214 protein-coding genes, 8 pseudogenes and 2 riboswitches (1 of these 224 cut by a window edge) are annotated in these 230,686 nt (G+C 39.4%); of the genes and pseudogenes, 135 read left to right on the top strand and 87 right to left on the bottom strand.

The features are described 5' to 3' along the window. The 11 genes from ACFQ3J_RS21640 to ACFQ3J_RS21590 form a co-directional block, all read right to left on the bottom strand. Positions 1 to 881, bottom strand: partial view of an ATP-dependent DNA helicase gene (locus tag ACFQ3J_RS21640; RefSeq protein WP_090728189.1) — the 5' portion only. Its footprint begins 160 nt before the window's first position; 881 of the gene's 1,041 nt are visible here — the first part of the coding sequence; it begins with the start codon at positions 879 to 881; its stop codon lies off the left edge, out of view. Between the two features lie 727 nt (positions 882 to 1,608). After that, complete coding sequence (locus ACFQ3J_RS21635; protein WP_090727346.1) at positions 1,609 to 2,265, bottom strand: hypothetical protein; 657 nt, start codon at positions 2,263 to 2,265, stop codon at positions 1,609 to 1,611. Positions 2,266 to 2,340: 75 nt separating this feature from the next. After that, positions 2,341 to 2,727: a PadR family transcriptional regulator gene (locus ACFQ3J_RS21630; protein ID WP_090727345.1), complete on the bottom strand. Its 387-nt coding sequence runs from the start codon at positions 2,725 to 2,727 to the stop codon at positions 2,341 to 2,343. 705 nt (positions 2,728 to 3,432) lie between these two features. After that, positions 3,433 to 5,223, bottom strand: a complete 1,791-nt coding sequence (locus ACFQ3J_RS21625) for a DUF4365 domain-containing protein (protein ID WP_090727343.1) — start codon at positions 5,221 to 5,223, stop codon at positions 3,433 to 3,435. A 23-nt stretch (positions 5,224 to 5,246) separates the two neighbouring features. Next, the gene (locus ACFQ3J_RS21620) at positions 5,247 to 5,591 is read right to left on the bottom strand and encodes a hypothetical protein (protein WP_090727342.1); all 345 of its coding nucleotides are present in this window, start codon (positions 5,589 to 5,591) and stop codon (positions 5,247 to 5,249) included. A 173-nt stretch (positions 5,592 to 5,764) separates the two neighbouring features. Continuing rightward, positions 5,765 to 8,590 carry a DEAD/DEAH box helicase family protein gene (locus ACFQ3J_RS21615; RefSeq protein ID WP_090727340.1) on the bottom strand — a complete coding sequence of 942 codons (2,826 nt, stop codon included), beginning with the start codon at positions 8,588 to 8,590 and terminating at the stop codon, positions 5,765 to 5,767. Beyond that, positions 8,587 to 9,228 (bottom strand): hypothetical protein, encoded by a 642-nt coding sequence (locus tag ACFQ3J_RS21610; RefSeq protein WP_090727338.1) that lies wholly within the window; start codon positions 9,226 to 9,228, stop codon positions 8,587 to 8,589. The genes ACFQ3J_RS21615 and ACFQ3J_RS21610 overlap by 4 nt, the downstream gene beginning before the upstream one ends. A gap of 34 nt (positions 9,229 to 9,262) precedes the next feature. Next, complete coding sequence (locus tag ACFQ3J_RS21605) at positions 9,263 to 10,306, bottom strand: DUF6094 domain-containing protein (protein WP_090727336.1); 1,044 nt, start codon at positions 10,304 to 10,306, stop codon at positions 9,263 to 9,265. Between the two features lie 67 nt (positions 10,307 to 10,373). Continuing rightward, entirely contained in the window at positions 10,374 to 11,540 is a 1,167-nt protein-coding gene (locus ACFQ3J_RS21600) for a DNA polymerase III subunit beta (protein WP_090727334.1), read from the bottom strand. Positions 11,541 to 11,736: 196 nt separating this feature from the next. Then, positions 11,737 to 12,540: a LytR/AlgR family response regulator transcription factor gene (locus ACFQ3J_RS21595; RefSeq protein WP_379293981.1), complete on the bottom strand. Its 804-nt coding sequence runs from the start codon at positions 12,538 to 12,540 to the stop codon at positions 11,737 to 11,739. A 16-nt stretch (positions 12,541 to 12,556) separates the two neighbouring features. Continuing rightward, positions 12,557 to 14,248: a sensor histidine kinase gene (locus tag ACFQ3J_RS21590; protein WP_090727331.1), complete on the bottom strand. Its 1,692-nt coding sequence runs from the start codon at positions 14,246 to 14,248 to the stop codon at positions 12,557 to 12,559. A 160-nt stretch (positions 14,249 to 14,408) separates the two neighbouring features. Here ACFQ3J_RS21590 and ACFQ3J_RS21585 point away from each other — a divergent pair, with 160 nt between their 5' ends. After that, positions 14,409 to 14,882: a hypothetical protein gene (locus tag ACFQ3J_RS21585; protein WP_090727329.1), complete on the top strand. Its 474-nt coding sequence runs from the start codon at positions 14,409 to 14,411 to the stop codon at positions 14,880 to 14,882. A 187-nt stretch (positions 14,883 to 15,069) separates the two neighbouring features. Here ACFQ3J_RS21585 and ACFQ3J_RS21580 read toward each other — a convergent pair whose 3' ends face one another. The 4 genes from ACFQ3J_RS21580 to ACFQ3J_RS21565 are packed head-to-tail and all read right to left on the bottom strand — an operon-like array spanning position 15,070 to position 17,254. After that, a complete protein-coding gene (locus tag ACFQ3J_RS21580) occupies positions 15,070 to 15,309 on the bottom strand; it encodes a hypothetical protein (RefSeq protein ID WP_090727328.1) in 240 nt (79 codons plus the stop codon). Positions 15,310 to 15,325: 16 nt separating this feature from the next. Beyond that, positions 15,326 to 15,655, bottom strand: coding sequence for a hypothetical protein (locus tag ACFQ3J_RS21575; RefSeq protein ID WP_090727326.1), 330 nt, complete (start codon positions 15,653 to 15,655; stop codon positions 15,326 to 15,328). Positions 15,656 to 15,710: 55 nt separating this feature from the next. Next, on the bottom strand, positions 15,711 to 15,950 hold the full coding sequence (locus ACFQ3J_RS21570; RefSeq protein WP_090727325.1) for a hypothetical protein: 240 nt from the start codon (positions 15,948 to 15,950) through the stop codon (positions 15,711 to 15,713). A 53-nt stretch (positions 15,951 to 16,003) separates the two neighbouring features. After that, positions 16,004 to 17,254: a toprim domain-containing protein gene (locus tag ACFQ3J_RS21565; protein ID WP_090727323.1), complete on the bottom strand. Its 1,251-nt coding sequence runs from the start codon at positions 17,252 to 17,254 to the stop codon at positions 16,004 to 16,006. 475 nt (positions 17,255 to 17,729) lie between these two features. On the opposite strand from ACFQ3J_RS21565, the gene ACFQ3J_RS21560 reads away from it, so the two are divergent. The 3 genes from ACFQ3J_RS21560 to ACFQ3J_RS21550 all read left to right on the top strand — a co-directional run bounded on the left by ACFQ3J_RS21560 (position 17,730) and on the right by ACFQ3J_RS21550 (position 21,198). Then, positions 17,730 to 18,830 (top strand): hypothetical protein, encoded by a 1,101-nt coding sequence (locus ACFQ3J_RS21560; RefSeq protein WP_090727322.1) that lies wholly within the window; start codon positions 17,730 to 17,732, stop codon positions 18,828 to 18,830. A gap of 135 nt (positions 18,831 to 18,965) precedes the next feature. Then, complete coding sequence (locus ACFQ3J_RS21555; protein WP_090727320.1) at positions 18,966 to 19,937, top strand: HEPN domain-containing protein; 972 nt, start codon at positions 18,966 to 18,968, stop codon at positions 19,935 to 19,937. 157 nt (positions 19,938 to 20,094) lie between these two features. Next, entirely contained in the window at positions 20,095 to 21,198 is a 1,104-nt protein-coding gene (locus ACFQ3J_RS21550; RefSeq protein WP_090727318.1) for a replication initiation protein, read from the top strand. On the opposite strand, the gene ACFQ3J_RS21545 is transcribed toward ACFQ3J_RS21550, so the two are convergent. Then, complete coding sequence (locus ACFQ3J_RS21545; RefSeq protein WP_090727317.1) at positions 21,189 to 22,424, bottom strand: replication initiation protein; 1,236 nt, start codon at positions 22,422 to 22,424, stop codon at positions 21,189 to 21,191. The two genes, ACFQ3J_RS21550 and ACFQ3J_RS21545, sit on opposite strands and share 10 nt — an antisense overlap. A 1,186-nt stretch (positions 22,425 to 23,610) precedes the next feature. Here ACFQ3J_RS21545 and ACFQ3J_RS21540 point away from each other — a divergent pair. Beyond that, entirely contained in the window at positions 23,611 to 24,597 is a 987-nt protein-coding gene (locus ACFQ3J_RS21540; protein WP_379293976.1) for a DnaA N-terminal domain-containing protein, read from the top strand. Positions 24,598 to 25,060: 463 nt separating this feature from the next. Here the strand turns inward: ACFQ3J_RS21540 and ACFQ3J_RS21535 are convergent, their stop codons facing one another. Genes ACFQ3J_RS21535 through ACFQ3J_RS21525 form a run of 3 tightly spaced genes read right to left on the bottom strand, consistent with a single transcriptional unit; the run spans position 25,061 to position 27,050 of the window. Continuing rightward, a complete protein-coding gene (locus ACFQ3J_RS21535) occupies positions 25,061 to 25,402 on the bottom strand; it encodes a YolD-like family protein (RefSeq protein WP_090727313.1) in 342 nt (113 codons plus the stop codon). After that, entirely contained in the window at positions 25,399 to 26,670 is a 1,272-nt protein-coding gene (locus ACFQ3J_RS21530) for a DNA polymerase IV (protein WP_090727312.1), read from the bottom strand. The genes ACFQ3J_RS21535 and ACFQ3J_RS21530 overlap by 4 nt, the downstream gene beginning before the upstream one ends. Beyond that, the gene (locus tag ACFQ3J_RS21525; RefSeq protein WP_090727311.1) at positions 26,667 to 27,050 is read right to left on the bottom strand and encodes a hypothetical protein; all 384 of its coding nucleotides are present in this window, start codon (positions 27,048 to 27,050) and stop codon (positions 26,667 to 26,669) included. Before ACFQ3J_RS21525 ends, ACFQ3J_RS21530 begins: the two co-directional genes overlap by 4 nt. 219 nt (positions 27,051 to 27,269) lie before the next feature. Between ACFQ3J_RS21525 and ACFQ3J_RS21520 the strand changes: the two genes are divergently transcribed. Then, positions 27,270 to 28,157, top strand: a complete 888-nt coding sequence (locus ACFQ3J_RS21520; protein WP_090727309.1) for a hypothetical protein — start codon at positions 27,270 to 27,272, stop codon at positions 28,155 to 28,157. Positions 28,158 to 28,266: 109 nt separating this feature from the next. Here the strand turns inward: ACFQ3J_RS21520 and ACFQ3J_RS21515 are convergent, their stop codons facing one another. From ACFQ3J_RS21515 to ACFQ3J_RS21500, 4 genes are all read right to left on the bottom strand, one after another. Then, a complete protein-coding gene (locus ACFQ3J_RS21515; protein WP_143042156.1) occupies positions 28,267 to 28,440 on the bottom strand; it encodes an aspartyl-phosphate phosphatase Spo0E family protein in 174 nt (57 codons plus the stop codon). 26 nt (positions 28,441 to 28,466) lie between these two features. Next, positions 28,467 to 30,209, bottom strand: a complete 1,743-nt coding sequence (locus ACFQ3J_RS21510) for an LPD1 domain-containing protein (protein WP_090727306.1) — start codon at positions 30,207 to 30,209, stop codon at positions 28,467 to 28,469. A 94-nt stretch (positions 30,210 to 30,303) separates the two neighbouring features. Beyond that, positions 30,304 to 32,175, bottom strand: a complete 1,872-nt coding sequence (locus tag ACFQ3J_RS21505) for a phosphoadenosine phosphosulfate reductase domain-containing protein (RefSeq protein WP_090727304.1) — start codon at positions 32,173 to 32,175, stop codon at positions 30,304 to 30,306. Positions 32,176 to 32,192: 17 nt separating this feature from the next. Beyond that, a complete protein-coding gene (locus ACFQ3J_RS21500; RefSeq protein ID WP_090727303.1) occupies positions 32,193 to 32,480 on the bottom strand; it encodes a hypothetical protein in 288 nt (95 codons plus the stop codon). Positions 32,481 to 32,808: 328 nt separating this feature from the next. Between ACFQ3J_RS21500 and ACFQ3J_RS21495 the strand changes: the two genes are divergently transcribed. Next, entirely contained in the window at positions 32,809 to 34,119 is a 1,311-nt protein-coding gene (locus ACFQ3J_RS21495) for a hypothetical protein (RefSeq protein WP_090727301.1), read from the top strand. Positions 34,120 to 34,214: 95 nt separating this feature from the next. On the opposite strand, the gene ACFQ3J_RS21490 is transcribed toward ACFQ3J_RS21495, so the two are convergent. The 27 genes from ACFQ3J_RS21490 to ACFQ3J_RS21360 form a co-directional block, all read right to left on the bottom strand. After that, positions 34,215 to 34,823: a hypothetical protein gene (locus ACFQ3J_RS21490; RefSeq protein WP_090727300.1), complete on the bottom strand. Its 609-nt coding sequence runs from the start codon at positions 34,821 to 34,823 to the stop codon at positions 34,215 to 34,217. A 182-nt stretch (positions 34,824 to 35,005) separates the two neighbouring features. Further along, entirely contained in the window at positions 35,006 to 36,622 is a 1,617-nt protein-coding gene (locus ACFQ3J_RS21485) for a DNA cytosine methyltransferase (RefSeq protein WP_256209927.1), read from the bottom strand. Positions 36,623 to 36,727: 105 nt separating this feature from the next. Then, positions 36,728 to 37,555: a DNA adenine methylase gene (locus ACFQ3J_RS21480; RefSeq protein WP_090727296.1), complete on the bottom strand. Its 828-nt coding sequence runs from the start codon at positions 37,553 to 37,555 to the stop codon at positions 36,728 to 36,730. 228 nt (positions 37,556 to 37,783) lie between these two features. Then, on the bottom strand, positions 37,784 to 38,539 hold the full coding sequence (locus tag ACFQ3J_RS21475) for a hypothetical protein (RefSeq protein ID WP_379293967.1): 756 nt from the start codon (positions 38,537 to 38,539) through the stop codon (positions 37,784 to 37,786). Between the two features lie 38 nt (positions 38,540 to 38,577). Then, on the bottom strand, positions 38,578 to 39,465 hold the full coding sequence (locus tag ACFQ3J_RS21470; protein WP_143042154.1) for a DUF6884 domain-containing protein: 888 nt from the start codon (positions 39,463 to 39,465) through the stop codon (positions 38,578 to 38,580). A 20-nt stretch (positions 39,466 to 39,485) separates the two neighbouring features. Beyond that, a complete protein-coding gene (locus ACFQ3J_RS21465) occupies positions 39,486 to 40,166 on the bottom strand; it encodes an XF1762 family protein (protein ID WP_256209926.1) in 681 nt (226 codons plus the stop codon). Positions 40,167 to 40,747: 581 nt separating this feature from the next. Beyond that, positions 40,748 to 40,918 (bottom strand): hypothetical protein, encoded by a 171-nt coding sequence (locus ACFQ3J_RS21460; RefSeq protein ID WP_175537566.1) that lies wholly within the window; start codon positions 40,916 to 40,918, stop codon positions 40,748 to 40,750. Further along, positions 40,881 to 42,005, bottom strand: coding sequence for a hypothetical protein (locus ACFQ3J_RS21455; RefSeq protein ID WP_090727290.1), 1,125 nt, complete (start codon positions 42,003 to 42,005; stop codon positions 40,881 to 40,883). The genes ACFQ3J_RS21460 and ACFQ3J_RS21455 overlap by 38 nt, the downstream gene beginning before the upstream one ends. 59 nt (positions 42,006 to 42,064) lie before the next feature. Further along, complete coding sequence (locus tag ACFQ3J_RS21450) at positions 42,065 to 43,192, bottom strand: hypothetical protein (RefSeq protein WP_090727289.1); 1,128 nt, start codon at positions 43,190 to 43,192, stop codon at positions 42,065 to 42,067. 10 nt (positions 43,193 to 43,202) lie between these two features. Then, a complete protein-coding gene (locus ACFQ3J_RS21445; RefSeq protein WP_090727288.1) occupies positions 43,203 to 43,682 on the bottom strand; it encodes a BC1872 family protein in 480 nt (159 codons plus the stop codon). Between the two features lie 140 nt (positions 43,683 to 43,822). After that, positions 43,823 to 44,203 (bottom strand): DUF6573 family protein, encoded by a 381-nt coding sequence (locus tag ACFQ3J_RS21440; RefSeq protein WP_090727286.1) that lies wholly within the window; start codon positions 44,201 to 44,203, stop codon positions 43,823 to 43,825. 131 nt (positions 44,204 to 44,334) lie between these two features. Continuing rightward, positions 44,335 to 45,048: a RadC family protein gene (radC, locus tag ACFQ3J_RS21435; RefSeq protein ID WP_090727285.1), complete on the bottom strand. Its 714-nt coding sequence runs from the start codon at positions 45,046 to 45,048 to the stop codon at positions 44,335 to 44,337. A gap of 257 nt (positions 45,049 to 45,305) precedes the next feature. Further along, a complete protein-coding gene (locus ACFQ3J_RS21430; protein ID WP_090727284.1) occupies positions 45,306 to 45,869 on the bottom strand; it encodes a hypothetical protein in 564 nt (187 codons plus the stop codon). A 3-nt stretch (positions 45,870 to 45,872) separates the two neighbouring features. Continuing rightward, entirely contained in the window at positions 45,873 to 46,214 is a 342-nt protein-coding gene (locus ACFQ3J_RS21425; RefSeq protein ID WP_090727282.1) for a hypothetical protein, read from the bottom strand. A 15-nt stretch (positions 46,215 to 46,229) separates the two neighbouring features. Continuing rightward, positions 46,230 to 46,490: a hypothetical protein gene (locus ACFQ3J_RS21420; RefSeq protein WP_256209925.1), complete on the bottom strand. Its 261-nt coding sequence runs from the start codon at positions 46,488 to 46,490 to the stop codon at positions 46,230 to 46,232. A 72-nt stretch (positions 46,491 to 46,562) separates the two neighbouring features. Continuing rightward, on the bottom strand, positions 46,563 to 46,757 hold the full coding sequence (locus ACFQ3J_RS21415; RefSeq protein WP_090727280.1) for a hypothetical protein: 195 nt from the start codon (positions 46,755 to 46,757) through the stop codon (positions 46,563 to 46,565). A gap of 240 nt (positions 46,758 to 46,997) precedes the next feature. Next, positions 46,998 to 47,231 carry a hypothetical protein gene (locus ACFQ3J_RS21410; RefSeq protein ID WP_249436061.1) on the bottom strand — a complete coding sequence of 78 codons (234 nt, stop codon included), beginning with the start codon at positions 47,229 to 47,231 and terminating at the stop codon, positions 46,998 to 47,000. A 107-nt stretch (positions 47,232 to 47,338) separates the two neighbouring features. Then, a complete protein-coding gene (locus ACFQ3J_RS21405) occupies positions 47,339 to 47,731 on the bottom strand; it encodes a DUF4258 domain-containing protein (RefSeq protein WP_090727277.1) in 393 nt (130 codons plus the stop codon). A 324-nt stretch (positions 47,732 to 48,055) separates the two neighbouring features. Beyond that, positions 48,056 to 48,454 carry a hypothetical protein gene (locus tag ACFQ3J_RS21400; protein ID WP_090727275.1) on the bottom strand — a complete coding sequence of 133 codons (399 nt, stop codon included), beginning with the start codon at positions 48,452 to 48,454 and terminating at the stop codon, positions 48,056 to 48,058. Then, positions 48,454 to 50,295, bottom strand: a complete 1,842-nt coding sequence (locus tag ACFQ3J_RS21395; protein WP_256209924.1) for a glucosaminidase domain-containing protein — start codon at positions 50,293 to 50,295, stop codon at positions 48,454 to 48,456. The genes ACFQ3J_RS21400 and ACFQ3J_RS21395 overlap by 1 nt, the downstream gene beginning before the upstream one ends. 17 nt (positions 50,296 to 50,312) lie before the next feature. Beyond that, positions 50,313 to 53,153 (bottom strand): CD3337/EF1877 family mobilome membrane protein, encoded by a 2,841-nt coding sequence (locus ACFQ3J_RS21390; protein ID WP_256209923.1) that lies wholly within the window; start codon positions 53,151 to 53,153, stop codon positions 50,313 to 50,315. Continuing rightward, positions 53,128 to 55,770, bottom strand: a complete 2,643-nt coding sequence (locus tag ACFQ3J_RS21385) for an ATP-binding protein (protein WP_090727274.1) — start codon at positions 55,768 to 55,770, stop codon at positions 53,128 to 53,130. Before ACFQ3J_RS21385 ends, ACFQ3J_RS21390 begins: the two co-directional genes overlap by 26 nt. Before the next feature lie 36 nt (positions 55,771 to 55,806). After that, on the bottom strand, positions 55,807 to 56,211 hold the full coding sequence (locus tag ACFQ3J_RS21380; protein WP_090727272.1) for a TcpE family conjugal transfer membrane protein: 405 nt from the start codon (positions 56,209 to 56,211) through the stop codon (positions 55,807 to 55,809). After that, positions 56,212 to 56,517: a hypothetical protein gene (locus tag ACFQ3J_RS21375; RefSeq protein WP_251584631.1), complete on the bottom strand. Its 306-nt coding sequence runs from the start codon at positions 56,515 to 56,517 to the stop codon at positions 56,212 to 56,214. Positions 56,518 to 56,535: 18 nt separating this feature from the next. After that, complete coding sequence (locus ACFQ3J_RS21370) at positions 56,536 to 57,660, bottom strand: conjugal transfer protein (RefSeq protein WP_090727271.1); 1,125 nt, start codon at positions 57,658 to 57,660, stop codon at positions 56,536 to 56,538. 13 nt (positions 57,661 to 57,673) lie between these two features. Then, positions 57,674 to 58,057, bottom strand: coding sequence for a hypothetical protein (locus ACFQ3J_RS21365; RefSeq protein ID WP_090727269.1), 384 nt, complete (start codon positions 58,055 to 58,057; stop codon positions 57,674 to 57,676). 126 nt (positions 58,058 to 58,183) lie between these two features. Further along, on the bottom strand, positions 58,184 to 59,176 hold the full coding sequence (locus tag ACFQ3J_RS21360) for a replication-relaxation family protein (protein WP_090727268.1): 993 nt from the start codon (positions 59,174 to 59,176) through the stop codon (positions 58,184 to 58,186). A 645-nt stretch (positions 59,177 to 59,821) separates the two neighbouring features. On the opposite strand from ACFQ3J_RS21360, the gene ACFQ3J_RS21355 reads away from it, so the two are divergent. Further along, positions 59,822 to 60,124, top strand: coding sequence for a hypothetical protein (locus ACFQ3J_RS21355; RefSeq protein WP_090727267.1), 303 nt, complete (start codon positions 59,822 to 59,824; stop codon positions 60,122 to 60,124). A gap of 22 nt (positions 60,125 to 60,146) precedes the next feature. Beyond that, a complete protein-coding gene (locus tag ACFQ3J_RS21350) occupies positions 60,147 to 61,478 on the top strand; it encodes a hypothetical protein (protein ID WP_090727265.1) in 1,332 nt (443 codons plus the stop codon). Between the two features lie 155 nt (positions 61,479 to 61,633). Here the strand turns inward: ACFQ3J_RS21350 and ACFQ3J_RS21345 are convergent, their stop codons facing one another. After that, positions 61,634 to 62,443 (bottom strand): helix-turn-helix domain-containing protein, encoded by an 810-nt coding sequence (locus tag ACFQ3J_RS21345; protein WP_177178831.1) that lies wholly within the window; start codon positions 62,441 to 62,443, stop codon positions 61,634 to 61,636. Between the two features lie 527 nt (positions 62,444 to 62,970). Here ACFQ3J_RS21345 and ACFQ3J_RS21340 point away from each other — a divergent pair. Next, the gene (locus tag ACFQ3J_RS21340; RefSeq protein ID WP_256209922.1) at positions 62,971 to 65,415 is read left to right on the top strand and encodes a type IV secretory system conjugative DNA transfer family protein; all 2,445 of its coding nucleotides are present in this window, start codon (positions 62,971 to 62,973) and stop codon (positions 65,413 to 65,415) included. Between the two features lie 18 nt (positions 65,416 to 65,433). Here the strand turns inward: ACFQ3J_RS21340 and ACFQ3J_RS21335 are convergent, their stop codons facing one another. Then, positions 65,434 to 65,739 (bottom strand): hypothetical protein, encoded by a 306-nt coding sequence (locus ACFQ3J_RS21335; protein WP_090727262.1) that lies wholly within the window; start codon positions 65,737 to 65,739, stop codon positions 65,434 to 65,436. Positions 65,740 to 65,993: 254 nt separating this feature from the next. Between ACFQ3J_RS21335 and ACFQ3J_RS21330 the strand changes: the two genes are divergently transcribed. The 24 genes from ACFQ3J_RS21330 (at position 65,994) to ACFQ3J_RS21215 (ending at position 94,951) form a co-directional block, all read left to right on the top strand. Beyond that, positions 65,994 to 66,611 (top strand): hypothetical protein, encoded by a 618-nt coding sequence (locus tag ACFQ3J_RS21330; RefSeq protein ID WP_090727260.1) that lies wholly within the window; start codon positions 65,994 to 65,996, stop codon positions 66,609 to 66,611. 104 nt (positions 66,612 to 66,715) lie between these two features. Next, positions 66,716 to 67,198 (top strand): hypothetical protein, encoded by a 483-nt coding sequence (locus ACFQ3J_RS21325; protein WP_090727259.1) that lies wholly within the window; start codon positions 66,716 to 66,718, stop codon positions 67,196 to 67,198. Beyond that, positions 67,195 to 68,043, top strand: coding sequence for a 30S ribosomal protein S1 (locus ACFQ3J_RS21320; protein WP_256209921.1), 849 nt, complete (start codon positions 67,195 to 67,197; stop codon positions 68,041 to 68,043). The genes ACFQ3J_RS21325 and ACFQ3J_RS21320 overlap by 4 nt, the downstream gene beginning before the upstream one ends. 12 nt (positions 68,044 to 68,055) lie before the next feature. Then, positions 68,056 to 68,964 carry a replication-relaxation family protein gene (locus ACFQ3J_RS21315; RefSeq protein WP_090727257.1) on the top strand — a complete coding sequence of 303 codons (909 nt, stop codon included), beginning with the start codon at positions 68,056 to 68,058 and terminating at the stop codon, positions 68,962 to 68,964. A gap of 66 nt (positions 68,965 to 69,030) precedes the next feature. Then, positions 69,031 to 70,416, top strand: coding sequence for a hypothetical protein (locus ACFQ3J_RS21310; protein ID WP_090727256.1), 1,386 nt, complete (start codon positions 69,031 to 69,033; stop codon positions 70,414 to 70,416). A gap of 37 nt (positions 70,417 to 70,453) precedes the next feature. Further along, positions 70,454 to 71,437, top strand: coding sequence for an SAF domain-containing protein (locus ACFQ3J_RS21305; protein ID WP_090727254.1), 984 nt, complete (start codon positions 70,454 to 70,456; stop codon positions 71,435 to 71,437). 9 nt (positions 71,438 to 71,446) lie between these two features. Then, positions 71,447 to 72,130, top strand: coding sequence for a hypothetical protein (locus tag ACFQ3J_RS21300; RefSeq protein ID WP_090727253.1), 684 nt, complete (start codon positions 71,447 to 71,449; stop codon positions 72,128 to 72,130). Between the two features lie 2 nt (positions 72,131 to 72,132). After that, on the top strand, positions 72,133 to 72,975 hold the full coding sequence (locus ACFQ3J_RS21295) for a hypothetical protein (RefSeq protein ID WP_090727251.1): 843 nt from the start codon (positions 72,133 to 72,135) through the stop codon (positions 72,973 to 72,975). Then, positions 72,975 to 74,876 carry an ATPase, T2SS/T4P/T4SS family gene (locus tag ACFQ3J_RS21290; protein ID WP_090727249.1) on the top strand — a complete coding sequence of 634 codons (1,902 nt, stop codon included), beginning with the start codon at positions 72,975 to 72,977 and terminating at the stop codon, positions 74,874 to 74,876. Before ACFQ3J_RS21295 ends, ACFQ3J_RS21290 begins: the two co-directional genes overlap by 1 nt. Before the next feature lie 253 nt (positions 74,877 to 75,129). Beyond that, entirely contained in the window at positions 75,130 to 76,911 is a 1,782-nt protein-coding gene (locus ACFQ3J_RS21285) for a hypothetical protein (RefSeq protein ID WP_143042153.1), read from the top strand. An 18-nt stretch (positions 76,912 to 76,929) separates the two neighbouring features. Further along, positions 76,930 to 77,388, top strand: a complete 459-nt coding sequence (locus ACFQ3J_RS21280) for an ABC transporter permease (RefSeq protein WP_090727246.1) — start codon at positions 76,930 to 76,932, stop codon at positions 77,386 to 77,388. A gap of 73 nt (positions 77,389 to 77,461) precedes the next feature. Beyond that, on the top strand, positions 77,462 to 77,842 hold the full coding sequence (locus ACFQ3J_RS21275; protein ID WP_090727245.1) for a hypothetical protein: 381 nt from the start codon (positions 77,462 to 77,464) through the stop codon (positions 77,840 to 77,842). A gap of 11 nt (positions 77,843 to 77,853) precedes the next feature. Next, a complete protein-coding gene (locus tag ACFQ3J_RS21270) occupies positions 77,854 to 78,405 on the top strand; it encodes a hypothetical protein (RefSeq protein ID WP_256209919.1) in 552 nt (183 codons plus the stop codon). Further along, entirely contained in the window at positions 78,392 to 79,384 is a 993-nt protein-coding gene (locus ACFQ3J_RS21265; protein ID WP_090727241.1) for a hypothetical protein, read from the top strand. The genes ACFQ3J_RS21270 and ACFQ3J_RS21265 overlap by 14 nt, the downstream gene beginning before the upstream one ends. Before the next feature lie 204 nt (positions 79,385 to 79,588). Beyond that, positions 79,589 to 80,536: a copper amine oxidase N-terminal domain-containing protein gene (locus tag ACFQ3J_RS21260; RefSeq protein ID WP_090727240.1), complete on the top strand. Its 948-nt coding sequence runs from the start codon at positions 79,589 to 79,591 to the stop codon at positions 80,534 to 80,536. 17 nt (positions 80,537 to 80,553) lie between these two features. Continuing rightward, positions 80,554 to 83,877: a DUF5704 domain-containing protein gene (locus ACFQ3J_RS21255; protein WP_090727238.1), complete on the top strand. Its 3,324-nt coding sequence runs from the start codon at positions 80,554 to 80,556 to the stop codon at positions 83,875 to 83,877. A gap of 70 nt (positions 83,878 to 83,947) precedes the next feature. Further along, positions 83,948 to 85,063 carry a GGDEF domain-containing protein gene (locus ACFQ3J_RS21250; RefSeq protein WP_090727237.1) on the top strand — a complete coding sequence of 372 codons (1,116 nt, stop codon included), beginning with the start codon at positions 83,948 to 83,950 and terminating at the stop codon, positions 85,061 to 85,063. Beyond that, entirely contained in the window at positions 85,063 to 85,728 is a 666-nt protein-coding gene (locus ACFQ3J_RS21245) for an HD-GYP domain-containing protein (protein ID WP_090727235.1), read from the top strand. The genes ACFQ3J_RS21250 and ACFQ3J_RS21245 overlap by 1 nt, the downstream gene beginning before the upstream one ends. Positions 85,729 to 85,900: 172 nt before the next feature. Further along, complete coding sequence (locus ACFQ3J_RS21240) at positions 85,901 to 86,173, top strand: DUF1294 domain-containing protein (RefSeq protein ID WP_090727234.1); 273 nt, start codon at positions 85,901 to 85,903, stop codon at positions 86,171 to 86,173. A gap of 24 nt (positions 86,174 to 86,197) precedes the next feature. Further along, a complete protein-coding gene (locus tag ACFQ3J_RS21235) occupies positions 86,198 to 86,848 on the top strand; it encodes a nuclease-related domain-containing protein (protein ID WP_090727232.1) in 651 nt (216 codons plus the stop codon). 47 nt (positions 86,849 to 86,895) lie between these two features. Further along, positions 86,896 to 88,023 (top strand): COG1470 family protein, encoded by a 1,128-nt coding sequence (locus ACFQ3J_RS21230; RefSeq protein ID WP_090727231.1) that lies wholly within the window; start codon positions 86,896 to 86,898, stop codon positions 88,021 to 88,023. An 81-nt stretch (positions 88,024 to 88,104) separates the two neighbouring features. Then, complete coding sequence (locus tag ACFQ3J_RS21225) at positions 88,105 to 88,674, top strand: WxL domain-containing protein (RefSeq protein ID WP_090727229.1); 570 nt, start codon at positions 88,105 to 88,107, stop codon at positions 88,672 to 88,674. Between the two features lie 15 nt (positions 88,675 to 88,689). Continuing rightward, complete coding sequence (locus tag ACFQ3J_RS21220) at positions 88,690 to 91,830, top strand: RCC1 domain-containing protein (RefSeq protein WP_090727228.1); 3,141 nt, start codon at positions 88,690 to 88,692, stop codon at positions 91,828 to 91,830. A gap of 922 nt (positions 91,831 to 92,752) precedes the next feature. After that, entirely contained in the window at positions 92,753 to 94,951 is a 2,199-nt protein-coding gene (locus tag ACFQ3J_RS21215; RefSeq protein WP_090727226.1) for a spermine/spermidine synthase domain-containing protein, read from the top strand. Positions 94,952 to 97,474: 2,523 nt separating this feature from the next. Here the strand turns inward: ACFQ3J_RS21215 and ACFQ3J_RS21210 are convergent. Then, positions 97,475 to 97,690: a DUF1259 domain-containing protein gene (locus tag ACFQ3J_RS21210; RefSeq protein ID WP_256209931.1), complete on the bottom strand. Its 216-nt coding sequence runs from the start codon at positions 97,688 to 97,690 to the stop codon at positions 97,475 to 97,477. A gap of 170 nt (positions 97,691 to 97,860) precedes the next feature. After that, positions 97,861 to 99,909 carry a copper-translocating P-type ATPase gene (locus ACFQ3J_RS21205; protein ID WP_090727224.1) on the bottom strand — a complete coding sequence of 683 codons (2,049 nt, stop codon included), beginning with the start codon at positions 99,907 to 99,909 and terminating at the stop codon, positions 97,861 to 97,863. 920 nt (positions 99,910 to 100,829) lie between these two features. Next, positions 100,830 to 100,972, top strand: a riboswitch (cyclic di-AMP (ydaO/yuaA leader). Positions 100,973 to 100,976: 4 nt separating this feature from the next. Here ACFQ3J_RS21205 and ACFQ3J_RS21200 point away from each other — a divergent pair. The 6 genes from ACFQ3J_RS21200 to ACFQ3J_RS21175 all read left to right on the top strand — a co-directional run bounded on the left by ACFQ3J_RS21200 (position 100,977) and on the right by ACFQ3J_RS21175 (position 106,036). Next, positions 100,977 to 101,456 (top strand): C40 family peptidase, encoded by a 480-nt coding sequence (locus ACFQ3J_RS21200; protein WP_090727222.1) that lies wholly within the window; start codon positions 100,977 to 100,979, stop codon positions 101,454 to 101,456. 103 nt (positions 101,457 to 101,559) lie between these two features. Then, the gene (locus ACFQ3J_RS21195; protein WP_090727221.1) at positions 101,560 to 101,856 is read left to right on the top strand and encodes a transposase; all 297 of its coding nucleotides are present in this window, start codon (positions 101,560 to 101,562) and stop codon (positions 101,854 to 101,856) included. 8 nt (positions 101,857 to 101,864) lie between these two features. After that, positions 101,865 to 102,746, top strand: a complete 882-nt coding sequence (locus ACFQ3J_RS21190; protein ID WP_090727219.1) for an IS3 family transposase — start codon at positions 101,865 to 101,867, stop codon at positions 102,744 to 102,746. Between the two features lie 1,018 nt (positions 102,747 to 103,764). Beyond that, positions 103,765 to 104,682 carry a WD40/YVTN/BNR-like repeat-containing protein gene (locus ACFQ3J_RS21185; RefSeq protein ID WP_090727218.1) on the top strand — a complete coding sequence of 306 codons (918 nt, stop codon included), beginning with the start codon at positions 103,765 to 103,767 and terminating at the stop codon, positions 104,680 to 104,682. Positions 104,683 to 104,750: 68 nt separating this feature from the next. Further along, a complete protein-coding gene (locus ACFQ3J_RS21180; protein ID WP_090727216.1) occupies positions 104,751 to 105,176 on the top strand; it encodes a BlaI/MecI/CopY family transcriptional regulator in 426 nt (141 codons plus the stop codon). A gap of 2 nt (positions 105,177 to 105,178) precedes the next feature. Beyond that, positions 105,179 to 106,036, top strand: a complete 858-nt coding sequence (locus tag ACFQ3J_RS21175; protein ID WP_090727215.1) for a M56 family metallopeptidase — start codon at positions 105,179 to 105,181, stop codon at positions 106,034 to 106,036. A 919-nt stretch (positions 106,037 to 106,955) separates the two neighbouring features. Here ACFQ3J_RS21175 and ACFQ3J_RS21170 read toward each other — a convergent pair. The 3 genes and pseudogenes from ACFQ3J_RS21170 to ACFQ3J_RS21160 form a co-directional block, all read right to left on the bottom strand. After that, a complete protein-coding gene (locus ACFQ3J_RS21170; RefSeq protein ID WP_371264621.1) occupies positions 106,956 to 108,473 on the bottom strand; it encodes a multicopper oxidase family protein in 1,518 nt (505 codons plus the stop codon). A gap of 986 nt (positions 108,474 to 109,459) precedes the next feature. Then, on the bottom strand, positions 109,460 to 110,383 hold the full coding sequence (gene spoIIP, locus ACFQ3J_RS21165) for a stage II sporulation protein P (protein ID WP_090727211.1): 924 nt from the start codon (positions 110,381 to 110,383) through the stop codon (positions 109,460 to 109,462). Positions 110,384 to 110,804: 421 nt separating this feature from the next. Then, positions 110,805 to 111,010, bottom strand: a pseudogene (locus ACFQ3J_RS21160) (IS3 family transposase); the annotation flags it as partial. A 196-nt stretch (positions 111,011 to 111,206) separates the two neighbouring features. Here ACFQ3J_RS21160 and ACFQ3J_RS21155 point away from each other — a divergent pair. The 6 genes from ACFQ3J_RS21155 to ACFQ3J_RS21130 all read left to right on the top strand — a co-directional run bounded on the left by ACFQ3J_RS21155 (position 111,207) and on the right by ACFQ3J_RS21130 (position 118,777). Continuing rightward, positions 111,207 to 111,908 carry a response regulator transcription factor gene (locus ACFQ3J_RS21155; RefSeq protein WP_090727209.1) on the top strand — a complete coding sequence of 234 codons (702 nt, stop codon included), beginning with the start codon at positions 111,207 to 111,209 and terminating at the stop codon, positions 111,906 to 111,908. Continuing rightward, complete coding sequence (locus ACFQ3J_RS21150; protein WP_090727207.1) at positions 111,908 to 113,311, top strand: sensor histidine kinase; 1,404 nt, start codon at positions 111,908 to 111,910, stop codon at positions 113,309 to 113,311. Before ACFQ3J_RS21155 ends, ACFQ3J_RS21150 begins: the two co-directional genes overlap by 1 nt. After that, entirely contained in the window at positions 113,308 to 113,826 is a 519-nt protein-coding gene (locus tag ACFQ3J_RS21145; RefSeq protein ID WP_090727206.1) for a TVP38/TMEM64 family protein, read from the top strand. The genes ACFQ3J_RS21150 and ACFQ3J_RS21145 overlap by 4 nt, the downstream gene beginning before the upstream one ends. Positions 113,827 to 113,960: 134 nt before the next feature. Then, positions 113,961 to 115,841: an asparagine synthase (glutamine-hydrolyzing) gene (gene asnB, locus ACFQ3J_RS21140; protein WP_090727204.1), complete on the top strand. Its 1,881-nt coding sequence runs from the start codon at positions 113,961 to 113,963 to the stop codon at positions 115,839 to 115,841. Positions 115,842 to 116,303: 462 nt separating this feature from the next. Then, positions 116,304 to 116,534: a hypothetical protein gene (locus ACFQ3J_RS21135; RefSeq protein WP_143042152.1), complete on the top strand. Its 231-nt coding sequence runs from the start codon at positions 116,304 to 116,306 to the stop codon at positions 116,532 to 116,534. 239 nt (positions 116,535 to 116,773) lie between these two features. After that, complete coding sequence (locus tag ACFQ3J_RS21130; protein WP_090727201.1) at positions 116,774 to 118,777, top strand: peptidoglycan D,D-transpeptidase FtsI family protein; 2,004 nt, start codon at positions 116,774 to 116,776, stop codon at positions 118,775 to 118,777. An 895-nt stretch (positions 118,778 to 119,672) separates the two neighbouring features. Here ACFQ3J_RS21130 and ACFQ3J_RS21125 read toward each other — a convergent pair. Continuing rightward, positions 119,673 to 120,152, bottom strand: coding sequence for a C40 family peptidase (locus tag ACFQ3J_RS21125; RefSeq protein WP_090727199.1), 480 nt, complete (start codon positions 120,150 to 120,152; stop codon positions 119,673 to 119,675). Between the two features lie 5 nt (positions 120,153 to 120,157). Next, a riboswitch (cyclic di-AMP (ydaO/yuaA leader) is annotated at positions 120,158 to 120,292 on the bottom strand. A gap of 285 nt (positions 120,293 to 120,577) precedes the next feature. Beyond that, positions 120,578 to 120,907, bottom strand: coding sequence for a four-helix bundle copper-binding protein (locus ACFQ3J_RS21120; RefSeq protein ID WP_090727198.1), 330 nt, complete (start codon positions 120,905 to 120,907; stop codon positions 120,578 to 120,580). Positions 120,908 to 121,354: 447 nt separating this feature from the next. Here ACFQ3J_RS21120 and ACFQ3J_RS21115 point away from each other — a divergent pair, with 447 nt between their 5' ends. Both ACFQ3J_RS21115 and ACFQ3J_RS21110 read left to right on the top strand, forming a co-directional pair. Continuing rightward, a complete protein-coding gene (locus ACFQ3J_RS21115) occupies positions 121,355 to 122,728 on the top strand; it encodes a sensor histidine kinase (protein WP_379293939.1) in 1,374 nt (457 codons plus the stop codon). Between the two features lie 225 nt (positions 122,729 to 122,953). Beyond that, positions 122,954 to 123,547, top strand: a complete 594-nt coding sequence (locus tag ACFQ3J_RS21110; protein WP_090727196.1) for a YdhK family protein — start codon at positions 122,954 to 122,956, stop codon at positions 123,545 to 123,547. A 58-nt stretch (positions 123,548 to 123,605) separates the two neighbouring features. Here ACFQ3J_RS21110 and ACFQ3J_RS21105 read toward each other — a convergent pair whose 3' ends face one another. Beyond that, positions 123,606 to 124,298 carry a response regulator transcription factor gene (locus ACFQ3J_RS21105; RefSeq protein ID WP_379293936.1) on the bottom strand — a complete coding sequence of 231 codons (693 nt, stop codon included), beginning with the start codon at positions 124,296 to 124,298 and terminating at the stop codon, positions 123,606 to 123,608. 320 nt (positions 124,299 to 124,618) lie between these two features. On the opposite strand from ACFQ3J_RS21105, the gene ACFQ3J_RS21100 reads away from it, so the two are divergent. The 5 genes from ACFQ3J_RS21100 (at position 124,619) to ACFQ3J_RS21080 (ending at position 129,031) form a co-directional block, all read left to right on the top strand. Then, on the top strand, positions 124,619 to 124,819 hold the full coding sequence (locus ACFQ3J_RS21100; protein ID WP_090727193.1) for a copper ion binding protein: 201 nt from the start codon (positions 124,619 to 124,621) through the stop codon (positions 124,817 to 124,819). Between the two features lie 26 nt (positions 124,820 to 124,845). Next, the gene (locus tag ACFQ3J_RS21095) at positions 124,846 to 127,272 is read left to right on the top strand and encodes a heavy metal translocating P-type ATPase (RefSeq protein WP_379293934.1); all 2,427 of its coding nucleotides are present in this window, start codon (positions 124,846 to 124,848) and stop codon (positions 127,270 to 127,272) included. Between the two features lie 28 nt (positions 127,273 to 127,300). After that, on the top strand, positions 127,301 to 127,921 hold the full coding sequence (locus ACFQ3J_RS21090; protein WP_379293932.1) for a nitrite reductase: 621 nt from the start codon (positions 127,301 to 127,303) through the stop codon (positions 127,919 to 127,921). Between the two features lie 28 nt (positions 127,922 to 127,949). After that, a complete protein-coding gene (locus ACFQ3J_RS21085; RefSeq protein ID WP_379293930.1) occupies positions 127,950 to 128,195 on the top strand; it encodes a glutaredoxin family protein in 246 nt (81 codons plus the stop codon). Positions 128,196 to 128,524: 329 nt separating this feature from the next. After that, a complete protein-coding gene (locus tag ACFQ3J_RS21080) occupies positions 128,525 to 129,031 on the top strand; it encodes an SRPBCC family protein (RefSeq protein ID WP_379294010.1) in 507 nt (168 codons plus the stop codon). 165 nt (positions 129,032 to 129,196) lie between these two features. On the opposite strand, the pseudogene ACFQ3J_RS21075 reads toward ACFQ3J_RS21080, so the two are convergent. After that, positions 129,197 to 129,929, bottom strand: a pseudogene (locus tag ACFQ3J_RS21075) (HAD-IC family P-type ATPase); the annotation flags it as partial. 236 nt (positions 129,930 to 130,165) lie between these two features. Between ACFQ3J_RS21075 and ACFQ3J_RS21070 the strand changes: the two are divergent. From ACFQ3J_RS21070 to ACFQ3J_RS21060, 3 genes are read left to right on the top strand one after another with little or no spacing between them, the layout of a single operon-like run. Then, positions 130,166 to 130,924: a hypothetical protein gene (locus ACFQ3J_RS21070; protein ID WP_379293928.1), complete on the top strand. Its 759-nt coding sequence runs from the start codon at positions 130,166 to 130,168 to the stop codon at positions 130,922 to 130,924. Further along, positions 130,925 to 133,003: a hypothetical protein gene (locus ACFQ3J_RS21065; protein ID WP_379293926.1), complete on the top strand. Its 2,079-nt coding sequence runs from the start codon at positions 130,925 to 130,927 to the stop codon at positions 133,001 to 133,003. A 4-nt stretch (positions 133,004 to 133,007) separates the two neighbouring features. Then, the gene (locus ACFQ3J_RS21060) at positions 133,008 to 133,931 is read left to right on the top strand and encodes a TniB family NTP-binding protein (protein ID WP_379293924.1); all 924 of its coding nucleotides are present in this window, start codon (positions 133,008 to 133,010) and stop codon (positions 133,929 to 133,931) included. 47 nt (positions 133,932 to 133,978) lie between these two features. On the opposite strand, the gene ACFQ3J_RS21055 is transcribed toward ACFQ3J_RS21060, so the two are convergent. Beyond that, the gene (locus ACFQ3J_RS21055) at positions 133,979 to 134,305 is read right to left on the bottom strand and encodes a helix-turn-helix domain-containing protein (protein WP_379293922.1); all 327 of its coding nucleotides are present in this window, start codon (positions 134,303 to 134,305) and stop codon (positions 133,979 to 133,981) included. A 121-nt stretch (positions 134,306 to 134,426) separates the two neighbouring features. On the opposite strand from ACFQ3J_RS21055, the gene ACFQ3J_RS21050 reads away from it, so the two are divergent. The 11 genes from ACFQ3J_RS21050 to ACFQ3J_RS21000 all read left to right on the top strand — a co-directional run bounded on the left by ACFQ3J_RS21050 (position 134,427) and on the right by ACFQ3J_RS21000 (position 145,215). Further along, positions 134,427 to 134,819 (top strand): hypothetical protein, encoded by a 393-nt coding sequence (locus tag ACFQ3J_RS21050; protein ID WP_379293920.1) that lies wholly within the window; start codon positions 134,427 to 134,429, stop codon positions 134,817 to 134,819. A 35-nt stretch (positions 134,820 to 134,854) separates the two neighbouring features. Continuing rightward, a complete protein-coding gene (locus tag ACFQ3J_RS21045; RefSeq protein ID WP_379293918.1) occupies positions 134,855 to 135,847 on the top strand; it encodes a DGQHR domain-containing protein in 993 nt (330 codons plus the stop codon). Between the two features lie 27 nt (positions 135,848 to 135,874). After that, positions 135,875 to 137,656 (top strand): TniQ family protein, encoded by a 1,782-nt coding sequence (locus tag ACFQ3J_RS21040; RefSeq protein WP_379293916.1) that lies wholly within the window; start codon positions 135,875 to 135,877, stop codon positions 137,654 to 137,656. A 74-nt stretch (positions 137,657 to 137,730) separates the two neighbouring features. Then, complete coding sequence (locus tag ACFQ3J_RS21035) at positions 137,731 to 139,554, top strand: TniQ family protein (RefSeq protein WP_379293914.1); 1,824 nt, start codon at positions 137,731 to 137,733, stop codon at positions 139,552 to 139,554. 214 nt (positions 139,555 to 139,768) lie between these two features. Then, positions 139,769 to 141,319 carry an SIR2 family protein gene (locus tag ACFQ3J_RS21030; protein ID WP_379293912.1) on the top strand — a complete coding sequence of 517 codons (1,551 nt, stop codon included), beginning with the start codon at positions 139,769 to 139,771 and terminating at the stop codon, positions 141,317 to 141,319. Positions 141,320 to 141,620: 301 nt separating this feature from the next. Continuing rightward, positions 141,621 to 142,331: a hypothetical protein gene (locus tag ACFQ3J_RS21025; RefSeq protein ID WP_379293910.1), complete on the top strand. Its 711-nt coding sequence runs from the start codon at positions 141,621 to 141,623 to the stop codon at positions 142,329 to 142,331. Positions 142,332 to 142,342: 11 nt separating this feature from the next. Then, on the top strand, positions 142,343 to 142,603 hold the full coding sequence (locus tag ACFQ3J_RS21020; RefSeq protein ID WP_379293908.1) for a hypothetical protein: 261 nt from the start codon (positions 142,343 to 142,345) through the stop codon (positions 142,601 to 142,603). Between the two features lie 25 nt (positions 142,604 to 142,628). After that, positions 142,629 to 142,856 (top strand): hypothetical protein, encoded by a 228-nt coding sequence (locus ACFQ3J_RS21015; RefSeq protein ID WP_379293906.1) that lies wholly within the window; start codon positions 142,629 to 142,631, stop codon positions 142,854 to 142,856. A 793-nt stretch (positions 142,857 to 143,649) separates the two neighbouring features. Next, positions 143,650 to 143,991: a hypothetical protein gene (locus ACFQ3J_RS21010; protein ID WP_379293904.1), complete on the top strand. Its 342-nt coding sequence runs from the start codon at positions 143,650 to 143,652 to the stop codon at positions 143,989 to 143,991. Between the two features lie 413 nt (positions 143,992 to 144,404). After that, a complete protein-coding gene (locus ACFQ3J_RS21005; RefSeq protein ID WP_379293902.1) occupies positions 144,405 to 144,896 on the top strand; it encodes a hypothetical protein in 492 nt (163 codons plus the stop codon). Further along, complete coding sequence (locus ACFQ3J_RS21000) at positions 144,889 to 145,215, top strand: helix-turn-helix domain-containing protein (protein WP_379293900.1); 327 nt, start codon at positions 144,889 to 144,891, stop codon at positions 145,213 to 145,215. Before ACFQ3J_RS21005 ends, ACFQ3J_RS21000 begins: the two co-directional genes overlap by 8 nt. Positions 145,216 to 145,399: 184 nt before the next feature. Here the strand turns inward: ACFQ3J_RS21000 and ACFQ3J_RS20995 are convergent, their stop codons facing one another. Continuing rightward, positions 145,400 to 147,253, bottom strand: a complete 1,854-nt coding sequence (locus ACFQ3J_RS20995) for an S-layer homology domain-containing protein (RefSeq protein ID WP_379293898.1) — start codon at positions 147,251 to 147,253, stop codon at positions 145,400 to 145,402. Positions 147,254 to 147,422: 169 nt separating this feature from the next. Further along, positions 147,423 to 147,614, bottom strand: a complete 192-nt coding sequence (locus ACFQ3J_RS20990) for a hypothetical protein (protein WP_379293896.1) — start codon at positions 147,612 to 147,614, stop codon at positions 147,423 to 147,425. Positions 147,615 to 148,213: 599 nt separating this feature from the next. Between ACFQ3J_RS20990 and ACFQ3J_RS20985 the strand changes: the two genes are divergently transcribed. Beyond that, positions 148,214 to 148,840: a hypothetical protein gene (locus ACFQ3J_RS20985; protein ID WP_379293894.1), complete on the top strand. Its 627-nt coding sequence runs from the start codon at positions 148,214 to 148,216 to the stop codon at positions 148,838 to 148,840. 755 nt (positions 148,841 to 149,595) lie between these two features. Here the strand turns inward: ACFQ3J_RS20985 and ACFQ3J_RS20980 are convergent. Next, a complete protein-coding gene (locus ACFQ3J_RS20980) occupies positions 149,596 to 149,790 on the bottom strand; it encodes a hypothetical protein (protein WP_379293892.1) in 195 nt (64 codons plus the stop codon). Between the two features lie 500 nt (positions 149,791 to 150,290). On the opposite strand from ACFQ3J_RS20980, the gene ACFQ3J_RS20975 reads away from it, so the two are divergent. The 9 genes and pseudogenes from ACFQ3J_RS20975 to ACFQ3J_RS20935 form a co-directional block, all read left to right on the top strand. Next, positions 150,291 to 150,500 carry a hypothetical protein gene (locus ACFQ3J_RS20975; protein WP_379293890.1) on the top strand — a complete coding sequence of 70 codons (210 nt, stop codon included), beginning with the start codon at positions 150,291 to 150,293 and terminating at the stop codon, positions 150,498 to 150,500. Continuing rightward, positions 150,457 to 151,545 (top strand): zeta toxin family protein, encoded by a 1,089-nt coding sequence (locus tag ACFQ3J_RS20970; RefSeq protein ID WP_379293888.1) that lies wholly within the window; start codon positions 150,457 to 150,459, stop codon positions 151,543 to 151,545. The genes ACFQ3J_RS20975 and ACFQ3J_RS20970 overlap by 44 nt, the downstream gene beginning before the upstream one ends. Positions 151,546 to 151,613: 68 nt before the next feature. Continuing rightward, a complete protein-coding gene (locus ACFQ3J_RS20965) occupies positions 151,614 to 151,748 on the top strand; it encodes a hypothetical protein (protein WP_379293886.1) in 135 nt (44 codons plus the stop codon). Positions 151,749 to 152,230: 482 nt separating this feature from the next. Continuing rightward, a complete protein-coding gene (locus ACFQ3J_RS20960; protein WP_379293884.1) occupies positions 152,231 to 152,932 on the top strand; it encodes an LPD29 domain-containing protein in 702 nt (233 codons plus the stop codon). Positions 152,933 to 152,988: 56 nt separating this feature from the next. Then, positions 152,989 to 153,234: an aspartyl-phosphate phosphatase Spo0E family protein gene (locus ACFQ3J_RS20955; RefSeq protein WP_379293882.1), complete on the top strand. Its 246-nt coding sequence runs from the start codon at positions 152,989 to 152,991 to the stop codon at positions 153,232 to 153,234. A gap of 520 nt (positions 153,235 to 153,754) precedes the next feature. Further along, complete coding sequence (locus tag ACFQ3J_RS20950) at positions 153,755 to 153,958, top strand: hypothetical protein (RefSeq protein WP_379293880.1); 204 nt, start codon at positions 153,755 to 153,757, stop codon at positions 153,956 to 153,958. A 172-nt stretch (positions 153,959 to 154,130) separates the two neighbouring features. After that, positions 154,131 to 155,699 (top strand): restriction endonuclease, encoded by a 1,569-nt coding sequence (locus tag ACFQ3J_RS20945; protein ID WP_379293878.1) that lies wholly within the window; start codon positions 154,131 to 154,133, stop codon positions 155,697 to 155,699. Between the two features lie 27 nt (positions 155,700 to 155,726). Beyond that, positions 155,727 to 156,008 (top strand): hypothetical protein, encoded by a 282-nt coding sequence (locus ACFQ3J_RS20940; protein ID WP_379293876.1) that lies wholly within the window; start codon positions 155,727 to 155,729, stop codon positions 156,006 to 156,008. 97 nt (positions 156,009 to 156,105) lie between these two features. Next, positions 156,106 to 156,309: pseudogene (locus tag ACFQ3J_RS20935) on the top strand (cupin domain-containing protein); the annotation flags it as partial. 156 nt (positions 156,310 to 156,465) lie between these two features. Here ACFQ3J_RS20935 and ACFQ3J_RS20930 read toward each other — a convergent pair. Both ACFQ3J_RS20930 and ACFQ3J_RS20925 read right to left on the bottom strand, forming a co-directional pair. After that, the gene (locus tag ACFQ3J_RS20930; protein WP_379293874.1) at positions 156,466 to 158,124 is read right to left on the bottom strand and encodes an FAD-dependent oxidoreductase; all 1,659 of its coding nucleotides are present in this window, start codon (positions 158,122 to 158,124) and stop codon (positions 156,466 to 156,468) included. After that, a complete protein-coding gene (locus ACFQ3J_RS20925) occupies positions 158,117 to 158,419 on the bottom strand; it encodes an ArsR/SmtB family transcription factor (RefSeq protein ID WP_379293872.1) in 303 nt (100 codons plus the stop codon). The genes ACFQ3J_RS20930 and ACFQ3J_RS20925 overlap by 8 nt, the downstream gene beginning before the upstream one ends. 329 nt (positions 158,420 to 158,748) lie before the next feature. Between ACFQ3J_RS20925 and ACFQ3J_RS20920 the strand changes: the two genes are divergently transcribed. The 18 genes from ACFQ3J_RS20920 (at position 158,749) to ACFQ3J_RS20835 (ending at position 170,543) form a co-directional block, all read left to right on the top strand. Then, positions 158,749 to 159,435, top strand: a complete 687-nt coding sequence (locus ACFQ3J_RS20920) for a response regulator transcription factor (protein ID WP_379293870.1) — start codon at positions 158,749 to 158,751, stop codon at positions 159,433 to 159,435. A gap of 46 nt (positions 159,436 to 159,481) precedes the next feature. Then, the gene (locus ACFQ3J_RS20915) at positions 159,482 to 160,513 is read left to right on the top strand and encodes a HAMP domain-containing sensor histidine kinase (protein WP_379293868.1); all 1,032 of its coding nucleotides are present in this window, start codon (positions 159,482 to 159,484) and stop codon (positions 160,511 to 160,513) included. A gap of 215 nt (positions 160,514 to 160,728) precedes the next feature. Next, positions 160,729 to 161,364 carry a hypothetical protein gene (locus tag ACFQ3J_RS20910; protein ID WP_379293866.1) on the top strand — a complete coding sequence of 212 codons (636 nt, stop codon included), beginning with the start codon at positions 160,729 to 160,731 and terminating at the stop codon, positions 161,362 to 161,364. Next, a complete protein-coding gene (locus ACFQ3J_RS20905) occupies positions 161,361 to 162,089 on the top strand; it encodes a cytochrome c biogenesis CcdA family protein (RefSeq protein ID WP_379293864.1) in 729 nt (242 codons plus the stop codon). Before ACFQ3J_RS20910 ends, ACFQ3J_RS20905 begins: the two co-directional genes overlap by 4 nt. A 17-nt stretch (positions 162,090 to 162,106) precedes the next feature. After that, on the top strand, positions 162,107 to 162,655 hold the full coding sequence (locus ACFQ3J_RS20900) for a peroxiredoxin family protein (protein WP_379293862.1): 549 nt from the start codon (positions 162,107 to 162,109) through the stop codon (positions 162,653 to 162,655). 354 nt (positions 162,656 to 163,009) lie between these two features. Further along, complete coding sequence (locus ACFQ3J_RS20895) at positions 163,010 to 163,789, top strand: sulfite exporter TauE/SafE family protein (RefSeq protein ID WP_379293860.1); 780 nt, start codon at positions 163,010 to 163,012, stop codon at positions 163,787 to 163,789. Between the two features lie 16 nt (positions 163,790 to 163,805). Continuing rightward, a complete protein-coding gene (locus ACFQ3J_RS20890) occupies positions 163,806 to 164,126 on the top strand; it encodes a rhodanese-like domain-containing protein (RefSeq protein ID WP_379293858.1) in 321 nt (106 codons plus the stop codon). A 23-nt stretch (positions 164,127 to 164,149) separates the two neighbouring features. After that, complete coding sequence (locus tag ACFQ3J_RS20885) at positions 164,150 to 164,728, top strand: sulfurtransferase TusA family protein (RefSeq protein WP_379293856.1); 579 nt, start codon at positions 164,150 to 164,152, stop codon at positions 164,726 to 164,728. Between the two features lie 65 nt (positions 164,729 to 164,793). Next, the gene (locus tag ACFQ3J_RS20880; RefSeq protein WP_379293854.1) at positions 164,794 to 165,189 is read left to right on the top strand and encodes a DsrE/DsrF/DrsH-like family protein; all 396 of its coding nucleotides are present in this window, start codon (positions 164,794 to 164,796) and stop codon (positions 165,187 to 165,189) included. A 24-nt stretch (positions 165,190 to 165,213) separates the two neighbouring features. Beyond that, positions 165,214 to 166,359, top strand: a complete 1,146-nt coding sequence (locus ACFQ3J_RS20875) for an MBL fold metallo-hydrolase (RefSeq protein WP_379293852.1) — start codon at positions 165,214 to 165,216, stop codon at positions 166,357 to 166,359. A 21-nt stretch (positions 166,360 to 166,380) separates the two neighbouring features. Next, on the top strand, positions 166,381 to 166,608 hold the full coding sequence (locus tag ACFQ3J_RS20870) for a sulfurtransferase TusA family protein (protein WP_379294008.1): 228 nt from the start codon (positions 166,381 to 166,383) through the stop codon (positions 166,606 to 166,608). A gap of 145 nt (positions 166,609 to 166,753) precedes the next feature. Next, a complete protein-coding gene (locus ACFQ3J_RS20865; protein WP_379294006.1) occupies positions 166,754 to 167,164 on the top strand; it encodes a rhodanese-like domain-containing protein in 411 nt (136 codons plus the stop codon). 61 nt (positions 167,165 to 167,225) lie between these two features. Beyond that, a complete protein-coding gene (locus ACFQ3J_RS20860) occupies positions 167,226 to 167,714 on the top strand; it encodes a DsrE/DsrF/DrsH-like family protein (RefSeq protein WP_379293850.1) in 489 nt (162 codons plus the stop codon). A gap of 101 nt (positions 167,715 to 167,815) precedes the next feature. Then, a complete protein-coding gene (locus tag ACFQ3J_RS20855; protein ID WP_087568575.1) occupies positions 167,816 to 168,076 on the top strand; it encodes a metal-sensitive transcriptional regulator in 261 nt (86 codons plus the stop codon). 24 nt (positions 168,077 to 168,100) lie between these two features. After that, positions 168,101 to 168,487, top strand: a complete 387-nt coding sequence (locus ACFQ3J_RS20850; RefSeq protein WP_379293848.1) for a rhodanese-like domain-containing protein — start codon at positions 168,101 to 168,103, stop codon at positions 168,485 to 168,487. Between the two features lie 120 nt (positions 168,488 to 168,607). Further along, positions 168,608 to 169,000 (top strand): DUF302 domain-containing protein, encoded by a 393-nt coding sequence (locus tag ACFQ3J_RS20845; protein ID WP_379293846.1) that lies wholly within the window; start codon positions 168,608 to 168,610, stop codon positions 168,998 to 169,000. 14 nt (positions 169,001 to 169,014) lie between these two features. Then, positions 169,015 to 169,383, top strand: coding sequence for a YidH family protein (locus ACFQ3J_RS20840; RefSeq protein ID WP_379293844.1), 369 nt, complete (start codon positions 169,015 to 169,017; stop codon positions 169,381 to 169,383). Between the two features lie 287 nt (positions 169,384 to 169,670). Then, positions 169,671 to 170,543, top strand: coding sequence for an alpha/beta fold hydrolase (locus tag ACFQ3J_RS20835; protein ID WP_379293842.1), 873 nt, complete (start codon positions 169,671 to 169,673; stop codon positions 170,541 to 170,543). Here ACFQ3J_RS20835 and ACFQ3J_RS20830 read toward each other — a convergent pair whose 3' ends face one another. After that, the gene (locus ACFQ3J_RS20830) at positions 170,544 to 170,999 is read right to left on the bottom strand and encodes a CBO0543 family protein (protein ID WP_379293840.1); all 456 of its coding nucleotides are present in this window, start codon (positions 170,997 to 170,999) and stop codon (positions 170,544 to 170,546) included. Positions 171,000 to 171,364: 365 nt separating this feature from the next. Here ACFQ3J_RS20830 and ACFQ3J_RS20825 point away from each other — a divergent pair, with 365 nt between their 5' ends. Then, a complete protein-coding gene (locus ACFQ3J_RS20825; RefSeq protein WP_379293838.1) occupies positions 171,365 to 171,631 on the top strand; it encodes a helix-turn-helix transcriptional regulator in 267 nt (88 codons plus the stop codon). Between the two features lie 78 nt (positions 171,632 to 171,709). On the opposite strand, the gene ACFQ3J_RS20820 is transcribed toward ACFQ3J_RS20825, so the two are convergent. Next, a complete protein-coding gene (locus ACFQ3J_RS20820; RefSeq protein WP_379293836.1) occupies positions 171,710 to 173,854 on the bottom strand; it encodes a heavy metal translocating P-type ATPase in 2,145 nt (714 codons plus the stop codon). After that, the gene (locus ACFQ3J_RS20815; protein ID WP_379293834.1) at positions 173,841 to 174,209 is read right to left on the bottom strand and encodes an ArsR/SmtB family transcription factor; all 369 of its coding nucleotides are present in this window, start codon (positions 174,207 to 174,209) and stop codon (positions 173,841 to 173,843) included. Before ACFQ3J_RS20815 ends, ACFQ3J_RS20820 begins: the two co-directional genes overlap by 14 nt. A 136-nt stretch (positions 174,210 to 174,345) precedes the next feature. Here ACFQ3J_RS20815 and ACFQ3J_RS20810 point away from each other — a divergent pair. Next, a pseudogene (locus ACFQ3J_RS20810) lies at positions 174,346 to 174,538 on the top strand (oxidoreductase); the annotation flags it as partial. Between the two features lie 57 nt (positions 174,539 to 174,595). On the opposite strand, the gene ACFQ3J_RS20805 reads toward ACFQ3J_RS20810, so the two are convergent. Further along, a complete protein-coding gene (locus tag ACFQ3J_RS20805; RefSeq protein ID WP_379293832.1) occupies positions 174,596 to 175,477 on the bottom strand; it encodes an IS3 family transposase in 882 nt (293 codons plus the stop codon). Next, complete coding sequence (locus ACFQ3J_RS20800; protein ID WP_379293830.1) at positions 175,396 to 175,743, bottom strand: transposase; 348 nt, start codon at positions 175,741 to 175,743, stop codon at positions 175,396 to 175,398. The genes ACFQ3J_RS20805 and ACFQ3J_RS20800 overlap by 82 nt, the downstream gene beginning before the upstream one ends. Positions 175,744 to 176,317: 574 nt before the next feature. Between ACFQ3J_RS20800 and ACFQ3J_RS20795 the strand changes: the two are divergent. After that, positions 176,318 to 177,433: pseudogene (locus ACFQ3J_RS20795) on the top strand (IS3 family transposase). A gap of 72 nt (positions 177,434 to 177,505) precedes the next feature. On the opposite strand, the gene ACFQ3J_RS20790 reads toward ACFQ3J_RS20795, so the two are convergent. The 3 genes from ACFQ3J_RS20790 to ACFQ3J_RS20780 form a co-directional block, all read right to left on the bottom strand. After that, a complete protein-coding gene (locus ACFQ3J_RS20790) occupies positions 177,506 to 177,709 on the bottom strand; it encodes a hypothetical protein (protein ID WP_379293828.1) in 204 nt (67 codons plus the stop codon). 138 nt (positions 177,710 to 177,847) lie between these two features. Then, on the bottom strand, positions 177,848 to 178,051 hold the full coding sequence (locus ACFQ3J_RS20785; RefSeq protein ID WP_379293826.1) for a hypothetical protein: 204 nt from the start codon (positions 178,049 to 178,051) through the stop codon (positions 177,848 to 177,850). Between the two features lie 309 nt (positions 178,052 to 178,360). After that, positions 178,361 to 179,656 (bottom strand): alkaline phosphatase, encoded by a 1,296-nt coding sequence (locus ACFQ3J_RS20780; protein ID WP_379294004.1) that lies wholly within the window; start codon positions 179,654 to 179,656, stop codon positions 178,361 to 178,363. A gap of 590 nt (positions 179,657 to 180,246) precedes the next feature. Here ACFQ3J_RS20780 and ACFQ3J_RS20775 point away from each other — a divergent pair. Together ACFQ3J_RS20775 and ACFQ3J_RS20770 are read left to right on the top strand one after the other, a co-directional pair. Beyond that, positions 180,247 to 181,185, top strand: a complete 939-nt coding sequence (locus ACFQ3J_RS20775; protein WP_379293824.1) for a cation diffusion facilitator family transporter — start codon at positions 180,247 to 180,249, stop codon at positions 181,183 to 181,185. A 424-nt stretch (positions 181,186 to 181,609) separates the two neighbouring features. Then, positions 181,610 to 181,987 (top strand): hypothetical protein, encoded by a 378-nt coding sequence (locus ACFQ3J_RS20770; RefSeq protein ID WP_379293822.1) that lies wholly within the window; start codon positions 181,610 to 181,612, stop codon positions 181,985 to 181,987. A gap of 268 nt (positions 181,988 to 182,255) precedes the next feature. On the opposite strand, the gene ACFQ3J_RS20765 is transcribed toward ACFQ3J_RS20770, so the two are convergent. Together ACFQ3J_RS20765 and ACFQ3J_RS20760 are read right to left on the bottom strand one after the other, a co-directional pair. Next, positions 182,256 to 183,209: an IS30 family transposase gene (locus ACFQ3J_RS20765; RefSeq protein ID WP_379293820.1), complete on the bottom strand. Its 954-nt coding sequence runs from the start codon at positions 183,207 to 183,209 to the stop codon at positions 182,256 to 182,258. 181 nt (positions 183,210 to 183,390) lie between these two features. Next, the gene (locus ACFQ3J_RS20760; RefSeq protein ID WP_379294002.1) at positions 183,391 to 183,459 is read right to left on the bottom strand and encodes a hypothetical protein; all 69 of its coding nucleotides are present in this window, start codon (positions 183,457 to 183,459) and stop codon (positions 183,391 to 183,393) included. Between the two features lie 313 nt (positions 183,460 to 183,772). Here ACFQ3J_RS20760 and ACFQ3J_RS20755 point away from each other — a divergent pair, with 313 nt between their 5' ends. The 16 genes from ACFQ3J_RS20755 (at position 183,773) to ACFQ3J_RS20680 (ending at position 197,999) form a co-directional block, all read left to right on the top strand. Beyond that, a complete protein-coding gene (locus ACFQ3J_RS20755) occupies positions 183,773 to 184,603 on the top strand; it encodes a cytochrome c oxidase assembly protein (protein WP_379293818.1) in 831 nt (276 codons plus the stop codon). Between the two features lie 92 nt (positions 184,604 to 184,695). Then, positions 184,696 to 185,379 carry a DsbA family protein gene (locus ACFQ3J_RS20750; protein WP_379293816.1) on the top strand — a complete coding sequence of 228 codons (684 nt, stop codon included), beginning with the start codon at positions 184,696 to 184,698 and terminating at the stop codon, positions 185,377 to 185,379. A gap of 18 nt (positions 185,380 to 185,397) precedes the next feature. Then, on the top strand, positions 185,398 to 185,802 hold the full coding sequence (locus tag ACFQ3J_RS20745; RefSeq protein WP_379293815.1) for a disulfide oxidoreductase: 405 nt from the start codon (positions 185,398 to 185,400) through the stop codon (positions 185,800 to 185,802). Between the two features lie 155 nt (positions 185,803 to 185,957). Continuing rightward, a complete protein-coding gene (locus ACFQ3J_RS20740) occupies positions 185,958 to 187,004 on the top strand; it encodes a flavin-containing monooxygenase (protein ID WP_379294000.1) in 1,047 nt (348 codons plus the stop codon). A gap of 114 nt (positions 187,005 to 187,118) precedes the next feature. Further along, positions 187,119 to 187,493: an ArsR/SmtB family transcription factor gene (locus tag ACFQ3J_RS20735; RefSeq protein WP_379293814.1), complete on the top strand. Its 375-nt coding sequence runs from the start codon at positions 187,119 to 187,121 to the stop codon at positions 187,491 to 187,493. A gap of 152 nt (positions 187,494 to 187,645) precedes the next feature. After that, positions 187,646 to 189,820 carry a heavy metal translocating P-type ATPase gene (locus ACFQ3J_RS20730; RefSeq protein ID WP_379293813.1) on the top strand — a complete coding sequence of 725 codons (2,175 nt, stop codon included), beginning with the start codon at positions 187,646 to 187,648 and terminating at the stop codon, positions 189,818 to 189,820. Positions 189,821 to 190,052: 232 nt separating this feature from the next. After that, positions 190,053 to 190,652, top strand: coding sequence for a copper resistance CopC family protein (locus ACFQ3J_RS20725; protein WP_379293812.1), 600 nt, complete (start codon positions 190,053 to 190,055; stop codon positions 190,650 to 190,652). Further along, positions 190,649 to 191,719, top strand: a complete 1,071-nt coding sequence (locus ACFQ3J_RS20720; protein WP_379293811.1) for a copper resistance D family protein — start codon at positions 190,649 to 190,651, stop codon at positions 191,717 to 191,719. Before ACFQ3J_RS20725 ends, ACFQ3J_RS20720 begins: the two co-directional genes overlap by 4 nt. A gap of 497 nt (positions 191,720 to 192,216) precedes the next feature. Then, positions 192,217 to 193,509 (top strand): murein hydrolase activator EnvC family protein, encoded by a 1,293-nt coding sequence (locus tag ACFQ3J_RS20715; protein ID WP_379293810.1) that lies wholly within the window; start codon positions 192,217 to 192,219, stop codon positions 193,507 to 193,509. Positions 193,510 to 193,794: 285 nt separating this feature from the next. Beyond that, entirely contained in the window at positions 193,795 to 194,217 is a 423-nt protein-coding gene (locus ACFQ3J_RS20710; RefSeq protein ID WP_379293809.1) for a BlaI/MecI/CopY family transcriptional regulator, read from the top strand. Between the two features lie 40 nt (positions 194,218 to 194,257). After that, entirely contained in the window at positions 194,258 to 195,079 is an 822-nt protein-coding gene (locus tag ACFQ3J_RS20705) for a M56 family metallopeptidase (protein WP_379293808.1), read from the top strand. Between the two features lie 814 nt (positions 195,080 to 195,893). Beyond that, positions 195,894 to 196,361 (top strand): tyrosine-type recombinase/integrase, encoded by a 468-nt coding sequence (locus ACFQ3J_RS20700; protein ID WP_379293807.1) that lies wholly within the window; start codon positions 195,894 to 195,896, stop codon positions 196,359 to 196,361. Between the two features lie 89 nt (positions 196,362 to 196,450). Beyond that, on the top strand, positions 196,451 to 196,669 hold the full coding sequence (locus ACFQ3J_RS20695; protein ID WP_379293806.1) for a hypothetical protein: 219 nt from the start codon (positions 196,451 to 196,453) through the stop codon (positions 196,667 to 196,669). A gap of 34 nt (positions 196,670 to 196,703) precedes the next feature. Next, positions 196,704 to 197,030, top strand: coding sequence for a hypothetical protein (locus tag ACFQ3J_RS20690; protein ID WP_379293805.1), 327 nt, complete (start codon positions 196,704 to 196,706; stop codon positions 197,028 to 197,030). A gap of 9 nt (positions 197,031 to 197,039) precedes the next feature. Beyond that, a complete protein-coding gene (locus ACFQ3J_RS20685) occupies positions 197,040 to 197,168 on the top strand; it encodes a hypothetical protein (RefSeq protein WP_379293803.1) in 129 nt (42 codons plus the stop codon). Positions 197,169 to 197,561: 393 nt separating this feature from the next. Continuing rightward, the gene (locus ACFQ3J_RS20680; RefSeq protein WP_379293801.1) at positions 197,562 to 197,999 is read left to right on the top strand and encodes a Fic family protein; all 438 of its coding nucleotides are present in this window, start codon (positions 197,562 to 197,564) and stop codon (positions 197,997 to 197,999) included. Positions 198,000 to 198,446: 447 nt separating this feature from the next. Here the strand turns inward: ACFQ3J_RS20680 and ACFQ3J_RS20675 are convergent, their stop codons facing one another. From ACFQ3J_RS20675 to ACFQ3J_RS20665, 3 genes and pseudogenes are all read right to left on the bottom strand, one after another. Next, the gene (locus tag ACFQ3J_RS20675) at positions 198,447 to 198,692 is read right to left on the bottom strand and encodes a hypothetical protein (protein WP_379293799.1); all 246 of its coding nucleotides are present in this window, start codon (positions 198,690 to 198,692) and stop codon (positions 198,447 to 198,449) included. A 989-nt stretch (positions 198,693 to 199,681) separates the two neighbouring features. After that, positions 199,682 to 200,389 (bottom strand): annotated as a pseudogene (locus ACFQ3J_RS20670) (tyrosine-type recombinase/integrase). Continuing rightward, positions 200,386 to 203,355, bottom strand: coding sequence for a Tn3 family transposase (locus tag ACFQ3J_RS20665; protein ID WP_379293797.1), 2,970 nt, complete (start codon positions 203,353 to 203,355; stop codon positions 200,386 to 200,388). The pseudogene ACFQ3J_RS20670 and the gene ACFQ3J_RS20665 overlap by 4 nt, the downstream one beginning before the upstream one ends. A 338-nt stretch (positions 203,356 to 203,693) precedes the next feature. Between ACFQ3J_RS20665 and ACFQ3J_RS20660 the strand changes: the two genes are divergently transcribed. The 8 genes from ACFQ3J_RS20660 (at position 203,694) to ACFQ3J_RS20625 (ending at position 211,548) form a co-directional block, all read left to right on the top strand. Beyond that, positions 203,694 to 204,350, top strand: a complete 657-nt coding sequence (locus ACFQ3J_RS20660) for a class I SAM-dependent methyltransferase (RefSeq protein ID WP_379293795.1) — start codon at positions 203,694 to 203,696, stop codon at positions 204,348 to 204,350. A gap of 142 nt (positions 204,351 to 204,492) precedes the next feature. Further along, positions 204,493 to 205,131 (top strand): CadD family cadmium resistance transporter, encoded by a 639-nt coding sequence (locus ACFQ3J_RS20655; RefSeq protein WP_379293793.1) that lies wholly within the window; start codon positions 204,493 to 204,495, stop codon positions 205,129 to 205,131. A 40-nt stretch (positions 205,132 to 205,171) separates the two neighbouring features. Next, the gene (gene lpdA, locus ACFQ3J_RS20650) at positions 205,172 to 206,581 is read left to right on the top strand and encodes a dihydrolipoyl dehydrogenase (RefSeq protein WP_379293791.1); all 1,410 of its coding nucleotides are present in this window, start codon (positions 205,172 to 205,174) and stop codon (positions 206,579 to 206,581) included. Positions 206,582 to 206,658: 77 nt separating this feature from the next. Beyond that, a complete protein-coding gene (locus tag ACFQ3J_RS20645; protein WP_379293789.1) occupies positions 206,659 to 207,030 on the top strand; it encodes an ArsR/SmtB family transcription factor in 372 nt (123 codons plus the stop codon). Between the two features lie 29 nt (positions 207,031 to 207,059). Beyond that, the gene (locus tag ACFQ3J_RS20640; RefSeq protein WP_379293787.1) at positions 207,060 to 209,213 is read left to right on the top strand and encodes a heavy metal translocating P-type ATPase; all 2,154 of its coding nucleotides are present in this window, start codon (positions 207,060 to 207,062) and stop codon (positions 209,211 to 209,213) included. A gap of 346 nt (positions 209,214 to 209,559) precedes the next feature. After that, positions 209,560 to 209,748, top strand: coding sequence for a hypothetical protein (locus ACFQ3J_RS20635; protein ID WP_379293785.1), 189 nt, complete (start codon positions 209,560 to 209,562; stop codon positions 209,746 to 209,748). A 587-nt stretch (positions 209,749 to 210,335) separates the two neighbouring features. Further along, a complete protein-coding gene (gene lspA, locus ACFQ3J_RS20630; RefSeq protein ID WP_379293783.1) occupies positions 210,336 to 210,800 on the top strand; it encodes a signal peptidase II in 465 nt (154 codons plus the stop codon). Positions 210,801 to 210,834: 34 nt separating this feature from the next. Then, complete coding sequence (locus ACFQ3J_RS20625) at positions 210,835 to 211,548, top strand: cytochrome c biogenesis CcdA family protein (protein WP_379293781.1); 714 nt, start codon at positions 210,835 to 210,837, stop codon at positions 211,546 to 211,548. A 97-nt stretch (positions 211,549 to 211,645) separates the two neighbouring features. Here the strand turns inward: ACFQ3J_RS20625 and ACFQ3J_RS20620 are convergent. Continuing rightward, positions 211,646 to 212,089 (bottom strand): annotated as a pseudogene (locus ACFQ3J_RS20620) (ATP-binding protein). A gap of 113 nt (positions 212,090 to 212,202) precedes the next feature. After that, positions 212,203 to 213,462 (bottom strand): cytochrome P450, encoded by a 1,260-nt coding sequence (locus tag ACFQ3J_RS20615; protein WP_379293998.1) that lies wholly within the window; start codon positions 213,460 to 213,462, stop codon positions 212,203 to 212,205. Between the two features lie 672 nt (positions 213,463 to 214,134). Between ACFQ3J_RS20615 and ACFQ3J_RS20610 the strand changes: the two genes are divergently transcribed. The 5 genes from ACFQ3J_RS20610 to ACFQ3J_RS20590 all read left to right on the top strand — a co-directional run bounded on the left by ACFQ3J_RS20610 (position 214,135) and on the right by ACFQ3J_RS20590 (position 218,511). After that, entirely contained in the window at positions 214,135 to 214,395 is a 261-nt protein-coding gene (locus ACFQ3J_RS20610) for a hypothetical protein (RefSeq protein ID WP_379293779.1), read from the top strand. Next, positions 214,395 to 215,387 carry an MFS transporter gene (locus ACFQ3J_RS20605; protein WP_379293777.1) on the top strand — a complete coding sequence of 331 codons (993 nt, stop codon included), beginning with the start codon at positions 214,395 to 214,397 and terminating at the stop codon, positions 215,385 to 215,387. Before ACFQ3J_RS20610 ends, ACFQ3J_RS20605 begins: the two co-directional genes overlap by 1 nt. 24 nt (positions 215,388 to 215,411) lie before the next feature. Then, positions 215,412 to 216,461: a flavin-containing monooxygenase gene (locus ACFQ3J_RS20600; protein ID WP_379293775.1), complete on the top strand. Its 1,050-nt coding sequence runs from the start codon at positions 215,412 to 215,414 to the stop codon at positions 216,459 to 216,461. Positions 216,462 to 216,597: 136 nt separating this feature from the next. Continuing rightward, entirely contained in the window at positions 216,598 to 217,047 is a 450-nt protein-coding gene (locus ACFQ3J_RS20595) for a MarR family winged helix-turn-helix transcriptional regulator (RefSeq protein WP_205054971.1), read from the top strand. Positions 217,048 to 217,116: 69 nt separating this feature from the next. Next, positions 217,117 to 218,511: an NAD(P)-binding domain-containing protein gene (locus tag ACFQ3J_RS20590; protein WP_379293773.1), complete on the top strand. Its 1,395-nt coding sequence runs from the start codon at positions 217,117 to 217,119 to the stop codon at positions 218,509 to 218,511. A gap of 69 nt (positions 218,512 to 218,580) precedes the next feature. Here the strand turns inward: ACFQ3J_RS20590 and ACFQ3J_RS20585 are convergent, their stop codons facing one another. The 3 genes from ACFQ3J_RS20585 to ACFQ3J_RS20575 all read right to left on the bottom strand — a co-directional run bounded on the left by ACFQ3J_RS20585 (position 218,581) and on the right by ACFQ3J_RS20575 (position 220,478). Further along, positions 218,581 to 219,090, bottom strand: a complete 510-nt coding sequence (locus ACFQ3J_RS20585; protein ID WP_379293771.1) for an arsinothricin resistance N-acetyltransferase ArsN1 family A — start codon at positions 219,088 to 219,090, stop codon at positions 218,581 to 218,583. 82 nt (positions 219,091 to 219,172) lie between these two features. Continuing rightward, positions 219,173 to 220,126: a thioredoxin-disulfide reductase gene (gene trxB / locus ACFQ3J_RS20580; protein ID WP_379293769.1), complete on the bottom strand. Its 954-nt coding sequence runs from the start codon at positions 220,124 to 220,126 to the stop codon at positions 219,173 to 219,175. Positions 220,127 to 220,154: 28 nt separating this feature from the next. Continuing rightward, a complete protein-coding gene (locus tag ACFQ3J_RS20575; protein ID WP_379293767.1) occupies positions 220,155 to 220,478 on the bottom strand; it encodes an ArsR/SmtB family transcription factor in 324 nt (107 codons plus the stop codon). A gap of 161 nt (positions 220,479 to 220,639) precedes the next feature. On the opposite strand from ACFQ3J_RS20575, the gene ACFQ3J_RS20570 reads away from it, so the two are divergent. From ACFQ3J_RS20570 to ACFQ3J_RS20555, 4 genes are all read left to right on the top strand, one after another. After that, positions 220,640 to 220,993, top strand: a complete 354-nt coding sequence (locus ACFQ3J_RS20570; RefSeq protein WP_379293765.1) for an ArsR/SmtB family transcription factor — start codon at positions 220,640 to 220,642, stop codon at positions 220,991 to 220,993. Positions 220,994 to 221,172: 179 nt separating this feature from the next. Beyond that, positions 221,173 to 222,468, top strand: coding sequence for an arsenic transporter (locus tag ACFQ3J_RS20565; RefSeq protein WP_379293763.1), 1,296 nt, complete (start codon positions 221,173 to 221,175; stop codon positions 222,466 to 222,468). A gap of 38 nt (positions 222,469 to 222,506) precedes the next feature. Then, positions 222,507 to 222,926 (top strand): arsenate reductase (thioredoxin), encoded by a 420-nt coding sequence (gene arsC, locus ACFQ3J_RS20560; RefSeq protein WP_379293761.1) that lies wholly within the window; start codon positions 222,507 to 222,509, stop codon positions 222,924 to 222,926. Between the two features lie 86 nt (positions 222,927 to 223,012). Continuing rightward, positions 223,013 to 223,441, top strand: coding sequence for a protein-tyrosine phosphatase family protein (locus ACFQ3J_RS20555; protein WP_090727170.1), 429 nt, complete (start codon positions 223,013 to 223,015; stop codon positions 223,439 to 223,441). Positions 223,442 to 223,907: 466 nt separating this feature from the next. On the opposite strand, the gene ACFQ3J_RS20550 is transcribed toward ACFQ3J_RS20555, so the two are convergent. Both ACFQ3J_RS20550 and ACFQ3J_RS20545 read right to left on the bottom strand, forming a co-directional pair. Next, positions 223,908 to 225,209, bottom strand: coding sequence for an IS110 family transposase (locus ACFQ3J_RS20550; protein ID WP_090727169.1), 1,302 nt, complete (start codon positions 225,207 to 225,209; stop codon positions 223,908 to 223,910). Positions 225,210 to 225,462: 253 nt separating this feature from the next. Continuing rightward, a pseudogene (locus tag ACFQ3J_RS20545) lies at positions 225,463 to 227,052 on the bottom strand (heavy metal translocating P-type ATPase); the annotation flags it as partial. A 299-nt stretch (positions 227,053 to 227,351) separates the two neighbouring features. Here ACFQ3J_RS20545 and ACFQ3J_RS20540 point away from each other — a divergent pair. Together ACFQ3J_RS20540 and ltrA are read left to right on the top strand one after the other, a co-directional pair. Then, positions 227,352 to 228,632, top strand: a complete 1,281-nt coding sequence (locus tag ACFQ3J_RS20540) for a murein hydrolase activator EnvC family protein (protein ID WP_090727165.1) — start codon at positions 227,352 to 227,354, stop codon at positions 228,630 to 228,632. A 576-nt stretch (positions 228,633 to 229,208) separates the two neighbouring features. Further along, positions 229,209 to 230,609: a group II intron reverse transcriptase/maturase gene (ltrA, locus tag ACFQ3J_RS20535; protein ID WP_047911907.1), complete on the top strand. Its 1,401-nt coding sequence runs from the start codon at positions 229,209 to 229,211 to the stop codon at positions 230,607 to 230,609. Positions 230,610 to 230,686 lie beyond the last annotated feature (77 nt).

The raw sequence follows: 230,686 nt of genomic DNA, 5'->3' as shown, positions 1-230,686 counted from the left end.
CCAGTAAATACTTGGTCAAGGTTACGGTGGATATCCTGGCGAAGTTGAGTTAGCTTAAGCTGCGCACCATGATCTAATTCTTTAAAGATGTCACGTTGGAACAATTGATCGAATAAAGACTCAAACTGGTTTATGTCAGCAGACTTCTCAAAGATTTGGCAGCAGACATCTTCCATTTCATGAGCCTCATCGAAAATGACGGCATCGTAATTTGGAAGAGAACCATTTCCTGTCTTCCGCCGAATGGCAAGATCTGAGAAGAAATATGCATGATTTGTAACAATAATATGGGATTGAATCATTTTTTCTTTCAGCTCTTCAATTACGCATGACTCAGGCTTATTAATTGCTCGACAATTGCTCGCAGATATTTTCTTCCATAAGCTATCTTCTACATCGAATCCAAGCCCTGTACGATCATTTACATACTCTCGGGTCACTTTTTTGAAGATCTTCTGCACTGTTTTAGCTTCTTTATTCATGCTCCGTAGCGTTTCTTGCCACAAATTCTCAAGCTTCGAGTAGCAAACGTAATGTGACTTTCCCTTAACAAGTTGATACTTAAGATTTTGATGCTCCATTTTTAGAATCTGTTGTACACGAGGCAGTTCTACATTTACTATCTGAGTCATTAGCGGGATCGTATGGGTACAAACAATAACAGTCTTGTTGTTTTCAACAGCCCACTTGGCTGCAGGTATCAAATAGCCAAGCGACTTCCCTGTACCTGTACCGGCTTCAGCCAATAGATGCTTTTCACCCTCTAACGCTGCCCCCACTTTGTTTGAAATAAGCATCTGCGGTGAACGTGGAGAATAACCTTTAACAAGCTTCGACAGATGTCCCTCAGCCCCGAGTGCTCTTTGAATAAACTCTTCCACAGAACCGCTCCTCAACAATTATTGTATGTTAGTTAATATACTAATATACATATATAGTACAATAAGACTATCAAAAATCATAACATTTTAGCACTGAAATTTTGATTGAGCGGGACTTTTTGTTAATTTCTTATTGATCTTCATTAGATAAACTAATCGAAATAAATAATAAATGGAAAAAACAAACTTTACTGAAGAAACTGTGTTTTAAATAATATCGACAAATTTTGGGATACTGGCATGACAATGATGGTCATTCTTTCGAATCCCGTAGTGTTTCTTGGGGTAACGGAAAACTAGGGGTAGCATTCGATTTCCAGGACAAAGCACGCATTCAAAGAGATGGTGTGCCAATAGCAACCTATATCGGTTGGGGATTTGCAGCTTCGGTTACTTATGACTCTAAATTTGTAAATTATAATGGTAACGCTCGCACAGTTTATGCGCACACTTGGGACACTACCTCTATTAATAGTATTTCCTTCTCTGGGGGGGCAGCTAATTACGGTGCAAGTGTAAGCTTCGATAAAAGTTCAAATAGATGGCCAGCATATAATGATCGAGACACCGTATTCTAACTATCAGTATAATGATCAAATAATACTTTCATTTCAACAAAAAACCTGACAGCTAATCGTAGCTGTCAGGTTTTTTGTAGTACGTATTGTATCTTTACCAGGAGATATATCGCCGTGCTGACTTTTTCATTAATACTGGCTCTTTAATTTTATTCTTGACTTTGCAAGAATGCTTTCATTTCTTTGTCGGGGATTTTTCTTTTTAAATGCTCTGGAAGATGATCAAAACAGTAAATCATTCTATCACGGTTGAGATTTGGAACTTGTTTGAGCAGCTCCCATTCATCAGCTGATAGTGGTTTTCCGCAGCCTGCCATTATACAATTTCGCTCAATCCTTGAATTGGAATGGACAACTCGTTTCTGTCCTTCTGGAGCAGGATTACTGCCTATGAGGTGACGCAAAGCTGGATTATCTCCCCAGTCCTTATATGGAGCAAGATCACTCCATCCCATTTGCCAACTATCTACCGCTTCAACAAAAGCGCTTGCGGCAGCCTGATCAAGTGCGTTGGATACTTTCGGACGTCCCTGGCCATCTTTATCAATATATGCGAAGCCGAATCCATCTCTGCTGTAATCACTTATAGAAATTGAAACTATTACTTTAACGTACTGCTGCTCCAAATTGATTTCGATATCTTTAATGGTTTTGCTCCACTGCCCCTCCGTTGCAGCTTCCAGCCTGTCAGTATATATCTGATTCGGAATATAAGCTTTCTGTGTATCGGATCGCAGCTTGACTGTTCCTTTTGGAAATGACTCCTTTAGCCTTCGAACAATATCTGGGTAATTCAGATCGTCCATATTTTTCACTCCCCACATAAATACATCAGTTACATCCGAACTGGAGGGAAACTGATTTTAGTGCTTAGTACATTCTTATACATCAAACTTCTTCATGTATTTTTCAAAGTTAGAATAGACCTTCTTTGCCATTGTGACTCGTTCAGGTAGATCACGTAACATTTGAACGAAGTATTCGTGGCCAGAATCAGTGATGCTATAATACCGGTTGTATCGATCATCACCTTTCCACTCACGAATGACGTGCCCATTCTCGGCCAACTTTCTGAGCCTAGCACTAAGATATGAATCGTTCACGCCAACTCCGCCTAAAACGGACGCAATCTTTTTATCCAGCTCACTAACATAGAGCTGCTTTCCGCCCTGCAGCTCGGATAAAACAACGAAATCAATCACTTGCTGCACTTTAACAACATAACCCAAGGTTCCCTCTTTTTCTACGGGATTATCATTTCTAGGCATAACACGCCTCCTCTTGCAAAGTATCAATGTTAACCGTTAAATTGAATAGGGCAGGGCCCCGTATAATGTACTAATTATAACATATTTCTCAACCAAAGCGTGGAATTACTATCCGTGTTTACACGCCTTTTCCTTCCCGCTCTCCATCATACGAGCAATCTCTTTTGTTTATCCCCTTTATACCAATTTTCTACTTCTTCTGTATCTAGATTCGAACCTAGCTGCAGAGCTCTATATCTGCAACTCAATCCGGATCTATTCTTTTGCTAAGTAGGTATGTAGCTGTAGATAATAACAATGTAACTTAATCCGAATCCAGCAACAGATTACGACTGTCGGGGGGGCCGCGCGCTGCGCAAAAACCGGGTTTAAAAGGTATCAAAAGAATTAGAAAAATTGTAGAAGAAATAAAAAAAGAGGACGGAAAAAAGGTCTGTGTTGAAGGTACATAATCGCAGATGTAAGTAAGTTAACGAAGTTGTATATCTAGTGAGAGAATTATCTGGGGGGGGCAGCCAGCCGGACAAACAATGGATGGATACGGTGGACGGTAGCAGGAAGAGCGACGACGAAGCAATACGAGTTCGTGTTAACCGTGTAAACACGCTTAGTGTAAACACTGGTATGAGTAATCAAACCCACCTTTCTTTATATACAAAACAAAAAGCGGGTTTGACCTTTTTACCCCGAAGATCTGATAACTGATCATTCAGTTACAGGATTAAAAGACTCATACAATTTATAGATGGGCAGTGTCATATAGTATTCTTGTACTTGTTTATCCATCAAGCTAAAGAAAAACTTACTCTCTTCAGAATTTTTAAGCAATACATTAACGCAAAATGATAACGCCTGATTTTCTTCTTTTATAGCTTTCATCTTTTTTTGATACAGATATTTACTATCTTCGGAAGTTAGACGTCCATCTCGCCAAAGTTTGATTTGTAACTTGTTGATACGAATATACTCCTCGTTCTCACTCGCAGTCCCCTTGGCTTTATCATAAATGTAGTCAGCTATATCCAAGAGCTCACTCTTTCCAGACTTGATAAATGCGTTAATGCATTTTAAACAGAAACTATTCGTATGATCTGCTGATGTGTTATTCATAAAGGGATCGAATTGATCAAAAGTTTGACAAATCACTTGACTGTTAAGATTTACTCCTTCTGCTAGTGCATCATCAGTAAGTAATAAATATATACTGTGAGGAAACTTTTCATCATTTTCATCTCTAAAATACACTCTTGCATCAGCTACTTTATCCGAAAAAGCACTTACAATTTTCTTCTTGGCTGTTGAATTATAGAACAATAGGATTGATTTATCACCAACATAAAAATTAAACATTCCACTTTTCGATTTTTCAAATGAAAATCCTCGAACATCATTTTTCAGCACCCGAAGAATTAACCATTCTAGCTCCAAACCTAATTGACGATCTTGTTTTTGTTCAATAACTGTTGTTTTTTCTATACCCAAAAGCTCAAAAGTTTTCTCTAATTCGAGCAAACAGTCATACCATTCCAGTAATTCTGCTAGAGTATCTTTTTGAGGACTCATATGAATATAGGCGCCACCTTCAAAACTTAATTTATTCCCTGAAAACAAACTGATAAGCAGAGGAACAACTTTTAACTGAGCAGAAAGAGTGTGAAAATTTAGGACTTCATAATTAAGTATAATAACACCATCAATATCACTTAAACTAAGAACATATGATTTTTCTAAAGTTATAAATTTAACACCTTGTTTTATTTCGATGTCAGTAAAAACGTGATAGTTTCTTTGATCATCACTGAATGTAATAACACCTTCAATCACATTGATGGATTCAATTCTAATCCTATTTAAAGGAAAGTGAGCTTGGTTTCGGACACCATACATTGTGAAGTCATGTTCGAAAATTTTCTCCAAAGACTCATCAAATGAAGGAGAGTAAGTCATACTGGTCAACCTTAATTCTGGAAACTCATGAATTTGAAACGGCTTATGCGTTACGAGCTGCCTTGATTGCAGTGTTTGTTCAGTCAAAAATTTATAACAAACATCATATAACCTTGTTTCATCCAGTGGTCGTAAATCAATAACCCTCTGTTTCTGTTTGTTAAAACGTTGTAGTAATTCATTTATCTCGAGAGCAAGCAAAGCTTTGTAAAAAAGCTTAGTTTCTCCGTTCGGTTTGACCTCTCCAACAAGTAAGAGAACACCATCAGAATTAAAAAAATTTCGATAATCAGCTAACTCGAAGCTGAAGCTCCTAATCCCTTCAGTGAAATGCTCTATTTCAGTCCCCTTCACTTGTACAGGTACCCTTCCAATTAGGGATTCTTTAGTCTCTGAGTCATCCTTCATTACAGAGATATGCCCGTCAAACGAAATTCCCTTATCTCCAACTGGTATATCAGGTATCAAATAGGAGTCTGGTAAATTTGCCAGATATTCAATTGCATTTACCGTCTGACGTTCCTTCTTCTGATTTGAAAGCTTGGCCACCCTGGATCCCCCTTATTTTGTTTTCAGACCTGATTATTTCCATTGCCGAAGGTCATTCTTGCCCATTCCTCTAATGTAATGCCATTCTGAATTTGAAAACCCTCTGCCTCATCAGCTGCGTCAAATACTAAAAGCTCCTCATCTTCTCTCTCAGCAACAACACTATCTACTTGTCTATAACCATAATTGTACTCATTAGGACGTGCATGTAACAATCTCACATAATCACCTGACTTAGCACAAGCCGCCCCTAGCGCTGTATTATTAGTATTTTCTGGTGTTATTGCTCCAAAGACAGCACAATGGGTCATTTCATCATTGAGCTTCTCACAAATTCTGCATGTTGGATTAATTTTCTGTGTTCCCATAGATAAAAACCTCCCTTTTTCCGTATATTTTGTATTTATCATATAACGGAAGTTGATTTTCACAAAATTTTTTCATAAATAAAAACAGAAAAAAGATGCCGGCAAGCCAGCACCTTTTTTTATAACGATTTTCTGTATTATCAAACTCATTTTTCAGATCACTAATAGGAGATTCAAAAATTGAAAGCTATCTGCCCAGCACCCACGTTGTATTTCTTCTTCGTTTTGGCAGCTGGTTTATTACCTTCGACCACAAGTCTAATTTTCTCCTGTTTCGATGTAGACTGCTCATGAACAATCTTATTCGTCAAGTTAAAAACCCATCGACGAAAATCAATCGCATCTCTTGGTGCTTTTGAACGATCCCAGCTTAGAACCGTAGACTCAGCACTGCAGGAGAACTCTAAGCCCTCTACACCTTGCTTTACTCGCTCCACAACATATTTTATTTGTTGCTCAAATCGTGAATGAAGATCAGCTGGTATAGACTCATCTGCCCATTTAAGGAGTACTTCTTGCAGGGATCCCGCTTCAATAACATCTACTGAAGGAACTTCCACCTCAACAAAATCACTGGAATTGTCGTTAATAGTATCTTCCTGTACCAAAGCTTGTACCGAAGATTCCGGAATAAACTGAGTCGCATCTATAGTCATCTTGCCCCAAATGGACTCAGCACTTTCCACACCTTCGATATTATTACCAACAAAGCGTTTCGCCAATTCCGTAGCAAGGCTTCCTCCAGAACCTTCAGTAAGAGCTGATAAGCCTTCCTGGGAAAACTGACCTTCTAAGGCTTGGGCAGCGCTCATTTTGGCTGCCATAAGATTAATGGCCAGCTCCTGCATTGTTCCCTGATATGAGTTGTAAACAGTAAGACATTTATTCGGCTGACCTATCCGCCAATGCCGTCTTGATGCCTGCCGCACAATATTCAGACGGTGCCCAGTCTGATAGAAATAAAGTGAAGGAAACATCAATAAATCAAGGCCAGTGCTAACCAGGATTGGATTCGTCAGTATTACCTGAGCACCTTCCCTTACCCTTTCGGCAATCCACTCTTCTCTATCTGGTCCCTTTACCTCTGTTCCAAGTAGGGCTGTCTTTATCCCTCTTTCTTCAAGTAACTGAGAGAGTCGCTGCAGAGTGCCCATTTTCCCCGTATAAGTCGCATAAATGCCTACCCTTCGCCCGAGCTTTAGCTGCGATCGGACAAACTTGATCATCTGAAGCTCCTTAGGATATAATAGGCGCTCACTAAGCCGGTAACTACCCGGCACTATGCATTCTCCTGTATCCGGATGAAAGACACCTTCGAAATTGAAAGGGACATCTGAATAACTCAAAAGTGTATTCACAAGGCTCCCTAGAAGTACCGACTGGCCACCTGCAGCGAGCTCTTTTTGCACAGCTTCTCGCAGACGATTTTCGACTTCAGTCAGATTTTTTCTGAGATACCAATCTGGCGCAAGTAACCTCATTTTCTTTTCAATCTTTCTCTTTCTACCTGGTCGTCGAACAATTTGGGTTTTGCAGCTTATAAGTCTTCTTTCACCCTCAAGAGGAACACTCATCGGTCCTTCTTTGAGTTCCGGCAGGACTTCGAACATATCAGCCATCTGTATAAAAACTGCAACGTCACTGAGTATGTCCGTGAAGAGCTGCGGTGCGGCAGCCGGCAACTCCTTAACACTTGTCCTTTTCGACTTCCCGTTACTAGAGCTGTTCAAATCTCCGTCATCACGTATTTTAGTGACCCTTTCCCGTACACCGTACAAATCGACCCACTTTCCTACGTCTCCCCAATTAAAGCCCATCTGCTTCAGACGAGAGGGAAACATCCGGAAAAACAATTCGAATAAGGAAGAAGCATAACCATTGGACAAAGTTCCGGTCATTGCGATCCCTCGTTTGGCACAATTCAAAAATACATGAAAAGCATGAGCTTGAGCGCTCCCTCCTGCTAACTCATGGCATTCGTCACCGATGGCCAGGTCAAATTTGCCTTTAAACCAACGCTTAAACAAATCCGCAGGAGATACTTTTCGTGGCGCCACCCCAGCAACCGGTTTCGGCTTACCAGATATATATGATTTTTTCGAATTCTTCGCCTGCCAAAGTCTTGACCCACAAATACGGGTCTCATCCTTGTCGGGATCTACATTTTTATAGAGGCGTACTTGATTAGAACAGTACAAGTTCGTTTTTCTACGCGTAGGCTTTCCATGCTTATTAAAAAAGTCCTCATACTCCATCGGTACAAGACTGTCCTCTTTCTCTTTCATTAATTGTCCACCACAATCGGGGCATCTCCATCCGCGAAAAGCAACCTTTTCAACAGTTCGAACTGTCCCATCATTGTTTTGAAACTGCTGCTGATATGTACGGTCCGACCAATGTGCAACCGGTTCGTAAATATAACCTAGTTTAGCAGTATCCCTTGCAATGATGTAAACCTCAATTTTTTTAGGTTTCGTCTCCAATCTTCTGCTATCTCGGAGCTTGATAACGTCAATATAGTCTGATAGAAAGTGAACCTCAAACAGATCCTTATCTAGCAGAATACCCCATTCCCGCTTCGTCTTCTTTATCAGATGATTTGGGACCATATAAAGAACCCGTCCAGATTTTTTCTGGAGTAATTCTGTGATTAGGGAATAAAAAACTGAGATAGAGACGGATGTTTTCCCTGTTCCAGGCTCACCAATAACTAAGAGATTACGATGACGCTGAAACCCCTTAATTAATGCAGTTACGACGTGAGCTTGTGCTTGAAATAATGGACGCTTAAGGTTCTCTAACAACTGGAGTGGTTTATTTTGACCTGGATGATGAACTGGTACATATTCATCGTTAAGACGTCTAATCAGGTCTGCTCCAAATAACCCTAAATAATCCCCAATAGATTCCACATCGGAAAGAGAGGAAACCTTTTTCTCTTCCAGAGCAGGGTCAATTGCCTCAATCACCACATTGCTTATTTCTGAAGATTCACTCATGAAACGGCCTCCCCATTTATATCCTCAACCAGTTGAATTGCCCCTGTTCTGAGTCCATAAGATATATACTCATCCAATATTTCCTCTCCAGCGAGCAGCTCAAAAGCAACCAGGTTTTGATAGTCTCCCGTGTAATCATATACATCAAGTTGAACGAGATAACCATCCTGGAATAGCCGAAGATATAAGTAAGGGATCCACTCTTCTAGCATTGGCGTCTCATAGTAAGCATCGATTGCCCAGAAAAGTCTTTCGTGTATATTGCCATCCCATGCAAAAATACAATAACCTTGGTCCTGGCGCGATAAAACTCTTTCACTGGCAACAATTCCGGTAACCAGCGTCTCATCTTCGCGCTGTGAGAGATGCTTGTATTTTCCATAGGGTTTAATATAGAAAGAGGATCGATCATACCCTTTCTCTCCAATACGCGGTGCATGATAGAAACGAAAAGTTACATCTTCTGCTTTCTTGGCATGATGAAATTGAGCAAAAACTGCCTGCACACGCGAATCAATATCTATAACATTCGTATAAATGAGATAATTATTTTTAGTAGTTGAATCATACTTTGTCACTAATAGTGAGCAATGAACCTTCACATATATATCCTTATGAGTAAACTCCATAAATTTCATGGTCTCTATTCCCCCTCATCTGCTTTCTAAGATGTTAGCTCTGAACCGTTCGAATATTTCCAAACCGGTCCACGATACGAAAGGTAATCTTAAAGGTTTCCCTTGTCGTCTCTATGGTCTCATCCCCGACTTTTTCAATTTCCGTAGTAGCATCCTTCTTCACAATGCCTTTTAGAACGTGAAGAAGTTCTCCGCTGCCAACTTTTCCGTTTAATCGGCCTGAGGCCATTCTTAGGACCCTATGCATTTCTTTATCCGGAAGGAGCGGCTGCAGCTTCAAAGCAGGTGCTTTAGGTGTCGTCCATTCCATGCCTCTTCGTGACAAAGATGAATGGCAAGAAACGACCCTGAGCTGGTCTACGTCCATGATTATCGATCTGAAGTATTTTGGAGTGACGTTCCCTGCCGGCACTTTATAAATAGGATCTATTGCTTCAGGTAACCGACTAAGTACAATTCCTTCAGCAACTAATCCAAGTATTCTTTGTACTTCCGGTCGATCAATGAACTTTACAGATCGTTTACGACCGAAAACATATACTTGACCGTATGTATCGTCATGAGATTGATAAACATTAATCTCATCCAGATTAGTGACTAGCAAATTGACAATATCCTTAGTCATACGTCGCCTCGGAATGTTATAGATAAGTATTCCGTCAACCGCCAAGTACTGAATGATGTGCCGAAGGAACACCTTTTCTTTACGCTCTCGCTTGCTCTCCTCTGATTCCGAATCATCATCATAGGGAGGATTTAAGTATATGAGCCTGAAGTAGTCCTTAGAGATACGGCACTGTTCATAGCCTCCAAAACATGCTTGGTGTACGCGCTCTCGGAGCTCCAGGTACTTCTCTTCATTAGGTTCCACACCAAACGTTACAGCCTTTGAACCTTGTGTAAGAATCTCCATTGCACGGCCACTTCCTGCACAAAAATCCGCAGCTGAGAACGGCCGATCAGGAAATTGTAATAGTTTTCGTACGCAGTCCATATCTCGATCAGTTGTCTCAAAGTTACCCATACGAATTTTGTTTCTAATAATTCGATCAAACATGCGCTTCATGTTATCGGACATATTTATTAACCCCCAATAGAAATTAGAAGAGCCGCGCATGCGCAGCTCTCTTTTATCTTGATATTTATTACCTCACGGGTAATACAACGTTCAATACCGATGGATCTCCATCATACGTAATATATGATGGAGTACTCTGACCTGTAATGTTAAATAAAACATCGTTCACATCCCGGTCACTGGCTGAAAGGGCATCCCTCAGATATCGAGCATTGAACCTGATCATTCCCATACTTTTATCTACAACGGAGCCTTCAATTGACTCTACAATCTCACCTGTGTGGCTTTCCGATTTAACAACCAGCTCTCCGTTATCTCCATGTAAAAAATATACACGATGATTTTCGGATTCTAGCGATAACATCCGGTTCAACGTCTCGTCGAGGCGCCCAAGCGGAATCCTTGCAAGACAGGACTGCTCAGGCATCTCACAGAGTTTCGCAATATCAGGATAACTTCCCTCAACTAGCCTACCAAAGTACACTGAATTGCTGCTACGGTCTCTTAAAATTAAATGATGATCCGTCACTGCCAAATCAATTCTTTCAGAGGTTCTAAAAGTATCTACGATACTTTTGAAATTTATAGCATCGATAACTCCACCACGAAACTCGTCTGGATTTGGTATCTTTACGTCAGAAACGAAATCATATATCCGATGCCTATTCGTCGCGGTAAATCCAAGCTTATCCTCTACTTTGCGGATATTAATACCGCAGAGAATAGCAGTACTGGAATCAGTTGAGGCAAAACGCTGGGCTGCAGCACCCTTTCGCAGGGCATCCATTGGAACCGGCACAAACTTTACTCCGGCCACTGACGGCAGCTGAGGATACTCGTCCGGATCCAAGACCTTAAGCGATGCAGAACCATTGTTCCCATACGAGATACGTACAGAGGCCTCATTTACACTGAACGATAGCGAACCGCTTGGCAAACGTTTTACAAGTTCTATTCCTTCTCTTGAAGGAAATAGATAGCTCCCATCCTGATTTCCTGTATTCTCTACCTGCAGTTTCACAATAACCGATTGGGAATCGGACATTGCCGTAACGAAAAGAACATCTTTGTTTAAATCAAACTTAATACATTTCAGTATTGGAACAACGCTGCTTCTCGGCACTACCTTAGAACAAGTCGTTAATACGTTCATAATCGCTTCATGATCAACGGTAAACGATACTCCCTCTGCCTTAACTGCCGTAGTAACACGTTCTTCCACTGCTTTTGCCATTTCTAAATTCCTCCCAGTTTTTAAGCACAAAAAAAGCCGTGAAGAAACAAAAAAACACACCTTTGGCGTGTCTTTGTTCTCCACGGCAATTCATGCCTCATATTTATGTTCCCTAAATTGGGTTACTCGCTCACCTACCGAAATGATAGCGGTGGTGAAAAATAATGGTAAATCGTAATACCATCATTATATTAATTCAATTGGTTCCCTGCAAGCTTAACCAGCCATCAATGTTCATCCTATTCTTCAGTTCAGATTGTCGTTGTAAGAATTCTTCATAGTGGTTTCTAGAAAGTAAGATAACGGCAACAGAATTCTGCAATGAGATCAGATAGTTTCCTTTAGTGACTGGATCTGCCCTTACCTCCTCCACACACAACATGTTTACGAGAAAACTCCGATGTGGACAAAAAATAATCCTCGATGTCTGATCCAATATTTTTTTTAAAGGTGTTCTTGTTTCAATGATTTCTCCATCTTTGAGATGAATCTTTATCCATTTTGTATCGTTAATCTTCTCGACGAAAAGTATCTTTTTCTCGTTTACTAGTAGATCACGTCTGTTAGACATAACAGTGATCATGTTTACATCCTCATTCTGTCTTGTACTTAAGATGTTCTCTGCACTCAACTGTATAGCAGCTTTATCTATCGCCTTTTTTAGTCGTTCAAAGGTTACGGGTTTCAGGATGTAATCAACGCTATCCAAATCATAGCTCGCTAAAAGATGTGTAGGATTCCCAGAACCCGTCACAAAGATCATTTTTGAGTTATTCCCGCTTTCTCGAAGTATACGAAATGCGGATAATCCATCCAGCTTCTCGAGTCCGATATCAAGGAGAACAATGTCCGGTCGGTATATTGCGCAGCTTTCAATCAAACGTGAACCCGAACTTACCATGTCTACGACGGTATGTCCCATCTTCTCGACATATAATTTTAATTTTCCTCGTTGGACAACTCCATCTTCAGCTATAATAATTGTAAAATTTGTTTCCATTTTTGCACCTCTTACTCTATTCCGTTAGTTTACTCTGTTCCATCGGTAACAACACATCAAACTGGATAAAGCCTTCTTCCGGAAGCTGACAAATAATGCTTCCTTCATTGCGCTTTACCCTCTCATTTACAATGCTTAACCCTATTCCAGTGCTGTTTTTTGTAGTTTTCCTTGGAAGGAACATCTGCTCAATCATGGCAGGAGATATTTGTTGGCTCAATTTATTTTTTACCAGAAATTGAAACACATCGTTACGTATTTCTCCATTAAGCACAACCAGTCTTTGATCTGGACTCAGCTTCATCACCTCATCAAACGCATTATCCAACAGGTTTCCGAGGATTTTTACTAAGTCCATTTTTCTGTTTCCTGAAAGAACTAACTTTGATTTAGTTTTATTTAGTATTTCAAACTGAAAATCGATATCCTTAGCAGTTGCCTGTGACATCTTAGCTAGAATCAAAACTGCGATTTCCGGCTGCCCAATATCAATTATCTCGTTGATAGTTGAAGTCTCTTCTACTAAATCATTAATATATTCTTTTGCCTCAGTATAAAAACCGAGTTCAAGAAGACCATGCAAGGTATCGAGATGATTGTTCAAGTCATGTCGTTGACCTTTTACCTCGACCCACAAGTGATCGATATTACCCTCAGGTTTTTCATGCTCAATCGTAACAAAACTACCTGGATATTTAGACAACCTCAGTACAGCCCACCCGAACAATAGACTTATAATCGTTACCTTTGTTATAAGAATCCCGTACTTAGAAATAAGACTGTTCAATACCGGGTTCGATGTTTCCATGTTGCCTGTGATGCTAATAATAAACGTATATCCATCAATGACACCTGGGTAGAAAGTTTTTATGACACGTTGGCCGTTTATTACGTCTACATATGTTGTATAATCCCCCGTTAATGCAGTTCTTTGTATGTGATCTATATCTCTAGGACTCGCAAATGAGTTTGAACCTAAAAATATGTCCTCCTCTGTGGGATTAAACCCTCTAAGAGGGGCAGTATTGGTTAGCTCTTTAGTTACAGAAGGTTCGATAACATCTATCCAAAACGCAGTTATATCAAGTAACTCCCCCTTATGGTCTTGGAGAATGTTGTTTACATATGTATCTACGTCCAACTCTTGGTTAACTAAAAAATAATATCCATTATCTACATAAGGGTTGATAATATAATTCGCTTCTCCGTCATAGTAATAACCATGTTTATGATGAGTCTCAGAATTAATAGACTGCACAGTTGGCTTAGCAGACCAGTAGGGCTCGGACATCGCTGTATCACATGTATCACAATTCCTTGTCTTCTTACCTATCCGAGATGCATCTGAAGACCGTACAACACTATACTCCCCCTTTACTGGTGCAATTAATGAAATCACACTGACCTCTAAACGACTTGCTAAATCCTTCAACTGATCATTTGTAACATCTTTATACTTTATCGGCAGACTATTGCGTATTGCTATAGCTGCATTTCGTAAAGAATCCGATAATAGCGCATCGGAGATCTTAATAGCACCGCTAAAATTATCTATATCAGAAGAAATATGTTCTGAAATGACCATTGTGTCACTTGACATATGATTTAAAAAGGTCTTTTTGCTTATATTATAGAATATGAATAGATTTGTTAATAGGAAAATGAATATAGTTATTGCGGATAAAAGTGCAAATTTTCTTACAGGCATAAAAACATATCCTTCCTAAGTCCTGCCCCCTTTTGCCTACATAATTTACATTTCAGGTCGGTTAATCTCCATTTTAGGCCATTAATATTCCACTGTTAACAAATTTGTTATAAACTTCAAGTAGAACGTTCGCAATCAGGCAAAAGGGGGGCATTATTCTGTGTCTTATTTAGTAATTTACGAAGGAGATCGAGCTACGTCGAATGTTGTAGCTTACATACCTGCTCTTAACATGGACATCATCGGTGATACTTACGAAGAAGCACGTGAAATTATTCAAGAAATTCTAAATCATGAAATTTCATCGCTTATCGATGCTGGCAGCCTAATTCCAGATGATAACGCAAGTACTGAAACTCTTCTTATGGGAGGAACTAAGTTCCCAGTTTTGTATGAATCCAATAGAGATAAAAATCACTATACAGCTTATATTCCAGGATTCCGTATTCGAGTCGAAAGTTCATCTCTTGAAGATGTCAAAAGGAAAGCAAGAATCGTTCTACAAAATGAAGTAACGTACAGAAAAAATAGCAATACAAAAACGCCAGAAGAATTTGTACATATTGAGCGTATATCCACTGCTCACATAGTTATAAGTACGTCAGTTCCATTACGAACTTTACAAATATCCTAGCATATATTATGACTCTGTTTATGATATAAAAGTTAGAGTTGTTGTCGAAAATAGTCATCTCAAAAAGTCAAAAAAGCGAGGACATCATGTCCTCGCTTTCATTCTTTTAAAACCCAATATTTTACCTAATGAGTTCATTAGTAATATTCCCGGGATGAAACCTGGACATATACTCATTACACCACTGCTACTCTTCAATCCATGGTTCATGCAGCTCAACATAATTTTCTAATTCTTGTATCATTTCTTTCCGGTAAGCTCTTGATCCAGTGCCTGTGATCGTCCATTTCCTTTTCGATGACTCAAGATTAACACTAAAACTGGCTTCCGCTTCTCCTCTATCATAATAGGACCTGCTGCCATCTATGGGCTCTAAAACCTCGACTTTAAACCAGCGCCGACCTACTTGTTTTATTTGAAATTGCATGCTATCTTCTCCTGACCTAAATGCTCAACTCTTTATCTGCCAACCAAGGGCTGATTCCCCTGTACAAAATGATGAAATTCCTCTGGTTTTTATCAGCAGCTTGCTTAGCGTAATCAATTGCATCTTTTTTGTAAGAGTGTTTACTTTCACTATAGAAAGTTGCATCGTCATCTCCACTATAATCCAGGAGATTCTTGATATGTACATTCACATATTTACCGAGTTTATCACTAACCCCGAACTCCACTAAAATATGTGGTCCGCAACTTATACAGATATCTTTTTCCTTTGTCAAGAAATCTGCATCTGCATCATCATAAAAACGACATTCTATACAAGTTGGCATATGTTCATTCTCCCTTATTATTGTTATTTATTTTAATCCCAATCCTAGGTAAATCCTACGTAATCTGATAGAACGATCCATCATCGTTAAATCTATATCCTTGCGACTCTAGATGGTTACGTACTTTGTCATATAACCATTGACCTGGACCGATAAAACCTCCTGATTCTTCTTTTGCAATCGATAAAGCACTTTCGATTAGTAGTAGCTCAGCGTTACTAAAGTGTATCCCCTTTGCTTTATCTTCTTCCTGATTTATTTTTGTTACGAAATTTGAAAATTCTTTTTCTATCATATCCATTGATCTCCTCTCTATAGTTAATTTTGAACTCCCTGCCACACAATGCCTTAACTCAATAAAGAAGACACCTGAGGAACATAATTTGCCCGCAGTAGATCATCAATTCCCTTTCCTAATGAAACGTCCCACATTGCAAGACTTAATGCCATATCGCTTTCTTTTGCAAAAAACTCTGCGCATAGCTCTAGAGAACGTTTTACTTCAGGAGTTGTAACTGCGTCAGCGTCAAAGGCTAAAACGACATGTTTGCAGCCGAGCTCCTTTAATGGTTCAAGAGCTAATCTAAAAGCTCCGGTTCCAGGAACGGCGAAGAACGGCTTTACCATTAAATCAGCTGCAAGATCTGCTTTTAGTGCTCCCTCTGTCACCCATACCTCTGAACAGTCGATAATATTGCTGGGATCCTCCCCTGTTTTCCAATATGGGAGACATGGATAAGGAAGAGCCAAATGAACCGGCAGTGGTCCCCCTATAGAAGCACCATTCATTTTAGATCCGCTGCTCCACCACCAGTACTTGGTACCCTGCTCAAGTTTTACACTGAAGACAAACTGACCGGACTTGGAATGACATACCTTCTTATCCTTTTCAGTAAGAATTACTTCAAGTGTTTTATCCTGGACTTGGAGTGAGCATTTAGCTCGTCTCAAGCCATTAGGAAGGGGCTCAACCTCCTCCATAATTTCACCTTTTATAGAACCCTGCATCGATAACTCGAGCGGTGGTTTATCTACACGAATTTGCCAGCCAGTGATTTCATTACGGATTGATCGATACGGAACCATTAGACCCGTATTCCCAGCTATCGTCCAGTATGCTCCGTAGCGGCCCTCAGCAGCAAAAAATCCTGGAACACCTAGTAAGTCATTTTCGCTGCTTAATCGACCAATCATCCCTTTAGCGAATTTATAACGGTCCCTTTCTGGCATTGTCCGATACTCTCTCATTCGTATTGAGTCCTCGTCCATCATTCGGTCGCTACGTAAGTGACTTGCGTGCTTTGTAGACAGAGGGACTTCTTTAGTAAAGGCACGGTATACATGATTCAGATGGTCATTTGATCGCTTCTCTACCGCATTGGATACCTCAATTTCAATCCGCTCCCGCGGTACACTCTCCGTTAAATAATGTGTATATTGCCGACCTATATCTGTATCTTTGTATTTATCCGATGGTACTCGCATGCAATGAACAATGGTCTGATCCTTATTTATCGCACACCACCCTTTCTTCCCACAGATCGGGCACAGCGACATAATCTCAAACCAATCAGTATTTCTTGTTCTACGTAATCTCATGAATTAACCCCTTTCTTTATGAAACCTGTTGTTTTTAAATCTCCTATGGGCATAAAAAAAGAGCTCATCAATTGATGAGCTCACAAAAATGGACGCAAAAAAAGTACATACTTATACCGCATGCACCAGCAATCCAACTACCTATTTGCCATTATAACAGCTACTCCCACTCCACTGAAATGTAAGACAGCAGAGAAAATTAATGATGATTCATATAATAGTTCGATTATATCATTTCCTATCAATAGAGAAAAGAGACAACACCGTAGAATTAGGTTCGTGCGAAGATTGCAGCATTAATTTCCCTTTCTTTAATCATTTGGTTAACAGTATACCAAAAACTATATAATCATTATGAATTGACAATATGAAGTACAGGCAGCACTCTCTCTGTGGAATTTAGTTCGTAACTGGGTTTGTTTCAGTTACGTAATAATAAAATAATAATAAACAAAAACAAGTCGGAGGAGACACAATGAAAAAAACTGATTTAGATATGCTCATAGAAGGCATGACACTGAATCCAGCAATTAAAGCTATAGAGAGACAAAATAAGTTAATAAAGATGTATGAGACACCTTTAAAAATTAGTAGATCGATATTAGAAGCTCAAGAGTACTACCCTAAATCAATTGGCTTCATGGAGAGTACAGCCCTTGCTCAGCAGGCTTTAAACTCAACAGCTTCTCACATCACTTCGCTCTCACCAGTACTTTCCTTAACTAGTCAAATTAAAATCCCTGAACTAAGTTCAATATCAGCAACTATTTTTGATAATATGCAGCAATTAAGTCGGACTAATCCTTTAATTGATGCCATTAATAAAGCAAATAAAGCTTCGGGATGGTTTAATAGTGAGCATTACCTAAGCTCTGCTATTCGAAGTTTTGAAGGAACAAACTCACTTGAGTTAGCGACAACTGCTTTCGCTAAAACTCTTGAAGTAGGAAACGCTATTCAAGAATTAAATTCTGTAAAAACAGTAAACATCCCGATTGTTAACACTCTTTTTCCAGATCCTAGATTAAGCGGTCTGGGAAACCAGTTTTCAGAATTAAGTAGAGTTTCCTCGTTATTGGGGGCTATTAATCCTACTTTGTTTGAAAAGATAGCTAATGAACCCATTCCTGATGCAACAAATGAAAAACTACATGAGCTTATTGCTATACTAGGACTTTTAAAAGATGAAGTTATTGCAAATGTAAAAGGAACCGCTTCTGCAGAAAGCGATAGACCAACATGGATGTACTATACTATATGGGTACTTCGTTGGGTAGTGATTACTATGATAGTACCTCACATAGAAGAACTATCACCATTTCAAGACTCCCCTGAACCAACAACTACAGTTAACAACCATGGTAACAATGCAAACAATAATAACCTAACTATAATAAATAATATAACGGTTGATATGGATGTGCACATTGAAAATACTAGTGAAATTAAAAATAATAGTAATGTTGTTGTTAATGGAGAGGAAATTAAACTTACACCTGAAGCACAAGATAAGTTAAACGAATGTGTTAATGATCTTATGGGTAAATACGTTCCACTCGTAGATGAAAATAAATAAAAAAACTGTTAAGCCGCTGGATTTCCAGTGGCTATTTAAATACCTTAATATGGTATAGTTAATTTAAATCATTCTCAAAATTCAGAACTGACAAACAGTATTCTTTTGCAAAAATCAAAAAGGACGGTTTCAATAATGAAAAAGTATAGGTTCATTACTGTATTTCATAATTTAAGGCTTGAATCTATTAAAAATAAAGGAATTGAGTTATATCCTGGTGCAAGAATCTCTAATGGTCAAAAAATATTCAGAGAGACTCTTGAGACGGAACTACTAAGGTATACTGCTGGGTTCCACTCAATTAATGAATTTGAAGATGCAACGTATCTATATATTGATGGTGAAGTAGAACCACCTATTCTAGAAGAAGATGAGATGAATAGATACTACATTAATCTAGACTTTTCTTTATTAAGGCAAGCCCAGTTATTTACTCACTACCTATGGCAAATAAAAGACAATAATATTTACGTTCGAGAGGGTTTTTTAATAATTTACGAACAAGGTATTGATATAGATGGTGTTACATATAAAGCTTCCTTATCTGAGGTATTTAGTTACTCAAACTCTGAAGAAGAGGATTCGATTTATTCAGATACTGAAATACAAAAAGCTATCTCTTATTTCCCTTTAATCACATTAGAAGATTACGAACTTAGGCACAGTGGCGGGAAAAATCCTGATTCTGACCATTTTTATAAGAAAAAAAACGTTGATCGGATGAATAGAGCTATTTACTTCATTCTTGGTGCAAGAAGAAGTGCAACTATACCAATGAAAATATTATCATATTGTACTGCACTAGAATGTCTATTTACTACAGGAACCTCTGAGCTGAGCTATAAAATTGCAGAGAGAGTAGCGCTTTTCTTTGGCACCTCAAATGTAACCAAGAAATATTACTTTAAAGTAATTAAAGATGCCTACAACTGCCGGTCTAAGGTTGTCCATGGTCAACAAATTGGTAAGGAAAGTGACGTTAGCTTAGGTAAACTTTGTCAGGATCTTGATGAAATATTAAGACAACTTGTTGTTAACAATCATGAAATTTTCTCTAAATCGGATAAAGAGATTGATGATTTTTTCCTAGATCTTGTTTTAAATTAAATACCATTCAACAAAAACGTCGCCAATTAACGGTGACGTTTTTTGCTTTTACAAAAAAGAAACAACACCGTTTTAGTTTGTATTGCTGCACAACAGTCTTCTAGTATCTAATAATATGTAACTACAGTATAATAGCCACTGAGGTGATTATCAGTATATGTCATTTAAAAACTCCTTTTTGGGATTACAGAAACTTACCCTCATTGAAATCAAAGTTCTTCTGTGGCTTTCAGACTTAATTCGCTGGAATCTTTCTCCGTCCCATCAATACGAGACAAGACTATCCGATTTGTCCGAGAGAATGGGTCATCAAAATGTTAAATATACAGAATTAAAATCATGTGTTACTCATCTTGCTGAAAAAGAGATTGTAATAAAGGCAGGCTCTCTTGAATTCGAGAAAAGGCTGATTGAAAATATCGAAATACCTCGCGGATCCCAAGTAATTAGATTCAAAATGCATGCTGCCGTAGAAATTCTATTTCTCAGACTTGCCAAAATGTTTAATACCGATGAAATAAACTTACTGCTGAAAGCCAAAAGTACTTTTACTATCAAATTGTATACCCTTGTTCGTGACAGCATATGGCACGGTGATATTGTTACTATCGAAGAATTAAGAGGGTTGTTAGATGTACATGATCAATACCCACGCTATGCTAACTTTAAAGCAAGGATACTGGTGCCAGCATCTGAAGAAATTAAATCTCTCCTTGGCTTGTCGATAAACTTCATGGAACAAAAATCAGGAAATCGAATAAATAGTTTGCAAATCCAGCTATCCCGTTCCATCTCGCATGCTCACCTGGATATCAACCAGGACTACTTTTTGGATCAAGCCAAGCTTTTCACAAAGTTCATTGATGCCAAGCTTACTCCGGATCTCTATTCCAAGTGGCTGCAAAAAGGAGAATATGCTTTTATTGTTGCACTTGATTATGTTCAAACTCGAATTGAATCAATCCGGCAGCCGGTGCCGTATTTATCAAAACTTATTGAGACTGAGAACTTTGGACAAGTAATAAACGGACTGAGACCTGAAGAATACCTGCTGATTCATGACTTCCTGGATCCCTTCAGGAATATTACCAGTGTGACTCCTCAATTTGTGATAGAAAAGGAATTTAGACAGTACTGCGAAGATAATGGATACGAAAAGAACACTCTTCAGCTTTGGCTCAAGGCTAAGGATAAGATTATCAATGATATCCATGGTTTTGTAAGCGATAATCGAAAGAAAAAGCACCCCAATCATACATAGGGGTGCTCCAATAAGTATTCATACAGCTCTCGTACATACTTTTGCTCAAAATCCTCCGGATCAAGTGGCCGAAGATTTCGGCTCCTTCGTATTTCAAGTGTTCTGTGAATTTCATCAACAACCGCTTGAGTCATGTCACTACGCATTTTTTTCTCTTCAGACTTTTTCGCCTGATCCATCTTTTCCTGATGATTTTCAATCAGTCGGCGCAAGCGGACATTCAAATGAGGAATCGATGTCTCAAAATCATAAAGATCTTCCTCCTCATATCCTGCTCCGTTATTCACAAAATCCTCCCGGATTGCTTTAACCATATAACCGCTTATATTATCAATGCTCGCCTCTTGTTTAGTCTCATAAACATACTGAATATTGGCTTTGACTCTCTTTTCGCCAAATGTTTTGAGCAAGTCTTCAGCAACAGACTTTCTTACACCGAAGCGAGTCAATAAAGAAATCGCTGTGACACCTTCTTCAAATAAATCAGGATCCTTTTGCAGCAACTTTTTACGGTGATTTTGTTTTATGTAACAAGTAATTGCGACTACCTTATGTCCGACTTTTGTCTCCTCAAAATCAAAAGAAATATCGGTCTTCTCAGCCAGCTCCTCTTGTGTTTTTAAAAGTACCCGCTGCTTTAGGTGTCCATAATGCGTTAATTTGCCTGGTTCAATCTCGAGTAAGTTACGAAGCTGCTCAAGTGTGAACCTTCTCTTTCCAAAATTGAGATAACGTTTCAGCAGTTCATACATCCGAATCGAGTATTTACTTCTAAGGACCAGGACGTTGGCCAATTTATATCGGGTAAAATCCTTCTTAAGCTTCAGTAGATAAGGCTTCAACTGAGGCGAGAACTCTAATTCAACTACACCTTTCCGATGGTGATAACGAGACGCGGAAAGCCAGTTTACCACTAGCTCTGATTCCCCATTATTTTCACGGATAACGAGTGTTTTTCGCTGCAGCCCAGTTACAACTTCTCTTATTTTCTTATAGAAGTTCTTTTCCTGCAGATCTAGAATATCAGCAAATTCTTTCACTTTAACAAAATGAGTTTTAAAATCCTCATCATCGGGTTGGATCAAGGATATAAGTGTATAGATTACTCGTGATTCCTGCAGGTCCAGGTTAAGAGGCATTTCGATCAATGCATTTGATTTTGTAACGATATACTCAGGTGAAATAGATGTTGGTTCCAGGTCGAATTCTAACTGCTCTGCTTTCATTTCTCTTAACCCTCCCTTTAAATTTACTATAAATAACCGGTTACTGATTTTCCACTCCTTTATATGTGACAGATAAAAGTAAATAAATTCCTTTAGTAACTGAACTTCTGTCACAAAAAGAGGAGTTTTTTTCCGAACATATTAAATCAGTTGAATTTTCTTTCTTATATTAGAGAGCTTTTATGCTTTCTAGAACGTAATTATCACATAATGAGGAGTCTCTTTCTAGTTTTCTGTCACATAACGAGGAGTTATTTGAATCATATTCCCTTAGCTGTCACAAATAAAGGAGTAAATAAAGCAAACTATCACACTTTAAGGAGTAGTATTTTCTTTCTGTCACAAACTTAGGAGTAAAACACATTAAACTGGTGTCTTTCTTTACGTATGCCATCAAATTTGCAGGAATCGGCCTTTGTCTGTCACAAATAAAGGAGTGATTTCATAATTATCACTTCCTAGCTGTCACAATATAAGGAGTATCCATCACAAGTGTCACAAATTTAGGAGTAATCAACCATTACTGTCACAATATAAGGAGCAAACTTTTATATCAGTATCAACAAGCTAGACCAGGATCAAGGAAGAAATAATTTGTGTGTATATAATCGATAACAAATTGGGTGAAATTTTACTATATCTACTCCTCTAATTGTGACACCTCTACTCCTTTTATTGTGACGGCTTACTCTTGCAAATGTGATACCCTACTCCCCTAACTGTGACATCTATACTCCCCAAATTGTGACTGTTAACTCCTTATCTTGTGACAGCAAAGTGCTAGAAAGCCTGTCAATTCAATAGATTCATAGACTTGTAAACAAACAATCAATTTGTTAATCATTTTAAATAACAAACAATATCTATAAACAAACAGTATGCGACATAGCTTTTTTCAATTCTTCATAATTTATTTTTCTGTCACAAAATAAGGAGTGGAAATATGTAGAACTTTGAAGGTAATATATTAATATATATATTAGAATGAATTGAATTGCTGCTACATAAAAAAATAAAGCCCTCATTCTAGTCAACATTTGCTGTCCGCGGCCGCCAAGCATAAGACAGTAAATGTGAGGAAGTAAGGACTTCATTCACATTGCTTAGATTATGGCTATTTTATCATAGTCTCAAAACTCTGTGAAGTTCACCTGCTTTGGTTATAGGGCGTTAGAGGAGTATTTTTATGATCGACAAAAACCTAAAAGGTACACAACATAAGTTAATGTATTATCGGTATCGGCCAACGGGTACAGAGACACCTAAGGTAAGAAAAGTCGACGGTGTTGAACAAATCTACACCGAAAAAGAATTAGAGAAAATCTATATTACAGAAGAGAATGTTCGTAAGTTCAGCTTGGACAAGCACGGGCAGCCTATTCCCTATGTAGATGGTCACGTTACTATTCTGAGTAATTATATCTTTGACTATTGGAGTCATTTTCTCGGTGCTGAGGGTGTAGCTCTATATGCTCATTTGAAACGATACTGCTATGGGGATAAGGATTATTGCTGGCCAGATCTCAAACTAATTAGCTTGAAAATGAACAAGAGTCGAAACACGATTAAAAAGTTTTTAGGCAATCTTGAGCGATATGGTTTCGTACTTGTCTTTAATGTTCAGAATGCAGACATGAATAATATGGAGGAAAGTCCCCTCTATAAGGTTCGTAAGCAGGTCCCTTTCCTGCCCCAGGAGCTCTATGAGCAGCTTCCGACTGAATTAAAACTTGATCACGATAAGTACATGCAGGGGATTGTTGCGAATTTTGATCAATTTCTCAACCTGAACCCAGCCGTTGACTACTTAGAGATTTATGATGATGTTGTTAAACATGGCACTGTAGTACGTAAAGAAAAATCAGTGCTGCAATTGGAAAAGGAAGCACTCAACAAGATAAGCTTACTCGAACAAGAGCGTACCGATGAAGACACAAAGTTATGGGATCAAGTATTAAGTGGAATAAGTACAAATCTTTCCCGTCCTTCTTTCGATACTTGGTTTAAAAATACTTTTGCTATTAAGCGAGGACAAGTGCTTACAGTATACTCTCCAGTCCCCTTTACAAGGGATTGGCTAAGAGAACGGTATAAAGATACGATTTTACAAATTGTCTTGCCTTTTGCCTGCGATATCAGCGAGATACACTTTGATTGTGTACAGTTAGATTAGTGAAACAGACCTCATGGTCTGTTTTTTTTATGTAATTGTCCGCTTCTCAAAATCTGAAATGCCGACTATCAAATTTTTAGAAGCCGCCTCTCAAAATTTGAGTAGCGGGGTATAATAATTTGAAGAGCTTCGTCTCTCAATTTTTGAGAGGCGGCTTAACTAATAAATCTCGCCTCTCAATTTTCGAGAAGCTGCCTTTCAAATTTTGAAAGGCCTATTCGCTAGTCAATAACTGAGAGGCCCTCTCTGAAGATTTGAGAGAGTTTGGATCAGATGTTGAGAGACCCTATCTCATATTTTGAGAACAAATAAATACAATTAAAAAAAACGAAAGAAGCACTACAAGTAAGAAAAACGATATTATACTCCTACAACATTATTGAATGGATGAAAAAGATATGCATAAAAAATAAAAAAGATTGCTAGTTAGTTATTTAGCAATCTTAAAAAAATTCTCATTAGATTATGAGCTAACTGAAACGATGTCCTGAACACTTACCCAATGCCATTCATCTCGATTAGTGACAAATTTAAATTCCCTTTTGTAAGCATTTATCAAAACAACGAACCCGCTCAGATGTATGTCTTTATATTCATCATATAATTGCAAATTTATACGCCGATGTTGATGAAGAGACTCTGCAAGTGCGAGTTGGATGAGCTCTACCTCTTGGGAATCTAGAATTGGTTTTGTTTTTTTGTTTTCTTCAACCTGCTGCCGTATTATTACCTCTTTATGCTCCGGGAGCATCATTCGACTTGACTCCCATAATCCGTTACCTTCGAGTTTTTTTCGAGTTGTCATTTGAAGTGACCTCCTATTTTATCAGATCGGTCGACCGCTTGACCCGCTGCCGTTTTGGAAACAGCGCGCATGACAACTGTATCCCCGTACTTCTGTTTTAGAGCATCAGTAACTCGTTCAAGAGCCATAGATTTCTCACGACAGGAGTCAAACATGGATACCTGGTATTCATTGTCAGGTGAAAGCTGAGACAAACTGATACCCACCCTACGAATCGGGAATCCATCCCAGAATTGTTCTAACAGCTTGCAGGCCCATTGGTAAACTTGATTGGTTATGTTCGTCGGGTCTTCCATTTTAAGTTGCCTAGAAAAGCCTGTAGGTCGGTCAAAATCAGCGCCTAAGCATCCTACTGACACTACGTTCCCCATTAATCCAAGTGTACGGCAGCGTTGGCAGACTAGCTCAGTCAACTCCAGCAGAACAACCTTAATTTCATCAATGGTTCCGTAGTCTCTGGGCAGGGTCATCATATGGCCGACTGATTTAGGTGCATCTTGGTGAGTGCCAGGGCGCACTGGACTATCATCGATCCCGTTGGCTATTCTCCAGTACATCTCTGCCTGAATGTCCGAATTTTTTCCGAACTTACGACGCATCATATCCTTAAGCCTGGATAATGGCGTTTGAGCGACACTTCCGATCGTAGTAAGTCCCATTACTGTAAGATGCCGTTTCATTCGGCTCCCTACCATAAACATGTCGCTGACAGGTCGCTTCCATAATGTCTCTGGTAGCATCTCTTTTGTTAAAGTGTAGACTCCTGCAGCATTCTTTTTCGCATAATTATCACACGCGGTCTTTGCAAGTATTTTAGTATTGGATATTCCAAATCTGGTGTACACTCCTGTTGCTTCTTGGACATGATTTTGTATTAAACGGGCCAATTCTTCAGGTGTGCAATCAAATAGGTGCAGGCTCCCGCTTACTTCTAAAAACTGTTCATCGATACTGTACGGCTCCACCAAATCCGTATAAGACTTGTAGATTTCAGTAATTTGCATTGAGACATCGATATACCGCTGCATGCGTGGTTTGACGACCACAAGGTCCGGACACTTAGCCAGTGCCTCCCCTAGTCTTTCAGCAGTAGTTATTCCTTTAGATTTGGCAATGGGACAAGCAGCCAATACGATTCCTGAACGTCTTTCAGGATCACCAGCAACAACGAGCGGCCGATTTTTGTACTCCGGATGCTCTGCCTTTTCAACACTGGCATAGAACGACTGACAGTCAGCTAACATAATGACTCGCTCTTTCGTCTTCATAGTTGCTCTCCCATTTCTGCAATCTCAAACCCAAGGTAGTTGTATGAACGTTGCTCAATTTCTGCTTCAATCAGTCCCCAAAGCATAGACAACTTTCTATGGTATCCCTTGCTTACATACTGCAATTCAACGCCATGATTGGTCTTACGATACTCATACACCTTTAAATTCTTTTCTCGCATTAGCTTTCGAGCTGCGGTTAAATCACTCATTGCCGCATTTTGTAACCGTTCAATCATCACTCGAGTCAATTCCGAGGTTTTGATATCGGACCGACAAAGGAGTTCCCAGTCCTTCTCCAGTACATCGAGTAGTATCGGCAATAAAGCATAATCCTTAACAATTTTGATATCGTCTGAATTTAGCCCAATACTCAACATTACTATCCACCCCACATTAAGAACATTTGTTTGTATTATATGCGAACATTAGTTCTTTTATCAATGTAAAATTAAGGAGGATTTTAGCTTGTTTTGATTTCTGGAATGAAATCAGTGGATTTTATTTACTCAATTAATATTTAGCTTGATAACATTAGAGGAATAGTTTATGTTGTTTAAAAAGAATGGTCGAATAAGGTCAAAGTAGGTGTTGGACCAGTGAATATTGAAATGAATCTAGTCTCGGATTGGCAAGACATTATCATCGAGGATATGGTAGCTGATGGACTTCGTTTTTCAAAGTCGACACAGAAAGATCTACTAGTAATCAGATATTTTACATATCTAAGAAAAAAAGGAGGAGTAACTCGCAAGCGTCGTTTACATCTGGCTAAAGAATTCAATTGCCCACTCCATTTAAAAAATGGTTTTGATAAATTAATAGATGTACTTGAAAACGGGCAGGATATATCCCCCTATCTCAGTAAAATGGTTGACAAAATTTCATTTTTTGATGGCATGTTTAACGACTGGGGGGTACTCCATCTTCATCTTGGAGATCATCCAGACGAAAAAGATGGTAACTACGTTGCGAGGACAGGCCCCGTGTTGTTTTTATATTTAAACGAAAATGAAGCTTATTTGATTAATGTTTACGAACATGGTTCATGGACAGATAAATCAGTTTTGCAAACGGTCTATGATAATTGGCCAGAATTAATAGAGCCATATATCTTTAAAGGAGTTAAAGAATTACAGTATCAGATCACTGAAGAAAATCATGAAAAGCTACGAAAAAAAGGGTACACGGTGATGCTCGAGTTAAAAGACATCAGTGGCAATGCAATTATACTAGCACCACCTGGACTTGGAATTACTGCATCGAGAGATGCTATGCATGATGTGCGCAGTTACAAGAGAACAGTCAATGATATACGTCGACTCGAACAAGACATACGTGAAAACCCCCAATTGATCCAAACATTATTCAAAGATAGTATGGCAGACGCACTACAATTGAGACTAGTGCTTGAAAACAATAACCTATATGTTATAGAACAGACCACTCAAATGAAAGTAGACCAATATATTATAAGGAGCGTTTAGTGTCCTTACTTTGTTTTGTTCTTACAGATTCGTAGTCTATGTAATGGGACTCTAAAAAAGCATATAAAAAGGAACAAGCGGATATTATCCTGCCTGTTCCCAAAACTTTTTATTTCTCCCTGCAAGCTGTGGTTCTAGCAACATATTCATTTAGCAATGCATCAAGCTCCTGGGACTTTTTAAGAACATATGGTGACTTAATCCCTAGTCGCTTCTCAGCTCTATTTAAACATTCGCGTTTCCTCTCTATATCCCTCAGTAACTCTTTCAAGGTTCTAGCCATTCCGGATCCCCCCATTTTGTGAGTTATCAATTCGCATTCTGCCAGAGACGTTCATTTGTGAAGATTTCTAGCTGCAGCATGATTTCCCACCATTTGCGGAAAGAAGCATTAATGAATTGCCTCTCCTCACCATACGGGTAAGGACTACCAAACTGTGTTCCATATACTAAATACGAGTTAGTCATACCAGCCGCTGACAATTCATCTTCAATCCATGATTCAAATGCTCTTGCAAAGAGCTCATGGTCACGACGCCAGTATGCCCCCATGTTTTTAGCATCGGAATAAAATAGGCTTTCATCAGAGGGAATGTAGAAGCTCTTTGGTACTTCCTTCCCTGCTTCCTTTAGCAGATTACAATATAAAATGGCAATATCCATCCATTGATTATTCTTTATACGATATCGGCCAATCAAGGACTGTAATGCAGTACTTATATCGTAATTATTTAACGCCAATGCCCCTTTAATTCTGTCGTAATAACGACTCTGGGGAAGCGGGAGCGGATCAGGAACTTTCACTAGTCGCTTGCCATTACCTTCTTTAATCACCTTCATTAGATCAGCGAAGGCTTCTTTTAACTCTGCAGGAAGATGAGGTCCTGCCTCAGAACCGGACAATAAGGCACGCTTACCGTTCGAGAATTGATGGGAGTATGAATACAGATTTTGATCAAGCGCATGAGCCCATTCATGGCACTGGGATCCTCCTCCGCGATGCTTGGTCAAATTCATTACGTTGGTAGAAACCTCAAAATGTGCTGCTGCTTTACCACTCCCTCTTGCTCCAAAGGCAAGCCCAAGAGCACCATAGAATGAGATCGCTTTTGGAGGAAGATTCAAAATAGAAGCTAGATCTGCCCAAGCATTCCCAGAACAAAGTACGTGGTATCTTCCTGCAGCATCATCCACCCAATTACCGAACTGAATTCCACGAAAACCGTATTGAGTAATAAAGTCCTCAGGCTTCGTAACTCCGGATGCTTTCTCTGATAAGCGGATTACCTCATCAGGTACTTTACGCTCCCAGTAGGCTTTATTTGACTGTCGTCGGTTACTTTGATTCTTTCGTTTCTTTGCCCAATTCCAATCCTGTCCTTCCTCTGATTCAAAAGCTCTCTTATATATCTTGCGGTATCCTGCCACTGCCCGTGACTTGGTAACAAAAAGAGATTTGAATCGATCTCCTAGTGACAGCCAATGCGAGTAGGACAACAGTTCCGGATTCTTTTTCACCTGGTACTCGGATTGCGAGTAATGGGCATTACGAACATTAATCCGCAGCTCTGAGACTGCAGATTTAACAGAATCCACTGTTTTCGCGTCTCTAAATAAGGATCTCAGTTCATTCACAGCTTGTATGAAATATCTTCTTTGAACTGAATCATCGGCTGGTCGTTGACTTACACGGTCCCAGATAAGTTTCACAACTAGAGCAGCCTCAGAAGTATAACCCTCTTCTTGTAAATTCTCAGCATTCAGTGAGCCGATTAACCCATCTTTACAGACTAAATCATATGCCTGGCTAGGATCGACTTCCATAGCTGTCTGCCACTCAGATGAGAACTTTACCAGGCCAGATGCAAGATGCTTTCGTGCACCCCGTAATTCCTCACCACAGTCGTAAGCAAATTGTTTTCTATTGCCGGAACTACTAGACGCAACTACCGCTGTCGGTGGATTAAAGAAAATCTCGTGTTGGTCAACCACCTGATAATCCTGCTCAAACATAAAGTAATCAAACAGTGACATAACTGATTGTTGGGACATATTTATACCTCCATGCTCCTCCGCGCAAGGCGGAGGTGTTTTTATTACCGTCCGCCAGGACGCTGAACAAGCGATAGACACATACATGTACCCATCAGATCATATTTCTTCTCTTTTCAAGTACTCTCTTTATAGCTTCGTTGTCTTCCTCTGTAACCTGGTCAACTCCTGTTCCGTATGGATCGAATACAGAGTGACCAAAGAAATTCTTCATAGAACCAGATACAGCGATCAACTGAAATATTGCATCACGGAACCTCTCGGTTACTGGGAATCCCTCCACCATTTCTCGTTCTAATACCATTTGGTACGCGGTGATAATCTCACTCTTGCGCCACTCAATATCGAGTCTGGCCATCGCCTGCAGGAGATGTGTTCGACAATCTATCGTTAGATCTCCGATACCACTTCCGATTTTAGACTTACCTATCCTTTGAACCCCAGTGATACCTCCATATCGAATATCTTGACCGATCGCTTTAAGGATTCTACGGAATTTGTAGTATTTTTCGTACTCCGGATGAGTGGAGATCAGATTTCCCATACTCTTGTCTTGAGATATGGTGCATAGGTAACAGCCCATTCTTGCCGACTTACCGCACTGCATCATGGCCTCATTGTCATTAACAACGGCAGCACCAAGAGGACACTCACTACCGGCTGCATTCCCATAAAAGGCTAGAAGCTCAGTATTACGAGCTCCCTTTTTCCATGGTCCCCGGTTAAACGCTAGATACGTGACGACTTCCTGCTTCGTCCAATCTCGAATAGGTGAGGCTGTACGAATATTGCCTACAGGATGATGACCGTAGAAGTCCTCACCAAAGTGCTTCGATAGGCTGCGTTTTCTCATTACACTCTCATTGTCCCTCGAACCAAGCACCAGCACCGTATCTTCAGCTCCGTCAGCCAAAAACATTGCCTCAAGAAACTCTCTCGCCGGCTCAATCTTAAGACGACGAACACAGTATTTGAAGGAGACGGAAGGGGCTTGGTATCCCTTACCGATGATGCATACGAGCAGGGTATTGTCCTCTCGTGGTTCCACGATGTGATACTCAATCCATGGAAAAGCCCTGCCTAAAGCATCTCGAAGCTCATGAATAATTTGTTTAACGCCTGGGTTCTCCACTAACGTATCAGCTGATATGACCATGATTCGTTTAGATGGATCGGGATTCTTTATTGCATGCTCTATCATCAGCTGCAGCGTAAGCCTTGAATCAACACCACCGGAATTTAATAACCCGATGATAGAGTGCTCATCATAGATCTTCTTGATCTTGGCTCTTGTTACAGCTAATAGTTCATCATCTACTTTCTCAAGGAAATCCAAAGTTTCCCCCGCGATCGCTCGCTGTTTACGCTTTTGCGAAGCGCCGGTTGCCAGATCAAATATATCGAAAGATGGCTGGCAGCGATCCTCTGGAAACGGTAGCGGGTCTTTACTCGCACCATAAGGAGGAATATTGAGCGCGTAAATTTCAATAAGTACAGCGCCGGATCGATGGAATCCGTAGACCTGGAATTTGTGCTTTGGACTCGTGTAGCTCCAATCACTCATGGAAGGATAAATGTCTCTGCCAAACATATAAGAGTCATCCGTCACTGTAGTAGCAACCAAAGCGTCTATAGCTGCCTGTTCAGGCATCCATAAATTAAATCCTGATTTTTCCAGAAACAAAAAAAGCGCTCCTGAGACAGAATCGCCTTGAAATATATCCTTCCATGAAAAGCCGCTATCAGGTGCTATACAATCCAAATCTGGTTGATCTTTAACGAAATGATGGATTGCAAAGTATACACCCTTCTCAAAAATTGCAGTCCAGTCTCGAACGACCCCATGAAATGAAAAACCAGCAGCTTCAAGGTAATCCCAGGTATCTAAGATCACAGAATTATAGTCCTTCAGCCGATTTTGAATCCCAATTTTTGTTGTGTTTTCGACTAATTCATAAGTTTCCATGTTTATATCCCCCTCTACTAACATCCTGAAGAATGAATGTAGTAATAAAGCTTGATGTAGTGTTCGTTAACGAACTCATATGCTCTCAAGATCAGATGCAGTGAGTAAGATCTGCTACAACGCTGCTCGCTACTTTCGATAAACGCCACTACTTCCTCGATCGTATCGAAAGTTTCCGTATTAATCTGATTTTCTAATGCCGCAATTCGATTTACTTCAGGTAAACAGAGTATCAGTTGCCCAGCTCTGTAGACTCTAAGCATCTTCATTCCGTCGTCTTCAAACACGGTTTCCAAATTGCTCATCTCTATCTCCTCCTAGTTGGACATAAAAAAAGAAGGCGTACAAAGACATACGTATAGTGCGTATGCTTTATAGCCTTCCTATTTCAATCCAATATTTATTAGCTTAAAAGAAGCGTTCACCATCTTTACCGAAAATTAGCGGCAAAGAAAAATATAAATAATCTTAATAGTCTTATTATAAGGTGAGACAAAAGTGTTGTAAATAATTAGTAGATCTTCATTGAAGAAACAAGACCCTCATACTGTTCATTGATAATGATTAAATACCGATATTATCTGTATATAAATCTGGTTGTAACTACAAGACTTGAAGGGAGCTTTTCAGGGAATGAAAATAGATTTTGAGTTATGGATTGAGAAACAGCATCAAACGATTCCAGCTGCGGCCAAGGAAATTTTCGATGAAGCAATAATCTGTTATAAGGCCTCTGCAATCAGAGGGGCTTTTATACTATCCTATCTAGGGTTCATTACTATAGTTAGAGAACGTCTTTTATTATCTGGTCAGCCAAATCCTGAGCTTTTACCGGAAAAAGCAAGTTGGGAAAGTATCCAATCTAATTTACGAAAGCCTGAACAATGGGATTATCAAGTTAATAGTTTAATAGGAAAAAGAAGTGAGAAGAATGAAGCAAATGAGAAAACCATTTTTTTAATTCCTAAGACTGTAAAAAATGACGCTATATATTTTAGAGAGAAGCGAAATGATTGTGCACATGGAAAAGATATTATCAGTTATCCGCATGTGGAGAGCTTATGGCTGTTCATCCAGAATCATTCAGGAAAATTTATGGTTAATGGTGGGATAGAAGGTTTTACACAGCTAGTTAAAACTCATTTTGACCCATCAGAAAATGACCCGACATCTGACTTTACAGAGTTACTTCAACTTCTCCCAAATGTTGTTCATGTAGATGAAATTAAGACACTTTTTTCGAAACTATTTAATGTGGTGCCGATGAGATCCCAATCCCAGGATTACCACAAGAAATTCTGGATTTCTCTTCTAGAAAATGATGAAACTGTAAGGGGACATTTGTTAAGCTACCTTAGGGAAGAATGGGGGAAACTAGAGGGTTTCATTTTTGCATATCCCAAATTGATTCGATACTACAGTGACGATGATTCCACTTTACGCAAGATTTGGAATGTTATTATCCCATCAGTTAATCTGTATGAAGATAGAGTGGAAAGCCTATATGAGATGACAAACTGGTTAATATTGAATCAAAAGATTCCAAAAATTGAGTTGACAGAATTTTGGAAAAAATGGATCGATCAAGGAACGCTACGTTGGGTAGGGAATGATTTGTCACAAGAATTTGTTGCTCTCCTTCAGAGTTCTGGGTATTTTGCGACTTATAGAGATTACCTCTTGAACCAGAGCAATGCAGGTTTGAATTATTACTTTTGGTACGGTCAAGAGCAATTACTTCCGATCTACTTAAAACATGTCGATCTAGATCAAAAATTAGTTGAACATATCAATGCATTATTGTCTAATCTTAAATCTTCAGGTACATTTAAATCCCGAGTATCAGAAGAGTTAAAAGCTGACGGAGGAGCACGTCTAAAATTATTCAAAATGCATTGTAATGATTTAGGTGTCACATGTTATTATGGGAACGAACTCGATTGATGAAGAAGAAAGTTCTTGACTCTTACTAGGGGTATAGACAGACGATTTTATATAATCGTCTGTCTTTTTATGATCAGTTTTCTAGGTGAAGCAATTTAGATGATAAGTAGTTCAGGAAGGAATCTTAAAAAAAGTAACAGCAGAATAAGTCCAATAAGTAAAAGGAATACCTTTTTATAAACCCAAGTTACTATCCTTGTTTTATTCTCGTTTACAATTAAAAATTTTAGTTCGTTATCTATTAATGGGAAAATACCCTTCTCCAATTCTTTCAACGCCCTCTTTTCCGTCAATGCTTCATCACGACCATAATATAGATAATAAGATGTTCCAGAAGCAAAGCATAACAAGGTGTAACTGTTAAATATGAAGTCTATTAAATTAGTTGAATCTATCATCAATAGATTTCGTATTATCATAAATACTGAGAAGACAGGTAGACCCAGCAACGTAAACTTCATCAATTTTTCAAGACATAAGAGCAGTTTAAGATTAGTAACGTTCTCATTATAATTTAAAACATGGGATGCTTCGTGAGCTGCTACAATTAACTCCTCTTCTTTTCTTTCGTATGATTCCAACTGTATCTCTGTATTACCCTGCCTGTTGAAATTACATCTGCTAATCTTGCTATTTAGTGTCACAGTATAGCTGTAAAAATTGTTGTTCCTCAATATAGTATCAACAACTCGCTTGGCATTCATAAATCTTTTCCCCTCATATAGAAATTTTTTTATCTAACCTAAATATAACTAATTTTTTTATTTTCTCCTTTTTTTCGGCATGAAAATTTTAAAAATAAACCTCAACTTAAAAAAGCCGCCAATTGGCGGCTTCTTGAGATATATTTCTATTTATACACAATAGCTTCCAAGAGCAGACATTCTTAATGCAAGATTGCTTCAGTTTGCTGCTCTGATTCATTACGAACCCAAACAGCCTCATAGCTCAGCGTAAAGCCAGCATCTACAGAAGCCGCCATCAAAGCAACAAGGAAGGTTGTCCCCATTGCTCTAGCTGCTTCCGGAGGTACCGCATTTCCTATATACTCCCGAGCCTTTGCATCACTGCAGCCAACAAGCTGGAAAGGCATACCATTAGGCAAATGAGCAGGGAAAGATTGCAACATCGCTAATTCGTAAGTCGTAAGTGGACGATGCCAAGTACCGTCTTCAGCAATGATGAGGTAAACCCCTCGATCCTGATCTGCAGGAAGTGTTCCATCCTTTGTACCGTTTAGAACATTGGAAGGTGCAGCATTCCTTGGGTCAGAGAAAGCCAAGGCACCGCTACCGAATCGAGTTCCGGTCACACACGGAGAAGGCTCATCATGTCTAACAACTTGATACACCCCAGGGTGTCTCCCCTTCCGTTCTTTAAGACGAGGATCATTTACGCAAATAGCTCCATTATTCGGCCCTACAGCGCCTGTCACCGTTTGGGAAGCCTCATCCCATTGAGACATACGGTAAATGGAACGATGCGTACTTCCTTCGTTTAGACCCATTCGAGGATCTGATACGGCTGAAGCTCCATTGCTCCTGCCAGGCCCAGCTCCTCCTGTGATTGTTCTAGAAACACTGTTCCAATCTTCAACTGCCCAAGCCCCTCGTCTAGGCTCGTGTTGCACTCTATAGTTCCACCAATCGAGCTTATTTAGATCTCTCCAATCTCCGCCGGCAGGAATCAGCGCAAGACGCATCCACGTCTTCCACTCAAGTTTAGGAAGCCGATGAAGTGGTCCTGCTGCGACTGTATCACCTGGAAACGGTAAATCTTTGATAACATCTCCAATTTTTTTTAACGGCCTGCGTGGAGGCTGATAGACAAAATTTTTCACAAGCTTTTCTTGTCTGGAGATTAAGAGATATCTTTTTCTCCGTTCCGCCAGACCACCTAACTCCCCACAATCGTGAGTATTATCGCTGGTAATATAGCCAAATGACTGCAATAGCTTTTTGATTCGATCAAGAATCTGCTTTCCTCTGGTCATAATGCGAGGTACATTCTCAAGCAAGATGAGCGCTGGAAGATGTCCACCGTACTCGAGACAAGCTTTAAGCGCTATTTCTAGACCACGGATTGTTAGCATGTTGAGAGCCTGATACTTCTTTGTTTTTGCTGATTTTTCAGGCAGCAGACCCGAAAAACCCTTGCATGGAGGAGATGTAAAAATTACATCAGGTACTTCCCAACCAAATGCGTCCCATAGATCACCAGGCGTGGCCTCATGCCAATGATTCGGCGGTTCTTCTCCGTGAAAATCTATGTACTGTTCTCTTGAAAACAAATCCATACATACGGCCTTACTACCTGTAATCAGCTCATAGTTTTGACAAACAACCGGGTTAGCATCAATGCTGCATAGTGTTCGAAAACTTCCGACGTATCCCATATATTCTGCTCGTGCCTGAGCGAAACCAAGAGAGCCGCCGCCTGCTCCGCCAAATAGATGAGCTACCGTATGTTCCGTCTTAACTTCAGGTTTGATTGCAAATACCACTATGTTATTCCTCCTGCTCCTCCCTTCTGCACAGGGAGGATTGATGTTTCCCTGTGCAGAGGGTGTAAAAGCATTTAGAATCTGCTGCTATAATGCTGTTCTTTATTAGAAGAATGAAATCTGTCCTGACATAGTAGGTGAATAGTTCATAAACAGATACTCGGTTTCTGTCCTACGTTTTTGGCCTTCTGATGCTTTCACAACAGAACCAACCTTCGCTTCTAAGGTCACGTAATTCCAATCTTTATAAAGCTCAAGCACAAGCGGGTCACCATAATAGGTAACAAGGCACTTCCCCTCTATATGCTTAAGCATCTCAGCTAGTTCCACATGATCCTCTTGCCGGAAACCACCTTTGTAGCAGTTCTCACGGCCAACATAAGGAGGATCGATAAAAAAGAACACATCTGGTCCATCATAACGTATTATGATTTCTCGGTAGTCTAAGCATTCAATCATGACATTGCGGAAGCGTTTCTCAAAAGAGTCCAACTTGAGTATCGATGACTGGTAATCTGAAGCGCAATTCTTTACTTTTCCAGCACGCCAGCCGCTCGGTTGATTAGGCATAGGAATGATGCTTTGTCTGAGCAGATAGAAGTATCGAACGGCGCGTTCATATGGGTCCTCCGGCATTTCTTCACGAAGCCAGGTCTCATATAAAAAACGGCTCGTTGGCAAAGAGGCTAGGTCTTCTATCAGTTGCTCCTTTTGCTGCCGCAGCATCATATAAAAATTGATAAGATCTCCGTCTTTATCATTAAACACCTCAACTTTACTGGGCTCACGGGCAATCGTCATATTGGCAGCCCCGCCGAATAAATCAACCCAGCAATGATGGTCAGGTAGGTAAGGAATAATTGAATGCGCAAGTTTTGCCTTACCTCCGAAGTATCGTAGACCCGTCTGTACAACATTGTTTTTCAGTGCCATCTTCCATCTCTCCTATTATCCGAAATCGGTTGTATCGATTCGGAAATAGGCAGGACTCTATCTGTCCTCTTACGGATCCTCGATTAGAGAAACGTAAGTGCTACTTATCCCAATAGGGAGCTCGCAGAAGGGGGCTACAATGAACCGCATAACGGAAATAAATCCGTTCCTTCATTCACACCTGAGTTTAGAGAGTATGGAGTTGCCTACTTTTATTTGTCATTTCTTTTACTCCTTTATTACTAAGTACTCTTTTTCATTTGTATTCGGTGACGCCTCAATAACAGCTGTCTCGAAATACAAGGTTGAACCAGCAAAATCTTCCCCAAGAATCTCCTCAGCATCTTCTCCTGCTTCAGTACGCATAACATATTCAGAATAGGGAATATTCGTCCAAATTTGAAAGTCTGCAGCTGCTCGTTCTACTGCAGTAGGACCCATATATGGAGTGATCTGCTGAATAACATCCTGAAACATTTTTACTGAGATAATGACTTGAGTACTCAAATCTATTTCTCTCACTGTGCCCTTCTCCTCTTTCTCGTTACAATCTAGATTCCCATATCCAGCAAGTGTTCCCTCGTAATCGATTAACATAATGGTATTGTAAACCTCAGTGGACCAATCATGAATTTCATCAAGGGTAACCGTCTCAAGCTGTAATGGATCATTCAGATTCAGCTCTAATGTATTGAGAAATTGAATATCAAACCAGAAAGATTGCGATTCTTTAAATTCCCCGCCTAAGTAAGTTACAAACAACTTATCCTGGATGCGATAAATATCCGTGACAAAGTTGGAATACTGATAATCAGCTTCTAGACGATAAACGAAATTCTCCAGCATTTCATGCCAATACAGAGAGGCTTCTGAAAAGTCCAAAACCGTTACAGTACCTTTTTCGTTACATATTGGGCAGTTTTTTGCCCCTTCACACTCGCAGTTCAGCTCTGTTAGAGAAATATCAGAATTACACTTGATCACATCTATCACTCTCTTTCCTATGTCTTTTTATCTACTCATCATTTAAGAAGCGCTATCTGCATACGCTGCAGTGCAGCAAAGATGCTGTATTCGGCCATTAAAGCGTAGTTATGCTTGATCAAGTACAACCTAAGCTTTGCTACACTCTGACCGAATCTGCTCTTTATTTCTTCAAAATGAGCATGTCCATGAAGTTCAGCAAGGGATTGAACATTCAGCAGGAACTTATTAAATTCCCCTGCAATATCTTCTTTCTCCATTACGTTGTTGAATGCTTCATATGCCTTTTTCGCGTCCTTTTTCTTTTGGCGGTAGCTGCCAAGTAATTTTTTAAGCTCTTCTATGTTGGCTTCAATTCCGTATAGGTGTGCCTTATTTTCGAATTGATCGATTAAATGGCTTGCCTCTTGTGGCGACTGGAATTGAATTAACGAAGATACGACCATCTTTTCTCTTTCAATCTCTTTCAGTCGGATTTGGGTAAGCTCGTTCTCAATTAACTCCGCGTACCATGTAGGCTTTGCTCCAAGAGGAACTCCGTCACCGTATACTCGGTATTCGATTCCCTTTTCGTCAAACAGACGTTTTAAGGGGTCTGATATGGTCTTACCGGTATGGATTTCTACGAAGGGAAGCGGGTGAATTTGTTGAATAAAAGCCAATACCTTTTCTGCAAAAGCAGTACATTCATCCTTTCGTGGGTGCCATTTTCGAACAGGGTACGGGTCAATAATCTCCTGGTACCCAATGATCCGCTGCCCAAATACACTAAGAAAGAAGATGTTGTCCTCCGAAAAATTACGTACCTCCATGTAACGAATGATGTTGTTTACCCAACGGCTGCGGGATCCTTGGTAGAATCGATAAGCAGGCATTGGACTATCTTGCCGGGTAGATGACTCTGTAATCAATGCAATACGATTCACAACAAACACTCCTTGTTTCTTTATTCCTCCTGGCTCGACGATAGATTCAGGCTCCAAGCCCTTTTTGGTCCCATTGGATGTCGGTCTTGCCGGCTGCGGGATTTGCTATGCCAGCTTCCTCCTGGAGTCACTCCAATAAATTGAAATCCTACCCCTCGAAGTGAGCCTCCATCTTCCTCCTCCAACGTATAGGTAATGAGCATTTGATAGCCCATCTCTTTTGCTATACGTGCAGCCGATGCATATAACTTACTGCATGCATTTTTATAAGCACTGTGGACGCATAAGCGGGTAACTTCAATTGTCTTTCTGTTATCTCTTAAGCGAGACACAGGCCGACCGGCTATCAAGACTCCAATTAATTCCCTTCCATTACTGAGACCGAGTGCAAACTTCATACCCTGCGGGGCAGGATGATGACGATGATGCTTGTTTACAAAGTCGCATGCTTCCCTAAAAGTCACTGGCACAGGAACGGACTCAAACTTTTTATAATCGGGATAGTAAAGCTCCATATACCGGATTGCTTGTTTACGACTACGAGAAGAGTCCCATAATACATGGAATCCTTCGTTCATCATCTCCCAGCGCAGTGAATGAGAGCTTCCCAATTCCTCAACTGATAGCACGATGTATCGCTCTAACTCATTGTTCGCGAACACCCAATAGAACTGATCAGTTATGGGACCTGCAGAGACCATAATCCTCATTCCTCCTTTTTTGCACAAAAAAAGGAGACGCAAAAAAAGCGTACGTCTCCCGTACACCTTAGCGTCTCCTTAAAAGCACAAATATTTATAAAACAGCTGAAGCTGCATGACCCATCCTCGCCGAAATTGACGGCAAGAAAAATAAGAATGTTATTAAACAATATGCTAATTATATAGTAACGAAAAGCTGAAAGTAAAGCTATGCAATAGTAACGATTACATATTACACCTTACTTTTTTCTATTTTTGAATCAATTCTTTTCCTCAAGCAATCATTGCTTCTTTTTCTCATCTAGCCTTTTTATCATTTCTTCTCTTTTCTTCTGATTTTCTTTCGTAATCTCGTCCTGTGACTTAAACTTTACCTTTTTAGGTTTCATATTGAAAGGGATAACTTTTCGATTTTGCATGGTCACTGATCACCACCTGTAAGTTCTCTAGCAATCAGTGTTTCCGACCTACTAAAAGTTATTCAATCTATGAAAATAAAAGATGAAAGGAGTGCACCTTCCTCCCCCTTTCCAAACTCCCAAATAAAAGAGACCCTAGCATAGGCTAGGGTCAGATTATTGTTATTTATAAGAAGGTTTTGATTCATTCGAAGCCGCAGCTTCTTGCTGGGCAGCTTTTATTTCATCGAGAACCCGTAAAACTTCCTCGCGATGGATGCGGTTTTTTTCTACAATTTCTCTCTGAGATACAAAATTAATTTTCTTTGGCTCTTTGGCTTTCGGCAATACCATCTGGGATTCCCTCCTTGTCTACATTCTCCTGCTTTTGTAGTAAAAGACAAAACGCATGTACGAGACGATATATATCTCGTATCTCTATAGTATCATTTGATAGAGTTAGACTCAATGCTTTACCGTTTGAATCATCGAAATGGAAGCTCCAAATCCATGTTTCCCCGTATACTTTCATTCTATAAGCAGTTACTGTTCGGCCTGGGAAAGGATTATTATACGAAAGCCCATCTTCCTCTTCGGGTAACATCGCAACATATACCGCGGCATATTTTCTAGCATTGTCTTCGGTGAGTGGGATGACATCTGGGCTTGCACCAGTTGTACCTTTATCATGCAATTTACGGATCTGGCCATCTTCGACACGATAGATTGTATATGCACTAACAAAGTCTAACTCATAGTAATTCATACAATCATTTACATACCTATACAGCGACTTATTAATATCTTTAACCAAATCTACCAAGTATCCAACGGCTTTTTCGTATCTTATAACTTCCTTCTGCAGGTAATCACGTGTATCTCTATATTGATCCTTTTCAGACTGCATAGATTCAACATGCCATCTGGCGTAATCAATAACCTTATTCAGGTCAGCTCCGTTGTTCGGGTTAAGGATCGGAGTAATAAAGTGATAAAGACCTTCGAATGTAGGGCCGTTTTTCTCCAGAAAAGGTTTCCATAGTTTATATTCTGACGGTCTCTTAGCTTTAAATGCTCCTACATGAAAATGAGGATTTCCCATTGTGGCCATTTTACCTGTATGTAAAAAAACAAGTAGACCATATACTCCTAATACTACGACTAGTATAAGAACAGTGATGAGCCATATCGGTGCGGAACTAATTACTCCTCCGACAATGACTAGGATTGGACCAATAACTGGGAGTGTGCTCCACCCGATTTTTCCAAGCGTACTAGCGGTTTTTAATATACTCCTAAATGATTTTACCGGCCCAAGGAAAGCTACCTTTATCCAATCTTGCGGGTCTTGTGTTCTCGATTCTCGCAGGATCGGATCAAAGGTTGATTTTAAATCCCCAATAAAACTGTGATAATTAAATTTTGTGTCCTCGTGCGACATCTTGTCACCACTCATTCTTTTATTTTACGAATGCTTGTCCACTTTATTTTAGCGGGAGGTTAGCTAGGTGGCAATAAATCTATATTGATTTGAATATCGGTATAGCGATCCTCCAAGCTAGAAAGCATCCGGACATTAAACCCTAGTGCATCTCTCGAATTCATCCAAGCAGGCACCCTGACAGTTCCTTGAAATGACAACAAGTTTCTAAAAATGCGGCCATTTAGCCAGGACGAAGCATCCGCTGAAAACCATGGATATCTGAGCAGGAGTTCAGTGGATCCCAGGCCAAGAGCATGAAAGTTAGCTGTATCATTAAACCGTTTAAAAATCTCATCAAACAGCTGCACACGTCTTTTAGGTCCAACAAAGACCGATCCCCCAATGGCTATTACCTCATATCCTTGATCAACATAATCCTGCAGGACCTCGAGCGAATTTTGCACATGGTATACCGGGATAGGCTTATGTCCAACAACCTGCTCCAAATAAAGGGTGTTTGATTTTGTAGTTTCGGGGTCTGCAATTTTATCTATTGTCAAGTATTGATAGATGATATCCCTGTGCTGCTTTACGAAGCTGGCATATTCATCAATATCAATCGGCTTTAATATTTTCCCCTTCTTTTTTGCTTCATGAAGGGTTTTCTCCCCAGGATCAAGCAGGACACATTTATAATCAAATCCAAGCTCTCGAAGGTTTTGCTTCCATGTGGCTGCCGTGTCTGATCGCACAGTTAAATAATTGATCAAGACGAATAACCCACCATTACTTTTTACTATCCTCACGTCCTGCTTTCCCTTACTGATACCTGAAAAAATGTAACGTAATCCTTTAAGGGAGAGGCGTACGCCGGTTGGTGTGCGACGCACCTTGCATATATCGACCATAATGATCCGGATAAGCGCAGCCATAGCGCTGGAGAATTTCTGAATCCGCATCAATTCCTTTAAAGTAATCACTCTACGGTGGAAGAGAATGGCTAGAGCCTTTATTAATAAAACTCTAGGAATGCGATTCGCTTTGTTTCCACTGGATGTCTTAATATACACGTATTTCTCAGTTACACGCTCAATTGTATTTTCTTTTCCTGTAACCGTATATATTTTGTAGCCGGGTCTTCCGTATTTTCGGAAGAACTGCCGCTCTTTTACTTCTGCTTTCTGTGTGAAATGTATCGTGGACATGATGCACCTCCTATGGAAGAACACGGTTAACGGGATAAAAAAACCGTTGTACCGGTTCCTTGTCTAAAGATGCTGCAGCATGCTTAATTACAATACAAGCATTACACAGTGCCTGCTGTAGTGTTTTGCCTACACCGATGTAAGCATCTTTAAAATAAACCATCCAAAACAAACCTGATGCGGATCCGCATGGTTGAATCGATATTTGATCAGGAATAAGAAAGGACTCAAATAAGTTATAAGCAGTTCTCAGGCAAACTGATGGCTGAAATTCTTCAAAGGGTACTACCTTTTCCTCATAAACATAACAGCCGACGTGTTTCCCCCTGCCAATGGTCCATCCCATAATTTCTGTTGCAATGTAGCGATCCTGGTCATCTGGAGACAGCTTGCTCCATCTTCTTAGCAATGGCTCAAGATTTAGCCGTGCTTGCCGCAATTTATCCGCTGTTAATTGAGTTAATACTTCATCTTTTGAATGATTAATCATTATTTGCCCTTAAAATTGCTGGAGGGAGTCCTCCAGCAATCGCAGGTCTCCCTCCTTTTAACGAGCAAAGTTCATCCTAGCTCATAGTTTATATTCCCTAAGGAATGGTAGGCTTCCACTTCACATGTCTTTAATATCAGTCAATCCTCATCAGGAAAAAGAATAGTAATTACCGGTTCCAGGTTATCCCCGGGACCACAAATTGCTTTAACTGATACATATCTATCAACTCCATCAAAAGTGGCTATGAATTTAAAATGTACGATCGATCCATTTTGGTTGGATATTGCTATGCGAAACATCCACAAGCAATCCCAAAGTCTCCCTTTCTCGCTCTCGCCGTTATTAATAGCGGTTTGATCAGGAACAATCATTGAATCCCAAACATTTCGTTTCATATGAACTGGATACTTTATACCTACCTCTTTAGCAAGATGGCTCACATCAACTAGAAATCCATCAGCTAACGCATTGGCACGGGAATACGTATCAATCACTTTTGCATTTTCGAATATACTCATTTTTTAAATCCTCCAATTATTGTATTTAATTTATTTATGATGGAAAAAAGGGAAGAGCGATTAAGCCCCTCCCTTTTTATGTAAGAAAAGAGCTGATCCGCCTTAAATCGGGATCTCTTAAGACTCTTCCATCAAACAATACTTCCTTTATTGCTTGCTTCTTTAAGAATAGGAAGTCTGCCTTTCTCCTTCATGCTGTAATATTTATCTTCACCAATGATTATATGGTCCAGTACATCAATACCTATGATTACGCCGGCTTCCACCATTCTTTCAGTAAGGCTGATGTCCTCTATGCTAGGTTCAGGATTACCACTTGGATGGTTATGAGCGAAAATAACACTCGCTGCACCTTTTCGAATTGCCCCTTTAAATACTTCTCTTGGATGTACTAAAGTTGCATTCAAAGATCCGATAGATACCGTCTCACGACCAATCACTCGGTTCTTAGTGTTAAGATAAAGGGTAACGAAATGTTCACGATCCAAATATTTAAGATCTTGAACGGCATATCTCGCATCTACAGGAGATCGAATGATGACCTCTTCAGTAGCAACAGAAGTATTCATGCGCTTTGCCAACTCAAAGATCGACATCAACTGGAAACTCTGTTTCTCGTTCAGATCGAAAAGAACCGATAATTCAAACTCGGATAAGGTTCCGAGATATGGCAGCCCATTCTGCAGGATATCATCTACTACAGCAGAGATGGATCGGCTTTTCACGATCGGCTCAAGGATAACTATCAGTAAATCCTTAACTGAGAGCCGACTTACGTCACAACTATGAAAATAGACGCTTCTGGCTTCTTTAACAGCGGATTGGTTTAAGACCGAATACGACATTTCTATTACTCCTCCCTTATTAGCGTGACAAAAGTTTTCCAATGACGGTATACTTTTTTAGCTGCTTCCTGCGGTTATAAATCCGTTGAAGTCTCATAAGGTTTACTTTGTTATTCATATATATCTGCCCTTACCGCAACTGAGGACAAGAGCCCTCACCATTGTTGCGGCAGAGGGGCTCCCTCCTCACATTAATTGAGTTTTTATTTATTGCCTCCGGCGGGTAACGCAGCTAAGCGTTCCCAAAATGCTTCTCTTTATCCTACGTTCAGGTCAAAAGTGATTTGATCATCTGGACGCTGATGTCCAAGCAAATTATGCTTAAGCTCATCGATCCATAGTGAAAAACGATTATGTGGAATGGGTAGCCGAATATCGCTGTTCCTAGCCTCAAAATGATAGTGACCTAGGATTGGATAGAAAGATAATCGGATCTGCTTTTCCGCCTTGACCCAAATTGTAGGGACATTTTCCTTGTAGCCAAATAACGGAGGCTTAAAGTCATTGGTATCTACTTTGACCTGAAGCCAGTTGACCGTTATGTTGACGTGGCTGTTGACTGTAAAAAACCAATCATTCAACAGACGTTCCAATGGACCCTTATCAACGACTCCCTTAGCGCTTACCCACCGAATCCAGAAATAAGACCTCTCTGGATTATTCATTCGCACACGCGCTTCAATTTCAAGCTTGTGTAAACCGACGGAACGGTACCAAATATTTTTCTTACTTGGTGTGAATCCTGCAAGCTTTAAAATGGGGAGAACAGCATCGATAGGTGCTTCTGCATGCCACTTAAATGCAATACTTAGTAGCTGCATAACTCACGCTCCTATCCTGAAGCCTTCATAGACGATAGTGCCTAATGGAAGTACTCCACAATATTTACGTCCTGCAGCTAGGATGACGACGTTCTCAACACTCATACCCTGCTCTTGCAGCTGCTCATTGATCAGTGAAGACCATACATGAAGTTCACCAGGAGATAAGGTCATCACATTCACAGGAACTATTCCTCGAGTGGAAAAAGGAACAATACCTTCACCTGTGAGAGAATAAACAATCTCTCCAATGCGGGATGCCTTATTTATGAGCTCATCGATACGTGTTTCAAAGCCACCAAGATTCATAAGCAGGCAGATGGGTTTACGACTGAATTTTCGCATATATATTACTCCTCTCTATAGCGCATGGGTTTGAACAAGGTAAGTACCTAGCTGCAGGGGCACATTATGCTTTGCAAAGAGCTCTAGAAGTGTGTGCTCATAGACATCTGCCTCGTTTTCAGGTACTTCCTTCCCACGATTGCCAACAATCACTTTTATGGGATTGGATTTCACAACATCAAAGAAGATGCAAGCGTCGCTACCATTCTTATCAACGATCGCTACCCCACCACAAATTAGGCTCCGGTTAAGCTGAATCGAAACCTTTTTTATCATTTTTATTGCCTCCTTAGGGCACAAAAAAAAGAGCGCTCATGTCGCTCTCTTTATGGCCATCCTTATTTTGCGTTACGCAATCGAAGTTAACTTTGCGTTGAGTCTTCGTGTCAGATCAGCCAAAGTCACTTCTACGGTGCCGTATACCTTAAGTTGATTGAGGAGTTGGGTGTATTGCTCAATCTTCTTCATGAATTGAACATCCTCATCTCCAATGTTTGTCACGACTAACAGTCCTCCATCAAACCTGCGCTCGCAATTATTCATATCTATTCCTCCCATTTTTTTGGATCGTTACCCGAAAACTAAGTGATCAATTATCAGACAAAGACCGATAATATAACTCATGAGTAGCAGAACTTTCGTCTTATCCGTGTTTTTATGTGGCAAAAGGATCAGTCCTTCCAATAGTTTTTTATAGTCCATAGAAAATAAAAAAAGCCCCAACAAGAATCACGTTTTTTAACGTAAAACTCTACTTGGGACTTCTCTTTTTATAACTCCTGGTTAAGTACTGATATGCGGTCTAATAAAATCCATTGGCGTGAAATGCTCTTTGAGCTTGGCCAACGATACCGTCACATCACCAACAATTCCATTCTTTTCGAGCAGCATCTTATAACCTTCCATAATAACTCCATCAGGAATTTGCGTTAGTACCTCACATTCGCATTTTCTTGCAGGAACATCGGAAACAATTAAAGTGCCACCTTCAAATACTTGGGTTTTGGTGGTTATCATATTTACGTACTCCCCTTTGCAACGGTCACAATGAGTCGTCATGCACAACGCCTCCTTCTAACCTTATTGTATCACGGAACTCCGTTTCTCCAAAAAATTTCAGCTCATTAAAAATTCTCGATATACGGAAGATGGCGTTTTCCAGGAGGGTAACAAGTAACCACCTTGAAATGCTTGCTTGTGAGCAATCCAACTACAATAATGAACCAATTTCCCTGAAGATCTTTGCCGAGAACTAAACGGCTAGGGGTAACTAGTCCCATGGAGCGAGATTCCCTTATCCGATTATCTTCACTTGAATATCCTTCAATTATTTTTCCGTTAAAAATGGCTACGGCGATATCGATTTGAGTATATGTACGATCCTCGTACTCTTCATTGTCAAGGCGATCATTTAAGTAATGATCGGCAATTTCAATGATGAAGCCGTCAACGCCCCCATTCACCGCTTTCCGGAAACACTCTAACTCGTAGGACCAATTTTCCTTACGGTAATCCACGTCTTTATTACCCCCTTTTCTCTGAGATAGATGAAAATAAAAAAGCCCTGAACGCAAAAATAAAAGCACACCTGAATAGGGCCTGCTCCATCCTTTTGCATCAAGGCAATTATTTATCGTTGTCGAATATGAACAACATGCTCCTCTCTTCGCTGAAATATAGCAGCAAAGAAAAATAATTCATTTAATAGTAATACAATGATTATAGTCTAATTATGGAAAATGGGCAATAGAAAGGCCTTCAATCGACCCATCTATTACCCCAGTATTAATTGTTATGCTTCCCCAAGCGGTTAAATAAACTTTTTGCAGGAAAATAGAATACTAATTGCTAAACAACTCGTAAATAGAACGGTACTTTGGATCAGTTTCTTTCCGATCAAGGTTCAATTTTTCCCATAGATCAAGGATAGCAGTCTCCTCACCATGAAGAGTTCTAACGTTCAGCAATTGTATGAGTAACTGATGAAGCGGCTCATCGGCAGATAATCCTCGATGCATCTGGAAGAAGACATCCTCATGTCGATACAGTATCAACTGTGCAAATTCAACTTGCTTCTCCGGTGATATCTTTTCTGGCATCAGGATACTTTGAAAAAGGGATACATCATCGCATTGCATTCCAGCCATATGAAACCATTCTTTTAAGCCGGTGAAAGTGATTTCTAAATTAAGCATAAAGTATGTTTCGGTTTGTAACTGTTCAACTAATTGTACATTCATTAGTATGTCCCCCTTACGTACTGAATGTTAGAGATATAAAGTTCCTCATCGGTACCACTGGAAAGAGTTACTGCAATAGCTGCAGGAAGTTCCTTAACAAATAGATTAGGTCCTTCAGTCTCCCCGTAACCTCCATTGTTCACCACGTTATTATAATTAACTGAATTAATGATTGGTTTATTAAAAGTCGGATCGATTAGATCGGATTTAGTAACCGTTTGACTAGTTTGTGTTTTACCGGTTTTGGAGTCTGTAACAGTTGACGTTGATCGGTATACCTGCTTTGCATAGTTACCATAAAATTGCTGGATGCCGAATACGAGAGTTACAGTACCATCAGTATTTACACTCCCTCCGCTGCTTCCACCGCTTCCTACACTTCCTCCCCCACTACCGAATGGTACATCATTGAAAGGCTGTCCAGTTGCGGGATCAATTCCTCCGTTGGCATCGAGGGAGACGAGATTCTGACTTCTCATAATGCTCTTAAGCTTATTTGCATATTGGCTATCTGTAGCATATCCTGCCCGTTGTAATTCATTTGCGAAGGCATAGGGATTATCCTGGGCTAAAGCAAAACGATAGCGAGGGTTTTCTAAAAGAAAAGCTGAATGATCTGCAAATGATTGCTCTACACTAGAGTAGGCACGGAACGTACCAACGATCGTGACAATGTTACCACCATATTCTTCTTTAGTTGGAGATGAACAAGTAGGACCTTTCCACCCTTTGGATGCTTTGATACCAAAAACGTTATTACATACGCTTCGTTGACCATACCCTGATTCGAGCGCAGCTTGTGCAAGAGTGACACTTGCAGGTACCCCGCTTCTGCGTTCTTCTTCCATGGCAGCGGCAGCATACTCAATAAAGAAGGGATGAGTTAGTGAACCTAGATTTGGTGGAACTGAAACTTCAGGTACGTCTTCTGAAGTTTCAGTTCCCTCCCCAGTTGTTGAGCTGGACGCGCCAGTCTGAACATTTCGTGTCGTTACAGTTCCCATATTGCTAAATGGAGGTGCAGCAGATTCCATATAGACTCCGCTTAAATAGAGCATCTTATTTGAAAAATAATCATAATCTCCATCTTCTTTAGAAAATTTCACCTTATCGAAATACTTAAAAGCTTCTTTACTAGCAGTATCCGTTGCCTTAGACATGAGCATTATGAAAGGAGTAGGGTCAACTGGCTCTTCCCCTTCAGGAATCCACTCATAATGAAGATGAGGACCTGTAGACTTACCAGTGTTCCCCGATAGTCCAATGATTTCCCCTCGACGAACCAATTGACCTGGCTCGACGAATGCTTCACTCAAATGAAGGTATCTTGTGGTGGATGAAAGCTCAGGATCAGAACTTTTAACCGAGACGTATATACCGGCATTTGAATTACTTTCCGTTGGGTTTGTAGACGGATAACTCACGGTTGTTACAACACCATCGAATGAGCTGATGATTGGAGTGCCTACGGGTATACCGAAATCAATTCCTTTATGGAAAGCTTTCGTTCCAAACACAGGGTCAGTTCGCTCCCCAAACTCACTGGTTATGATCTTATCCAGATCACGATAGTAAATTTGAGGAGGTAATACCCTTTCAGATACAAATGCAGAAGAAGCAACGACTGTTGTGGACGAAACTAGCGCTGCGATTAGAAAGAAGAACATGAAGATTCCAGCCAGCACTGAAGTTACGATCCAAAAGACAGGGTTTTTCAATAACGATGTTGATACTTTATTGAGCAGTCGCTTTATCGCTTCATTTTTGATTCGTTGCTTAAGATTTTCCTTATTCAAACCACCTTGCAATGCTTCACCAATAATAGCTTTCTTGTCTAGCAAAATAGTACGCCCCCTTACTACTCAAGCTGTTTTAGGACCCTGGTTTGTTTTCTACCGCTTTGCGCTTTATTTGCCACTGTTTTCTCAATGTTACGATTGGCAGAAGAAACTTCAGCGCGATGCAGCTGACCGCGGGCCTTTTTCATGATTTCAAGGGACGCTTTCATATCATCTAGTCCACCTGTTACTTCACCAGTTACCTTATTCCTCAAATTCATGACCACTTCGGATTTTGCATTAGTATCAATTTCAAGCCGCATGTCTTGAAGGTCATCCGTAGTGATGCTGTTTTTGAGGTTGGCACGTGAAGCTTCAATCTTGTTCTTAAGATCCGGATTACTAAATTTAACATTGTTAATGGTTAGTTTAGGATCGGTCACAGGAGTTGCTGTAACAGACATAGGAACGTTAAATTGAGTTGCGATATTCTTACCCTTAACATTGTTCGTAGTCATCTTGGGATCAGGAACGGATGGTAAAGTTACAGGAGCTGCAAGAGCTGCAGGAGCCGACAATATTGATGCTGGTACAGATTTAGTAGTATTAAAGCTGCCTGCACTATACTTATTTCCTCTAGAACCGAACTGAGCCGTTGGTAGAGGAGGCATATTTTTCATAATAGTAGCAGGATTCTTTAAAGGATTTAGCTGAATTTTAGGTACTTCAGATATTCCACCATTTTGTACGGCTACCCTTCGGAATGAGTCATTAGCTTTTAGTAGCCGCTCCTTCTGTGCTCCATACTCAGGCATTGATTGGAAATGAGTAGCAACGGCAATCCTACTTTTTCTTGATAGCATCGTAGTGTTTACTTTGTTGGTGTTGCTGAGCCCTGCTTCCTTAAATCGACCATCCATTTTCTTTACAAAGTTAGAGTGTCTGATTGGTTCACCCGTCTCGATGGAGGTATCAACAGCTTGCTTATATTCTGTTTTGTACCTTTGGAACAATTGGACCATTACAAAATCATCCACTGCAGTTTCGAGTTTACGATTCCGATTGAGTGTTTTGGCCCTGTCGAGTTGGTTTATAGCCTGTTTTGGTCGATTCACCATGAAGGAACTCGCTTCTCGGATTGCATTCTCATTTGAATACAATGTAGATGCAACCTCTTGATCATTCATGTTGTCATTCACGCCCTGCATAAGAATCGCGTTACGCATATCTCCACCATCAGTTTTGACAGACGACAATCTGTTCTTCTCTTCTTTCCATTCTTTGTCCAACCCACGAAAAGGATTTTTACTGCCATTCCGAAGATTCTCATTTACTTTCTGAACAAAAGGAGAATATTGTGCCTCTGCTCCAGATTCATTAGAAATTTGTTCGGCAGCTTGTTTCTCTCGCTGGTAACGCAGGACCATACTTGCTGTAGTAGCATCGTTAATGTTGGTGCCGGCAGTACTGAGAGAAGACGGAGTAAATGTACTAGGAACTCCTTCATGCTCTTTTCGGTTAAACATGCTACTGATTTTACCAGCAGTACTGTGATACAAGGTTCTCGTTGCACCACGCTGTAATGTATCTACAACAGTGGATTTGGCACGTTCCGGCATTGGAATATGTCCTGCTGCTTTGCTGAAAACTTGTCCAATCTCGTTACGATATTTGAATATAACAACAACTACAATTGCCTCTACTATCATTGCGGTAAACCAGCCTGCTCCTGCTGAATAGACAACATCAAAGGATAGATGTCCAAATACTAGGGATAGACTTAAGAAAAACATGACAAAGGCGGTCATTACACAAAGACCTATTAATTTGATGAATTGTTGCTTCATAGAGTTGAACCCAGCTTCTCTACCTGGAAGCAGCGTTGCAAGTAACGTTACGGCCATAACAGCTGCATGAATTAGCAGTTTCAAACGATAGAATATAGAAAGGATAGCCCAGAAGATAAATAACCCTAGTGTAAAAATGGAGAATGCATAGTAACACACAAGTATTAGCATCTGTTCATATGGTCTTTCTCGCCCAATGTCGGGATACTTGCTTAGTGCCTTCTGTAAAACTGCTTCTCGTTCATCTGAAAATGGTGCTGTTGAAAGAACTTCGTTAAAAAGTTGAGGGTCCTTTTTTTGAACGTCTGGATCATCAAACTGAAGCATGGTGTAGGGTCGAACTACTAGCTCATTCCATACTTGTTCTGAGATCGTTCCTACACCATTGTTAGGATCAGTATTAAGACCAGTTGTTTTGGCGAGCATGGAGTACATCATCCCCCCCACCTCGTTGCCGATCCCATTAAAAGACTTAATAATGGTGCCTGCGTTTGAAATAAAACCGAGACATATGACAAGAGCCATTACGAAGCCTAATGCGGATTGATATCCATCCATGTATCTTCCTCGAAGCATATTAAACAAGATATAAAGAACGGTAATGGAAGCAAAAATCCCTAAGAGACTCCCCCATAGACCGTTACCTAAGAGACCGTTATTCACCCCTGCGACACTTTGAATAATATCCTCAGCAGCATCGATCAATTGATCCATAAAGGAAAATGTAAATGCTTGATGAGATAAAAAGGTGAATAAACGAGTGATTTGAACTAGGACAAGAAAAAAGAAACTTAGTACATGATCATAAACCCTGATTATACCGTCCGAAGCTTTCTGACCTATTTGCCAGAATGATCGCTCTGGGATCAGTGTTTGAAATGAATAGTTGGTTGCTCCATACTTGTTATATATCCCTTCTTTGTTGTTGTCAGAAGGAATCATTTCATCGATGGAGGATGCTTCTACTACTGTAGGAAGTATCAAGACTAGGAGAAATGATACTATTACACCTAGTAATACAAGAGACTTCCTTATTTTCACTCCTCGCTTAATCATGGTCGGGGTCTTCTCCATCAAGCTCCCCTCCTACATCACCTGCAGCAGCATACTGCTCATAGTGTTCTTGGAATTTCTCAAGTATTGTATACTCGGTTTCCTCTCTTGTATCTGAACTATCCTCTTCAGGTGGTCTAGTATCAAAACAATCAAAGAGACGTTGAAATACAACATCTACTGTAAGTACACCATTTCGGCCGTAAATATCCTGCATGAGACATTGCCCATTATCAAGATTCTTAATTAGATCAATATTTTCTTGAGTGTGCTCCAATCCAAAGTAGGAAAGCGTACTTTTGATCTTGGCTGTGTCTGAGTCCCTAAACGCAAACTTCATTCCAATGTTACCAGCAAGGTCACCAGCTACATCTGTAGGGTTTTGAGTCGCAATTCCAAGTCCGCCATTTAGAGAGCGCCCCGTACGAATTACACGATCGGCCATTTCCTTCCCGATTTGAGTTCGCAGGATCGCCCATGCCTCATCCATTTCGGCAAGTGTAAAGACCGAGCGATCAAAATAAATGAAGGTATCCATGAATCGACCAATTGAATACATCGTGGCTACAGACATTTTCTCAACCAAGGAGTAGTTCCCGGGAGGCTTTTCTACAGGAGGCATTTTAAGATTCTGAACCTGTAAAATGTTCATCGCATAGTTTAAGTCGATTGTTTTTTGTTCCCCGTTACCAAAAAGCAACTTGGCAAATGATAAGTTACTGAAACTGTCGAGTACTTCAGCTACCACAGCAGCCGGTTGTCTAGTCTCACCCATTTGTCGCAGGACATCAATACATTTTTTTAAGTAAGGTTTCGGTTCGGAAGCTACTCTTGTGACCGCTTGAGATATGTAACTGTACTCTACCCGATCACTCTGTACAGATGCTAAGTATGATAAAATGTCCATCGCTGCTTCTTTAGCATCTTCAATATTTTGTAGCATCACAAAAGGATCGAGCTTCCCTTGATCCTCATGAGAAGCAGATAAGGTAGCCACTTGAATTTGTCCTTTTAGCTCAGGCAGCATATCCGGCCAATGAGAACGTTCACCCTTAGGGTCGAATATTAGAGTTTTTCCTCCGCATACTGCGTTAATATATCCTAACAAGTTTAGCAGGACGGATTTACCGCCTCCGAGTGTTCCGCTTATGGTAAAAGACGGTGATCTATTGATTTGGCTAGCGTGCCTAAGATCAACAAATACAGGTTGTTGTAATGACCCCGTTGTGCCTATATAGACCCCAATGTTATCTCCTAACTGTTGAGTTGCCCCAAACATTCCGGAAGCCAATGTTTCAGGAGGAATTCTTTGAATATAGTCTGAAACATAGCGGGGGGATCCAGGGATAAAATCATTAAAGAGTAACCATTGATCACCTGCAGGTAATTCAACATGTATGTTTCCGAAATCTCTGAAATGATCCTGCAATATCTTGGCATTACTTTTTAAGAGGTTAATATCCGTATGGTACAGCCCAAAGGTAATATGTGTAATGAAGGTTTGGTTCTTTCTTTTCTTATACTCGTCTTCGAGCAGTAATGCCCTTTCTTGCTTTTCAGCAAGTTCAAGAGGTACGGTTGCACCAGCTTCATGCACGTTCTTTACCTGGTTGTCGATGTCAGTTTTTTTCTTTGCTAGTTTCTTAATTGCTTCAGGTGCTTCTATCACTTCCACTTTAATGCTCATTTGAACTGGAAATGGCAATGTAGCTGCACTGTAAAGCCACTCACTTCCCGGCATATCCATATTATCTGGAAGTTCAGAAACGGTAAGATATGTATGGTAGATGTAATCGTCCTGGCCTTCATGGGGCTGATTAATCTGCAATCTACGAGGATGCGATCCATCAATTTCAGCCTCAGTCAAAGTGATAATCTGTCTTGAGTCATATAAGAATGTATCAAGACCGCCGCGGTTTCCTTTTCTTTTCTTTGGAGTCCATGGTTTGTCTTTCGTCGAACGGAGAACTGGATCCGATATCCCCCACCAGAAGTTACGCTTGATTAGCCACTCTGTTGTTGCAGGAGTTCCTCGTTTTACTTTGATTCTGCGGGAAATACGATCGTATATTTGCCGCTCCTTTACCATATAAGCCTGGTATTCATGTTCGAAAATTTCTGGTTCATTAAGACCTGAAATATGCTCAATAAAACGTTTAGGATGAAGAATCATTTTCTTCATTTCGGTATATACGTTCTCTATTTGTTCTACCAGATCCTTATCATCACTCTTGGGGATGTATACAACAACATAGGGACGATATTCCGCATTATTGGATCCATCCGATGTGTTGTATGCTTCGCCTAGATAATCCTCCATTCCGGAGATATACCTGTTCCCCCAACTTTTAAGCGGTCCAGTATTTCGTTGTCTAAGCTTTTCATGGTGCTTAGCAATGTCATGGGCTTTAGGTAACCATAGGATTTGGAATTGGTCCGTTAACATGCTTAGGAAAGAGGTTTGGGCAATCAGACGATCTATTTTTTGTTGGTCACTCTGATGGTCATATATGAAAGGATCTAGCTCATATACGGCCCACACCTGCTTGTTATGATTAAATATTAAGTTTCCTTCAAAGTAAGCAATAGGGAACTCAACGTTTATTTTATTTGGTCGCTTAGTCACTTCCACACCCATAGTTCTACCCTCCTTATTAAAAAAGAGGAGCGCGTATTAAGCACGCTCCCGGTGAGTACGATAAACCACTTTGCTGCCGTAGGTATATCGCTTATTGTGTTGAATCGGTCGATATCTTCGAAGATGTTTTGGTCTTATCCAGTGAAATATCATTGAAAGTAGCCATTTATGTGGTGCTTTCCCATCAAGTTTTTGTTTCATGATTAACCAGGCAGAGACAAATGGGAGGACTACATAAATATAAGCATCTGGCAGAAAAAATAATATTTTACCGAAAATGGACCAAAATACTAGACAAGCGAAGAATGTGCCGATAGCTCGAACATTCGCAGGCACCGGTAACTTCTTGCCTTCAAAAGCGTAAATAACCCAATCCCAGGTCCATATCTTTGAGTAATTAGATACGGTTACTCGTGGGGATTCTGATTGTCTATCACTCATTTAGATGCCTCCGAAGATTTGGTCAAAGAAGTACTTAGCTAGCTTTTGTACATCAGACCAGTTCATCAGGATAGCTACTACAAGTGCAATTGCAACAAAACTGATTAGTTTCATCCAATCGCGTTTGATTAGATGATAAACACCGATAGCAATCAGGATTCCTGGTACAACTCCACCAATATTAGTTTCAAGCCAATCACCTAACTTTACTCCTGGACCACTTGCAAAAGCAGGAGTAGCTATCAGCATAAGAGCACTTGACATTAATGTAGTACGGATCATTAAATCCTTTTTAAACATCTTCATTTAGTTAACATCCTTTCATTAATTTGCATTATTGGGCTCAGGCAGCACCTGAGTTGTTTCTTCTACATTCGGTTGTGGCTCTTCAGTCAATTGTTCCTCTACGGCAGGATCATTTTTTTCGGTTTCCTGGGAGGATTTAAGAACATATAATCGGCCATCTTTCTCTGTTACGTCGAGTGACCATGCGTTAGTAAATGACTCGCCAATGTCGCTTTTTAAGATGACTGTCGCTTGAATTCTCATTGTTTCACTTTGATCTTCGATACGGTACATATTGAGGCTTTCAACTCGGTCAAATACGAATGAAGATTTGATCAGAGATTTAGGAGCATCATCCGCAATTGAGTAGAAATAACGCAACTGACTAGCATTTCCTTCGTACCAAGCACTAAGGAAGCTGCCGGTTAATTCTTTCGCTAAAGCAAGCGTATTTGTGTCGGAGACTGATGGGCCTATCGAGGTAGTTGTTGCTTCCCCTTTTGGTAATTCGGTAACAAACCGAGGATACGACCGGATTACCAACCCCTCTTCTGCTACAGTCACTGGTACAACCATGTAGACTTTGTTTATTGATACTGCTCTTTCAGTACTCTCAATATTATTCGTAGGTGTTGTGCTTGATGGTTCAGTAGGAATTTCAACTTCTCTTCTTACCATCACTGTTACTTCCACTTGATTTTCGTTTAGTTGTTTAACATCAAATACTTCTGTTGTCAGGACACGACTTGATCCTTTAACGTCTAGAGATTTTATTCCTGCATCTGAATCAATGCCCGACACAAAAGCAGCCAATCGTGTTGAACGCTCAGAGAAATTATTCATACTCCAGGTGAAGTATTCAGAAGCAAAATCCGCGGCGAATCCTTTAACTCTTTCTTCAATTACAGGAGCGGTTTCTCCATTAATGATGGTCTGGTTTACCACACGTGTACCTTGAACAAATGACATGCACCCTTTGATGAGGATAAAACCGACGAATATCCAAACGCACGTTCTAAGTAATTTCATTCCAGTCCTTGATTTTGGAGCTCGTTCCTTTATTGCCTTGTCAGACTTCAACCTCTCAGCTGTCTTCTTTACAGAATCCGTAGTTGCTACTGGTTCATCTGTATCTATTATTTTGCTTTTTCTGAATAGTCCCAAAGATTATCACCCCCTATCGATTTCGAGACTGATCACGGTTTTTCGGATTGAAGACGACACCAATAATGAACAATGCAACTATAGCTAAAATTATGGCATGATGCGTTTTAAACCCGAGGAACCAATCCCACCATGATTCGATTTTGTCCCACCAACCAGGAGCTCGTTCCGCTATTGCGTTTGTTGCGTCATCGATTACCTTAGCCACTCTGTCGTGAGAATCGCTGTATTCCTCTGAAGAGATACCATGAGATTCTTGGCTTTCTTCTGTATGTACAATTGATGGGCTTGGCTCAGGCTGCGATTCTTTTGTGGGGCTCCGAAAAAAAATAACCGAAGCAATTAGAAGCAGTAATACTCCTACACTTACCAAAACAACTTTTTTGTTCTTGCTCAAATACTCACCCCCAATTTCATATACCATATATATAAATTAACTAACTAATATAATAACACACTAGTATATATATTAATATACAACAATTAGAGTGGGTTTCAGCACAAATTGTAAAGGTCTCCCGCTCTAATTGTAGTGGGATGTGCCTGCAAGATCGGAATAAGCAATAAGAATATCTTCTATTTTCCGACCAATCAGCACTCGATGTTTTTTGCCAAAAACTTTATCGGCAGCATTACCTATATTTTGAAGCCTTGTCCGATAAACAGCATCGGGAATTACAAAAGCAATAATTGAATTTCGAATTATTGGATTCGTAGAAGCTTTTATAACATCTCTATACCGTTCCAGCTTCTTTTGTATGGAAACCTGTTCCGTGTAGAAAGGGGATCTCTGAATTGGTTCAGTAGATCGATCTAACTCAATACAAAAGAGCTGTTCTCCAATTCGCAATATTGCATCGGGGCGTACCTCTATTACTCTATTGTCTCCCCACACTATTTCAGAGGGATACCAATCCCAATCAATGAATTGTCTTAAATCATTAAATCTCGCCATCCACTGATATCTTAAATCGAGATATATCTTTCCGAGTTCCCAATAATGGTCTTTTTTCGCTCGTTCCATGTCTACTTCAACTTTAGACAACTTAGAATCATCAGGTATTTCTAATCGTTTCTCAACTATCCTCAGTCCTCTGTTAGATAGGTAATACCATGTTTCTCCTGTAACTCTCCCCCTTCGTTTGCTTGGTAAATCAATAGCATCTGGAATGATGGAAGTACTTTCTACTAGACCGCGATCCTTTAACCGCTTAAATGTCCGGCGTGCTTTCAAGACTGCTCTGTTCCTATTTTTTTCTTCCAGTTTGTTTTTTTCTACCTTACCTGCAGTTACATACTCCTCATAATGCATTTCTGGTGAATCAATAAAGTACGTGTCTACGACTTCTGTTTGTGGGATACATCTACACTTGTAGAGGTCTATCAATAGACGCCACTCCCTCTCTGTTAGGAGATCTATCGCTTCGCCTATGGAGTAGTCGCTAACTCCCTTCTTTCGTTTTTTGCCTCCCTCTTCACTTGGATCAATCCGTTCAAACTTCACTTGGTCAGCCAATTCATTCATCTCCTTTGCTACCCATGAGTGGGCTTAGGTTGATACACCCTCTTTTAGGGTATTAGTCGGGAATTCTTTATGATTAAGAACCCACGCCATACAAGGAAGTATAACAAAATCATTGGCTTTGTATCATGAAATTAAAAAACAATTAGGCAGATAGATAAAAAGATCAATGAATGGACAAATAAGGAGTCAATGGATGAACAAATTCCTATAAAGATAAACGTAACCAAATTTACTAATAGGAAGCAACAGCGTAATTGCAAACTTTCTAAATATATTACTCTACTCAAAAAGCTTCGTTTGAACTTAATAAAACCAAAATTTTGAACTGGATTTAGTTCCAACTAATCATAGAAGCACTAAAAAAAATGAAATTAAGGCTCCAAGAACTTGACAGGAAACAATATCCTACGGAATAATAATAACGACACGTTACGCAACGTGAAATTCTGGATTTTAAATTATTAAAATTGTAGATAATATGCAGGATTCTAAGGCTAAAGTGTCAAATTACATAAATGACGCTGCGTTAAGTAACGTTAATTAATTTTGTTAAATCATATTTAGTGCGTCGTAAGGCGTCGTGAGTTTTAGTTTATTTCAAATCGTAATATCTTATGTGAAAGGGAGTGATTGAGATTGAATGGTCACGTTGAATACCCTCCAGAAGTATTAGACTTTATAGCTCGTAGGATTCCACAAGAAATGATCAGCGTATTTGCTGAGATTTGGAATCACCGTTCTGAAGGAGGAGTTACCTGGACACTTCTGGTTAGTAAAATTGGGGATCGTTATTTAGTAGAGAAGGCTCTTCTTCTATTAGAGACCAATGGTTTTGTTAATGTAGACCCCTCCCCACTCGATCGGAGACAGAAGAAGTATATTCCAGACGAAATAAGAGGAAAACAATTAGCTCTTTACTTACGTGATAGTAAGGCTTAAACAATAATAGGAGGTAAAACTAATGGAAATGAATCTTGGATTTATCACACTTGAGGGCTTTATGCGTCGGACTGATGGTAACCAGAAAAAACTTAAGTTTTGTTTTATAGCTTGCGGACAATTCGGTGGACGTCAAGGTGACGAACTAGCCCGGTTAGGACATACAGTTTACGCTCTAAACACCTCTGAATCAGACCTTTCGGACCTCAAAGTTGTCCAGAATATTATCAAATTAGAGGGCTACAATGGAGCAGTCAAGGATATAGAGCGTGGCCAAGCTGCTATTAAAGATAACCGTGAGATGGTCCTCTCTCTTTTAAGCAATCCCGATGTTGTAGATGCTGACTTTGTTTTTGTTATCGCAGGTATGGGTGGAGGCACAGGTAATGCAGCTGCTCCTATCATCTTAAGTAACTTAAGCAGAGTAAGAAAGCCATTCAACGGAAAACCGTCATTTGGCGCAATCGTCTCAGTACCAGGATCATGGGAAAAACGTGGTATCAAAAAGAACGCTCGATGGGGTTTATCACATATTGATGAATTGATTAAGAAAAACGCTTGTGGATCAGTTACAATCATTGATAATGAAAAGCTATACACGATGACAGAAGGGATTTTTAGTAACACAGAAACTAAACTAGAATGGACTGACTATGGTAACAGTACTCTCGCTTCATTGCTCACAGAGATATCTTTTATGACTTCACTCCCTTCTAGCAAGACTTTTGACGAAGATGAATTACTTGATGTACTGAGTACTCCTGGCTACTATTCGTCGGGAAAATGCTATATTCATGAGAATGACTCTCTTGAAGTAAATAGCCTCACTTCTATCATTGAAAAGAGCTTCAGAGAATCTCCTACTGCCAATGACTATGACTACGAACTGGATGCAGTAAATGGATTTGTTGCAGTAATTCATCCTAAGCATAAGAACCCGATTATAACTGATTCAGAGTTTAGAACACTGGAAGAAAGATTTGGCCGCTTTATTGCTAATGCTGAGAAACCTCATTCCGGATTGATTGAAAACAATATCTGGGGAACAACTACTAGTCGAGGAAAACACAGCGAAAATGAAACCAATAAAGCAATTCTCTATACTGGTGTAGTATGCTCCCAATTACCTGATAGAATCGTTAAAATGTTGGAGGAAATTGACCGCGAAGAGCAAGAGTTAGAAATTAAAAAAAATGAGAGAAAGAACAAGACAACATTGGATTTGTCTGCATTCAAAACAATCACAAAAAATGAAGTGGCTGCATCAAAGGAACCGGTAAATAGTGAGTTTGATTTATTTGGAGATACAAGCAAAAAGACTAAATCATCTGATGATGATGACTTTTTACTGTAGGCTCCCCTCCCCCCTTTATAGGGGGTTTTTTGTTATCCAATAATAACGATGCGTTACGTAACATTACGCGTCGTTAATTTAATCTGAGTGTACTTCCCTTCTTATTACTGAAAAGAGTAACAAAAAAAGCGCCGCGTAAAGCAGCGCTTTTTTTGTTACTCTCCCCCACCGAATAACCCGAAGAATCCTTTTTTCTTTTTCTTACGTGCATTCTCTTCTCTTTCTAAATCTTCTCGGGAGATAACTGCCCAGTTCTTCATATTGTCCTCTAACTGTTGTTGGAACTCGCTCTTAGTGTTTGCCATAAGGACATCTAAGTGTCTTTTGTTTGTTTCTGTAGTTGTCTCAACCTGAGATCTAAACTCATCTTTCATTGAATTGATGCTAGATAGAAACTCTCTGTGTTCTTCTTGAATTTTGTCATGGAATTTTGATTCTATTTTCTGAATTAAGTTCTCGTCTCTACTAGATTGAGATGATTTTAGAGTCTCAATTTCTTGCCTAACGAACGCGTGGGTAGTTTCAGCGTGTGTTTGCAGCACTTGATCAAGGTGACCAAAAAACTGCTGCATACGCTCTTCCATATTAACTACAAGTTGTTGAACCTCTTGTAGCTGTAAGGATTGTGAATTCTGTTGGGAGAGGGATACAAGTGAGTTGGAGCCCCCTTCTTCCCCACTTGGAGCTGAATACATCTCGTTTTTAGGCCCTGCCATATTCATATGGAGAAGCATCTGCTTTATCTGGGTAAAGCTCAACTCGTACTCGGAATCGCGCCATTTCTGAATTAGCCGGATTAATTCTAAATGCCTCTCAGTATAGTAACGATTCTCGTGTGGATCCCTTGGGACTACAAAAGCTTCCCCCAATTTTTCCTCCCAGTTACGGAGAGTATTTTGCGGAACCCCTGTTGCATCACTAAATTCCTTAATTGTATAGGCCTTTTCAAACATAGTTTCGTTCATGATAACCCTCCCTTCGTATTGGAGACCCTCTCCAAAATGATTGAGAGATGTATCTACCCGATGTAATACGGTTCTCTTAATAGAATTATATACGACTCCCATTGAATCGGGAAGAGCAAACAAGGCACATGTATATATCTCCAATCAATTGAGAGAGATATATATACATACTAAGAGAGGTATATATATCAAAGAAGATAGATAGATACTAATGATATTAGAGATGTATACATATACCATAAATACTGTTGCAAGTTAAAGTGTAAGAGTATAATTTTGGACTAGGAGACGATCTCCCACATAATTGGAGGGGTTTTTTTCGGTGTGGGAGGGGGTCTACATGAGTGTGGGAGACGTTTAAGTTAGATGGAGGGGGCTCCATGTGCATGGGAGAAATGTATATTTGTGTCTAAGTATGTTCAATTGCCGTTTCGTTCAGTAAGAAATATTCAATAGGGAGTAGATTTTAGAGGATTTTATTGTAATATATTAATTAACTAATATACTAATATGAGAGGTGCAGCTTTTTGAAATATATTGGAATGGTTATCGGAGGAATAATTTCAGCCATCGGTCATATGATGGCATTTATATTTAAGAATGTGTATATTGCTGTTCGAAGATTTTCTCTTGATCCAGTAAATAAGAATACCATCTGGAATTCTCAAGCTTTTTTATTGTTAGTTTTATTAATTATCATTTTTCTATGGTTGGTCACAAAATATCAAGACGTAATACTCGGAATAGATGATCCGATTGTATTTAGAGCAGTTCCTATTATTTTAGTCTGCTTTTTAGGACATTCGATATATTCATGTCCTGCATTACATAGAAATCATTATGCAAAGCCTGTAATTCAGACTTTTTTGAATGCACTTAGTGTGTTAGCAGTAGGCCAACTGATAATTTATTTTACAGACAATAAAATTGGATTTGTAATTGCAATTCTTTTATTCGTATCTACAATCATCTTGACTTTATATTACACATTGCGTATACGGGCGAATTCTACAATTTTTAATAAACTTTCTGTGGCAGCTGAGGGAATAAATACTTCTAACAAAAGTAAGTCGAAAAATACAATAATGACTTTAAGTGAGAGCGAGGGAGAGGGGGAGGAGAATACTACTTTTATTAGAGATGGACTAGTTAAATTAGAGGATATAGATATAAATACACCAGGTTGTTTAAGCCATTTAAGATACTTCTCAGAGTTATGTGAATTGGAACTGTTTTACACGAATCCAACTAGAGAAAGACAAAGTCAGCTCATGAAGCTTAATCGGTCAGATAGAGCACAGCATGGTCAAATCATTGCAGGAACAGGAGCTGGTAAAACTCTTTTCGCAACTAACTTGATTACTCAGGATTTGTTGAATGACTACATTGGAAGTACGATTATTGATCCTAAGGGAAGTTTGATAAAACGAATGGCTAATTTCTTGGATCGAATTGGGAGGAAGTATTACAGACTTGATCCTTTGGTTGAGAACTCTGATTGTTTAAATCCTTTTTATGTTCCTGAAAGTGAAGATATTGAACCAATGATCGAGAGGAATGTAGCAGCGTTTCATGCTTATCTTGGAACAGATGCACAAATTTATTTTAAAAGTCGATCTACACAGCTTTTTCGAGTAGGTGTTAAAGCGTTAAAACTAGTTTACGGAAACGAAGCCACTTACAATGAGTTAGATAAGTTGATTCAACCAATTAATGATGAATTTAGAGTTGAAGTGATGCACCAAATTACACTTCTTGGAAAAGAAAGTCAGGTACCGTTGCTGATTGAATATACACGAAATATGGCGGGTTCACCTAAAATGCAGGAGCATGCGATGCAAACTTACTCTAACTTGTATGATTACCTTTCTGAATTGACGTCTAACAAATATATTCAAAAGATGTTTTGTGGTAAATCAACATTTAGCATTGATGAAGCTATGAAGAATGGCGAAATTATTCTTTTTAATGGAGCTTACGGTACATTACAAACTTTAACGTACACTGCTGGTCGTTTATTTTTGAACCTTGCAAGGGCGAGCACATTCCGTAGAAATATGGATGGGAATGTACGCCCACATCAATTAACTATCGATGAAGTGGAAATGTTTGCGGATGAAGAATTCTCAACATTTATGGAAATGGCCAGAGAATTCGAAGTGTTTGTTAATGTGATTCATCAAGGGAATGAACAATTAGACGATGTGAGTAAAAGATTAGGAGCTATGGTAAAACAAAATGCTGTTCATAAATTCATAATGGCTGGTTTGGATCCTAATGATGCTAAGTACTATTCAGAAATGATAGGTGAAGAATACAAAATTGGACAAAGTAGTGGGACTGATGAAATGTCTGCCACTGGTTTCAAAACTCAGATAAAAGAAGAAAAAAGGTATACTGTGATGCCAAAAGAAATACTTAGTCTGAAAGGATACAATCCTGAAACTGGGGATCCCGCGGAATGTCTATTCAGAGGAGTACATAATAATGTTAGACTGGATCCGGTAATAGGGCTTATCTATCCGCTGCCGAAGATCCTGTTCACTCCCCTTAAAGAAATTTTAAAAGATGATGAGATTATTGAAGACCAGGAGATATTAAATACGGAATCTCCAAATAGGGGGGATGTAGGAGGGAAAAGAAAAGATAATAGTATTGATCAACTGGAAAGAATAAAAAAGAACGCACAACTTAGTAAAGAACTTCATTCCACTAAAGTTGAGGCTGAACTCCATACTGAAGACACTGAGCCAGAGATAATCCGAAATCCGATTTGGGATGACCCAGAACCATTGGCTCGAAGTATTGATGATGATAAATCGAAGCCGAAGGTAAATGAGAGTGTTGTATCTCCTAGTGGGGTAACCTTCAAACCGGCAAGTATAGATGATAAGGCACTTAAGTTAGCACAGCAAATCAAGAACGATGCACAAATTTCCAGAAAGGAAAAAAAGAGTAGCGCGACGGAGTAATCCGTCATGCTACTCTTTTTATTCTTCATTCAAAGTATGGAACAATTCATTAAATTCTTCATAAACTTTGATACCAAGTGGTGTGAGACTGTAGAGTTTTTGGCGACCACTCGTATTATATTGAACAAAGCCGAGAGCTTCAATCCAAATAACTGCGTAATTAAGTTCACCACGACGTACTCTGCTTTCTAGGGATAAATCTTCCTTGTTATAATCCTTTTTTGATAGGGATTGCATAACGAGTTTTGGAGCGTTTGGCAGATTTGTAATCATTTTTTCTAAGTAATCTCTTAACTCTGACGATAAATCAAAAGAAAAGGTCATTATTATTTCACCGAGCCTTTCAGGTTACTATCATATATATTAACACACAATATAAGTAAATAACATATATCGATTAGCGTATATATATCATAAAAACTCATATTCAAAAGCATTAAAATATGTTTTCATTAATTACTTTCTAGTACATTTTACCCAACTTGCAGGAAAAATTACAGGGGGAGGGTAAAAAATTTTGTTGAATTGAAAAAGAGTAATATAATAATCTATATCGGAAACTTTTGAGAAGGGATGCGATGTATATGCATCAATTTTTTGATCCTTCAATAAAACCAGTTGTGACGACTGACTTAGATGGCAACATCAAGTATGTTAGAACATACGGACTCCAACATTATGGTTACCCAGATCTATATATAGAAGAATCAATAAATAATTATGAGGAATTGTTTCATGGTATCTTGGATAAGATTTACACCCTCGATTTTGACATAAACCATGCTTGGTATTTTAATGGTTCGTTGTTAAGTTTTGAAATGATTCCACAAGATAATCTTGCAAAAATAAAAATATCTCATGATGATGAAGTTAATATTGTTACTATGAACAATCCTTTGACTCAACAACCATACAAATTGATGACGACTGGAACTGAAAGTGTATACAATCATCCTGAAATTAAGATATCAGCAAGTATTCTACATTCGAAGGAGATACTTAAATTTGCTATAGATGAGATTCGAAAGGGAGAGTACTACGATGATGAGTCGTATATACTGTTTGAGGATCAAGAATATTATATCGAGAGAACTACCGATCGGTTTGGTAATCCTTACTTAGAAATAAGGCAGTTGGATACAACAGAGCTGCTGCCAAAAACAATAAAAAGAGGTCAACTTAAAAGGGTTAAATAATAACCCTTCATTTTTTTCAATTATAGTTGTATATTAATATATATATAAACTAACTAATTGATTATAATACATGGAAAGGAGAAAATTTAGAGAGGAGTAATAGTTTGATTGATAAACATCTACTTGAAGAACTGGAGTTTGTGCTAACCCATCCTGATTGTAATGTGGATAGGCTTGAGAACTTTTATAACAACTGTCTCTTCATGAACGAGTATGTGCCTATATACGCATTCGTTACAGCTATAAAGAGAATAAATCCAAGTTTACTCATTGAATGGTCTAGTAAAAACAAAATGATTTTAACAGCTACACAAGATTTAGAATTAAACGAAAAAGATAATGACATTAATGCTAGTGACTCAGCTCTTCAGATAAGCATTGACTTAGCCGGACATTTACCAACAAAAGGGTATTACAAAGTAATATGGTCCTCGGAGCTTGGAGAGGAATTTATTAATAAGATGTTCAAAAGAAAAGCGATTAGAGTAATTGATCGAAAACGTAGGGATTTGGAACTGGTTGGTTTTCGTTTCGTGACAGATCGTAAATACGCACTTTACATAAAAGTTAAGGAGGAATCAGCGTGAGTTTTCAATCACTTTCATCAAATCCAATGCAGGAATACAGGACGTCTTTACGTCGAAAACAAATTCACCAAGGTTTAGTGAGCGGTGTAGAGGTACACGAACCTCATGGCAAGAAAATGGAGTGCGTGCTTGTTCATTTAAATAATGGTCTTAAAGGGTTAATTTATGAGGATCAATTTGATAAACATAAATTCCGTTCTCTTGTAGGTTTTATTGATCATCGAATTGATTTTATGGTTTTGGATGTACAGAAAATGGGGCTAGACCCTGAACAATTTCAGGTCTTTGATGAAGAAAAGGGAATTGTCTTGCTTTCTCGTGTGCAAGCAATTGATGAACTTCAGGAGGAATTTTGGGAGACTGCTGAAGAAGGACATGTTGTTACAGGAACAGTTTCCGGATGGGAAGAGGAACGTTTGTATGTTTTAGTAAAAGGGGTTTCATGTGTGCTAGCCATTCAAGATTATGAATATGATTGGACACATTCAGCTAAGAACCTTGTACCACTCGGTACTACGCTTACTGTTAAAATCAAGAAAATTGATAGGGAGAAACAGCAAGTACGAGTATCCCGTAAAGAGTTGTTAGAAGACCCATGGAATCGTGTCCGAGAGAATTTTGGTGTGGGCAATTTTTATCCCGGGGAAATAACTAGTGTCGTTGAAAATGTTGGGGTTTTCGTTAAGCTGACACCTGGCGTTGAGACTCTTGCTTGGTTTCCACCAAAGCTTCCCTCTCATGGTTCACTTATTGGAAAACGAGTGAGTGTGAAAATAAGAAACATTGATGTGGAGAGAAGGCGTATTAAATCAAGAATTTGCAAATTTCCTCATGAAATTTATTAAGGGGAGTGTAATATGGAATTTCAAGTGTCTCCGTTGTTAGATTCAGCGGAAGAACCGACACTCCAACCAAAACCGATTTGGGATGATCCATATGCGTACGTTACAGGGATGGATCAGCTAACAAGACATGAGTTTTATTACATCGAAGAAAAAATAAAAAATGGTTGGATCACAGACAGGGATATTGAAATTGTAAGATTTCTTTTTGTACACCGCTGGATTACGCTATCTCAATTACAAAGAATTTTCTTTCCTGAAGCAGAGAGAGAGGAAACAGTTAAAAAGAGAGTTCGTAAGCTGTTGAAATATGGAATGATTCGGCGCATTCAATGGAAAACTTATTCAAGTCCGAGTGAGAATCGTCAGAGTTTTTATGAGTTAGGTGCTAGCGGTGCTGATGTATTGAAATATCGATACGGCTTAGTGTTAGGTAATAGAGATCCGAGGGCTACACGGCCTATGACCATGCTATATCGAATGAAATATTCAGTGACTAACGAGTTGTATATTCAACTTCGAGAGAACTTCAAAATGACACACTTTGAATTTCATCCTACTTTAAAAATTGAAGAAGAACAACAAATACCCATGGCTCGTTATATACTTCGAACTCCAAAGGGGAAAATGCTTTCATTCTACTTGGTTGTTCATCGCGAAGACGAGAAATGGTTGAAAACCTTAAGATATCAAGCTCAGTTCTACAAAAACTTTCTTAAAAGTACTGAAGGTGGTGGCATACTCATCTTACTTCTCTCTACTGAAGAGAAGGCCACTTTAGCACAAAAGCTTATCATGCAAGAAGGTATTTCAGATTATGTTTGGTTTCTAACTGATAATGATCTGTACAACCATCAGAAAAATCTCAAAACAAGCTTTTTCATATTTCAGAATGAGGAGAAGCAATACTATAATCTTAGCTAACAAGCTTTCATTTTATGTTTGTATATTAATATATTGATATATATACAGGAATATAGAGGGTTGTAAATGAATCGAATATTCTTAGCTACCCCGGATAGGGATGAAGCAGAATGGTTTGCTGATGAGCTTAGTGATATTGGGAGAATAGTCAGAACAATTGATTCTTTAGATTTCTTTGTTCCTCAGTGGGAGTCAATTGAATCAAATATTGTTGTCTTCATGGAGAATGTTATACGGTCTGACGATGCATTTAAGCGACTCGTTGCGAAGATACGAATTGAGCGTCCTGGTTCAACAATTATGCTGATTTACCATCGAGAAGATGATGAATTGATTTCAAGCTTAATGGATGAAGGTATTACTTGCCTTAATTATATGGATCTTGAACCCGGAATTGTTGAAGTAAGAATCCTTGAAGCCTTAGGACATAGCGTTCGAGTTCCTGTACTAAAGAACCCTCAGGAGAATTGCTTTGGTGAGAAACTTGATGAAGGCAAGGAAGAATACCAGGAAGAGACATTCACTACTGAAGTTGAAATAATCTCTGATGAAACAACTGAGAAGGAAGATGGATCTCTTGAGAATACTTCTTTAGACAATCAACCAGTTTCCCGATTTAGTGAATCTGCAAGAGAATTTAGTCGTCAAATCTCTGAAACAAGTGCCAAGTTATTTGAAAAGATAGATGAGAAGAAAAAGGCGATTATCGAAGGAAAAAAGCAAAAAAATCTAGATGTTATTCGTACAGAGGAACTTGATTTTGCTCCTGTACTACAAAAAAATGCTAAGCGTAAAAAAGAAAGGTTTGTTGGAACAGCTGTAATTGCAGTAACTGGTGTAAAAAGTGGTGTCGGTTGTACTCATACTGCCATTATGCTAGCTAACTATCTAGCGAGTGAAAATTATCCTGTTCTTTTAATAGAAGCAAACGATTCAAACGATTTTGTAGAAATTGAAGCTGCCTATGAAGGTATAGATAATCCAACAATACTCAAAAATCCAACATTTACAATTGACGGAGTTAGATATGCTAAGTCCGTCAAGGATCTTAAACTTTATCATTATCATTCAGGAAATTATGCTTTCATCATTATTGATATGGGAGCCTATCAAGAAAGTTATTGCTATGAAGAATTTTTACGAGCAAATATATCCATCGTCGTTGGGTCAGGAAGTGAATGGAAACAGAAAGACATTATGAACTTCTTTGAGGAACAAATTGACCTTGATCAAAGCAGGTGGAAATTGTGCGTTCCTATGGCTTCAAAACAGACGGTTGATGATATAAGAAAAAAATTACCAAAGAGAAAAATACATTCTTTGCCGTTTCAAACAGATCCATATCAGAAGGATAAGGTAGTTAACTCAACATTAGAGGAAATATTGAAGCTGCACCAACATCAACGACTCTCACTACTTAAAAAGAAGATGCAGACATTCTTTCAGGACTAATTTTGAACGGCAGTTATGAGATGAAGGGAGAAAGTTCATGTCAAAAATAAGATTTCGCCAAAAACAATTGATTTTAGCCGGCTCCATCGGCGGAATTGTTGTACTACTGATTTGTGTTACAATCGGCTACTTCTATTTCAAACACATCGAGGGTAAAAACGAAACTGAAAGAAACATTCTTGAGGAGCAACGTGACTTTGCACAAATGCAGTTAGAAGAAGAAACAATAGCCGTTGAGGTAGCTGCAGACGATTACGAGGCTGGTGATATTCTACATGAATCGGACCTTGTAACCATAAATGTTCCGAAAAGAGCAGTACCAGAAAACGTTATGCATGCTAATGATATTGTAGGAAAGTACACAAAGATTAATTTGAAAAAGAATACACCTATCACCGACTCGATGCTTTATGAAGATGGAATAACACCTGATGATCTGAGAAACCAAGAGTTTCGCCTTATCGAGCTTCCAAGCAAGCTGGAGAAGGATGAATTTGTCGATGTCCGCGTTAAGTTTCCAACAGGCCAAGACTACATAGTACTATCTAAGAAAAAAGTTAAAGACTTAGCCAATGGAACCATTTGGTATGAGATGGACGAGCAAGAAATCTTAACAATGTCTAGTGCCATTGTGGACGCTTATATCAATGATGCCACAATTTACGCATTAACCTATGTAGATCCACACATGCAAAATGAGGCTGCTATTACGTACCCTGCTAATGAAAAGGTCTTAGATTTGATCGATTCTGATCCCAATATTATAGATGTTGCAACAACGGAGCTAGAACGAAGATACCGTCAGAAGCTTGAAAGTGATTTGCAATCTATGACTGAAAAGCAAAGACAGGATTATAGTAACGGCAAGAACGGAACCAAGAAGGAAACTGAAGAGGCAGCTGATACCTCAACAGTTACGGGGAATTCATTGCTCGATCAGCAGCAAACTCCCCAAAACTCAGAAGCTGTTTTCACAGATAACAATGTGAGTGTCCCAGTTGATGCTACGGTAACAGAGTAGGAGGCAGTTATGAAGAAGCATATTCTCTTTGTAGGAAATTACGATAAAACTGATCTGTTGTTTTACATTGCCAAGCTAGTATCACAAGTGAAGAGAGTTTTGATAGCTGACTGCACATTAACTAGTAGATATATGCATGCCTATCCGAAAGTGGAGATGAATACTACTCTTCAGGAGTATGATCACTTTGATGTTGCTGAAGGATTAAAAAGATACAGTGATTTGGAAGTGCATCTCAAAAAAGGTGAGTACGATATCGTACTAATAGATGCAGAAAATGAAGAGGCCCTGAGAAATTGGCCGTTAGCCGACATGTACTACTTGGTCTCTTCATTTGAGAATCCGGTTATGCAGAGTAATGCAAAGCTCCTTCAATCATACTTCCAAGAAAAGATGATTTCTGAGCTCTACCCTTTTACTAAAGTATTATTTGAGGTCAATGGTACTCATAACGAGTCCCATCTTAATGATCTCTTAGAAAGACACCCTATCCATTGGGAGGATACTTTGACTTACTATCCGGACGAGCGTGACTTAACAAGAAAAATCAATAATCAATTCTCCAGTACGGTAAAACTTAAGGGGATTTCAGGACCATACAAAGATGTGATCAGGTCAATCGTATCACGAATTCTTGAGCAGAGCCCAAAAGAAACTTTAAATCTATGGAAGCAAACTGAAAGGAGAGGTTAAGGATGGGGCAAATTGTATTTTGGGGATACCAGCATGGCTTAGGAGTTACAAGTAATACCGCTGCGATAGCAGCACTGGTTGGAATGGAATATCAGATCCGAACTCTTTGTTCGCAGCCTCAATGGTCCGATGTCACTTTAGAACAGGCTTTCCGAAAGGCTTTGCAACAATCTAATCCAGAATTTTTTGATTTCACAGGAATTGGTATTGATGCTTTAGAGCGAGCTGTCCGTTCAGGCAAGTTACAAAATAATTCCATCAGGAACAACTCGTTATTCATTGAACGGGATCGCCTTGATTTCTTGAAGAATAGTGGAAAACCTAACCAAACACAATTCGAAGAATCGACGGATGTATTGAAAATTATATATGAGAAGGCAAGCACTTATTATGATGCCATGCTGCTAGATCTTCATAGTGGGACGAATAGCGAAGTAGGAAAAGCCATGCTTCAGAGTTCGGATCTAATAGTTGTATGTGTTAACCAGAACATAAATGTTTTAGAAAAGTACTTTGAAAGTAAAACCTACTGGCCTGAGGAACTGCACAACAAGCCTCACGTTTTGATGGTTGGTCAGTATGACGTTGAATCAAAATACAAAATTAAAAACATAGCCAATAAGTACCGTTACAAAGGTCCAATTCTCTCAATTCCTTACAATACTAATTTCAGAGATCACTACAATGATGGAGATATAAAGGGATTCTTCATGAAAAATCGATACATCACAAGAAATCATGATAATTATTACTTCATGCAGGAAGTACGTAGAGCAGCGGAATTCATTCTTACGGAAGTAGGAGTCAACACAAAGATTAAAAGTATTGAGAAAGGAGTGTCTTAATGGGGACGACTTTAAACTATCTGATTATCGTCCTCATTTTGATCGGTCTTATATTGTTTTTGACTTTAAAATTACGACGCAAACCCGTCCAGCAAGTATCTAAAAAAGATGAAATGGACAGGAAACGATATGAAATCGATCAGATACTCGGCTTTGTAAAAAGGACGATAAGTGATTTTATCAATACGAATTTACTGGATTTAGGTTTATCTGATGAAGAATATGAACGACGAAAAGCAATAGTAGTTGAACTGGAAAAAGCCCTTAAAAACGCGAATACCGGTGATATTCAAGAGAAAGTATATCTCAAGCAATACATATACGATCTACTTGAACGGAAGTATGGGATCAATGAAGAGAATGTTAACTGGATCATCCCATTTAATGATCCCAAAAAATTAAGTGATCAAGATAAGTTTGATATCCTTCTTCATTTATATAAAAAGAAGTTCGGATTTAAGGGACTGGAGCAGCTGATAAGTCAGTATCAACTCGATGAATTAAAGTCAGAAATTGAAGACGGAACGACAGAATCTTACATTATCACAAGTGAAGAAATCAATAAGGTCTTTAAGACAGAACTTGCGAACACTAAACTGGATTTCCAGGATAGACTGAGTGTTGTGGTTCAGAGAGTGTACTCACAGTACAAAGGATATGGTGTTATTGATGACATCCTTAACATGAGAGTTGATGGCGTTTCTGGTGGGGTTTCCGGTGTGCCTAGCTCAATGCAACTGCTTGATGATGAAGTGGATTTGATGAACTCTATGAAAAAAATTAAACACCACGGATACGAAAGTGTATGGATTTTCTATAAAGGAAAATCAATTCATTTATCTTTTCTCAGTTTTAATTCTGAGTTGGAGCTAAAGAGAATCGTCAACAACATCTATAAATATGACAATCCGAGTCAAATGACAGAACAGACAGGTTTCAAAGTAAATGAGTTGAAAGATGGTTCGCGGGTTGTTGTAGTCCGACCGCCTTTTTCAGAAAGCTGGGCATTCTGGGTTCGAAAATTTGACCTTCCCAACATGTCTTTAGAAAATCTGATATCAGATGAAACAGCAGAAAATGCAGAGCTCCCTAGAGAGTTGATGAAGTTTCTAATGAAAGGTGCTCGCATTACTGCTATTACTGGACCACAAGGTTCTGGTAAAACGTCTCTTATGATGGCAGCAGTCAAGTATATCCCAGCAGTATATAACTTACGCATTCAAGAAATGGCTTTTGAACTTAACCTGCGGAAACTGTATCCACAGCGGAATACAATTGCATTTCGTGAAACGGACTATATAACTGGTCAACAAGGCCTTGATTTGCAGAAGAAAACAGATGGAACCGTCAATCTATTAGGAGAAGTCGCTACTGATGAGGTGGCTGCATGGATGATTAAGATGGGACAAGTCGCAAGTTTATTTACGGTTTTTACTCACCATGCCAAAACTTTTAGAGACCTTATGTGGTCATTGCGAAATTCATTAATTAACACTCAAGCAGCAACGGATCAAAAAACTGCTGAAGAGCAGGTGGCTAAAGTCATTGAGTTGGATGTCCATGTTGAAAGAAGCAACACTGGTCACCGTTATATTGAACGTATCACTGAATGTATTTATCAAGAGCATGATGACTCAGAACTTCTAGAGATCAAGTCCGGAGATACTCTCGAGTCCAAGATGGATGCACTTATAGCAATTAAAAAAGAGGAACTCCTGCGGAAAACAGGACGTGTATGGAAAGATCGTAACATTGTAGAGTACCTGGACGGTAAATATGTAGCTGGTGAGCCTCTATCCAAGAAAAAAATACAGCAAATGCTTGCGATTATGCCTCTTAAGGATGCAAGTGATTTCAAAGCCTTCCTAAACAAACATTGGGGGCATGTAAGTTATGATTAACATCCAAATATTGTTGATTATTTGTTTGATAGCTTTAGTCTTATCAAGCGTTTACCACTATGTCTCAGTTCGAAAAAATAAGACATCGACATTTGGGTCTAAGAAGGAGAGCAATAAGAGACTTCTCGTGTTCTATCAGAAATCTTACGTTGAGTTATCGAAATTACCTGTTCTAGGTAAACTCATCAGACAGGTTCGGTTTCGTCTCGCAACCATTAATCCTTATGACGAGCTTACACTGAGAAGAGAGACAATGCGGATTACACTGAAGGTTCTTGCCATTTCCTTTCTTGTAATTGCGCTTATGGCTATCTTCAGTAAAAACCTTGTAATGGTCCTCTTTTCAATCATGGGTGTTATCGTTCTTAATACTTTACTCATTAATGTTTTTGTCAAGCGTGTTGAAGATCGGCTCCTTGTACAGTTAGTAAATTATCTTGAAGAAGTTCGTCATGACTATCAAGAATTGAAATTGGTAGATGAAGCGATTTACCAAGGGGCACAACGTTCCCCTCATGATTTGAAACTTCAGGCGGAGCGTATTCATGAGATACTCACTGCAAAAGATCCTAAGAAAGACCTTGAAGCTTTCTATACAGTAGTTCCTAATCGGTACTTAAAAATGTTCGCTGGTATCTCATTTTTAGTAATGGAGTACGGTGACCGTTTGGTTTCTAAGGGATCTATGTTTCTTAATGCTCTAAGCAAGCTGGTTCGAGAGATCAGGGATGATGTCCTAAGAAGAAGACGTCTAAGTTATAAGCTTAGTAACTTGTCTTTGTTCGCATTATTACCGATCCTCCTCACTTTTCCGATTGAAACCTGGGCAACAACTTACTTCCCGATTATGAATCAATTTTACTCCGGAAATATTGGCTATATTTTGCGGATAATCATTTATTCAGCGTGCATTATTTTCTATTTGCTTGTCCGCAAGATTAGTGAGATTGAGGAATCAAGATACATGACGACCACATCTAGACGAAATTGGGAGAAGCATGTATATGAATGGCCTGGTGTAAGTTGGATTATTGACCGTGTTGTACCTTCTAAAAGGACAAGAAAACATTATGAAGTAACGCTTTTATTAAAAGAATCAAACTCACCACTTACGATTGAGTGGTTCTATATACAACGAATAGTTGTGAGTTTGACCTGCTTTATCGGGGTCATCGTGCTTTCCTTTTTTCTCCATTGGAATACAAGTCATCAAATTTATACCAATCTAACAACAGAGGCATCACACTTGATGGGCTACATGACTGATGAAGAAAAATTAAGAGGAAAAGAACTTACAGACTTTGATAATGCACTAATTCGTGACTTGAAAGGGGCTGATACTCTTACCAGGGAAGCAGTTTTAGAAAGGGTAATATTAATGCCAGATGCTCCATCAGAAAGCGCTGCTTTAAATAATACCGTGACCAGGATCATTGAGAAAATAGAAGTTCTCAACAATCAGTACTTTAAGTGGTGGGAGCTGCTCATTGCTATCGGTGGTGCCTGTATCGGATTCTTCATTCCACTATGGTTGACTCAATTCCAGAGAAAGATGAGAATCATGGAAATTCAAAATGAAGTAGATCAATTCCATGTGGTCATTTCTATTCTTAGTCAATTTGAACGAATGAATGTGCAGTCAATCCTCGAATGGATGGAGAGATATAGCATAATATTTAAGCCCACACTACGGAAGTGCATCGCTAACTTTGACAGTGGTCCAGAAAGGGCACTTGAAGAACTTAAAGATGATGCACCGTTTATCTCATTTGTGAGAATCGTTAATCGACTGCAGCTGGCACTTGAAAAGATACCACTTATTGAGGCTTTTGATGATTTGGAAATGGAGCAAGAGTTTCATAGGGAACAAAAGATTGATCGCATGAATCGACTCATTAGTAAAAAAGTTGTGTGGGGAAGAATTTGTGGTTGGGCACCTGCATATCTGCTGATCTTCCTATACCTATTGTTTCCTATGATTTATGTATCCATTGGACAAATGGATCAGACGATGCAACAAATAATGAATATTTAGCCGAAGGGAAGAGAGAAAATGGAAGAATCAACAAATACCGGATTGCGATTATCCGGAGGTATAATGCTGACAATCGCACTAATTACATTGGTAGTTTTACTTTTCGGTGTCTTCCAAGCAGGAGCGAAAACTGGCCAAGAAAAAATGACAGGAATTCAACAAACATTATCACAATCGGAGTACAACAACTACGATAATTCGTCCATGACTGGTAGCCAAGTATTGAATGCTGTGCGTCAGTATATGAACCAAGATCAATTTGGATTAACAGTAGTTACAGGTAAAGGTGGAAGTATGACTTACGGAAATGCATTTAATGCTGCTGGTGAAATCGTAGGAGATACAAAAAATATTAGTATTACCACTGCACAAGATCAAACAAGCAGCAACTATATCAACCCATCAGGAAAGTTCTACTCTAAAGTTGTTTACGATAAGAACAATGTCGTACGCGGAATCATTTTTACTCAAGGATGATTAAAAGATATTACATGGGATTCCTAGGCTCTTGAAGGGAATCCCTCCCATAAAATTAAGGGAGATCTTGTTCATGAATGAGAATACCGAAACTTCCATTTCTTTAGCAACTGCAATATTAATCTTTATATCTGCAGCATCTTTTGCACTCTGGGGACTAGTTTCGCAAGAACAAAGTACAAACAATTTGCCTCAGGTCCGAGCCAATGAAGATCATCGGGTATTCAGTACAATTCAAGAGGCTGGCGAGGAATTATATTCTGGAGCACAAGTCATTTACAGTATCTTTCGAATTCAAGAAATCAACTCAGACATTGAAGTTGAAGACATACTTTTTACTAAAAATTTGACTATTGATAATACCGATGTTTCTCACATCGATCCCAATAAATCATATAGCGTTGTGTATGAGAGAAATACTAAAGGCGAATTAACAAAGATCATTTTTAACTAGGGGATGAATTGATGGATGTATTTTCTAAACTTGTAGCTGGATTTATTGCTCTGATATTAATGATGTTGTATCCATTGTATCAGTCCACGGTACGTCATGATAACCAGATTCAAACTGTAGTCCATCAGACAGTTACCGAATTTGTAGATGCAGTAAGAACGAAAGGATATATCTCACCTGAGATGTATCTGCAGTTTAATAAGAAACTTGGGGAGACAGGGAATGTGTACGACGTAACGTTAGAGCACATGCACAAAAAGTATAATCCTGTTTATTCAGACCCAGCGAATCCAGCAACATTCCAAAACTCTTTTGATACATATTATGAAGGTCATTATACCGAAGAAATCATGAAGGTTCTTTTTCCAGAAACTAATATTCCTGCAGAAAACGATTCAAGAAAATATAAGCTCGCATTAAATGATTTTATTACCGTTTCAGTCAAGAATAAAAATCGAACGATGTCAACTATAATGCAAGATTTTATATTGGTAGGTAACAGCGGGGATGTGCCAAAGATCTTTATGAATTATGGAGGGATGGTACTCAATGAGGATTACTAACCTGGCCATCGTCTTTGTCCTTTTCTTTTTCCCTTTCTACTATGTTTTGGATCTGCGTACAAATGATCTTATGCTCGTAGCGCAGCTAGAAGACAAATATGATGCAGCTCTTAAGACAGCAGCGCAAGATGCTGGATTTATGCTAAACATCAATGAAATGCAAGAATACGAAGCTGGTTATCAGTCTTCAAAATACTTTAAAGCAAACAAAGAACAGGCAATCGATACTTTCTTTAAAACACTATATTTGAATTTTGAAGTACAGAATGATCCAGTTGGACAAAGTACCCTTGCTTCCTACATACCAGCTGTAGTCGTGCTAGATTATGATGGGTACTGGTTGTATACCCTTAGCGAGTACAAAAATGCTGATGGAACAACTGAAATGAAACATATGTGGCGTCCTAAAAAACCATATGCTTACACAGATTCACAGGGCAACAGTTTGAATTTTACTCTGGATAGTTACGTTTATGCATTTGACGCTTCTGACCGAGAATGGATAGAGGGGTACCAATGGGAATTACAAAACAAAACAGATATTCAGATCCTGAACAGTACGGTTCAGTTTGAAGAAGCAAGAAAAAGTTGGATTGTCAGCAATGTTCAAAAAGACTTAGCTTATTTCATCAATAAACACAATGAAGTTATGACCCGTAGTGGTATCAGCTACACTTTTACACTTCCTACAATATCCCAAGAGGATTGGGTCAATACCGTAGATGATATCGGAATTATGGCCTTTATCCAGGGGATTCCAATAGGAGATCAATTTTACAACAATTATGCGTTTGGAGGAGGGAGGTTGGTTAAATCGCCGGTAATTTATGGAGCAGTGGATCCTTCAACCGGATTGAAATATTACTACAGAGAATCTTGTAGCTTTCAATATCGAATAGAACAAGCGTTTTCGAGTGAAAAAGAAGCTGCAATGAAAGGATATTTCCCGAAGGTGTGTACAAATCAAAACAATAAATAATAATAAAAAGTCTGTACTGTGTTGTGTTATAACACAATATTTAATGCAATAATAATGAAGACATTTCTTGAAGGGAAGTGAGCATTTGAAATTTATTATATCTTTGTCTCCATTGATAGCTCATCGCTAACAATTGTTTCCTCATACCGTTTATAGGCTCATTAAGGAAAAGAAATTAAATAATTTTGATAAGGAGTAAAAGATATGAAAAAGACAGTTTTAACTATCATGACGGGTGTGCTAGCGTTTGGAATGTTAGGATTTACTTCCGGGTCCGCTTTAGCTAGTTCTCAACAAGTAGAAGTTCTTCTTAACACCAAAAAAATGAGTTTTCCAGATGCAAAACCATTTCAAGATGCTCAAGGCAGCGTGATGGTGCCGATCCGTTTCGTTTCGGAATCACTCGGAGCTAAAGTTAGCTATTCCAAAACAGGAAAGGTTCAAACCGTAGGTATTACAAGTAAGGATCACACGGTGAAGATGACAGTTGGCCAAACGACAGCTTTAGTCAACGGAAAGAAAAAGGACTATGGTACAAAAATCATCCTGAAGCAGAACCGGACGTTTGTTCCGATTCGTCTCGTAAGTGAAGGACTCGGTCAAAAAGTAGAATGGGACAAAATCAGCCGCTGGGTCTGGATCGGGGAGAAAGATTTCCGAAGCACAGACGATAATGAGTTCAAGCTTACGAAATTGAGCGAGTTCAAGGCGTATACGAAAACAAAGAGTGCATTTACAAACATGAATGATAAAGCTTATTCAGGAGTAAAGATCATTAAGGAAAGTGACCTTCCAATTCAGTTGGGAAATAGTCAAGTAGTCTACAGTTTGGATATTGTTAAGAACCAAGTAACAGGAGATGATTTGGTTCAGATTAGAAGCAGTCAAAGAGGAAATCCAGTTTCATTCCTTGTTAAGAACGATTATGCGAAAGGTCGTCAAGTTTTAGATGCGGCTTTTATTAATAACGGTGATAAAACGGCCATGAATCATTATCCTGTGGTAAGTCGGTCAGATAAGTTCCAAACTGGAAAATACATTGAAAGCTATGAGGGTTGGAGAAACTTTAAAATTAATCAGGCGGATTATATTTTGCTGGAAGATGGCGACTTAGAGAATTATGCAGTTGTCATTGTTAATCCATTCAAGTAAGGAGCACAACGAGCCGAATGAAAAAGATGATGAGCTCCTTACTCAGTGCGGTACTTATTCTATCTTCTATTCTCGTCGTGTTTACACTTCATCCAGGGAAGGCCGAGGCAGCAGTTTTTCCAATTAGCTCAAATCGCCTTCTTCAGGACGAGGACAATCCGAATCTATACTACTTCGTAGGGATGGTATATTACGAGGTTTGGAAAAACAATTCGGGGCAATGGACTGGCGGCGGCCATAAACCAGGAGATACAGTCGCAGTTGTAGATGGTGGAACATATGAATTTACGTTTGGTTCGAGCCGTAAGATTAAAGACATTAGAATTAAACCTTTTGATTTTAACTGGGAGCTTGCAGATGAGACATTTGAAACTTCGAGAACGGGAGAATTGGCTGTAAATCGCAAACAATACTATCAAGATGCCACTTCAACAAGGAGTTACAATAATTATAGAAACACGCCTGTTGTAGGCAAAGGAACAAATGTCGGGCAGAAGGAAGTTTTCGTGTTGAATGGGACTTTGGAAGCTGTAAAGCAGGTCGATAGGAGGCTTGAAGAAGAAACTGAAAACGGCCAAATTTTCGGAGAGAATGTAGAAGGTTGGCGTTATTTCTTTCCTACACTGTTCACGATTGAACTTGAACCAGAAGAAGGAAAAGCCATCGTCCAACACTGGACGACGACGGGGCAAAGACTAAATAACGTAGATGGATTTCAGGATCGGGAAGAGAAGCTTGAGAAAAACGTAGACTATAGATTCACCCACACACCAGGCACCGAGGAATATACATACGTTGGCCATAAAAAAAGTACGGTCGAACCTCCAAGCGGTGGAGAAATTACGCCCGGAGATCCGAGTGGCTTTAAGTATGATGCTACCTTCCCTATTTACTATGTGAACTTTTACTATAAGAAAGAGGGGAATCCACCGCCGCCTGATCCGGAAATTCCTGAAGCTAGTTGTACAGCACCAACTCCTGGAACTACTATTGATGGACGATATATGGATCCAGTCGTAACAGCTAAAATCTCGGCTGATCGACGAGGCAGTGAACAATTTGACGTGTTACAAGGTATTCCAACATCAGAGAGCTTATATGGAAATATCCTTGCTCGAAACTACCTTGCTCAACATTCTTTCGTCCAGATGTCTGGGGTATGTACGTTTACAGTTAATGTAGAGAAGACTTGGACATTGCACTGGGATCCTGGTCAACCAGGTCCACCTGGACCGAATGGAGAACCAACAACAATTCCGGATCCTCAACAGATGCCTGAAACGGTAGTGCAACAGTATACAGTTGAAAGGCCTTATTCATATTGGGTGATTGATAACTTGGAAGTATATAAAATCGATGAAGGGCAGCTCAAAAATTACGCATTACCAGGTGATCAGATAAGTATCACTCCACAGGGGTATGAGCCTCCAGAATTTACAGTGGATCAAACAGGTGCTTTTTATCCGCCATCACCGCCAAATCCAATTGTTGCACCGCCAGGATCTTTCGGTGGAAGCTCTTATTCGAGCCCACCATCTCCACCAAGTGAAAACTTGCAGAGCGTTGCTGAAGAAGGTGTTAAGAAGGTAGAAGTGACGAATGATTCACTTGTGTTTAACGGAGCTACTATCATGAGTGGCTGCCGTGTTGATGAAAGCGGACCAACGCCGAGAACAATTCCTGAGCCGCCTCAAATTAATGAAAACGTGTTGTATAAGCCTGGGAACATTATCAGTAGTAGTAAGACTAACCGAGAAAATACAACAAGTTCTGGGACAATTTACTATGGTCTTATGGAAGGAAATATTAACGGTGGTAGTAATAAGAATTTCCCGATATACGGGATAAATACAGTAACCGTTCATACTCCTGTTGTAAACTACTCTTCGGTAACGGATGACCGCGAACATAATCAGAAGACGAACCCGAACTATAATCGTGCTGCATTCATATTGGATCGACCATTTACAGTTCGGATACCAACGAATGGACAACATAGGAACTATCCGGGTTACGGTAATCGTGATTACGCAAAATATTTCAGAACCAAGCAAGTCCAGTTTCCATTCGATGTTTATAACAGTAGCCGGACACAATTTTATCCAAAGAATACCTGGATTGATATTCCTGTGAATCAGCTTGATACAGAATTTTTCCTCCCAGTATGGGTTGATGAAGGTGATTATCAGGTGTATTTCAGGAACATAGCTGAGAACGCTCCTCCAGAGTTACCATATCAGTATGATGCAAATCTTGACTTAGTGAACCACGTAGCTGTCGATGAAGTTTCCGTCGAAGTGATTGGCCGGCTGTACGATTTTCAAGTAACTGATATAGCTGATTACAATTGGGAGTCCGTTTTCCGAACACAAATAGGAAGCACACTACCTACAGGTTTATCATATTGGGTTGGAATGAACGGCATAGATGGTGCTCCTCGTGGAAACTCCGAGCAATATACTTTGCCAATTCTTCCTGGTAGTCATCCTGCAGAGGGTTATAAAAATGTAGCTGTGAAAACCGGTTATCACTTCAAATTCGATTTTAAAACTAAAGGAAATATGTTCGGCAAAGAGGATGGAATACGAATTACTCCGACGTTCCACTTTGTATCTAAAGATGGTCAGTATCGCTTTCCAGTAGATCTTTATTACAAAACCAATGAGAGTAATTTTGTGAAGATTGGATCAGAAGAAGATAAGGTACAGCGCTATGTCATTATGAATGATCGACTTCGAAATGTGCCTGCAGAAGAAATGATCGATACGGCCAGTTTTAAGTTCGATAATTACTTTACAACGGGGCAACTTGGATCGATGACGAAGCAGGAGTACACGGAACAGTTTATAAGTAAAGATGCCAAGCAAAAAACTCCAGTTGGTGGCTATAATCTCCTGCTGCTTCCAGAGCAACTACGTACCTTTATAGGTCCTAAAACAAACTTGCCAGCTTCTGTGAACGTCCAACGTGCGAATGCAGCTGTTCAGAATTGGTATGGGGAGTACAGCTTACCTGCAGAACCCTATGTGGTAGAAGCAGGGACAGATATTGCTGAGTATGGACGTACACACGGAGGGCTCGATGATAATTCTCCAATATTCTTTAAGAATGGCTATATCATCGTGAACTTTGATATCGAAACCATTCGTAACGGTGATCTAAACAACCCACATTTGCAATACATCAATGCGCCGTTAATGAATCAATGGCAATTAGAAGGATATCAGCGAATTAAGTTTGACTCCTTTGGTAACAGATTTACTTTACAGGATGGAGACGTTGTATTCTATCATGCCGATTTATCAAGTCGAGATGACTTTAGTCCGCAGGTTCCATTCTAACATTTCAAAAATGGTTTTACAGGGAAGGGTAGCCCCCTTCCCTAAAACTCTTTCATTTAGGGGGGATTAAGTGTCACTCTCACAATCAGTTATAATGCTGCCGCTTTTGTATATAATGTGGAATCTAACTAGAAGAATGCCTAAACGTAAGAACTCAAGTACCAATATTCAATTGACCATTATAGTAGTTGTAACTAGTGTGTATCATATTTTATCCCTTTTTGGTGCATTTGATGGCCAGACATTGAGAGCACAAATCTTAGGTGACGTACTATTCGTTTGTACCTTGTTTAGCTTTTACCAGTTATCTAACACGGTACTGCGATGGGAGCAGTCGGTGGTTTATCTAGGATGTGGAGCAATTGGACTAGCTGGTCTACTGATTCCGTTTCCTGCGATTCAGCCTATGTTATCAATTGTGTTAGCGACAGCTGCATGGTATTACCTAGCTGCAGCTATGCATAACAAAGCAAAGTCTTCAATTATCTTATTTATACTCTCTAAGATAGTCGTAATCCTCGGGTTGTTTATAGGAAATAGTCCACCTTTAGAGATAATTATCATTCTTCTATATATTTCTTCTTACACAGTAATCATTTCGTATATCGTCGATTACTTGATTCAATTAATTCGTGATACATATGAATCATCTATACAGGATCCCTTAACCGGACTATACAATCGTAAACAGTTCACGACATTTGTCACTAGAAGCGTAGACAAAAAAGTTGATGCACATTTAATTTTTCTGGATATTGATAATTTCAAACTGTTAAATGATACGTTCGGACATAAAAAAGGTGATGTGGTTTTAAAGAAAGTTTCATCAATCCTTATTGAGGAATTAGAAGGAGTAGGTGTTGGAGGAAGATACGGGGGAGAAGAATTCGTCGCTTTAATTATAGAGTCGAATCTGAATATTTCCGAGCTAACAGAAACCATCCGTTCTAGGGTGGAAAATGAGGCATCGTTTGATACGAAAGAGGGGATCTACTCAATCACTGTAAGTATAGGGTTTAGTACATTTGTTGAAGGTCTATCTGCAGACGAATTAATCAAACGAGCTGATGACGCTATGTATGTTGCAAAAAAGACAGGGAAAAACAGAGTAGTCGTATACGGAGATCATGAAGCCTTGGCATCAAGAGACGTCAGTGAAATTAATACAAAAGTAGGTGTAAGTTAATGGTTAACGTAGTGGACCCATCGCCTAAGATGAATGAGCAGGCTTTAAAGAGCTACTTGATGATTATTGATGCACTTTTCTACTGTATAAAATTGAGAGATGAACAAACCGCTAACCATTCTGTCTTGATGGCTCATTATTCATATAAACTCGCTCAGATCCATGACTCTAAGCAATCAATGCTATACTATGCCGGTTCTTTAATTCATGATTTAGGGAAGATCGCCATGGGGGACGATATTTTAAAAGGGAACGGAGTCCTTTCGACCAAGGATAAGGCATGTTTATCGGAACACGTACAAAAGGGAATTAAGCTAATAGAAAGCTTTGAACTCCCATCAGCGATTAATAATATAGTCGATTACCACCATGAACGCTTTGATGGAAGTGGATACTTAAAAGGATTAAAGGGTAAACAGATCCCCTTAAGTGGACGGATAGCTGCTATAAGCGATACATTTTCCACGATCATTGGAGGCAGGCCATACCAATCTCCATTAAGTGCTGTTTGTGCAACTAAAATAATGGAGGAAGAATCTTATCTTTTTGATGCTGCCATCCTCCGATCTCTCATCGAAATAGTAGAACAGGAAACCAAGTATAATCAATCTGTTTCTACAGTCAAAATTCCCTGGAGTCAACTTTTCATAAATCCTAAGAATTAAATAGTACTTTTCAGAAGAAAATAATTGATACTAATATATATGTATATTAGTATATTAACTAACATACATACAATTAAAAGGGGGTGAAGTATCAGCTTTGATCGAGAGTAATATTATTTGTCTTGCAATTTAGATTAATTAGATTTCTTTAAAATTTTTAAGGGGAAAAAGCATGCTAATATTCGGCTATTTTGCACTTATTAACACTGTTGGCTTGTTCATCATGTGGTACGACAAGAGCCAGGCAATTATAAGAGCACGGAGAGTTCCAGAAAAGCGATTATTCGCAATCGCGGCCTTGGGTGGGGCAACAGGCGTATGGATGGGGATGTACCTTTTTAGACATAAAACAAAGCACCATCTTTTTAAGTTAGGTATCCCGTTACTTATTATCATGAATCTCATATTACTCTTAATACTTTCAACGAAAGTCATATTTAACTAAATACAGATTATGTAGGTGGATTAATTGGAGTTACAAAATTTAATAACAATCATTTTAATCGTATTGTCCCTAGCAATTGTATGTTTCTTGCTATTCAAAACTTTAAGGGAGAATAAATTTCGACATGAAATAAAATCCACAGAAAAAAAACCAGTAAATACTCTTAGTCATGATAGCCCTAACCAGATATACAAAAATATTGAGCTGTTTCATGAGGATATTAAAGTGAATATCGAGGAAATTCGTGTCCAAGATCAAGGTGTTTTTATCATCGTCAGAAAGAATCGTTCTGGCCGCATTGTGGGATCTGAGGAAGATAAGGTTTGGTGTCAGTACAAGCAGACAGGAAATAACACCGCGGAACCCAAGACGCTTAGAAATCCTATGGCAATGACCAGAATACATACTTTTGTGCTTGCTAAGAACCTTGAAAGCATTGGTTTGCCAATGTGGGTACAAGGGATCGTTGTATTTACTCATCCCCAAGTTGAATTAGAGGTGAGTTTAAAAAGAAATTCAAATACAGCTGTGCTAACCACTGAGAATCTGGAAAGTTTCATTCGCGATTATCAACCTAGAAACACTATTAATACTGAACAATTAGATAAAGTAACAAATTGGCTCAACATGCTAACTACAAAAAAAGATGAGACGCTGTTAATTACAGGTAGTTAGGGGCTTACTCCATCTAAAGGTAGCAGAAGAATAGAGGAGATGACGAAGTGAAAAAATCTAGCTGGATGTTAGGAATCTTATGCTTTTTTTTCTTTATGGTTATAGGAAATACTCATGTCGAAGCACAAGAGTATGTTAAGTTCCTTTTGTCTCCAGTTAAAGAGATAGAACAATCTACGGGTTTTTACAGAGATACTGTAAGTGGAGGAGAATCAAAGACCTATGATTTCTATCTACAGAACTTAAAAGAAGAACCGTTAGATGTTTGGGTTTATCCTGCAGATGCTAAACCAGGTGTTAATGGTGGCAAACTGTTCTCAGGTAAAGATGAGGAATTAGCATCAGTAGGTTCGTGGATACAACCTGCAGAACCTTTTAAAGTATCTCTTAAAGCGAAAGAGAAGAAGAAGTTAAGTTTCACAGTGAATGTTCCAAAGAATATCGTTCCTGGACAGTATGTAGGAGTAGTGGCAGCAGAGGAATCTTTAGATAATTCTGAAAGGAGAACACCCGAGGTGAACTCGACTAATGCTGTCATGTTGATTGAGAAGGCTCAAAGAATAGGCGTACAGATCGTTCTTGAAAATCAAGTTGAACAGTCTAAGCACGAAATGAGCATCGACGATTTCAAACATGAGTACATAGCTAACGGTTTTTCTCAATTTACTGTAAAGCTTACTAACAAAGGAACTATTTTAGAAAGGCCTCACGGTGTCCTCCAAGTAAGAGACTCTCAGGGTAATGGTATCTTTAGTGAGAGTTTTAATAATCAACCATTAGAGAAGTCCATCTATGCGGGTACGACAGCAGATATGGTCTATACGGTACAAGATAAAGTTTTGCTTCCTGGAGAGTACTCCGCAATTTTTGAAGCTAATTATAGCGCAGACAAAGTAAGTGGAACATTTAACTTTACCATAACCGAAGCGGAAGCACAGAAATCTCAAGACGCATTGAACTATGCAGGAATATTACAAAAAACAGGAATCTGGGATTGGATAAAAAATAATCTGGCCTTAGTTATTGTAATAGGGATCTTAATTCTTGTATTTATTATTGGTTTCTTCATCTTGCTTTTCCTCCTGCTTAAGAAGAAAAAGAAAGAAAAGGATGAGAAGTCTCTTAAATCTAAGCTTGCCTCACATCAGTTTTCAGCCTCAAAGGGGACTAACTAGAAAAACTGTCCTGAAAGGAGGTGAGCAAGATGTAAGCTTAGGATTTACTAGAACAAATACATCTGAAGGAGTGAACAGGAGATGAAGAAAGTCTTAGCAAGTATGCTAGTAATGGTATTAGCTTTACCTCTAGCAGCTTCTGCACAAGAAATTGAGAAGGAGATTGCAGTCACAGGCGGAAGTCTACAATTCATCCAAAGCCGTCTAAGTTTTAACAATATTACTCTATCATCAAGGGATAATCTAAAATCACAAGCGGTTTCGACCCTTAGAGCAATTGATGATAGAGGCAATGGGGCTGGCTGGGCATATAGTGTCGCAGCTACAGATTTTATCACTACTATGGACGGCCAAGAGTTTAAACTGCCAGCTAGTATCGTACAATTCACTACAACTCTGAAAAATACCATTTCCGGTGTACCGATTGATTTTACGCAGGGCGGAGAGATTGCAGAGAACAAGGTTCTTTCGTCTGTACCTAGCACTATTGTTTCCGCAGATGTAGGTAAAGGACAAGGAGCGTACGATTTTGAGGTGAATTACACCCTGAGCTTACCGAAGACTATGACAAGTAGTGCTGGTGCAGAGATCGGGGTTATAGCTGGAACATATAGGTCTGTATTTACATATACAGCGACTTCAGGTATTTAAGGAGGGGTGACTGAGTTGCAAAATAATCAGGAAAAAGAAAAAAAACAGATACGGATTGGATGGAAGAGGAGTGTAATCGGAACGCTGGTGGTTGCACTATTAGCGGGAACGTACTCCTTTGCAGAACTGGGACCTAAAGTGCAAGCTTCGGAGTATTCAAAGATTCTGAGTATAGAGCCATACGTTTCAGATGTCTCTGGTGGGCTTGCTGTGGCTTATGAATTTAAGCTGGATGATGGTAAAAGTCTTCACCTCAATATGAATAGACCGGACCAAGTTACTGTCTTTGACAGTGGCATGAAGAAAGTCAGAAGTTATACCGGAGGTAATAGTGTTTATATTACGCGATCCGGAGAACTTTACCAAGGATCCCCCGCAGTTAAAATGCTAGATGGGGTAAAGGATTTTGAAGTTATTAAGCGCCCCACTACCTATTCTAACTTCGTAAGCTACTTTGCTTTGATGGAAGAAGGAACAGTATTGGCCTGGGGGAGAGGAATAGAAGGGCAGTTGGGTATTGGTAGTAAAATAGACAAAGTTGTGCCTACAGAAGTTGTTAATCCTGCTACTGGCGACCCTTTGGAAGGTGTTCAAAAGATCTATAGCATATCGTCAGAGAGTGTAATTCTAGTTACGAATAATAAAGTCTATCTTGTAGGTCATGCATTTTATACAAGCTCTCGTACTAATGCTATACCTATAGATGTAACTAAACACTTTCCTGCTTTCTCTAATGCATCTGAATTTGAGATGAAAGCTATAGAAGGTTTTAATTATATTAACGACCCTTACTCCACTGGCGCTGCTACCCAGCATTCGGAAGCATCTAGACGTGTGTTTACAGTGAAAGGACAATCAGTCTCATTTACAGATTTCTTAGCTTATGATATTAAGAAAAGTTCTTATGATGTGGGCGAATCAGGCACCGTTGGTACATTGAAACCTTTGCCTGCCGGAGTGCAAGTGGAGAACCTTAGAAAGATGGCATCTGCAGGGACAAAGCCAAACTTCAATAGCAAGAACATCTCAACAGGTTACCTGAATCTTGATAATGGTAATCTTGAATATTGGGGTACTCCTATCAATAGTTGGAATGCTTCAGAAACCACTTTTTCTTCAACAAGAACTCAAATTGCTACCGGAGTATCAAAGGTATGGGCAAGTATTGCTGGTACCCTAATATTCCAGAAACCTAACGGTTATTTGTACGGGTGGGGGACTAATTATGATGGTTTGTTTGGAACACAGGATCGGAACGTCACTTCCCTTCCTGTTCGTCTAACCGGTCCGTCCAACGAGATCAAAAATATTAAAGACTTTGCTATCAAAGGAAATGGAACACAACAGATGTTCGCTTTGAAGGATGACAACACAGTTCTGACATGGCAAAGTGATGGTAATATTACTGTTCTACCTAAAAAGTATCTTTCGTTCTTTAGTTTAAGACCTAATAACTCGATGGATACTTATGTATATGCTATAGACGAAGACGGCCAGTTAGGGTATTTTGACAATGCTTCGAACTGGCGAGTGGTGAATAATGCCCCGGTAGTTTATCCAGCAGATTATGTTGTACCAGAAACTGCTCCTGATAAACCTGTTTTATCGATTGCTTCGCAAGACAAGTTTGATCAGTCCGTAGTATCAATTAATTTTGGAACGACAGGTGATACTCCAACAAAACAATACCAAATCAATGGTGGGGGCTGGCTGGATTATACAGGTGAGATCGTCATCACTCAATCAGGTGATGTAACCATCCAAGCAAGATCTGCAGACAGTAAAGGAAATATCAGTCAAATTGGAGAGCTCACAATTACCAATAATCCAATCGTAATCACAGAAGGTCATCCAACGGTGGAAAAAATCTCGAAGGATGAATTCAAAGTAAGTGCATCGGCAACAGGCAGTACAAAAGTACAGGTTAGGGTAGATGGTGGAGATTGGCAAGAATTCAATGTAGATAACAACCTGTTACTGGAAACGGGAGACCATACCGTTGAAGTTCGTATGCTCAATTCACGAGGTGAAATATTAATTAATAAATCTTTCACCCTCACAGCAGATAGCCCATCGGTACCTGTAGAAGTGAACAAGCCGGTAGTTGTACAGAAGGGTTTAAACAGTCAGTATGGATTGGAATTAGAGATTCAGTTTGATCCAACAGAAGGAGATGCTTATTACTCTGTAGGTGGTGGTGATTGGATTCAAACAACAGGAGTCGTATCCTTATCCAATGATGTACACACGGTAAGAGCAAAAGTAGAAGCTGCTGATGGAACAGAAAGTGAAACTATAAGTTTTGTTACGTCAAAAGTAGATCCTAGGGTTACGGTTGAAAATGGACAACTTATCGTTGATCCGGGTATTTCATCTTCAGATCTTGAGGTTTACTACAAAGATGGCCAAGACGGAGGTTGGAACAAGTACATAGGACCGGTGGCATACGAGCCAGGTACTTACCAAATTTATGTTGAAGTCAGAAAAGTGTCTACTGAAGAAGTTGTTTACTCTGGAGGACCATTCACCATTGTTGTCCCAGGTGAAGGAACGAACCCGAATCCGGAACCAACACCGAATCCTGGAGGACCACTAGAATCCATTACTTCTGAAGATATAGATTTTACAGTTATAGGTGGAGGGCTAAATTCCCGTTTTGAAGGTGCGGATCTTTCAACCATTGTCATTGATAGCACTAGACCTTACCAACAGATCAATTCGGTAAGTAGAGCGCTTATTGAGGACTACAGAGGTAATGCGAAGGGATGGCAATATAGTCTCGATGTGAAGGATTTTGTTTCAGATCCTTTAACGGATAACTCGTTGAATACTAAAGACTTGATAGTTAGTATTCCAGCAAGCTCCTTATCTGTAGATGTTAAGAATAGTAATACATTGTCTGGTCCAGAAGCCCAATTATCTAGTGTTGGGAAGAAAATATTTACAGGAACCCAGTCGGAAGTGTTGGCATCAGCTAAGGAATTTGAAGGTATGGGATATTATGAAATACCTTTAGACTTTACGCTAAGCATTCCGGATAAAGTGAAAATTGAATCTGCAGGTACAAGAAGTAAGTTCGTTCCAGGGGAAGAAACCGGATTGATGGCCGGGACTTATCGATCTGTATTTACGTTTACCTTAACATCTGGAATTTAATAAATAATTGGGTAATAAGCTATTTTATAAAATAATATTATAAATCCCTCTTGGTATTTTCCAGGAGGGATTTTTCATGCGTACTCTGGTTATTTCTATGTTTGTAAGACACTGCGACTATATGAACTGATAATATTTATATATTTATTTAAATATGGGGAGATCAGGAATGAACCGTCCTCTAGATAGCTGGAAAGAATATCGTTACCATCTGAATTACATGAAACATTAGATATACATAGTGGGAATTCTGTAGAGTATTTCGTTGAATGCCAGCCTCGATTGTCGCCAAAACGGTGAAGGAAAGTCAGTTTTTCGGATAGCTTTCTAATAAATACTCATAATCCATTTACACCTAGGCTGTTGCATCTCCGAGGTTATCAAAAAATGATAAGACAACTGATCGAGGAGTGAGAAAAGAGACTTCTAGAAACTTTGGTGGTTTACAAACAAATGCAATGACTGTTCTGAAGATTTAAGAAGGGAGTTGTAATACTGTCATCATATGTGTGGTATAGAAAAAATGAAGGGCTGCTGATTACATCACTACCATTTTACCGGTATCTACCTTGAGTTGCTATGTGAGCTTCTTTTCAATTTGATGTATAAGCACTACCATGATTTAGCATACTAAATCCAACTGATTCCTTATGATGGAAATACCTGTGCTATCCTTGGCAGGATACTAGCAGGTTGCAGTTTGCAACAAGCTACCTTGAGCCAGTCCACTAAGAATCCGACCGGCCTCTAACTGAAAACCGATGACGGATAGGAAAACATAAAAGAAAGGATGGAAGGCGGCTTTCCATTGCGATGAATAGCAGGATATAACGAACTTGAAACGTAAAAGGTTCCCTATGGCTTAGTAGAAGCGTACTGACAATAAAATTGCAGCACAATAACCTAATAAAGGAGCAGTACAATGCGTCAAAGTTCAGTTAAAAGGGATAGTATTATTACATTTGGTATTTCGTTTGTCCTTTTCGTCTATGAAGTTTTTCTCTCCCGATTTTTTTCGGCTATTTTAGCCTACAATTTTGTCTTTATAGCCATTTCACTTGCTACACTAGGAGCTGGATTTGGAGGTTATGTGGCATACAGATCAGGTGTCGCAATATATCGTGCTTGTTATTTATGGCTTGGTATGTTTGCTTTCGCCATGCTTTCAGCTGTATTTATGATGTATATTCTCCCCTTCAGAGGAATGTGGTTTTATACAGTCGCAGCTTTTCCACCTTTTTTAATTGGAGGGGCACTAATTGCAGCTATTTTGCAGGCAAACTATCGTCAACTGCATGTCGTTTATTTCTCGGATTTAGTCGGTGCTGGTTTAGGAGCAGTTTGTTCTGTTTGGTTTATGAACATTCTTGACCCTGTTCAGACTATTTTTCTATTGGGAACTGTAGTCCTACTCATTAGCTTTGTTCTAATTGTAAAACATTCTTCTTTACGTTTGAAGATCATTTACATCCTAGTACTTATCATAGCAATTTATAACATCATAGAGCCTTATAACAAAGAAATGATTTTTCGTGCTTTTACAACGAGCCCTAACCATGTATTTAACAATAGAAGCGGTGTAAAATCCGTTTTCTCCGATTGGAACTCCCTCGCTAAAACCGATGTTTATGATGCTGGAGACGGGGAATTGCTTTACATTACCATCGATGGGGGAGCTGTTTCTCCAATTTCAAAATATACAGGAAATTTAAAACAAGTAGATTATTTAACCGGAACAACCAGTTACCTTGCTTTTCAAGATATTCTTAAGGAACGCGCATTAATTATTGGTGCTGGCGGAGGCCAAGAAGTTCTTACTGCCCAAATTGCTGGATTCAAACAAATTGATGCCGTTGATATTAATGAGGGCAGCTTTAAAGCTGTGCAAAAAATGTCCCATTTTTCTGGAGATGTCTTTCATCAAAAAGGGGTGTCAGCGTTTGTCTCTGACGGAAGAACCTTCATCCGACAGACGAAAAACCAGTACGATGTTATCTATTTGTCACTCGTTAAGAAAGAATCGGAAAACGGTTTGGGAATTGCTCTGACGGAAAATTACCTCTTTACGCAAGAGGCTATTGAAGAATACATAAAAAAGCTTAACCCTGGTGGAAGGCTTGCTTTTCTTTTACATGATGAAGCTGAAATGCTGAAGGTCGAAAATGCTGCTGAGAAGGTATTACAGGCTCGGGGTGTACAAGAAAGCAAGACCCATGAACATATGGCAGTTATCGGTACTTATCATCATCTTGGTCATATAGTTTGGGGCATGAATAAAACAGTAATTACTAGACCACTGCTTATTATTAGTCAAAACCCTTTTACCGAACAGAATGCAAGGCAATTAAAAACAGAGGCTGAGAATATCCAGCAGATACCACTTCATGTTCCTTTTATAGCTGATCGACTAAGCACAATTAAGGATTATTTAAAAAAGGATAATCTTGATCTTTTATCTAATCAGGATGACAAGCCTTTTTTCTATCAAAAATCGAAGGGAGTTCCTAATTCTTTGCTCTGGTTACTTGCGTGTGTATTTGTCATTAGTTTATTATTTATTCGAAAAAAACGCTTACCTTATGGAAGCATAGTTTATATTTCTGGTATAGGGATCGGTTTTATGATCATTGAAACCACGCTTATTCAAAGACTCATCCTACCGTTAGGCCATCCAATATACGCATTTGTACTTGTACTAAGTGTATTGTTAGTCAGCGGGGGAATAGGAAGTATGGTTTCTTCTCACTGGTCATCCAGTCGCTCTAGGCGATTTTCACCTCTATTGTGGGTAGCTGTTCTAACGATTGGCCTTAATCTTTTGATTTCTTGGTACCAAAAAGAAATGATTTATTTACCGCTTCTAATCCGGTTAATGTTAGGAGTAATTGTTTTAGTTCCGCTTGGTTTTTTTATGGGTATGCCGTTCCCGTTCGGACTCTCATTGCTTTCTAAACGACAAGTATCTATAAGCTGGGCAATTAATGGCTTGATGACGATTGCGGGTTCCCTTCTCGCAGTTTTAATTTCTATAAACCTAGGGTTCACGGCTACGTTAGTAATTGGTGCGTCTGTATATGGCCTGTTGTATTTATTTCAGCCTCGTTTAAACATGGAAGGGTAAATGAAGTGCCCGCTTAAGTTATTATGTTTAAACTAGCCCCAAATATGGACAATTTGATTAGTGACATGTATCTTGATGTAACCATACGTTGAGGTGAAACCCTTTTTAGGAGGGGGTGGCTAGTGAATTATTTTCAACCATGCATATGATATATCCATCAGTGTCTTCAGTACGTCAGGAAATGATGTCTAAGCAAATGAATTAAATGATGAATATGATGAGGGATCATGTAATGATCACCAATGAAATTAAACGAACAGTAGATATCATAAACGAAAGATGCAGGATATTTAACTGTAAATAACGATATATTTCACATTTTTACATTTTACCTGCAAAGTTTAGATACATTTCTAGCGATTTCTGGTTTATGGTCAAACCAAGATGATCAGAAAGTTTCGTTACTTTGCTTATATTCCTTTTAATTTTAACTCCATGAGAAATCAAAGAAAGAGACCGTCTAAATAGCTGCTTTCATACCCAGTTTTATACACACCAATACGTACTTCACTAAAGGAGGATGTATGATGAGTGAGGTAGTTGGGGAGCGAATGCTGGAGGAGAATTGGTGCAATGTTAGCCTTATTTATTTTGCTTGTTACTGTTATCATTGCTGGGACATTTAGCTGATAAAAGTACGTACACCACAGGGGAGCACAATCAATTCTTATAAGGAACACGGTTAAAGAAAAATAAATTATAAAGTAATTCGAGTGAACATTTTTAAATATGGTCCATATAATAGTATGGTGAAGTTAAAGACTGAGGAGAGGACTGTGTAAACATGAATAGCACAAATCAGATAAAACAAAAGCAATTGGTTTGTATTGCAGTAATATTTCTTTTAATTGCAAATGGTTTACGTATTTATAAAGCCTATTTGATTCAATCTGGGGTTGGTAGGCTATAGTTGTAAGGAAAATAAATTTCTCTGAGGTGAATTTGTAATAATGTAATTACTATGGTTAAATAGTTTAATTAAGTTAATGAGTTATCTAGTTCACCACGTAACAAGAGGAAAATACAAAAAAAATTATGAAATAGTAAAGTACAGTATTTTTTTGATGGCTGGCTCATCAATGTAAGAAAATGAGATCATCATTATAAAATGACTCCCATCATACCCTCCCATGATTCCTTCTGTCAATCCACCAGTACAGTCATTAGACCACTGATATTCCGGTAATAACTTCTACTAAGGCACCGATTAAAATTGAAATCATACCTAAGTGGGAACAACTTATGGAAGCTGTAGCATAAACAATCAACTTTTACAAATCACGGGGATAACATGTTCGGCTAATGCCTATTGAATTGTCGGTAAATGTTTAATTTCACCTTAGAAGAAAGTTAACTATCTTCGATATAAAAAGAAATGATAGAGTAATTTCCAAAAGTTCGCGAATTCTTTTACTGTACCATATCCCAGTTTCTTAATCGTTTCTTCCAGCCACATGCAAACAAGGGTATACAAAATGTATATGTCAACACCAGATAGAAGATAATGAAAATACAGCTAATCGCTGTAACAGAGACGTGCGCAGCAAAACAAAAATTGCTTAATTTTCAGTCTTACTCTCAGTAAAAATGGACAGTGGGTTCACATTTTCTTTCACGTCGTGGATATATACATAATATAAACTTATCTTGGTAATTCTGTTCAGTTCTATCTAGGAGTATACATAATGGTAGTAGAAATAAATTGATATCTCTTAGGACTGCAGCCGATCAATTTTACAGTATGGATCTAACGATTGGTTTGTCCATTGGTGGAATGGATATGTCCGTTTCTTGTGTGTCCTGGTGATAATGTACCGGTGGATGATCAATGGCAGGAAGGGCTGCTGAGTCCATGTTAACTTGGGAGAATTAAGAGAGAAAAGCGCAGGGTCAAGAGCACCGCCGCGGCAACTTGGCAGAGGTATTAGAAGAAACAATCTCGACTTTTGTTATTACTTCCTCATGTGCACTTGGCATCTTGTTAATGGTGGCGAGCATCTGGAACAACCCATAAGTTCAACGCCGTTATACTTGACAAGACCGGTACGTTTAAAAAGTAAATTCCAAGCTTACCGATGTTGATTCGGAAGGTGATGAGATGACACTTTTTTGGAGCAACAAATTGCAGAAAAAATTGTTGAATACAGGAAAAAATATAGAGTTGCCTGGTACAGATTAATTTGAAGCTATTCCGGGTTTTGGAATCGAAGTCATTAACTTCTTAATATGATGGATCGAAATCACATTGATGGGTTTCTAAAAAAACTAACGTAAATTGGACATAATCACCCAATTTCTTTAGCAAAATTCTATCGTCTGAACTTATACCGGACAGTTTGAAGCTCGGAATTTTTAAAAAAGAAGCCAATTCGGAGTTGTAAACCGGAAGCCAATCTTTTGCGGTTAATACCCTCGTTGATACTCTAGGAACATGTAACTATTCGTGTTTAAGATAGGTCGATGCTTCTGCAATTTTCTTTGCAAAAGACAATGGCTCTTAAATTGAAGCGTAATGTGCATACATTAAATGTGGGTATCAAATAACCAATGATTATGGAGCGAAGTTATGATAATTCCGGCTCTTTGCAAATACCATGTGAAAGGATATACTTCTTCTTGTAACAACGCAGCCTCTCCTAAATTTAATGCTTTACCATCATTATCTAATGATTCAAAGGACCACTTGGAATGTAAAGACAATCCTGAATGACTTTGTCGTCCCAATATCTCTCTGAACATTCTTGCGATCTTTCTCAACCAAACAGACACCGTTCATAATGTTTAATTCGCCGCCTAAGATATTTGCTTATTGGCTGACAGTGACATTTACCATGAAATGAAATTAAGCCCAAAGCAAAAAGAGGATCATTTGAGCCTCCTTTTGCAGTTAGTGTTTGTTTTACACAGCGTTATCCCTTAAGAAGTTTGGCGTTAATTGCTACGACAATAGTACTCAGTGACATCAGTATAGCCCCAATCGCTGGGTCTAGGACAATTCCGACGCCATATAATAGACCGGCAGCAAGTGGAATAGCAATAATATTATAACCACTGGCCCACCAAAGATTTTGTATCATTTTATTGTAAGCTTTCCTGGATAAGTTAAGAATCGAAACGACATCATTAGGATCACTTCTTACCAGTACAATATCTGCTGTCTCAATAGCGACATCAGTTCCGGCGCCAATAGCAATACCTAAATCCGCTTTTGCTAATGCTGGAGCATCATTCACGCCATCCCCTGTCATGGCAACCATATAACCTTCATTTTGAATTTCCGTAATTTTATGAGCCTTTTGATGTGGGAGTACTTCTGCATATATCTCATCTAATTGCAAGTTTTCGCCAACCCATTTGGCGACTTTTTTATTATCCCCCGTCAACATCATTGATTTAATTCCTAACAATTTTAAACTTTCTACAGCGTCCTTTGCGCTCTCCCTGACTTTATCGGCCAGGGCAATTAGACCAGCATATTGGTTATCAACAACGGCAAAGATAACCGTTTTTCCTTGCGAAGACAATTTATTATACTCCTTAATAGGATAATCTACTTTTTGATCCTCCATAAAGCCAGGGCTAACAACCAAAACATACTTACCCTTAACATTTCCCTTAAGTCCTTTCCCTATCAGTGCTTCAAAAGATTCTGGTTCAAATATTTTTATTTCACGGTTTTTCACTTCTTCCACTACACCCTTAGAAATAGGATGTTCAGATTGAGCTTCTAGGGAGCCCACAAGAGTAAGAATTTCAGTCTCTGTATATCCCGAGGCAGGTAAAATATCGGTTATTCCAAATCTACCTTGAGTTAGTGTTCCTGTTTTATCAAATACGACAGCGTTCAATTTTCGAGCTTCTTCAAAGGCAGTGCGGTTACGTATCAATAACCCTTTTTTCGCTGCTATTGCGGTGGTAGTAGATACAACAAGAGGTACAGCTAAACCCAAAGCATGTGGGCACGCAATAATCATGACAGTTACCATTCGCTGTATTGCGAAATTAAAACTGTAACCTAATGAGAGCCACACGAGTAAGGTTGTTAACCCAGCACCTAAAGCGACATAAAACAACCATTTTGCTGCACGATCTGACAAATTTTGAGTTTTAGATTTAGATTCCTGGGCTTCCTTAACCAGCGAAATAACTTGGGATAGGTAACCCTTTTCGCCGCTATTAGTTACGGTTACAGTTAATGCTCCTTCACCGTTAATAGCTCCTCCAATAAGTCTATCTCCAGGATTTTTGATAACAGGGACAGATTCTCCTGTAAGCATGGATTCATCAAGCGATGATTGTCCTTTGACAACGATACCATCTACTGGAATTCGTTCCCCGGGTTTTATCAAAATTTTCTGATCTGGGCGTAACTCCGACACGCGTACTTCCTTGATGATTCCATCAACAGTAATAAGATGTGCTTCAGAGGGTATTAGTTTCACTAATTCCTCAAGCGCATTAGATGCACCTAAAATAGATTTCATTTCTAGCCAATGACCGAGCAACATTATAACAATAAGAGTTGCTAGTTCCCAAAAGAAATCTACATTAGTCAACCCGATGACGATTAATGAACTGTATACGTAAGCTACAACGATAGCTAGCGAAATTAACGTCATCATTCCTGGGTTCTTTTGTTTTAGTTCCCGATATGCACCAACTAGAAAAGGCCTACCTCCATAAAAGAAGACAAAGGAAGACAGTAGAAACAGCAGGACAGTGTCATATGGGAAACGCCAATTTACACCAATTGACATCTGAATCATGGGCGATAAAGCTATGATAGGAATGGTGATAATTAGTGAAATACAAAAGCGTCTCTTAAAATCATCTACATGATGACCGGCATGCTTATCCCCACTATGATGGTGCTCGGCACCATGCTTCTCACTTTCGTGCCCTTGCGTATGATTGTTCAGTGATTGATGTTTCACGCTTTTTTTGGGGTCATTATACATTGAATTCACCTCGTCATAGGATCTTTAGTGTGAAGTAATAGATAAGAAAGTAGGACTACATCACGTAGTATTTTTACCCATTAAGACTAAATTAAACATGTACAATGTATTTAGTTTAGATTTTTATTTGCATTCTTTTCACGAGGATACAATAAAGGAATTTTATAGGAGATGGAAAGATGCGATAAAATGCAAACTAATTTTAACTAAAATTATGTAATTTGTGTTCAATAACAAGACCAATATCTTATATTTTTATTAAGCTTTCTTCACAAATTCTACATAAATTTGGGTTATATAATATTCAATCCTACAAAAGGTTTCAAGTCCTAGTAAAGCAATGAGAAGATTTGGTTTCCGGATATTTTAAAACAGTTTGAAAGGTGATGATTGACACTAAAACATAAATCTTGGATTTTGTTCATGAACAATACCAAAATGTATTTGAAGAATACTGACCTTGTATGGTGGATCGATGGCAGGCATGCAAGGTAAACGAATAGCGTTTATGCACGAGAGACCGTGCCGATATTTATTATGAAGTATGTGCAGATGTGGTGAGGCTTGTTGAGGTAAAAACAAACTGAATAATCAACAATGTAATCTTTCTAAAATGAATGGAGGTTTGTATTGTTGAATGCACCTTTCCTTCCTTTATAGTAGAGTGAGTTAACTGATTCTGCATTTTGTAATCTGTCTCTTAGAGTTTTTTCATGGAAATTGAAATTAAATTAGTTACAAAATTGTTATTTATATATAATCAACAACTATAAAAAGAATGTGGAATTTTTCATTTCATTTTTCTAGATATTGCAGCGATTTGAATGAAAATTGTCATGAAATGAAATAAAAGATGGATTTGAAGGATGTGATTGACAACATATACGAAAATGTACTACATTATGTAGGGTTACAAAAAATTAATTTTTTTGCCTAGTTTCATTTTTGAAAACGGGGGATTCATTCTGAGTGAATTATTCTTGACTGGAAAGGATAAAGGGACCTTCTACCGAACTCTTAACTAACTCTTAACTAACTCCGTAGGCATCCGAAGGGAGAATATGTGTTTGAAGAAATTCATGATATCGTTAATTGGTTCTGCTTTAATTTTATCTGCCGGTGCGACCAATGCATTTGCTGATGATCAATCCAAATTGCGTTCAGAAGTAAGTCAAGTTGTAGGTACCCAGTACAAGTGGGGGGGGACTTCAGTTTCAAGTGGATTTGATTGTTCGGGATTTATATTATACATTTTTGATAAATTCAATTTGAATCTGCCTCGTACCTCAAATGCCCAAGCAAAAACTGGTACCCCGGTATCAAAGAATAATCTAAAACCTGGTGACTTGGTATTCTTTAATACAAGTGGTGCTGGTATATCACATGCGGGGATATATATCGGGAGTGGGCAATTTGCTCATTCTTCCAGCAGTAAAGGTGTAAGAATTAGTAGACTAACTGAGAAATATTACAAGGATCGATACGTTACAGCAAGACGTACCATCTCTAAACAAAGTTATACAAAAATGGTCAGTGTATTGCACTAATACGATTTGTAATTAAACAAGCCCAGGTAATTATGATATGATCCCCTCATAGTAGACAGAAAAAAGCAAGCACATTACTCTGTCTATTATGGGGGGATTTATTATGGGGGAAATTAGAAAAACGTATGATATAGCGTTCAAGAAAAAAGCGGTGGATTTATACTTGAAAGATGGCATGGGCTACAAAACGGTTGCAAAAGAGCTAGGAATCGATCACTCTTTGGTACGCCGTTGGGTGGAGCATTTTAAAATTGAAGGAATAACAGGGCTTAAAGAAAAATGTGGATTAGCAAAAGGTCCTGGTAAAGGTAGACCACGAACAAGAACTGAAGATCCTGAGACTAAAATAAAACGGCTTGAAGCTGAAAATGAATTGCTAAAAAAGCTCTTAAAGATGTGAAAGGTGGAATGGATTTAGTACCTTGTAACAAAAAGTTTGCTGTGATTGAGGAGTTGACCAAAAACGGATATAGCGTCCTCCTTCTTTGTCGACTCGCTCAAGTCTCGAGGAGTGGATATTACCGATGGATAAAAAGGCAAAAGTTCACCTCACCTAAGCAACTTGAGAATAGACAGATTAAAAAGAAGATAGCGGAATGCTATAAAGAGGTACGAGGAATTTACGGATATCGACGGGTCAGAGTATGGATTAAAAAGAAATACGGACTACGAGTAAATCACAAACGAATCCAACGATTGATGAACGGGATGGGGATTCAAGCGGTCGTCCGCAAGAAAAAACTTTATTATGGGAAACGAGAAGCCTATGTGATCTCGAGTAATCTTCTAAACAGAGAATTTAGAGCTTCAAAACCAAATGAGAAATGGGTCACCGACATTACCTATTTAATATTCAACGGGCAGAGACTATACTTATCAGCTATTAAAGACTTGTATAACAACGAAATTATCTCCTATCAGATCAGTCGAAGAAATGATCTCAAGCTTGTGATGGATACCCTCACAAAGGCAAGAAAAAAACAAAAAGTTGAAGGAATTCTCCTACATAGTGACCAAGGGTTCCAGTATACCTCTCGCCAATATAACCAACGTCTTAAAAGATACGGGATGATTGCCAGTATGTCGAGAAAAGGGAATTGTTGGGATAACGCATGTATGGAGAACTTTTTTAGTCATTTTAAATCGGAGTGTTTTAATCTATACACTTTTCGTACTAGTAAGGAAGTAGAGCATGCCGTCCAACGGTACATCCATTTCTACAACCACCAACGTTTTCAACAGAAACTAAACAACCTAAGCCCGTATGAATATCGGACTCAGGTTGCTTAATGATGCTTTTAAATTACTGTCTACTTGACAGGGGTCAGTTCATTACGGGTTTGTTTTTTACTATCTATTCTAGCTTTAGATATTTTTTAACAAAGTCTTTGTTAAAGAGGATGTATCATCAATAAAAATTATGCATTTGGACAACAACAGAAATATCAAAATCAAAAATTGACTAGTCCTAACAATTAGACTACAATTTGTAGTGTAATTGTTGTTAAAATATTGAATTCATTAAACTCCCCTCTGCTTTTAAACACTACATGCTTTTTTAGTTTAAAGGAAGGCACCCAGTCATTCTCCTAGTTACAACCGTTGTGGGTATAGAGTTGCACGTTACCATTTGGAATAAAACTATTCTATTACCATACAGATAATACCCAATTAGCTTTAGGTTTCTGAAATTAAAAGAATCAGCATTGTAGGTAAGGTTCTATGAGCTGTTTGTGTATTAATAGAGCCACCCTCACTAAGGCCACTATCTTGAAACTGAACACCTGCAACAGATCATTAAACAAAATGTAGATATAATCCGTTTAGTTTCTACGAACAAACCTTATTTAATAGGCTTAAACGCCATTAGTGCAGCGATTCGTTGGTAGTTCTATGACATTTACTGAATAAGAATGAGACTAGTAAGTATCTCTAATACTATTAAGCATGACTTATAGTTCTATCGCAGATATTATGATCGAACAAATTATAATAAGCGGCATTGGTAAATGGAATAATCTAAATCATGTTGTTGGTATGTTAAAGGATAACCGAAATTGAAATCGATAACTCAAGAAAATATGAACAATTTATTCGCATTGTGGCACCAGTTTTTATACCCGACCCGACTCGTTAAGTGGAAGCAGATTCTAAATCTAATTTGAAGATTCTTAAAGTTAGAACCTCTCATTTTGAAATTCTTCATAGACTTTTTATTAAATACTTTGTGAGAAAGTGATCATAAAATCTACACTTATACTGATTATAATAGAATATTATTTAATAATAAGTTAGGAGACTGATTATTATGAATAAAAGTTTAGAAGAAAAAGGGAAAGGAAATTCTTCAGGGATAGGCACTTTATTTTCTGTTGTTATGATTGTTTTGATTGGTTTTGCTGTATGGGGAAATGTGAAAAAGCCAAATGATACAACGATTGATACACTGAATGCGGACTCTAATACGCATCCACACATATTTAGCTACTCACCTGGTAATGAAACGGTCTGGGTAGGCACTCATACAGGTGTTTATGAACTTAATAACGATAAGTTTCAAAGGACACTTTTTGAACTTCGTTCAAATGATATTATGGGCTTGGAAATTGATCCACGTAATCCCAAAAGGATCTTTGTATCCGGTCATGGTTTTGTGAAAAGGTCAGTAGATGGCGGGAAGACATGGCAGGTTATAGAAAACGGACTACCAAACCTAGCAAAACCTGATGAACCTGATGCCCATTATTTAACGATGGATCCGGACGACTCCAATCATTTATTTGTAATGTTAGCAGGTGAAGGTGAAAACCTTTATGAAACAAAGGACGGCGGAAATACATGGCGGAGTATAACGAGTTTACCAGCTGGTGCGTATTCCATCTCAATGATTTCAGGTGCTCCATCATCAATTTTGGCTGCAACCGAAGCGGGGCTTATCCGATATGACATCCAAAGTGGAACCGTTCGAGAAAATCAATTAACCAATGGGCCTGTTTATCAAGTTTTAACTTTACCTAACAACGAAGTTGTCATCATGACAGAGAGTGGATTCCAAAAATCAATAGATTTTAAAACATGGTCAGCAATAGACGTTAAATTAAATGGGGAAATGCCACTAGGTATTAAATCAGCTAAAGAGGATGGCAGCCGTCTGGTGATTATTACGGATAGATATTCTGTTTATGAAAGCAGTAACGGTGGAGAGAACTGGACTAAAACGAAATAACGATTCAACCTCTGCAATTGACAGCAATAATTATTATTACTACAATCTCTAGTGATAGAGGTGAGAAAATGAAAATCAAAAAATTTAATGTTCACGAACATGGTTTGAACCAATTTTTCGGGCCGCTCGAGGCAAAGGTCATGGAGATCTTATGGGCCAGTGAAAGAACAACGATTCGAGATGTTCAAACGATTTTAAACCATGAAGAACCGCTCTCATTCAATACTGTGATGACCGTTATGAATCGATTAATAGAGAAGGGACTTCTCCAAAAAAATTCTCATGGAAGTGGCAGGGGTAAAACCACCTTTTATGAACCTTTACAAACCAAAGAGCAGTTCTTATCAGACCAAACTAAAGAGGTTACACAAGGACTAATCCGTGAATTTGGAGAGTTGGTTGTTGGTCATATGATAGATGCATTGGATGAGGCAGATCCTAAATTGATCTCTAAGCTACAGCATAAACTGAATCAAATGAATCACAGGAGTTAATCATGAAATCGACTGCAAAGACAAATTCAATTTTTTTTGTCATGCTACTCACTGGATCATTTGTCTTAATCCAGATGGGTTGGTATATGGCCCATCAAGTATTAGGTGTTCCAGTAAATTGGAACATTATTCAATATTGTTTAACCGTTATACAAGAAGACACCTTGGGTCATGACATCATCAAAGTTTTATTTAATCTTGTCATTATTTATACGGTGGTGCGCCTAGCTGGTAGGATTAGTAGTCAATTATTCTTGACTTGGAAATGGATGCGTAATTTTAAGGGGAATAGGGATTTACAACATATGTCATACCTTAATTATGTATATCGGGATTGGAATACTGAAATTATTGTTATTAAAGATGATGCCTTTATTGCTCTGTCAATGGGTATTTGGAATCCACGTATCATCATTTCAACGGGGCTAATTAACATGTTCAACCAAGAGGAAGTCAGAGCCATATTACTTCACGAATGGTACCACTGCAGGAGACGTGATCCGCTTCAAATGTTCTTGGTAGTTTTGTTAACGGAAAGCATGGGATATATCCCCCTATTAAAAACGTTAAGCAAAGAATTTACAACAAGGAACGAACTTCTTGCTGATAGGTTTGCTCTGACTCATATGAAAACGGAGTATCATTTAGGAAGTGTGTTGTTGAAACTATCCAATTTAGTGAATGTTCGAAATGTCATAGTGGCTGTGCCCTTCGCTAACACAGCATTGAACTACCGAATATTACAAGTTCTGCAACCAAATCAACCCATCGATATTCCTTTTACTTATCGCAATTCTCTTTTGTTAACTGTAGTTATTTTTCTCATCATGATTGGCTTGATATCGGGCGGATGTTCATAAGCTGCCCTTTTTTGCATATAAACACTACTGAATGTAGTTTTTTTGATTGTTATATAGAGTTGATGAATACGTAAGGAAATACTTAATTGGATTAAGTGATCGGTCCATTGACTCAAGTGTCCCTTTCCTCAAATAATGAGCGACTCAGTTTTATTCTTGGAATTTGTTGGTTAAGGAAGATGGGTAGAGAGACCGGACTGCCGGACTGTTATTTCAAATACTGGGAAATGATTATAACTTATTGGCAGTAATGTACTAAATATTATGAGTATAATAGGCTACTAGAAATCTAAACGATGAAAGTTACACTCATTCTTTTGCTAATTTTGATATTCTTTCTTATGGTGTAATTGTTGCTCTGGCGATCATAATCAGCATTTGAGTTGCTCATTTCTTGTCAAAAGGGAGGGAAAGCATAAATATACTAGACCTCACGACTTATGTTGTTTGGCGTAACTATTGTTTTCAGCATTTTGCAAATGTTATCTTCATTCAGTGGGACTTTTATGATCATACCTAAGTGATATCTTCGTGATATGGAATGGAGGTACCAGGATTCAAGGAGGTGGTTTTATCACTGTAGCCTATCTATAAAAGATTCATCTTTTTTTTCATTTGCTGATGTGATGAAACCAACAGTTATTTTGGGTAGGGTATCGGCAGGAATTTCGTTCGTACTTCCTTAATGGTGATGCTTTTGGTCTCCGACAGGATCGATTTAGGAATTGTCCATCCTCTACATACGATTGCATTTCACGCAGGAAGTGTAGTATTTCGAGTAATTACTTATAGGGAGATTCTTAAAAGACATTTAAATGATAATCATTGTATGATAAATATCATGATAGGGATTGACTGAATTATAAAAAACATAAGCTCCAACCTATATTTAATCGGTTGGAGCTGTGGCGTGACCATTTTACTCAGCTTTATTTTCTATACTCAAATCGGGAGTATAATTTGTCTGATAATCTGAGTATTGCACCTCTGTTACCATACCTGAAGATGCGTGATGTAAGTCATGGCAGTGGAACATCCATTCTCCTGGATTATCAGCTTCGAAAGCAATAACATATTCCTCTCCCGGTTTCACATTAATTGTATCTTTCATGATTGGTGATCCTTTAATTGGCATTCCATTTTTACTAAGCAACTGGAAAAAATGTCCATGTAAATGCATCGGATGATCATCAGTTTCTGAGCGATTGACGAAGGTAACTTTAACTTTGTCTCCTTTTTTAACATTAAGTTTTTCTGTGTCTGGATATACTTTTCCATTAATGGTATACACCATTTCACCGTTTCTCATTTCAGTATTTAGTTCCATATTTATTTCTTGATCAAATGTTGTTTCATCAAGTGAAAAATTACTATTTACCAATACACCATACTGAGCTAAATCAAATACTCGAAGATCTTCAGATGAATTGGAATTATCCTTTTGTGTATCTGAACCGTCATACTGAATTACGGTCTTCATATTCTTTGATTTATCTCCATGTTCTTCAAGGAGCCAAGAGCCAGGATTGTTAGCAGTAAACTCAATGTCGTAACGTTCACCAGGAGCTATTGAAATCAGTTGATCTTTAATCACTTCAGGGTCGTTAATTGGTTGACCATCCGAAGAAATAACTTTAAAGTCATGACCATGTAAGTGCATTTTATGTGAAATATATCCTGCATTAACTAAGCGAATCCTTACTTTATCACCCTCATTAACAGTTAATTTGTCAATAGAATCACCAGATTTCCCGTTAATCGTATATATATCGTACATACTCATATCATGAGCTGCCATGTCCATACCATCCATGTCCATATCATCCATGTTCATATTACTATGATCCATACCTTCTATTTGTATTTTGTTGTCTAGATTGTTACTTTTTTGATTACTCGTATCCATTTCACCGGAACTCATCCATTCATCCAGCATTAATGTGAAATCTTTGTTGTATTTTTCATCTGGATCTTCAACAATTAATGAGCCGTATAAACCTTTATCGAGTTGGTTGACACTATCTTGATGAGAATGGTACCAGTAGGTACCAGGTATTGTAGCCTCAAATTCGTAAGCGAAAGTTTTCCCGGGTACGACTGCGTCCTGTGTGACTCCAGGAATACCATCCATATCATTTGGAACTGGATATCCATGCCAGTGAATCGATACTGGTTCTTTTAGCTCGTTTTTCAAGTTGACTTTCACAATATCCCCGACCTTCACTCGGATTTGTGGTCCTGGTACCGAGTTGTTAAATGTCCACACTGGGAGTACTTGCCCTGGAGTTACTTCGAGGTTGCTTTCTTGTGCCGTAATCGTAAACTCTTTTCCGTTTATTACTGGTGTTGCTGAAGTAAGTTTTATGGAGTTTTTATCAATAGTGTTAGTAGTTGTTGGAGTATTTGAATTCATGGTTGAATGATCCATGCCCTCCATACTATCTTTGACAGCATTCACACAACCCGATGTAATAATCGCAATAGCGCCGACGACGACAAGATTCTTTAACAATACGCCCTTCATATATTTACCTCCTCATTAATATTTGCAATTTATGTTTACAACAATAAACCAAAAATATGTTGAAATTATGAAGGTACACAAAATATTCAAAACTAAAGTTTGTAATATGAAGCAATTGAAATAGCGGATCAGGCTAATCATTTCTTCGTTTTATTTATATAGGGCTTGAGAATTGTCTCGAAGTTTTTAGTGGTTAACCGGGGACTTGTTAACGTTTGGGGAATTACATACCAAAACTTAACATACAGTGTTATAGCATGGTAATAAGGTGTCTTGACACTTCCGTGGAAATATCGATTAACGACAGCATTATAGTTTTCAAAAAAGAGCTAGCATCTATAAATAAATTCTTTATGGTAATCCTGTTAATAATAACTTTGGTGTTTAGTTTGCAAACTCAGACGTTTGGTCACTTTTCTCTCAATATTGAGACAGCTATATTAATAGACAGAACTATCGGCTCCATGTTAAAGAAAGTGATGTATCCTCTAAGCATTACTAAAATCGTATAAGGAATCATTACAATAGAGGAGGGGAATTTAAACGACATCGTGATAGTTATAAAAGCGGCCAGAAATATTAACGCTACTAGGGTCTATTTACTAGAGTGGGAGCAGGTTCTTTTACAGGGTTTCCTTATTAATTCTGGTAATGATGCAGCTATTGCGATTGTGGAATGTTCGATGAGAATGAAGTCTAGTTTGATGAACGAATGAATGAAGAATGAATGTATTTGTAAAGGGAAAACAGATGTTAAAGATCTCGGAGAACCTGCACCGAGCTTTTTAAATCATTATATTAATTGCAGATACGTTGTTTTTTCTGCTGTTTAAATAAAAAATAAGAGATAAAGATAAAGCGACGAAATATGTGTAGAAGTTGATAAACCAAATGGTAAACTAGTATAGTTTGTTATCTTCTAACCAGATCTCCCGCATAACTTTAGCAAGTAAAGTTATGGTACGATAATTTTCTTCTAGATTATTTTCAACGCCACCAATCTCGATCAGAGCACTATTAGCGGATAAGGCTTGGTTGTAATCACCATTTCCAATGGATGAGTCTTTTTTGTATATGCCTTTTGAAAGAGAAGGTACTTTGCTGTTTAGGCCCTTTTGAATGCGTTCAGCGAACTTCAAGTTCTTTTGCCAGTTCGGATTATTTGTACCTACTACAAAATACACCTGAGCATAATTTAAATTATTGTATTGAATGGTTGTCTTATCTCTCCCTTGTGAGTCCCGATGGATATCAATCAGATATTCTATATTATTATGCATAGCTCGTTCCTGTTCTATTGTTTCCCTAGAGTAAGTATATGAGTAGGCATAATTAAAATTGCTGATAACTGAAGGGTAATCTTTTTTTGAATGAAAAACCGGTATGTCATATGTTTTCATTTTTTTTATTAGATAATCACCTAATAATGTAACATTTGTTTTACTGTCAAAGGCTTCATTTGCTACTTTGATATTCTTTAATTCCGGTATCCATGATTCACGATTGTGAGAATGGTAGATAAGAACTTGAGGCAAGGAAAGGTTACTAGTATTTTTTTCCTCCAATGAGTTCTTGTGATGCACATTTGATGTTTTCTCTTTATTTTTTAATGCAGATAATTCTAACTTTTGGTCTGAAGATTTTGTTGTTAAGGTGGAGCTTAAGGATGTTAAATTTGTTTTTTTTACTGTTTGGAGATCAGATTTAGTTAGAGATTGAGATGAAGCGGATTTCATATTGTAATTAATTATCCCAATCGTTGCATAGAAAGCTAACGAAAAGACGAGTCCAAATACTATAACATACTTACATGTTTTACCCATAATTCACCCTCCTGCTTCTCTCAAAATCTAGTGTTATTTTATCAGTAGATTATGAGGGAATTTGGAAAAGTAGAACTACTTAAATTAAAACTAGACAAAAGATATTATGAGAGTTGCGGTGTAATAAGTTGAGTGTGACGAAAACGGAGATTTGGACTGCCCCTGATAAGCAGTACGTAAATAAACCACCACAAAACAACCTAAATCCGGTATTCATCGGGCTTAGGTTGTTTAGTTTTTGTTAAAAATGTTGGCGTTTGTAGTACCGCATATATAACCAACTTACTTAAAAGATACATGGAAAAGGAGTTTCTGGATGAGGTATGTATAGAAGACTTTTTAGTCATTTCAAATCAATACTTTTAAACTCTACATGCTTATTTGTTCTATCGTTGTATAAGAAGTGGAAGTTGGAATGAATATGGAGCATCGTGCCCGGTAAAATGGGCAGTTGGTTTAATGTGTCTAGAACAAATGTCGTGTCTTGCTTGTCTGCTATACTGTAAGCTACAATCTCTCCGTTAAACAAGTCTAAGAAGTCTTCCCTCCGAATGGTAAATACGTAATGTCAGTAACGAGCTTCTGCATAGGTCTGTCAGTCTGAAACTGACGCTTTAACATGTGCTCTGCAATTTGTTCCCTAATAAATATAAATCCAGATAGAATAAGTGCTTGCTTTATTGTTGTCTATTAATAGTTAGGGTGACTTACTTGTTTTTTTTGGTCTTAACCTCCATATAATCTTCATAACTAAATGTTAAAGTAATATTGTTCTTTTATATTTACTGCATACTAATGTAAATTATTTTGAGAGGTTTAATTCATGAAGAAAGTATTAATTGTTGAAGACGAGAAATATATGTTAAATTTGCTTCGTATTCATTTAGAGCCACTGTACACTATCGTAGAGGCGCTAGATGGTGCGGCAGCAATAGAATTGCTCAGAGACTTTTCTTATGATTTGATTATTTTGGACATCATGCTTCCTTATTTTAACGGGTGGGAGATTTGTGAAACCGTACGAAGGAAAAGTGACACGCCTATCCTTATGTTAACTGCGAGAAGTGATATTAACGACCGTGTTAAGGGGCTTGAATTGGGAGCTGATGATTACATGATTAAGCCCTTTGATTTTGAAGAGTTAAAAGCAAGAGTCATGGCATTATTACGAAGATCCCAACCAAAAGACAATATTCTTCATGAACCTGAAGTTATTACGCTCTATAATGATATTTTGAGAATTCATATTGAAAGCAGAGAGGTGTTTATTCACAATAGGTTAATTGAATTAACTGGGAAAGAATTTAGCTTGCTTAGTAAGCTGGCGTCTTCGCCAATGCGTGTGTTTACTAGAGAGCTCTTGCTTGATCACATATGGGAAAATTATGAATCTAGGGATTTGAGATTAGTTGATACTCATATAAAGAATATTCGAATGAAATTAAAACAAATTGAAAAGAACATGAAGTTTATTCAAACTGTTTGGGGCGTTGGATATAAAATGAGCAGTAAAGAGGGCGGATAATGCGTAACAAAGGAATTGTCATTAAAATAGGATCTACCATAATGATATTGTTCTTAATTGTCCTTTTACCTCTTGGAATCGTCATTGACCGTATCTTTATTCAAATTTACTCAACAGAAGTGCATCAAAATGTAAATAATCTTTCTAGAAAGGTAACGGAGTATATAACCGATTCTCCTGATACCGCTGTGGGTTTCTTAAATCATACTCGATTGATTACAGGTAAACAAATCGTCGTCTTTAACGAAATGGGAATTATCACTTCCAAAGACGTTTTTGAGTATACTCAAAATGAATTTATAGATAAAAACATTTTTAAAATCATGAAAGAAGGAAAACATTTCGAACGTGAGTACGTAAATTCTGAAGATGGTGAGCGTTTCTTTTATGTAGGGCGACCCATTATCGACGGTGAAACATTTGAAGGTGGGATCCTCGTTTTTTCATCCATAGACGAAATTCATCAGACGATGCATGATGTTAGGAGGTGGATTTTCCTATCGATACTGGTTGCCATTATGTTGGCTCTTGGATATACATTATTTGTCTCAAATCGTTTGTCTAGTCCCCTAATCATTATGGAGAAGATTACAAGATCGATAGCTAAAGGTGACCTTACTTCTAAAGTTAAGGTGAATTCCAATGATGAAGTTGGATCTTTGGGGCAGGCCATCAATGACTTGAGTATGGAATTAAATAATTTCAGAACAAATCGGAGTGAATTGTTGGCCAATATTTCACATGAACTTCGAACACCTATCTCCTATCTAAAGGGCTATGCACAATTAATAAACAGGCATCAATATAAGGATCTTGAGGAGTTGGAAACATATTCGGAAATTATTGAGAAAGAATCAGAACGTTTAGCTAATCTCATCCAAGACTTGTTCGAACTTTCTAAAATGGAAGAAGGAAAAATCAAGCTCTACCTTCAGTCGGTGGATATTGAAGATGTAGTGCAATTAGCCGTGCAGAAAGTAAGTTTAAAAGCAAAAAATAAAGGCTTGGTGCTACTAGAGGAAATTAAAGATGATCTACCTTCAGTCGTTTCTGACGGATCGAGAATTGAGCAAATTATTCTTAATTTATTAGAAAACGCTATCTATTACACGGAACTAGGTGCAATTACAATTAAGGTATCTCAAATTAAGGAGCAGATTTTTATATCTATAAAAGATACAGGAGCAGGGATACCTGAGGGAGACCTCCCCTTTATTTTTGACCGTTTTCATCGAGTGGAGAAATCCCGGTCCAGAGAAATGGGAGGTACAGGACTTGGACTTGCCATTGTATCACAATTAATAGCACAGTTGAATGGGAAGATTACTGTTTTAAGCAAATTGGGCGTTGGATCCGAATTTATCGTATCGTTACCGCTTGATTTGGAGAGGAGCGATTCTTGAACATAATTGTGGGGATTAATCTGTTATTAAATCCAGAAAAATTAGCAGAAATTATGGATGATTTCGGCATGGCCGCGATACTGATTAGTCTAGCTTTAAATATTGTTGTTAGTGTTTTAGGTGTAATTCCGACTTTTTTTATTTCAGGTGCAAATGCCCTTGTTTTTGGCTTGCCTCTAGGATTTGCGGTTTCTCTGATTGGAGAGACAATTGGTGCCTATATATCATATAAGCTGTATAACAAAGGCATTAAGAAAATTGATAAAGAATCTATCCGCCGTGGTAAATGGAGCAAGAGTTTTGCAAACTCAGGGTTGTGGAAACAATTTTTCTTACTGCTAATTGCACGTCTAGCACCATTCATGCCTTCCGGTGTCGTTACATTTGCCGCAGCATGGACGAAAATGAATGTTTTAATGTTCATGACGGCCACATTTATTGGAAAAGCACCCTCCATTGCTGCGGAAGTTTGGGTGGGTCATGATGTGTTTTATTTTGTTCGAAGCTTATTTTAACTATTTGTTAATCAAAAAAACTACTGTCGGTTGCAGTAGTTTTTTTGATTAACAAATATACAATAGGAACTTCATAAATTTCACAAAAATTGCTGCTAAATTAGAGTTACTAACTTTAAAGGGGATACTAGCTAATGTGTGGATTCATATCCGTTTATAACAAAAAACAAATTCCTATTGATTTCGTTATGCTTCAAAAGATGACGAAAATTATAGAGCATCGTGGACCAGATGCCGAAGGTTACCATATAGACGGATCTGCAGGGCTTGGGTTTAAAAGACTTAGCATTATTGATATTGAGAATGGAGCACAACCATTTAAAAACCAAGACAAAGATATAGCTCTTGTATTTAACGGGGAAATTTACAACTATAAAGAGCTCAGAGACTGGTTAACTATAAAAGGTCACGTATTCACTACAACCTCAGATACGGAAGTACTTCTACGTCTATATGAAGAAGTCGGAACGGAGTGTCCCACCTATTTACGTGGTATGTTCGCATTCACAATTTGGGATTCAAGAAAACAGCAACTTTTTATAGCACGGGATCCTTTCGGAATAAAGCCCTTGTATTACTCGGAATTAGAAGATCGGTTTATGTTTGGATCGGAAATAAAGTCTTTTTTAGCCGATGAACATTTTAATGTCGAGGTGGATGAAAATTCACTTTACCACTATCTAACGTATCAGTATGTTCCTGAACCATCGACTATGTTTAAATCCATAAAAAAGTTAGAAGCCGGCCACTCAATGATTATTCAAAACGAGAAAATAAAGGTTGAGCCATACTATGAAGTCAAATTTAATCCTCAAGAGAATAATCGATCATTCAGTGATTTAGCGGAAGAGGCTCGGAGCGTATTGACAGATTCGGTAAAAATACACAGGAATTCTGATGTTACAAGAGGTGCTTTTTTATCAGGAGGGATTGACTCCAGTAGTATTGTTGGCATTCTTCAGAGTTTAGAACCGACTAAAACTTTCTCCGTTGGATTTGACATGCCAGGGTACAGTGAGCTGGATCAAGCTAGAAGAACAGCTGCCTTTCTCGGAACGGATCACTACGAGATCTGCGTTACATCTAAAGATTATAAGGAGGCAATATCAACGCTGGTTTGGCATATGGATGAGCCCGTTGCTGATCCATCTGCAGTGGGACTCTATTTCGCATCTAAATTAGCTAGTCAACAGGTGAAAGTTGCGTTTTCTGGGGAAGGTGCGGATGAGTTTTTTGGAGGATATAATATTTATAAAGAACCCTATTCACTGAGATGGTTCAGTCTTTTAAATCCAGAATTAAGAAAGATGGCTGGTTTTATAGCAGGATTAATGCCAACAGACATGAAGGGTAAGAGCTTTTTGGAACGAGGTAGTAAAGAACTGAAAGAACGGTATGTAGGAAATGCGAAAATCTTCAATGAGAAGGATAAAGTCTCAATTCTTTCTACACAATTCATGGAAAGAGCCGCGTTCACAGCTACTGATTTTATAACGGCACCATTATATGAAAAAGTTTCTCACCACGACGATGTAACGAAGATGCAATATATTGATATTCATACCTGGCTCAGAGGCAATATACTCACTAAAGCAGATAAGATGTCCATGGCAAATTCCTTAGAGCTTCGGGTGCCTTTTGTAGACGTAGAAGTGTTTAAATTCGCTTCAACAATTCCAACAAAGTACAGAGTCACTCCTCAGGCTACTAAAGTATTGCTAAGAGAAGCGATGAAAGAAATCGTGCCAGGAGATGTACAGAACAGAAGAAAACTCGGTTTCCCTGTCCCAACAAGAGTATGGTTGAGAAATGAGTGGTATCAATGGGTAAAATCTTTGATTGAAACCGCTCCTATTGAAAGATGGATTAACAAGTCATACACACTCGAGTTACTTGAAAAACATAAAGAGGGGAAGGTAGATGCGAGTCGAAAGCTTTGGACCATAATTATCTTTATTATTTGGCATCAAACCTTCATCCTAGAACGAAATCGGCTGAATCTCAAGGCTGTATAAAGGAAGAAATTGGAGAAAAGAGTTATTTTATTTGTAATATCAATAGTTTTTATTTCTTTGTTTTATAATTGTTAGAAACAGAGATATTAGTTAGGTTTTACAAGAATAAAACGATTGAGGCCTATTCTGTTATTTGAATTGTTTACAAAAGATAACCGCATTTGTACGGTCTTTTTATGAGGATATGTTAACGTTCTTGAGTCATCTTTTATAAGAGAGAAGAAGTGACAGAATTAGTTTGCAAAACTTTAAATCTATAAACGAAGAATATGTATTGATTTTTGTCAAGATTTAATCAAGTCTTAGAATCTGCAGAATTGTATAGGATTCAAAAATATATATGGGAATAAGAATAATCACCACATAGGGGAAGTATATAGAGCTGAAGCAAGTTTAAAGATCATAGGTACACCATTAATTAATCAAATGCCTAAACTACGGAGGGACTACGAAGTAATCAGTGTGACCATGCTGCTAAATTATGCAGGTGTACAGGCAGATATGATGGATTCCGCTAAATATATCAAGAGGGACACGACTCCATATAAGACGGCAAGGGATGAATGCGATTTTGCAATCCCTATGACGATTAAATCGGTGACATGCATTCATTCATTTGATAACCCAGATTCCAGTACGATTATTACAGGATATGATGAGTCTTATGTTTATTTAAATGATTACGACCATTAGCTAATATGAAATAAAGAAAAAATACAATAAATTTTTTGAAAGAAGTATGGGAACAAATGGGGTAACACGTCATTAATTATATAGATTAAATTAGAATTAAAAAGGGAAACTCCTAATCATATTAGGAGTTTCCCTTTTTAATAAAGGTATAAATGTAAAAAAAATGCATACTCCATACTTCCTCCAAATTTATCAGTTACTTTTATAGCAATTCTTTAATATGTAGTGAGGTAATCGTTATGTCAAAGTTTAAGTTACGAAGTAAAAATGAAAGTTCAGAGAAGCAACGTATCCATTTTCGGCTGAATCTGTTTTTTTTTGGTACCTTTATTGTTTTTTCTATCATTATTATTCGCTTAGCTGTATTACAATTTGTGGAAGGGCCAGTACTAGCACAGAAAGAAAGCGAAAGTGTAACCAAGAGTACTCCTCTACTTCCTGTTCGAGGAACCATATATGATTCCACCGGTAAATATAAACTGGCTTATTCAGAACCTGCTCAATCTTTATATATTACATTATATAAAAACTATAGTCAGTCTGAAGGTGGTCCAGCTAATCCCAATCGAGTGGAAGTTTTAGGCATAGCCGAACGTCTAAGTGATGTATTTTCAAAATATAAAGATCCGGAAGCTGAAGACATGTCAGTAGAGGAGATTGTGGAAGCGATGGACCTTGAATTCAGGCAAGCTCTTGGATATACCCCGAGACTTATAAAAAGCAATTTATCAGATAAAGAAATTGCATACTTTATGCAAAACAAAATGGATTTTCCAGGTATAAGTATAATTGAAGAAACCGTCCGCAAATACGATGATGAAACGGTAGCTGTTCAGGCTATAGGCTATCTGAAGACCTTCAAGACATCAAAGACCATCAGTAAATATGAAGAAATCAATGAACAAAATGATACTCAAATGGATCCCGGTTTGATTTATTCCGAACTTGAACCAGTGGGCGTAGATGGCCTTGAACTCCAGTATCAGGACGTGCTTCGCGGAAAAAGTGGATATAGTAAAATTCCAATAAACTCTCTGAATTTGCCTGAAGAGGGGACAGTCATTGAGCCACCTCAAAAAGGATTAGATATTGTATCATCCATTAACAGAGAAGTGCAAATCCAGACAGAACAGGCTATTCTCGATCAGCTTGAATGGCTGCAGCGAAATCCAGTGTCGGGAAAGCTGCATCCAAATGCAAAGACAGGATTCGCTGTAGCAATGGAAGTCGATACGGGGAATGTGGTGACTATGGCTAGTATGCCTGATTACAATCCAAATGCAGCTTGGGACTATGAAAGCATAAAGTATATTTATCGAAACGGAACGGTTGAATCCTTTCCTCCCAATGATACAGGACAGCATCCAGAATCAACAGTATTGTTAGGGTCGACTATTAAGCCGTTAAGCGTACTTATTGGATTAAACGAAGGGTTATTCAGTCCTAATACTCCTTACTTAGACCGAGGTTATGCGGAATTTGGAAGTGATAATACACGAGTGCGGAATTCAGGGAGTACGGTTATGGGGCTTCTCTATCCAGACACAGCTATTCAAAACTCTTCGAATGCATTTATGGTCGATTTAATTGGTGAAAAACTGTGGATTAAATATGGTAATGAAGGAATTGATGTTTGGGATCAATATATGAAAGAATTCGGACTTGGTGTAGATACGGGGGTGGATTTACCTCGGGAATTTAGAGGGAGAATTGAGTATAACCAAGAGAATCAAACGTCACTTACAGGCTTAGCTTTCGCTTCTTTCGGTCAACAGGGCAAATACACGACTATGCAGCTCGCACAATATGCAGTTATGTTAGCTAACAAAGGTAAACGAATGGAACCGCATTTAGTTAAAGAAATAAGGGACTCAAGCGGAAATGTAGTCGAAAGAATCGATCCTAAAATTCTTAATGAAGTGGAGTTTAATGAAGCTTATTGGGAAACCATTCACAGGGGAATGGCTACAAATGTAGATGTTGCTTTTTCAGGATTTCCATATGACTTTGCCCGGAAAACAGGTACCTCCCAACAGACGATATATAAAGATGGTGAAGCCATAAATGTTGAAAATGGCGTGTTCATCGCATTTGCACCGCGTGAAAATCCTAAACTTGCCGTTGCAGTAGTTGTTCCAGAAGGGGGATACGGCTCTATGAGCGCTGCGCCCATTGCTCGAAAAATATTTGATGCATACGATGCAGAAATCGGGTTAACCGAAGCACCTCGTTCAACTGAATAAATCAAATAATATAATAGAAAGCTCTGTACTTGATAGGGCTTTCTACATTGCAACAGAAAATAGAGTGGAGTATAAAAATGAAAAATGTCCATAGTGATCAATGTAGCGTCTACACATCACAGTTATACGCTTTGAAAAGATAAAGGTATTTATCATAGCGTGTCCAGCAAGGTACGCCAGCTAAATACTCATTAAATCGTTTCATTCTATACTGCTCTAATCTGCACAACGACGGCCGAACACCCTTTTCAGTGTTAGAAACATCGGAGCTTCAGTTGCAAATATTTTTGTTACTGTATTTGTGTTCCCGATATTTACGCTTACCCCACTATATGTAACTAGCTAATTTTGTGCCAGCTAATATCCGATTTTTTTATTTCAGATAATGTAGCTAATGGAGTAAAGTGTCGACACCAGGCTTACTGAAAAAGCAATCTCAACCTACGGTTTCGATAAATTCGAGAACTTGGTAACTGAACCATCGTATGCTTTAAACCGAGTTAACACTTATCAATGCACTTTCTCTCTTTATACTAAGAGTCTATTTATAAAGTAATATTGAATCCAAGGCAAAGTATATACTAAGATCTCCCGACGCCACTTACCCCCGGAAGTTAATATCCGGGGGTAAGTGGCATCTATAAAGAAAAAATGTAGAGTTTTTTATGTGCACAGAGACTTAAGTTATTACTGTAATTTGTTCAAATCAGTTTCTGTTTTTCAGGTGCTTCATTTCGTTAAGTAACGGGAAACGTAAGAACGTATGGGTCATAGCGATCGGCTGCTTATTTCATGAAGATGCCGGGCAGATTGTGTATCAAAATTTGATTCGAAATAATTCAGTCAAAACCCCTTCATAAGGGCGGGGTTGTAAATATAGCTTGTCCTTCCCTCTTTAATGAGAGTCATCAACCATATTAGAAAAACTCTTATCATCAATTGTTCTTCTGGCTGTAACGTACCGTTGCTTGTAGTATGTTTCCGAGAGTTTACTTACTCTTACTCCTTTACTGCTCGAAGAATGAGCAAATTGTCCATCCCCTATGTAAATTCCCGCATGAGATATTCCCTTTCCACTTGTATTGAAGAAAACTAAATCCCCAGTTCTTAAATTGCTTTTTGCTACCGCAGTGCCTGTTTTAGCTTGAGCAGCTGAGGTTCTAGGAAGGTTTTGATTAAATTTATCAAATATGTATAATATGAAGCCGGAGCAATCAAAGCCACTTGCTGCGGTCGTTCCTCCCCATTTATAAGGTGTTCCTACCACTTGGCTGACTTCTGATTGTAATTTTGATTTGTCATCAGCAAATGCACTTGTGGTACCAGAAGAAATAATAATAACAGACCCTAATAAAGACATGATAATTTTTTTCAAGTATAATATTCTCCCTTCGATGCCTACGGAGTTAGCTTAAGGATTCGGTAGAAGGTTACCTATATTCAACACTATTTTGAACAATTCACCCAAAGTGGTTCCCCCGTTTTAAATAAATTTAAATTCGGCAAAATAATTAAAATATTGTAACACTAATAACTGTAGTGTATAAATCGAGACTTGTCAATTATAACCTGTAAAATTTGTTGCTTCTTATGATTTCATGAGGATTTATTTAATTTAGAAAGGTTTTTCATAAATAATCGACAACTTAACAAGAAGTGGGTCATATTTTATGACAGGTAATATCATAACAAATTTGTAATTAATATGTCTTTTTTTATTTCAAAAACTGTTTCAGATTTAATCAAAAATAACCGCTCCAGTTACTGGGAGCGGTTATAAAAGTAGTATACTTTTTTATGTTATGCAGCCATGTTACGACATGCATCTGCACATTTAAAACAAGCTTCCGCACATTTTTGGCAATGGTCATGACTATGTTTTTTGCACTCATCACCACATGCTTGGCATATCTCAGCACACAATGAGCAAATTTCTTTGATAAATGGTGAATTGCTGCTCATTGCTGTTGCAGCAAAAGAGCAGATGTCGGCACATAGCCGATCTAGACGAATACATTCTGCCATCATTTTAATGTCTTCTTCTTTTAAACAAGCATCGTAGCAGTGATTACAAGTCACCATACATCGTAAGCATTCCTCTATACATTGTTTATACTGTTCATGTGACATTTCCATTCTCCTTTCAGTGATTAATTTTTTACATACGTAATTACTATTTACAATTAATCCTCGATACATACTCAAGGACTTGAATGTAAATTAACCAAAAATGTGCAGAATATGTGGAGATAACGAGTGAAAATAAAAAATCTATTTTCTAAAAGCTAATTTAATCAATGATTAGTTCGAAGTATAAATATCACTTTGAAAAGCTAACTATAGCCAGAACTAAGAACTTTAAATCGGTAAGTCATGGCTTATGCACAAAATATTCAAAGTTCAGGCGTATAATAATAATAAACAATCTTATGCTTATGGTGGATAAACGTTTGGGTTTTAAGGAGATCATGGGTTTCGAAATTACAATAGAATTTTGAAAAACATTACTACTTGAAATATTTGATAAATAATTTAAGTCATATATCTGGAAAAATTAATAGAACGGTGGTCATCAAAATGAATCGAATAGCTTTTAAATTAGGAATTATTATCGTATCTCTGCTGTTAGTGGTTCTGCTTTCCTTGGGGTATGTCGTTGATAAAATCTTTTCGAATATGTATTATCAAAAAGCACAACAAGATGTGGCCGAAATGTCATCCCATTTTGTCGAAATGGTACATTCTAGTAAGAGCATACCTACAGATTTGATATCCACTATGGTAGAATTTTCGAAGGTGGAGATCTTTGTTTTAGATAGGCAAGGAGAATTATTAGGTAAATCAAATAAGGCCTCTAATCATCATGTGAATTTCATTACCGCAACTGAAATCAATAGATTGCTTAACGGAGAATCATTTATGATAAACTATAGTGCTAAGAATGGAGAATCTTACCTAATCTCTGGTAAACCATTGTTGGATATTGAGGGTGGAGTTCTTGTGATTTCTTCACTTGATATCGTTAATGCCTCTATATTGGAGGTAAGACAGCTCTTATGTTTAACTGGATTGATCGGTTTTATCATAGCGGTGGGTGTTTCATTTTTTTTATCAAGAAAGATGTCTGGACCTTTGGTTCAAATGGAGAAAGCTACTAGAAAAATAGCTGCTGGTCATCTTGATAGTAGAGTAGAAGTGAGTACTAAGGATGAAATTGGCTCATTAGCAGCTGCAATAAATGATCTTGCAAAAGACCTGCAACGATATCAAGATACACGTACTGAGTTTTTTGCTAATATCTCACACGAACTTAAAACGCCAATTATGTACCTTGAAGGTTATGCAAACGTAATATCAAAGGGACTTTATGAGACTGAAGAAGATATGAAAAAATACTTAGACATCATATCACAGGAAGCTAAACGGCTTAATCGCTTGATTATTGATTTATTTGATTTATCCAAGATGGAAGAAGGTAAATTGACACTATATAAAGATGCGGTATGTATCAATAAAATTATAGAACAAGTTGTCAATAAAGTGTCTATGAGAGCGGAGAACAAAGGGATAACAATTAAAAATCATATCGACTCAACGTTTATAGTTAGTGGGGATTCTGGTCGACTTGAACAAATCTTTTTGAACTTATTGGATAACTCCATTCGGTATACGAAGGAGGGCTCTATAGAAGTATCAGCACAGCAAGTTAATAATAATATGGTATGTATTTCGGTTACAGATACGGGATCAGGGATTTCAAAAGAAGAACTCCCCTTCTTATTTGAAAGATTTTACCGGGTCGAGAAATCAAGGTCGAGAGAACATGGAGGAAGTGGTCTAGGACTTGCCATAACGAAAATGTTGGTTGAGTTACACAATGGATCTATTCTTGTATCTAGTGAAGTAGAGAAAGGAACAAGATTTGAAGTGTATTTAGAAAAGGAATATTAGAGAAGAGCACTTTGCTAGTGCTCTTTTCTTAATTTTTCAGAAGCAAATTCTTATTTCAAAATAACTCTTTTATGTATATTACGTACACCTTCCAGGAAATATTTAAAATGACTTTGGAATTTGTTTAATTAAAAATGTGTCGTCTGTAAGGTTTTATGTCTAACTGCTCCATATTTTCTGCAAATTTAGTGGTTATAGTGAGGGTAAATAAAGGAGGAATTAATTATGTTCAAAAACAAAAAATTGATGATCGGTATTATTACACTAATCACAGCGCTCATGCTTTCTGCGTGCGGTGGCGCTAATGATGAAAATCAAAATGGAAATACGGACATGAATCAAGGTACAGAAGAAAATACAGGAATGGATCACTCTGAGATGAACCATTCGACTTCAGGTGAAGTACCAGAGTATCTAAAGGAAGCAGAAAATCCTAAGTATCCTGTCGGTACTAAAGCAATTATTAAAGAAGGGCATATGGAGGGAATGAAAGGCGCTGAAGCAACTATTGTTGGTGCTTATGATACTACAGCCTATGCGATTTCTTATACCCCGACTACAGGTGGAGAACCCGTAGAAAATCATAAATGGGTAATTCATGAAGAACTAATTGATGCAGGTGAAGAACCATTAGCGCCTGGGGCTGAAGTGCAAACAGAGGCATCTCACATGGAAGGTATGGAGGGTGCAACTGTAAAAATTGACTCTGCTGAAAGAACAACGGTGTATATGATTGATTTTACCCCAACTACAGGTAGCGAAGAAGTTAAGAATCATAAATGGGTAACAGAAAATGAGTTAGCACCAGCTGCTGAGTGATTTGTCTTAAACAAAAGCAGAAGAGAGCATCTTACAAGCCTTCTTCTGCTTTTATTTTCTATGATTTATTTTTATCACTTGTCCATTTATACCCTACCCCCCACACAGTGTGTAAATAATCATCAGCAGGAAAATCTGCATCTCGAAGTTTTTTTCGTATATTTCGAACGTGAGAATCAATGGTACGATCATCAATAAAAACATCATATCCCCAAATCTTACTGATTAGATGTTCTCTTGAGAAAACTCTGTTTTGATTATTGAGGAAGAGATCGACCATATAGAACTCTTTGGGGGTTAATTCAATCTTTATATTCTTATAAAGGGCTTCAAACGAATCTTTTATTAAGGATAATCCTTTAAAGGATAACTCATTTATTTCTTCTTCAGTCTTTCCCCTTCGAAGTACGGCTTCTATCCTTGCGACCAATTCAGTATCATCAAATGGTTTCATTACATAATCGTCAGCACCGATATTTAAACCCTTTACAATATCAGATTTTTCACTGCGTGCGGTAAGCATAATGATTGGAATACTCGAAGTTTTTCTGATTTTTTCGCATGCTTCCCAACCATTCATATCTGGCATCATTATATCTAATAAAATTATGTCTACTTGATTTGATTCCAAATAAATCAACGCATCTACAGCTGAGTTTACTTTGATACATTTATACCCTAGGGGGGTAAGATAAAGAGACAATAGATCAAGCATTCTCTGTTCATCGTCTATTATTAATACTGTAATCATGATTCTATTTACTCCTCGTGTTTTGTATTGAAATAGATGTTTAAATAACGAAGTATCTTTTATGTTATAGGATGATCTAATGATACAACTTCAAGCCTTAAAATCAACAGATACCTAGTTTTGTAAAATTCAAACTTTTTGTCTTGACATACCCCCTGGGGGTATAGTAAATTGAAACAGAAGTGATTTATGAAATATAGGGCCCATTCAACAAGGCCCTTTAAAAAGGGGTTTTATATACGGTGGGGGGGTATATAAACTCATTTAATTTTATCTATAGGGAAACACTATAAAAAATGATACTGAAGGGAGAATTTTAAATGAAAAATATGACTTTGCAAGTTGAGGGAATGAGCTGTCAGCATTGTGTGAACTCCATCGAAGGTGCACTGAAAAGTATAGGGGTATCTGGAAAGGTGGATTTGAACAGCAATGCTGTGGAGATAACCTATAACGAAGACAAGATAACATTAGATCAAATTAAAGAAACCATTGAAGAACAAGGATATGATGTTATGTGAATTTTAATGGACGGAGAGTGAGTACATTGGAAACAAGTTCAACTCCAATAAAACAAACAACTTTGCGGGTGAGCGGCATGACTTGTGCCGCCTGCGCAAATCGCATTGAAAAAGGATTGAGCAAACTTGATGGTGTGACTACAGCAAACGTCAACTTTGCTTTGGAAAAAGCAAGTGTTAATTATGATCCTACTAAAATAAGTATTGAGAATTTTGAGCAAACCATCCGTAAGTTGGGTTACGAAACGGTAAGCGAAGTCGCTCAATTTCAGCTTGAGGGTATGACCTGTGCTGCATGTGCCAACCGGATAGAGAAAGGTCTAGGAAAGTTGCCCGGCGTAACGAATGCAACCGTCAATTTTGCTTTAGAATCGGCACGGGTTGAGTATTCTCCTGATGAAATATCAGTTTCTGATATGCAAAACAAAGTCAACCAGCTAGGCTACAAAGCCATCTTAAAGAATGAAAACGAATCTGCTGAAGATCACCGGGAAAAAGAAACTAAGCGCCAGAAACAACGGTTACTCATCTCAGCAATCCTATCATTGCCGTTGTTGTGGAGTATGGTTGCCCATTTCTCCTTTACATCCTGGATTTACATGCCGGACATCTTTATGAATCCGTGGTTTCAATTGATACTTGCAACACCAGTGCAATTTTATATAGGGTGGCACTTTTACGTTGGCGCCTATAAAGCTCTTCGTAACGGCAGTGCGAATATGGATGTACTAATCTCGCTAGGTACTTCTGCAGCTTATTTTTACAGTTTATATTTAACAATGGTTTGGTACTTAAGCGGCAGAGATATGCATCATGGTCCTTCTTTGTATTTTGAGACAAGTGCGGTTCTCATTACATTGGTTGTCATGGGTAAATTGTTTGAAGCCCAAGCTAAAGGACGTACCTCAGAAGCTATTAAATCATTGATGGGACTTCAGGCAAAGACAGCTTTAGTTATTCGTGATGGCCAGGAATTAACAATGCCAGTAGACGAGGTTTTGGTTGGTGATATCATCCTTGTACGTCCTGGTAACAAAGTGCCTGTAGATGGTGAAGTCATTGAAGGAGAATCTTCAATAGATGAATCCATGTTGACGGGAGAAAGCATACCTGTCGAAAAGAAACCCGGCGATGCGGTAATTGGAGCAACGATTAACAAAAACGGTATGCTTCGGGTTCGAGCAACGAAAGTTGGCAAAGAAACTGCATTAGCTCAGATCGTGAAAGTCGTAGAGGAAGCCCAAGGTTCGAAAGCTCCTATTCAACGAATTGCCGACAAGATCTCGGGCATTTTCGTCCCAATCGTTGTTGGTATCGCAGTGTTGGCCTTCTTAATTTGGTACTTCTTTATAACTCCAAGTGATTTTGCCGGATCTTTAGAAAAGGCAATTGCGATTCTTGTTATTGCATGTCCTTGCGCACTTGGCCTGGCGACTCCGACATCTATTATGGCAGGATCCGGACGGGCAGCTGAATTCGGTATTCTATTCAAAGGTGGCGAACACCTAGAACAAACTCATAAAATTGACACCATCATTCTTGATAAAACGGGGACTGTCACTAAAGGGAAGCCAGAACTTACAGATGTAATAACAAATATAGATAAAGTGAAGTTTCTAAGACTTGTTGGTGCCGCTGAAAAAAATTCAGAGCACCCGCTTGCAGAAGCAATTGTTGCAGGTATTCAAGATCGAAATATTGAGATTCCAGCAACCGAAGCGTTTGAGGCTATTCCCGGTTTTGGCATCAAGGCTTCCGTAGAAGGAAAGAATGTCCTGATCGGAACACGTAGGCTGATGGATAAATACAGCGTGGGCGCGAAAGAAGCCTTTGAAAACATGGCGACCTTGGAGGAGTCTGGAAAAACTGCAATGCTAGTTGCAATTGATGGTCAGTATGCCGGAATGGTGGCAGTAGCGGATACTATCAAAGAGACATCAAAAGCTGCGGTTAGCCGATTGAAGGATATGGGAATTCAGGTCATTATGATCACTGGGGATAATGAACGAACTGCGAAAGCGATTGCCGCTGAAGTCGGCATCGACCATGTTCGTGCGGAAGTACTTCCAGAAGGTAAAGCAGAGGAAGTAAAAAAACTTCAAACAGAAGGTAAAAAGGTTGCTATGGTGGGGGATGGAATTAACGATGCTCCGGCACTCGCTACAGCTGATATCGGAATGGCAATCGGCACTGGCACAGATGTTGCTATGGAAGCTGCGGACGTTACGTTAATGCGTGGGGATCTGTCTAGCATTCCGGACGCTATATATATGAGTCGTAAGACAATGAGCAACATCAAACAAAATCTTTTCTGGGCTCTTGGTTACAATACCCTTGGGATTCCGATCGCAGCTATCGGTTTGTTGGCACCTTGGGTAGCAGGTGCAGCTATGGCACTGAGTTCAGTTTCCGTTGTTCTAAATGCTTTACGATTACAACGTGTGAAACTCTAGCATTAATGATCTACATGGGGGATTAGTTATGGGAGAAAACATTAAAATTGCTGTCAATCCGCCAATACAAATTGGCGGAAGCCTCTTCACTCCAGAGCAGTTAGTAAAGATCGGTGCTTTGGCAGATAGTCAAACAAAATTAGAAATGACACCATTCAAGCAGCTTTACATGGAAGTGCCGGTCAATCAGAGAGACAGAATTACAAAAGAGCTAAGGGAAGCTGGATTAGAAGTTTATCCGTCTGGATTTGTGGTGAAAAGTCTAATTGCTTGCAATTTTTGCAAAGGAGCAGAAGATGCCGGTTTAGATACAGCACTAAGGTTAAATGAAGCGGTAGCTGGAATTGAAACACCAACACCAATAAAAATTGGTTATGCAGGTTGCGGACTCGGAACAAGTGAGCCATTGTTAAAAGATATTAGTGTAGTCAAGATGAAGAGTGCATTCGATATTTATATCGGTGGTGAACCGAAGGGACTAAAAGCTTCCATTGCAACTAAGTTACTAACTGGACTAGCGGCAGAGCAGCTCGTTCCGGTTATTAAGGCCATTATTCATTATTACATTGCTAATGCCAAAGGAAAAGAAAAGTTCAGTAAGTTTGTCAATCGGGTCTCGCTTGATGAGCTAAAGAGTTTAGCTGGATAATCAACACAAAGAAGAAGGAGGAGATGAGATGAGTAGAGATTTTGTTAAGATTTATACGATTCCAACTTGTAGTGATTGCAATTATGCTAAACGATTTTTCAATGAACATCAGGTGTCCTTTACTGAATATAACTGCGAAGAAAATGCCACGTATGCAGAAGAGGTTCGGAAACTAACGGGGAAGCAGATAGTACCAACTATAGTTATAGATGATAGAGTATTCGTGGGGTTTGCTGAGAATCTTACTGAAATAAGTGATCGGCTGCATAAGTAATTCCCTTCTAAATAGAAGTTGTTTTAAATGGAATGAAAGCAGATCACAGTAAGGGGAAAAATCCATGCACCGTACACAGTGTCCTCTCTATCAACAGAATAAATTTAACTCATCATTAAAGAGCAGCAGGTCAGATCATCATGATATGCTGCTTTTCTTCTATTAAGCTACGAGCAGACGAACGGCCTTTTTAACTTTTTACTCGGTTTTTTCGTAATAAGCATCCACATCATGATCATAACTTTTATTGGAAATAAAGAAAGCTATTTCATAAACCTTATATGAATGCTACTATATATTTGAAAAAATTTACAGAAGGGGCGATTTTTCTGACAACCAATACAAATGATAAAACTCTTATTAAAGAGGTAAGCATTAATGCACCATTAAACTTAGTATGGTATGCTTGGACAATTTCTGAAAGAGTTTCTGAATGGTTTGCACCTGAAACTGTAATAGAGGCTAAGGAAGGTGGTACATACGAACTATACTTCATACCTGGAGATAGAACAGGTATGAATACGATAGGGTGTAAGATCACTAAGTTTATCCCTGAACAAAAGTTGAATTTTACTTGGAAGGGTCCAGACCAGTTTAAAGATCTAATGAACAATGAAGATACGCTAACAACTGTCGAAGTTAGTTTTGAATCGGTTAATGAAAATTCTACAAAAGTAATTGTTGAACATAAAGGTTTTAAAGATAATGAGGACTGGATTGAAGCATTTAACTGGCACAAAATGGCTTGGACAGGTGTTCTTGAAAGTTTGAAATCCACTCTAGAAAAAGGCGAGGGCAATTTGTGTTGTAAACCCTTGAATAATAATGTCTCGTAAATAATCTTAAACAAACTATCGGGAAAAGTTAATTGCATAATACAAAAAGCAGCTGGTCAATGTGATCGGCTGCTTTTTTGTTACAACGGGCAGGTTAGTTTAATAAAGAAAGGTACACACCGCAGATAACTAAACAAATCTTGTATTAATCTGATAATAATGCTATCAATTTGTATCTGGAAGTAATAAAGAATCCCCGAACTGAGAAGTGGGGATTCTTTTTATTACAATATCAATTTTAACCTTTAATAATCGCATAATATTTAAAATCACAATTATCGCTGCGCCGGTATCGCTAATTACGGCTATCCAAAGGAGTAAACAGATCGGGGTATATACTAAGGCAGCAGCCTTAATGATTAGTGAAAACCATATATTTTGCTTGATAATACGAATCGCCTTAAGGCTAAGGTTAACCGTATGAGGGAGTTTTTCTAAATTATCAGCCATTAATACAATATCAGCCGTCTCCATTGCAGTATCAGTTCCAGCTCCACCCATGGCGATACCTAGATCAGCTGTTGCAAGAGCAGGAGCATCATTTATGTCTCCGACCATTGCTACTAAGTGACCTCGTTTTGAAGCTGTTTAATAGCAGAGACTTTATTCTCAGGCAACAGTTCGGCAAAGAATCGGGTTACTCGAGAAATAATTTGAGGTTCCCCACATAATATTCCTGATCACCTATTTTAGCTAATACACCTTTACCTACTAGGTTTCTAAACTTATCGCCTTGTAGTGGGGAGAGTCCTTGTTCTTTGACGTACTCAACAACAGCTTTAGCTATCGGATGCATGGAATATTCTTCTAACGTATAAGCGAGGGGCAATAACTCTTCCTCTGTTGCTTCCGTTGTAATTACTTGTGGTACCTTTGGCTTTCCTTCAGTCAATGTACCCAATTACGAAAGTCCTAAGTAAATCTGAGAAAATGAAACAACGGACTATGAAGAGGAAAGGAATTATATTAGTGGTAATACTGATGATATATGTACTGAATCGGTAATGTTCTCTGTTTGTATAAGTGGAACTAGAATATAGCAATTCCAAAATAGAAGAGTCTATAATTCCAATTTATTTTGTGATATTATTTCGTATTAAGTAAGGTTTCTATCATCTTTAGGTGAGGTGAGTTATGAATTGGAATGACACCGACTGGAGCGAGATAGATCGATTGTATTATCCTAAACGAAAAGTAGATAATACCATGAGTCGTTACTTTGGTTTCAATATCGGCTCCATACGAAGTCAGAAAATGAGTAAAACAATAGAGTATGAATCTCTAACCGAATGTTTGTTTTACTATTTCCTCGAACTTGACCCCAAAACCATTCGTTATTATGTCCAGCCTGTTAATGTTCCTGTGTCAGTTATAAAGGATCAGGAATTGAGAGTGTACAACCATGTCCCAGATGTCTTGGTGTATCGTACTGGGCATCCCCCTATGTTATTCCAAGTTAAAGCAAAAGATCTTCAAGATGGAGATAAGAATTATGCCTCATTTCTTAGACACAATCTATCTTGCGAAGAATATGCAAGGTCGGAGCAATGGAACTACTCTATCATTTATCCAAGATCTACTGATAATATAGTGATCTCCAATGTAAAAAATATTATTCGCTATAAAAAGAAGAGAAAACACTTTTCAGAGCTAATTCCACAACTTTTGTACAAAATCCCCTATTTCGAAAATTGTACGATAGATAGACTTGCTAGTAGTTTTGAGAGTATTTGTGAGCGGAAATATATTATTCCCCACATTTATCATCTAATAGCCGAAGCTCAGATTTGGGTTAACCTTTTTGAACCTGTTCACGTCCACAGTGAGATTAGAATTGGAAACTCATATGTAATGTTAGAGGAAACCATGCTTTCTGAAGAAGGGAGTATCTAAATGAGACGTTCAGCGCTTAGGTTCAATGATGAATTCGAACTTTATGGAAGAAGATACGTTGTAATTGAATTAAATTTTCCAAATGTGATCATCCAGCCAGTCGTTGGTGAATTAATAACCGAAGAGGTGAATTACTACCATTTAACCCAGGATAGTGGATTTAAACTTATGAAGAAACAAGCTACAGTTCGTTCGGGAAATAAGGATTTTTTGAGCAGTTCTCAATTTAATGGTTTTCTAGACTCCCTATCAGATAGCAAAAGAGAGAAGATTGATCGCAAGTATGAAATGATCCAGCCTATACTACTACTTGAGCGAGCAAAGACGGGTGACAAGAGGGCGATCACTAGATTTCAAGACAAGTATAGAGCGGAATACTTGGACAGTGAAGAGAAGAACGCAAAATCGATGACCCAGAAACAGCTTATCCAACTAATTGCTAATAAGTTTGATGTATCAACCCGCACTATAGAAAGGGACTTGAGAAAATACAGAAGAGAAGAACAGTTTAACGATTTGGGTATACATGGTCTCGTTTCCGAAAAACTGAAAAATCCATATAATCGGAAAGACATGATAACCATTGAGATTTGTCATCCTCGAAAGAAGGAAAAGGTGCTATGTACTATTCGAACCTATTTGGAAAAAGAATATGTACCGATTTTAAAAGAAGTAATTGAACAAAATTATCTAAATAAAAAACAAGCAAGCAATGCTGAAATTGAGGATATTCTTAAAGTTAGATGTTCGAGAGCTGGGCTGCCGCCACTTGGTTATAACACCGTTTATGCTATGTTGAAACGTTTAGATGAAGAAATGGTTTTGCGAATGCGTAATGGAACTGTTGCATCAGAAGTCTACGATTCTGTCTCAGGTCAGTTTTCTAATTCTGAAGCTAATTCATCGCTTCACATGGTTCAAATCGATCATACCGAACTGGATATATTGGTCGTTGATGAAACTACACTGGAGGTCATTGGACGCCCATGGCTGACGTTAGGAATTGATGTATACAGCCGTTGTGTATGGTGTATGCATATCTCGTTTGATAGCCCCTCGGCAAACAAAGTACGAAAAGCAATAGAGCACGGTGTATTGAAAAAAAGAGTGAAAGATAAATATGGAACGATTCATGAGTGGGAAGTCTTTGGTGTACCAGACATCATTTACTTTGACAACGGTAAAGAATTTAATAATCGGGAAATCAAATACTTAATTGATAATACTCTTGAATCCCAGGTCATGTATAGGCCGGTGGCAACTCCGCGTTGGGGAGGAACTATTGAACGATTGTTCGGAACAGTGAATACTAAATTAATTCATCGGTTGGCGGGAACAACGAAAAATAGTGTGGAGGCTAAAGGAGATTATGATTCAGAGGCTGAGGCTATCTACACGTTGGAAGACGTTACTGAATTATTAACTCGATATATTACGGATATTTATCATCATGATATCCACTCATCGCTTCCATTTGATTGTCCTACACCTTATTTGCAATACCAAAGGGGGCTTAATATTGGGGGCCAAAATGATTACATTGACGATGAGGATGAAGAGGCATTCCATATTTCACTATTACCAACAAAGGACCTTGCCTTCACTAGGCTAGGAGTACGTTTGGATAATGTATATTACAATGACATTGAATCAGGAAAAGGGATTCAGATTAATGGGCCTAAATACAAAGTGAAATATGATATTGATGATATATCACATATCTATGTATTAGATCATTTATCAACTGAATATACAAAGGTACGTGCGGTGAATCCTTCATATGGTTTTCTGAAAGGAATGAGGAAAAAAACATATAAATTGTTATTGAAAATTTCTCGTGAAAAGACAAAATTATTAGGAGTTATTCCAAACGAAGCTGATCTCCTTCAGTCTAAAGATAAATTATTGAATCGAACGGTTGAAATGCAGAAAACGAATAAGGGCAGAAGGAAGATAGTAAATCTAGGTTTAGAGCAATTCAATGAAAAATCAAAACCCGGGAAAAAAACATTCTCGAATGGTGATAATGAGTTACTTCGTCTTGTAGAAGAGTTGAATCATCGACTTGGTGAGAGGTGATCCTATGGACAAAAACAAATACATTGAATTTCAAGATCGAGTGATTAATTTATATATCGATCATCCGGAAGTTAAACAAATATGGAAATCACTTGACTCGAAAAGAATGTGGAGAAGTAGGGGGATTGATAACGACAATTCACCTAATCATATGTTTCTAATGGGTAAATCGAGAGTGGGGAAAACTCAAGCCGTTAAGCGATATGCTAAGCAAAATAAGATAACATTTTATTATGATGAGGAAGGTTCACAAGTAGATATTATACCTGTCGTTTATGCGGAGATACCGGATCGATTCACCCCAAAGGAGTTCTATAACAACATTATTGAGGGGCTTGGAGCAATTAAATTATATGGGAGAGTTGAAGTTGGTCAGCTCAAAGACAGGGCACTTTACCTATTGAAGAAACACCGAACCGAAATGCTCATATTGGATGAACTAAATTACCTGCTGCCTTACGCTAATAAAACAAGAGCACAGGCGATGGAACTCGTAAAGGGGCTTGCAAATAAATCAGGAGTTTGTTTAATTTGCGTAGGTACTCCAGAAATTGAAGACTTAAGGACAATGAATGAGCAATTTATAGGTCGTTATCCACCACGGACAATACCAAGATTTGAACAATGTGACGATAGTTTTATCTCATTACTAAATAAAATCGAGTTAGAATTAGGTCTAGAAAAGCCGTTAGGTTTGGCAGATACCACTCTAGGATATCCTCTGATTTTACACAAGCTTTCACTTGGATTCATTGGTTGGCTAGTGCCTATTTTACAGAATGCATTTGAGATAATAGGGGTATTCGAGCCTGATTTTGATGATTTCAATATATTAAACGGGTTAAACGGAAACGTTCTAATTGAAGCTCAGAGGAACGTTGTAGGAGATATTACAAACCACGACATACAAAAGATAATACGAGCTTAGGCTAATTAAATCAGTGAATAATCGCCAATCTTATGGCGATTATTTTTTTATCCTTTTTCAAGAATATATATTTCGGTAGCAATGTTATGTAATGCTTTCTTACCTGCGGGGCTGAGTTGACGTTGCAGTCGGATCAATGCGGAGGTGGCTTCATCATCTGGATTAGTCATTGTACCAAATAGCAGATAATCCGTGCTCACATCAAGAGCAAGCGACATTTTAATAAGTAAATCAATACTCGGTAAACCTCGTCCGCTTTCAATTCGTTTAATATTTTCGTCTGATGTTTGGAGAGCCTGAGCAAAATGACCTCGGTTGCGGAATTTGCTCTTTCTAAGCTCTTGAATCCTATTCCCGGTATCTTTGAATTCCATTAAATTCACCTCATGCCCAATAATAGACAATGTAAACTAAAACAAATAGGGTATACAAAGTAACTGGAAAATGGGTATAATAAATATCGAAAAGTCATCAAAAATAAAGGAGAATTATCTCATGAGTAGTCACAACAAGGTGAATCTGCTTGTTTTGATCGACGAATGCCATAGTCGGAAAGTACTCAGGATTGATAGATATATACTATATCAAAATTGTCTCTTTATACTGGTTACAGATGAGGAAGCATTTGAATTATTGCGGTTAGAGTGCAGTCAGGAAGTCAATGAATTAGTTAGTTTATCTGTGGAAGAGGCAGCAAAGATCACCTCTATGAACGGTATAAATCAAGACATTGTTCATACTCAAGCAAGATATAAAACTGTTGGTTTGTTATATACAGAAGAAATAAGCGAAGAAGGTTTAAAATCTTATCATTTTAAGACTTCTCATAAAGATGACGAGATTGATTTAGCCTCATTTCTTCTTCATATTGGTGACTTCAATAGTTAGATCTGGAAAAAACAACAAGGAGCTTGATGACAACCATGAATTCCAGTTTAGTGAAGCAAGTCGTTATTGAAAATGTTCTTGTATGTAAGATGCGCGGCAAAATAGCTTATCAAAGTTCATTTTCAGCACATGATGCGATGTCCCTAACCTATGTTAAGTCGTATGATGATCCTTCAGGTAAGGGATACCAACGTCCGGTCGATATTCGAAGATGCAACGAGTTTTCCTTGTATCTATCCAAGGGTGATGATGCATTGTTCACGCCCTTGTTATTAAATGCAGCTTCGAATTGGGAATTTGTCGCTTATGACAAGCAGCGTCCTTCATTCGGCCGATTAATTTGTAAGGCTAAAGCCTCTCTAATGGATGGACAGCATAGGTTAGGTGGAATTAAGCGATATATACAAGAAACAAACTCTGAGCTTAATGTTCCTTTTGTAGCTTTTCATTACTTGGATGAGGATGAGGAAATCCAGCTGTTCAACATTATTAATACCAAGGCCAAGGGCATAGGTCCATCATTGAGTAAATATCTAACTAGGCAGTCTGATGACATTAGTTGGATTGCGACAGAGCTGATCGTAAGAGGGGAAAGTCCTTTTTATCATATTGGCAGTATTGTCGGCAAACGAAATAAAGGAAGACATATTACTTTGCAAAACCTGTATCGAACCATCACCTATCTGACGAAAAAAAACATGACGTCTAGACTTGCAAAAGAAGCAAAGCTTCACCTAGCTCTAATGTATTACAACACAATTAAAGAAACATTTTATCCCCAGTGGATTGATTACAAGGGGCAGCGTCTAACTCACATCGTTTGTTTGGATGCATTGTCCATCGCAGGGGCCGAGTTAATGGAAAGTTGTATTAGTGACGAAGGAAAAGTGGACTACAAAATGATAACCAAAAAGGTTAACAATTTAAAAGATGTAGATTGGTCCAATGATGGTCCCTTGAAATACATCAAAGGGATCTCGGGTTCCAAAGCTCTCGCAGTGGATTTAGTGGAGCAAATGCACCTTTGAGAACCCTGTGAGGTTAGGAGGTACCCCTTGACTACAGAAATCTTACCTAGTTTGTCTGTGAAAGTCACGCCTCGAGAGGAAGAATCTTTGAGTAGTTTTATAATACGTGCAGCACGTAGTAACGGGGCAAGTATTCATTGGTTTATGAATAATTACAGGAGCAGTAACTCAGATCTTATAAAGATATCTGATATTTCACGTTTGGATTTTTATCCTTTCAATGTTCTTGATATTGGGTTGATTGAAAAACATCTTTGTCTGGAGAAAGGCTCGCTACGCCAATTGAGCTTTCGAAATATATTGATGAAATTCAAGGGTGAAGGACGGCCAGAAAATAGCCGATTTATGAAAGGCATGATTCGTAAAAATTTGCACTATTGTCCTGCGTGTTTAAGTGAGGGTGACTACTATTCTTTACTGTGGAGAGTAGAAACCATTAATTTCTGTTTTAAACACCGTATTCAATTGAAATCTATATGCGAATCCTGCCAGAGATCAATAAATTATAGTTCTATTGGCCAAATTGGCTATTGTCCATACTGTAAAAGTAAAATGGCCAGTCCGTGTGGAACCTCAGAGGATATTGATTTAATTGAATTATCAGAAGAGTCACGTAAACGTGATATTTTAAAGGAACTACTATCAAATAAGTTATACAATTTGGACAGTAAAGATGTAGCGATGAGAATCCTTTATGTATTATCAAAAAAAGGACTATCAGATAAGACTTATGAACAAATCGGAATTCGGAAAAGTTACTTATTACAGTTTGCACGTGACAGCATGAAATATAAACGATCTATCCATTTAAACACAATTATCCGTTTCTTATGTGAGGTTAGACTTTCTTTCGCGGAATTTATACGGATTGATGTACCTCAGAAGTTCAAAGAACTTATTCTAAATGGCAATGAATTACGAAACAGTACCAGATACCTTTGTCAAGCTCCTTGGTGCAATTCTTATCTGCAAGCTGGTTCTCTGCAATTTACAGGTACCAATGTAAAGCATAAGGGAGAACAAAGATTAAAAAGTTACATGTGTTGTTATGAATGTGGTTGTGAGTACGCAATTCATGAAGAAGCATTGATAGAGCGTTCATACTTTATAAAGGGATATCTTCAACTTGAGGACAAGGATATATCCAACCTTTCAAAGAGAGAGATCGCATCTATCACGGGCTTATCCATAAAGCAAAGTCTGAGGATTTCGGCTTATTTAACCGGTAGAGGATTAATCAGTGCTAGCAGATATAAATATGATGAAGAACTTGTTTCTGGTTTCGTAAGTGCACTGAAAGCTGGAGAAAGAATATCAAACATTGTAAAGTGGCCTTGTTGGGAGAATGAAGAGCATTACTCAGTTTACAGGTATCATACTCGTGTCATACAAGCGCTAATAATGAAAAAGAATAACCAACCTCACCGTAAGTACAAAAAGGATATTAAGCATAAATTGGCTGAAATTTGTAAACAGTTCATGCAGAGTGATGTGAAGATTACTAATCGTGAAATATCTGAAGCCTTAGGAATTACTGTAGAAACCCTGAAAAAGTGGGGACTTCATGAATATATTAAGGAGATGAAATATACACAAAAGATGCTTCAACGTAGAAAAAAGATTGAGGTATGGATGAAGCGAATAGAAGCGTTTTTCCATGAAGAATGGGAAATTGATATGGAAATGAGAGTGATTTATGAACGTCTAAATCTTAGTCAGAGTTATCTTTGTGGTTATGCTCCAGAAGTGAATACTTTCATAAGGGAAAAAAGAATAGAGTTATCGCATGATGGAAGAACTTGTATATAATGGACTGGTAGAGTTCATTATATACAAGTTTTTTTGCTGTACGTCATTTATTTAGTTAAGAGAGGTGACCCTTTATGGATGGTACATTAACCATTAAAACACGACCTTACGAGGGGGAATCATTGACAGCATTCTTAATGCGAACTGCAGTAAGAAACAAAATTCCATACCTTACGTTTCTCGATATTGCCGATATCAAAAGAAGTAAGGGTTTTCATTTAGATTATAATCCGAAATTTGTAACAGATTTAAATAAATTGAGTCAGTTACTTGGGATAGATAGAAAAGAATTTAAAAGTTGTTCATTTGGCCCTATTACTGAATTGTTTTTGGATGAAGAACAACAATTATCACACTCCTACTTGGATTTCTATTATCAAATGTTAGATACATCATATCGCCGATTTTGTCCTTTGTGCTTGAAAGAAAAAAATGCGTATATGCTTTTCTGGCAGATTAGTGATATCAAAGTTTGTTTGAATCATGGAATTGAATTGACCAGTAAGTGCCCCTCTTGTCAACAGGATCAGCCATATCTTAGCCCATCTTTAATAGAAAGAGAATGTTACTTATGCAAAGAAAAGCTCTCGAAATGTAATCATATCAACTTAAAAAGTATCGTTTTATCAAGTGAACAATCAAGATTATATGATCTCTGGGGTAGTTTGCTAAATAACGAGTTCAAACCTAAATTGAATAAGAGTATTTCCAAAAGCGAAGATATTGCACTAATGCTCTTATACTTCTGTTCAGATAACCAGGAAAGGTATGTATCTACAGATGTGAAGTTTTTAACACCTAGTGGTAAGTGGAGATTATCGTCATTTATGAAAGGAGAAAAAGAGTATAAACCAACTTTGCATTTAATAATGAACGTTATAAATAAATCAGGGTTAGAATTTTCTGATTTATTTGAAAATGAAGTACCAATAAGGTTCATTTCCTCAGTAAAACAACTCAATCAACATAAGCATTGGCATTCGGAAATACCAATTTGTCAATCTCCTTGGTGTAATTCTTATAACACAAGTAACACTATGGTACGAGCAAAACCTCTTTCATGGGAAACCGAAAAATATTTTAAAGTTTCTATGTGTACTAGTTGTTATGTGAAATATGGGCGAAAACCAAACGAGGAATATTGTGAAATCGGTGAATCTTACATATGGGCCTGGAATAACATATTGACTATATTCAAAGAGGGGTATTCGGAGATGAAGATAATGAATATTCTTAATTTTTCTAAGTTGAAGGTTGTGAAATATAGTGTTTATTTTTCTGTTCAAGGCCTTCTTGATAAAGTCGACAATATTCCGATAAATCCTGTTCGCGTTCCAGTCGATTATTTTAAAAAAACACGCTGTAGAAACGTAGTACCTCTAATGCAAGCTTATGGATGGGGGATGAGAGAATACTTTTACTATCTTTATAATAAGGAAGTACAGATGTATCTTTATGCCAATCATGGGTTGATTAGAAACGATAGAAAAAATAATCGTGAAAATAAGTATAAAGATCAATTACCTGACAGGGAAACTTTGATGAATTTAGCAAAGGGATATATAGAGGAAAAGAATAGAGTTGGTGAAGTCATATCCGAGTATCGGTTATACCGAAATATGAATACTTATCGAAGAACTTTATTAAAGTACCATCCTGAAGTGGTTGAATATGTTTTGAAAGAAAAGGCAGCACAAAAATTAAATAAGTTCCGTTCCATTGAAGATGAGCGAATTAAACGTATCAAAGAAGCATTTGAAATTATAACAACCCATGGAGAATATCCGTCCATGGTACGTGTTATTGAAGCTAGTGAGGTGTCTAAAAAGTACATTCAAACACATCCAAGGGTTAAAGAAGTATTCTTAGAATTGAGGAGGAAATATACTGAGGGTTGAGATAGACGTTATAGAAATTTGTTCTATTATACATGCTATCACTATTTCAACTTCAAGGGACTTTTGCTGTCACGAGTGTAGCAAGTATCAACGCATGAGTGTAAATACGTAAAAATCCATGTGTTTAATTTATCTGTTCCTTGGATCTAGTTAATGATAGACTCAATGTAAGTGAAATTATTACCAATTAACTATACAAGGAATGGTGATTACCATGAATATAGGTCAATTCATCTCTAACTTTACTAATCATCCAGTACTCTTTGTTGGCACAGGAATGAGTCTGAGATACTTAGAAAATTCCTACACCTGGGATGGTTTGCTGTCAAATATCTCCAGAATTATTAAAGGATCAGACGAATTTTATTATGATATTAAATCAAGACACGAAAGTAACGGAATTTTCGATTACCCTAACATTGCCAAGGAGTTAGAAACAGTTTTCAATAAAAACTTGATGGATGATAGAGATGGAGCCCTGAAGGAAATAAATGATCAATTTTATGAGAATATGAAAAGTTCAATCAATATAAGTCGATTTAAATTGTACATCTCCAAACTTTTAAAGGAATATCAAATTAGGGAATGCCTACTGGAAGAAATAAACGAGTTAAAAAAAGTACGTAAGAATATTGGTTCAGTAATTACAACTAATTATGATAGTTTCATTGAAGATGTATTTGAATTCAAACCTTTGATCGGGAACGATATATTATTAAGTAATCCATACGGTTCAGTATATAAAATACATGGTTGTGTTGATGATTCAGGTAAAATAATTATCACTAAAGACGACTATAGTATTTTTGAGGAAAAATACGAGTTGATTCGAGCACAGCTCTTATCGTTGTTTATTCATAATCCTATTATTTTTATAGGCTATAATATTGGCGATAACAATATTAAGAGTATTTTAAAAACAATCTTCACGTATATTAATCCCAACACCCCAGAAGCTGAAAAAATAAGACAAAACTTCTTACTTGTTGAATATGAAAGAGATTCACAGAATACAGAAGTTGTTGCCCATGATATCGACATGGATGGTTTTGCTACTCTCCGTATAAATAAAATAAAAACTGATAATTTTTTAGAGATTTATAAGCATCTCGCTAATCTGAATTTACCTATCTCGGCTATGGATATCCGTAAGGTTCAATCAGTAGTGAAAGAGATTTACTCAGGAGGGAATATTGAAGTTACCATCACAGAGGATATAGATAAACTAAGAAATGGAGAGAAGATATTAGCCATTGGATCATTCAGAACAATTAAGTACGAGTTCCAAACAACATCGGAACTTATGGAAAACTATTTTAGTATAATTGATGAATCAAACCATCAGTTATTAGCTTTAATAGACAAACATAAAATACAAAGTTCTCAACACTTCCCCATATTCGGATTTAATCTAATTCAAACATCCTTGGAATCTGCTGAAGGATTAAAAAATAATCAAAAAAAGAAAATTCAAAACATAATAGAAAACACCGTAGACTTTGCAGTAGAACATCAATCCATACATAGCATCTTAGAGGATGAGAACATACCGCAAACCAAAAAATTATCGGCAATTATCTTAGGAATTATATATGATAGGATTGATCTTAGTGGCGTTGAAGATTACCTAAGAGATTATCCAGACAATAAAAAGACAACGAATTATAGAAAGCTGCTTTGTGTTTATGATTACAAAAAATATGCAAGACAGAATGAGTTATTAGAATCGGTAAGTATAAGTGCAAATCAAGAATTAACCGTTTAGTTATTGAAGTCAAATACAAACGTTCACGTAATAACGCTAGATGATCTTTAAAATGAGTTTTCATTCGTTGTTGAGACGTTGGATTCTTCAACTTTAGATTAAGGTACAAAAAACGACATTATAAAATAAAGAAACCGACAGAAATTATGTGAAATTTCTAGGCTGAGCACATTATTTTACCGACAAAATAAAATAAAAGTTACAAGAATGGTGGCAGAACAGGCAGAAGGCGTATGGCAATACAACACCTTTCATTATCACGAACCATAAGAGCATGGAACGTGGGCTTGAGGAGATGCTGATGCGTTACATTCATACAGATTATCAGCGGTTTCAGATGCCAGTGTATTGTAATCACATCGATCCAGAAACTGGGGAGAGCATTCCTGGCGGAATGATGCCGAGACAATGCACGGTAGATTTTAAGATTGTCCCTGTACAACAAGAAGCACGGCAGATGGTACTTAGAAGTCTTGGACTAGGTGGTCGGCAAAAGATGCCAGATCACATCGGATTTGTGATTGATATCGGCTTCAGCTATGACGAGATCCGAAGAATCAATACCTATCAATCATATCAATTTAAATATATGCGGCTTGCGTATCCATTAGTTGAGGAGCATATCACCACGGAAGAGAGTATTCGATTTCTTGAAGAGAATGGCTTCCCTATGAGACGTTCGCGCTGCTATTTGTGTCCATTTCATTGTTCTAGTGAGCGAGAGATCGGGATGGACTGGGAAGAGATTATAGAGACCGAACCATTTTCTTTCTTGAAGGCTTGTTATTTTGACAACAAACTTCGAGAGGTTCAGAGCTCTGGGAAAAAGATCATGCGAGGCATACCCTACCTTCATTACAGCAGACGACCACTGACAGAGGTGTTTCCGGAATACGTTGAGCTGCAGAAGCAATATAGACAAGAGTTTGACGTGTGGTTGAACGAATGGATGGAATTTATTCTCGCCAAGTATGTGCTAGGAGCTTCTACACAATACCAAATAACAGCTTAAAGGAGCTAATTATGACAGAACTTATGAATAAATTAGACGCACTTCAGGTTATTGAGCAGCTGCATGAAGTATATACGGGTGAGATTACATATGACTACTCTGATCCGGAAGCTCACTACTTCCGGTGGCAGTACTCGGATGAGCTACATGGACCGCTTGATTCGAAAGCTGTGATTCGAGTAGAGTATGAGATGGAGCGCAGTGTGTATGTGCAAAAAGAACATGATTCTATGTTTGAGTGGATTATGTTCCTTTCCGAGCTGAAGAATTAAAGAAATTTGAAGGGAGGTGTGTAAGATGCTATCTATAAAAGGTAAAATTATTTTGGCAGCTATTGCTGTGTTATTTGCAATTTATCCAGCATTCACCATGATTTTGGTAAATAGCTTTAATGCAACTTCGAATAATTACTTTTTGACAACGATGGTTGTAAATTTCGTAGATCCAACATTAGTTGCGATAAGCGCGAGTCTATCCGGACTTGCTATTCTAGTTCTGGTTTTCAAGCATTTAAAGGATTACTAATACATTAACGTTACATAGCCGATAAAGTAGGCGCCTAAACTTGGAATAAAACCTCCGGATTTAGGCGCTCTACTTTTCTGTATAGCAAGTCAAAGGCTCATTAAATCAAAATTGCAAAAAGTTAAGAAGGGCGGGTTGCATTAATTCTTGTGCCCGTTAAATTGTTAGTGTTACAATGTAAACTATATCAAGTATCTCTTGCTTACCCGAAGATTATATTTTTAGGTAAAGCAAGTCTCTAGTAAAGGAATCACTGCGGAGCCGGCAAGCGAGCAGTGATTCTTTTTTATTTGGTCTTGTTTTTAAGCTCGGTCCATCGCTTAGCTATTTCGAGTAATCCTATGGTTATGCCGATCAAAACGAATGATATAGCAGCGATGATACCAATCGGTTTGTAGTCAATGTAAGTAAGTAGGTCTGGAAGTATCTCTAGGATGTAGGAATTAAAAACAAGTTCAAATATCATTTATATACTATCGCCCCTTATGGTTCTTCCAAGGGAAGCAAGAGATACTTCATACAGTTTTGAAGACAATATTTATTTGGTCCATTACAATGTTATCCCAATATATTGTTGAGCGTAAACACCCCAAAATAATAACGCATTTGCGATTATAGCAAATCACAGGGTATGCCGCAAAGGAAAAGAATTGTCTTTATGAATTGTTTTTCTTTTACCTCTATGTCGTTCATAGGTGCTTCTCTAGCAAACCCTAAAATCAAATTTTTTCCTATAAGTAACAGTTTAACACTAGAAATATTTCCAGTCAGCAGAAAAAAAGAGGCAAACAGGATGAATTGGGCTGATGCTAGCAGCTCTAATGTGGCCAAGAACGCCACCCAAGAGCTGCTACGCACCGCTGTCGGGTTACTCCAGCCGATAACGAGAGCGCCTAAGCCGGGGGAAAAGCATCCCGGCCAAGGCGCTCTACGTTCCTGTCTGTCGCTTAACACCGCGCCACGGAGCCAAAACAATATAAAGGAACATGGTAAAGGAGAGAACCGGCAACCGCCGGTTCTTTTTGTTGGACTTCGTTTTTACGCCTTTTGCCTTCCGCATGGTAACAAGGGCAAAGCGACTAACCTTCCAGGAGGCCGAGCCTCCGGCTGCGCCCCTCCGCCTCCTGGAAGCTAAGTCGCTGAGCGCCATGTTCAAGGGGCCTAAAACTTTTTTCTTCATCTAATAAAGCTGCAGATGAAAAAACTTTTAGGCTGGGACCCTTGATCATGCCGCTATGCCCCTTGTTCCCAAGCTACGCGTCAAAAGGCGAAAAAACGCCCTTTCGGGACCCGATCCCATGCGGCAGGCAAAAGGGTGCCAGCAAAATCATCATAAGGAGCGGATCTAATGACAATCAGCAAAAGAGTGTAACAGCATCTCGATTTGATAATCCGCAAGAGGAAGAAGTTATCTACGGTTACTGTGATAATTGTCAGACTGAAAATGCCATCGATGGAAAGCAGTTCAGCTAAACAACAAATAAAAGTACAGAACAGGGAGGAGGATGATATAAGGTTATCTTTACACCTTATATCAGATCTGATATAATGAGAACGAAGATTGAATTCCTAAAAGATCCAAAAGACGGAAAAAGGCAAGTATTTGATTTAATTAGTGAACTTAGAGATAAAGCCGAAACTCATTCGGGCATGCACCAAATGGTTTTGTTAATTATGAGAGGTCTTGAATTTCTTCAGCACCATGGATATCCGCATGCGGAGGATTTCTTTTTTACGGATACATTAGAGAATGGTGACCCGTACACGATTCGCTTGATTAAAACGCTGTCGAAGGAGCCACTGATTGAGTTTAGAATTAACTACCGAGAAGTTGGTGCGTTCCGCATTGTATTCTTTGTCCATTACATAAAAAACGTACAGATTTTGGTCATGGCTAAGGCGGTGATCAAACAGTCAACGTATTCAAAAGAATTTAATCAGATTGTAAGAGATACCTCAGCTATCTACTCAAAATTTGTTCAAGATCCGGAACATTTCATAAACATAAATAGTATAGAAGGGATTGAACAGAATGAATAAAGAATATAACTTAGATAACCTAGGTAAGGATTTTGAAGCGCTGAAAAAGTCAGTAAGGGAACTCCCGGGAGCCCGGGAGTACCTGGACAGCTTTTCGGTTAAGATCGGAAACTTGGTTCTCGCCAGAAGAATTCAGTTAAGAATCAGCCAAACGAAATTAGCTGAAATGGCCAATACGACCCAAGCTCGAATTTCTAAAATTGAGGCCGGTCAGAACGTGAACACGGAAGTATTGAATCAGGTCTTCCAAGCTCTGAAGCTAAATAATGTTCACCTTATTTATAGTGATGAAGAACAATCAGCGACTGCTGAATGTTAGAAGTAGGCGTATTGCGCGTAATGGCAATACGCTTTTTTGCGCCTAATGGATACCTCGCCTGTCGGCGAGCTTTCGGATTATATGGTGGCCGTTACCGGCCGAACGCTGCTCTTTGAGCAGCTAAAATCAAAACCTTCTCAAAATAAAAGAGGATGGCTATCGCCATCCTTTTAAACCTTGTTTATTACTTTTCCATCAGCATTTCAAAGCAGTTTAACAAAAGTACATAAGTTTGTTCGAAAGTAAGCTCACCTTTAGGGTTGAACTGATTCTTGGCCATGCCGTTCATTAAGGAGAGGTTTACTGCCTGATATACCTCTTCCTTGGCCCAAGGTGAGATTTTGGTATCGTCCGCGAACAATGAAGTTGAAGTAGATCCAGCAGCAGACCCGGTTGTGCCCTTCAGCTCATTTGTTTTTTTATATACCTTTAGGATAAGGGTGGCTGCTTGTTCTCTAGTAATCGTTGCTGTTGGAGAGAATGTATTCGGTGATGTACCGTTAATGATGCCGTTCTGGTTTGCCCATGTGATGTTCCAATCATCTATATCGTTGAAAGGGGACTTGACCCCTAATACGTCAGTATATAGATCACGACCAAGCGCCGTTTCGATCATATGTACTGCCATCTCTGTGAATTCCATTCTGTTGATCGACCGCTGATAAGATCGGTCAAACGGCCATCCAATAAGTCCGTTTGCTTTTGCCTGTATGTAATCCGCCTGAGCCCAGTTACTTACTTTTTCTTCTTCCGGACCATCTTCTACTTGAATATAGACAATACTTCTCATTCCTAAGTAATTATTAGCAGAAATCCATGTTGAACCCTTACCTACAGCTGTGACTTTACCAGTTGAATCAATCTTAACAATGCGGTCATCTCCGCTTTCAAAGGTATTTCCACTGTTCTGGAAGCCTTCATGGAGGCCCATTTGAAGAGTCTCTCCTTTTTTAAGTTCGATATCATAGCGAGCTAATAAAGTAGGCATTAGCTTAAAAAACGTTGTCGTGAATTCAACCTCCGTTGGACTTCCTCCAACGGTATAAAGACCTGTAATCTCAACGTCAAAGGCATCATCCATCGCAAAATCCTCTATTCCATCAGGTCTGAAAACAACAGCGAAAGAAACCCCATATGCTCCTGTATTCACATTAAAATACTTGCCGGATTTATCCTTGTCGTTCTCATCAAAGCTCCAAACTTTCCCGTCCCTCACTCGGGTTAGCTTCACTTGAATCTGGTCGGTTTTTTTTCTGTCATACTTCTCTGGATTCAGGGATACAGACCATGGATCGATTGTTCTGAAGACTTCTTCAGGAAAGTAACCTGCAGACGGCCAAGCTATGTAATCATACTGAACTTCGGACTTTGGACGGCTTTTGTCAAATGCGTACATCGATGCGTAGGCAACGTTGTTAGTTGCATGTGCCATGCCGAACATGGTTTGTTTCATCTCTGGATTGATGATCCATCTGCGGTGTCCTACACGGTCGGTATTTGATGCGTCTCTGTCAGCCATATAACCTAGCACGTTGTTATAAAAAGTTGGGCCTCCGGAGTATAGGTTGCTGGTTCTTGCTCCATCTTTACCTGAGGCATATAACGCTTCGTCTATACCTGCAGGCTTGCTTGGATAATGAGTTAGTTGTTTATTTGCTGCGATAACCATTGCAGCCGCCTGTTGCTGCTCTGTCAGTGAATAGTTTGCTGTAACGTCATCTGGCAACCCAGCCAGGTACCTTACAAAATTAACAGCTCGAATACCGTCCTCAACATATTCAGATTTTATCCTGCCTGCTTTGAAGGGAGCCGTGACGCTTGGGGATTCTGAGTAAATTTGGTCAGCCGGCATGTAGGTTGTGCCTGTTTCCATGGGCTTGTATTGTTCCCATTTATTCAAGACATCCTGTTTTGTTCTTTGCTCCGTCAGCTGCTGTACATTAGCTGCCTGTACATCGGGGGCCCATAAGACTGTAGCGATCAACATTGCCGCAGGTAGAATCAGCCATTTCCTCGATCTTCTGAGTGATAATTTCATCGGTTTAAGCCACCTTACTTATGTATTTTCTCCTTTAATTCCATCAACATTAATTTCTCTGAAATATAGGACGTAATTATATTTATCGGAAGGTTATTCAAGATATCTAATAAAAATTGACCAATCAATTTGTGCCAAAGATTATATCGCTTGTCAGCGAGCTTTCGAATTAAATGGTGCCGTTACTGGCCGAACACTGCTCAACTTGAGGTATCAGATCTGCAATAAGAACCTCACAGCGGGCTGATGCTACCGGCTCTAATGTGACCAAGAACGCCACATAAGAGCCGGTACGCACCGCTGTCGGGTTACTCCAGCCGATAACGAGAGCGCCTAAGCCGGGGGAAAGCATCCCGGCCAAGGCGCTCTAGGTTCCTGTCTGTCGCTTTACACCGCGCCACGGAGCCAAAACCGTAAAAGATTTTCAAAGGAAAAATGATGAAAAGACAAATAGAGAGGGAAGAGGAGAGAACCGGCAGCTGCCGGTTCTTTTTTTGTGCTGCGTTTTTACGCTTTTGCCTTCCGCATGGTAACAAGGTTAAAGCGACTAACCTTCCAGGAGGCCGAGCCTCCGGCTTTGGCCACTCCACCTCCTGGAAGCCAAGTCGCTGAGCAGCCTATTCAAGGGGCCTAAAATTTTTTTCTTATTGTGAACAGCTGCTGTCGAAAAAACTTTTAGGCTGAGACCCTTGATCATGCTGCTATTCCCCTGTTTCCAAGCTACGCGTCAAAAGGCGAAAAAACGCCCTTTCGGGTCCTGTCCCATGCAGAAGGCAAAAGGGATAGAGCAGATATTATCGCTCTTTAATTCTATTTCAATCAAGTGAAAAGGAGTACAGGATGGGCTAAAGACAGGTGCTTTTCGAGATAAAGAATGTACTTGTTGTTGTGGGAATAACTTGACCCCGGAGCTGCCTGCATACAATTAGCAATTTAAAAATAATAGGAGAGTGAGCATCTATGAATCAAATGTATGTAACCATGGTGGCCAGACATTTTGAAAACCTGAAGGTCAACCTATTATGCGCTATTATCGATCAGCGAATAGAGCATAACCTGCCCTCCTTACTGTTAAGGGAGGTTCTGTTAGAGGAAATCGAACGGATCCAGGAAGAGGAAGGGCTTATCCATCGGGGCCAGAAGAAGGCTTATGGTAGGGTTTTACGGGATACCTCTTCATATATCAATGATGATGAGCTGATTATTACTTGTTTGGATTCTAGTGATAATGAGATTGTTGTTAATCTCTTAAATAATATGGTGACATGTAAATCAAGAAGAGGTATCGTCTCAGGTGAGTTTCAATACAACTTTAAGTTGTCTGAGGAGGGACCCGTCCGTCAAATGTTTTTAAAATCATATAAGAATGACTGTGAAAGGCTACAATACATAACGCTTGAAAGGGAAAACATTATCGTATGCAACAACTGGGATGTTTTGAATTTACTCTTTACTTGCACAGATCATGAAGAGAAGATCATTAAAAAACGTGTGTCGATGCTTCTTTATTTGAAGCAACAGGTAGAGGGGATCGCCGAGGTTTTGGAAGATGCTACAGAATCAGAGCTGTATAACTTGGTTCATTAAAGGTTCTTCCTTAAGAGAGGAAAAATAACGAATTCAGTTATTTTTCATTGACTATAGGCAATAGCAGTTCTAAAATATGTAGTATATAACCTGTATATACAGCAATACAGTAATACAGTAATACAGGCATGATAATTTAGGTATCACCGGGAAATCCCGTTATCTTTATATTAGTTTTTACCTCGCGAAAAGAGCCCTGACCGCCAAATGAAGGGCTCTTTTTGTTAAGTATGAATGAATTAGGTTATGTATAGAATAAGTAAAGTAAAAAAGCCCCGGCAGGGGCATTCCTAGCTTGCAGTGCAGCGATCGTATTTTTAGCGGTTTCTTAAGATAGAGCTTGACCGCCAAGTAAAGCTCTATAAGTGGTTGGACTTGCTTATCCTGCCGAGACTTCTTTATCTTACAATGGGAATCCTAGTAGTAGCGCAAACAATCGGATACCCCAGTATAGGCCGTAAAAGACAGGCCCGAGAATAGCCACCCATTTGATGATCTGCTTGGTAACAGTTCGGATGGGGGCTATTTTGGTTGATATCCAATTCTTTGCTTTGTCCATTATCTTGTACATTAATTTTTACCTCAAGGCTTACACTGCAAGCCCTACCGCTAAATTCAATTATACAAGATACCAGGTATTTCTAATAGATGACGGTACCAATTTTCCGTACTTTTCTCACTAGATTCATCGTGGTATAACGGTTATCATTGCGAGAAGGGAGTAGGTATTTCCCCCTGCCTGCTCCCAGCTGCTTTTATATGGAGTGTTTGTCCGATTCCGAAGGCTTATCGCCTTCGGAATCTTCTTTTTTTATGAGAATCTCTATTACAGGAAAGATCGCAGCTACAGAAGTAAGCCCAGCCATCAGATCAGGATGAGCGTCCTGAAAACCAAACACTACGCAAGCTAGAAAACAGCAACTCAATAACCTTTTATTGTTCAATTTCATTTCAAATATCCTCCTTAAGATGTCTATAGTAAGTAAAGAGAAAAAGATTGAAGTAATTACAACTCTTTTTCACGGGCTTCTTATTTCGATGGTTGTATAGGTATTACATGGCTGTAATATCGATGTATGAAGTGGATTGTGACACTCTTACTATTAGTAGTCGCTGTATGTGCGGCGCTAGATGCGAGAGCTTCATAACGTATAGCCACGTCCGAATCAATTTCGCACACTTTTGTTCAAGATAAATGCCTAATAGCTGGTACCGCTACGGGCGGTACCTTCGGATTATATGGTGGCCATGCTGCGGCCGATCGATGCCTATTCGATGATGCTCAAAATGCTTCTCAAAGGATTGAAGACCTTAAAACAAAGCCACTTGTCCCGTCCCGGTTCAAGCGGTAAAAAGTTAGTATTTATAAGGTTTTGTGGTATAATTGAAGTACATACGTTCTTATATTTGTTCGTAATAATTAGTTGTTAAACGAAGGGAGAGGTGATAGATGGCTAGACACAATTACACACCTGAAGAGTGGAATGAGATCGGTCGAAAAGCAGCCGAGTTAGCTCAACAAGAAGCACGGGATCTTGGACTTCCTTTTAGTTATATGATTGGCGATAAAATTATCCAGGAGTATCCGGACGGACGTAAAATGGAGGTGCAACGCAATGGAGATGGAACGTTTACAGAGACTCCTTACTCCGGAGAGTAGTCCTACCATGACCGTATTTGCCGGAACAAATGGTGCCGGCAAATCACACTTAACTCGAATTCTGGACCATAAAAATAAAGGAATTGAAACCATTGATGCAGATGCCATTGCAAAGGATATGAATATCTCGAATATTGCAGCTGGTAGGGAAGCAGTGAAGAGAGTAAGGGATTGTATCTCCAATGGTCGCGATTTCTCCATAGAGACAACTTTGGGCGGTAAAAATGTGTTACGGCAAATGGAAATGGCCAAGAATGCTGGCTTTCAAGTGGATCTGTATTATGTAGGCTTGAAAAACGTTGACATGCATTTGTTACGTGTTAAAAATCGCGTAGAAAAAGGTGGCCATGATATTCCTGCAGAGGATATTATTCGCCGGTACGTTACTTCTCAACAGAATTTACCACAAGCTATGCGTTTAGCAGATCGTTCCTTTATTTTTGATAATACGCATGTCTATCAGCTGCAGGCTGAAGTAAACCGAGGCAAAACTACATATCAGGCTCCGCCGAATGAAATGGAGCCGTGGGTAAAGTCAGTAATGAAAGAATGGAGTAAATCGTTAGGTGAAGTGAAGAAAGATCTTGAAGCGAATCGGGATACGCTCTCCAAGGAGCTGCAGCAACGACGCCAGGAACTTCATTCAGCAGAGCAACCTTTACATAATTTTAAGAAGTTAGAGAAATTAGAAGGCGAGTTAAAGGAGTTAAATCAAAAGATTGAAGCAAAACAGGCCAAAAATATGAAAGAAAAGATTACTCAACCGAATAAGAAAGAGCTGCTCATTTTGGAAGAGAAGAGACAGATCGTGAATGGAGAAGTGATGGAGATGAAAGCCAAATCACCATCTCCAAGTGAAATTCAGGGCATTCAGCAGAATGTATCTTCTCTAACTTCTATTGTTCGTGCTTTGGATCGTGCCGTGAAAGAAACGACAAAGCAGATTACAAGTGTCCATAACGATATTCTAAAAAGAGATATGCAGAACACATATAGGCATACGAATCAGCAGCAGATGTCTCAACAATCAGGGCTTGAGCTCTAATAGAATAGCTTCATCCAAGATCTTCTTTCGAGAAGGTCTTTTTTTCGTTTTTAAGGGCTTAAAGCTTTATGTGGGCTAATGCTACAGGCTCTAAAGCGGCTGAGAACGCCGCTCAAGGGCCTGTACGCACCGCTGTCGGGTTACTCCACCCGATAACCAGAGGGCCTAAGCCGGGGAAGAACTTCCCGGCCAAGGCGCTCTAGGTTCCTGTCTGTCGCTTCACACCCGCCACGGAGCTAACACCCTAATAGATTCTCAAAAGAAAATAGATGGCAAGATGAAAGAGGGAAGAGGAGAGAACCGGCAGATGCCGGTTCTTTTTTTTTGTGCTGCGTTTTTACGCCTTTTGCCTTCCGCATGGTAACAAGGGCAAAGCGACTAACCTTCCAGGAGGCCGAGCCTCTGGCTTTAGCCACTCCACCTCCTGAAAGCTAAGTCGCTGAGCAGCCTGTTCAAGGGGCCTAAAACTTTTTTCTTTATTTGGATTAGAGCTTCAGATGAAAAAACTTTTAGGCTGAAACCCTTGATCTTGCTTCTATCCCCTTGTTCCCAAGCTTCGCGTCAAAAGGCGAAAAAACGCCCTTTCGGGGCCGGTCCCATGCGGTAGGCAAAAGGGATCGAGCTACTAGGTCAAATCTGCTTTCACCTAACGGTCGAGGTCAATTTATAAAAGGAGATGGTTTGAATGAGTACAGTGCAAGAGATGTTCAATATTAGTGGGAAGGATGCAAAGAAACATGTCAGCGAAGCCCTGAAGATTGTTTTTCCTGGCATCAAGTTCAAGTTTTCTACTAGTTATGACTCTATTCATGTTGCTTGGACTGATGGGCCACTTGTACAAGACGTTGAACGCGTTTTAAATCGCTTCCAGAGTTATACCTATGTTTACAGTAAAACTGATTTTTACCGGCCAACAGGCTACGAATGGAAGGGGGCAATGTATTTGGGTCCTGAGTACCTAACCACTTCGAGAACTCTTTCAGACGGCCGCAGAGACGTGCTGTATACTGCTGCTGAAGCTCAAGGCATGATATGGGTTGATATGATCATACCTGAACGCCGGGAGCTGGAAGAGGAGCTCATCCGGAAAGGGAATTTGGAAGGAAAATATCCGAGAACTTGCCCGGATCTGCTGAGAGATTCACGGCCATCCGTTGATGAACGGAAAAAGAAGGAGACAGTTAAGCCGAAGGCAGAGGTTATTGAGCTGTTTCCAGCTCAGACTGCAAAGGATGTACTGCTCAAGTATTCTACGCCTGAAGATCGGTTTAAGTTCAGTGCTTTGGCCAACTATTTGGGTGAAAATGTAGCACTGGATCTGATACAGGGTTCTGATCTATCTATAGATGACCTTTTTATATTAGTTGCTAATGAGCATTTTTCATAAAAATCCCTGCCGGGGTATCCCCGGCAGGGTTCATCCCCCAGGACAGGAGAGTTCAGATGATGGAATCAATGGAACAACTGCTTGAGGAGTTAAATAAGACGATGGATGATTGCAAAACGGAGTTAGAGAGTGTCAGAAAGGATATGGTACAGATTGGTGAAACCGTGGGGCTCCTTAACGAAGAGGTGCTAGAGGTTTCACAGCGCTTGGATCAAAAAATAATCGAGTTCATGAAGGTTCAAAGAAATTATCAAGAAGTGAAAAAGCGCTTATATCAACCAAATAGGGAGAGTTCTAAATGAATAGTTGATACGGTTTGGTGGAAAGTGATCGGAGTCATTTTGACATTAGGTACGATTGCTGTTTGTATATTTAATCTATTTAATCTATGGGATCTCAAAAGAGAGGCTGCTGCAGATCGTGAAGAAGTTGTTAAGTTGTACGCTTCACATAAGCGGAAGGCAGTGTATTTTAAACCTTGTGCCTTCATTTATCCGAAGGAAAGGCAAGAAGAGCCAGGATATAGCCGGTAAACACGAAGAGCGTTAGTTTTCAATGAAAACTAACGCTCTTCGCAGCTGATTTTATAACTATTAAATAGATTACTCATTATCGTATCTTATTATACATATTCTGCATTTAATTAGTTTACAATCTCAACATCTTGGGATATTATATTATTAATACATCAACATATTGTAATTCAGTAATTCAACCAACAGCATGCAATAATTTGGAGGCAAGAGAGCGATTGTTCGCTCTCTTTGTCTCCTTTTGTTTTTTTAAGCTGATACTTATAAATTAAAAAGGGGATGTACGAGTATGGATTTTAATGTTTATGATTTTAAGCATCTACTAATTAGCGAGACTTTGCCGATCGTATTACAGTTCTTTGCAGAGAAGACTGACATGGAATATGTAGATCAAGTATTGTACATCTTAATTTGCATCCTATTTATCGTAGGAGCGAGCCTAAAAACGTATTCATTATGGTTAGATATCAAGAGTAAGCAAAAGAATAAATAGATCAGAAAAACAATATTGCATTTCAAATAACAGTAAGAAGCAAGAGATACTTGATTATGTTTGTATTTCATCGAACCGATATAGAATTAGTGTATTTAGCTTTATAAGCTAGATAGCCATGCCATGAAATATTAAGTATGGAAATATTTTTTAATAAAATGAGGGTGGGTTTATGTTTTATAAGACAAAAGAAAATAAGGAAAACCTCTTTGTTCGTTGTGAATTTTGTCATACACAAATTATTCTCCTGCAGAGCATGTGTAAGAAAAGAGGTATATATTATACTATCTCAAGAAATTTAATCTGTCCCGAATGCGATGAAACTTCAAATCGTGTAATAGATGAGCCAGGTATCTTAAATTCTATGGAGTTGAAAAAGAGACAATTCGAGAGAGCTAAGGTGTCGAAAGCAAGACAGCAAGAAAAAGAGAGGTTATTAAAAATAAAGAAACAGGAAGAAGAAAGGTTGCTAAAAGAGAAAGAGCTAGCATTGATAGAAAAGGCAAGAAAGGAAAAGGCAGAGGCTAAGGCAGAGGCTAAGGCACTAAAAGAAAGAAAGTTAGAAGAAGCTAGAGCCTTAAAAGCCTTAAAAACAAAACAGCAAGAGGAAGCCAGGGCTTTAAAAAAGAAAGAGCGAGAAGAAGCTAAAGCACTAAAAATTAAACAATTAGAAGAAGCTAAGGCAATTAAGGAGAAAAAGTTACTGAATAAAAAAATAATAGCGTCTAAATCTTTAGTTCTGTTCGCTGATAGTGAAGTGAAAATGATATTTCTTAATTTTATAAATAAAATAGAAACATCTTTTCTGAGCATAGGTAGTTTTGTCATTTTTGAGAGATTAGTTTTTGAATATAACAATATTGGTGAATTATCGTTGCTCTGTAGTGAAGAGAGCTTAAACCATTATCTGGTATACAATGATATTTTTGAGAGTTTTAAGCCAAACACTAGCTTGAAATTAATCTATACTGAGTTTAATGAGAAATTTCTAAGATTAGTCAAACTCATCGAAAAAAAATACGAATTACAAAATGATGAGAACGCAATATATATAGCGTGGAGTATCTTGAGACAATCTTTAAACATGTACTATCACAATTTGCTGGCAAATGAATTTGGAAATATTTTTAATGCTAAACAATTAACGTTGGAAGAATGCATCTCCCACTATGTTCAGATTGAAACCATCAATGTGAAATCTGCAAATAATGCCGGATTATTAACTCATTTCTTGATTTATGAAGGTGTTACAAGTAGTAATAATTTTATAAAAGAATATAATGTCGTTGTTAAATTGCTTCTTAAAAGTTTAGAAGATAAAAAGAATGATGACTTTGAAAAGTCTTTGCTGAATAAAAATGTAATTTTAGATAGTACAGCGTACTCTATCCACGATACAGACCTTATGTCAGGAAATGAATTCGAACTATTCATATTAGAACTTTTTAAAAAAATGGGCTATTCAGTACGATTGACTAAAGGATCTGGAGACCAAGGGATTGATGTGATTGCGGAACGCCAGGGAAGGAAATTTGGAATCCAAGCAAAGTGTTATTCAAACACGGTAAACAATAAAGCGATACAGGAAGTTTCTGCTGGAATAGTTCACTATAAATTAGATAAGGGTATTGTTATAACTAATAATTATTTTACTAAATCCGCAAGAGAATTGGCTTCTTCTAATGGGATTGTTTTGTGGGATAGAAATATATTGAAGGAGAAAATCTTAGAGCTGTATTAGGCCAAATTTATTATAAGGAGATAATTGATGAAGTCATTTGATGATGTTTGGCAGATCATTGTTGAGCAGGAAGGTAGTGAATTTCAGCAGGTAAGAGGGAAAATCTTTACATACCAAACAGTGGGAAATGCTATTACACCCAGTACAACAAACTACATAATCTCAAGGAGCCAACTTGAAAAAGCATGGAAGAGAATGCCGGTGAATGGCCCGGGAGAGTTTCAAGATTTGATTGGACCCTCATATCTCTTTGCAATTTTAACGGATCCACGTATTCCGCAGAAAACCCAGACTCTTATGGATGAATAAAAAGGGATATGAGAGACACCCTTAAACTTTATTAAGGCGGCAGCAGACGTGTCAGAGGATAAGAACACATATATGCATTAGAAACCGCGAAGAACGCAGCAAAGAGAGATTAGATTTTAGGGCTGTAGCCAGCGATGATTTTGCAATAATAATTCCCGCGGGTAAGTGGCACAATGTAACCAATATAGGTAACAAACCACTTAAAGTATACGTAATTTATGCTCCGCCTGAGCATCCATTTGGCACAGTTCATGAAACAAAAAAAATCGCTATGTCAGCTGCAGAAAATCATCGTTACTAAATTGGAGACTTTCAGGAATATTCGAGTGGTATGTAGCTTATTGACAGTTAGGCATTGATATTTTCGTGAGGAGCTCTTGTATCGTATAAGAAAGAAACAAGGACAGGATGCATCATCATGCAACCTGTCCTTCGTTTCCATTAGCATTATTCGTTATTAAAATGCTTGCGGTTTAAACTGATTGGCAGTGTAGCTCTTATAACCCCCTGTGAGGTTCCTTACCATAAAACCGTTTTGAGTTAATATTTGAGTAGCTATATAACCTCTTAGCCCCACTTGACAATAGGTATACACTGGTATTGATGGATCCAATTCGTGCAGTCGCTCGCGAAGCTCGTCCACTGGAATGTTTATAGAACCTGGAATTGCCCCAATTAAGTGTTCATCTTCCGTACGAACATCGACGAGTTGCGTGTCTTGAATCTCTAAATCATCTAATTCATTGGATAGCCAAACATCGTTTCTTCCATCCAGTATGTTCTGTGCGACATAGCCCGCCATATTAACAGGGTCTTTCGCTGAAGAAAATGGCGGTGCGTAGGAAAGTTCAAGTTCAGAAAGTTCCCGGACCGTACCATTTAACCTCATCACGGTTGCAATAACATCGATTCGTTTGTCAACGCCTTCTTTACCGAAAGCTTGTGCTCCGAGTATTCGCCCCTCATTGTTAAAAATCAGTTTTAGAGTTATCGAAGATGCGCCTGGATAATAAGTTGCATGGGAAGCCGGGTGAATAAAAGCAACATGAGGTGTCTGGCCGTTCTGTTTGAGTGTACGTACATTTACCCCCGTAGCGGCTGCAGTCATACCGAATATTTTTAAAATAGACGTCCCTTGGGTACCACGATATTCACTTTTTAATCCGGCAATGTTGTCAGCAGCAATTCGTCCTTGTTTGTTAGCAGGACCAGCAAGAGGAATTGCTGTTTGATTACCGAGCACAAAATGTTTCACCTCTACTGCGTCACCGACAGCATAGACTCCTTGAATGTTCGTTTCCATCAGCTCGTTTACAAGAATGTGACCGCGGGGACCCATTTCAATGCCAGAGTCTCGCAGGAAACTGGTGTCCGGTGTCACTCCAATTGCGAGAATGACCATGTCGCTTGCGAACTTTCGTCCGCTTTTCAGTTGTATGTGCACTTCGTTTGATATCTCTTCGAAGGATTCGACACTGTCACCGAGTGCAAGAGGTGCGCCTTTTTCCTCTAATTCCTGTTCCGCATAAACGGCCATATCGGAGTCGAAAGGCGCCAAAATGTGTGGAGTAGCTTCAATAATTGTGACTTCAATACCTCTCTGAATTAGATTCTCGGCCATTTCTATTCCAATAAATCCGCCACCAATAACAGCAGCCCGTTTAACATGATGGTCTTCAATATACGACTTGATTTGATCTGTATCAGGAAGACTTCGAAGCGTAAAAATGAGTTCGCTATTAATACCTGGTATGGACGGTTTTATTGGCTTCGCTCCAGGAGATAGTAATAAGGCATCAAAGCATTCTTCATATTCCTCGCCATTACTTTGACGTACTGTAACTGTTCGCTGGGAGGCGTTAATATTTGTTACTGCACTCTCGATGCGGACATCGAGGTTAAAGCGGCTCAGCATCGCTTCAGGTGTTTGGACTAGCAGTCTGGAGCGATCCTTGATGTCTCCACCGATATAATAAGGAAGTCCACAATTTGCGAACGAAATATATTTTCCCCGTTCAAACATGATGATTTCTGCCTTCTCGTCTAATCTCCGCAATCGTGCCGCAGCTGAAGCGCCACCCGCAACGCCGCCTACAATTATCACCTTTTTACTCATGATTTTTCTCCTCCGTTGACTGAAAAAGTAGTTTAACGATCTGTTCCGTTTGTTCGTTTTTGAGTGAATAAGTGACTTCAAGGCCTTGTCGCCGCGATTCTACAATACCGGCTGCTCGCAGCTTCTGAAGGTGAGTAGAGACAGTCGATTGCGGTAGACCCATACAATCTTGGAGCGCCGCAACATTAAAGCTTCCTTGCTGGGCCAAACGCTTTACGATGCATAATCGTTCAGGATGGCCAATCGTTTTGAGCATTTCTGCCGTCTTCTGAAGATGCTGTATTGTTTGATCCATTCGCAAGATCCCCTTTCTTATCTCGATATCGCAATATTACGATAAAAAGATGTTATGGTCTGTGATCTATCTCACAGATTAGTTGGTTCTTTGTGGCAACGGTATATGATTTGAGTTAAGGGAAAGTAAGCCCTCCAACAATTCTCGCTTTCGTTGACAATACCCACTGGGGTATATAGTATAGTTATAACACTTATGAACACCAAGTGGCCATATTCTTTACCTTTTGGGAACTCAATACTCTACACAAAGATTGAAAAAGTGGCCAGGAGAGGCATTGCACATGTTCTCATCTGTCTAGAACCTGTAAATTAGGAAGGTGAAGTAACTTGAAAGGGAAAAACGTGCTCATTATCGAGGATGATAGGAAAATTCGTCGACTGCTCCGGATCTATCTCGAGAAAGAAGGTTATGAAGTACTGGAGGCGGAAGACGGCTTGGAGGGGATGGCTGTATTTGAAAAATACGATCCCTGCTTTGTGATTACAGATCTTATGCTGCCGAAGGTTAGCGGCGAGAGGGTCTGCGAATGGATCCGTAAGGAGCAGAACAGTGACGTGCCGCTGCTCATGTTGACGGCGAAAATCGAAGAGTCTGATCGTATCAAGGGCTTGAAAATGGGGGCGGATGATTATGTCACGAAACCGTTCAGTCCGCAGGAAGTCGTGTTGCGGGTGGACAATGTTCTGCGAAGAACGGCGAATCGTTGCAGCAAAATTAGTTTTAGAGGGCTGACCCTAAAACCGATGCGGGGAGAAGTAAAATATAATGGTCAATTAATCACGCTTACCCCGCATGAATTTAAGCTTCTTTATTATCTTATGCGGCATCCGAACCAGATTGTCTCAAGAGAACAAATGTTAAGAGAACTTTACCCTAATGACGAAAAACTCGTGGTTGATCGGACTGTAGACGTACACGTCAGCAAGCTGCGTGAGAAGTTGAGCGTTTCGGGAGCGGAGATGGACTACATCGAAACCGTGAGAGGGATGGGGTATCGTTTTGGCGCAAAATAGACGAAGGGTGATGTTTTGGAATCACAATCTGCTATTGAAATTAATCATGGTTAACATAGTGGTTGTAGTAGTTGTTATTTGGTTGGCCGGTGTATCGGTGAAAGATTTTGCATGTATAGCTGTCGGGCAATTAGATGAAATCAGTGAGGGGACCAGAAGCAACTTTAACGAGCGGATTAACAACTATCTCCTTCAGGTCGGTTTGGTCGCAGGTGCAACAGCAACGCTTGTCCACTATGGGTTCGTACGTAGATTTCTAGGACCACTTCGCGAATTAACAAGGTCGGTCCAGGTGCTCGCAAACGGTGCATACCCCGAACCGATTCCATCTACAAACCATGACGAGATAGGGGCGTTGACGCGAAGCTTCAACCAAATGACGTTGACCCTTCAACGTGAAGCACAAATTCGTAAACAGTTAATGAGTGATATATCGAATGAACTTCGTACGCCGCTGAGTAACTTAAACGGTTATTTGGAAGCCTTGTCCGATGGCGTAGTAGAAGGAAACAGGGAGCTATATGCTTCACTTAGAGATGAATCTCTCCACTTGACCAAGCTTGTCGAGCAGCTTCACCAATTAAACATATGGGAAACTCGCCAGATATCCGATACCGAGAAAGAAGTTCTCGATATACGGGCCCTATTGCTTCAAGTTGCGCAGCTCTTTCAGTTAGAATGCGAAAAGAAGAAGATCGATTTAATCATTGAGGCTCAACAGTCCAAATTGTTTGTGCATGAGCAGGGGATCAGACAAGTCTTTACGAATTTATTGGGCAATGCGATTTTATATAATGTGGGTACCGAGATAGATGTCAAAGGTAAAAAAGATCATCAATATTACCGTATTTCGATAACAAATAAAGGGGAGGATATCCCCAAAAATAAACAAACGCAAGTATTTGATCGATTTGTAAAAGTCGATTCATCAAGATGTAGAAATCGAGAAAATACAGGCAGTGGTCTAGGTCTAGCTATCGTGAAAGAAATTGTCGAACAGCATGGAGGTCAAGTCGGCCTTGAGACTGACGGGCAAAAACATACCTTTTGGGTTGCGCTGCCGTATGAAGGCACTTAATTCTTATCATGGTGCCTATTGTTATGCACAAAGAGAACGGCTGGGAAAGCTAGATCCCGGTTGTTTTTTATTACAGAGACCTTTTGAGTATTTTCCTTTTATAAAAGTAAAATATTTTCCGCTCTTTAACGATTCTTAACATTCGTCAGATAAGCTAATACTCGACATCGGAGGGGAGGTGCATTTTGTATACAATACAGATAGGATCATTCGTTTTGAACGGGCAAATACTACTCATTTTTCTATTCGGTATATCTGGGTGGGCTACGCTTAGGCTATACTTTCGCGGTCATTCGGACACCGAACGCATTTTTGCAAATGCTACAAATGCTTTTCTGATTTGGTTTGTGGTCTGGAAAGGAAGTCTCATACTGTGGGACCCTGTGGCGACTTGGGAACAGCCGATTTCGCTGCTTTATTTTGACGGAGGAAAGAAAGGCATATGGTTAGCCGTCATAGCTGTTACCGTATATGTAGTTTGGTCTACCCGTAAGGCTCATTCTACGCCAGCTGTTATAGTAACCGCAGCTTCAGTCTATATACTTGGCGGTTTTACGGCCTATCACATTGCGTTGGCCTTGCTGGATTCCGATAATGTTAGTTTTCATGCAGGCAGTGCGGCTCTTTCGACAGGAATGTTGCTGATCTTCTATAAGACCGAGACCCCTGTTGGTTGGAGAAAGCTTGTCGAACGTTGGTTTTGGATGATGCTCGGTTGGACAGGAATTTGGTTCTTAAATCCTTCTAGGGATTTGTTCTTATTATCGTTCAGCATGCAGCAAATAGTCGGAATGGTGCTAGGAACGGCTTTGTATGTTATTCAGCGTATTCTCGAAAGGAGAAATGGATGATGAATGCCGTCACGATGCTTATCGCTGTCTCGGCGGGAGCACTTTCGTTTCTCTCGCCCTGTGTTTTCCCGCTTGTTCCTGCATATGTATCTCATCTCACTGGCGCTTCGATTATGAACGGCAAAATTGAAGTTGATCGTAAGCTGCTTGTGATACGGTCTATTAGTTTTATATTCGGATTCAGCTTAGTGTTTATCGCGATGGGGGCTTCCGCAACAATGGTCGGTAGCTTGCTTGCAGAGCACCGGGAGTTGGTGCAAATGGTGAGCGGTTTCCTCATCATCGTTTTCGGAATGCAGATGATGGGATGGTTAAACCTTCGGTGGTTAATGTCGAATAAATCCTGGGATGCAGCTAACTTGTCGACTAATAGCGGTATGACGAAGTCATTCCTTACGGGTTTAGCTTTCGGTTCAGGCTGGACGCCGTGTGTCGGATTGGCGCTGTCTTCGATCTTATTAATGGCCAGCACTGCTGAAACCATGTGGAGCGGCATCTTATTGTTGGCTCTTTATTCATTAGGATTGGGGATCCCGTTCCTGTTGATCGCTGTTTTATTAACGGTTTCTACCGGCATCATCAGAAAAATGAATCGTTATGTTCCATTATTGTCGACGATTAACGGACTGATCTTTATTACTATGGGCTTGCTGCTCTTTACTGGCCAGATGCAAAAGATTGGCGCGTGGCTGGCTAGGTACGCACTTTTCGATATTTCGCTTTAGATACAGGGGGAGAGAACTTGAAGAAAAGTCTTATTGGAATAATAGCTTTACTCTTGCTTGCAGGATATGGGGTTTATGATTATACAAAACCTAACGATACGTTACAAACTGATAACGGTATCAAAGGTCAGGTGTCTGTAGGAATCGATCAAGGAGAGGCAGCGCCAAACTTTGAGCTTGTTGATACGTATGGTGAGCCGGTAAACCTTTCAGACTTTCGAGGAAAGAAAGTACTTATTAATTTCTGGGCAACCTGGTGTCCGCCATGCCGAGCAGAAATGCCGCATATGCAGAACATCTATGAGGATTACAAAGACGAGGTAGTGATTCTTGGGGTCAACCTTACGACAACCGAAGCGAGTATGGAAGACGTCGGAACGTTTATTGAGAACTATGGGCTGACTTTTCCGATCATTCTCGACGAACAAGGGGAGGTCATGCAAACCTTTCGAGTTGTTGCATATCCGACGACATACGCCGTCGATCGGGATGGAGTTATTCGAGAAATATTCCGTGGTGCGATTGACTATGGAATCATGGAGCAAACGCTGGAACGGATGGATTAAGGAGCGTTATCGAATGACCATGTCAACGTGATTGTCGTACGAAGATCTGCAGATGAGACATTATTATAAATGCCCATCTGCGGATTTAGTGACTAGTTTGGGAGCCGAAATGCGAGTGGAGAATCCGATAATGTAGTAATTCAAATACAGGGGTTGACGAAAATGAAGCTATAGCTTATAGTATCAATATACCCATACGGGTACTGGTATAAAGGAAATGCAATAGGACGGTAAAATAAAACTGCAAAGTGTTCATTTTTTTTGGTCAAAATAATACCCCATGGGGTATAATGGATGATCATAAATGAGCACAATAAGTATGGCCGTCCCGAAAACAGATAGGAGGAGACCCCCTTGGATATAGCTTGGATTCTGACATTGTTTGCAATCGGGTTTGCCGGATCTTTGATTTCCGGGATGGTCGGTATCGGAGGCTCCATCATTAAGTACCCGATGCTGCTTTACATTCCGCCGGCACTAGGCTTCGTTGCATTTACAGCACAGGAGGTTTCCGCAATTAGTGCAGTACAAGTATTCTTTGCTTCGTTAGCCGGGATTTTCGCCTTTCGTAAAGGAGGATATATCAATAAGTCCCTCGTGTTATACATGGGAGTAGCTATCGTAGCCGGCAGCTTCGCCGGAGGATATGGCTCAAAGTTTATGCCTGATGAAGCCATTAACCTGACGTATGCTGTACTTGCACTCGTAGCTGGTATTATGATGTTCCTCCCCAAAAAGGGAGACGAGGAAGCTGACTACACAAAGATAAGATTTAATAAAGCACTTGCGGCTAGCTTGGCTGGCCTAATCGGGATACTATCCGGTATTGTGGGAGCGGCCGGTGCATTTATTATTGTACCCATCATGCTTGTTGTTTTGCGTATACCGACACGAGTTGCAATTGCTTCATCACTCGCGATTACCTTTATTTCTTCGATTGGATCAACAGCAGGGAAACTTATGGGCGGTCACATGCTGCTCATACCATCAATCGTCATGGTGATTGCGAGTACAATCGCATCGCCGCTCGGCGCTATGATTAGTAAGAAGCTGAATACGAAGGTATTGCAATGGATTCTCGCGACACTTATTGTTGCGACTGTCATTAAGATTTGGCTTGATATTTTGACTTAGGGAAGGATGATTAACGATGAAGTCGAAGCAAATCCGTTTACAACTGCCATTCGAGGTGAAGGATCGGTTAAAACGTGGAGAAAAATTTACCATTCTTGACGTTCGCGAACCGGATGAATGGGAATCGGGACACATTCCGCAAGCTAAGCATATCCCGCTCGGTCAACTTGAATCGAGATTTCATGAGCTCGATCCGAATGAGGAGACAGTAGTCGTATGCCGTAGCGGGGGGAGAAGCAATGTTGCGTGTGAATTTCTGTCAGATTTGAACTACAACGTCATCAATATGCCAGGCGGTATGACTGCATGGCAAGGCGATATTCAACAAGGCAGATAATTATTGAAGGGAGAATGCTCACCATGACAACAACACTTAAAGTTGATCGGACGCTCGAATGCGAAGGCTTGGCTTGTCCCTTGCCGGTTGTTAAGACGAAAAAGGCAATTGAAGAACTAAACACCGGAGAGGTTTTAGAAGTAAAAGCAACCGATAAAGGCTCTGTAGCGGACCTGCAAAGCTGGTCCAAACGGACCGGTCATCAGTATATCGGACTTAAGGAGGAAGACGGGGTATTCCGTCATTACATCCGTAAAGCCGATCCAACGGAGACCAAAGAAGACGTCACATTCCAATACACGTCTACACTGGATGAAATTCGTAATAAACTAATTTCCGGAGAAAAATTGAACATTCTAGATGTACGTGAACCGGCTGAGTACGCTTTCGGTCGTATTCCAGGAGCCGTTTCCATCCCTGCAGGGGAGCTGGAGACACGTTATCAGGAGCTCGATCCAAACAAAGAATATCATGTTATCTGTCGTACTGGCAGCCGAAGTGACATGGCATGTCGTTCCCTAGCTGACAAAGGCTTTTCAAAGCTAAAAAATGTCATTCCGGGTATGACCGAGTGGGATGACGACGTGGAGAAAGACGTTTGATATTAAAGGATACGATCTTGTTACACAACATTTTAACAACATGAAATGAATTGGAGGAATAAATAATGTCTAACAAACTCGCGATTATTGCAAGCAATGGCGGATTGTTCGATGCTTATAAAGTATTCAACATCGCTACGGCAGCTGCCGCTACGGATACTGAAGTAGCCATCTTCTTCACCTTCGAGGGCTTGAATCTCATTCATAAAGAAGCTTATGCTCAGCTACCAATGCCGGCCGGCAAAGAGCACTTTGAACAAGGCTTCAAAGCAGCTAAAGTCCCATCCATTCCAGAGCTTGTTGGTATGGCGCAAGAAATGGGCGTGAAGATTATTGCATGCCAGATGACGATGGACGTTATGAATCTCAATAAGGAAGATTTTATAGACGGTATTGACGTTGGCGGAGCTGTAACGTTCCTTGATTTTGCTCAAGATGCCAGCGTGACATTAACATTCTAATTTATTGCCTAAGGGGGAAACAATATGACCACGAACACCATTACGAAGATGTCGGCAAAAGAAGTTGCACAACTTGTTCTTGAAGGTAAAGAATTGTTTATCCTCGATGTGCGTAATGAAACGGATTTTGCTGACTGGAAAATTGAAGGCCGCAGCGTGCAGATTATCAATATCCCATACTTTGATTTGATTGATGGCGTTGATCCCGCACTTGAACAAATCCCAGAAGGTAAACCCGTACTTGTCGTATGTGCGAAGGAAGGCTCGTCGATGTTTGTTGCCGAACAAATAGCTGAAGCCGGCAGAAGCAACGTGTCTTATCTGGAAGGCGGCATGAAGTCGTGGAGTGAATACCTGGAGCCGGTTAAGGTAGCAGATTTAACAGGTGGAGGCGAACTGTACCAGTTTGTACGTATCGGAAAAGGCTGCTTATCTTACGTAGTGCTTTCTGAAGGTGAAGCTGCCATTATCGATACAAACCGTATGATCGACCAGTATGAGTCTTTCCTCCAGGCAAAAGGTGCTAAGCTTGTTCATACAATCGATACGCATCTGCACGCTGATCATATATCTGGAGGCCGGGCTATGGCAGAGAAGTATAGTGCGACCTATTACTTACCCGAGAAGGACGCAGGTGAAGTGACGTTCCACTACGAGAAACTTGAAGATGGCAAAGATATCACCGTAGGCAGAGAGCGAATTATTGTACATCCACTCTACTCTCCGGGGCATACAATCGGTTCGACGTCGTTTATTATCGATAACAAATTTCTGTTGTCCGGCGATATTTTGTTCATCGAATCAATCGGCCGCCCAGATCTGGCAGGGTTGGCTGAGGATTGGGTTAGCGATCTACGAGAGACGCTTTACAAACGGTATAAAAATCTGTCTGAAGACTTAATTGTTCTTCCAGCACATTTCGGTAAAATAACCGAGCTTGGCGAGAAGGGGCTGGTATCTGGCCGACTCGGTGACCTTTACAAGAAAAACCCAGGCTTAAACATCACGGATGAAGGCGAATTCCGCAAGACAGTCACTGAAAACTTGCCGCCTCAGCCAAATGCTTATCAAGAAATTCGCCAAACGAATATGGGAAAAATTAATCCGAACGAAGAAGAACAGCGTGAAATGGAAATTGGTCCGAACCGTTGTGCCGTTCACGATAACTAATAATCCTTGGAGGAATGTATGATGATCAGTGATAAATTGTTAGACGCAACAGGATTGGCATGTCCGATGCCAATCGTTAAAACAAAAAAGTCCATCGATGAGTTATCTTCTGGACAAGTGTTGGAAGTTCATGCAACCGACAAAGGTGCCCAAAATGATCTGAGTGCTTGGGCCAAAAAGACGGGCCATGAAATATTGGATAGTAAGGAAGAAGCAGGAGTCTTTAAATTTTGGATTAGAAAAGGCTAAATATGGAGGGAGAATGACTAAGTCATTCTCTCTTTAGTAAAACTTAAATCCAGTATTGTTAGATTTCTCTTGTTGATTGCAATACCCTTACAGGTATAAAATCATTATATGCTCCTTGCGACAAGTGAGGTGATCTGAATTGAATGTGCTGCATATAGCGGTGAATATTATAGGTTTACTGCTGGTATCAGGTATTGCTCGAGGTTGGCTGCCGGTCAAAGGTCTCACCTTTATGACGGAACATCAATTCTTCGATCGAATAAAATCTGCCGATGTGCAGGTCGTTGATATTCGTGACCCTATTGATCATGAACAAGAACATCATCCGGATGCAATAAATATTTATCTCGGCCGCCTTCCGTACCTTTATAAGAAGGAGCTAGATAAGGGCAGTGAGATTATGATCATTTCAACATCTAAGTCAACAATTCGCAAAGCAGCACGAATTTTGAATAAAGCCGGATACAATTCACTATTCGGCGTACTCTGGATCGGAAAGAACGATTCGAAGAGTAAGGAAGGGCAAACAAAAGCGAATATATCTGTTGTATCCTAATTTTTTTGCCTTTATAAAAACCCATACCCGTATATGTATTATGAAAGGATGGATATCATTAATGACACAAGTTGGAACCACTGAAAGAACAACAATCGTGCTTTTTAGCGGTGATCTGGATAAAGCGATTGCTGCTTTCATCATTGCGAACGGAGCAGCTGCCTACGATCATGAGGTCACGATATTCTTTACGTTTTGGGGGCTAAATGCACTGCGAAAAGATCAGCCTGTTCCGGTCAAAAAGGGGCTACTGGAGAGGGCATTTGCCTGGATGATGCCGCGTGGTTCCAAAAAACTTGGCTTATCACGCATGAATTTTGCAGGAGCTGGTCCGGCTATGATCAAGCATGTGATGAAAAAGCATAATGCACTTAGCCTGCCACAGTTAATCGAATTGGCACAAGAACAGGGTGTGAAACTGGTCGCTTGCACAATGACGATGGATTTGCTTGGTCTCAAGCAAGAGGAATTGCTAGATGGCATTGAGTATGCCGGCGTTGCAGCTTATCTGGGCGATGCGACGGAAGCGAACGTCAACCTGTTCATCTAAAGCTCACTGAAAACGACGTCACCTTCGCATTGGTGTATTGTAAACCTAGGGAACTTTGTTCATAATATACCTATTCGCTTAAAACGAGAGGGTGGTTTTCCATGAAATATGATGATGATGTGAAACGCAGATTGAAGCGAATCGAGGGGCAGGTTCGGGGAGTTCTTAACATGATGGAAGAAAATAAAGACTGTAAGGATGTTGTAGGTCAGCTTTCTGCGATTCGAAGCGCAACGGACAAGGCGATTGCCTATATCGTGGCCGTTAATTTGGAGCAGTGTCTGGTTGAACAGATGGAACAAGGGCAAGAAACCGGACAGGTTGTGAAGCAAGCGGTTGATCTGCTTATTAAAAGCAGATAAGAAAATGTAAGGAATGATGATATAATGGATACATCAACGATGATTAACATTCTTATCGCATTAGTCGTTATTTTGTTCTTTTATAAGCAGTTTGCTCCGATTAAAGGAGTACGCACAATAAATGCTAAAGAGTTCGAACAAGAGCGAAAATCTGCTCAGAACGCCATTCTCATTGACGTCCGCGAGCCGCATGAATATAAGTCGGGGCACATACCAGGGGCGAAGAATCTTCCGCTATCTCAATTGAGCAGCAGAATGAACGAACTTCCGAAGGATAAACCGGTATTTGTTTATTGTCAGAGCGGAATGAGAAGCAAACGGGCAGCTATAATTTTCAAAAAAAACGGCATTCCCAGTATTGTGAACCTACAAGGCGGCATAATGGCTTGGCGTAGCTCGCATCAGAGATAAGAAATGAGTCCCTTACATGTCTTACATGTTAGGGGCCTTTTTTGCGTTATTATTTATGTTTAAGGTAATAATACTGTGGTAGAGTAATAATTTTCTAAGACCAATAACAGGAGGTTCCTGATGTTCCACTATACTGTTCAAACAAATAAAACGGTCGATGAAGCTATACAGTCGTTGGAATTATCGTTGAAGGAAGAACAATTTGGCGTTCTCTGGCGTTTCAACATTCAAGATAAATTAAATGAGAAGGGGATTGTGTTTACCCAACGTTATGAAGTGCTCGAGGTATGTAATCCTGTTGAAGCAAAAAAAGTGCTAAGCGAGAATGTATTAAACGGTTATTTTTTGCCGTGTAAGATTACAGTATATGAGCATGAAGGGCAAACGAACATCGGGTTGCCTAAACCGTCATACTTGATCGGAACGGCTGGAGAGGAATCTGCCGCCTCTATAAGGAATATCGCTTTGGACATCGAACGTCGTCTAATTATGTGTATGGACAAAAGTATCTAAGGGGTGGAACAGAATTGGAAGAGGCGAAAACCCCAGATTCGCAATTCATCCAGCAGCATCTTGCTAATGAAAGAACTTTTCTCGCTTGGGTGAGAACCGGAATAGCTGTTATTGGTTTGGGTTTTCTTGCTACGGGGGTTGTTTTTCGAACTAACGTTTTTCGAGATTTTGGTCATTGGATAGCTGCAGTAGTGGGTGTTGGAGCTGTGTTTTTAGGGGCAGTCATTATGATGTGCGCGACCAGAGACTATTTTCGTAAACAACGGGGAATAAATGCAAGTGCTTTCCGCTCTCCACATTTATCGGTTTGGGTGATGTTTGCTAGTTTGGGTTTGATCGACATTCTATTGTTAGCGCTGGTGATTGCGCTGCTTCTTTATTAGCTTGCAGAATAGTAAAAATACGAAAAGAGTTCTAACCATTTGGGGCAACATTTAAATAGTTTAAACAGCTTAGCACCTCCCATTCAACGCATTCTTCTACACATTTAACATTCTAATTGGTATTGCAAATCATCTGAAAGCATGATATTGTGTGTTTAAATGTTTTCGTCAGAGAAACTTTATATCTGTTTGACTGGAGGAGCCTGCACACAGCGGGCTCTTTTTGCTTTTTTTAGAAAGACACGAATTTATCATGTGACCAGAAAATATGGGGAAGGTGTTTTATCATGTGCCGGGAAGTTAACTTGCTCAAAATCGGAGATATCACCCTAGAATTTTCAATAACAGGTACAGGCTTACCAATCTTGTTGTTTCATGGAGGACATTCAAACTGTCATGAGGAATTTGGTTATAAGATACTTCTAGATTCGGGGTATTCTATTATTACACCCTCCCGTGCAGGGTACGGCAGAACTTCAGAGGTTTCGGATTTAAAGCAAGCTTGTCATATGTATAATGAGTTATTAGATTATCTAGCTATAAGAAAAGTTCATGTAATTGCTGTATCGGCAGGAGGGCCTACTGGAATTGTGTTCTGCTCCATGTTTCCTGATCGGGTCATCAGTTTTACGCTTCAGTGTGCCGTAACAAAACCTTGGCTTACTCCAGACGATAAGGAATTCAAGTTTGCTAGGCGTATATTCAACACCGTAACAGAAAAAAGAACATGGAAGTTAGTTTCAACACTGAATAACCTATTACCTAAATTGACTTTCAGAATGATGTCAACTTCATTTTCAAAGCTTTCATATTCGGAAGTCCAAAAACGGCTTGACAATCACTACCTAGAAGAATTCCGAAAAATGAATAACCGACAGCGTTCGTACTCGGGATTCTTAATCGATCTCGAACAAACGCAATGTGAATATTCATCGGAAATGAAAACTATCCAAGCACCAACGCTTATCATGCATTCCAAAAACGACAATTCAGTAGCAATTAGTCATCCTCAAATCGCAAAAACAATGATCCCCCAATCAGAACTGTTTATTCTTGATTCGTGGGGCCACCTCATATGGATTGGAAAGCACGCAGTTGAATATGATCATGCTCTGATCTCTTTCTTATCTCGATCATCGTATTCTTCCGATGAAGAATAGTTACGGATCCGAGTATTTTCTAAAGAGCGCGATAAAAGCTCGTACAAGTAAAAAGGTCAGGACCATAAACAAGAAAGAGTGGAAAATGTTCCACCATTTGTGGTGATTAATTAGTTCAGTGTTCACTTCAGCCCACCACTCAAAAAGAGAAATCGGAACGCTATATAGAATGGACTGCAAAATGATGACTGGAAGGCGAGAGTGTACGGACGTTTGATTGAAATATACACAAAGAATGGGAAAGACCATTAAATCAAAGACGATGTGGATCTCAAATACATCTGGTAACAATCGAATTGGGTAGGAAACTAGATCCTCGGCGACAACGAAAGAATCAACGAATCCTGAAAGAAAGCCCTTGAAACAAAAGACTATGACCCAGTCTTTAATCGGCTGTTTCGGCAGCCAGTGAAAAGCAGAAATCACGGAAATGAAAATGTCGAAGGACAAGAACATATGCCCATTGAAAGTCGCTATTTTAGCGGCTTTTTTATTTTATCGGTACAAGTTCTTGTCCCAAGCTAAGGACAAGAACTTGTACCGATTACCGAAAAGGACAAGAACTTGATCCGATTGCCGATTAGATGATTATCTAAGTGATAATCGATGTATTAAAACCTCAATAAGCAGCATAATGCAGGACAGTTTTCACATCGTTATGGAACAACTTCTTAGAAGAGAGGCGAATAGAGGCGGTTAGGTATTCATAAAGCGAATTATTGGTACTGAAACAAGCTGTCGAGGACAAGAACTTCTACCGGTTGACGGATGGAGAACATGGACGATAATTCATTAAGCTGATATGAACGAGGCATCAACACTTGTCTATAACCCCCCATCACCTACATCGCACATTTAAAACTGTTACTGGTTCTACACCCTTACAATTTTTACATCATACTCGTATAGAAGAGGGTAAAAAGCTGCTATCGACTAGTTCTAGAAGCGTGACTCATATCAGTTTTAGACTTGGCTACACAAGTCTTTCTCATTTCTCTAAAGTTTTCAAAGCCAAGACTCAGATTACACCGTCTGATTTTCGAAAAGATTCAAATAAGATTTATTTTTCAGCAACTACAGAAGATTGAAATTTCTCTTAAGTGAAAATTAAAATATGTAGGATTATAATGTGTAAGAAGTATAGTAGAAACAAAAAAGACCGCCTTTCATGACGGTCTATTTTTGTTTTTCTTTTTTATTTTTAGAAGTCTGAGACTGTTTAGAATTACAATCAGTGTTGCTCCCATGTCCGCAAGAATAGCAAGCCATAAGGTGAGCCATCCTGGTACAATAAGCACTAATGCAAACAACTTAATTCCTAAAGAAAATGCTACGTTTTGTTTAATAATCGCAAGAGTTTTTTTACTTAAACGAATTGTGTACGGGAGTTTTCTTAAATCATCTGCCATTAAAGCAATGTCGGCTGTTTCCAGAGCTGTATCAGTACCTGCGCCGCCCATAGCAATGCCTACGGTGGAAGCAGCAAGTGCAGGTGCATCATTTACTCCGTCACCAACCATCGCTACATGAGAATAGCTTTTCCGTAGTTCTTTAATGTAATTAAGCTTGTCTTGGGGTAATAGCTCTGCCTTGACCTCGGCTACGCCTAACTGGCTTCCAATAGCTCTAGCTGTGGCTTGGTTATCCCCAGTAAGCATAATCGTTTTTCTAACCCCGATAGAATGCAGCTCTTCTATGACTGATTTACTGGAATCACGAACGGCATCGGCCACTGCAATCAAGGCAATTACTTCTTGTTTTGTACCCAATACCATAACAGTTTTACCTTGAGTCTGCAGCGTGCTAATTTGCTTGTGTGCCGTTTCTATAATATTTGAGTGAAATTCTTCTAACAGATTAGGACTCCCAATAAAGTATAGCTGGCCATCAATTGAAGCTTTTACACCCTTACCTGTAATGGATTGAAAGTCATCAACAGAATGCGAAAGATCAGCACCAAACTGTTCCGCTTTCCGAACAATTGCAGATGCAAGCGGATGTTGTGAACCTTTCTCAATCAAAGCAGCAATCGATAATATTTCACTTTCAATCTGCCCGTTAAATATGGCGATGTCCGTTACTTCTGGAAACCCTTTAGTTAAGGTGCCGGTTTTGTCAAAGGCTACAGCTTGAATGCGTCCGGCCTCTTCCAGGTGAATTCCACCCTTGATCAGAACGCCATTCTTGGCAGCGTTGCCGATTGCGGTGACAATTGAAATAGGAGTAGAAATAACCAAAGCACAAGGACATCCTACTACAAGGAGCGATAAACCACGATATATCCAATCTCCCCAGTCAGCACCAAACAGTGGTGGGACGATGGCGATACCCAGAGCTATTGCCATTATCGCAGGTGTGTAATACTTAGCGAAACGGTCCACAAACGCTTGGGAAGGAGCTCGTTCAGCTTGTGCTTCTTCAACAAGATGAATAATCTTAGATATGGTTGTATCTTCAACCCGCTTGGTAACTCTAACTTCGAGTAGGCCTTCTTCATTTAAAGTACCTGCAAATACTTCATCATCAATTGTTTTAGCTACAGGAACCGATTCACCCGTGATTGCCGCTTGATTCAATGTGGAAGTACCTTTAATGACAATCCCATCCATAGCCAACTTTTGTCCTGGCTTGACGATCATTACATCTCCAACCTGTATATCATCTACATTTACTGCTATTTCTAAAGACCCTCGTCGAATTAAAGCTTCTTTAGGGGCAATATCCATAAGGGAACGAATGGATTGACGTGCCTTTTGCATTGAGTAACGTTCCAGAGCTTCGCTTATTGCAAAAAGTACTACAACGACCGCACCTTCGCCCCATTCACCGATAGCAGCTGCACCAATTATAGCGACTGTCATGAGTGTGTTCATGTCAAACTGCAACCGGGATAAATTCTTAATTCCTTTTAAGAATAAATCATAACCGCCAACAATTATTGCCGCACCGAATGTTAAAGCAGGAACTAACGCCTCTTCACCATAGCGAGCAGAGAGAAGATAACCGACAGCCATAAGTAAAACAGAAAGAATGACGTTCCAATTTTCTTTCCAAAATGGTTCCTTCTTTTCAACGATTCTTTGTTTTTCAGGCGAAACCTTTAGGTTTTCAAACGAACCGGCCTTTTCTAACTCTTCCACGGTAGCATTTCCATAAACGGTAATTTTAGCTGCCCCAAAGTTAACCTTTGCATCCGATACACCAGGAATACTTCTTACATTGTTCTCAAATTTACCTGCACAATTAGTACAAGTAAAACCCTGTACACGGTAAATTTGTTTTTCATTGCTATCTTCCTCAAGTTGTTGCATGACTCATCAACTCCTTGCTATTTATTGAGGCTAGTTGAACTAATTGACGTACATGATCATCTTCCAACGAATAGAAGGCCAGTTTTCCTTCTTTTCGGTATTTTGCCAAACCAAGTTGTTTTAGTGTTCGCAGATGATGCGATGCAGTAGCCAAAGAGGCTCCAGTAATATTTGCCACGTCACATACGCAAAGTTCTTCTTCTTCGCATAAAGCAAATGCAATTTTCAATCGTGTTTCATCTGAGAGTGCTTTAAACATCTTTGCCATTGTCTGAATGTTTTGTTGTTGTAAAGCATTTTGTACCTTACGAACTTTTGGTTCATCATAACAATAAATTTCACAGCTATCTTTCATGTTATACCCTCCATTCAATCAAATATCCGTTTGATTATTATTAGGGTATCATATTACAATTACTCAATCAAATGATTATTTGATTGTTATAAAATTCGTTAAGGGGGCTAACATATGTACAATGTATTAGTAATAGTTGCTACAAGCTGGTTTGGCTACAGGTTATTATCTCAAACAATCTGGGTTAAGCTATTTAATTATTGATGCTGCTTCTTTAATAGGGGGATCGTGGCGTAAACTATACGCATCTCTTCACGCCAAGAATGTATGATGGTTTACCGGGAATGGGGCTTAATGGTGATAAGAATGGTCTACCTAATAAAGATGAAAAACCACTCACCTCTCGAATGGTCAAGACCCCATTTAGTGGACATTGAAAAAAACACCTATCCAAACTGACGTCGAAATTCTATCGGCGTCAGTTTGTTTAATTTACGCTGTGGCCGTCTTTTGTTGTAAAAATGGATATACTTTTCAATTCTTCTTTGTGCCTCTAGCATATTTCGTATATCATAAGGGTAGAGTCCTTCCGTTTTGAAATGCGAGAAGAAACTCTCCATAGAGGCGTTGTCTAGACAATTGCCCCGGCGAGACATGCTGATTTGGGCGTCAACCTTTGGCAGCATGTCGTGGTAGGCATGAGACGTGTACTGAAATCCTTGGTCGCTGTGAACGATCAATTCAGTCACGTTTTTTTGCTTAGAGAACGCTTTAGCAAAGGTTTGAAGCACCAAATCATTGTCATTCCGTTGACTAAGTTCGTAGGCCACAATCTCGTTATTAAACAGATCTTTCACAGCTGAAAGATAGAGCCAACGCTCGCCAACCCGGTATTGAGTCACATCGGTCACCCACTTCTGGTTTGGTTTTTCGGCAGTGAATTTTCTTTGAAGCAGATTCTCAGCTACACGTTCGGCAGCCTTATATGTCATGTTAAATCGACGTTTCCGGCGAATGCTGGCTTGAAGGCCAAGCTGTTGCATCAGACGTAGTACCCTCTTATGGTTCATCCAAATCCCCTCGTCTTGCCACAAGAATAACTGTAGCTGTCGATATCCATACTTTCCTTCATATCGTGTGTACACTTTACGGATAATTCGTTTAGCCTCGGCATCTCGGTCTACTTTTTTACGCTTCAAGTAAGCGTAGTAACCACTTTTAGAGACGCCAAGAAGTTGACATTGTTTTACGACTTGACCGATGTCCGCCGTTTGTTCGATAAGTTTGAACCTTTTCTCTTTTCCTCCTGCATCCAGATTTTCAAACACTTTTTTAGCATTGCATTTTCCCGTTTCAATTGTTGAACGTATCGCTCTTGGTCTATATATTCCTTACGCCTACCTCGTTGATCTAACAGACCAAATTCACCCTGCTCGCGGTACTTACGCATCCATCGCTTCATCCGCCCCTCATCTTGAATTCCCAAATGTTTGTTAATTTGTTGATAGGTCCACTTTTCTTCTACGTGCAAACGAACAGCTTCTAACTTGAGATCCTCAGAATATGTCTTAAACTTTTGACCTTTAATCGCCATACAAAAATGCACCCCCTAGAAATTTCATCGGCTAAAGCCAGGGGTTTTTCCAGTGTCCATTCTAAGGGGTGCACTTCACGAATAAAGAGGGGTTTTTCTATGCAAATGGTTACGAAATCAACCTAAATACGTTTATGGATACGAACTAAGAGATTTAATAAGAAGAGGAACAGTCAAAGCATATCCTCGTGCATTAAACGCAATAGATAACTGTATCATTTATGAGGATGGCAGTGAACTGCAAGTAGATAATATTATTTGGGCTACTGGATTTAAGAGAAATGACCATTGGATCGATATTAAAAAGTATTAATTCACAAGGTATAATCTTACATAAAGAAGGGGTATCACGAGTTAATGGACTATACTTTGTGGGACTGCCGTGGCAAATATCTTGAGGTTCTGCACTAATAGGTTGGGTTAAATATAATGCAGAAAAAATACTTAAGTATATAATTCAAGGTAAGAAGGCACTTTAAGGAGCAGGAAACAGATATGGATAGGCTACACTTAGTTGGACAGAAAAATTAGGGGCTAGTAGAATGAAATCATCACAATTAGGAGCGGATCTACTATGCCAAGAGAAAGACGTACATTTACAGCAGAATTCAAGAGACAAATGGTTCAGTTATATGAAAACGGGAAATCAAGAGCAGCTATTGCGAAAGAATATGAGCTTAGCCCATCTGTGCTGGATCGCTGGATTAAACAAGCCAACACCTCGGGTTCCTTTACTGAAAAGGATAACCGAACGGCAGAAGAGAATGAACTCATTGCGCTTCGCAAAGAACTTAAGCAACTTCGAATGGAAAATGACATTTTAAAGCAAGCTGCGCTGATCATGGGACGAAAGTAAAGATCATTAAACAAAATAGTGATAAATACTCGGTATCAGCAATGTGTAAAGTCCTGCAAATCGCTAAAAGCACTTTTTACTATGAAGCGAGTGAGAAAGAAAACGAAGGTGAAAGTACCCTTACGGAAGCTATTGTTGAGATCTTTCAAAACAACCGCAAAGTCTATGGGACACGGAAGATAAAAATGAAACTCAAGGAGCAAGGTTATATGGTTTCTAGGCGCCGAATTGGACGCATTATGAAAGGTTGTGTCCACATATACAATCGCCCAGTATAAGCCGCATAAAACGGCTTGTAACGATGCAAAAACAGCTAATGTGTTGAAACGTGAGTTTGAACAAAAGGAGCTAAAACGCTTTGTAGTCAGCGATCTTACGTATGTGAAAGTTCAGCACAAGTGGCATTATATTTGTGTTCTGATCGACTTATTCAACAGAGAAATCATTGGTCACAGTGCGGGTCCACATAAGGACGCTGCTCTGGTTTCTCGCGCCTTTGCCACAGTAGAAGGCGATTTAAACGACATTCAATGGTTTTATACAGATCGTGGAAGTGAGTTTAAAAACCAAACCATGGATGCGTTGTTGAGGACCTTTAATATTGGTCGTTCGCTGAGCATGAAAGGCTGTCCTTACGACAACGCTGTTGCTGAGGCCACCTACAAAGTAATGAAAACGGAGTTCATTAATCAAATGAATTTCCAAAGTCTCCACCATCTAAACGTGGAATTATATGATTATGTGAACTGGTTCAACAGACACCGAGTTCATGGCTCATTAGGTTACATGACACCAGTTCAGTACAAAGCTGTAGCCCTTAAAAAAGTTGTCTGATTTACTGTTGACAGTCCAATATCCCACAACAAAATGTTGTGGGTTTCTTTATTAATGCATAAGATCAACTAACTATTCTTTACCGGCATAATTAGGCTCCACCTGATTCTGAGCAGCAATTATAAACCCTTCCTTAACTTTCTTTTCTTCTTCAGGTGTTTCTAATAAGATAATGCATTCCACTGAAACGACTCTATGAATTTGAGTTGCTTCATCATATTTCGTTACAAATAAATACTTGGCGTCTGTGTTTAGCGTCTCTACGTCGCCTTCCATAGTAAAGTATGGCTCCTTGCTCTTCATCATACCCAACTCTGTGGCTAATTTTCAGTGTTCTTGATCTACTGTCTTTACTACCTTTAATTGATTCAAGGACATTAACGTCATAGAAAGTGATGGGACTTAGAGAATCAGTCATCTGCTTATCCTTTTAACAACTGTTCCAATAAATACGTTGTCTGGCCAACCTACGAGTTGTTTTTTATCTCGTGTATCAAATGCGTACTCACCAGTTAGATAATGCACTGGTTCCTGGTTTGGCATGATTACAGTAACTAGAAAAGTACCGAATAAAACACCTGCAAGTACAGAACCTGCAATAATGACTTTCTTCATCATATCATTCACCTCCTTGTTTAAGGGTTTTTAGAACGGTTATCGCTAATTTCGTGTGTTTAAAGTTACTACAAGCAAACAAGTTCATAAGCTGTATTATTAGAGCTTAGGTATGTAACTTACTCGTTATATTGGATAAATTGGATTACAATTAATAAACAACTTTTAAGTTTAAATGTTGCATTCAAAATGAATTTCAGAAGAGGCCATTTTTTATACAAAGGTACGAGGCGACATCTTTTTATAATGCAAAAAAGCCCCCTCTCTGATTCCTTACGGAAAGAAGAGAAAGGGCTGCTATTGAGAATTTGATTACTTATGTTTCTTTAAAATATCAAAGATGATTTCTGCATTATTTGTATTGTCGATCAGGCCTGAGAAGCGATGGCTTCCAGGACCGTAAGCATAAACTGGCACGTCTTCTCCTGTATGTCCGCCTGTTGTCCAGCCAGTGAAAGAACGGTTGTTGATAATAGCTTCGATGGCATTGTCGATCGCCGTTACATCTGCGTCTTTTGCTGCATCTTTTACAGATTGAATTTCTTCAGCTGTCAGCTCAAGCTGGAGATAGTTCTTCAGCGTTTCTTCTACAGAAGCACCTTCAGCAATTTGAGCTGCCATGAAGTCTGGAGTGCGCACTGCAGCTTTGATCGGATCCACGAAGAAATTATATTCTCCGTCTTTCCCGAGCGTGAGTCCGCCAGTGGAATGGTCAGCTGTTGCTACAACAAGAGTTTCACCGTCTTCTTTGGCAAAATCAATAGCTGCCTGGAATGCTCCTGCAAAATCCTCCATTTCGCTCATAGAGCCAACGATGTCATTATCATGGCCTGCCCAGTCAATCTGGCTTCCTTCAACCATTAGGAAAAACCCATTTTCGTTTGTGCTCAGACGATCAATCGCTGAATTTGTCATTTCGGCCAGCGAAGGTGTTTCACTAGTACGATCAATCATCTTGTCCATTCCTCCGTCAGCAAAAAGTCCGAGAATCTGTTCATTTGAATCTGCGATCAGGGCACTGCGATCAGTCACATAGCTGAAACCAGCTTTCTGGAATTCATTCGTCAGGTCACGATCCTCACGTACAAAATTGGATTTTCCTCCACCTAATAGGACATCAAGCTTATGCTCGCCATTGATTAATTCATCGTAGTAATCATCTGCGATAGCGTCCATGTTCTTCCTGCTGATGTCATGTGCGCCGAATGCAGCCGGTGTGGCATGAGTGATCTCCGAGGTAGCAACAAGCCCAGTCGATTTTCCGTTTTCCTTTGCCTGCTCCAATACGGTTTTGACTTCCGTTTGGTCATTATCGACAGCAATAGCAGCGTTATAAGTCTTAACGCCAGCGGACATTGCGGTTGCCGCGGAAGCGGAGTCAGTCACGTTTTGAGTGTCGTCATCCGGATATGTCATTTGAGTTCCGACAAGATAAGGATCAAATACGGTTCTCTCCATAACCTTTGTAGAAGGATCATCCTTCATATAGCGGTAAGCGGAAGTATAGGAAGTTCCCATGCCGTCACCAATAAGGAAGATGATATTTTTGATCAGTTTTTTCTCTACGCTGACAGCTTGTACTGCATTTGCTTGTCCGGCAGATAAGATTGTAGAAGCGGCAAAGGCTAGACTCAGTGCTGCTGCCGGAATGGCTTTCTTTGATAATTTCACGATAATTCCTCCTCTTATCCTTAAAGATGAATGTATGAAACTTCATTCATCTGTTCAGTAATATGAAGATTATCATTCGACTGTAAAAAAAAACCAAGCAGTACGTAAACGCGGAGTAAAAAATGACAAAAGAAAGATTTATACGTAATCATTAATGAAAAACTCAAAGGGGTAGCAAACCTGATAAATGAATCTTAAAACGCACTTATCACTTTAGCCTCTCAAAGAGCATAATTTTAGTTAACTATTTTATTGACTTTCGTTCGAATATAAGAATATACTACTTATACATGAACATATATTCATATGTTTTAAGTAAATTATTTTAATATTTGTAAAGATGGAAATGAATGCTGTCTAAAAGAGTTGTTCATGAGGGGAGTAAAGAATGGAATTACATCATTAGTGACAATTAGTCAAATTCAGAAGAAAGGACATAATATCATATGAATATGCTCAAACAGCAATTGAGCAGGCTCAATATAAAGTGAGTTTAAGTTTCTATACATAATAAGGAGGAATTTGAATTGTCACATAACCACGATCATAACCACACACATGGTTCAAATAAAAAAGTGTTATGGATATCATTTCTTTTGATTACATGTTACATGATTATTGAAGCTATCGGAGGTTTTATTACAAATAGTCTTGCACTTTTGTCTGATGCAGGTCATATGTTAAGCGATTCGATCTCTTTAGCAATCGCATTACTTGCCTTTATTTTTGGTCAAAAAGTAGCGAGTCGAAGTAAGACCTATGGGTATCGACGCTTTGAAATTTTAGCAGCTGTGTTGAATGGTACTACACTCATTTTAATTGCGTTGTTTATTTTTTATGAAGCAATTGAGCGTTTTGCAAATCCTCCGGAAGTTGCTACAACCGGAATGCTGATAATTAGTGTGATTGGATTATTGGTTAACATTTTAGTTGCATGGATAATGATGCGTGGCGGTGATACAAAAGGAAATCTGAACATGAGAGGAGCATTTTTACATGTACTAAGTGATATGATGGGATCTGTAGGTGCAATTGTTGCTGCTCTACTCATTATGTTCTTTGGTTGGGGGTGGGCAGATCCATTGGCGAGTGTCATTGTTGCGATTCTTGTTTTAAGAAGTGGATATTACGTTACTAAAGATGCAGTTCATATTTTAATGGAAGGAACACCGAGTAATGTTAACGTTGATGATGTGGTTCAGACGATTGAAAAAACAGAAGGAATTCAAAGCATACATGATTTGCACATTTGGACCATAACTAGTGGACTAAATGCACTTTCCTGCCATGCTGTTGTGGATGATCAGCTAACCATCGCAGAAAGTGAGAGAATGTTACGTAAAATTGAATACTTGCTTGAACATAAGGGAATCATGCACGTCACGATTCAACTTGAGACAAGAGCACATCAGCATGATAAATCTATTTTTTGTGAAGTAAAAGAGGAGTTAGCACATCCTCACTAAACAATAATCACAACACTTTAAACAGATTCAAATTTTAATATTTTGAAGACAGTCGGTCAGACCGGCTGTTTTTTCAGTTGTGGAGTTAGATCAATTGATTATATACTCTGGGGATTAGATTGATGAAAGTGGAGTTAACAAGCGATTGAATGAGATAAGCTCTATATTTTTTGCTGTGAGTTTTGGTCAATAGTTTGAACAATTTCGATTTTTTAATTAAACTACGAATTGTAGTATATAATAGTGTAGTTTATTAACCTAGACTATTATTTGTTTTGTTTCCACATAAAATGGAGGGAAATAAGGGAAAAGAAACGCATCGGTTGTAATCGCAACCTCCAAAATTATATAAGAAGAAGGTGTATTTTTAAGAAGTTTAGGCAGTATCGTGAATCGATATTGCACTCAGATTAGGGAGGTAAAAATGAAGAAAGCAATAATATATATCGTCGGTTTAGTGTTAACCACTTATATTCTCGCAGGCTGCAGCTCAGATGGTTTAGATAATAAAGCATCCACTATCAGTATCGCTATATCTGAAGCGCAAACAGATGAAAAACAGAATGTGCGGGTGACAGCAACATTAAATGACGCCATGACGACTACACAGGATTCGTGGTTTATGTTTGAGATTCGTAAAAATGGAGGTCCCACCTGGATACCAGGTGAATATGAGGGAAGCGGAGTTTATGCTGCAGAGGTTAATTCATCAGAGTTAGAACAAGGGTATTATGAGTTGTTTGGACATTTTTATGCTGGTAGCGGAATTCATTTTTCAAGAAAATACGCTCCCCAGAGCTAACTAAAATGTGAGCAGATGCGGTTGCAGGAAAAAAATCTATCGTAGTTTTAATCCTCCGATTGTGTGGGGAACATATAAAAATAAAAAACGGCAAATGCCGTTTTTTATTTTTATGTTCAATGATCTTTTAATGTTAAAACTCAGTAGGTAGAAATCAACCAAATGTACATACTGATATACTTTTTCCAAATTTCGATATTTGTGGGGTCTCTTTTCACGTATTTTATTAATTCTAGGTGTTTAGCGCTTATTTTTTTATGACAGATTGTCAAGCCAAGTGCGACAGTTCCTCTGAAAAAGATTCGTGAGCCGTTTTCCATCCCAAGCATTTCCGTGGTCGGTGATTGATTAAATCTATTGCTTGCTCGAGCGATTCGTCAGTGATTTGAGCAAAATCCGTGCCTTTAGGGAAGAACTCGCGCAAGAGCCCATTTGCGTTTTCATTGGAGCCACGTTGCCAAGAGGAATACGGGTCAGCAAAATAGACCTTCACTCCATGTGTGGCTTCGAGGTTTGCATAACAGGCAAATTCCTTACCACGGTCGGCGGTAGCGGTCTGGAAGGCTGCAGTGGGGTACTGCGAAGCGGCTACACCAAAGGCAATCTCTATCGACAGTGCGGTGCGATCAGGCATCTGTATTGCGTTGTACAATCGAGTTTTACGTTCAATGAACGTGGCCACGCAGCCCTTGCTTTTTCCACGGCCCGAAACGACGGTATCTAATTCCCAATGACCAAACGTTTCCCGTGATCGAACCTCTTTAGGACGCTGAGAGATCCGCTTGCCTATCGGGAACGTACCTCGGGTTTCTGCAGGCTTCTGACGCTTTCCCTTGTGCCGAAGGACAGTGAGGGTCCCTTTCACTAAAAGGCCCATATACAGCCAGCGATAAATTGTCTTAAAACATACGATCGCTTGTCCCTCCTGACGCAACCGCTCCACGATCTGCTCAGGGGACCAGGTAGCCTGAAGCTTCGCTTCGATGACCGCCGCTTGTTCCGTTGTCCATTTCCCTTTGGACACACAAGCTTTGCGGCGCTCTTCGTAAGCATGCTGGGCCTGTTCCGCTTGGTACGACACTGAATTTTGCCTGCGAATTTCGCGGCAAATGGTTGCTGGATGTCTTCCCAGTTCCTTAGCAATGGATCTTGCACTCATTCCTTGCTGGTGGAGGATTTCTAGCTTGCTGCGCTCAATTATGCTAAGATGTGTGTAGCTCATGGTGGATTCTCCTTGTGTGAATGTGGGTGTAGGAACTTTCATTCTACACGAATCCGGCCATGGGCCCTTTTTTATTTATTTCCAGTAAGTGTCGCACTTCATATTACAATCCGTCTTATATAAAACCTCAATAAATATTGCCAAGCTATTAAACCAAGCGTTCCAATGATTAAACCAAGTGCTAGTCTAGTAAACCTCGAGCAAATGACAGTTGTAATGGCGTCTGAATATGAGCGAACGTGCCTACCATAGATAGTTGTCCTATTGTTGCAATTATTAACAAATAAATGCTCTTATGCAAGCAGGCCAATAATTACGATAACCCATAGCCACTTATGAGTTTTCCTGTGTTCATTTGATGCAATTTATTAACCAAAAAAGGTCCTTCTAACAATACATTTAAGAATCAGGGGGGCTTTATATAACACAGAATTGCCTTTTCTAAATTGAACTTGTGCATATAAATTTGCTATAGAAATTTTCTTTACCAAATTCTCTAATTTTATATTATACTACTCAATGTAGTGTTTTTTCTAATATGGATCTTAGAGGGGTTATTAGCGATGAACGAAATGGTTCTAGAACATTTTGATTTTTCAGAAATGTGGAGACCAATTGTTATTGTAATAACAGTCTTATTATCAGTGGTTTACATTCTATCTATAAGAAAATTCCGTAATCGTTTTGATCATAGTGAACCTGTGGAATTGAGACAAATTATATTGTTTTTATCAGGATTAGCAACATTTTATTTTGCTGTCGGAAGTCCAATTAATGCGCTTAGTCATCATATGTTATTTAGTGCTCACATGCTTAAGCAAGCTTTATTATATTTTGTAATGCCGCTATTCTTTTATTTGGGTACTCCGGCTTGGTTGTTACGCCCTTTACTCAGGACTAAGTTCTTCAAAAAGTTCGAAAAATTATGGAATCAGCCTGTACTAGCTATGTTTTTATTTAATTTCGGATTCTCCTTATATCATTTTCCAGTTATATTTAATATGGTGATGGAATTCCCTCTCCTTGGAATCCTATACCATACCTTTTTAATCGTTACTTCTTTTCAGATGTGGTGGTCTCTTGTTTGTCCAATCCCAGAACTAGATATACTCTCCAATGTTAAGAAGTTAGGTTATATTGCAGCTAATGCAGTGCTCCTCTATCCAGCATGTGTTGTTATTATTTTTGCTGACAATGTACTTTATAAACCATATTTGAATTCACCTCAGCTATTTTCACTACTGAGTCCAATAGATGATCAACAATTGGGTGGGATCATCATGAAGATGACGCAAGAAGCTGCTTTCGTTGTAGCACTTGCTATCATAACAACTAAATGGTATCGAAAGGAGAAGCATGATGATCCAATTGAAGTTACTGAATTTACAAAATAACTAATAGTAAATCACATAAAAATCAATGAGCATGAACAATCAAACAGTAACCCAAATCAAATAGCAATTAAATAATCATCTCGAGGTGAACAATGAAGAGTACAAAGCAATTATCAAAAAATTTGGTTATCTTCACTTCAATTATTATTATCCTATTAGTGGCATTGGTTCTGATAAATCAATCCACAAAACAATCGGAAAATACGGAAAAGGTATTTGATGATGCACCTTCAGTAAATAATCAGCCCACTTTGGGAAACAAAGAATCTAAAGTATCAATTGTTGAGTTTGGTGATTTTAAATGTCCGTCATGTAAGGCATGGGGGGAGGATATTATGCCAAGAATTACAAAAGACTTTATCGAAACAGATAAAGCTTCATTTTCTTATATAAATGTTCTTTTTCATGAAGAAGAGTCAAGGACCGGAGCTCTAGCTGCGGAAGCTATTCGGATACAAGATCCAAAAGCGTATTGGACATTCCACAAAGAGTTATTTAATGCACAACCACAAACAGAGCAACATGATGAGCTTTGGTTAACATTAGAGAAAGTCTTGGAGCTTGCTAAGCAATTTACACCGACAATTGATCTTCAAAAACTAGAGAATGATATGGGAAGTATGCAAATAGAGGAACAAGTTAATGTAGATAATGAACTAGTGCTTAAGTATAACGTACAACAAACCCCTACAATTATGATAAATAATGTTATGGTATCGAATCCTTTTGATTATGATGAGATATCTACTTTAATAAACGCTCAACTTAAGGAGTAACCGGGGAGGGTTATCGTGGTGTTACGAGACCAAACATTATACTTGGCTTGGATTGTTGCTGTGACTGCAACGTTAGGAAGTCTATACTTTAGTGAGATAAGAGGATTTATACCCTGTGAACTGTGTTGGTATCAAAGAATACTTATGTATCCGTTAAGTATTCTTTTAGGGATTTCTGCATTTTATAACGATAGAAATATAAAAAAATATGTGCTTCCTTTATCAATCCTTGGAGCATGTATATCCTTGTTTCATTATTTACAGCAAAAGCTTCCTGGTTTTGCATCTATTAAACCGTGTACGAGCGGTGTACCATGTAATATACAGTATATTGACTGGCTAAATTTTATTACAATCCCTTTTCTTGCACTGATCGCCTTTACCTTCATTTCATTATTATTAATACTGACCAAGACAAAGTAAGGTGCTTTTTTAAAATCATTCATAGTAAAGCATAAAGAAACAAGTTATAGAACTTGTTTCTTTATATGAGGAAATTCGTATATGATCAATTGATGAATATTTGCTCATATGATAATTTATATACATCACCAAATTAGGAGGGAATTCCCAAAATGATGTATGATGTTATTATTATTGGCGGAGGACAAGCAGGACTAGTATCAGCCTACTATCTAAAACAAAATGCAATCAATTTTTTAATCTTAGATAGTCAAAAGGAGATTGGAGATTCTTGGAGAAGTCGTTATGACTCCTTGCATCTATTTACACCTAGAATGTATAGCAGCTTGCCAGGTATGGATTTAGTAGGTGATTCTCAAGGGTTGCCTCATAAGGATGAACTGGCGAATTATTTAAGAGATTATGCTCAATGTTTAGAGTTCCCTATTCAAGAAAATACACGAGTTCTATCTTTAAAGAAGGAGGAGGGCACATTCAAGCTCATTACAACTCAAGGAGAATTCATCTCTAAAAATGTAATTGTAGCTACAGGCCCTTTCCAAAAGCCGCATATTCCGTTATTCAACCAAGCTCTTAGCGATTCAGTAATACAATTGCATTCCTCAATATATAAAAACGAGAAGCAGCTTAAGAAAGGTGTTGTACTCGTTGTAGGTGCTGGAAATTCCGGAGCTCAAATAGCATGCGAATTAGCTTCAAACTATGAAGTGCACCTCTCTGCGAGTGGAAATATAAATTATAAACCTTTACATATACTAGGAAGGAGTATCTTCTGGTATTTTAACAAATTAGGCTTCTTAACAGCTCATCGAAAGAGTACTTTAGGTAAATGGTTATACAAACAACCTGAGCAGATCTATGGGAAAGAATTAGAATTACTAATAAAGCAAGATAAAATTAAACTGCATCTGAGAACCAATAATATACATGAAGATCAGGTTTATTTTGAGAACGAAGAAACTCCAATACATATTGATAATGTTATTTGGGCTACTGGTTTTAAACGTGACGATCAATGGATAGATATTAACGAGGCATTTCAAGAAGGGAAAATTGAACACTCAGAAGGGATATCCGTAGTCGAGGGACTTTATTTCGTTGGTTTACCATGGCAGACATGTAGAGGATCTGCACTGGTTGGATGGGGTAAGTATGATGCTCAGAGAATTGTTGATCATATTGTTAATCATAAGAATAGTTAACTATATTCATAAATTTTATTTCAGGTAATATACTCTCTTAATCGTAATCCTTTCGTTTTTTAGACCTTTACTATAAAATAAGTAGTAATGGTGAATAGGAAGGTGATTTATAAGATGGAACAAAAAGCCCCCCTTATTGAAGATTGTGATACTACATGTCTTGGCTCTCAAGATGATTATAAACAAGTAAGGACTGAGATGATTGAAGAACATGTAGCAGTTCAAGTGGCAGACTGGTTTAAGGCATTTAGTGACCCTACACGAGTTAAAATAATTCATGCTTTATTACAGAGAGAATTATGTGTTCATGATCTAACTGTTCTTCTTGAAATGGGACAGTCCGCGATTTCTCACCAGCTGCGTTATTTACGAAATATGAGAATCGTTAAGCGCCGGAAAGAGGGAAAGACTGTTTTTTATTCATTAGATGATACTCATATTGAACAAATTTTCACTCAAACCCTTCAGCATACAATGCATGAAAATTAAACATTAAAAGCACCTGCTTATGGCAGGTGCTTTTTTATAATGATCTCATACAAATTATTGACAATTAAATTTTCATTTGCGTATAATGTGTTTAAACAAACGTATGAGTATTTGTTCATATATTGAGTTTAGCTTTTGAGAGGAGTGATCACATGGAGGCACAGCTACAGAGGGTTAGAAAAGAGTTAGTATTAGATGGATTAGACTGCGCGAACTGTGCTATGAAGATTGAAAATGGCGTTAAGAAAATTGATGGAGTTAGTACCTGTTCAGTGAATTTCGTAACTAAAACTTTAACTTTAGAGACTCAAGAGGGAAGAGAAGAAAGCATTGTAATAAAAGCCAAAGAAAAGGTGAAGGCATTAGAGCCTCATATACGTGTAATTGAAAAAGGTAAATCTTCATCGGCGAGTAATTCCAAGGATACAGAAGCAGATCATAGTCATGAAGAGGCTCACCATCATTCCCACGATGATGGAAATGAGAACACCAAACGCATGTTAATCCGGTTAATTACCGGTACCCTTATTGCTGCAGGTGCTTGGTTCTTTTCTTTTTCGAGCTATATAGAATTTTCGCTGTTTGCATTATCTTATATCATTATTGGCGGCGACATTGTATGGAGGGCAGTTAAAAATCTTGTCAGGGGTCAAGTTTTTGATGAAAACTTTCTGATGACCATTGCAACGGTGGGTGCTTTTGCGATCCAAGAGTATCCCGAGGGTGTGGCTGTCATGTTATTTTATCAAGTTGGTGAGATGTTCCAAAGCATTGCCGTAAATCGTTCTAGAAAATCGATCAGCGCTCTCCTTGATATTCGCCCAGATTATGCGAATCTAAAAATAGATAACGAAATAAAACGTGTATCTCCTGAAGAAGTGAAGATCGGAGATATAATTCTGATAAAGCCTGGGGAAAGGGTTCCGTTAGATGGCAAGGTTATTGAAGGTGTATCTGCTATGGATACTTCCGCTCTAACCGGAGAATCTGTCCCAAGAGAAGTGGAGCCAGGTAACGATGTACTCAGTGGCTTCATTAATAAAAATGGTGTGTTAACGGTTGAGGTAGCAAAGGAATTCGCTGAATCTACTGTATCCAAAATTTTGGATTTAGTTCAGAATGCCAGCAGCAAAAAAGCCCCGACAGAAAACTTTATTACAAAATTTGCCCGCTATTATACTCCAGTGGTAGTGATCATTGCTGTGTTGCTTGCTGTGGTTCCTCCTCTCATTGTAAGTGGGGCTACTTTCTCAGAATGGGTATACCGTGCACTTGTATTTTTAGTTATCTCTTGTCCTTGCGCATTAGTGGTCTCTATCCCACTTGGCTTCTTTGGAGGAATTGGAGCAGCATCAAAGAATGGAGTTCTGGTGAAAGGGAGTAACTACCTAGAAGCCCTTAATGATGTGAAATATGTCGTCTTTGATAAGACTGGCACATTGACAAAGGGAGCATTCACGGTCACAAATATTCAACCTGCAGGGAAGATTTCTAAAGAACAGCTTTTGAAATATGCAGCATATGCAGAGGCTCACTCAACTCATCCCATAGCCGAATCCATTAGAAATGCGTATGGTGAGAAAATTAATGAGGATGAGCTAGAGAACTATAATGAAATTTCAGGACATGGTATCAAGGTGAATATTGATGGAAAAGAAGTACTTGCTGGTAATGCAAAACTAATGGATAAAGAACAAATTCTTTATACTCAACCAGCTGACTTAGGAACGATAGTGTATATGGGCATTGCCAGGGAATATGCAGGGTATATAGTCATTTCAGATGAAGTGAAAGAAGATTCTTTAGAAGCTATTCATTCATTGAAGGAGCTTGGAATCAAAAAGACAGTCATGCTCACCGGAGATTCTAAAACAGTGGGTGAAGCGGTCGGACGTCAGCTTGGATTAGACCAAGTGCATGCAGAGTTGCTCCCACAGAACAAAGTAGAAGAAATTGAAAAATTAGATCAAGAAAAAATGCCTAAAGAGAAAATCATATTTGTTGGTGATGGAATTAATGATACACCGGTATTGGCGAGGGCAGATGTAGGCATTGCTATGGGCGGACTTGGCTCTGATGCTGCCATTGAGGCTGCGGATATTGTAATTATGACCGATGAGCCATCAAAGATCACAACGGCTATTCGGATAGCGAAAAGGACAAGAAGAATAGTGTGGCAAAATATTATTTTTGCTCTCGGAGTGAAGGCTATTTTCTTGCTGCTTGGTGCATTCGGCATTGCAAGTATGTGGGAAGCGGTATTCTCAGATGTTGGAGTCACTTTATTGGCAGTACTAAATGCAGTACGAGTATTAAAAAGTTCATAATTATATAATTAAGCTTCGCATAAACACCTTTAAGTAAACGACAGGGGTTAGCAATAGTAACCTGTCTCTTAATTAAGGTGTTTTTTTATGAACTGTTTTAGAGATGCTCCTTTACTTCTTTCTATAAAAGTTCTTTAAGTATACAATAATACATCATTTATATTATTGAATGAACATATCTTCATGTGTTAGTCTAAATTAGATTAATTTTGATTAGAAAGGAATGTTTCGAATGAAAAAAAGTTATCAAGTCATAATTATTGCTTTGGTAGGTGCTTTATTTTTCTACTTTCCATCACTTGCTCTTGCCCATACTCAAATTGAAGAATCCTTCCCTACAGATGGTGAGGTAGTGACCACAGAATTTAGTGAAATTACTTTAACATTTAATACTAGTATAGAAGCGTTAAGCTCTTTTAAGTTGTTTGATCAAAATAACCAAGAGGTCCCTTTGAATGATATAATCCTAGAGACCAATAGGATGGAGAGACATATTACGGACGGAACTGATCTTAAAAATGGTGAATACACGGTTGAATGGAAAATAGTCGGGAAAGACGGTCATCCAATTGAAGGCGAATATAATTTCACAGTGGACCTACCTGAGGAGCAAACAGCGTCAAGCTCAGAAAGTGAATTGACGGAGAATTTTGATACCACCGAGACCACTGAAAATATCGAAACTAAACCAAACACGGAGGAAATTCCATCTATCCAGGCTCTTCCCTCAGAAGAGAGTAACAGCAATACTTGGTATTATGTTGGGGCAGGGATTATCCTCATCATTGTGATGGCAGCATTAATGAGACAAAGAAAACGGAGGAAACAATGAGCTGGTATTGGTTAGGAGAGCCCTTTCTCTATAGTTGTTTGTCTGTCTTATTTGGAGGAGTACTTGTTTCGCAATTTCATAAGTCAGTCAAAATACCTAATAAATTGTTTATCCTAGCAGCTCTAGGAGTTGCTCTTTTCTCATTTCTACCCGTACTTAGGATCATTCTCTTTTTTTCAGACGATGCAGGTTTCGGCCTTATTTTTAAAAATGTCATGTTATCTTTTGCTGAAGGAAAAGCTTATATATGGACCTTGATATTAACTGGTTTGTTAATCAGTGTACTGGTAGCAAGGAAGGGTAAAATCAGTACAAATAGCAATATACTGCTGTTTGGATTAATACTCTCTATTGTTGGAGCATTATCATGGTCCAGCCATGCTTCCTCTTATTTTGGACCGGTTGGTTTTTGGCCGCAATTTATCCATTTATTCTCGGTTGCTGTTTGGGCAGGTATTCTTATCACTGCTGGTATGTACATTTCGAAAAAAACTGAGGAATGGAAATCTTTTTTGTCATGGTATCATCCACTTGCTATCATAGCTATGTTGATAATTTTATTATCTGGACTTCTATTAAATATGAGAACGGATCCCAATTATTTGAATTCATGGGTGACTTCTTATGGTCAATCATTGTTGTTAAAACATCTTTTGGTTATTCCACTTTTATTTATTGCTTTCTTTAACGGTTTTTTAGTTAAAAAGAAGTTGAACAATCCGGCTTTCAATCCGAGAAAATGGGTTATAGTTGAAGGTGTATTTATTATACTAATCTTTACTGTGACCGGATTTATGAATCAACAGGTTGCACCGCATGATTTGGATCCTCAAATGATGTCTTTATCCGCATCAAGATTGTATCTTTGGTTAACAGATGGTGAAGTGCAGGTGCCCGTTAACTTTAATTTAAACCTCTTTTCCTTAATACTTTATGTTATAGCTCTAGTTAGTATTGTATGGATGTATATTATTTTTAGAAAGAACAGTACAGCTTATGCTGCTCTCACCTGTGGACTTTTATTTACTATTGTTTCTTTTGTTGGATTGCTAACACTAGTGTCTTAAAGATTCATATTCTATTCACATTCAAAACAACCTTAGTACACGGTTAAATGGGTGGACTAAGGTTGTTTGATTTGTATCTTTATTTAAAGCAGTTACTCTAACAATTAGGTCGACATGGAAACTACATAAATGGCCCCTAAAGGAAACCTTAACATTCCTTTTTAGGGGTTTTCTCTGCTGTCAGGTAAATTAACAATCTGTCGTTATTTGTCGTCTGCTAGAGGTTGACAAGGTAGAGTGAAATAAACTACATTATGTAAGGTAACAAAATTTTAATAATTCGCTATTCTTCGATTGTAAACACGGCAATATTTTAGGGATTTTAATGATTTTGAGACGATTCAAGACAAATAATGTCATAACTCTAACAACCCATAAGTCAACTTAAAACAAGTATATTTGAATTATTTACATGTTAATTGCAAATCTCCTAAAAGGTTTCTCAGTGAAAGACACAATTTGAATATAAAATAATATGTATAAGGATGGGAACTAAGGTGAAAAAGACAGCAACTGCTCTAGCAATAAGTTTAATTACGGCCACTGTATTTAGCCCTGCTTATAGTTATGCAGCGTCAAGCATCAGTGATATTGATAATGAGTTGGAAAAGCTCGAACAACAGTCTAATTCGGCAATATCGGAGCAAGAAAAAGCTGAAAAGAAGAAACAGGAAGCCGTTTACTATAAGCAAAAACAAGAGACATATTTGAAGAGCATCATGAAGCAAATAGAAAACGTAAGTAATGAGCTTGCGATTGTCTCGTACAATATTGAAACAACGGAAGGAAATTTGCGCAGAACAAAGAAAGAATTGCAAGCTGCAGAAGAAAGAATTGTTGCTCGTGAAGACTTACTAGAATCCCGAGTGCGTTTGATGTACACCGACGGTACAGTTTCATATTTGGATGTGTTGTTATCATCTACAAGCCTCACTGACTTTCTTCAGCGTATGGATTCTTTGAAAATGATTGTAGACCAAGACCAAAATCTATTAGTCGAGCACAAGAAAGATAAGCAGCTTGTTGTAGAGAAGAAGCAAGAGCTTGATAACCAATATGCGGAGCATAAACAACTCTATGCAGAGAAGAAAGCACATAAGGCAGAGCTAGCTAGCAAGGAGCAAGAGAAGCAGGCACTTATTGTCGGATATGAGAAAGAAATTGAAACACAAAGTGAACTTAGTGATAAGCAAGATCGAATGCTGGTCGAAATTGCGTCTAAACGTTCAGCTCTTGTTCAGGAAAAAAACGAGCTGAAAGAAGAGCAGGCTGCAAGAGCTGCAAAAGCGAAAGCGGCGGCAGAAGAGGCTGCAAGAAAGAAAGCACAGCAGAAGGTTTCCATTTCTAATTCTGGATCGAGCTCGAGTAGTTCTTCAAGCAATTCAAATGGAGGAAGCGGAGTATTAGGAATGCCAATTCAAGGTGCAACCATTTCCTCAAACTTTGGGCCACGTGTTCACCCCATAACAGGTGAGGTAGGAAAAATGCATAATGGGACGGATTTTGCTGCTCCTCAGGGTACGAGTATATATGCAGCAGAAGATGGCGTAGTCATTATGGCAGAATGGTATGGTGGATATGGTAATACAGTTATCGTTGATCATGGAGATGGTTTATGGACTCTATATCCTCACATTAGGGAGAACGGTATTCAAGTAAAAGAAGGTGAATCTGTATCCCGTGGTCAAAAAATCGCTGAAGTGGGCTCAACAGGGAATTCAACAGGCCCACATCTGCACTTTGAAGTACGTGTAAATGGAACTCCTCAAAACCCATTGAGTTATTTATAAAGCAAATGGACTAGCAGAAGTCAAAACGTTTCTTGGTATAATAATGATTCATAATGGCAGGATCAAAGATAGGATTTTACTTTGTATAGATCAGATAATAAAGTGCGTTTCAAGAGTGCGATCTCTTGTAACGCACTTTTATCTTATATGAACATGGATCTTATTATGGTATTGTGCTGCTTAATTAAATTGGCATAGGTCTTAAAAATAGTTTAAACTATAGTTTGTAGTTAGAAACATCAACTTAAATATGAATGAAACTCTTCTGGAAGAGGTAGCGAAAATATGAGAGTAAAGAGATTCCATCTAGATGAAGAAGGTATCAATAAATTTTTTGGTTCGTTAGAGGCCAGAATTATGGAGGTTTTATGGAGCAAGGGAAAAATGACGATTAAACAAGTCCATGAGTTAATAAACGCTGAATCTCCTATCTCACTGAACGCAGTCATGACCGTTATGACAAGACTAACTGATAAAGAATACTTAATAAAAGAATCAAGTGGCCAGGGAAGAACAAGATTAACTTATTTCTCCGCCCCTACTACGAAAGAAGAATTTATTCAGGCGCAAACTCAAGCAGTCACTGATGGACTAATTGCTGATTTCGGTTCATATATGGTTCGTAATTTAATTGAAAGTTTGGACAAAGCGGACCCTGAACTGATTCAACAACTAGAAAATAAATTGAAGGAATTAAAAAATGAATAGTTATTCGAAGATACTGATTGATCCAAAGCGGGCTTTGTTCGTGGGGATAGTTATATGTAGTCTGGTTATTTTTCAGATGGGCTATGTTATATATCATCAACTTCAAGATGTACCAAGTAACGATAATATATTTTTATTGCTTCAAGCTGCAATTAAGGATATGTTTGTAAATCATGTAACTGCCGAAATGATTATCAATGCTTTTATCACCTTTTCAGTTATTACGTTTGGGTATCAAGTATTTAATCAATACTTACGTTATACGAATATGAAGAAACTCTTCTCCCAAATGGAGGTGCAAGAGTTATCTAATGAATATTCAGAAAAATACAACTCACTAAATGTAAAAATAAAAGTGGTATCACATCCAAACAAAATAGCAATGTCAGCTGGATTCTTTAAATCAGACATTTTCCTTTCCACGAGTCTTTTAGATCAATTTAATGATGAGGAAATCAGGGCAATTATTTACCACGAATATTATCATTGTTTTAAACGTCATCCCTTTTATACGGTTATTTTAAAAATACTATCCGAATGTTATATTTTTCTGCCGGTGATAAAAAGTTTAGTTAGCTACTATGAAGTTCAAATGGAATTAAAAGCAGATCAATTTGTAATAAAGAAAATGAAGAGTACAAGACAGATAGGGAACGTCTTATTAAGTTTGATCAAGGAACATAAAAGAGAACCACTGTTTAAAGGTGTTCATCTTGCTCATGTAGCTATAAATTATCGACTACAACAGATTATTTCTCCTAATGCTAAACTTACTGTTCCTATCTTACAGAAACATACGATTCTCGTCTCTTTGATCACACCATTAGTTATGGGCATAATTCTAATTGTCAACTGTACCTAAAAATTATATTTAGGTAGACGCTTATAACCAGATAGGCTTCGCCACTTTTAAGTATAATATTTATTAAGCAGTTGCTGGTTGGCAACTGCTTTATTTTTATTTTTATTTAGCTAACGGGGCAGGGGTGTATAAAGTCACAAACAACAGTTCAATCAGACTTATCTGGTACCGTCAAGGTAGAAGACTCAGATACTGATACAATAGTTAGTTATACTTTCAAGAATGAAAGCAAAAAAGACGTCACTGTTATTGAAGGAGCGAGATATAAGATGGTGAAAGACAACAAAGATATGGAAGAAGGCGGGGTTTCAATAAAAGACTACTTTACTTTGGAGCCAGAACAAGAGTAGACATTTCGAATTTGAAGTTTGACTCATACAGTATAGATGTGTAATGGAGCAATACGATTGTGTCTGCTGAATTTCTACGAAATTAAAATATAAATTCTGAATTCAAATAATATTATGATATTTAATAAAAAATTTTTAACGTTATTTTATGCCAAGGTTCTTTCTTCTCTAATCGGTGTCGGAGGTAAAGAGCAATACTCGTCATCTTCTATAGTGGCGAAATGAAGGAGTCTTAAAATGTCTACGATGTTCGGATTGTTCGAGAAGCAACTGCGTCAGTCAGGAGTATCCAGCGAACCATTTCAAATTACATATCGAGCTGGAACAAGTTTGAGAAATGGATGAAAGATTTGGATCCAGATTTAAAAGATGCAGGTGAAGCCACCCAAAAAGATATTTCATATTATAAACGATAAATGCTTCTCTCCGGAGGGAAAGGAGGGCAACCTGCAAAACCAAGTTCGATGCAGCTCACCTTTGTACATTTAAATATGATATTCCGCTTCTTTGCAGAGCAAGGTCTGATTCCGGATAATCCAGTAGGGCCAATTAAAAAACCGCCGGCAGCAAGAAGATCACCGAAATGGCTGAGTCGTAATGAACAAAATGCTTTTCTTCGGGAAGTCAGGGGCCTGAACAGTAAAAGGGATTATGCTATCGTGCTTCTGATGCTTCGAGCAGGTCTTCGGGTTCATGAGCTTTGTGATCTTCTAAAAAGTGAAGTTACGATAAGTGCTCGTGCCGGCAGCGTCTATGTCAGAGGTACGTTTGGGCATGATTTGATAAGTGCAGGTAATGATCTGCAGCAAGTGGCCATGTTGATGGGGCATTATAAGAAAGACGGGACACCGAATATTCAGATGACGATGATCTACACTACACCTGGTATGGAGGATTTAGCGGCAGCAGTAGAATCGATTAGTTGGATATGAATAAGGAATATTAAGGAAGAGATTAGACAATCCTGATAACTGAATTGACTGGTATGAAGATATATAAAGAATAGGAGAGAATTAGATAAATGATACTTAGCCAAGTGCATAAGAACACGATCCAATCGCTTACTACAGGAGAGAGTTATACGATTGGTGGAGTCGCAAGTGGTGGAAATAAGCGGTATGAAGTGCAAAAAGTTACTGATTTTGAGTACAAAGTTGGGGTTTATAATCTAATGATTTGTTTAGATGTTGAATGTGTTAAAAGTCCAGAAGAAGTCATTCGTTATATTGAAACAAATTAAATATTAAGTTGTTTGGAAAGGATGGTGATTGATCTTGGAAACAGGAAGTGTTAAGGAAATTGCAACGGCTTATCAAATAGCCACTCTTACATATCCAAGCTTCGAAGTTATCGAATTATTGAAATCGATTCCGTTTGAACGTGTGCTAGAGCTGCTTTTAATTATGCGTCAATCTCCGCGTCCGGTTAAATCTCCACTGAACTTCCTCAAGAGAGCCATTCAAGAAAACTGGAGCCCTGAGACAATGCCTGGAAAAGTTAATCGTCATATCGAATATCTAGAAGAAAATATATATGTACGGCGTGGTTACACCATTGATGAAGCAAGAGAAATAGTGCAGCAAAAAAGACGTGGGGAGTGAGATAAATTCATGAGTAAAAGCAGGTTCTCATCAAATGATCCGAAGGATATTGCATGGAGAGTTGAGCAGATCAAGGTCGACATGTTATTGAAGGTGTCACTCCTAATCAGGATATTGAAGCGTTTGTATTACAGTTAGATCGTGAGGGGATTAACGACATAAACGAGAGACTTCATAGGATTGGAGAATTTATAAAAGCAAAGGAGAAGGGAGCTGAATAGCTTTTTCCTCCCGCCGTACTAATCGTGAGGAAAAGATCTATCAATCTTATCTTTACCCTGGAACCGAGGTTTTTAAAAATAAGCTAGATATACGTGATCCAAAATTGTTAGAGCAGGCAGAATTATTTTATAACATGGAACGTATGCGCCAGCCTCTTCCGAAAATAGCACAAGAATTATCATATAAAGGTTTCTTGCTTTGCATCATCATTTATTTCAGGATCTTTACACATGGGCGGGAAAACAAAGAGATTACACGACAGGACGAGGACCGGCTCCTTATGCTCCACCTGAGAACATAAAAATATAGATGGAAGAACAATTAGAGAAATTAAAAAGAGAAAATTACTTAAGGGGCTTGGTTAGAGAGGAATTCGCAAGAAAAATAGCGCGGATTGTTAATGAGATTAACGCAGCGCATCCATTTATTGAAGGGAATGGTCGAACACAAAGACAGTGGCTTCGGATAGTAGCTGATCAAGCCGGACATAGTTTAACCTTTAGGATGGGAGATTGGGAGCGATGGTATGAAGCGCCAAGAATTGGTTTTGAACAAGTAAAGCATGGTCCAATGATCGAACTAATAAAAGATTGTTTAGAGCAAGAGAATGAATATAAAAAGGGAAACAAACGAATATCCTTATCTTCCAGATTAGAGGAAATCAGAAAAGAAAAAGGGAATATATTGCCACAGCGTCAGCTCCAAAAAAGAAAAATCTTGAAGGATAAGTTTTCCCCCATCAACTGATGTGGTTTTTTTTGTTTTGATTTAACGGTGTTTATCGGAATGGGAATGGCTAGATAACTTTGGGGCTAGGGTCGCTGACGAGATGGCCAAATGAGAATCCGGATAATAGCTGCCATTATGATAGACATGACCTCTGATACGCGAAGGTGATGTCAGACGACAAGAACTTGGTTACTTGTCTGATTAGATAAACATCTAATTTGTTTCAGGTGCTATTTCATTAAGCTAACCGGTAGGTAGCACAAGCAGTTACTAATGCCTAGCATTATTGTACTCTTGTTAAGAGGAGTGATCAGTTCAATGAATCTGGCATTGGATTACATCGATGAATTTAAGCGGAGAATTCAAGGTAATGGAAGGGGAGACAAGAACCTTTTTAAAGATTTCTTTTTAATGATTTCTCTTTGTGAACCACAGAAAGGAAGCTCAACAGCTTCCTTCCTAGGTTTATGGTCTCTCAATTCTTCCTAAAGCTTCTGCTAGTTCTTCGTTTCTCGAAGGATCTTGATTGTCAATCTTGGAGATCAGCTCCGTAAGCATTTTTCTGAGTTGCTGAATGTTTGTTGTAAGATAGCCGTCCATTTGAGCACCTGTTTTCTCATAAATACGTCCGTTTTCAAGGTCTGTTAGCTTGTTTCCGATATCCTGGATTTCTCGGCTGTATTTTTTAGCAATTCCTAACGGTTCAGTCATGCTTTTACCTCCTAGGTTTTTTCGGTTCTCTTCCATATTATGAAATTCGACAACAGTATACAAAGTCCTTTTTCACTTTTAAGTTTTGTATTTTGGTAACATACTCCAAATAAATACTGTTAGTGGACATGATTATTCTAGATTATTGTCTAACAATATTGTAGTCCTATTTCATTCAGCTAACGAGCTGATTAACGTAACGAAACAGAGATTATATTTCAATGAATAAGTTCTGCCAAAATAACCTTAATAAAGGACTACAGTGACCCGCATTATTTTCTGGGATAACCGGAGGTATATCTCAACAAAAAAAGCAGCGTTACTGGCTGCTCTTTTCCTTTATCAAAAATGACGGATTAATTTTAATATAGAATAACTCCATAACTAACTCCACTATAGTTTTGGGTTACTATAGCTGCAGCAGTTATTACGGCGTATTCACTTGGTAACGATAGCCAAAGGTAAGACTACCAATGAATTTCTTGTACCTGAACTGAATACAACAGCTCGGCTCGCACCAACATCTAGTTTAAATAGTTTCGTTACCATCGTTGAGAAAATAGGCATAAAGATATGAAACAAAATATAAATCGGCACTACTGCTAAGACCAATTGAAAATCGCTAACCACATTGTCTATCTGAGAAGCAACTACTACCAACAGAACTAAAGCCATGAAAGGCACCGGAAGCCATGCAGTGAACTGAAGAACGCCATTCCTTTCAATCCCCGTTTACCCACATCTGAGTTAATATTGCAATTAGGATCGGAAGTGCAATTAGAAACAAGAAAGCTTCCAGGAAAGGCCCAACCTTCACAATCTGTGCTGTACCCTCCCCAAAAACAACCATAAATAATGCAAGCATAAGTTTCTCATTTCCACGTCCAAGCTGAGTAAATACTATCACGTAATCAATACAAGGGGTTCAATAAACTAACTAAATGGGGTAGTACCAGCGAAGCTGATACCACCCGCAAAGTAGATGGATATTAAATGGGGAATTTATTAATAACCTCGTTGTACTCCTGCTGAGCATCGGTGATCGCCAACTTTGAATAGACCTCCAGTGACTTACGGCTTTCATGGCCGGAATAAGGCTGTATGAGTGCGTCATCGATGCCCTGCTTTTTAAGCCAGGTCAAAAGGAAATGTCGTAGCTTATGTGGCGACAGACTTTGTACAAGGCCGGCTTCCTCCGAATATTTGGCCTAAATCTTTCGTATTCCCCGATCCGTATATTTTTTCTTCCACGATGATTCGAACAGGTAAACCGCCTGCTTCTTTTTCATTGAATCAGCGTGCATGGCCAGCATTTCCTTGAACAATTGAGGGAAAGGGACAATGCGATCCTTGCTCCCCTTGCCCTTATTAATCCGGATTTGGCAGTAGTGGAAATCAACATCAGATAACTTGATATTGATCAACTCGCTTACCCGAACGCCGGTATATAGGAGTGTCTTGACGATCATCATGTCTTGAAAGTTCTTCGCTTGCCAAACCACATCGTAGTAGCGCTTAAGCTCTTCTTCTGTAGGTACATAGGGGAGCTTCTTCGCTGTTTTTGGAACCTCTACCTCCAGTTCTGCTCGAAGATGCTGAAATAGGCTTTTGAGATAAGCATAATCTGGCCGTTCCCCCCGGAGATACTTCGCCAGCTCCTTCGCTTTGCGCTTCGGGGATATTCGTCTTTCACTCACGCAATAACACCTTCTTCCAGAGGAAGGCGTTCACTCATGTTCAGTCTAAATGTGCCGTAAGGGTTTACATGCGTGTAGACCAGCGGGGTAAGCGCCCTCAAGTCTTCCGGAGTCATCATATCGAACCATTTACGGTCGGATAGGATGCTTTGCAGCATAATGGTATTGATGTACACCAGGCAATTTTGCAGAAGGTGAAGAGACAATACGGCCAACTCTTGATCCTCTAACCGGTTGGTAGCGATTTCTCCGCCTTTGCCGTAAAAAATAAAGCTATTGGCCGAGTTCCAGTTTTCTACGACATTCAAGCCTGCATTGATCTCACGGCGCAGCTCCTCCGAGTGAAGGTAGTCGCATAGGAATATCGTTTTGACTGCTTTGCCGAGTTCACCCAATGCTTGATAGGTCGGATGCTTTAAATTATTGCGGGTAAATCGCTTCAGGATTGCTTCCGTTTCGGCGGTTCCAAGGCGCAATGCCGTAGCGTACTTCATCATTTGATCGTATTGCTGCCGAATCAGCTCCCAGTTGATTGGGCGGGTTAGCACCGGTTGCAAATTCGAATAGGCATCCGTCATGCCTGGTTCGGGCCGGTATAGTTTTTGTGAATGAATCGTTTTGAGCCGTGGCATGAGCTGATAGCCCAAAAGGTAACAAAATGCGAACGCAACCTCGCTCTGGCCGTGTGAATCCACGTAATTCTTCTCGACCTCCATTTCGGTGCAATGACGAAGCAATCCTTCCATCATGGCAGCCACTTCAGAGGAGGAGCACGATTTGAGCTGTGAGTAAATGCATGTCGAATTCTTCTCAACGTGCCAGTATATCATAACGCCGCGGCCGCGGTACCGGATATGCCATTCGGTCATCAGATTTTGATCCCATGCACCAAATTTTTTAGAATCCGATGCACAGGAGGTCGTAGCATCACCCCAAATATCCTGCATCCGCACGCGAAAAATGGCATTCACCACTTCGGAAATTGCGTTTCGAAGATTATCCTTATGAATGAATTTCCTCCGGACGTACAGCAAGTCTTTGTAGCTTTCTCCATGCTCACCGGCACTCACACGTTTCAAGCCGGTATTTGTCCCGAGTCCATAAAGGGATAAAATGAGTCTCTTTTGCAGCGTATCCCGGCCTAACGCTTCACGTACAGCAACAGTCTTGAATTTTTCCGTAAATCCAACACGGAGATCGGCTTCTTTTAAAATGTCCAAGAGACTTGTCATCGGCCAGCGCCGAAGCAACTCAGATTTTATCCGCGATAAATTTACCGGCTCTGCTTGTGGCTCTAGCGGAGACAAGCTGATCCAACCGTTTCCCTTCTCCGTGATCCGAACCTTAGGATTTTTCTGGAGACCGGTATTGAGCGTTTCTAATCCATCTTTCATGGCTTGCTTCAACGTTGCAATGAATGCTTCCGCATCCAAAGGTTGCTTTAGAGCTTTGTAATTTTCTTCTCGTCGTTCTTCAAAGTCTGTTGGCAAGTCATCGTCTGGATTCCGATACCGGTTCGCTCCGACCACCCATATTTCCTTACAACGAAGCTTTTCCCTTAATGCTTGCAGGACGCTTATCTCATAATTCATCCGATTAATCCGCTCTTGGCCTTTCTCGTCCTTCTCAACAATGATTTCTTTATTAACAGTTCGGATTACACCATCTACCGGGATTTCTTCGGACATCGGCAAATAATGATGGCCAGTATCTGAATATTTTTTGACCAACTCCAATGCACGAATCACTGGCCGATGCACTTCATTGTTTGATCGGAATTCCAGGATGCCTAATATTTCGGGAACCATACGGCGGTAATGACTCCCATAGGAAGCTCGAATAATGGTATGGATTTTCTCCCGGTAAGCAGGTCCAGTGTGTTTGAATTCTTTTATCAAATCTCGTAATGTTTGCTCATTAACGACTGGGAAAATGACATCACGAATTACCCCGTCCGGATTGTTGACGGCAGACTGGGCCATGTTGAATAAAATGCCATACTTATTACTTACCTTTCGTAAGTCATTCAGGATTTCCTTTTCGACTTTACGTTCTGCCCGTACTCCTATCCGATGTACGATTTGAATAAACAACTCGATCAAATTGTCCGTTATCTCCATACTCCTTAGCCAGAAGAATGCCGCCAACAATGTGTAACGGATCGGATCAGGATGACGGCGAAGTTCCCGGAGATCCTCTGTCGCGGTCCGCTGCCGGTACTTGGTCAAAACTTTATGAGGGATATCACGAAACAGATCATCCGGAAGCTCCAGATTTCGAATTGTTCGCACCTTGCTTATTTCCCTTAGCACACTTTCGACGCCTGGTTTACCCGGATCGGCCTTTAGCTCCTGAAAAGAAAGTAGTCCCTCATCGCTGCTAGAGCCGTCCTGGTCTTCGTCCAGAAATGCGATACTATCTACGAGTGAATCCAATTTGGACAGAGATGACATAGGCAATTTTTCCAGTGTGGCTTGGAAAAATTGTCCCTCATATGTACGGATAGCGGCTCTGATAAGTCGCTCAATGCGATCAGGTGTAGGCGGTACAACTTTCATCTCCCGAAATCGCCGGTATACGGTCACAACTAAATGCTCGAAGTAGTGATCCTGGAATAACACGCTTTTGCACAGCCAATCGATTACCTCATCAGCATCTTGAATGGTATCCTCACGAAAGCCAAAGAACTCCCTGATTTGTGTTCGATGGTAGGTGATGGAACGGCCAGTCCAATCGTATTGTGCATATAACTCCGCTGGTGCTTCGATCTGCTTGGCTATGTATTGAACAACAGCTTTGGGGACTTCAAGTTTATGAAAAGGGAATCGCGCTTCATATTGGAAAAACTTAAACAGAACAGCAAATCCCAACCGAGTCTCCCCCGACTTATTGCCAACTTGCTGCATTTCGTTAGGAAGAAACGTAAAATGCTCAATTAACTCCTCCAGATCCCAATTTCGCTTCACATGATCCCCTCCAAGAAAAGTTCCTAAAATGGTCAGTATCGGAACTAAGTTTCTAGTTTCAGTCTATCTTTCCTAATAAAATGAAGCAATAAATATTGGATTGTGTCGAAGTTCCAATGCCAATAACTTTTTCGGAACTCGGAAACTTTCCAAGAAAAACAATCAAATATTTATTTGATTGTATGAATGATTTGATGTATGATAGTAATCAAATTACCACTTGGGGTGAGGATATGAGCGAGAAAGAAAGGGACTCATGTGATTTATATACGAGCCAAGAGTCCGTGAGGTACGAAGTTCACTTATTCCTGGCAAAATGGCCGGATGGAAGGTGAAAGATGCGTAAAGAAGACAATAAAGATTTTTTACCAGCTCTGAGATTTCACTGGCTAACATCACTATATGATCCGATATTACGATGGACAATGAGGGAGTCTACCTTTAAGAACAAATTAATTAAACAGATTCAAGTTGATTCAGGGCAGCGAGTGCTTGATCTAGGGTGCGGGACTGGTACATTAACCCTTCTTTTGAAACAAGCTTACCCGAAAATAGAAGTTACTGGACTCGATATTGATCCGAATGTTCTCCGAATTGCAGAGAAAAAAGCGGAGAACATGAAATTAGACATCAAGTTTAATCAAGGGATGTCGTTTGAATTACCCTACCCTGATTTTTCATTTGATCGTGTTGTCACGAGTCTAATGTTTCATCATTTGACTTTAGAAAATAAACTCCGAACACTAAAAGAAATTTTACGTGTACTTAAACCACAAGGTGAACTTCACATAGCGGATTGGGGAAAGGCACAAAATCGGCTCATGCGCGTTGCGTTCCTTTCGATCCAAATCCTCGATGGTTTTAAAACGACAGCAGATAATGTAAATGGCCTGATACCGCAAATTATCGATAAGGCCGGGTTTGCTAAATCTAAAGAGACGGATAGGTTCATGACAGTATACGGAACTCTTTCTTTATACAAAGCGAAAAAATAAACCAGCATTGCGGTGAGTTAGCTTCGTGCCTACTGCCCCAAATAGCTGGCTGGAGTAAATCTTTGTTAAATCGTAACGTTTAATCATATAATTATTTGGATATAAGAACATGTAAATCTAAAATTGGATGGAGCAAATCGCAATGTCACTAACACTAATTCTTTCCGCTATTGGCACGTTCATCGTGACAAACGTTGACGACATTTTTGTGCTCATGATCTTTTTCGCACAGATTGAGAAAGCACGGCACACACAAGTTGTTCTAGGACAATATCTTGGGTTCGGATTGCTCGTTATATTGAGCCTATTAGGGGCATTCGGTTTTACATTTTTGCCACCCGAATGGGCCGGTTTTCTCGGGCTGATACCAATTTATCTCGGTATCCGAATGTTCCTCAAAAAGGAGGAAGAAGATGAGGCAGAGGAAGCGCTTGAGAAATTGGGCGATCTAAAGTCACAACAATCAAACAATCGTTTGTTTGGACCACTAACTGGTAAAGTCGCTGCGATTACCTTTGCCAACGGGGGGGATAACCTGGGTATATACATCCCGTATTTTACGACCCAGGGGAATGCGTCACTTTTATCCATTGCGATTGTGTTCCTTTTGATGGTAGCGGTATGGTGTTTCCTGGCATATCGGCTGGCAAGCTTCCCGGCCATTCTAAAGATTCTGGAAAAGTACGGAAGCGTCATTGTTCCACTGGTGTTTATCGCATTGGGCATTTCGATCATGCTGCATGGTGATTCATTTGCGTATCTCATAAGGCTGTTTGGATAACGTTCACGAAAATCGAAGGGAAGAACTGGAGGGAAACACAATGGTAGTAGGTGACGCAAGCATGCACACTCAGTTGTTGGTAATCGGCGGTGGTTCTGGGGGTTACGTTGCAGCTATACGAGCCGCGCAGCTCGGCAAGAAAGTATTGCTGGTGGAAAAATCGGAACTCGGAGGTGTATGTCTCAATTGCGGCTGCGTGCCTTCCAAAGCACTGATATCTGCAGCGCATCGTTATGAACAAATGCTGGAAAGCGGCATATCCGGCTTAAAAGCGAAAGGCGTTGACATTGATTTTTCACAGATTCAACAGTGGAAACAGTCGAAAGTGGTGAATCGCCTCAAAACGGGTATTCAATCCTTACTCAAAAAGCATGAAATCTCGGTCTTCAAAGGAGAGGCGCTGTTCATAAATGATCGGGAAGCCCGTCTCTATAATGAACAAGAATCGCTCCGATACCAATTTGACGATTGTATCGTTGCTGTCGGATCGCGCCCAATTGAATTAAAAGCATTCCCGTATGGAAATCGAATTTTGTCCTCCACGGAAGCACTCACCCTTACCGAAATTCCTGAGCGGATGGTCGTCATCGGCGGTGGTTATATCGGTATTGAGCTAGGCCAAATGTACGCGAAGTTTGGCACGAACGTAACCATTTTGGAAGGTTCACCGTCGATTCTACCCGGATTCGAGAGTGAAATTACCCGGATTGTCAAAAAAAATCTGGATTCCCTTGGCGTTACGGTACATACGAACGCCATGGCTCAATCCGCCCAACAGTCGGCTGATAAAATCACGGTTACCTTTACGGTAGATCAGACCGAACAACAAGTGATGGCCGATTATGTTCTTGTGACAGTAGGACGCCGACCCAATACTGATGGCGAACTCGGTCTTGACCGGATTGGGGTAAAAATTGGAGACCGGGGACTGGTCGAAGTCGATCAACAAGGGCGAACGTCAATTCCTCATATTTATGCGATTGGCGATATTATTCCTGGCCCTGCACTGGCGCATAAAGCTTCATATGAAGGAAAAGTGGTTGCTGAAGCCATAGCTGGGCTACCAAGTGCTTTCGACTATAAAGGGATTCCTGCGGTCGTGTTTTCCGATCCGGAAATTGCTTCCGTAGGACTTAGTGAACCTGAAGCCAAAGAGAATGGATATGACATCATGGTGGGTAAGTTTCCGTTTGCGGCAAATGCGCGTGCTCTCTCTTTGAGTGCGTCCGAGGGATTCGTCAAACTGGTAGGCGATAAGAAAACAGGTTTGATCCTTGGCGGGCAAATTGTCGGCACAAACGCGTCCGACTTGATTCCGGAAATTGCCTTGGCGATTGAAATGGGAACGACCATGGAAGATTTAGCCCTCACGATTCACGCGCATCCGACTCTTGGAGAGTTGTCGGCTGAAGCGGCAGAAGTTGCCCTTGGCCATCCCATTCATATTTAGTTTTGATTGCCTTTGACAAACCAAAGACGCAAGCATAATATAATAATCAAATGAACATTAGATTGAGGTGAAGGAAATTGAAGAACCAAGATACATGTGAGATCTTTTGTTATGACGAGGATAAGGTCAATCGAGTCCGGGAAAAATTAAGCAAAAATGATTTTCAGGATATGGCGCAAATCTTTAAAGTGCTTGCAGACCATACGCGGCTAAAGGTTGCGTATGCCCTGTGCGATGAAGACGAGTTATGCGTCTGTGATGTGGCCAACATTATCGGCTCCAGTATGGCAGCAACGTCGCATCACCTTCGATTACTTCGTAACATGGGAATTGCGAATTATCGTAAAGAAGGAAAATTGGTGTTTTATTCACTGGAAGACGAGCAACTGAGGCAAATGATCCGTTTAGCCATTGAACACCAAGATCATAATACTTTGGTGACTAAATAACTAAAAATTGAGTGGAGGAGGTAATTACAGTGGCTCAACAAGAAGGATTTCAGGGAGAACAAAATATTTACCGCATTCAGGGATTTACCTGTGCGAACTGTGCGGGAAAGTTTGAGAATAATGTAAAGCAACTCCCCGGAGTCCAAGATGCAAAGGTGAATTTCGGCGCTTCAAAAATCGCCGTTTATGGGAGTGCTACGATCGAAGAACTCGAGAAAGCTGGTGCTTTCGAGAACCTCAAGGTGATGTCTGAGAAAACGGCACGGGAAGTGACGAAGGAAGTCAAAGAAGAGATAAAGGAACCTTTCTTCAAAAAGCACCAAACTTTACTGAACGCAACTTTATTATTGGTCTTTGGTTATCTATCGAATAACATTAACGGTGAAGAAAATATCGTCTCGATATTGCTGTTTGTGTCCTCCATGGTGATCGGCGGGTATTCTCTCTTTAAAATCGGTTTTAAAAATTTGATTCGCCTTGATTTTGATATGAAGACCCTGATGACAGTAGCCGTGATCGGCGGGGCAATAATTGGGGAATGGGCGGAAGTTGCAATTGTTGTCATTCTGTTTGCCATCAGTGAAGCGCTAGAGCGTTTCTCCATGGATCGGGCTAGGCAATCCATACGTTCTTTGATGGACATCGCTCCGAAAGAAGCCCTTGTGAAACGGAACGGTCAAGAAATGATGGTCCATGTCAATGATATAGCGGTCGGAGACATCATGATCGTCAAACCCGGCCAAAAAATCGCGATGGACGGCGTGGTGGTTAGCGGATACTCCGCCGTTAATCAAGCAGCCATCACCGGCGAATCGGTACCTGTTGAGAAAACGGTTGATGACGATGTATTTGCGGGAACTCTCAATGAAGAAGGCTTGCTGGAGGTAAAGGTAACCAAACTGGTCGAAGATACGACGATCTCGAAAATAATTCATCTTGTTGAGGAGGCGCAAGGCGAACGCGCGCCGTCCCAAGCTTTCGTTGAAAAGTTCGCGAAGTATTACACTCCGATCATCATGGTAATTGCCGCGTTGGTTGCTGTCATCCCGCCGCTGTTCCTCGGTGGAGAATGGGCAACGTGGATTTATCAAGGCCTTGCCGTTCTCGTTGTGGGTTGTCCTTGCGCACTGGTCATCTCGACGCCGATATCCATTGTTTCCGCGATCGGAAACGCGGCCAAGAAGGGCGTTCTGATTAAAGGCGGCGTTTATTTGGAGGAGATGGGTGCGTTAAAGGCCATTGCCTTTGATAAAACGGGCACCCTCACCAAGGGAGTTCCCGTTGTGACGGATTTTAACGTAATCAGCAAGCAAATGAATGAAAAGGAACTATTGTCCATCATTACGGCGTTGGAGTATCGCTCCCAGCATCCTCTCGCTTCAGCTATCATGAGAAAAGCAGAGGAGGAGAACATTTCTTATTCCGACGTAGTGGTTGATGATTTTTTCTCGATCACAGGTAAAGGCATTAAGGGTAGTGTAAACGGGACGACATACTATATCGGAAGTCCGAAGCTCTTTAAGGAAATGTTAGCCTCGAGTTCTAATCTTATCGAGCAAAACGTCACCGCCCTTCAAAATGAAGGCAAGACAGCGATGGTGATTGGAACGGATAAAGAAATGCTGGCCGTGATTGCGGTTGCGGATGAAGTGCGGGAATCGAGTAAGGAAGTCATCCAGAAGTTACACCAACTTGGCATTAAGAAAACCATCATGCTTACGGGCGATAACAAGGGGACGGCAAGTGCAATCGGCTCCCATGTCGGTGTTTCGGATGTTCAAGCCGAACTGCTGCCACAGGACAAGTTAGATTATATTAAACAGCTGAGATCCGAGTACGGGAACGTAGCTATGGTTGGCGATGGTGTGAATGATGCTCCCGCTTTAGCCGCATCAACTGTCGGGATCGCCATGGGTGGGGCCGGAACGGACACCGCTCTGGAAACCGCAGATGTTGCCTTAATGGGTGACGATTTAAGGAAACTTCCTTTTGCCATTAAACTGAGTCGCAAAGCGTTGAGTACGATTAAAACAAACATTACCTTTGCCCTAGCGATAAAATTTATTGCCTTACTGCTGGTTATCCCGGGTTGGTTGACGCTTTGGATTGCGATCCTATCAGATATGGGGGCAACGCTTCTGGTTGCGCTGTATGGCTTGCGACTTATGCGAGTCAGGGAATAAGATCCATTGCCCAGACACATTGAGGAGTCAGGGGAAACACCTCCTGGCTCTTTTGCTTTGAGTAAGGTGTAAAATGGACGAATTTATTGCAAACACAAGTACCTCAACAGTTCCTGGGTTGCATTCCAAATTCGTTAACAACAACACCGCACTACATTAGGGGTTCCTAAGATGATATCCGACCGACAACAGTCTGTGTTTGCGATTTGGATTAGTTTAATTAGCAACATTATCCTGACGATCGCAAAGTTCGCAATTGTTTTTTATTTAGCGGCCAGGTACTTAATTTGCGGATGGTGCACATAACGCTGGAGATGTATTCGCTACGGCAGCTGCGCTCGTTTCGATGATGATATCTAAAAAAGCACCGGATCTCGATCACCCCTATGGACACGGTAAAGCGGAAGTGATTGGGGCTGGCATTGTAGCAAGCGATTTTGATACTGGCTGCATTAAAGCTGCACTAATGCAACCACCTCACCAGGCGAACTTGCTTGTCCTTGGTGCGGCAGCGGTCTCTCTGGCCTGGAAGTAAATGGCTTTATGTGTATACCATGTGTAATCGGCAAGAAAATAAACAGCGGGGCTTTGATCGCAAACGGCATACGATCATTTAGCCGACGTGTACGCCTCGCTTGCTCCGGTGGTTGGTATTGTTCTCGCAATGACGGGTCACCGTACATCAGGATCCTGATGTACGGTGACCCGATCGCCGGGATGATCGTTGCTTATTTCGTACTCAGATTGGGTATTCATATGGGGCGTTCTTCGATAGATATTTAATGGAGAAAAACGTCGATGAAGTAAAGATGAAACAGCTAACGGAATTAGTTATCTCGGTGCCCCAGGTAGATCGATCGGATTCGGGTTTAACGTCATTGTCGATGTTAGAGTTGCGATTCCTGCTGATCTGAGTATAGCAGAAGGACATGATGTATGTGTCGCGTAACGTGAATTCCAGTATCCAAGCCAAATGAATGATGTAAGTGAAGTATTGGTTCATCGCAACCTTTGGTACAAGGAGTTAAAGAGAGCCTTGAAATAAAATAGTGGTTTGACAATGGGACCAAGTATAAAATAATATTTAAATTATTATTTGATTATCCAAGGGGGAGTGGTAGATTGCTTCGCTATTATGTTCTCGCCGTTTTAGCTTTAACAGCCGACCAATTGACGAAGTGGGCTGTGGTTACTTATATGAGTATAGGTCAATCGATTCCACTGATCCCGAACATTTTTCACCTGACTTCTCACCGAAATCGGGGGGCTGCATTTGGAATTTTGCAAAACCAAAGAATATTTTTCATCGTCGTGACGATTGCAGTGGTAATCGGGATTCTTGTTTATTTGCGGAAAGTTTATGTTGAGCACAAACTACTTTCCGTAGGGTTATCTTTTGTTCTGGGCGGGGCCATGGGCAATTTTGTCGACAGAGCCTTTAAAGGTGAAGTAGTCGATATGCTGCATTTCCGTCTCATTAATTATCCGATCTTCAATGTAGCCGATTGCTTCATAGTAGTAGGTTGTGCACTCATTTTTCTTCATACGTTGCGTCAATCCAACCAGGAGAAGAAGGTAGAAGTTTAATAGCAAGAAATGCTTCAACATAGAGGAGGTCACAGTGAACACCACGGATATTACCTTTTGGCTTGCGTTCGGTGCCGGTTTTTTGTCTTTCATCTCCCCCTGCTGCTTGCCGTTATATCCTTCATTCGTATCTTACATTACCGGGGTATCCGTTAAGGATTTGACGGAGAAGAAGGGAGTTCTTCATCGTTCGGCGCTTGTTCACACTCTCTTTTTTATTATCGGATTCTCAGTAATCTTTCTCGCGCTAGGTCTCTCTGCTAGCTGGATCGGTGGATTATTTTCGGATTATCAAGACCTAATCAGGCAATTAGGAGCTGTCATCGTAATATTAATGGGTCTCATCATGTTAAATATATTTCAACCTCGGTTATTAATGAAAGAGTTTCGATTCGAGATGAAGAAAAAACCGACGGGCTATCTGGGTTCAGTTCTTGTCGGAACCGTATATGCAGCGGGTTGGACACCTTGCATTGGACCGATACTCTCCGCAGTGTTTGCACTCGGTGTTACCAATCCGAATCAAGCTTTAGGGTATGTTATAGCCTATACCTTTGGATTTAGTATTCCGTTCTTTGTTATGGCGTTCTTTATAGGTAAAGTTAAATGGGTTCTGAAATATTCATCTCAAATGATGAAGATTGGCGGAGCATTAATGGTCGTCACAGGTGTCTTGCTATACACGGACCAAATGACCCAAATCACGATTTGGCTAATACGATTGTACGGTGGATTTACAGGTTTTTAAAATCAGTAACATGAAAAAAGTTAGGCTAATAATATCAACTGAACATCTGATGCCACCTGTCGACCGGGATCTGGCTAGCCAGGCATGTGGAATGCACTCATACGCGGTCATCCAATATGTCGAGGAGTTCGCGGCTTTCAGCAGCGGCTAGCGGCGCCAGTCCCCAATCGTCGAGGATCAGCAAATCGACTTTGGTCAATTGGGTGCCAGCTTCCCATACGTACCGTCTCCCTTCGCCATGACAATGCCCTGAAACAGGCGGAAAAGACGGATATAGTGCACGCGAAAACCTTGACGGCTAGCGGCGGTGGCTAGGGGCACACACAAGGAACGTCTTGCCGACGCCCGTCGGACTGGAGATCAGTAGGTTATGTTGGGCGACTAGCCATTGTCCCGTAAGCAATTGGCGTACGAGAGGGCGATCCAGTCCTCTTGTGGCAATGCTCGTAATCAAATTTTTACATTCATTCCCGCAAGCTGTGCCAACGTCGGCGCAAATCAGGCTAACTCCTTTGCCATTGCTTGCGCAACAAAAGCACATTCACCTATAAGATGCTCCTCTGTTTAGGTGTAGTGTTCTCGACAAACACCATTCTCCCAAAGATTCCGAGCCCTTTTCACGTATTCAAAGATCGATATTTTTGAAATTCAGGATTATATCCTTCGTTTAACATTTTTGATCACAAATTTACTATTGGGAATGCTTGGTATGCTGACCATACTGAAACTTAAATCTTGGTCTGGCACTTCATAATTCATTCGACTCGCTAGGTAATAAAGACTTACTTTCATGACTTCAATGGTGACCCATTCACCGGCACAGCGATGTCCCATGAAGTAATCGCCACCACCCTGAGGAATGAAGCTAAAGGGGCTTCCTTCCCATTCGGCAAACCGATCCGGACTGAACACATCAGGATTGTCCCAAATCATAGAATCATGGTTAGTGCCATAAAGATCTAGAAAAGTTAATGTTCCTTTTTCAAATTTATAATTGTGCCATATGAAATCTTTTTTTACTATTGCCCCGACAAACGGAAAAAACGGATAAAAGCGGCGCACTTCCTGTACAAACATCTGAGCATATTTTTCGTCGCCGGATTGAAGCTTCTCCCTTTCTTCCTGATAATGATGCACTGCCAGTGCTGTGAAATTGATGAATATAGCGATCGCCACAATCGGTCTCAAGATATTGATGACTTCCACAGCAGCGGTTTCGGTATCCAAAAGATTCCCTTCCAGATCGCGATGCCAGGCAAACACATGTAATGCAGTATCTTCAGGGGGATTCAATATCCTATCACGAACCGCATTAATGAGTTCTCCGATCGACTTTTCTACCTGATTTCGTGCATTTCTCCCTAGCCAATGTTTTGGGCCAATTGCAGCCGGCGACTCGAACATTGCGGCCAAATCTTTGGTCAGCTTCTTCGCTTCGTCTTCTTGTACCGGTACACCTGCCCACTGGCAGGCTGTCCTGCACATTATTTCTTGTGCTTCTTCATAAAGAACAATTTCATCCATCTGTTCCCATCTATCTAACGCCACCTCCCACTGTTTTTTTGTAATGTCGGTCAGTTTTTTGAGTCCGTCAGGAGACATGATCGACATAAACATTTGTTTTCGATGCGTATGGGCCTGTCCATCTAACGCCTGAACACCATTCTTGCCTAACAATGTTTGCACCACACGATTTGGTGTTGCATCTTTCCTTTTAAATTTCTCAGTGTCATAAAAAATTTCAGCAGCTTCCTTTCCTCCCAAGCAGATCGCTCTTTTTCCAAATAATCGGGTCTCGAATACATCAGAATTAAAACTGTGACGTCTGTTCATAATGTACATATATCCTTCTCTCGCAAGGCTCAAAGTATGGTCTATTCCTTCTTCTCGAGGCATTTGATTTGTATTTGACATATTCTCTTCATCTCTTTTCATTAGTAATGGTCTTATTCTTTGTAACCTTTTACTGATTTATTCCTAAAACACTGAAATCTATACATGGATAGTTGGAAAAGGATTTGACTTTTTAATTTGACTTATTAATTGCGGGCTTCCCCGGCTTAATGTACGAAATCTATTTTGGTTAGGCTTGATCCCAAGTAAAGATGAAAAGTCGAGTTCTTTGAGCACGGCTTCTCTTAAGTTAAAATTTCCATTTATACTTATGCAGGTGTTAGCTACGCTGGTCTTAACCCTATTTCTAAGTCCCCGTAGGATAAGCCTCCTTAGTCTACAACTATATATTCATGGAACATTTGACTGGGTTTTTCTTCGCTATATTTACGGTTTAAAAATTACATTAATTACATCCACTTTGCGGGTGGTGTCAGCTTCGCTGGTACTACCCCTAAATGGTGTGTATCCAGCTGGTTTATTTATTTGATGAAGTTATGTAGTTTATATTTGTAAAGTGCAAGTAAAAAACATTCATAATTTGTTGTAAAATCTTATATTCAGTTAAAAATAGAGGATATATTTATGTATTCGAAAATAATTTACTTGCAAATAACAAATTTTAAGGGTATAAAGAAGATGTTTCATATAACCATTTTTTGAGAAGCGATAGCAGAGGAGTGTGCAGAAACGTTGCTAATTGAAAGGAAGAGGAGTCAACCACTTAATACACCACAAGTTGAAAATAATCTGAGAATTATCGCAATAATTACAGCAATTTGTTTGTTTGGTGATGCAATGCTTTACGCAGTATTACCTGTGTATAGCAAAGATTTTGGACTAACTGCTTTATGGCAGGTAGGGCTTCTACTATCTATTAATCGTTTTATTCGATTCCAATTCATCCGCTCATTGGCTGGTTCTATACCCGGTATTCCATTAAAAGTGGATTAATGATTGCAGCTATACTCACAGTAATTACTACTTTTTCCTATGGATATTTTCAAGGTTTTGGCTTTTTGCTCGTAGCAAGATGTATTTGGGGAATTGCTTGGTCATTTATCAGACAAGCCGGTCAACTTTCGATCGTTGAAGCTGTTACCGTAAGCAGCCAGCCGGGTAAGCTTACTGGACTGTTTAATGGGATCTCAGGCTGTGGGGCTGTGGTCGGTATGGTGTTCGGCTCTTTTTTGTCAGAAAATTTCGGTGTTTCATCTGTACTTATGGGATTCGGATTATTTGCTTTGATCTCGATCCCATTATTGTTCTTTATTCGTAAGCCACGCAGTAGTGAAATGACAAAAAAAGAATTAACACAATCAGACCAACGAGCAATGTTAAAAATAGATTCAAGACTCCTCATCATTCTTTTTGCTGGATTCAGCGTTTCCCTCCTATTTCAAGGTTATATGAAATCCACTTTAAGTTATTGGATTGAACTACAAGACTTTTCAACGATAGCTTTATTAAGCTCTATCGGAGCAGCTACGATTACCGGCATTCTGCTTGCATGTAAATGGTTTTCAGATCCGATCTTAGGTTATTGGGCAGGTAAACTTAGCGATAAATCTAAATCAAGGGTAGTTTGGTTGACAATAAGCTTTTTAGCCGGAGGAATCATGTTTGTCATTTTGGGATTGAACGTCGATACCTTAGCTTGGTTACTTACTTTGATCGCCCTACTTCTTGTTTCATCTATTGTGACGACCCTTACAGATGCAGACGCTGCTCAGTACGCTTCTACATCCTCCAATCCCCATCATGTCGTATCGTTTTACTCCATGATTGTGGATGTGGGAGCAGCGTTAGGCCCTTTTTTGGGATTTACCTTACTCTCCGTATTCGGAGATACGATTATTAACACTGTAGCCGCAATGCTTTTATGGGTGTGTAGCGTGTTTTTATTTTATAATCATCGGCGGAAACGCTTGTATCAAGTCTCATAATGATAACGTGAAGGGGGAAGCAGAATGGAAATTTGGCATACGATTGTTATTGGCGGCGGCCAGGCAGGCTTAGCATCGGGATACTACTTAAAAAAGAGTGGACGTTCTTTTTTGATTTTAGAAGCTGGGGAGCAGGCTGCAGGATCGTGGCCTTATTATTATGACAGCCTTAAGTTATTTTCACCGGCTAAGTACTCATCATTACCGGGTCTTCCTATGGCATCTCCTGGGGATCGTTATCCACTTCGAGATGAAGTGATAGCGTATTTAAATGAATATGCGAGATTCTTTGAGATTCCTCTGGTTTTTCATACCCGAGTTGTTGAGGTGCTCCGGAATAATACAGGTGTTTTTGAAATTCATACTTCTTCAGGTAAAACGTACTTATCCCGAACCCTTATTTGTGCTACCGGATCGTTTAACAATCCCTATATTCCCAAAGTATCCGGAGAGCAAATTTACAAAGGGGCTATAACTCATTCTGCATTTTATAGATCCCCTGAAATATACAAAGATCAAAGGGTAGTTGTTGTGGGGAGAGGGAATTCAGCTGTACAAATTAGCATGGAATTAGCGGAAGTAGCATATGCTACACTCGCAGTAAGAGAACCTGTATCTCTTGTGCCGCAGCGTATTTTAGGTCGAGATATTCATGATTGGTTTAAATGGTTTGGTATCGATTCCGTTTGGCCCATCGGTAAAAAGTTAGCTCTTAATTCATCTGTAATGGATCTAGATCATTATCGACAGCGATTAAAGGAAGGAAAACCACAACAAAGACCGATGTTCAACGCCTTTTATGAAGAAGGAGTGGTTTGGGAAAATGGTGAGAAAGAGAAGATAGATCAGGTCATATTTGCAACGGGTTATCGATCAAACTATGAATATCTAAAAAGGCTAGATGCTTTAAGCATGAATGAAGAAGCGCTACAAGTGAAAGGTGTAAGTACTGCTGTAGAAGGACTTTATTATGTGGGAATACCTGGACAGAGGTCTTTTTCATCTGCTACGCTTCGTGGTGTTGGACCCGATGCTCGATATGTTATCGATCATGCTAAAAGAATTTTAAACTAAGATGGTTATCTAAATAAGAAATCTAAATCTATTTAGGCTTGTTGGTCGGAAATTACAGTAAAAATGAAGGACTTTAAATCATATACTTGCATAATGCAAATATATGTAGTATAACTGAAACAAGAGGTGAGCTTAGATGGAAGAAAGTCCGAGAGAACTACTACAAGTGACTGCACGCCGATTCGGCCTTTTGAATAAGAATTGTTGTAGTGTAGGGACTAATGATATATCAATGATCCAAAGTCATATACTTTATGAAATTGATCGACAGCATGAGCCATCTATGCAGCAGATCGCGGATACGCTTGGCATGGATATAACCACATTTAGCCGTCAGGTACAAACGTTGATAAAAAAGAATTTAGTCAAGAAAACAACACTTCCAGAGGATCGTAGAGTATATATTCTACATCTAACGACAGAAGGAAAATTCGTGGCTACGACGATCGATGAGAATATGAACAGTTACTTAAATGAGGTTTTCTCTTTTATGAATGAGTTTGAGCGAGAAACGGTTCTCCGATCGATTAAGTTGTTAAATGAAAGTATGCTTAAATCAGACAAATGCTGTACTCCTATGGGGTGATCTTCAAGGTCACCCTATATAATCAGTATATACTTGCAAAATACAAATAAAAAAAGTGAGGTATGGGAAATGAAGGAAATTCAATTTAAACAAGTTCAGAACAGTTGTTGTGCACCTGAAACTAACAAAGAGTTAGTTAAACCAGACAGTAACCAGTCCACTGATCTTCCTGTGGCCATCATTGGTGCCGGTCCTATCGGACTTGCTGCAGCTGCACACCTTATTGAAAGAGGAGAACGTATTATCATCTTTGAGTCGGGATCTGAGGTAGGAAGTCATATTAAGGAGTGGGGGCATGTGCAGGTATTTTCCCCTTGGCAATATAACATCGACAAAGCAGCGGCTAGATTACTCGAGAAAACGGATTGGAAACGACCAAATGATGATGATTTACCTACAGGTAAAGAGCTTTTGGAGCAGTACCTATATCCTCTATCCCGATTGCCTGAAATAGAGTCCAACTTAAAGCGAAATGCAAAAGTAACAGCAGTCAGCAGAAAAGATACGGATAAAATGAAAAGCTTAGGGCGTGAAAGCCAGCCATTCATTGTTTTCGTGGAGGAAAACCAATTAACAACCCTTTATGAGGCAAAAGCAGTTATCGATGCAACGGGCACTTGGGGGAAAGCGAATCCTATCCATAGCAGTGGGATTTGGACGAAAGAAGAAGGAGATCTTAAAGAACATATTTATTATGGTATTCCTGACATTAGAAACAGAGATGGAGAACGATTCAATGGAAAGAAAGTGGCGGTAATTGGAGGAGGACATTCGGCAATCAATTCAATGCTGGAACTGTCTGAAGACCCGAATACAGAAATCTTTTGGATCATGCGGAAGAGTAAAGTAGGAAATGCGTATGGTGGAGAAGACAATGACCAATTGAAGGCTAGAGGAGCACTCGGAATTCGAATTCATCGACTTGTAGATCAAGATAGAATAAAGGTCTTTACACCATTGCGTATTCATCAGTTGAAACAAGTGGATGGTAAAATCAACATTATCGGCATAAGTTTTGGTGAAGAAAAGCAGGTTGAGGGCATAGATGAAATTGTTGTGAACACAGGAAGTCGTCCTGATTTCTCGTTCATCAGCGAGCTCAGGCTCAGCATCGATCAAACTACCGAGAGTGTAGAAACTCTAGCCCCACTTATTGATCCTAATGTACACAGCTGCGGAACGGTTCGTCCACACGGCGAAAAAGAACTTCGGCATTTGGAAAAGAATTTTTATATGGTGGGCATGAAGAGCTACGGCCGAGCTCCAACCTTTCTTATGGCAACAGGCTATGAGCAGGTGAGATCCATTGCTGCATATCTGGCAGGGGATTACGAAGGAGCCGAAAAAGTGGAGTTGGAATTACCAGAGACGGGTGTTTGCAGTATAAATAATGTATCCGATCAAGTTGAGGAGAGCTGCTGTTCTACTTCACCTGCTACTAAAGCGTCTTCATGCTGTAGCTAAGCTAGTGAAACTCAAATATATAAAATAATTTAGAAGGGCCCGCTAGATGACGGGCCTTTTTCATGTTCATTAGATTAGATTTTCGGAGATGATTTTCTCGACTATCACAACATCGAGCCACTCATCTCCTAATTTTGCGTGTTTTTCATATATCCCGACTTCTCTAAACCCACAGCGTTCACACAGTTTACGACTTCCTTGATTAAAGGTGAAGATACGAGAGAGCAGCTTCCAATAACCTGAATCCTTGCATACCTTAAGAAGTTCGTCGAGTAGCTTGTAACCTACATTTTGCTTTCTAAAGTCTTTATGTACATATACAGAAAATTCCCCAACTCCTCGATAACACTCTCTTGTCCGGTAACTAGACACAGATGCCCAGCCAACAATTTGATCATTTAATTCTGCAACTAAAATAGGGTACCGATCTCCTTGGGATCGTATCCACTGGGTTCGATCCTCTAACGTCTTAGGTGTTGTTTCGTAGGTTGCATTTCTCTCAACTACGATTGAGTAATTATATATATCCATAATACCTTGAGCATCACTTTCGATTGCAGGTCTAATACGTATCTCCATTTTTGCTGCCTCCCTTGTAGACTATTTTCTTTAATATAAAACAAAAGCTCATCAGTGTGTTTGATGAGCTTTTTAAGAAAGATTATTGGTCTAGAATACCGCTCCAATCCTGTATGGCTGAACCCTCCAGGAATTTTTCAGAATCCATAGCAGCCATACAACCTGATCCTGCAGCGGTGATCGCTTGACGGTACTTAGAGTCCTGTACGTCTCCGCAAGCAAAAACACCTGGGATATTGGTTTCCGTCGTTCCTGGATTTACAACAATGTATCCATGAGCGTCAGTATTGATTTGTCCATCTAGGAAAGAGGTGTTTGGTGTATGTCCAATGGCAACAAATAACCCGTCCGCCTCTATTACTTCTTCTTGACCCGTTTCATTGTTAAGAACTTTTAACCCTTGAATCCCCATTTCTTTGGGAAGTACTTCTACTGGTGTTCGATTTAAGGCAAACGTAATTTTCGGGTTTGATCTTGCCCGGTCTTGCATAATTTTAGATGCCCTTAATTCATCCCGACGATGGACTAATACGACTTCAGAAGCAAATCGAGTTAAGAAGTTAGCTTCCTCCATAGCAGAGTCTCCACCGCCTACGACAATAATCTTCTTACCGCGAAAGAAGAATCCATCACATGTAGCACAGGTACTCACGCCCCGACCAACGTATTCTTGTTCATTAGGTATACCAAGATATCTAGCTGATGCTCCAGTGGAGATAATAACAGATTCTGCTTCGATCTCATCCTGGCCATCAATTTTGAGTTTGAAAGGTCGTTTACTGAAGTCCACTTCACTAACAAATCCAGATTTGAACTCAGCGCCAAAACGTTCGGCTTGTTTACGCATGTTATCCATCAATTCTGGACCCATGATTCCATCAGGAAAACCCGGGAAGTTTTCAATTTCAGTCGTTGTGGTTAACTGTCCACCAGGCTGAAGTCCTTCAATAATGAGAGGGTTCAAATTAGCACGTGCAAGATAAATGGCTGCCGTGTATCCTGCAGGACCGGTACCAATAATAACTGATTTATACATAAGAATCCTCCTTAACACACAAATTAGATTAGCATGTGGTTTGATTGGTAGTACTACTCGGTTTTGTGAATATACAGCACAATTCCGGAGACAATACTTTATTGATTTCACTTTGATTTAGCCTGTAATAGCTCCAGGTACCTCTTGTTTCTTTGAGTATAAATCCGGCATCAAGAAGTATTTTAAGGTGGTAGGAAAGCTTGGACTGAGGTATTTCCATCTTTTCTACAAGATCACAAACGCAAACTTCTTCATATTGGCAAAGCTCATTGATTATGAGGAGTCGCTTCTGATCCGCTAATGCTTTAAATTTGGCCTCATAACTGGCCAACAATGTCGCGTCTATCTTCATGAGAACATTCTCCCTTATTTAAATCAAATATTTTTGATTAAGTAAATATTAACATAGAGTCAGTATGTTATCAATACATCAAAATAATTTGATAAATGGATAGATGTTATGTATGATGAATACAACAGAAATTATCGAGAGTTAGAAAGGGGAGTAGGATCATGAGTGAAATTGTAACCACATCTGATTTATCTTTCGCTGCGGATCGTTTGAAGCTACTAGGAGATAAAACAAGACTTACGATGATGTTGCTTTTACAAGAACGCGAATGGTGCGTATGCGAATTTGTGGATATCTTTGAAATGTCTCAGCCAGCGATAAGTCAGCATATCCGGAAGCTGAAGTCCCTGGATCTTGTAAAAGAAACTAGACGAAGTCAGTGGATTTACTATTCGCTGTATGTGGAGGACAAACCGTATATTCAGGCTGTTCTGCAAAATTTACCTGATGCTCAGCAAATTCTGACGGACCTTAATAAACAGGGAGTACAATCTTCTTGTATCGGAGGAAAATAAAAAAGTGGGTTGTATATATAAGTATATGCTTATATAATGATTTCGGAATAGAGGAGGCGGTTTATGGCAAATCCTAGAGCTAGTTTATATTCAGGTTCTTTGAAATGTTAACAGATAAGGTCAGAGCATGCTGTGTAGTCTGCTAAACCTTAGAAGATAGTCAAGTTGGAGGTTTTATAGTGGTATCGACAATCTTAGCTTGTATCATTTTTTTAGTCACACTAGTGCTTGTTATATGGCAGCCGAAAAATTTAAACATTGGATGGTCTGCATGTGGCGGTGCTGTTCTTGCTCTGTTAGTTGGAGTTGTCAGTTTCCAAGACGTTTGGGACGTTACCCAAATCGTATGGAATGCAACCTTAGCGTTTGTGGCCATTATTTTAATTTCATTAATCTTGGATCGAATTGGATTTTTTGAATGGGCTGCACTGCATATGGCTCGGGCAGCCAAAGGAAATGGAGTTCGAATGTTTGTGTACATTAGTGTACTCGGTGCAATTGTTGCTGCTTTCTTTGCGAATGACGGAGCTGCACTCATTCTGACACCGATTGTGCTTGCTATGGTACGAGCCCTAAATTTTGATGAGAAAAAAGTGTTTCCGTTTATAATTGCCAGCGGTTTTATTGCAGATACTACATCGCTTCCTCTGGTTGTAAGTAACCTGGTCAACATCGTGTCTGCCGATTTCTTTGGGATCAGCTTCACTGAGTATGCGAGTCGAATGATTATTCCGAATGTTTTTTCCTTGGTGGCAAGTATTCTTGTTCTTTATATTTTCTTCAGAAGAAGTATTCCTAAGAGATTCGATGATTCCGATCTTAAAGCTCCAACGGAAGCGATAAAGGACAGAGCCATGTTTCGGTTTTCTTGGTACGTACTGGCCATCCTCGTTATCGGTTACTTTGTAAGTGAGTTTGTCGGTATTCCAGTTTCTATCGTTGCTGGAATCATCGCTTTAGCCTTCTTAATGCTTGCAAGAAGAAGTACTGCTGTACAAGCGAAAGAAGTAGTTAAAGGTGCGCCTTGGAATATCGTATTCTTTTCAATCGGGATGTACGTTGTTGTATATGGACTACGAAATGCAGGTATGACAGATCTCTTGGCTGATGCAATTGCAGCTGTAGCGGAGCAGGGATTATTTGTAGCAACGATGGGAATGGGATTCATTGCAGCTATTCTTTCTTCCATTATGAATAACATGCCGACAGTAATGATTAATGCGCTTGCTATTGATGCGACTCATGCTACAGGAGTCATAAAAGAAGCTTTGGTTTACGCAAATGTCATCGGATCTGATTTAGGACCTAAAATTACTCCAATCGGTTCATTAGCAACGCTTCTATGGCTACATGTACTTTCAACGAAAGGCATCAAGATATCATGGGGAACCTACTTTAAAACGGGGATTATCATTACGATTCCAACTTTGTTTATTACGCTCTTAGGTTTGTATCTATGGCTCCTCATTTTATAAAAAATATAGTTTGGACTTATTAAAGGAGAGAATAACAAATGAGTAAAAAGACGATTTATTTCTTGTGCACCGGAAACTCTTGCCGCAGTCAGATGGCCGAAGGTTGGGCTAAAAAACATCTTGGGAACGAGTGGAATGTGTATAGTGCCGGAATTGAGGCCCATGGATTAAATCCGAATGCGGTGAAAGCAATGAACGAAGTAGGAATTGATATTTCCAATCAGACATCGGATATTATCGATCCAGCTATTCTAAACTCTGCGGATCTTGTGATCACTCTGTGCGGTGATGCAGCCGATAAATGTCCAATTACTCCGCCAAATGTTCGCCGTGAACACTGGGGATTTGATGATCCAGCAAAAGCTCAGGGAACAGACGAAGAAAAATGGTCAGTATTCCAACGTGTACGCGATGAAATTGGACAGCGTATCGAAACGTTCGCGAAAACGGGCGAGTAAGCGTGTAACGTAAGCCGAGATTAAAATACTCGGGTTCTTTTAGGGATTTAAGAAAGTTATCTTAGATAATTTGGAGGAAACCAGTAATGAGTTACCATGAACTTATAAAAGGTAAAGTCTATATAGGTGGTGCTGATGATATTGAACAATCGGTAAAGGAGCAAGGGATTACGGATGTGTTTGACTTGCGGGACAGTTCAAGTGGCAACTTAGAGTTGCGTGAGGGTACTACTCGTCACCATTTCCCTATCGTTGAAGATCAAGATCATCAAGACGAATCGATTAAAAGGGCTATTCAAGCTGTTAAGAAAGCAGTAGATGAAGGGAAGAAGGTATACTTTCACTGTTCAGGAGGACGTAATCGTACAGGAACGGTTTCAACAGGACTTCTGCTTGAATTAGGACATGAGAAGGATGTAGATTCTGCTGAACAAACTGCAAAATCTAAGAGACCAGATATCAATATTAAGTCGGAAATGAGAGATGCACTTCGCCGATTATATAAAACAATGTAAGTTTGCAGCAATTCTTATCTCATCGCAAATATAACGGTCCCTCTCAGTTCGGGAAAAGAGTTATTCTATTTGGATAGGACAAAGAGCATGGAGCAGATTGCCGGTCGGCAGCTACTCCATTTTCATTAAGCTCCCTCGAAATGATTTCACTTCCTCACTCAAGCTCGTGAATTCGCAGGATTTCACCCTGTGGTAAGTGTGCGAGAAGAAGTTATGGAGCAGCTTTTGGCTGGGGTGAATAGAAAAGGGCATGCGCAAACACAGGTGAAGTATCAATCACCTAAATTGTTCCATATCGTGCACGTCTCCACTTCACCTTAGCGATTCTCGCTCCCATGTCTCAACGGGTCAAAGCCCTATCATTCCTTCGTCACATCTATCTAAGGGGTGGAGGTCGGTCTTTCTAACGGAACGGGTCCGAGCCCTTTTGCGTAATGTCTCCCGATACTCCGTGCTTCTTGAAATCCTACGAATGCATGAGCTGGTGAGGATCGAATGATTTTATGACTGCCTGTGGGAAAACTTTGGTCAAATCGTAAGGTTCATTGTTTTTGGCCAGACCAACAAGCATACGCGCCACTTTACCGCATAATTTCATAATGGATTTCATCTTCTTTAACTTCTTTTCCTCGACATTGTAGTGGTGTAAAGCCCGAATTTCCGGGTTCGTCATCACCATGCTCATCGTCATGAGATACAGAAAATGACGTAAGCGAGGTCGGCCTCGTTTACTCAGCACCATCTTTCCTCGCCATTTCCCGGAACTAGCCTCGGCTAGATTCAAGCCGGCGTGACGTAACAGCGCATTACCATGTGAATAACCACTTAGATCTCCAGCCTCACCAAGAATACCTGCTAGATTTGTTACATGAATGCCTCGGATTTCAAGCAGCTTCTGTGCATAAGGAATAGATTTGAGAGTAGTATGGAGCTCATGCTCAATCTGCTCAAGTTGACGCTGAGCTAAGTCATATTCTTCGAGCAGCTGACTCAGATGAAGCTTGTAAGAACGGAGAGCTTGAGTCGTACCCACACTGGATTTTGCAAGTGAAATCAGCAGCTCAGCGCGCTTCACTCCAGCATGACGCTTCACATATTGCTTCCAGCCAGAAATAACTTGATCCGTAGTTAACTGACCGATCTCACTCGGTAACGGAAAGAGTCTCAGTGTGGCGATTGCACTGGTGCAGGTAAGGATCTTAAAGACCTGCCGCAACTCAGGAAAGACAATATCGACCCAGCGATGAATCTGGTTGACGGCACTGTTGAGGTGCTTGGTAACGGTTTCTCGATTAGCCATGAGAATACGTAGTTCTTCGTAAGTCTCGGAATGAAAACGAACAGGGGAGTAGTACCCATTTTTAATCATGTCCGCAATAACAAGCGCATCTTTGTGATCGCTTTTAGAGGGCGTATTATCTCGGTTTTCTTTGTTCTTTTTAACAAGATGCGGATTTACTAGAACAGCCTCTACACCTTGGTCGGAGAGCCAGCGTGCTAGGCTGAACCAGTAGTGACCGGTGGGCTCCATGCCAACCAAAATTTTGTTCAATTGGTGGGTTTTAAGTAAGTCTTGGATCCAACGTTTGAAAAGCTCGAAGCCTTCACGATGATTTCCAAATTGGAGCGGATTCCCTAGAGCAATCCCACGAAAGCTGACGGCCCTGGCTACATGGGTCTCTTGAGCGATATCTACGCCGACCACTAAATGATGAACGGTAATGTTTTCAATGAGTTGATTTTGTTTGTCTTGTGCTTTAAACTTCATGATAGAGTGACCTCCAGATGGGTTTTTGAGGCAATGACCTCGTGCGTAACCCCATCTTAACGAGGCGCTCTTTTTTATTCAAACTCCAAATATTCGTATTACAGGAATTCTAACGGGCAGGTTAGTTTAGTAAAGAAGAAAGCGGTAGACAATTAAACAACTTTTTTCAATCTAATAATGACGCCCATCAATTTGTGTCTGAAAATTCTAAAGAATCCCAAACTGAAAAGTAGGGGATTCTTTAGAACAATAGTTAACTTTTAACCTTTAATAATCGCATACTATTTAAGATCACAATAAGCGCCGCACCGGTATCACTAATTACGGCTATCCAAAGAGTGAGCAGATCAGGGAATATCAATACTAAAGCAGCAGCCTTAATAATAAGTGAAAACCATATATTTTGTTTAATAATACGAATTGCCTTACGGCTAAGTTTAACCGTATGAGGAAGCTTTTCTAAATTATCAGCCATTAATACAATGTCTGCCGTCTCCATTGCAGTATCAGTTCCAGCTCCACCCATGGCGATACCTAGATCAGCTGTTGCAAGAGCAGGAGCATCATTTATCCCGTCTCCGACCATTGCTACTAAGTGACCCTCGTTTTGAAGCTGTTTAATAGCAGTGACTTTATTCTCAGGCAACAGTTCGGCAAAGAATCGGGTTACTCCTGTCTTTGAAGCAACTTTCTTAGCTGTACCCTCGTTGTCACCCGTTAACATCACCACTTGTTTCATACCGACACTTTGAAGGTCTCGAAGCGCTCTAGCTGAAGTTTCACGAATACTGTCAGCCACGGCAAGCACACCGATTATTTTTTCTTGCGTACCAATAATAACAATAGTATTCCCTTCTTGTTGAAGGATCTGAACTTTCGACTCGATTTCCCCAAGAGGGGTGTTCAACTCGAGAAATAATTTGAGGTTTCCCGCATAATATTCCTGATCACCTATGTTAGCTACTACACCTTTACCTACTAGGTTTCTAAACTTATTGCCTTGTAGTGAGGAGAGTCCTTGTTCTTTGACGTACTCAACTACAGCTTTAGCTATCGGGTGCGTGGAATACTCTTCTAACGTATAAGCAAGGGACAACAACTCTTCCTCTGTTGCTACCGTTGTAATTACTTGCGATACTTTAGGTCTTCCTTCAGTCAATGTACCCGTTTTATCAAAGGCGATTGCAGAGACCTTTCCTGCGACTTCCAGGAATGCACCACCTTTAATGAGAACGCCATTTTTAGCAGCATTCCCAATTGCAGATACAATGGCAACAGGAGTCGAAATAACCAAGGCACAAGGACATGCTACAACCAGTAATTCTAATGGAGGTACAAGCATCACGACAAGGGCAAAAACGAACACAATCGGAGTATAGATACGCGCGAATTTATCAACAAATGCCTCTGTCGGCGCTTTTTGCTCTTGTGCTTCTTCAACAAGATGAATAATTTTAGAAATGGTTGTGTCCTCAACTAATTTAGTCACGATTATTTCTAAAGATCCATGCTCATTGATGGTACCTGCATAGACCGTATCTCCAACGTTCTTATCAACTGGAATGGATTCACCTGTAATAGGGGCTTGGTTTACGCTCGATTCACCACCGATAACCTCTCCGTCTAAAGGAATCTTTCCACCAGGTTTAACGACAATAATTTCTCCAACAGAAATCTCTTCTACAGGTCTTTTTGTAAGTTGCTGGTCGCTCTTAACAAAAGCTTCAGAAGGAGCAAGATCAATTAGACTACGTATTGAGTTACGAGTCTTTTCAATTGAACGTGTCTGAAGAACGTTACCTAGAGAAAAGAGCCAGACAACGGTTGCTCCTTCAAACCATTCCAATAAGAAATTTAACGTTCTTAGGGATCTTCTTTGCTGTCAGATAAATTGATAATCTCTCTTTATTTGTCGTCTCCAAGAGTTGACAAGGTAGAGTGAAATAAACTACATTATGTAAGGTAACAAAATTTTAATAATTCGCCATATCTCGAATACATATATGGCAATATTTTAGGGGTTTTAGTAACTTTGAGGCGATTTAGGACAAGTAGCGTCATCTCTCTATTAATCTTAAGGCCATTTATCTCAATGAAAGACAAAATTCGAATTTAAAAATATGTACAAGGATGGGAATTAAGTTGAAAAAGACAGCAACTGCACTTGCAATAAGTTTGATTACAGCCACTATTCTTAGCCCTGCTTATAGTCATGCAGCGTCAAGCATCAGTGATATTGATAATGAGTTGGAAAAGCTCGAACAACAGTCTAATTCGGCAACATCAGAGCAGGAAAAAGCTGAAAAGAAAAAGCAGGAAGCCGTTTACTATAAGCAAAAGCAAGAAACATATTTGAAGAGCATCATGAAGCAAATAGATAACGTAAGCAATGAGCTTGCAACTGTCTCCTACAATATTGAAACAACGGAAGAAAACTTACGCAATACAAAGAAAGAATTACAAGCTGCAGAAGAGAGGATTGCTGCTCGTGAGGACTTACTAGAATCCCGAGTACGTTTGATGTACACGGATGGTACAGTTTCCTATTTGGATGTATTGTTATCATCTACAAGCCTCACCGATTTTCTACAGCGTATGGATTCTTTAAAAATGATAGTAGACCAAGACCAAAATCTATTAGTTGAACACAAGAAAGATAAGCAGCTTGTTGTAGAGAAGAAACAGCAACTTGATAAGCAGTATACAGAGCATAAACGGCTATACGCAGAGAAGAAAGCTCATAAAGCGGAGCTAGCTAGTAAAGAGCAAGAAAAGCAGAAGCTGATTGCTGGATATGAGAAAGAGATTGAAACACAAAGTGAACTCAGTGATAAGCAAGATCAAATGTTGGTTGAAATTGCGTCAAAACGGTCGGAACTGGTTCAGGAAAAAAATGCGTTGAAAGAAGAGCAGGCTGCAAGAGCTGCGAAGGCGAAAGCCGCTGCAGAAGAGGCAGAGAGAAAAAAAACACTGCAAAAGGTTTCTAGCTCCAATACTAAATCGAGCTCCAGCAGTTCTTCCAACGGAGGTGGAGTACTAGGAATGCCGATTCAAGGTGCAATCATTTCCTCTAACTTTGGTCCACGTGTTCACCCTATAACAGGTGAGGTAGGGAAAATGCATAATGGGACAGATTTCGCTGCCCCTCAGGGTACGAGTATTTATGCAGCAGAAGAAGGTGTGGTCATTATGGCAGAGTGGTATGGTGGATATGGTAATACAGTTATCGTTGATCATGGAGATGGCTTATGGACACTATATCCTCACATCAGAGAGAATGGTACTCTAGTAAAAGAAGGCGAATCTGTATCCCGCGGTCAAAAAATCGCTGAAGTGGGCTCAACTGGGAATTCAACAGGTCCACATCTGCACTTTGAAGTACGTGTGAATGGAACTCCACAAAATCCATTGAGTTATTTATAGAGCAGGTTGAATAGCAACGTAAATTGGTCCAAAACGTTTCTTGGTATAATAATGATTCGTATTAATAGAATCAAAGGTAGGTATTTTACTTAGTACAGGTCATAAAGTGCGTTACAAGAGTGGGATCTCTTGTAACGCACTTTTATTAGTGCGCCCGGCATGGGCGATAGCTCGGCGGTGAAAGTCCGCTACAGGCTTGGCAGTAGGAACTGTTAGCCAAAGGCAAGGGTGTCCGCCGCGAGGCGGAATCTGAAGGAAGCCGGAGGCAAACCCTCGGTCTGACGAACAGGAATCACATACAAGGCATGACGGGACGGACGAGCTTGCTAATCAAAGCGAAGTCCAATACTGCCCGAATCCCGGCATGTAAATGTGGCAGATGGATGAGGGGAAGGCTATCGCTCTTACCCGGGGAGGTCTCACAGACGTCCGGTAGGAAAAAAAAAAAATCCGAAAAGACGGAGTAAAGCTTGCTGTGAGAAGTCAGCAGAGGCCATAGTACCGAGAAGTTTTTTTTTTCGGGAAGGGCCGAACAATCGTAAGCCTCGAGTATAGACTGGAAGGAGCATCGGCACGATGAAAGCAGAATACCGAAAGGGCTGCCTGCAAAGGGATAGCATGGAATGCGAAGAGTATGCGGGAGCGCGGAGTGCCGGCACTCGGGAACGTAGAGAAAGAGGCGGTGCAACGGACATGCTTGAGAGGATACTAAACAGGGATAACCTGAACAAGGCCTACAAGCGGGTCAAACGTAATCACGGAGCACCGGGAATCGATGGAATGACAGTCGAGGAGGCACTACCGTGGTTACGGGAACACAGAGAGGGGCTTTTGGAAAGTATCCGGGACGGAAGCTACAAACCAAACCCGGTACGGCGTAAAGAAATCCCGAAACCAGATGGAAGTGGAGTGCGGAAGCTCGGTATCCCTACGGTAATAGACCGCGTGATTCAGCAAGCGATATCGCAGCAGCTACAACCCCTGTTCGAACCGTTATTCGCGGAAGGAAGCTATGGCTACCGCCCTGGGCGGAGTGCGCAGCAAGCCATTCGCAAAGTAAAAGAGTATGCGGAGCAGGGATACGACTACGCAGTAGAAATCGATCTATCCAAATATTTTGACACGCTGAACCATGAGCTGCTTATGAATCTTTTGCGCAAACAAATCCAGGACAAGCGGGTAACTGATCTGATCAAGAAGTATCTCAAAAGCGGGGTCATGGAGCACGGAGTGCGGCGCGAAACGGAAGAAGGATCACCTCAAGGTGGCCCGCTATCGCCGCTGCTGGCGAATATCTATTTGAATGAGTTCGACCAAGAGATGAAAAGCCGAGAAGTGAATGTGATCCGCTACGCAGATGACATTGTAGTGCTGGCGAAAAGCAAACGTGCAGCAACGCGGCTGTTGGAGTCCTGCCAGAAGTATCTAGAGAAGCGAATGAAACTTCAGATAAATCGACGGAAAAGCAAAGTCGTAAGCATCGTGGCCCGAAAGCATTTTAAATTCCTTGGTTTTGCTCTGGGAAAGAGCAGGGACCGAGTACACATCCGCGCCCATGGACAATCTCTTGCGAAAGCAAAGAAGAAACTGAAGGAACTCACGAAACGCAGCCAGGGCAAGAATGTCCGTCAAGTGATGGAGCAGGTGAAGGTCTATATTCGCGGCTGGATAGGTTACTTCTACGTAGCGGACATGAAACGGACTCTGCAGAGATGGAACGAATGGTTGAGAAGACGATTCCGTATGTACATCTGGAAACAATGGAAGAAGCCAAGAACAAAGGCGCAAAACCTGCGAAAACTGGGAATACCGGAGTGGCAGGCCTACCAATGGGCAAACTCACGACTGGGATACTGGCGCATCGCCGGAAGCCCGGTGTTGTCTCGTTCCATAACAAACAAAAGGCTCGCACAAGCAGGGTATTATGACTTCCCTGCTCAGTACGAGCATTTACGTAACTTGCACTTAAGCGGTTGAACCGCCGTATACCGAACGGTACGTACGGTGGTGTGAGAGGTCGGCTACTCAATTAATGGGTAGCCTCCTACTCGATT

It is taken from the genome of Paenibacillus provencensis, assembly GCF_042678545.1.
In the GTDB taxonomy this organism is placed as follows: Bacteria; Bacillota; Bacilli; order Paenibacillales; family Paenibacillaceae; genus Paenibacillus; species Paenibacillus provencensis.
The sequence above is the reverse complement of the archived record's forward strand: the minus strand, read 5'-3'. Positions and strand labels throughout refer to the sequence as shown.

Bases quoted from the DNA above. Each gene is read 5' to 3' on its own strand.
- ACFQ3J_RS21635 (WP_090727346.1), bottom strand. From the start codon at position 2,265: ATGGACGATCTGAATTACCCAGATATTGTTCGAAGGCTAAAGGAGTCA.
- ACFQ3J_RS21630 (WP_090727345.1), bottom strand. From the start codon at position 2,727: ATGCCTAGAAATGATAATCCCGTAGAAAAAGAGGGAACCTTGGGTTAT.
- ACFQ3J_RS21620 (WP_090727342.1), bottom strand. From the start codon at position 5,591: ATGGGAACACAGAAAATTAATCCAACATGCAGAATTTGTGAGAAGCTC.
- ACFQ3J_RS21615 (WP_090727340.1), bottom strand. From the start codon at position 8,590: ATGAGTGAATCTTCAGAAATAAGCAATGTGGTGATTGAGGCAATTGAC.
- ACFQ3J_RS21610 (WP_090727338.1), bottom strand. From the start codon at position 9,228: ATGAAATTTATGGAGTTTACTCATAAGGATATATATGTGAAGGTTCAT.
- ACFQ3J_RS21605 (WP_090727336.1), bottom strand. From the start codon at position 10,306: ATGTCCGATAACATGAAGCGCATGTTTGATCGAATTATTAGAAACAAA.
- ACFQ3J_RS21600 (WP_090727334.1), bottom strand. From the start codon at position 11,540: ATGGCAAAAGCAGTGGAAGAACGTGTTACTACGGCAGTTAAGGCAGAG.
- ACFQ3J_RS21595 (WP_379293981.1), bottom strand. From the start codon at position 12,540: ATGGAAACAAATTTTACAATTATTATAGCTGAAGATGGAGTTGTCCAA.
- ACFQ3J_RS21590 (WP_090727331.1), bottom strand. From the start codon at position 14,248: ATGCCTGTAAGAAAATTTGCACTTTTATCCGCAATAACTATATTCATT.
- ACFQ3J_RS21580 (WP_090727328.1), bottom strand. From the start codon at position 15,309: ATGCAATTTCAAATAAAACAAGTAGGTCGGCGCTGGTTTAAAGTCGAG.
- ACFQ3J_RS21575 (WP_090727326.1), bottom strand. From the start codon at position 15,655: ATGCCAACTTGTATAGAATGTCGTTTTTATGATGATGCAGATGCAGAT.
- ACFQ3J_RS21570 (WP_090727325.1), bottom strand. From the start codon at position 15,950: ATGATAGAAAAAGAATTTTCAAATTTCGTAACAAAAATAAATCAGGAA.
- ACFQ3J_RS21565 (WP_090727323.1), bottom strand. From the start codon at position 17,254: ATGAGATTACGTAGAACAAGAAATACTGATTGGTTTGAGATTATGTCG.
- ACFQ3J_RS21560 (WP_090727322.1), top strand. From the start codon at position 17,730: ATGAAAAAAACTGATTTAGATATGCTCATAGAAGGCATGACACTGAAT.
- ACFQ3J_RS21555 (WP_090727320.1), top strand. From the start codon at position 18,966: ATGAAAAAGTATAGGTTCATTACTGTATTTCATAATTTAAGGCTTGAA.
- ACFQ3J_RS21550 (WP_090727318.1), top strand. From the start codon at position 20,095: ATGTCATTTAAAAACTCCTTTTTGGGATTACAGAAACTTACCCTCATT.
- ACFQ3J_RS21545 (WP_090727317.1), bottom strand. From the start codon at position 22,424: ATGAAAGCAGAGCAGTTAGAATTCGACCTGGAACCAACATCTATTTCA.
- ACFQ3J_RS21540 (WP_379293976.1), top strand. From the start codon at position 23,611: ATGATCGACAAAAACCTAAAAGGTACACAACATAAGTTAATGTATTAT.
- ACFQ3J_RS21535 (WP_090727313.1), bottom strand. From the start codon at position 25,402: ATGACAACTCGAAAAAAACTCGAAGGTAACGGATTATGGGAGTCAAGT.
- ACFQ3J_RS21530 (WP_090727312.1), bottom strand. From the start codon at position 26,670: ATGAAGACGAAAGAGCGAGTCATTATGTTAGCTGACTGTCAGTCGTTC.
- ACFQ3J_RS21525 (WP_090727311.1), bottom strand. From the start codon at position 27,050: ATGTTGAGTATTGGGCTAAATTCAGACGATATCAAAATTGTTAAGGAT.
- ACFQ3J_RS21515 (WP_143042156.1), bottom strand. From the start codon at position 28,440: ATGGCTAGAACCTTGAAAGAGTTACTGAGGGATATAGAGAGGAAACGC.
- ACFQ3J_RS21510 (WP_090727306.1), bottom strand. From the start codon at position 30,209: ATGTCCCAACAATCAGTTATGTCACTGTTTGATTACTTTATGTTTGAG.
- ACFQ3J_RS21505 (WP_090727304.1), bottom strand. From the start codon at position 32,175: ATGGAAACTTATGAATTAGTCGAAAACACAACAAAAATTGGGATTCAA.
- ACFQ3J_RS21500 (WP_090727303.1), bottom strand. From the start codon at position 32,480: ATGAGCAATTTGGAAACCGTGTTTGAAGACGACGGAATGAAGATGCTT.
- ACFQ3J_RS21495 (WP_090727301.1), top strand. From the start codon at position 32,809: ATGAAAATAGATTTTGAGTTATGGATTGAGAAACAGCATCAAACGATT.
- ACFQ3J_RS21490 (WP_090727300.1), bottom strand. From the start codon at position 34,823: ATGAATGCCAAGCGAGTTGTTGATACTATATTGAGGAACAACAATTTT.
- ACFQ3J_RS21480 (WP_090727296.1), bottom strand. From the start codon at position 37,555: ATGGCACTGAAAAACAATGTTGTACAGACGGGTCTACGATACTTCGGA.
- ACFQ3J_RS21465 (WP_256209926.1), bottom strand. From the start codon at position 40,166: ATGGTCTCTGCAGGTCCCATAACTGATCAGTTCTATTGGGTGTTCGCG.
- ACFQ3J_RS21460 (WP_175537566.1), bottom strand. From the start codon at position 40,918: ATGGTATTGCCGAAAGCCAAAGAGCCAAAGAAAATTAATTTTGTATCT.
- ACFQ3J_RS21455 (WP_090727290.1), bottom strand. From the start codon at position 42,005: ATGTCGCACGAGGACACAAAATTTAATTATCACAGTTTTATTGGGGAT.
- ACFQ3J_RS21450 (WP_090727289.1), bottom strand. From the start codon at position 43,192: ATGTCCACGATACATTTCACACAGAAAGCAGAAGTAAAAGAGCGGCAG.
- ACFQ3J_RS21445 (WP_090727288.1), bottom strand. From the start codon at position 43,682: ATGATTAATCATTCAAAAGATGAAGTATTAACTCAATTAACAGCGGAT.
- ACFQ3J_RS21440 (WP_090727286.1), bottom strand. From the start codon at position 44,203: ATGAGTATATTCGAAAATGCAAAAGTGATTGATACGTATTCCCGTGCC.
- radC (WP_090727285.1), bottom strand. From the start codon at position 45,048: ATGTCGTATTCGGTCTTAAACCAATCCGCTGTTAAAGAAGCCAGAAGC.
- ACFQ3J_RS21430 (WP_090727284.1), bottom strand. From the start codon at position 45,869: ATGCAGCTACTAAGTATTGCATTTAAGTGGCATGCAGAAGCACCTATC.
- ACFQ3J_RS21425 (WP_090727282.1), bottom strand. From the start codon at position 46,214: ATGCGAAAATTCAGTCGTAAACCCATCTGCCTGCTTATGAATCTTGGT.
- ACFQ3J_RS21420 (WP_256209925.1), bottom strand. From the start codon at position 46,490: ATGATAAAAAAGGTTTCGATTCAGCTTAACCGGAGCCTAATTTGTGGT.
- ACFQ3J_RS21415 (WP_090727280.1), bottom strand. From the start codon at position 46,757: ATGAATAATTGCGAGCGCAGGTTTGATGGAGGACTGTTAGTCGTGACA.
- ACFQ3J_RS21410 (WP_249436061.1), bottom strand. From the start codon at position 47,231: ATGATAACCACCAAAACCCAAGTATTTGAAGGTGGCACTTTAATTGTT.
- ACFQ3J_RS21400 (WP_090727275.1), bottom strand. From the start codon at position 48,454: ATGAATGTACAATTAGTTGAACAGTTACAAACCGAAACATACTTTATG.
- ACFQ3J_RS21390 (WP_256209923.1), bottom strand. From the start codon at position 53,153: ATGGAGAAGACCCCGACCATGATTAAGCGAGGAGTGAAAATAAGGAAG.
- ACFQ3J_RS21385 (WP_090727274.1), bottom strand. From the start codon at position 55,770: ATGGGTGTGGAAGTGACTAAGCGACCAAATAAAATAAACGTTGAGTTC.
- ACFQ3J_RS21380 (WP_090727272.1), bottom strand. From the start codon at position 56,211: ATGAGTGATAGACAATCAGAATCCCCACGAGTAACCGTATCTAATTAC.
- ACFQ3J_RS21375 (WP_251584631.1), bottom strand. From the start codon at position 56,517: ATGAAGATGTTTAAAAAGGATTTAATGATCCGTACTACATTAATGTCA.
- ACFQ3J_RS21350 (WP_090727265.1), top strand. From the start codon at position 60,147: ATGGAAATGAATCTTGGATTTATCACACTTGAGGGCTTTATGCGTCGG.
- ACFQ3J_RS21345 (WP_177178831.1), bottom strand. From the start codon at position 62,443: ATGAACGAAACTATGTTTGAAAAGGCCTATACAATTAAGGAATTTAGT.
- ACFQ3J_RS21335 (WP_090727262.1), bottom strand. From the start codon at position 65,739: ATGACCTTTTCTTTTGATTTATCGTCAGAGTTAAGAGATTACTTAGAA.
- ACFQ3J_RS21330 (WP_090727260.1), top strand. From the start codon at position 65,994: ATGTATATGCATCAATTTTTTGATCCTTCAATAAAACCAGTTGTGACG.
- ACFQ3J_RS21315 (WP_090727257.1), top strand. From the start codon at position 68,056: ATGGAATTTCAAGTGTCTCCGTTGTTAGATTCAGCGGAAGAACCGACA.
- ACFQ3J_RS21310 (WP_090727256.1), top strand. From the start codon at position 69,031: ATGAATCGAATATTCTTAGCTACCCCGGATAGGGATGAAGCAGAATGG.
- ACFQ3J_RS21305 (WP_090727254.1), top strand. From the start codon at position 70,454: ATGTCAAAAATAAGATTTCGCCAAAAACAATTGATTTTAGCCGGCTCC.
- ACFQ3J_RS21300 (WP_090727253.1), top strand. From the start codon at position 71,447: ATGAAGAAGCATATTCTCTTTGTAGGAAATTACGATAAAACTGATCTG.
- ACFQ3J_RS21295 (WP_090727251.1), top strand. From the start codon at position 72,133: ATGGGGCAAATTGTATTTTGGGGATACCAGCATGGCTTAGGAGTTACA.
- ACFQ3J_RS21290 (WP_090727249.1), top strand. From the start codon at position 72,975: ATGGGGACGACTTTAAACTATCTGATTATCGTCCTCATTTTGATCGGT.
- ACFQ3J_RS21285 (WP_143042153.1), top strand. From the start codon at position 75,130: ATGCGGATTACACTGAAGGTTCTTGCCATTTCCTTTCTTGTAATTGCG.
- ACFQ3J_RS21280 (WP_090727246.1), top strand. From the start codon at position 76,930: ATGGAAGAATCAACAAATACCGGATTGCGATTATCCGGAGGTATAATG.
- ACFQ3J_RS21275 (WP_090727245.1), top strand. From the start codon at position 77,462: ATGAATGAGAATACCGAAACTTCCATTTCTTTAGCAACTGCAATATTA.
- ACFQ3J_RS21270 (WP_256209919.1), top strand. From the start codon at position 77,854: ATGGATGTATTTTCTAAACTTGTAGCTGGATTTATTGCTCTGATATTA.
- ACFQ3J_RS21265 (WP_090727241.1), top strand. From the start codon at position 78,392: ATGAGGATTACTAACCTGGCCATCGTCTTTGTCCTTTTCTTTTTCCCT.
- ACFQ3J_RS21260 (WP_090727240.1), top strand. From the start codon at position 79,589: ATGAAAAAGACAGTTTTAACTATCATGACGGGTGTGCTAGCGTTTGGA.
- ACFQ3J_RS21255 (WP_090727238.1), top strand. From the start codon at position 80,554: ATGAAAAAGATGATGAGCTCCTTACTCAGTGCGGTACTTATTCTATCT.
- ACFQ3J_RS21245 (WP_090727235.1), top strand. From the start codon at position 85,063: ATGGTTAACGTAGTGGACCCATCGCCTAAGATGAATGAGCAGGCTTTA.
- ACFQ3J_RS21240 (WP_090727234.1), top strand. From the start codon at position 85,901: ATGCTAATATTCGGCTATTTTGCACTTATTAACACTGTTGGCTTGTTC.
- ACFQ3J_RS21225 (WP_090727229.1), top strand. From the start codon at position 88,105: ATGAAGAAAGTCTTAGCAAGTATGCTAGTAATGGTATTAGCTTTACCT.
- ACFQ3J_RS21215 (WP_090727226.1), top strand. From the start codon at position 92,753: ATGCGTCAAAGTTCAGTTAAAAGGGATAGTATTATTACATTTGGTATT.
- ACFQ3J_RS21210 (WP_256209931.1), bottom strand. From the start codon at position 97,690: ATGTTCAGAGAGATATTGGGACGACAAAGTCATTCAGGATTGTCTTTA.
- ACFQ3J_RS21205 (WP_090727224.1), bottom strand. From the start codon at position 99,909: ATGTATAATGACCCCAAAAAAAGCGTGAAACATCAATCACTGAACAAT.
- ACFQ3J_RS21195 (WP_090727221.1), top strand. From the start codon at position 101,560: ATGGGGGAAATTAGAAAAACGTATGATATAGCGTTCAAGAAAAAAGCG.
- ACFQ3J_RS21190 (WP_090727219.1), top strand. From the start codon at position 101,865: ATGGATTTAGTACCTTGTAACAAAAAGTTTGCTGTGATTGAGGAGTTG.
- ACFQ3J_RS21185 (WP_090727218.1), top strand. From the start codon at position 103,765: ATGAATAAAAGTTTAGAAGAAAAAGGGAAAGGAAATTCTTCAGGGATA.
- ACFQ3J_RS21180 (WP_090727216.1), top strand. From the start codon at position 104,751: ATGAAAATCAAAAAATTTAATGTTCACGAACATGGTTTGAACCAATTT.
- ACFQ3J_RS21175 (WP_090727215.1), top strand. From the start codon at position 105,179: ATGAAATCGACTGCAAAGACAAATTCAATTTTTTTTGTCATGCTACTC.
- ACFQ3J_RS21170 (WP_371264621.1), bottom strand. From the start codon at position 108,473: ATGGAGGGCATGGATCATTCAACCATGAATTCAAATACTCCAACAACT.
- spoIIP (WP_090727211.1), bottom strand. From the start codon at position 110,383: ATGGGTAAAACATGTAAGTATGTTATAGTATTTGGACTCGTCTTTTCG.
- ACFQ3J_RS21155 (WP_090727209.1), top strand. From the start codon at position 111,207: ATGAAGAAAGTATTAATTGTTGAAGACGAGAAATATATGTTAAATTTG.
- ACFQ3J_RS21150 (WP_090727207.1), top strand. From the start codon at position 111,908: ATGCGTAACAAAGGAATTGTCATTAAAATAGGATCTACCATAATGATA.
- asnB (WP_090727204.1), top strand. From the start codon at position 113,961: ATGTGTGGATTCATATCCGTTTATAACAAAAAACAAATTCCTATTGAT.
- ACFQ3J_RS21130 (WP_090727201.1), top strand. From the start codon at position 116,774: ATGTCAAAGTTTAAGTTACGAAGTAAAAATGAAAGTTCAGAGAAGCAA.
- ACFQ3J_RS21120 (WP_090727198.1), bottom strand. From the start codon at position 120,907: ATGTCACATGAACAGTATAAACAATGTATAGAGGAATGCTTACGATGT.
- ACFQ3J_RS21115 (WP_379293939.1), top strand. From the start codon at position 121,355: ATGAATCGAATAGCTTTTAAATTAGGAATTATTATCGTATCTCTGCTG.
- ACFQ3J_RS21110 (WP_090727196.1), top strand. From the start codon at position 122,954: ATGTTCAAAAACAAAAAATTGATGATCGGTATTATTACACTAATCACA.
- ACFQ3J_RS21105 (WP_379293936.1), bottom strand. From the start codon at position 124,298: ATGATTACAGTATTAATAATAGACGATGAACAGAGAATGCTTGATCTA.
- ACFQ3J_RS21100 (WP_090727193.1), top strand. From the start codon at position 124,619: ATGAAAAATATGACTTTGCAAGTTGAGGGAATGAGCTGTCAGCATTGT.
- ACFQ3J_RS21090 (WP_379293932.1), top strand. From the start codon at position 127,301: ATGGGAGAAAACATTAAAATTGCTGTCAATCCGCCAATACAAATTGGC.
- ACFQ3J_RS21085 (WP_379293930.1), top strand. From the start codon at position 127,950: ATGAGTAGAGATTTTGTTAAGATTTATACGATTCCAACTTGTAGTGAT.
- ACFQ3J_RS21070 (WP_379293928.1), top strand. From the start codon at position 130,166: ATGAATTGGAATGACACCGACTGGAGCGAGATAGATCGATTGTATTAT.
- ACFQ3J_RS21065 (WP_379293926.1), top strand. From the start codon at position 130,925: ATGAGACGTTCAGCGCTTAGGTTCAATGATGAATTCGAACTTTATGGA.
- ACFQ3J_RS21060 (WP_379293924.1), top strand. From the start codon at position 133,008: ATGGACAAAAACAAATACATTGAATTTCAAGATCGAGTGATTAATTTA.
- ACFQ3J_RS21055 (WP_379293922.1), bottom strand. From the start codon at position 134,305: ATGGAATTCAAAGATACCGGGAATAGGATTCAAGAGCTTAGAAAGAGC.
- ACFQ3J_RS21050 (WP_379293920.1), top strand. From the start codon at position 134,427: ATGAGTAGTCACAACAAGGTGAATCTGCTTGTTTTGATCGACGAATGC.
- ACFQ3J_RS21045 (WP_379293918.1), top strand. From the start codon at position 134,855: ATGAATTCCAGTTTAGTGAAGCAAGTCGTTATTGAAAATGTTCTTGTA.
- ACFQ3J_RS21035 (WP_379293914.1), top strand. From the start codon at position 137,731: ATGGATGGTACATTAACCATTAAAACACGACCTTACGAGGGGGAATCA.
- ACFQ3J_RS21030 (WP_379293912.1), top strand. From the start codon at position 139,769: ATGAATATAGGTCAATTCATCTCTAACTTTACTAATCATCCAGTACTC.
- ACFQ3J_RS21025 (WP_379293910.1), top strand. From the start codon at position 141,621: ATGCGTTACATTCATACAGATTATCAGCGGTTTCAGATGCCAGTGTAT.
- ACFQ3J_RS21020 (WP_379293908.1), top strand. From the start codon at position 142,343: ATGACAGAACTTATGAATAAATTAGACGCACTTCAGGTTATTGAGCAG.
- ACFQ3J_RS21015 (WP_379293906.1), top strand. From the start codon at position 142,629: ATGCTATCTATAAAAGGTAAAATTATTTTGGCAGCTATTGCTGTGTTA.
- ACFQ3J_RS21010 (WP_379293904.1), top strand. From the start codon at position 143,650: ATGAATTGGGCTGATGCTAGCAGCTCTAATGTGGCCAAGAACGCCACC.
- ACFQ3J_RS21005 (WP_379293902.1), top strand. From the start codon at position 144,405: ATGAGAACGAAGATTGAATTCCTAAAAGATCCAAAAGACGGAAAAAGG.
- ACFQ3J_RS21000 (WP_379293900.1), top strand. From the start codon at position 144,889: ATGAATAAAGAATATAACTTAGATAACCTAGGTAAGGATTTTGAAGCG.
- ACFQ3J_RS20995 (WP_379293898.1), bottom strand. From the start codon at position 147,253: ATGAAATTATCACTCAGAAGATCGAGGAAATGGCTGATTCTACCTGCG.
- ACFQ3J_RS20985 (WP_379293894.1), top strand. From the start codon at position 148,214: ATGAATCAAATGTATGTAACCATGGTGGCCAGACATTTTGAAAACCTG.
- ACFQ3J_RS20980 (WP_379293892.1), bottom strand. From the start codon at position 149,790: ATGAAATTGAACAATAAAAGGTTATTGAGTTGCTGTTTTCTAGCTTGC.
- ACFQ3J_RS20975 (WP_379293890.1), top strand. From the start codon at position 150,291: ATGGCTAGACACAATTACACACCTGAAGAGTGGAATGAGATCGGTCGA.
- ACFQ3J_RS20970 (WP_379293888.1), top strand. From the start codon at position 150,457: ATGGAGATGGAACGTTTACAGAGACTCCTTACTCCGGAGAGTAGTCCT.
- ACFQ3J_RS20965 (WP_379293886.1), top strand. From the start codon at position 151,614: ATGTGGGCTAATGCTACAGGCTCTAAAGCGGCTGAGAACGCCGCTCAA.
- ACFQ3J_RS20960 (WP_379293884.1), top strand. From the start codon at position 152,231: ATGAGTACAGTGCAAGAGATGTTCAATATTAGTGGGAAGGATGCAAAG.
- ACFQ3J_RS20955 (WP_379293882.1), top strand. From the start codon at position 152,989: ATGATGGAATCAATGGAACAACTGCTTGAGGAGTTAAATAAGACGATG.
- ACFQ3J_RS20950 (WP_379293880.1), top strand. From the start codon at position 153,755: ATGGATTTTAATGTTTATGATTTTAAGCATCTACTAATTAGCGAGACT.
- ACFQ3J_RS20945 (WP_379293878.1), top strand. From the start codon at position 154,131: ATGTTTTATAAGACAAAAGAAAATAAGGAAAACCTCTTTGTTCGTTGT.
- ACFQ3J_RS20940 (WP_379293876.1), top strand. From the start codon at position 155,727: ATGAAGTCATTTGATGATGTTTGGCAGATCATTGTTGAGCAGGAAGGT.
- ACFQ3J_RS20930 (WP_379293874.1), bottom strand. From the start codon at position 158,124: ATGAGTAAAAAGGTGATAATTGTAGGCGGCGTTGCGGGTGGCGCTTCA.
- ACFQ3J_RS20925 (WP_379293872.1), bottom strand. From the start codon at position 158,419: ATGGATCAAACAATACAGCATCTTCAGAAGACGGCAGAAATGCTCAAA.
- ACFQ3J_RS20915 (WP_379293868.1), top strand. From the start codon at position 159,482: ATGGTTAACATAGTGGTTGTAGTAGTTGTTATTTGGTTGGCCGGTGTA.
- ACFQ3J_RS20905 (WP_379293864.1), top strand. From the start codon at position 161,361: ATGATGAATGCCGTCACGATGCTTATCGCTGTCTCGGCGGGAGCACTT.
- ACFQ3J_RS20890 (WP_379293858.1), top strand. From the start codon at position 163,806: ATGAAGTCGAAGCAAATCCGTTTACAACTGCCATTCGAGGTGAAGGAT.
- ACFQ3J_RS20885 (WP_379293856.1), top strand. From the start codon at position 164,150: ATGACAACAACACTTAAAGTTGATCGGACGCTCGAATGCGAAGGCTTG.
- ACFQ3J_RS20880 (WP_379293854.1), top strand. From the start codon at position 164,794: ATGTCTAACAAACTCGCGATTATTGCAAGCAATGGCGGATTGTTCGAT.
- ACFQ3J_RS20875 (WP_379293852.1), top strand. From the start codon at position 165,214: ATGACCACGAACACCATTACGAAGATGTCGGCAAAAGAAGTTGCACAA.
- ACFQ3J_RS20870 (WP_379294008.1), top strand. From the start codon at position 166,381: ATGATCAGTGATAAATTGTTAGACGCAACAGGATTGGCATGTCCGATG.
- ACFQ3J_RS20860 (WP_379293850.1), top strand. From the start codon at position 167,226: ATGACACAAGTTGGAACCACTGAAAGAACAACAATCGTGCTTTTTAGC.
- ACFQ3J_RS20855 (WP_087568575.1), top strand. From the start codon at position 167,816: ATGAAATATGATGATGATGTGAAACGCAGATTGAAGCGAATCGAGGGG.
- ACFQ3J_RS20850 (WP_379293848.1), top strand. From the start codon at position 168,101: ATGGATACATCAACGATGATTAACATTCTTATCGCATTAGTCGTTATT.
- ACFQ3J_RS20845 (WP_379293846.1), top strand. From the start codon at position 168,608: ATGTTCCACTATACTGTTCAAACAAATAAAACGGTCGATGAAGCTATA.
- ACFQ3J_RS20835 (WP_379293842.1), top strand. From the start codon at position 169,671: ATGTGCCGGGAAGTTAACTTGCTCAAAATCGGAGATATCACCCTAGAA.
- ACFQ3J_RS20830 (WP_379293840.1), bottom strand. From the start codon at position 170,999: ATGTTCTTGTCCTTCGACATTTTCATTTCCGTGATTTCTGCTTTTCAC.
- ACFQ3J_RS20820 (WP_379293836.1), bottom strand. From the start codon at position 173,854: ATGCAACAACTTGAGGAAGATAGCAATGAAAAACAAATTTACCGTGTA.
- ACFQ3J_RS20815 (WP_379293834.1), bottom strand. From the start codon at position 174,209: ATGAAAGATAGCTGTGAAATTTATTGTTATGATGAACCAAAAGTTCGT.
- ACFQ3J_RS20800 (WP_379293830.1), bottom strand. From the start codon at position 175,743: ATGGCGATTAAAGGTCAAAAGTTTAAGACATATTCTGAGGATCTCAAG.
- ACFQ3J_RS20790 (WP_379293828.1), bottom strand. From the start codon at position 177,709: ATGGAAGGCGACGTAGAGACGCTAAACACAGACGCCAAGTATTTATTT.
- ACFQ3J_RS20785 (WP_379293826.1), bottom strand. From the start codon at position 178,051: ATGATGAAGAAAGTCATTATTGCAGGTTCTGTACTTGCAGGTGTTTTA.
- ACFQ3J_RS20770 (WP_379293822.1), top strand. From the start codon at position 181,610: ATGAAGAAAGCAATAATATATATCGTCGGTTTAGTGTTAACCACTTAT.
- ACFQ3J_RS20765 (WP_379293820.1), bottom strand. From the start codon at position 183,209: ATGAGCTACACACATCTTAGCATAATTGAGCGCAGCAAGCTAGAAATC.
- ACFQ3J_RS20755 (WP_379293818.1), top strand. From the start codon at position 183,773: ATGAACGAAATGGTTCTAGAACATTTTGATTTTTCAGAAATGTGGAGA.
- ACFQ3J_RS20750 (WP_379293816.1), top strand. From the start codon at position 184,696: ATGAAGAGTACAAAGCAATTATCAAAAAATTTGGTTATCTTCACTTCA.
- ACFQ3J_RS20740 (WP_379294000.1), top strand. From the start codon at position 185,958: ATGTATGATGTTATTATTATTGGCGGAGGACAAGCAGGACTAGTATCA.
- ACFQ3J_RS20735 (WP_379293814.1), top strand. From the start codon at position 187,119: ATGGAACAAAAAGCCCCCCTTATTGAAGATTGTGATACTACATGTCTT.
- ACFQ3J_RS20730 (WP_379293813.1), top strand. From the start codon at position 187,646: ATGGAGGCACAGCTACAGAGGGTTAGAAAAGAGTTAGTATTAGATGGA.
- ACFQ3J_RS20725 (WP_379293812.1), top strand. From the start codon at position 190,053: ATGAAAAAAAGTTATCAAGTCATAATTATTGCTTTGGTAGGTGCTTTA.
- ACFQ3J_RS20720 (WP_379293811.1), top strand. From the start codon at position 190,649: ATGAGCTGGTATTGGTTAGGAGAGCCCTTTCTCTATAGTTGTTTGTCT.
- ACFQ3J_RS20710 (WP_379293809.1), top strand. From the start codon at position 193,795: ATGAGAGTAAAGAGATTCCATCTAGATGAAGAAGGTATCAATAAATTT.
- ACFQ3J_RS20700 (WP_379293807.1), top strand. From the start codon at position 195,894: ATGCAGCTCACCTTTGTACATTTAAATATGATATTCCGCTTCTTTGCA.
- ACFQ3J_RS20695 (WP_379293806.1), top strand. From the start codon at position 196,451: ATGATACTTAGCCAAGTGCATAAGAACACGATCCAATCGCTTACTACA.
- ACFQ3J_RS20685 (WP_379293803.1), top strand. From the start codon at position 197,040: ATGAGTAAAAGCAGGTTCTCATCAAATGATCCGAAGGATATTGCATGG.
- ACFQ3J_RS20680 (WP_379293801.1), top strand. From the start codon at position 197,562: ATGGAAGAACAATTAGAGAAATTAAAAAGAGAAAATTACTTAAGGGGC.
- ACFQ3J_RS20675 (WP_379293799.1), bottom strand. From the start codon at position 198,692: ATGACTGAACCGTTAGGAATTGCTAAAAAATACAGCCGAGAAATCCAG.
- ACFQ3J_RS20660 (WP_379293795.1), top strand. From the start codon at position 203,694: ATGCGTAAAGAAGACAATAAAGATTTTTTACCAGCTCTGAGATTTCAC.
- ACFQ3J_RS20655 (WP_379293793.1), top strand. From the start codon at position 204,493: ATGTCACTAACACTAATTCTTTCCGCTATTGGCACGTTCATCGTGACA.
- lpdA (WP_379293791.1), top strand. From the start codon at position 205,172: ATGGTAGTAGGTGACGCAAGCATGCACACTCAGTTGTTGGTAATCGGC.
- ACFQ3J_RS20635 (WP_379293785.1), top strand. From the start codon at position 209,560: ATGATGATATCTAAAAAAGCACCGGATCTCGATCACCCCTATGGACAC.
- ACFQ3J_RS20615 (WP_379293998.1), bottom strand. From the start codon at position 213,462: ATGTCAAATACAAATCAAATGCCTCGAGAAGAAGGAATAGACCATACT.
- ACFQ3J_RS20605 (WP_379293777.1), top strand. From the start codon at position 214,395: ATGATTGCAGCTATACTCACAGTAATTACTACTTTTTCCTATGGATAT.
- ACFQ3J_RS20600 (WP_379293775.1), top strand. From the start codon at position 215,412: ATGGAAATTTGGCATACGATTGTTATTGGCGGCGGCCAGGCAGGCTTA.
- ACFQ3J_RS20595 (WP_205054971.1), top strand. From the start codon at position 216,598: ATGGAAGAAAGTCCGAGAGAACTACTACAAGTGACTGCACGCCGATTC.
- ACFQ3J_RS20590 (WP_379293773.1), top strand. From the start codon at position 217,117: ATGAAGGAAATTCAATTTAAACAAGTTCAGAACAGTTGTTGTGCACCT.
- ACFQ3J_RS20585 (WP_379293771.1), bottom strand. From the start codon at position 219,090: ATGGAGATACGTATTAGACCTGCAATCGAAAGTGATGCTCAAGGTATT.
- trxB (WP_379293769.1), bottom strand. From the start codon at position 220,126: ATGTATAAATCAGTTATTATTGGTACCGGTCCTGCAGGATACACGGCA.
- ACFQ3J_RS20575 (WP_379293767.1), bottom strand. From the start codon at position 220,478: ATGAAGATAGACGCGACATTGTTGGCCAGTTATGAGGCCAAATTTAAA.
- ACFQ3J_RS20570 (WP_379293765.1), top strand. From the start codon at position 220,640: ATGAGTGAAATTGTAACCACATCTGATTTATCTTTCGCTGCGGATCGT.
- arsC (WP_379293761.1), top strand. From the start codon at position 222,507: ATGAGTAAAAAGACGATTTATTTCTTGTGCACCGGAAACTCTTGCCGC.
- ACFQ3J_RS20555 (WP_090727170.1), top strand. From the start codon at position 223,013: ATGAGTTACCATGAACTTATAAAAGGTAAAGTCTATATAGGTGGTGCT.
- ACFQ3J_RS20550 (WP_090727169.1), bottom strand. From the start codon at position 225,209: ATGAAGTTTAAAGCACAAGACAAACAAAATCAACTCATTGAAAACATT.
- ltrA (WP_047911907.1), top strand. From the start codon at position 229,209: ATGAAAGCAGAATACCGAAAGGGCTGCCTGCAAAGGGATAGCATGGAA.